The organism is Pseudooceanicola algae (assembly GCF_003590145.2).
Lineage (GTDB): Bacteria > Pseudomonadota > Alphaproteobacteria > Rhodobacterales > Rhodobacteraceae > Pseudooceanicola > Pseudooceanicola algae.
In genome coordinates, this window is record NZ_CP060436.1 from 2262968 (window position 1) to 2480000 (window position 217033).

At 63.7% G+C, this 217033-nt stretch carries 209 protein-coding genes, 1 tRNA gene, 2 rRNA genes, 1 other RNA gene, 1 pseudogene and 3 riboswitches (2 of these 217 cut by a window edge); of the genes and pseudogenes, 108 read left to right on the top strand and 106 right to left on the bottom strand.

Annotated features, from left to right (window positions below; translation table 11 throughout):
- Positions 1-730: the 5' portion of an ABC transporter substrate-binding protein gene (locus tag PSAL_RS10570; RefSeq protein ID WP_119837764.1), read on the bottom strand. Its footprint begins 248 nt before the window's first position; 730 of the gene's 978 nt are visible here — the first part of the coding sequence; it begins with the start codon at positions 728-730; its stop codon lies off the left edge, out of view.
- Positions 720-1505 (bottom strand): GntR family transcriptional regulator, encoded by a 786-nt coding sequence (locus PSAL_RS10575; RefSeq protein ID WP_119837763.1) that lies wholly within the window; start codon positions 1503-1505, stop codon positions 720-722. The genes PSAL_RS10570 and PSAL_RS10575 overlap by 11 nt, the downstream gene beginning before the upstream one ends.
- Positions 1506-1675: 170 nt before the next feature.
- Here PSAL_RS10575 and PSAL_RS10580 point away from each other — a divergent pair, with 170 nt between their 5' ends.
- Positions 1676-2536, top strand: coding sequence for a formylglycine-generating enzyme family protein (locus tag PSAL_RS10580; RefSeq protein ID WP_196941844.1), 861 nt, complete (start codon positions 1676-1678; stop codon positions 2534-2536).
- A gap of 31 nt (positions 2537-2567) precedes the next feature.
- Here the strand turns inward: PSAL_RS10580 and PSAL_RS10585 are convergent, their stop codons facing one another.
- The 9 genes from PSAL_RS10585 to PSAL_RS10625 all read right to left on the bottom strand — a co-directional run bounded on the left by PSAL_RS10585 (position 2568) and on the right by PSAL_RS10625 (position 12443).
- Positions 2568-3581 (bottom strand): Ldh family oxidoreductase, encoded by a 1014-nt coding sequence (locus PSAL_RS10585; RefSeq protein WP_119837762.1) that lies wholly within the window; start codon positions 3579-3581, stop codon positions 2568-2570.
- On the bottom strand, positions 3535-4884 hold the full coding sequence (locus PSAL_RS10590; RefSeq protein WP_119837761.1) for an NAD(P)/FAD-dependent oxidoreductase: 1350 nt from the start codon (positions 4882-4884) through the stop codon (positions 3535-3537). Before PSAL_RS10590 ends, PSAL_RS10585 begins: the two co-directional genes overlap by 47 nt.
- A complete protein-coding gene (locus PSAL_RS10595) occupies positions 4869-6002 on the bottom strand; it encodes an ABC transporter ATP-binding protein (protein ID WP_119837760.1) in 1134 nt (377 codons plus the stop codon). Before PSAL_RS10595 ends, PSAL_RS10590 begins: the two co-directional genes overlap by 16 nt.
- Entirely contained in the window at positions 6002-6844 is an 843-nt protein-coding gene (locus PSAL_RS10600) for an ABC transporter permease (protein ID WP_119837759.1), read from the bottom strand. The genes PSAL_RS10595 and PSAL_RS10600 overlap by 1 nt, the downstream gene beginning before the upstream one ends.
- A complete protein-coding gene (locus PSAL_RS10605; RefSeq protein ID WP_119837758.1) occupies positions 6841-7671 on the bottom strand; it encodes an ABC transporter permease in 831 nt (276 codons plus the stop codon). Before PSAL_RS10605 ends, PSAL_RS10600 begins: the two co-directional genes overlap by 4 nt.
- 69 nt (positions 7672-7740) lie before the next feature.
- On the bottom strand, positions 7741-8805 hold the full coding sequence (locus PSAL_RS10610) for an extracellular solute-binding protein (protein ID WP_119837757.1): 1065 nt from the start codon (positions 8803-8805) through the stop codon (positions 7741-7743).
- 157 nt (positions 8806-8962) lie between these two features.
- Positions 8963-9928 carry a membrane dipeptidase gene (locus PSAL_RS10615; RefSeq protein ID WP_119837756.1) on the bottom strand — a complete coding sequence of 322 codons (966 nt, stop codon included), beginning with the start codon at positions 9926-9928 and terminating at the stop codon, positions 8963-8965.
- Positions 9922-10668 (bottom strand): hypothetical protein, encoded by a 747-nt coding sequence (locus PSAL_RS10620; protein WP_119837755.1) that lies wholly within the window; start codon positions 10666-10668, stop codon positions 9922-9924. Before PSAL_RS10620 ends, PSAL_RS10615 begins: the two co-directional genes overlap by 7 nt.
- Positions 10665-12443, bottom strand: a complete 1779-nt coding sequence (locus PSAL_RS10625; RefSeq protein ID WP_196941845.1) for a hypothetical protein — start codon at positions 12441-12443, stop codon at positions 10665-10667. Before PSAL_RS10625 ends, PSAL_RS10620 begins: the two co-directional genes overlap by 4 nt.
- Positions 12444-12594: 151 nt before the next feature.
- Here PSAL_RS10625 and PSAL_RS10630 point away from each other — a divergent pair, with 151 nt between their 5' ends.
- Complete coding sequence (locus PSAL_RS10630) at positions 12595-13338, top strand: IclR family transcriptional regulator (RefSeq protein WP_196222685.1); 744 nt, start codon at positions 12595-12597, stop codon at positions 13336-13338.
- Positions 13339-13421: 83 nt separating this feature from the next.
- Here PSAL_RS10630 and PSAL_RS10635 read toward each other — a convergent pair whose 3' ends face one another.
- The gene (locus tag PSAL_RS10635; protein ID WP_119837753.1) at positions 13422-14573 is read right to left on the bottom strand and encodes a chorismate-binding protein; all 1152 of its coding nucleotides are present in this window, start codon (positions 14571-14573) and stop codon (positions 13422-13424) included.
- Between the two features lie 94 nt (positions 14574-14667).
- Positions 14668-15600: a LysR family transcriptional regulator gene (locus tag PSAL_RS10640; protein WP_119837752.1), complete on the bottom strand. Its 933-nt coding sequence runs from the start codon at positions 15598-15600 to the stop codon at positions 14668-14670.
- 295 nt (positions 15601-15895) lie between these two features.
- Here PSAL_RS10640 and PSAL_RS10645 point away from each other — a divergent pair, with 295 nt between their 5' ends.
- The 5 genes from PSAL_RS10645 (at position 15896) to PSAL_RS10665 (ending at position 20620) form a co-directional block, all read left to right on the top strand.
- Positions 15896-16921 carry an ABC transporter substrate-binding protein gene (locus PSAL_RS10645; protein WP_231388488.1) on the top strand — a complete coding sequence of 342 codons (1026 nt, stop codon included), beginning with the start codon at positions 15896-15898 and terminating at the stop codon, positions 16919-16921.
- A gap of 21 nt (positions 16922-16942) precedes the next feature.
- On the top strand, positions 16943-17710 hold the full coding sequence (locus PSAL_RS10650; protein ID WP_119837751.1) for an ABC transporter ATP-binding protein: 768 nt from the start codon (positions 16943-16945) through the stop codon (positions 17708-17710).
- 154 nt (positions 17711-17864) lie between these two features.
- The gene (locus PSAL_RS10655; protein WP_119837750.1) at positions 17865-18707 is read left to right on the top strand and encodes an ABC transporter permease; all 843 of its coding nucleotides are present in this window, start codon (positions 17865-17867) and stop codon (positions 18705-18707) included.
- Positions 18707-19975: an FAD-dependent oxidoreductase gene (locus PSAL_RS10660; protein ID WP_119837749.1), complete on the top strand. Its 1269-nt coding sequence runs from the start codon at positions 18707-18709 to the stop codon at positions 19973-19975. Before PSAL_RS10655 ends, PSAL_RS10660 begins: the two co-directional genes overlap by 1 nt.
- Before the next feature lie 120 nt (positions 19976-20095).
- Complete coding sequence (locus PSAL_RS10665; RefSeq protein WP_196222694.1) at positions 20096-20620, top strand: DUF421 domain-containing protein; 525 nt, start codon at positions 20096-20098, stop codon at positions 20618-20620.
- On the opposite strand, the gene PSAL_RS10670 is transcribed toward PSAL_RS10665, so the two are convergent.
- On the bottom strand, positions 20617-21327 hold the full coding sequence (locus PSAL_RS10670) for an anti-sigma factor (RefSeq protein WP_119837748.1): 711 nt from the start codon (positions 21325-21327) through the stop codon (positions 20617-20619). The two genes, PSAL_RS10665 and PSAL_RS10670, sit on opposite strands and share 4 nt — an antisense overlap.
- Positions 21324-21893, bottom strand: a complete 570-nt coding sequence (locus PSAL_RS10675; RefSeq protein WP_231388489.1) for a sigma-70 family RNA polymerase sigma factor — start codon at positions 21891-21893, stop codon at positions 21324-21326. The genes PSAL_RS10670 and PSAL_RS10675 overlap by 4 nt, the downstream gene beginning before the upstream one ends.
- Positions 21894-22151: 258 nt before the next feature.
- On the opposite strand from PSAL_RS10675, the gene PSAL_RS10680 reads away from it, so the two are divergent.
- The 6 genes from PSAL_RS10680 to PSAL_RS10705 all read left to right on the top strand — a co-directional run bounded on the left by PSAL_RS10680 (position 22152) and on the right by PSAL_RS10705 (position 27998).
- Positions 22152-22934: a DUF4394 domain-containing protein gene (locus tag PSAL_RS10680; protein ID WP_119837747.1), complete on the top strand. Its 783-nt coding sequence runs from the start codon at positions 22152-22154 to the stop codon at positions 22932-22934.
- Positions 22935-23109: 175 nt separating this feature from the next.
- Positions 23110-23871, top strand: a complete 762-nt coding sequence (locus tag PSAL_RS10685) for a DeoR/GlpR family DNA-binding transcription regulator (RefSeq protein WP_231388490.1) — start codon at positions 23110-23112, stop codon at positions 23869-23871.
- Entirely contained in the window at positions 23868-24893 is a 1026-nt protein-coding gene (locus PSAL_RS10690; protein WP_119837745.1) for an ABC transporter ATP-binding protein, read from the top strand. The genes PSAL_RS10685 and PSAL_RS10690 overlap by 4 nt, the downstream gene beginning before the upstream one ends.
- A 93-nt stretch (positions 24894-24986) precedes the next feature.
- On the top strand, positions 24987-26249 hold the full coding sequence (locus PSAL_RS10695) for an ABC transporter substrate-binding protein (protein WP_119837744.1): 1263 nt from the start codon (positions 24987-24989) through the stop codon (positions 26247-26249).
- Positions 26250-26307: 58 nt separating this feature from the next.
- Positions 26308-27201 (top strand): carbohydrate ABC transporter permease, encoded by an 894-nt coding sequence (locus PSAL_RS10700; RefSeq protein WP_119837743.1) that lies wholly within the window; start codon positions 26308-26310, stop codon positions 27199-27201.
- Complete coding sequence (locus tag PSAL_RS10705) at positions 27198-27998, top strand: carbohydrate ABC transporter permease (protein WP_119837742.1); 801 nt, start codon at positions 27198-27200, stop codon at positions 27996-27998. Before PSAL_RS10700 ends, PSAL_RS10705 begins: the two co-directional genes overlap by 4 nt.
- A 70-nt stretch (positions 27999-28068) precedes the next feature.
- Here PSAL_RS10705 and PSAL_RS10710 read toward each other — a convergent pair whose 3' ends face one another.
- Positions 28069-28560 carry a hypothetical protein gene (locus PSAL_RS10710; protein ID WP_119837741.1) on the bottom strand — a complete coding sequence of 164 codons (492 nt, stop codon included), beginning with the start codon at positions 28558-28560 and terminating at the stop codon, positions 28069-28071.
- A 416-nt stretch (positions 28561-28976) separates the two neighbouring features.
- Here PSAL_RS10710 and PSAL_RS10715 point away from each other — a divergent pair, with 416 nt between their 5' ends.
- The 3 genes from PSAL_RS10715 (at position 28977) to PSAL_RS10725 (ending at position 31117) form a co-directional block, all read left to right on the top strand.
- Entirely contained in the window at positions 28977-29402 is a 426-nt protein-coding gene (locus tag PSAL_RS10715) for a cupin domain-containing protein (RefSeq protein WP_119837740.1), read from the top strand.
- A 66-nt stretch (positions 29403-29468) separates the two neighbouring features.
- Positions 29469-30311, top strand: coding sequence for a fumarylacetoacetate hydrolase family protein (locus PSAL_RS10720; RefSeq protein WP_119837739.1), 843 nt, complete (start codon positions 29469-29471; stop codon positions 30309-30311).
- Positions 30308-31117, top strand: a complete 810-nt coding sequence (locus PSAL_RS10725) for an SDR family NAD(P)-dependent oxidoreductase (protein WP_119837738.1) — start codon at positions 30308-30310, stop codon at positions 31115-31117. Before PSAL_RS10720 ends, PSAL_RS10725 begins: the two co-directional genes overlap by 4 nt.
- Positions 31118-31153: 36 nt before the next feature.
- Here PSAL_RS10725 and PSAL_RS10730 read toward each other — a convergent pair whose 3' ends face one another.
- The 6 genes from PSAL_RS10730 to PSAL_RS10755 all read right to left on the bottom strand — a co-directional run bounded on the left by PSAL_RS10730 (position 31154) and on the right by PSAL_RS10755 (position 36013).
- Positions 31154-31624, bottom strand: a complete 471-nt coding sequence (locus tag PSAL_RS10730; RefSeq protein WP_119837737.1) for a MarR family winged helix-turn-helix transcriptional regulator — start codon at positions 31622-31624, stop codon at positions 31154-31156.
- A 132-nt stretch (positions 31625-31756) separates the two neighbouring features.
- Complete coding sequence (locus tag PSAL_RS10735) at positions 31757-32134, bottom strand: hotdog domain-containing protein (RefSeq protein ID WP_119837736.1); 378 nt, start codon at positions 32132-32134, stop codon at positions 31757-31759.
- The gene (locus PSAL_RS10740; RefSeq protein ID WP_119837735.1) at positions 32127-32540 is read right to left on the bottom strand and encodes a RidA family protein; all 414 of its coding nucleotides are present in this window, start codon (positions 32538-32540) and stop codon (positions 32127-32129) included. Before PSAL_RS10740 ends, PSAL_RS10735 begins: the two co-directional genes overlap by 8 nt.
- A gap of 16 nt (positions 32541-32556) precedes the next feature.
- On the bottom strand, positions 32557-32991 hold the full coding sequence (locus PSAL_RS10745) for an acyl-CoA thioesterase (RefSeq protein ID WP_119837734.1): 435 nt from the start codon (positions 32989-32991) through the stop codon (positions 32557-32559).
- Positions 32988-33731, bottom strand: coding sequence for an SDR family NAD(P)-dependent oxidoreductase (locus PSAL_RS10750; protein ID WP_119837733.1), 744 nt, complete (start codon positions 33729-33731; stop codon positions 32988-32990). The genes PSAL_RS10745 and PSAL_RS10750 overlap by 4 nt, the downstream gene beginning before the upstream one ends.
- Positions 33728-36013: a bifunctional salicylyl-CoA 5-hydroxylase/oxidoreductase gene (locus PSAL_RS10755; RefSeq protein WP_119837732.1), complete on the bottom strand. Its 2286-nt coding sequence runs from the start codon at positions 36011-36013 to the stop codon at positions 33728-33730. The genes PSAL_RS10750 and PSAL_RS10755 overlap by 4 nt, the downstream gene beginning before the upstream one ends.
- A gap of 283 nt (positions 36014-36296) precedes the next feature.
- On the opposite strand from PSAL_RS10755, the gene PSAL_RS10760 reads away from it, so the two are divergent.
- Positions 36297-36725: an acyl-CoA thioesterase gene (locus PSAL_RS10760; RefSeq protein WP_119837731.1), complete on the top strand. Its 429-nt coding sequence runs from the start codon at positions 36297-36299 to the stop codon at positions 36723-36725.
- 170 nt (positions 36726-36895) lie between these two features.
- Here the strand turns inward: PSAL_RS10760 and PSAL_RS10765 are convergent, their stop codons facing one another.
- Complete coding sequence (locus PSAL_RS10765) at positions 36896-37057, bottom strand: hypothetical protein (protein ID WP_196222684.1); 162 nt, start codon at positions 37055-37057, stop codon at positions 36896-36898.
- Between PSAL_RS10765 and PSAL_RS10770 the strand changes: the two genes are divergently transcribed.
- The 19 genes from PSAL_RS10770 (at position 37056) to PSAL_RS10860 (ending at position 57869) form a co-directional block, all read left to right on the top strand.
- Positions 37056-37748, top strand: coding sequence for a GntR family transcriptional regulator (locus PSAL_RS10770; RefSeq protein WP_119837730.1), 693 nt, complete (start codon positions 37056-37058; stop codon positions 37746-37748). The two genes, PSAL_RS10765 and PSAL_RS10770, sit on opposite strands and share 2 nt — an antisense overlap.
- A 57-nt stretch (positions 37749-37805) precedes the next feature.
- Entirely contained in the window at positions 37806-38795 is a 990-nt protein-coding gene (dctP, locus tag PSAL_RS10775; protein WP_119837729.1) for a TRAP transporter substrate-binding protein DctP, read from the top strand.
- Between the two features lie 115 nt (positions 38796-38910).
- The gene (locus tag PSAL_RS10780; RefSeq protein ID WP_119837728.1) at positions 38911-39423 is read left to right on the top strand and encodes a TRAP transporter small permease; all 513 of its coding nucleotides are present in this window, start codon (positions 38911-38913) and stop codon (positions 39421-39423) included.
- 11 nt (positions 39424-39434) lie between these two features.
- Positions 39435-40748 (top strand): TRAP transporter large permease, encoded by a 1314-nt coding sequence (locus tag PSAL_RS10785; RefSeq protein ID WP_331274404.1) that lies wholly within the window; start codon positions 39435-39437, stop codon positions 40746-40748.
- Positions 40749-40792: 44 nt separating this feature from the next.
- Positions 40793-41299, top strand: a complete 507-nt coding sequence (locus PSAL_RS10790) for a V4R domain-containing protein (RefSeq protein WP_119837727.1) — start codon at positions 40793-40795, stop codon at positions 41297-41299.
- Positions 41296-42696 (top strand): FAD-binding oxidoreductase, encoded by a 1401-nt coding sequence (locus tag PSAL_RS10795; RefSeq protein ID WP_119837726.1) that lies wholly within the window; start codon positions 41296-41298, stop codon positions 42694-42696. Before PSAL_RS10790 ends, PSAL_RS10795 begins: the two co-directional genes overlap by 4 nt.
- Positions 42693-43433 (top strand): HpcH/HpaI aldolase family protein, encoded by a 741-nt coding sequence (locus PSAL_RS10800; RefSeq protein ID WP_119837725.1) that lies wholly within the window; start codon positions 42693-42695, stop codon positions 43431-43433. Before PSAL_RS10795 ends, PSAL_RS10800 begins: the two co-directional genes overlap by 4 nt.
- 48 nt (positions 43434-43481) lie before the next feature.
- Entirely contained in the window at positions 43482-44078 is a 597-nt protein-coding gene (locus tag PSAL_RS10805; protein ID WP_196941846.1) for a flavin reductase family protein, read from the top strand.
- 398 nt (positions 44079-44476) lie between these two features.
- Positions 44477-45271: a cyclase family protein gene (locus PSAL_RS10810; RefSeq protein WP_119837724.1), complete on the top strand. Its 795-nt coding sequence runs from the start codon at positions 44477-44479 to the stop codon at positions 45269-45271.
- A gap of 10 nt (positions 45272-45281) precedes the next feature.
- On the top strand, positions 45282-46847 hold the full coding sequence (locus PSAL_RS10815; protein ID WP_119837723.1) for a phytoene desaturase family protein: 1566 nt from the start codon (positions 45282-45284) through the stop codon (positions 46845-46847).
- On the top strand, positions 46844-47290 hold the full coding sequence (locus PSAL_RS10820; RefSeq protein ID WP_119837722.1) for a MarR family winged helix-turn-helix transcriptional regulator: 447 nt from the start codon (positions 46844-46846) through the stop codon (positions 47288-47290). The genes PSAL_RS10815 and PSAL_RS10820 overlap by 4 nt, the downstream gene beginning before the upstream one ends.
- Positions 47291-47304: 14 nt before the next feature.
- Positions 47305-49449, top strand: a complete 2145-nt coding sequence (locus PSAL_RS10825) for a thiamine pyrophosphate-dependent enzyme (RefSeq protein ID WP_119837721.1) — start codon at positions 47305-47307, stop codon at positions 49447-49449.
- Positions 49450-49459: 10 nt separating this feature from the next.
- Positions 49460-51013: an indolepyruvate oxidoreductase subunit beta family protein gene (locus tag PSAL_RS10830; protein ID WP_331274405.1), complete on the top strand. Its 1554-nt coding sequence runs from the start codon at positions 49460-49462 to the stop codon at positions 51011-51013.
- Between the two features lie 3 nt (positions 51014-51016).
- Positions 51017-52561, top strand: a complete 1545-nt coding sequence (locus PSAL_RS10835) for a phytoene desaturase family protein (protein ID WP_119837720.1) — start codon at positions 51017-51019, stop codon at positions 52559-52561.
- Positions 52562-52692: 131 nt separating this feature from the next.
- On the top strand, positions 52693-54231 hold the full coding sequence (locus PSAL_RS10840) for an ABC transporter substrate-binding protein (RefSeq protein WP_119837719.1): 1539 nt from the start codon (positions 52693-52695) through the stop codon (positions 54229-54231).
- A 72-nt stretch (positions 54232-54303) separates the two neighbouring features.
- Positions 54304-55311 (top strand): ABC transporter permease, encoded by a 1008-nt coding sequence (locus PSAL_RS10845; protein ID WP_119837718.1) that lies wholly within the window; start codon positions 54304-54306, stop codon positions 55309-55311.
- On the top strand, positions 55304-56173 hold the full coding sequence (locus PSAL_RS10850; protein WP_119837717.1) for an ABC transporter permease: 870 nt from the start codon (positions 55304-55306) through the stop codon (positions 56171-56173). Before PSAL_RS10845 ends, PSAL_RS10850 begins: the two co-directional genes overlap by 8 nt.
- The gene (locus PSAL_RS10855; protein WP_119837716.1) at positions 56170-57066 is read left to right on the top strand and encodes an ABC transporter ATP-binding protein; all 897 of its coding nucleotides are present in this window, start codon (positions 56170-56172) and stop codon (positions 57064-57066) included. Before PSAL_RS10850 ends, PSAL_RS10855 begins: the two co-directional genes overlap by 4 nt.
- The gene (locus tag PSAL_RS10860; protein ID WP_119837715.1) at positions 57063-57869 is read left to right on the top strand and encodes an ABC transporter ATP-binding protein; all 807 of its coding nucleotides are present in this window, start codon (positions 57063-57065) and stop codon (positions 57867-57869) included. The genes PSAL_RS10855 and PSAL_RS10860 overlap by 4 nt, the downstream gene beginning before the upstream one ends.
- Positions 57870-57915: 46 nt before the next feature.
- On the opposite strand, the gene PSAL_RS10865 is transcribed toward PSAL_RS10860, so the two are convergent.
- Both PSAL_RS10865 and PSAL_RS10870 read right to left on the bottom strand, forming a co-directional pair.
- Positions 57916-58830 (bottom strand): LysR family transcriptional regulator, encoded by a 915-nt coding sequence (locus tag PSAL_RS10865; protein WP_119837714.1) that lies wholly within the window; start codon positions 58828-58830, stop codon positions 57916-57918.
- A gap of 22 nt (positions 58831-58852) precedes the next feature.
- On the bottom strand, positions 58853-60037 hold the full coding sequence (locus PSAL_RS10870) for an acyl-CoA dehydrogenase family protein (RefSeq protein WP_119837713.1): 1185 nt from the start codon (positions 60035-60037) through the stop codon (positions 58853-58855).
- A gap of 1325 nt (positions 60038-61362) precedes the next feature.
- Here PSAL_RS10870 and PSAL_RS10875 point away from each other — a divergent pair.
- Positions 61363-61439, top strand: a tRNA-Arg gene (locus PSAL_RS10875).
- A gap of 155 nt (positions 61440-61594) precedes the next feature.
- Here the strand turns inward: PSAL_RS10875 and PSAL_RS10880 are convergent.
- The 3 genes from PSAL_RS10880 to PSAL_RS10890 all read right to left on the bottom strand — a co-directional run bounded on the left by PSAL_RS10880 (position 61595) and on the right by PSAL_RS10890 (position 69555).
- Positions 61595-63469: a TniQ family protein gene (locus PSAL_RS10880; RefSeq protein WP_119837712.1), complete on the bottom strand. Its 1875-nt coding sequence runs from the start codon at positions 63467-63469 to the stop codon at positions 61595-61597.
- A gap of 357 nt (positions 63470-63826) precedes the next feature.
- Positions 63827-66619, bottom strand: a complete 2793-nt coding sequence (locus PSAL_RS10885) for an SNF2-related protein (RefSeq protein ID WP_119837711.1) — start codon at positions 66617-66619, stop codon at positions 63827-63829.
- Complete coding sequence (locus PSAL_RS10890; RefSeq protein WP_196222682.1) at positions 66616-69555, bottom strand: hypothetical protein; 2940 nt, start codon at positions 69553-69555, stop codon at positions 66616-66618. The genes PSAL_RS10885 and PSAL_RS10890 overlap by 4 nt, the downstream gene beginning before the upstream one ends.
- A gap of 43 nt (positions 69556-69598) precedes the next feature.
- Here PSAL_RS10890 and PSAL_RS10895 point away from each other — a divergent pair, with 43 nt between their 5' ends.
- Genes PSAL_RS10895 through drmB form a run of 3 tightly spaced genes read left to right on the top strand, consistent with a single transcriptional unit; the run spans position 69599 to position 76855 of the window.
- Positions 69599-71968 (top strand): UvrD-helicase domain-containing protein, encoded by a 2370-nt coding sequence (locus PSAL_RS10895; RefSeq protein WP_196222681.1) that lies wholly within the window; start codon positions 69599-69601, stop codon positions 71966-71968.
- The gene (locus tag PSAL_RS10900) at positions 71958-75098 is read left to right on the top strand and encodes a DEAD/DEAH box helicase (RefSeq protein ID WP_196941847.1); all 3141 of its coding nucleotides are present in this window, start codon (positions 71958-71960) and stop codon (positions 75096-75098) included. Before PSAL_RS10895 ends, PSAL_RS10900 begins: the two co-directional genes overlap by 11 nt.
- Positions 75095-76855 (top strand): DUF1998 domain-containing protein, encoded by a 1761-nt coding sequence (gene drmB, locus PSAL_RS10905; RefSeq protein ID WP_119837708.1) that lies wholly within the window; start codon positions 75095-75097, stop codon positions 76853-76855. The genes PSAL_RS10900 and drmB overlap by 4 nt, the downstream gene beginning before the upstream one ends.
- Positions 76856-76909: 54 nt before the next feature.
- Here drmB and PSAL_RS10910 read toward each other — a convergent pair whose 3' ends face one another.
- The 6 genes from PSAL_RS10910 to dcm are packed head-to-tail and all read right to left on the bottom strand — an operon-like array spanning position 76910 to position 83191.
- Positions 76910-77344 carry an EcoRII N-terminal effector-binding domain-containing protein gene (locus PSAL_RS10910; protein WP_196222680.1) on the bottom strand — a complete coding sequence of 145 codons (435 nt, stop codon included), beginning with the start codon at positions 77342-77344 and terminating at the stop codon, positions 76910-76912.
- The gene (locus PSAL_RS10915; protein ID WP_231388492.1) at positions 77344-79164 is read right to left on the bottom strand and encodes a DEAD/DEAH box helicase; all 1821 of its coding nucleotides are present in this window, start codon (positions 79162-79164) and stop codon (positions 77344-77346) included. The genes PSAL_RS10910 and PSAL_RS10915 overlap by 1 nt, the downstream gene beginning before the upstream one ends.
- Positions 79161-79994, bottom strand: coding sequence for an HNH endonuclease (locus PSAL_RS10920; protein WP_119837705.1), 834 nt, complete (start codon positions 79992-79994; stop codon positions 79161-79163). Before PSAL_RS10920 ends, PSAL_RS10915 begins: the two co-directional genes overlap by 4 nt.
- 1 nt (position 79995) lies before the next feature.
- Entirely contained in the window at positions 79996-81624 is a 1629-nt protein-coding gene (locus PSAL_RS10925) for an ATP-binding protein (RefSeq protein ID WP_119837704.1), read from the bottom strand.
- Positions 81625-81636: 12 nt separating this feature from the next.
- The gene (locus PSAL_RS10930; RefSeq protein ID WP_119837703.1) at positions 81637-82107 is read right to left on the bottom strand and encodes a very short patch repair endonuclease; all 471 of its coding nucleotides are present in this window, start codon (positions 82105-82107) and stop codon (positions 81637-81639) included.
- 10 nt (positions 82108-82117) lie between these two features.
- Positions 82118-83191, bottom strand: coding sequence for a DNA (cytosine-5-)-methyltransferase (gene dcm, locus PSAL_RS10935; RefSeq protein ID WP_119837702.1), 1074 nt, complete (start codon positions 83189-83191; stop codon positions 82118-82120).
- A 164-nt stretch (positions 83192-83355) separates the two neighbouring features.
- Between dcm and PSAL_RS10940 the strand changes: the two genes are divergently transcribed.
- The 9 genes from PSAL_RS10940 to kdsA all read left to right on the top strand — a co-directional run bounded on the left by PSAL_RS10940 (position 83356) and on the right by kdsA (position 93760).
- On the top strand, positions 83356-83793 hold the full coding sequence (locus tag PSAL_RS10940) for an ATP-binding protein (RefSeq protein WP_269212573.1): 438 nt from the start codon (positions 83356-83358) through the stop codon (positions 83791-83793).
- A gap of 838 nt (positions 83794-84631) precedes the next feature.
- The gene (locus PSAL_RS10945) at positions 84632-85729 is read left to right on the top strand and encodes an AAA family ATPase (protein WP_196941848.1); all 1098 of its coding nucleotides are present in this window, start codon (positions 84632-84634) and stop codon (positions 85727-85729) included.
- A gap of 319 nt (positions 85730-86048) precedes the next feature.
- On the top strand, positions 86049-86801 hold the full coding sequence (locus PSAL_RS10950) for a hypothetical protein (protein WP_119837823.1): 753 nt from the start codon (positions 86049-86051) through the stop codon (positions 86799-86801).
- On the top strand, positions 86798-89071 hold the full coding sequence (locus tag PSAL_RS10955) for a hypothetical protein (RefSeq protein WP_119837699.1): 2274 nt from the start codon (positions 86798-86800) through the stop codon (positions 89069-89071). Before PSAL_RS10950 ends, PSAL_RS10955 begins: the two co-directional genes overlap by 4 nt.
- A gap of 41 nt (positions 89072-89112) precedes the next feature.
- Positions 89113-90087, top strand: a complete 975-nt coding sequence (locus PSAL_RS10960) for an ATP-binding protein (protein WP_119837698.1) — start codon at positions 89113-89115, stop codon at positions 90085-90087.
- A gap of 567 nt (positions 90088-90654) precedes the next feature.
- Positions 90655-90960: a hypothetical protein gene (locus PSAL_RS10965; RefSeq protein WP_147407585.1), complete on the top strand. Its 306-nt coding sequence runs from the start codon at positions 90655-90657 to the stop codon at positions 90958-90960.
- A gap of 155 nt (positions 90961-91115) precedes the next feature.
- Positions 91116-92105 (top strand): KpsF/GutQ family sugar-phosphate isomerase, encoded by a 990-nt coding sequence (locus PSAL_RS10970; protein ID WP_119837697.1) that lies wholly within the window; start codon positions 91116-91118, stop codon positions 92103-92105.
- Positions 92106-92123: 18 nt separating this feature from the next.
- Positions 92124-92927, top strand: coding sequence for a 3-deoxy-manno-octulosonate cytidylyltransferase (locus PSAL_RS10975; RefSeq protein ID WP_119837696.1), 804 nt, complete (start codon positions 92124-92126; stop codon positions 92925-92927).
- Positions 92924-93760 carry a 3-deoxy-8-phosphooctulonate synthase gene (gene kdsA, locus PSAL_RS10980; protein ID WP_119837695.1) on the top strand — a complete coding sequence of 279 codons (837 nt, stop codon included), beginning with the start codon at positions 92924-92926 and terminating at the stop codon, positions 93758-93760. The genes PSAL_RS10975 and kdsA overlap by 4 nt, the downstream gene beginning before the upstream one ends.
- A 58-nt stretch (positions 93761-93818) precedes the next feature.
- Here the strand turns inward: kdsA and PSAL_RS10985 are convergent, their stop codons facing one another.
- A complete protein-coding gene (locus tag PSAL_RS10985) occupies positions 93819-94481 on the bottom strand; it encodes an ABC transporter ATP-binding protein (RefSeq protein ID WP_119837694.1) in 663 nt (220 codons plus the stop codon).
- Positions 94481-95560: a capsule biosynthesis protein gene (locus tag PSAL_RS10990; RefSeq protein WP_147407584.1), complete on the bottom strand. Its 1080-nt coding sequence runs from the start codon at positions 95558-95560 to the stop codon at positions 94481-94483. The genes PSAL_RS10985 and PSAL_RS10990 overlap by 1 nt, the downstream gene beginning before the upstream one ends.
- A 366-nt stretch (positions 95561-95926) precedes the next feature.
- Between PSAL_RS10990 and PSAL_RS10995 the strand changes: the two genes are divergently transcribed.
- Complete coding sequence (locus tag PSAL_RS10995) at positions 95927-96730, top strand: ABC transporter permease (protein ID WP_119837692.1); 804 nt, start codon at positions 95927-95929, stop codon at positions 96728-96730.
- A gap of 45 nt (positions 96731-96775) precedes the next feature.
- Here PSAL_RS10995 and PSAL_RS11000 read toward each other — a convergent pair whose 3' ends face one another.
- The 5 genes from PSAL_RS11000 to rfbC all read right to left on the bottom strand — a co-directional run bounded on the left by PSAL_RS11000 (position 96776) and on the right by rfbC (position 101339).
- A complete protein-coding gene (locus PSAL_RS11000; protein ID WP_119837691.1) occupies positions 96776-97942 on the bottom strand; it encodes a DUF2793 domain-containing protein in 1167 nt (388 codons plus the stop codon).
- Between the two features lie 82 nt (positions 97943-98024).
- A complete protein-coding gene (gene rfbA / locus PSAL_RS11005) occupies positions 98025-98903 on the bottom strand; it encodes a glucose-1-phosphate thymidylyltransferase RfbA (protein ID WP_119837690.1) in 879 nt (292 codons plus the stop codon).
- Positions 98900-99751 carry a dTDP-4-dehydrorhamnose reductase gene (gene rfbD / locus PSAL_RS11010; RefSeq protein WP_119837689.1) on the bottom strand — a complete coding sequence of 284 codons (852 nt, stop codon included), beginning with the start codon at positions 99749-99751 and terminating at the stop codon, positions 98900-98902. The genes rfbA and rfbD overlap by 4 nt, the downstream gene beginning before the upstream one ends.
- Positions 99748-100785 (bottom strand): dTDP-glucose 4,6-dehydratase, encoded by a 1038-nt coding sequence (gene rfbB / locus PSAL_RS11015; protein ID WP_119837688.1) that lies wholly within the window; start codon positions 100783-100785, stop codon positions 99748-99750. The genes rfbD and rfbB overlap by 4 nt, the downstream gene beginning before the upstream one ends.
- Positions 100782-101339 (bottom strand): dTDP-4-dehydrorhamnose 3,5-epimerase, encoded by a 558-nt coding sequence (rfbC, locus tag PSAL_RS11020; RefSeq protein WP_119837687.1) that lies wholly within the window; start codon positions 101337-101339, stop codon positions 100782-100784. Before rfbC ends, rfbB begins: the two co-directional genes overlap by 4 nt.
- 347 nt (positions 101340-101686) lie before the next feature.
- On the opposite strand from rfbC, the gene PSAL_RS11025 reads away from it, so the two are divergent.
- Positions 101687-102253 (top strand): L,D-transpeptidase, encoded by a 567-nt coding sequence (locus PSAL_RS11025; RefSeq protein WP_119837686.1) that lies wholly within the window; start codon positions 101687-101689, stop codon positions 102251-102253.
- A gap of 40 nt (positions 102254-102293) precedes the next feature.
- Here PSAL_RS11025 and PSAL_RS11030 read toward each other — a convergent pair whose 3' ends face one another.
- Positions 102294-102767, bottom strand: coding sequence for a thioredoxin domain-containing protein (locus tag PSAL_RS11030; RefSeq protein ID WP_119837685.1), 474 nt, complete (start codon positions 102765-102767; stop codon positions 102294-102296).
- Between the two features lie 117 nt (positions 102768-102884).
- On the opposite strand from PSAL_RS11030, the gene PSAL_RS11035 reads away from it, so the two are divergent.
- Both PSAL_RS11035 and PSAL_RS11040 read left to right on the top strand, forming a co-directional pair.
- Positions 102885-103772, top strand: coding sequence for an alpha/beta fold hydrolase (locus tag PSAL_RS11035; RefSeq protein ID WP_119837684.1), 888 nt, complete (start codon positions 102885-102887; stop codon positions 103770-103772).
- A gap of 236 nt (positions 103773-104008) precedes the next feature.
- Positions 104009-104215 (top strand): cold-shock protein, encoded by a 207-nt coding sequence (locus PSAL_RS11040; RefSeq protein WP_119837683.1) that lies wholly within the window; start codon positions 104009-104011, stop codon positions 104213-104215.
- Between the two features lie 18 nt (positions 104216-104233).
- Here the strand turns inward: PSAL_RS11040 and PSAL_RS11045 are convergent, their stop codons facing one another.
- Positions 104234-104887, bottom strand: coding sequence for an arylesterase (locus PSAL_RS11045; protein ID WP_231388493.1), 654 nt, complete (start codon positions 104885-104887; stop codon positions 104234-104236).
- 73 nt (positions 104888-104960) lie between these two features.
- Between PSAL_RS11045 and PSAL_RS11050 the strand changes: the two genes are divergently transcribed.
- Positions 104961-105668 carry an ABC transporter ATP-binding protein gene (locus tag PSAL_RS11050; RefSeq protein ID WP_119837681.1) on the top strand — a complete coding sequence of 236 codons (708 nt, stop codon included), beginning with the start codon at positions 104961-104963 and terminating at the stop codon, positions 105666-105668.
- Positions 105665-108199, top strand: coding sequence for an ABC transporter permease (locus tag PSAL_RS11055; protein WP_119837680.1), 2535 nt, complete (start codon positions 105665-105667; stop codon positions 108197-108199). The genes PSAL_RS11050 and PSAL_RS11055 overlap by 4 nt, the downstream gene beginning before the upstream one ends.
- 161 nt (positions 108200-108360) lie before the next feature.
- On the opposite strand, the gene gcvP is transcribed toward PSAL_RS11055, so the two are convergent.
- The 4 genes from gcvP to PSAL_RS11075 all read right to left on the bottom strand — a co-directional run bounded on the left by gcvP (position 108361) and on the right by PSAL_RS11075 (position 113609).
- Positions 108361-111213: an aminomethyl-transferring glycine dehydrogenase gene (gene gcvP, locus PSAL_RS11060; RefSeq protein ID WP_119837679.1), complete on the bottom strand. Its 2853-nt coding sequence runs from the start codon at positions 111211-111213 to the stop codon at positions 108361-108363.
- A gap of 139 nt (positions 111214-111352) precedes the next feature.
- The gene (gene gcvH, locus PSAL_RS11065) at positions 111353-111712 is read right to left on the bottom strand and encodes a glycine cleavage system protein GcvH (protein ID WP_119837678.1); all 360 of its coding nucleotides are present in this window, start codon (positions 111710-111712) and stop codon (positions 111353-111355) included.
- Positions 111713-111743: 31 nt separating this feature from the next.
- A complete protein-coding gene (gcvT, locus tag PSAL_RS11070) occupies positions 111744-112868 on the bottom strand; it encodes a glycine cleavage system aminomethyltransferase GcvT (RefSeq protein WP_119837677.1) in 1125 nt (374 codons plus the stop codon).
- Between the two features lie 80 nt (positions 112869-112948).
- A riboswitch (glycine riboswitch) is annotated at positions 112949-113011 on the bottom strand.
- 3 nt (positions 113012-113014) lie between these two features.
- Positions 113015-113103: riboswitch (glycine riboswitch) on the bottom strand.
- Between the two features lie 56 nt (positions 113104-113159).
- Positions 113160-113609, bottom strand: coding sequence for an RrF2 family transcriptional regulator (locus tag PSAL_RS11075; protein ID WP_119837676.1), 450 nt, complete (start codon positions 113607-113609; stop codon positions 113160-113162).
- Positions 113610-113766: 157 nt separating this feature from the next.
- Here PSAL_RS11075 and PSAL_RS11080 point away from each other — a divergent pair, with 157 nt between their 5' ends.
- Positions 113767-114369, top strand: a complete 603-nt coding sequence (locus PSAL_RS11080; protein ID WP_119837675.1) for a gamma-glutamylcyclotransferase family protein — start codon at positions 113767-113769, stop codon at positions 114367-114369.
- A gap of 70 nt (positions 114370-114439) precedes the next feature.
- On the opposite strand, the gene gltX is transcribed toward PSAL_RS11080, so the two are convergent.
- The 4 genes from gltX to mgtE all read right to left on the bottom strand — a co-directional run bounded on the left by gltX (position 114440) and on the right by mgtE (position 119167).
- Entirely contained in the window at positions 114440-115777 is a 1338-nt protein-coding gene (gene gltX / locus PSAL_RS11085; RefSeq protein WP_119837674.1) for a glutamate--tRNA ligase, read from the bottom strand.
- 29 nt (positions 115778-115806) lie between these two features.
- A complete protein-coding gene (locus PSAL_RS11090) occupies positions 115807-116880 on the bottom strand; it encodes a zinc-binding metallopeptidase family protein (protein ID WP_119837673.1) in 1074 nt (357 codons plus the stop codon).
- Positions 116881-117128: 248 nt separating this feature from the next.
- The gene (locus PSAL_RS11095) at positions 117129-117719 is read right to left on the bottom strand and encodes a 5-formyltetrahydrofolate cyclo-ligase (RefSeq protein WP_231388494.1); all 591 of its coding nucleotides are present in this window, start codon (positions 117717-117719) and stop codon (positions 117129-117131) included.
- Positions 117716-119167: a magnesium transporter gene (gene mgtE / locus PSAL_RS11100; RefSeq protein WP_119837672.1), complete on the bottom strand. Its 1452-nt coding sequence runs from the start codon at positions 119165-119167 to the stop codon at positions 117716-117718. The genes PSAL_RS11095 and mgtE overlap by 4 nt, the downstream gene beginning before the upstream one ends.
- 156 nt (positions 119168-119323) lie before the next feature.
- Here mgtE and guaD point away from each other — a divergent pair, with 156 nt between their 5' ends.
- Positions 119324-120622 (top strand): guanine deaminase, encoded by a 1299-nt coding sequence (gene guaD / locus PSAL_RS11105; RefSeq protein WP_119837821.1) that lies wholly within the window; start codon positions 119324-119326, stop codon positions 120620-120622.
- A gap of 15 nt (positions 120623-120637) precedes the next feature.
- Positions 120638-121108, top strand: a complete 471-nt coding sequence (locus tag PSAL_RS11110) for an ion channel (RefSeq protein WP_119837671.1) — start codon at positions 120638-120640, stop codon at positions 121106-121108.
- 7 nt (positions 121109-121115) lie between these two features.
- Here PSAL_RS11110 and PSAL_RS11115 read toward each other — a convergent pair whose 3' ends face one another.
- The 3 genes from PSAL_RS11115 to PSAL_RS11125 form a co-directional block, all read right to left on the bottom strand.
- A complete protein-coding gene (locus PSAL_RS11115; RefSeq protein WP_119837670.1) occupies positions 121116-122456 on the bottom strand; it encodes an 8-oxoguanine deaminase in 1341 nt (446 codons plus the stop codon).
- Positions 122457-122459: 3 nt separating this feature from the next.
- Entirely contained in the window at positions 122460-123260 is an 801-nt protein-coding gene (gene hisN / locus PSAL_RS11120; RefSeq protein WP_119837820.1) for a histidinol-phosphatase, read from the bottom strand.
- A gap of 116 nt (positions 123261-123376) precedes the next feature.
- Positions 123377-123745 (bottom strand): helix-turn-helix domain-containing protein, encoded by a 369-nt coding sequence (locus PSAL_RS11125; protein ID WP_119837669.1) that lies wholly within the window; start codon positions 123743-123745, stop codon positions 123377-123379.
- Between the two features lie 344 nt (positions 123746-124089).
- Between PSAL_RS11125 and PSAL_RS11130 the strand changes: the two genes are divergently transcribed.
- A complete protein-coding gene (locus tag PSAL_RS11130; RefSeq protein WP_119837668.1) occupies positions 124090-125046 on the top strand; it encodes an NADPH:quinone oxidoreductase family protein in 957 nt (318 codons plus the stop codon).
- A 45-nt stretch (positions 125047-125091) separates the two neighbouring features.
- On the opposite strand, the gene PSAL_RS11135 is transcribed toward PSAL_RS11130, so the two are convergent.
- Complete coding sequence (locus tag PSAL_RS11135; RefSeq protein ID WP_119837819.1) at positions 125092-125976, bottom strand: LysR family transcriptional regulator; 885 nt, start codon at positions 125974-125976, stop codon at positions 125092-125094.
- A gap of 126 nt (positions 125977-126102) precedes the next feature.
- On the opposite strand from PSAL_RS11135, the gene PSAL_RS11140 reads away from it, so the two are divergent.
- Positions 126103-126315, top strand: coding sequence for a DUF1127 domain-containing protein (locus PSAL_RS11140; RefSeq protein ID WP_119837667.1), 213 nt, complete (start codon positions 126103-126105; stop codon positions 126313-126315).
- Between the two features lie 330 nt (positions 126316-126645).
- Entirely contained in the window at positions 126646-127383 is a 738-nt protein-coding gene (locus PSAL_RS11145) for a Bax inhibitor-1/YccA family protein (RefSeq protein ID WP_119837666.1), read from the top strand.
- Positions 127384-127621: 238 nt separating this feature from the next.
- Here the strand turns inward: PSAL_RS11145 and PSAL_RS11150 are convergent, their stop codons facing one another.
- The 5 genes from PSAL_RS11150 to PSAL_RS11170 form a co-directional block, all read right to left on the bottom strand.
- On the bottom strand, positions 127622-128866 hold the full coding sequence (locus tag PSAL_RS11150) for an extracellular solute-binding protein (RefSeq protein ID WP_119837665.1): 1245 nt from the start codon (positions 128864-128866) through the stop codon (positions 127622-127624).
- Positions 128867-128957: 91 nt separating this feature from the next.
- Complete coding sequence (locus PSAL_RS11155; RefSeq protein WP_119837664.1) at positions 128958-129770, bottom strand: carbohydrate ABC transporter permease; 813 nt, start codon at positions 129768-129770, stop codon at positions 128958-128960.
- Complete coding sequence (locus tag PSAL_RS11160) at positions 129767-130654, bottom strand: carbohydrate ABC transporter permease (RefSeq protein ID WP_119837663.1); 888 nt, start codon at positions 130652-130654, stop codon at positions 129767-129769. Before PSAL_RS11160 ends, PSAL_RS11155 begins: the two co-directional genes overlap by 4 nt.
- Positions 130651-131718, bottom strand: a complete 1068-nt coding sequence (locus PSAL_RS11165; RefSeq protein ID WP_196941849.1) for an ABC transporter ATP-binding protein — start codon at positions 131716-131718, stop codon at positions 130651-130653. Before PSAL_RS11165 ends, PSAL_RS11160 begins: the two co-directional genes overlap by 4 nt.
- Positions 131719-131770: 52 nt before the next feature.
- Positions 131771-132415: an SLOG cluster 4 domain-containing protein gene (locus tag PSAL_RS11170; RefSeq protein WP_119837661.1), complete on the bottom strand. Its 645-nt coding sequence runs from the start codon at positions 132413-132415 to the stop codon at positions 131771-131773.
- Between the two features lie 63 nt (positions 132416-132478).
- On the opposite strand from PSAL_RS11170, the gene PSAL_RS11175 reads away from it, so the two are divergent.
- Positions 132479-133246: a DeoR/GlpR family DNA-binding transcription regulator gene (locus PSAL_RS11175; protein WP_269212574.1), complete on the top strand. Its 768-nt coding sequence runs from the start codon at positions 132479-132481 to the stop codon at positions 133244-133246.
- A gap of 158 nt (positions 133247-133404) precedes the next feature.
- On the opposite strand, the gene PSAL_RS11180 is transcribed toward PSAL_RS11175, so the two are convergent.
- The 4 genes from PSAL_RS11180 to rnpB form a co-directional block, all read right to left on the bottom strand.
- Entirely contained in the window at positions 133405-134013 is a 609-nt protein-coding gene (locus PSAL_RS11180; protein ID WP_119837659.1) for a GNAT family N-acetyltransferase, read from the bottom strand.
- Between the two features lie 109 nt (positions 134014-134122).
- Positions 134123-134290 carry a 50S ribosomal protein L33 gene (gene rpmG, locus PSAL_RS11185; protein WP_007799108.1) on the bottom strand — a complete coding sequence of 56 codons (168 nt, stop codon included), beginning with the start codon at positions 134288-134290 and terminating at the stop codon, positions 134123-134125.
- 180 nt (positions 134291-134470) lie between these two features.
- Positions 134471-135136: a PRC-barrel domain-containing protein gene (locus PSAL_RS11190; protein WP_196222677.1), complete on the bottom strand. Its 666-nt coding sequence runs from the start codon at positions 135134-135136 to the stop codon at positions 134471-134473.
- A gap of 302 nt (positions 135137-135438) precedes the next feature.
- Positions 135439-135864, bottom strand: an RNA gene (rnpB, locus tag PSAL_RS11195) — RNase P RNA component class A.
- 167 nt (positions 135865-136031) lie between these two features.
- On the opposite strand from rnpB, the gene PSAL_RS11200 reads away from it, so the two are divergent.
- The 12 genes from PSAL_RS11200 (at position 136032) to PSAL_RS11255 (ending at position 146624) form a co-directional block, all read left to right on the top strand.
- Complete coding sequence (locus tag PSAL_RS11200; protein ID WP_196222676.1) at positions 136032-136487, top strand: universal stress protein; 456 nt, start codon at positions 136032-136034, stop codon at positions 136485-136487.
- Positions 136488-136565: 78 nt separating this feature from the next.
- Entirely contained in the window at positions 136566-137486 is a 921-nt protein-coding gene (locus PSAL_RS11205; RefSeq protein WP_119837656.1) for a hypothetical protein, read from the top strand.
- Between the two features lie 103 nt (positions 137487-137589).
- On the top strand, positions 137590-138156 hold the full coding sequence (locus PSAL_RS11210; RefSeq protein WP_119837655.1) for a NifU family protein: 567 nt from the start codon (positions 137590-137592) through the stop codon (positions 138154-138156).
- Positions 138146-138775, top strand: a complete 630-nt coding sequence (gene tsaB / locus PSAL_RS11215; protein ID WP_119837654.1) for a tRNA (adenosine(37)-N6)-threonylcarbamoyltransferase complex dimerization subunit type 1 TsaB — start codon at positions 138146-138148, stop codon at positions 138773-138775. Before PSAL_RS11210 ends, tsaB begins: the two co-directional genes overlap by 11 nt.
- A complete protein-coding gene (locus PSAL_RS11220; protein WP_119837653.1) occupies positions 138772-139194 on the top strand; it encodes a GNAT family N-acetyltransferase in 423 nt (140 codons plus the stop codon). The genes tsaB and PSAL_RS11220 overlap by 4 nt, the downstream gene beginning before the upstream one ends.
- A gap of 153 nt (positions 139195-139347) precedes the next feature.
- Entirely contained in the window at positions 139348-140349 is a 1002-nt protein-coding gene (locus PSAL_RS11225) for a BMP family lipoprotein (RefSeq protein ID WP_119837652.1), read from the top strand.
- A 98-nt stretch (positions 140350-140447) separates the two neighbouring features.
- Positions 140448-142064: an ABC transporter ATP-binding protein gene (locus tag PSAL_RS11230; RefSeq protein ID WP_119837651.1), complete on the top strand. Its 1617-nt coding sequence runs from the start codon at positions 140448-140450 to the stop codon at positions 142062-142064.
- A complete protein-coding gene (locus tag PSAL_RS11235) occupies positions 142057-143148 on the top strand; it encodes an ABC transporter permease (protein WP_119837650.1) in 1092 nt (363 codons plus the stop codon). Before PSAL_RS11230 ends, PSAL_RS11235 begins: the two co-directional genes overlap by 8 nt.
- Positions 143148-143780: a LysE family translocator gene (locus tag PSAL_RS11240; protein WP_119837649.1), complete on the top strand. Its 633-nt coding sequence runs from the start codon at positions 143148-143150 to the stop codon at positions 143778-143780. The genes PSAL_RS11235 and PSAL_RS11240 overlap by 1 nt, the downstream gene beginning before the upstream one ends.
- Positions 143781-143783: 3 nt before the next feature.
- Positions 143784-144746 carry an ABC transporter permease gene (locus tag PSAL_RS11245; protein ID WP_119837648.1) on the top strand — a complete coding sequence of 321 codons (963 nt, stop codon included), beginning with the start codon at positions 143784-143786 and terminating at the stop codon, positions 144744-144746.
- A 199-nt stretch (positions 144747-144945) separates the two neighbouring features.
- Positions 144946-145857, top strand: coding sequence for a sulfite exporter TauE/SafE family protein (locus PSAL_RS11250; RefSeq protein ID WP_119837647.1), 912 nt, complete (start codon positions 144946-144948; stop codon positions 145855-145857).
- Positions 145854-146624 (top strand): TIGR02186 family protein, encoded by a 771-nt coding sequence (locus PSAL_RS11255; RefSeq protein WP_119837646.1) that lies wholly within the window; start codon positions 145854-145856, stop codon positions 146622-146624. Before PSAL_RS11250 ends, PSAL_RS11255 begins: the two co-directional genes overlap by 4 nt.
- Positions 146625-146681: 57 nt before the next feature.
- Here the strand turns inward: PSAL_RS11255 and PSAL_RS11260 are convergent, their stop codons facing one another.
- The 7 genes from PSAL_RS11260 to PSAL_RS11290 form a co-directional block, all read right to left on the bottom strand.
- On the bottom strand, positions 146682-147560 hold the full coding sequence (locus PSAL_RS11260; protein WP_119837645.1) for a lysophospholipid acyltransferase family protein: 879 nt from the start codon (positions 147558-147560) through the stop codon (positions 146682-146684).
- A 111-nt stretch (positions 147561-147671) separates the two neighbouring features.
- Complete coding sequence (locus PSAL_RS11265) at positions 147672-147950, bottom strand: HPr family phosphocarrier protein (protein WP_119837644.1); 279 nt, start codon at positions 147948-147950, stop codon at positions 147672-147674.
- 5 nt (positions 147951-147955) lie between these two features.
- Positions 147956-148348, bottom strand: a complete 393-nt coding sequence (locus PSAL_RS11270) for a PTS sugar transporter subunit IIA (protein ID WP_119837643.1) — start codon at positions 148346-148348, stop codon at positions 147956-147958.
- Between the two features lie 32 nt (positions 148349-148380).
- Positions 148381-149283: an RNase adapter RapZ gene (gene rapZ, locus PSAL_RS11275; protein ID WP_119837642.1), complete on the bottom strand. Its 903-nt coding sequence runs from the start codon at positions 149281-149283 to the stop codon at positions 148381-148383.
- Between the two features lie 50 nt (positions 149284-149333).
- Positions 149334-149738 (bottom strand): HPr kinase/phosphorylase, encoded by a 405-nt coding sequence (locus PSAL_RS11280; RefSeq protein ID WP_119837818.1) that lies wholly within the window; start codon positions 149736-149738, stop codon positions 149334-149336.
- 41 nt (positions 149739-149779) lie between these two features.
- The gene (locus PSAL_RS11285; protein ID WP_119837641.1) at positions 149780-151288 is read right to left on the bottom strand and encodes an ATP-binding protein; all 1509 of its coding nucleotides are present in this window, start codon (positions 151286-151288) and stop codon (positions 149780-149782) included.
- A gap of 103 nt (positions 151289-151391) precedes the next feature.
- Positions 151392-152093 carry a response regulator transcription factor gene (locus PSAL_RS11290; RefSeq protein ID WP_119837640.1) on the bottom strand — a complete coding sequence of 234 codons (702 nt, stop codon included), beginning with the start codon at positions 152091-152093 and terminating at the stop codon, positions 151392-151394.
- Between the two features lie 364 nt (positions 152094-152457).
- Here PSAL_RS11290 and PSAL_RS11295 point away from each other — a divergent pair, with 364 nt between their 5' ends.
- A complete protein-coding gene (locus PSAL_RS11295) occupies positions 152458-154056 on the top strand; it encodes a phosphoenolpyruvate carboxykinase (RefSeq protein WP_119837639.1) in 1599 nt (532 codons plus the stop codon).
- 243 nt (positions 154057-154299) lie between these two features.
- Positions 154300-154878, top strand: coding sequence for a DUF3859 domain-containing protein (locus PSAL_RS11300; protein WP_119837638.1), 579 nt, complete (start codon positions 154300-154302; stop codon positions 154876-154878).
- Positions 154879-154911: 33 nt separating this feature from the next.
- Here the strand turns inward: PSAL_RS11300 and PSAL_RS11305 are convergent, their stop codons facing one another.
- Positions 154912-155688, bottom strand: coding sequence for a sulfite exporter TauE/SafE family protein (locus PSAL_RS11305; RefSeq protein ID WP_119837637.1), 777 nt, complete (start codon positions 155686-155688; stop codon positions 154912-154914).
- Between the two features lie 143 nt (positions 155689-155831).
- Between PSAL_RS11305 and PSAL_RS11310 the strand changes: the two genes are divergently transcribed.
- Complete coding sequence (locus tag PSAL_RS11310; RefSeq protein WP_119837636.1) at positions 155832-157520, top strand: acyl-CoA dehydrogenase family protein; 1689 nt, start codon at positions 155832-155834, stop codon at positions 157518-157520.
- Positions 157521-157587: 67 nt separating this feature from the next.
- Here the strand turns inward: PSAL_RS11310 and PSAL_RS11315 are convergent, their stop codons facing one another.
- The 17 genes from PSAL_RS11315 to PSAL_RS11395 form a co-directional block, all read right to left on the bottom strand.
- Positions 157588-158154, bottom strand: a complete 567-nt coding sequence (locus PSAL_RS11315; RefSeq protein ID WP_408004183.1) for a fasciclin domain-containing protein — start codon at positions 158152-158154, stop codon at positions 157588-157590.
- Positions 158155-158261: 107 nt separating this feature from the next.
- A complete protein-coding gene (locus PSAL_RS11320) occupies positions 158262-159134 on the bottom strand; it encodes an amidohydrolase family protein (RefSeq protein WP_119837635.1) in 873 nt (290 codons plus the stop codon).
- A 9-nt stretch (positions 159135-159143) separates the two neighbouring features.
- Complete coding sequence (locus PSAL_RS11325) at positions 159144-160931, bottom strand: feruloyl-CoA synthase (protein ID WP_119837634.1); 1788 nt, start codon at positions 160929-160931, stop codon at positions 159144-159146.
- Positions 160932-160943: 12 nt separating this feature from the next.
- Entirely contained in the window at positions 160944-161465 is a 522-nt protein-coding gene (locus PSAL_RS11330) for a MarR family winged helix-turn-helix transcriptional regulator (RefSeq protein WP_119837633.1), read from the bottom strand.
- Positions 161465-162244 carry a crotonase/enoyl-CoA hydratase family protein gene (locus tag PSAL_RS11335; protein WP_119837632.1) on the bottom strand — a complete coding sequence of 260 codons (780 nt, stop codon included), beginning with the start codon at positions 162242-162244 and terminating at the stop codon, positions 161465-161467. Before PSAL_RS11335 ends, PSAL_RS11330 begins: the two co-directional genes overlap by 1 nt.
- Before the next feature lie 57 nt (positions 162245-162301).
- Positions 162302-163069 carry an SDR family NAD(P)-dependent oxidoreductase gene (locus tag PSAL_RS11340; protein ID WP_119837631.1) on the bottom strand — a complete coding sequence of 256 codons (768 nt, stop codon included), beginning with the start codon at positions 163067-163069 and terminating at the stop codon, positions 162302-162304.
- A gap of 87 nt (positions 163070-163156) precedes the next feature.
- Entirely contained in the window at positions 163157-164479 is a 1323-nt protein-coding gene (locus PSAL_RS11345) for a TRAP transporter large permease (protein WP_119837630.1), read from the bottom strand.
- Entirely contained in the window at positions 164476-165066 is a 591-nt protein-coding gene (locus PSAL_RS11350) for a TRAP transporter small permease (RefSeq protein WP_119837629.1), read from the bottom strand. The genes PSAL_RS11345 and PSAL_RS11350 overlap by 4 nt, the downstream gene beginning before the upstream one ends.
- A gap of 71 nt (positions 165067-165137) precedes the next feature.
- Positions 165138-166175, bottom strand: coding sequence for a TRAP transporter substrate-binding protein (locus PSAL_RS11355; RefSeq protein WP_119837628.1), 1038 nt, complete (start codon positions 166173-166175; stop codon positions 165138-165140).
- Between the two features lie 260 nt (positions 166176-166435).
- Positions 166436-166783 (bottom strand): hypothetical protein, encoded by a 348-nt coding sequence (locus tag PSAL_RS11360; RefSeq protein WP_119837816.1) that lies wholly within the window; start codon positions 166781-166783, stop codon positions 166436-166438.
- A 176-nt stretch (positions 166784-166959) separates the two neighbouring features.
- Complete coding sequence (gene cobM, locus PSAL_RS11365) at positions 166960-167739, bottom strand: precorrin-4 C(11)-methyltransferase (RefSeq protein ID WP_119837627.1); 780 nt, start codon at positions 167737-167739, stop codon at positions 166960-166962.
- An 89-nt stretch (positions 167740-167828) separates the two neighbouring features.
- On the bottom strand, positions 167829-169655 hold the full coding sequence (gene cobJ, locus PSAL_RS11370; RefSeq protein ID WP_119837626.1) for a precorrin-3B C(17)-methyltransferase: 1827 nt from the start codon (positions 169653-169655) through the stop codon (positions 167829-167831).
- Entirely contained in the window at positions 169646-170353 is a 708-nt protein-coding gene (cobI, locus tag PSAL_RS11375) for a precorrin-2 C(20)-methyltransferase (RefSeq protein ID WP_119837625.1), read from the bottom strand. Before cobI ends, cobJ begins: the two co-directional genes overlap by 10 nt.
- On the bottom strand, positions 170350-171549 hold the full coding sequence (gene cbiE, locus PSAL_RS11380; protein WP_119837624.1) for a precorrin-6y C5,15-methyltransferase (decarboxylating) subunit CbiE: 1200 nt from the start codon (positions 171547-171549) through the stop codon (positions 170350-170352). The genes cobI and cbiE overlap by 4 nt, the downstream gene beginning before the upstream one ends.
- Positions 171542-172171, bottom strand: a complete 630-nt coding sequence (locus PSAL_RS11385; RefSeq protein WP_119837815.1) for a precorrin-8X methylmutase — start codon at positions 172169-172171, stop codon at positions 171542-171544. The genes cbiE and PSAL_RS11385 overlap by 8 nt, the downstream gene beginning before the upstream one ends.
- 956 nt (positions 172172-173127) lie before the next feature.
- Positions 173128-174210, bottom strand: coding sequence for a sirohydrochlorin chelatase (locus PSAL_RS11390; protein ID WP_231388686.1), 1083 nt, complete (start codon positions 174208-174210; stop codon positions 173128-173130).
- A gap of 121 nt (positions 174211-174331) precedes the next feature.
- Positions 174332-174604: a DUF6732 family protein gene (locus tag PSAL_RS11395; RefSeq protein ID WP_331274406.1), complete on the bottom strand. Its 273-nt coding sequence runs from the start codon at positions 174602-174604 to the stop codon at positions 174332-174334.
- 443 nt (positions 174605-175047) lie between these two features.
- Between PSAL_RS11395 and PSAL_RS11400 the strand changes: the two genes are divergently transcribed.
- Positions 175048-176043 carry a glutathione S-transferase family protein gene (locus tag PSAL_RS11400; RefSeq protein ID WP_119837623.1) on the top strand — a complete coding sequence of 332 codons (996 nt, stop codon included), beginning with the start codon at positions 175048-175050 and terminating at the stop codon, positions 176041-176043.
- A gap of 88 nt (positions 176044-176131) precedes the next feature.
- Here the strand turns inward: PSAL_RS11400 and PSAL_RS19345 are convergent, their stop codons facing one another.
- Positions 176132-176809 (bottom strand): DNA-binding transcriptional response regulator, encoded by a 678-nt coding sequence (locus PSAL_RS19345; protein ID WP_331274407.1) that lies wholly within the window; start codon positions 176807-176809, stop codon positions 176132-176134.
- A 212-nt stretch (positions 176810-177021) separates the two neighbouring features.
- Here PSAL_RS19345 and PSAL_RS11410 point away from each other — a divergent pair, with 212 nt between their 5' ends.
- The 4 genes from PSAL_RS11410 to PSAL_RS11425 all read left to right on the top strand — a co-directional run bounded on the left by PSAL_RS11410 (position 177022) and on the right by PSAL_RS11425 (position 180549).
- The gene (locus tag PSAL_RS11410) at positions 177022-177417 is read left to right on the top strand and encodes a DUF1636 family protein (protein WP_119837622.1); all 396 of its coding nucleotides are present in this window, start codon (positions 177022-177024) and stop codon (positions 177415-177417) included.
- Positions 177414-178376: a threonine-phosphate decarboxylase CobD gene (cobD, locus tag PSAL_RS11415; RefSeq protein WP_119837621.1), complete on the top strand. Its 963-nt coding sequence runs from the start codon at positions 177414-177416 to the stop codon at positions 178374-178376. Before PSAL_RS11410 ends, cobD begins: the two co-directional genes overlap by 4 nt.
- A complete protein-coding gene (cbiB, locus tag PSAL_RS11420; protein WP_119837620.1) occupies positions 178373-179293 on the top strand; it encodes an adenosylcobinamide-phosphate synthase CbiB in 921 nt (306 codons plus the stop codon). Before cobD ends, cbiB begins: the two co-directional genes overlap by 4 nt.
- Positions 179294-179373: 80 nt before the next feature.
- Positions 179374-180549 (top strand): lytic murein transglycosylase, encoded by a 1176-nt coding sequence (locus PSAL_RS11425; RefSeq protein ID WP_119837619.1) that lies wholly within the window; start codon positions 179374-179376, stop codon positions 180547-180549.
- A gap of 130 nt (positions 180550-180679) precedes the next feature.
- Here PSAL_RS11425 and PSAL_RS11430 read toward each other — a convergent pair whose 3' ends face one another.
- Positions 180680-184135: a chromosome segregation SMC family protein gene (locus tag PSAL_RS11430; protein ID WP_119837618.1), complete on the bottom strand. Its 3456-nt coding sequence runs from the start codon at positions 184133-184135 to the stop codon at positions 180680-180682.
- A gap of 214 nt (positions 184136-184349) precedes the next feature.
- Positions 184350-184569, top strand: a riboswitch (cobalamin riboswitch).
- Between the two features lie 39 nt (positions 184570-184608).
- Here PSAL_RS11430 and PSAL_RS11435 point away from each other — a divergent pair.
- The 3 genes from PSAL_RS11435 (at position 184609) to PSAL_RS11445 (ending at position 186145) form a co-directional block, all read left to right on the top strand.
- Complete coding sequence (locus PSAL_RS11435) at positions 184609-184791, top strand: CbtB domain-containing protein (RefSeq protein WP_119837617.1); 183 nt, start codon at positions 184609-184611, stop codon at positions 184789-184791.
- A 3-nt stretch (positions 184792-184794) separates the two neighbouring features.
- Positions 184795-185496 carry a CbtA family protein gene (locus tag PSAL_RS11440; protein WP_119837616.1) on the top strand — a complete coding sequence of 234 codons (702 nt, stop codon included), beginning with the start codon at positions 184795-184797 and terminating at the stop codon, positions 185494-185496.
- A 115-nt stretch (positions 185497-185611) separates the two neighbouring features.
- A complete protein-coding gene (locus PSAL_RS11445) occupies positions 185612-186145 on the top strand; it encodes a hypothetical protein (RefSeq protein WP_196941850.1) in 534 nt (177 codons plus the stop codon).
- 33 nt (positions 186146-186178) lie between these two features.
- Here the strand turns inward: PSAL_RS11445 and PSAL_RS11450 are convergent, their stop codons facing one another.
- Complete coding sequence (locus tag PSAL_RS11450) at positions 186179-186502, bottom strand: DUF1636 family protein (RefSeq protein ID WP_196222846.1); 324 nt, start codon at positions 186500-186502, stop codon at positions 186179-186181.
- Between the two features lie 79 nt (positions 186503-186581).
- On the opposite strand from PSAL_RS11450, the gene cobW reads away from it, so the two are divergent.
- The 5 genes from cobW (at position 186582) to cobO (ending at position 193007) form a co-directional block, all read left to right on the top strand.
- Complete coding sequence (cobW, locus tag PSAL_RS11455; RefSeq protein WP_119840268.1) at positions 186582-187643, top strand: cobalamin biosynthesis protein CobW; 1062 nt, start codon at positions 186582-186584, stop codon at positions 187641-187643.
- The gene (locus tag PSAL_RS11460) at positions 187640-188113 is read left to right on the top strand and encodes a GNAT family N-acetyltransferase (RefSeq protein WP_119840269.1); all 474 of its coding nucleotides are present in this window, start codon (positions 187640-187642) and stop codon (positions 188111-188113) included. The genes cobW and PSAL_RS11460 overlap by 4 nt, the downstream gene beginning before the upstream one ends.
- Positions 188114-188194: 81 nt before the next feature.
- Positions 188195-191923 carry a cobaltochelatase subunit CobN gene (gene cobN / locus PSAL_RS11465; RefSeq protein WP_119840270.1) on the top strand — a complete coding sequence of 1243 codons (3729 nt, stop codon included), beginning with the start codon at positions 188195-188197 and terminating at the stop codon, positions 191921-191923.
- Entirely contained in the window at positions 191920-192402 is a 483-nt protein-coding gene (locus tag PSAL_RS11470) for a GNAT family N-acetyltransferase (RefSeq protein WP_119840271.1), read from the top strand. The genes cobN and PSAL_RS11470 overlap by 4 nt, the downstream gene beginning before the upstream one ends.
- On the top strand, positions 192399-193007 hold the full coding sequence (gene cobO, locus PSAL_RS11475) for a cob(I)yrinic acid a,c-diamide adenosyltransferase (protein ID WP_119840272.1): 609 nt from the start codon (positions 192399-192401) through the stop codon (positions 193005-193007). Before PSAL_RS11470 ends, cobO begins: the two co-directional genes overlap by 4 nt.
- A 144-nt stretch (positions 193008-193151) precedes the next feature.
- Here the strand turns inward: cobO and PSAL_RS11480 are convergent, their stop codons facing one another.
- The 5 genes from PSAL_RS11480 to PSAL_RS11500 all read right to left on the bottom strand — a co-directional run bounded on the left by PSAL_RS11480 (position 193152) and on the right by PSAL_RS11500 (position 195869).
- A complete protein-coding gene (locus PSAL_RS11480; protein ID WP_119840273.1) occupies positions 193152-193712 on the bottom strand; it encodes a F0F1 ATP synthase subunit B in 561 nt (186 codons plus the stop codon).
- 3 nt (positions 193713-193715) lie between these two features.
- Positions 193716-194270, bottom strand: a complete 555-nt coding sequence (locus tag PSAL_RS11485) for a F0F1 ATP synthase subunit B' (protein ID WP_119840274.1) — start codon at positions 194268-194270, stop codon at positions 193716-193718.
- 94 nt (positions 194271-194364) lie between these two features.
- The gene (locus PSAL_RS11490; RefSeq protein ID WP_010142019.1) at positions 194365-194601 is read right to left on the bottom strand and encodes a F0F1 ATP synthase subunit C; all 237 of its coding nucleotides are present in this window, start codon (positions 194599-194601) and stop codon (positions 194365-194367) included.
- Positions 194602-194677: 76 nt separating this feature from the next.
- Positions 194678-195400 (bottom strand): F0F1 ATP synthase subunit A, encoded by a 723-nt coding sequence (locus tag PSAL_RS11495; protein ID WP_231388687.1) that lies wholly within the window; start codon positions 195398-195400, stop codon positions 194678-194680.
- 88 nt (positions 195401-195488) lie between these two features.
- Entirely contained in the window at positions 195489-195869 is a 381-nt protein-coding gene (locus PSAL_RS11500) for an AtpZ/AtpI family protein (protein WP_119840276.1), read from the bottom strand.
- A gap of 306 nt (positions 195870-196175) precedes the next feature.
- Between PSAL_RS11500 and PSAL_RS11505 the strand changes: the two genes are divergently transcribed.
- Positions 196176-196562, top strand: coding sequence for an ArsR/SmtB family transcription factor (locus PSAL_RS11505; RefSeq protein ID WP_119840297.1), 387 nt, complete (start codon positions 196176-196178; stop codon positions 196560-196562).
- Here the strand turns inward: PSAL_RS11505 and PSAL_RS11510 are convergent.
- Both PSAL_RS11510 and PSAL_RS11515 read right to left on the bottom strand, forming a co-directional pair.
- Positions 196559-197458, bottom strand: a complete 900-nt coding sequence (locus PSAL_RS11510) for a DMT family transporter (RefSeq protein WP_269212575.1) — start codon at positions 197456-197458, stop codon at positions 196559-196561. The genes PSAL_RS11505 and PSAL_RS11510 overlap by 4 nt on opposite strands.
- Positions 197455-198342, bottom strand: a complete 888-nt coding sequence (locus PSAL_RS11515) for a LysR family transcriptional regulator (RefSeq protein WP_119840277.1) — start codon at positions 198340-198342, stop codon at positions 197455-197457. The genes PSAL_RS11510 and PSAL_RS11515 overlap by 4 nt, the downstream gene beginning before the upstream one ends.
- Positions 198343-198526: 184 nt before the next feature.
- Between PSAL_RS11515 and PSAL_RS11520 the strand changes: the two genes are divergently transcribed.
- The 16 genes and pseudogenes from PSAL_RS11520 to PSAL_RS11590 all read left to right on the top strand — a co-directional run bounded on the left by PSAL_RS11520 (position 198527) and on the right by PSAL_RS11590 (position 209841).
- Positions 198527-198940, top strand: coding sequence for a hypothetical protein (locus PSAL_RS11520; protein WP_147407654.1), 414 nt, complete (start codon positions 198527-198529; stop codon positions 198938-198940).
- 339 nt (positions 198941-199279) lie between these two features.
- Positions 199280-200806 carry a signal recognition particle protein gene (gene ffh / locus PSAL_RS11525; protein WP_119840279.1) on the top strand — a complete coding sequence of 509 codons (1527 nt, stop codon included), beginning with the start codon at positions 199280-199282 and terminating at the stop codon, positions 200804-200806.
- Positions 200807-200921: 115 nt separating this feature from the next.
- Positions 200922-201476 (top strand): GNAT family N-acetyltransferase, encoded by a 555-nt coding sequence (locus PSAL_RS11530; RefSeq protein ID WP_119840280.1) that lies wholly within the window; start codon positions 200922-200924, stop codon positions 201474-201476.
- The gene (locus PSAL_RS11535) at positions 201473-202030 is read left to right on the top strand and encodes a GNAT family N-acetyltransferase (protein ID WP_119840281.1); all 558 of its coding nucleotides are present in this window, start codon (positions 201473-201475) and stop codon (positions 202028-202030) included. The genes PSAL_RS11530 and PSAL_RS11535 overlap by 4 nt, the downstream gene beginning before the upstream one ends.
- On the top strand, positions 202027-202587 hold the full coding sequence (locus tag PSAL_RS11540; RefSeq protein ID WP_119840282.1) for a GNAT family N-acetyltransferase: 561 nt from the start codon (positions 202027-202029) through the stop codon (positions 202585-202587). The genes PSAL_RS11535 and PSAL_RS11540 overlap by 4 nt, the downstream gene beginning before the upstream one ends.
- Positions 202574-203179 (top strand): GNAT family N-acetyltransferase, encoded by a 606-nt coding sequence (locus PSAL_RS11545; protein ID WP_119840283.1) that lies wholly within the window; start codon positions 202574-202576, stop codon positions 203177-203179. The genes PSAL_RS11540 and PSAL_RS11545 overlap by 14 nt, the downstream gene beginning before the upstream one ends.
- Positions 203172-203477, top strand: a complete 306-nt coding sequence (locus PSAL_RS11550) for a chorismate mutase (protein WP_119840284.1) — start codon at positions 203172-203174, stop codon at positions 203475-203477. Before PSAL_RS11545 ends, PSAL_RS11550 begins: the two co-directional genes overlap by 8 nt.
- A gap of 81 nt (positions 203478-203558) precedes the next feature.
- Positions 203559-203921 carry a 30S ribosomal protein S16 gene (gene rpsP / locus PSAL_RS11555; RefSeq protein ID WP_119840285.1) on the top strand — a complete coding sequence of 121 codons (363 nt, stop codon included), beginning with the start codon at positions 203559-203561 and terminating at the stop codon, positions 203919-203921.
- 69 nt (positions 203922-203990) lie between these two features.
- Positions 203991-204125: a hypothetical protein gene (locus tag PSAL_RS19315; RefSeq protein WP_269212576.1), complete on the top strand. Its 135-nt coding sequence runs from the start codon at positions 203991-203993 to the stop codon at positions 204123-204125.
- Positions 204126-204161: 36 nt separating this feature from the next.
- On the top strand, positions 204162-204701 hold the full coding sequence (gene rimM, locus PSAL_RS11560; RefSeq protein WP_231388498.1) for a ribosome maturation factor RimM: 540 nt from the start codon (positions 204162-204164) through the stop codon (positions 204699-204701).
- A gap of 1 nt (position 204702) precedes the next feature.
- Positions 204703-205542 (top strand): hypothetical protein, encoded by an 840-nt coding sequence (locus PSAL_RS11565; protein ID WP_119840286.1) that lies wholly within the window; start codon positions 204703-204705, stop codon positions 205540-205542.
- Positions 205539-206315, top strand: a pseudogene (gene trmD / locus PSAL_RS11570) (tRNA (guanosine(37)-N1)-methyltransferase TrmD); the annotation flags it as partial. The gene PSAL_RS11565 and the pseudogene trmD, both read left to right, overlap by 4 nt.
- 592 nt (positions 206316-206907) lie before the next feature.
- Positions 206908-207285 (top strand): 50S ribosomal protein L19, encoded by a 378-nt coding sequence (gene rplS / locus PSAL_RS11575; RefSeq protein ID WP_119840288.1) that lies wholly within the window; start codon positions 206908-206910, stop codon positions 207283-207285.
- Between the two features lie 11 nt (positions 207286-207296).
- The gene (gene rpmE, locus PSAL_RS11580) at positions 207297-207518 is read left to right on the top strand and encodes a 50S ribosomal protein L31 (RefSeq protein WP_119840289.1); all 222 of its coding nucleotides are present in this window, start codon (positions 207297-207299) and stop codon (positions 207516-207518) included.
- A gap of 157 nt (positions 207519-207675) precedes the next feature.
- Complete coding sequence (locus PSAL_RS11585; RefSeq protein WP_231388499.1) at positions 207676-208869, top strand: hypothetical protein; 1194 nt, start codon at positions 207676-207678, stop codon at positions 208867-208869.
- Between the two features lie 162 nt (positions 208870-209031).
- Entirely contained in the window at positions 209032-209841 is an 810-nt protein-coding gene (locus PSAL_RS11590; RefSeq protein WP_119840290.1) for a division plane positioning ATPase MipZ, read from the top strand.
- Positions 209842-209973: 132 nt separating this feature from the next.
- On the opposite strand, the gene PSAL_RS11595 is transcribed toward PSAL_RS11590, so the two are convergent.
- The 4 genes from PSAL_RS11595 to ectA form a co-directional block, all read right to left on the bottom strand.
- Positions 209974-211410 (bottom strand): aspartate kinase, encoded by a 1437-nt coding sequence (locus PSAL_RS11595; protein WP_119840291.1) that lies wholly within the window; start codon positions 211408-211410, stop codon positions 209974-209976.
- A 245-nt stretch (positions 211411-211655) separates the two neighbouring features.
- Positions 211656-212048 (bottom strand): ectoine synthase, encoded by a 393-nt coding sequence (locus PSAL_RS11600; RefSeq protein WP_119840292.1) that lies wholly within the window; start codon positions 212046-212048, stop codon positions 211656-211658.
- 3 nt (positions 212049-212051) lie between these two features.
- Positions 212052-213329: a diaminobutyrate--2-oxoglutarate transaminase gene (gene ectB, locus PSAL_RS11605; RefSeq protein ID WP_119840293.1), complete on the bottom strand. Its 1278-nt coding sequence runs from the start codon at positions 213327-213329 to the stop codon at positions 212052-212054.
- 42 nt (positions 213330-213371) lie between these two features.
- Positions 213372-213869, bottom strand: coding sequence for a diaminobutyrate acetyltransferase (gene ectA, locus PSAL_RS11610; protein WP_231388500.1), 498 nt, complete (start codon positions 213867-213869; stop codon positions 213372-213374).
- A gap of 272 nt (positions 213870-214141) precedes the next feature.
- Here ectA and PSAL_RS11615 point away from each other — a divergent pair, with 272 nt between their 5' ends.
- Positions 214142-214627 (top strand): MarR family winged helix-turn-helix transcriptional regulator, encoded by a 486-nt coding sequence (locus tag PSAL_RS11615; protein WP_119840295.1) that lies wholly within the window; start codon positions 214142-214144, stop codon positions 214625-214627.
- Between the two features lie 30 nt (positions 214628-214657).
- Here PSAL_RS11615 and PSAL_RS11620 read toward each other — a convergent pair whose 3' ends face one another.
- The 3 genes from PSAL_RS11620 to PSAL_RS11630 all read right to left on the bottom strand — a co-directional run.
- On the bottom strand, positions 214658-215164 hold the full coding sequence (locus tag PSAL_RS11620; protein WP_119840296.1) for an acyloxyacyl hydrolase: 507 nt from the start codon (positions 215162-215164) through the stop codon (positions 214658-214660).
- A gap of 145 nt (positions 215165-215309) precedes the next feature.
- Positions 215310-215424, bottom strand: a 5S ribosomal RNA gene (gene rrf / locus PSAL_RS11625).
- A gap of 110 nt (positions 215425-215534) precedes the next feature.
- Positions 215535-217033, bottom strand: a 23S ribosomal RNA gene (locus tag PSAL_RS11630); it runs 1340 nt beyond the window's last position.

A 217033-nucleotide genomic window follows, 5' to 3' on the forward strand; every position in this document is an offset into this window, starting at 1 on the left:
TAAAGGTGCTGGCCTTGGCAAGCGCCTTCAGCACGGACACCAGCGCCTCGGGGTGCTCTTCCACGAAACTGGCGGAGGACGAGACATAGGCGCTGCTGCTGAGCTGGGCCGCGCTGTCATCGGTCAGGACGTAATGATCGCCGTCCTCGATCGACTTCTCGGTCCCGTCGGCCCAGACGAAGGCCCCGTCGATGCGGCCGGTCTTGATCGAGGCGACGATCTCTACCAGGCTGGAGAAACCGACAAGTTCAACGCTGTCCGGGTCGACGCCGTTGTTTTCCAGGTACTTGATCGACACCAGATGCTGCGCTGTCCCGCTGGCGATGCCAAGCTTGCCACCGACCAGATCGGCGGGTTCCTTAATCTCGTTCGCGACAACAAACTTGTGCCAGCCCGGCAGCGACCGGAAGATCCCCGCCAGCACCACAAGCTGACCGCCGCGCGCCCGCGACACCGTGGGAAAGTCGAGACCTACGGCCATGTCGGCCCGGCCCACGATCAGGGAATCGATGGCCTCGACCCCGGTGGCAAAGGTGGTCACCGTGGCATCGATGCCTTCTTCCTCGAAATAGCCCTGGTCCCGGGCGACCCAGATCTGCGAGCCGGTGGTATAGGGATCGACGCCGAAGCGGACTTCGGTCATGTCCGCCGCCTGCGCCAAGCCGGCACCGGCAAGGCAGAACGACAGCGCCGCGCCGGCCAGCCGGCCGAGGAAAGTTTCAGTTTTCATTGGTTTTATCCTTGTCCTGTTGGGGTTCTGGTTTCTTGGTCTTGTTTCGGTTCGCCGTGATGTCCTGGAAATCGAGCGGCGAGAGGTCGAACAGATTTCGCGAGGCGATCAGGTCCGGGGACTGCCAGGCATCCGAGAACAGCGCGACCTTGCCATCGCCGCCCCGGATGGTGGCAAAGCCGCGCAGCAGGGGCCGGCCGGGCGTCAGCGACAGCAGGCTGGCGATCTCGGGTCCGGCCGCTTCGGCGGAATTGATCGTTTCCAGCGTGGCGCCACGCGTCTGGATATACCCGGTGACCGAGGCCAGCACATTGAAGGTCCCCTGCCTCGGCACGGCCTCAAGCGGGATCTCGGGAACGAGATAGTGATCGATCACCACGCAGGGCTGACCATTGGCCGTGAACAGCCAGCGGACCCGCCCAACCGGGTCATCGGAGGTGATTTCCAGGCGCGTCTTCAGCGACGTTTCGGGCACGACCCGGTCGCGGAACACCTCTTTCAGGCCGGGGCTGCGCCCGGAGGACTGGATCATGCGCCAGAAGCCGAAACTGACGCCGGGGGAATTGAAGATCGGCGGGTCGTTGACGAAGGTCCCGACCCCGTGCCGCCGCTGAATCACCGATTTCGCGATCAGGTCGGAATAGGCTTCGCGCATGGAATTGCGGCTGAACCCGAGAATCCGGCTCATTTCCACTTCGGCAGGAAGCTTGTCTCCGGCGGTCAGGCCCTGGTCCGCAATATAGTTCAGGATGCGGTCTGCAACGGTCTCGCTCACCGGTTACTCCCCAAGAGGTAGGACGTCCTACCTCTTGTTGCATCGGTTCTCGGATTCGGCCAAGCTCGCATTATCGCCAGACGTGGATTTTCTTCCCGGAGACCCGGAAAATGAGCTGTTGCAGTCCAGGAAATAAGCAGATGCCGGATGGGACAGGGCGCCCACGGCCCATGGATCTTCCCGAAGGCCCTCTGGATCACGCCGGAATGCAGCGCATTCCGTCCGGGCGCTGGCAGGTGGGCGAAGAGGGTCCGACCGCCATTCCAGGAGACAGCGAAGGCCCCCGGCGTGAAGTGACGCTTGGCGCCTTCCTGATCGATGAAGCGGCGGTGACCAATGCGGACTTCGCCGATTTCGTGGCAGAAACCGGATATGTGACGCAAGCCGAGACCCTGCGCTGGTCCTTCGTCTTCATGGCGCAGATGCACCCGGCGGCGGCCATCGCGCAGGAGGCCGATGCCATGGCCCCGGAGTGGTGGGTTGCGGTGCGCGATGCCTGCTGGCGGCGTCCGGACGGGCCCGGCACCGACTGGCGCCAGCGCCCCGATCACCCGGTGGTGCATGTCTCGGCCCCCGACGCAGAGGCCTTTGCCCGTCACCGGGGCAAGCGGTTACCGGGCGAACTGGAATGGGAAGTGGCCGCGCGGGGCGGGCTGGACGGCAAGCTTTACGGCTGGGGCAACGCGTTGACCCCCGAGGGGCGGCACATGTGCAATATCTGGCAGGGCCGCTTTCCGGTCGAGAACCGGGGCGAGGACGGCTGGCTGTCCACCGCCCCCGCAAGAAGCTTTCCGCCGAACGGCTACGGCCTGTTCAACATGCTGGGCAATGTCTGGGAATGGACGCGGTCCCCCTGGGTCGAGGGTGCCGAGGACGCAAGGGTGATTCGCGGCGGATCCTACCTGTGTCACGCAAGCTACTGCCACCGCTACCGGGTGTCGGCGCGGACCTGGAACCATCCGCTGGCGACCTCCAGCCACCTCGGGTTCCGCTGCGTGGCGGATATGCCCGGACAAGCCCCCTGCCCGTGATCTGCCGTGCCTCGCGCGGGGGGCCCAGCCGTCAGCCCGCGATCTCCTTCAGCTTGACCACAAGGGTCGCGGGCAGCGTGACGCCGGTCTCCGCCAGACGCCTGCGCGCCTCGATGCGGCGCGATCCGGGCAGGCGGGCGCCGGGTTGGGCATCTATCGCAGTGACCAGCCCTTCGACGCTGTCCATCCAGTCCGGGCCGGCGATGCGCGCGGGATCGAGCACGATGTAGCTTTGCGACAGGCGCGGCGCCGGGGCGTCCGCCTTTGCCAGCGGCGGCGCCTGAAGCGAGGTCTGGCTGCCGGCAAGGAAGGCCGTCAGCGCCTCGACCATCAGCGCGATGCCAAAGCCCTTGTAGCCCCCCGCAGGCAACATCGCCCCGGCCAGCGCGGCCTTTGCGTCCAGCGTCGGGGCGCCTTCGCTGTCGACGGCCCAACCGGGTTCAAGCGCCTCACCGGCGGCGGCGCGTTCCACGATCTCGCTTTTCGCGATGACCGAGGACGCCTGGTCGATGACGATGGGCGGTTGCCCGGCGCGCGGAATGGCGCAGGTGATCGGGTTGGTGCCAAGAACGGGACGGTTGCCGCCAAGCGGGGCGATGGCGGCAGGCACATTGGCGCAACCGATGGCCAGGTAGCCGGCCTCGGCGAACCGCTCCGTATGCCAGCCCATGACATCGGCGGCAAAGCAATCGGTCACCACCAGGGTCGCGATGCCGCAGGCGCGCACCGCACTCAGCGTATCCTCGAAAGCAGCCTGAAAGGCGGGCTGGGGAAAACCGCCACGGGCATCGGCCAGCACCATGGCAGGCGCCGGACGTGTCACCACCGGCACCGCCGCCCCGGCCACCCGGCCAGAGGCGACATGCCCGCAGACACCGGGAACCCGCGCCAGCCCGTGCGAGGCGATGCCGTCCAGTTCCGCCTCTGTAAAGATCCGCGCCATCAGCGCGGCGACCTCATCCCTGCAGCCTGCCATGGCAAAGGCCGCACGGGCCAGTTCAAGCGCCTCGGGCGCTGTCAGGGTAATCCTGTCCTGCGTGTTCATCTGTCGTCTCCCTGCGCGCGCCGGCGCTGAACCTGTGGAATGAGAATGCCCCGATGGCCAGGCTCGGGGCGCGGCCCGCGGCCAGTTCCGCCACGATCTGTCCGATGGCCGGGCCGGGGCCGAAACCGCCGCCGGAAAACCCCGTGGCAAGGATCAGGCCCGGATGGCTGGCAACCGGCCCGATGACCGGCAGCGCATCGGGCGTGCCTTCGATATAGCCCGACCAGCTGTCGGTGATCTGGACGCCACGCAGCGCCGGCATCGCCGCGTCCAGCCGGGCACGGGCATAATCCAGCATCCGGGGCATCGCCGGACCGCCCAGCACACGGGCTTCGGCGCGGCGCGTGGAACGCTCCTCGGCCAGGGCGCGGAAGAAATCGACCGGATTGCCGCTGATCGAGATCAGATCGTGGTTCTTTCGAAGCGTCGGCAGGAAATCCAGGAAATAGCGCAGATGATCGGGCGACACTTCGGTCCGGTTCAGGCTGCGGCGGGCGATGGTATAGCCGCCGTCCAGCCGCTTGCGAAAGCTGACGTCCCTGGCGGAAACGCACAGGTCCGGGCCATCAACGGGCGCGGTGCGCGCGACGCTGCCGCGCAGGCGTAATTGCGGCAGGCGCAGGCCCAGCCCCCGCAGGAAGGGCGACGACCATGCCCCGGCGGCCAGGATCACCGCACGGCACCGCAGGCGGCCCTTGGCGGTCTGCACCGCCGTGATCGCGCCGCCCGTCGTTTCAACTTCTCGCACCGCGCAATCGGTATAGATCCGCGCGCCCTGTTTGCGGGCGCCAAGGGCGATGGCGGGCGCGGCCATGAAGGGTTCTGCGCAGCCGTCTGTCGGCGTGTAGATCCCCCCGACGAAGGGACGTTCGCAGCCCGGCAGCAAACGCTTCACGCCCGCGCGGTCAAGGATCACGCTGCCGGTGCCTGCCGGGTCGCCGACCTCACGTTTCCAGCGGGCGTGAGCGGCAAGCTGTTTGTGGCTGTCACAGGGATACAGCGCGCCGTTCTGGCGGTATCCCGTGGCCTCTCCGGTCCGGGCCTCAAGGCCCTGCCAAAGGGTTTCGGCCATGACGGACAGGTCGATTTCCGCAGCGGCGCGGCCCATCTTGCGCACCCAGCCCCAGTTGCGGCCCGATTGTTCGCAGGCGATCTGGGCCTTCTCGAACAGACAGACGGGGATGCCCTGCTCTGCCAGCCAGAGGGCGGCAGAGGTGCCGACGATACCGCCGCCGATGATGACGACCTCGGTCTCTTCCGGCAGATCGGTGTCCGAGGCGACGCGGATCAGGTCCTGGAGCATCGCGCCTCTCCCGCTGGCGCGGCGCCATCGGTTTGGGCATCTGCGGGGCTGAAGGTCTCGTCGATGACATGGACGGCCCGGTCGGGAATGACCACGGCCAGGTCTTCGCCGGCGCGAAAACCCGCGACCCGCATGGCCGGCTGCTTGATCCGCAACTCGGTTCCGCCAAGGGTGCAGATCATCACCGCCATGTCGCCGTAGTCGAACTTTTCCACCATCCGCGCCCGCAGGGCTCCGGCGGGGACCTCCTGCCCCGCGCCGACGACCTCGATGTTCTCGGGCCGCACCAGCGCTTCGTAATGGCCCGGCGCAAGGCCGGGAGTGACGGCGGGACGACGGGTGCCGATATCGTCGATATCGACCGTCCCATCGGCGGCAAGGCGGCAGGGCATGATGTTGCTGTCGCCGATGAATTCAGCCACGAAGCGGGTCTTTGGCCGGGCATAGATTTCAGCCGGTACGCCCACCTGTTCGATCCGTCCGCCGGAAAAGACCACGATGCGGTCGGACATCACCATCGCTTCGGACTGGTCATGGGTGACGAAGATCATCGTCGCGCCGGTATCTGCGTGAATGCGTTTCAGTTCGATCTGCATCTGTTCGCGCAGGTTCTTGTCGAGCGCCCCGAAAGGTTCGTCGAGCAGAACCAGTTCGGGTTCAAAGACCAGCGCCCGGGCCAGGGCGACGCGCTGCTGCTGCCCGCCCGAAAGCTCTGACGGGAAGCGATCGAAGTAGCCGCCAAGCCCAACCATCTTCAGCGCGGCCTCGGCACGGGCGCGGGTGTCGCTGCGGCTGACGCGGCGCATCTTCAGCGGATAGCCGACGTTGCGCCCGACGCTCATATGCGGGAACAGCGCGTAGTTCTGGAACACCATGCCCACGTTGCGCTTGTAGGGCGGCACATCCCCGACAGAGCGGCCGTTCAGGATGACCTCGCCCTGCGTCGGGGTTTCGAACCCGCCGACGATCATCAGCGTCGTGGTCTTGCCGGACCCTGACGGGCCGAGCAGGGACACGAATTCCCCCTTCCTGATTTCAAGGTCATCGACGGTCAGGACGGTGGTGCGGCCGTCGTAGGATTTCGTGAGGTCACGCAGGTAAAGCGAAATGTCGGTCATCAGGCAGGCACCTTTTCTGTCCGGGAAGCAGGGGCAGCGCCGCGCTTGCGGCGGCGTCCCGAAGGGCTGAGCGCAAAGCGCAGAAGCGCCGCGATCAGGACGAAGAGCACCAGCAGGAACACCAGCGCCCCGGAGGCGGCGGCGATCACCGGGTCCATGTCCATCATGAAGCTGTTGAACAATTGGCGCGGCAGGGTCGCCTTGTCCCGTCCCGAGATGAAGACGGAAATCACCGCTTCGTCGAAGGAATGGATGAAGGCATAGAACCCCGCCACCATGATCGACGGGCCAAGCGCCGGAACCGTCACGTTCAGGAAGGTCGCGCGCGGATCCGCCCCCAGCGACAGGGAGGCCCGTTCAAGGTTGCGATCCAGCGAGGCGATGCCCGCGGTCAGCACCATCACGGCGGCGGGCAGGTTGATGCAGGCATGGGCGATGATGACGCTGCCATAACTCTGGAACATGCCGATTTCGACGAAGTAGATGTAGTAGCCGATGGCCAGCACGATATGCGGCACCAGCAGCGGCGCGATCATCAGCAACCGGAACATGGCCTTGCCCGCAAAGCTCCACCGCGTCAGCGCGAAGGAGGCTGGCAAGGCCAGCGCCAGCGTCAGCACCACGTTGCAGGCCGCGATGAACAGGCTGTTGAACAGCGGCCCGGTCCAGGCGGGGTCGGTGAAGAATTCCCGGTAGTAATCCAGCGAATAGGCCGGCGGCGGGAAAGACAGCGACACCGAGGCGCTGAAGGACATCGGAATGACGATCAGCACCGGCCAGATCAGAATATTGGCCACCACGAAGGCGATGACGGCAAAGACGCGGGTTTCCCTGACTTTCATTTCGCGCTCCACAGCCGGTCGAGAGAGGTGAAGGAGCCGTAGATCAGGAACAGCACCCCGGTGAAGGAAGTCAGGATCACGCTTGACGCAGCCGCCGTCCCGAAGCTGAGCATCTGTTCCATCTGCTTGCCGATCAGACCCGAGATCATCAGGTCACGCGGACTGCCGAGGATCGCGGGCGTCACGTAATAGCCCATGCAGGTGATGAAGATCAGCACCCCGCCATTGGCCAGCCCCGGCAGCGACAGCGGCAGGTGCACGTTCAGAAGCGAGCGCAGGTTGTTCGCGCCAAGGCTGGCGGAGGCCAGCATCAGCCGCGGGTCGATCCGGCGCATCGTGGCATAAAGGACCAGCACCATCAGCGGCGTCAGAAGCTGGGTCATCGCGATGACGGAGGCCATGGTGGTGTACAGCAACCTCGGCGGCGGGTTCCATCCCATCAGCGCAAGGATGCTCTGGGCCGGGCCGCCATTGCCCAGGATCACCAGCCAGGCGAAGGTCCGCACCAGGAAGCTGACGAGGAAGGAGCTCATCACCACCATCGCCAGGGCACGGGCATAGGCAGAGGGGCTGTTGGCAATGATGAAGGCCACCGGATAGGCCATGAAGGCGCTGACCACGGTGACCACGCCGGCCATCAGCACGGTGCGCAGCAGCGTTTCCACCATGTAGCCGCTCTGAAAGAAGCGGGCGTAATTGGCCAGCCCCGGCTTGGGGTCCATGAAGCTCAGCCAGAGCACATAGACCATCGGGGCAAGAAAGAAGACCGCAAGGAAGGCCGTGGGAACCAGAACCGACAGGCGGCGGATGAGGGGAACGGAAGTCATTGTGTGACCCTCGAATATTTCCGGGTGGGGCGGCGGCCCGTCTGGCCGCCGCGCAGATTTCAGCTCAACTCAGCTCAGCAACCAATCCGCGAAACGGGAATTCATCTCGTCCAGCTGATCGGCGATGCCGGGCGCGCTGAGCCAGACCACGAGGTCCTTGTACTGCGGTGCCGTGGGCAGACGGTGCAAGACATCCGGCGAGATGTAATCGAGCGCTGCGGGATTCACCGGGCCGGTGCCTGCATTGACGGCGAAGGGGCCCACGCGTTCGGCCTTTACGGCGGATTTGACGAATTCCCAGGCAAGCGCTTCACGGGGCGTGCCTTCGGCCACGACCCAGAAGGCCGTATCCACAAGGCATTCGTTCCACACGATGGTTGCCTCTGCGCCGTCGTCGATGGCGCTTTGGGCATAGGCGGGCCACATGCCGATCATCTCGACTTCCTGGTCGCGGATCATCTGGGTGGATTGCGGGCCTTGCGTCCACCAGTTGACGACCGAGGGCTTGATCTTGTCCAGCGAGGCAAAGGCCCGGTCCAGGTCGTAGGGGAACAGCTCGTCCTTGGGGACCCCATCGGCCATCAGGGCAAAGGCCAGCACCCGCGCGGGGTAGTTCTGCAGCGACCGGTCGCCGGGGAAGGTCTCGGTATCCCAGAACTCGGCCCAGCTTTGCGGACCCGCCTCGCCGAAGGTGTCGTTGCGATAGACGATGTTGTTGCCGAAGGCATGGCTGGCCACGCCGCCGTTGATTACACCGCCCTCAAAGACCTCACCTTCCTTGATGTTGTCTTCGGCCATGGCGATCAGCCCGGCCTGCGCGGCCTGGGCCAGCTGCGCCACGCCAAGGGTGGTCACGTCGAATTCATAGGCGCCGGACCGTTTCTGCGCTGCCAGCTTGGCCATGGACACCGGCGACACGGTGCGGATTTCCACCCCGGTATCGGCAGTGAAGGGGTCAAACAGGTACTTGCGCGCGTTCTCTTCCCAGGAACCGCCCCAGGTGTTGACGTAAAGTACGTCCTCTGCCGCCTTGGCGTCACGGATATAGGGCGCGCCCAGAACGAATGCGCCACTTGCGGCGCCGGTCTGAAGCAGGCGGCGCCGGGTCATTGGAAGTCGGGTCTTTCCGGTCATTCTTTCATCTCCTGTTGGTAAGGATCGGCCCCGGCATTCTGATGTCCCGGTGACCGTGGTTTGTTGTCCGTCCGTCAATCCACCTTGCAGCCTGTCAATCAGCTGTCCGGCAACCTGTCTCCGGACCTTGCGGCCCTGTGGCCTGTCGGGCCCGCGATCAGCCGAAGTTCGCCTCGTAGACGCGCATCCAGTTGGCCCCGCAAAGCTTGTCGACGTCTTCGGGGGTAAAGCCGCGTCGTGCCAGCGCCGCGGGAAGGCCGGACATCTGCGAGACGTCCTCCATCCATTGCTGGGCCGGGGCGCCATAGGCATTGGTCGTCTTGGCCGCACCGAACTGCGCGCTGCGGGTCCAGCGGCCGACACGCATCCAGTCCAGCTCGGGCCTGGCGACGTAGTGCCCGGCGTCGGTGCCGATACCCACATGATCGATGCCCATAAGATCGACGGTACGGGCGACCATCTCGGCCCAACCGTCGATGCTGGCGGTGGCGTAATCCGGCGTGATGTTGTGATAGACCGCAAGGCCCAGGATCGAATTGGTTTCCACCAGCGCCTTCAGCACCGCGTCGCTCTTGTTGCGATGGTGGGGCATCAGGCTGGCGGGGTTGGCATGGGTCACGGCGACCGGCTTGGACGAGGCCTCGATGGCCATCAGCGTGGTCTTTTCACCGACATGGGAACAATCGGCCATGATGCCGTGGGTGTTCATCTCGCCGATCAGCTCCCTGCCGTAGCGGGTCAGCCCGCTGTCGGAGGGTTCATAGCAACTGCCGCCGACGTCGTTCTGGATGTTGTAGGTCAGCTGCGCCACCCGGACCCCAAGCTGCGCGAAGAGTTCCGGGTACCGAATGCGGCCTTCGAACATGCCCGAGTTCTGGAACCCCATCAGCACGCCGACCTTGCCGTCGGCTTCGGCCTTGCGGATATCGGCGACCGAGCGGACGATCATCATGACGTCGGAATTCTCGCGTTCCTTGTCCAGCCACGCGGCGATGGAATCCATGCTGTCGATGGCCCCACCCCAGAATTCCAGCGTGTTGGTCACGCAGGTAAAGCCGCCATCGCGCAGCTTCAGCAGGATATCGCGGCGGAAGTCGCCGCATTGCAGGCCGTCGATCAGCATTCGCTGTCTCCCTCGTCCTGCATTCCGGCTTCGACCAGTTTCTCTCTTTCCAGCATCGTCACGTCCATTTCCTCGAATTCTTCTTCGTCCGCCGAGACCAGCGAACCGTCTTCCATCATCATCACCGACCCGGTGTGCATCCGCGACAGGCGGGTATCGGGGGCCTGTGCCTCGTTCGACAGGTGGAACAGGTGCCACCACAGGTCCGGGTCCACCGCGATCCGCTCTTCGGCGATGCGCATCAGCTCGCGGGGTTCGGCCCCGGCCAGCGACAGACGCGCCACGGCGCTGTCCGTCCCGGTCACCTCGACCACCGCGCCAAGCCCGTGCTTCTGCACGATGGCGCTGACAACCTTCAGTTCCTCGGGGTGTGTCACGGATTGGATCGCCACAGTGGCATCGCCCCGGATCCGGGCGAGATCCGTCAGCAGGTCAGAGACCTCTTCCGCCACCAGCCAGGCGTGCTTGCCCGCCGCATCCAGAACCAGCCCCCCGGTCCTGCCGTCCGCCGCGCCCTGCCCGTCGCCTATATGGCTGAGGCGTCCGCAGCCTGCCATCAGCAGATCCAGCGTGGCCTCGAGCCCGGCAAAGCCCGACAGCCCGAGCGAGGCCGAAAACATGCCTGCGTCGGCCACCGGCCAGCGGCGTCCAGGGTCCATGCCCTTGAACTGCAACAGCCGTTCGATCACCATCCGGCTTTCGCGCAGGGTGACCCGGAACTCCCCGGATGCGGTGCTCATGCCAGGCTCTCCTCTTGCTTGATGCTTTCGCTGCGGGGCGGTGCGGACCAGTCGGCGCAGGCGGTGCCGGCCATGACCTCTTCCGGCAGGGGCGCGCCCTGAAACAGGATCCCGCGGATCACCCGGTCGAGCGAATCCACGGTCTTGTCCAGCCCGTGCAGCCCGCTGTTGAGGCACTTGGTGATATGCGCGGGGACAAAATCCGCCGCCATGATGTTGGCATGGGGTGAATGGTAGGTCATCCCGGCCAGGGATTGCACGCGGGTCGTGATCTGGCGCAAATCGGGGTGGGCAACGAGGAAACGCGCGATGCTTGTGTCGGCAGGCACCCCTGCCAGCGCCGCATCCAGGGTCAGCACCAGCCGCGGCAGATCCAGACCAAGCCCGTGCTTGGCATCGATATCCTTGCGCGGGCCGCGCCGGGGCTCTTCTGCATTGCGCGACTTGTACCAGATGAAGTGATTGGCCTCGGTCGATTGCAGGTCGATCTGCCAGCACCAGCCGTATTCGGTGCCCAGCACCTTGCGCAGCTGGCCCACCGTCATCTCCGGCGTGCCGGTGACCTCTTCGTCGACCACCAGGGATTGCACCTGTGCCTGGGCATATTCCGGCACCAGGTCGATCAGCGCCGACAGACAGCTTTCGACCGCGTGATCGCTGTAGCGCCCCTCGAGCGCGGCCGAGAACGCTGCAAGCGGCGCCGCGCCGGCAGCATGCAGCCGTGACTTCAGCACCCGCACCTCGGCCGCGATGGCCTGGAGTTCCTGCGCGACATCGCCGCTTTTCGGGTAGCGGCCATATTCGGTCATGTCCTCGGCCCGGAAGGTCGCCAGCCGGTCCAGCCCGTCGGCCAGCCGGTCCAGCAGCGCCGGTTCGGCGGCCACGTCCAGCATCTTGGCCCGCGCGATGCTTTTCTCGCGGATCCAGATCCAGCGGTTCACCAGTTTCGGGCGGTTGTTGACGAAATACATCAGCCCCAGCGCCGAGCCATTGCCGACGCCAAGGTAGCGCCGCAAACCGGGTGCCAGTGTCACCGCCTGATCGCCACCGTCCAGCTGCGCGAAATGATCGACCAGATCGGCGGCAAAGACCCGCATCATGTAGGCCGACAGCATCTGCGCGGACAGCGCCCATCTCAGCGGATGGTCCTTTTCCAGCGTGACGAAGCTGCGCGTGCCGAAGGTGCCGTTCCCGTCCAGCCCGGTGTTCCGCATCGTGTAGCCGGCTTTCCACAACATCTCCGGCTCCGGCTGCTGCCCTTTGGCCAGCGCTTCGACGCAACGGTCAAAAACCCGGCCGGATCTGTTGGCGCGAAACCATGTCAGCGTCAGCGGCGTGGCGCGGCCCCGGTATAGCTTTGGCAATTCGCGGCGGGTGGCGGCGAAATCGGCATCACTCAGCCTGCCTTCGACCATGGCGCCCATCATGTCCCAGGCGGTGCCGATGATCCGGCCCGTGCGCCCCTCTTTCGAAGGACGGAAGGAATAGATCGGGAAGGAAAAGACATACCCCCGCGCCTCGACCTCGTAGAGCGCCTCGCCCAACCCGTCGCGCGCGATGCTGAAACGCTTGCAGCGAAAGCTCCAGCGTTCGCGGATCATCTGGGCGATCAACGCCCGCGAGGCGCTGATGCGGGAGGGCTGAAAAGCCGCCAGGCGCTCTGGCTGCATCACGATGCCGGGGTTGCGGAAACTCGAATACTCGAAGCCGTCCAACGGCCCGGCCTTGTCGAGTCCGGGCGTTCCAAGGTCATGGGTCTCGAAATTCGCGTTCATAATCTCACTGCCGTCTTGTATTCTAATTGAATATCATATGTTCTATTTAAAGCATGATCGCAGAAGCATCATTCTGTCAATCAAAACTGGGCAGCCCGGTGGGTTTGACGGTAAAATGGCCCTCGCCAGGGCCGAAAGGGAGAGGAAAAGCATGACCGACGAGGGGCAGACAGACAGCCAGGGAAAAGGCGTGCGCAGCCTTTCCAGCGCGATCAAGGTATTGAAAATGCTTGATCTTGTGGCCAACAATCCGGAGCCGTCCCGGTTCACGGATCTGCAGAAACAATCGGGCCTGTTGCGCAGCACAGTCTTTCAGCAGCTGCGCACGCTGGTCGAGGCGGGGTACCTCGATCTGCGCGACGACGGGCGATATCAGCTATCGCTGCGCTGCGTTGCGCTCTCCGCGATGGCCATGCGGCAGATGGATCTGACCGACCGGATCGAACCGCTTCTGGACCGTCTGGCCCGGCGCACGCATCTGACGGCCTCGTTGACCATGATCCGGTCCGGGCGCCCCACCATCGTCCAGCGGGTCGAAGCCGAAAGCCTGATCGTCGCCCGCCAGACGCTTGGCGCGGACATGTCGCTGCTGCTGTCGGCTTCGGGGCGGGTGCATATTTCGTTCCAGGACCCCAAGGCGTTGGAAGCGATAGCCGAAGGACCGGGGCTGGATCCGGCGCTTGTCGCCGAGATCCGCGAAAGAAAGATTGCCTATACCCCCTCCGGCCTGGGGGTCACGGCCTCTGCCACGCCGGTCTTCGACGGCGGCGGGCGTTGCTTTGCCGCACTGTCCATCGTGGGCGTCGAAGAGGTGGATATCCGCGCCCATGATGCGGATCTGCTGGAATTCGGCGCCGCGATCAATGCCGCGCTGCGGCCGGCCTCGGCGGGGTAAGGCGCGGCCCCCGCCCGATATGCTTGGGCGGGGGCCATTGAAATGGTGGAAAGGCAACCGCCCGCAGGTGGCCGCCGCCCCGATCAGAGAATGGCGCCGATGGTCTTGGATTTTTCCACGGTCTCTTCCCATTCTGTGGCCGGATCCGAGGCCGCGACAATGCCGCCCCCGACATGCAGGAATATCTTGCCGCCCGAAACGCTGGCGGACCGCAGGTTGACGTAAAGGCTGGTGGCGCCCCCAAGGTCACGCGGACCAAGATAGCCGGTGTAGAACCGGCGCGTCGCGCCTTCCTCTTGCAGAATGAACTCCATCGCCGGGGCCTTCGGCATCCCGCAGACAGCCGAGGTGGGGTGCAACTGCCCCAACAACCGACCCAGCGCCGCCCCGTCCCCGGATGGCGCGCGGAAATCCGACCGCAGATGGCAAAGGTTGGCGGCCCTCACGGTATAGGGCGCGGTCTCTTCCACATCGCTGAAGCCTTCGGCGGCAAAGGCGTCACGGATGAAATCGGCCACATGCGCCTGTTCATCGATGATCTTCTGCGGCCAGGTCAGGCTGTCGATATCGGTCTCTGGATCAGGCCACTGGGTACCGGCCAGCGCCATGGTGCGCAGCCCTTCGGCGTCACGGGCAAGCAGGACCTCGGGCGTTGCGGTCAGCCAGGTGCCCGTTTCCTGCGATGAAACAAGACAGACGAAGGCGTGCGGGTGCAATTGGGCCAGGTGTTCGGTCAGGTCCAGCAGGTCACGACCGGCGGGCAGGTCACGCGGGTCGATCCGCGACAGCACGATCTTGTCACAGCCCCCCTCGCCGATCTTTTCGACCGCGCGGGCGACACGCGCCATATAGCTTTCCCGTTCCGTCGGCGCCGGGTTTTCGCCCTGCGGCACCTCAAGCCGGTCGATGGCCGGGCCTTGCGGATCGGTCAGCATGGCCTGTTCATCGGTCTGCGGCCTTGGGCCCAATGCATTCCCGTCCCGATAGCGCGCTCCGCCTGCGGAAACCAGCACATCGGCGGCAAAGGTCCAGGCCAGGTTGCCATCCTCGCAAGAGAAGGGTGCCATGACGAACCCCGGCGCTGCGGGCCCGCCGAAAACGGGGGCAAGTTGCGGCGCGCTGGTAGAGATCAGGGCCGTGAAATCCGCGCCGAAGGGGTCCCGCCAGATCGCGAAGGGCAGCCCGTTCGCATTGGCCCGCTTGCAGGCGGCACGCTGCATGTCATTGATCAACAATGGAAACCTCCTCTTTTACAAGACGGGAAACTGCGCCCGGAACAGGGCAGGCGTCCAGATCGAAGACTATGGAGAGTTATAGCGAGGGACTATATCACCGCCCCCTGGTCTCGGCCCTGATCTCTGCCTCGACCGGCAGACCCAGCTCCTGCGCCGCCTGCAGAAGACAGCGCCGGGCCTCGCGCACTTCGATGTCATCGACGTTGTCGGACCGGCAGTGCAACAGGATCGGCTGTCGCTCTGTCCCCGCCAGTGGCCGCACGCTGAGCGCGGGGTTGGTCACACCGAACGCGGAAAGCTCATCCTGCAGGGCAATGCCGAAGCCTTCGCGCATCAGGTGCGGCGCGGATTCGGCGAACCGGGTCTCGATGGAGATATTCGGCTCGATCCCCGCAGATTCGAAGATCTTTCTGACCAGTTCGCCATGGGGCGTGTTGCGGTGAAAGAAGATCAGCGGCTCTTCGGCGATGTCATGCACGGTCAGTTCGCTTTTGCGCGCCAAAGGATGCTCGCTGGGAACAACGCAGACCATGCCGGCCGAAGAGATCCGGAACGAGGTGATCCCGGGATCGTCGAGCGGAAAGATCGTCACGGTGCAATTGCCCTCGGCCATCCAGAGGTAGTCGCGGTTCTGCTTCATCGACAGGGTGTCCATGCGCAGGTTCATTTCGGGCCGGCGTTTGCGAAAGATCGACAGGCAGCGCGGCCCCAGCGCCTGGCTGACCGAAGGCGAAACCCCGAGGCGGAACATGGTGCCCTTGCCCTGCACCATCTCGTTGACGCGATCGGTGATCTGTTCGAAGGCGGTCATCGACGGCGCAGCCACATCGAAGATCTGTCGCGCCAGGGCAGTAGGGCGCAAACGGGCGCCGGAGCGGTTGAACAATTGCACCGACAACACGTCTTCCAGGCGGCGCACCGTATTGGTCACCGTGGGCTGCGCGATCCCCAATTGCTGGGCGGCACCGCTGATCGATCCCGTCAACATGACCGCCCGAAACACTTCAAGTTGCCGAAATGAAATCACTTTCCGATCCGTCCGCCGTTGGGTTGCGGGAAACTACCTGACTTGACATGGATCCCCCATCGGGGCGACCTGCGTCACCAAGTAAATTCCAGGGTTTCCTCGTGGCAAGGGCCCGGCCCCGCCGGGGCGAACCGCCCTCGGCTGAACTGACGCCCCCCACGAAACAGAACCCCATAGCGTCAGGCTATGCAAGTCTAGCAAGTCATAGCTTTTCACTTCGCCCTGCTTGCGCCAGTGTGGGACTTCCGCCGGGTCATGGAGAGGCCCGGCACTGACAGACTCTGGGAGGAGTTATATGGCTTTCGCAAAATTGACCCGCCGTGCCTGGCTGGCCGGCCTCGCTGGCCTGTCGCTGGTATCGGCCAACCCCTTGATGGCACAGGAAAAGGACGATGTGGTCCTGGGCGCGCTGCGCTTTACCAGCCATGCGGCAGGGTTCGTGGCCTATGAAAAGGGCTATTTCGACGAAGAGAACCTGAACGTGTCCTTCGAATTCTTCCAGGCCGCCCAGCCGATCGCTGTCGCGACCGCAGGCGGGGACGTGGATTTCGGCCTGGCTGGCGTGACCGGCGGCATGATGAACCTTGCCGAAAAGGGCGCTGTTCGGATCGTCGGGGGCGTCCTGCATGAAAAGAAGGGCGTCGATGGCATGATGGTCATGGCCTCGAACAAGGCCTATGAAGCGGGCCTCGACACGGTCCCCGAGATCAAGGGCCATTCGATGGCGATGACCCAGGTCGGGTCCACCTTCCACTACATGACCAGCCGTATCGCGGATACCGAAGGCTTCGACATCTCCGACGTGCGCCTGATGCCGCTGCAAAAGGTCGGCGCCATGGTCGCTGCGCTGCAGTCGGGTCAGGTCGATACGATGATCATGGTCCCCCATATCGCCAAGCCGATGGTCGCTGCCGGCAATGCGAAAGAGCTCGGCTGGCTTTACGACTATGCCGAATACCAGATCTCGACCCTGTTCACGAGCGTCGAGAACATCGAGACGAGGCGCGACATGGTCGAACGCTTCATCCGCGCCTATGCCAAGGGGATCGCCGAATTCAACCGCGTCATGCTGGCTGAAAATCCCGATCCCGAGGAACTGGACGAGATGACCCGCCTGATCGCCAAATACGTGGCGCCGGACAAGCCTTATGACGAGGCCAAGGAATCGATCCAGCAGGGGGCGATGAACCTGAACGAGGATCTCGCGCTCAACCTCAGCGATGTCGCCCTGCAGGTGCAGTGGTTCAAGGATCAGAACCTGGTGACCTCGGATCTGTCGGTCGACCAGCTGGTCGATGACAGCTTCGTCGAAACCTACTGACCCCGCGACGAGGCTGATGACATGGACCTTCGCGTCGAGAACCTTTCGCATTCTTACGATAATCTCGAGGTTCTGAGGGATCTCAACCTGACGATCCCCCATGGCGAGATCGTCTGTATCATCGGCCCGTCCGGCTGCGGCAAATCCACCCTCCTGCGTCTGCTGGGGGGGCTGGAAAAACCCAGCCGGGGACGTATCGTGCAAATGGGCGAGGCGCCTGACGGCTCGCTCAACCCGCTGACCTATGTCTTTCAGGACTTCGCCCTGCTGCCCTGGCGCACGGTCGAGGGGAACATCTCGCTGGTGCTGGAACCGCATGGCCTTTCGGCAGAGGAACGCGAAAGGCGCATTGCCGATGTGCTGGACCGCACCCGGCTGAGCGATTTTCGCAAGGCGGTGCCCAAACAGCTGTCGGGCGGCATGAAGCAACGTGTCGCCATTGCCCGCGCGCTGGCGGTGAACCCGGCCGTCCTGCTGATGGATGAACCGCTGTCCGCGCTCGACAGTCAGACCCGCGAACTGCTGATGGACGACCTGACGGCACTGTGGGAACGCGAACCCTTCACCTCCTGCTACATCACCCACAATCTGAACGAAGCCGTCCGCCTTGGCCACAAGGTGGTCGTCTTGTCGCGCCGCCCCGGCATCATCCGCGATATCGTCGACATCGATATCCCGCTGGCCGAGCGCGACGTGGGCAACGCCAAGCTGGCCGCCCTGCAGGAAACCCTGTGGGAGATGATGCGCGAAGAGGCGCAGACAGCAGACCGGGAACTGGCCTCCGGCTAAGGTCACCGGTCACGCCGGTTCGATACGCCCGGCCTGTCTTCGCATTGATCCAGGGCAGCGCCCCGCACCGCCACCGAACGGGCCTGCCCGACCGGCTTTCGCTTGCCTGCGCCCATCCCTGCCCCTCGTCCCCTTCCGTGAAAGGACCCCCTTCATGAGCGATACTTCCGTCCCGGGCGGCTCCCGATCCGCCCCAGCCTTCGAAAGCACAGACGGCAAGACCGTCCCCTTCCGGGGCGGGGGTTTTTCCCCGAGACCGCGTAAATTCATCGGGCTGGCGGTCTTTGTCGTGCTGATCGCGGTATGGGAGCTTGGGTCGCGCACTGGCGTGATCTCGTCGCTGGTCCTGCCTGCCCCTTCGGAAGCCTTCGGGTCCTTCATGGATCTGGTCCATTCCGGCAACCTCTGGCGCCACCTTTCTGCCTCGCTGCAACGGCTCGTGTTCGGCTTTTCGGCGGGGGTCAGCCTTGGGCTGATCTGCGGGACGGCGGCGGGCCTGTCCTCGGTCGCGCGGGCCATCATCACGCCGCTGGTTTCGGCCATTTTCCCGATCCCCAAGATCGCGCTGCTGCCGCTCTTCATCATCTGGTTCGGGATCGGCGAAGGATCGAAGGTCGCGACAATCCTCTTCGGCAGCTTCTTTCCCATGGTCATCGCCACCTACAGCGCGATCGACAACGTGGACCGCACGTTGATCCGCATGGGGCAAAGCTTCAGCCTCGGCAAGGCGCAGATCATCTGGAAGATCGTGCTGCCCGCCGCCCTGCCCGGCATCCTTTCGGGCACCCGCATCGCGGCCTCGATCTCGATCATCCTGCTGGTCGCGGCGGAAATGATCGGCGCGCAATACGGCATCGGCGCCTATGTGCTGCTGGCCGGGAACCTGATGGCGACCGATCAGCTGATCGCCGGCGTGGCGATCCTGTCGATGCTCGGCCTGACGGTCAGCTGGCTGATCTCGCGCCTCGAGAAACATTTTCTGGGATGGAGAAACTGATGCCCCGTCACGAAACCGATTACGATGTGGTGATTGCCGGCGGTGGGGCCGGTGGTGTCGGTGCCGCCCTGGGTGCGGCCAAGGCGGGCGCACGTGTGGCGCTGGTGGAAAAGTACGGCTTTCTTGGGGGTGCGGCGACCAATGCCCAGGTGCTCGCCTATTGCGGCTTTTACCATCAGGGCGGCGAACCGGTCCGGGCCGTGGCCGGAGCCGGGGAACAGGTGCTGGCGGAATTGCGCGGCATGGGCGTGGCCTGCGAACCCTTCCATTCCCCCACCACCAGCAACTGGATCGTACTGCTGGACCCTGAAAAGCTGAAGGTCGCGCTCGACCGGGTGCTGAGCGCCCATGGTGTCGATGTCTACCTGCATGCGCGCGTCGCGGCGGCCAGCCGGACCGCCCGGGCCCTGGAAAGCGTGACCGTGGCGGGCATGGACGGGCGTTTCCGCCTGATCGCGGAAAGCTTCGTCGATGCCAGCGGCGATGCCAACCTGGCGCTCGTTTCGGGCGTGCCGATGCGCACCGGCGACAGCCAAAGCCGCATTCAGGCCTATACCATGCCCCTGCGCATCGGCGGGCTGGCGCCCGACACACGGATCGACCGCGCCCGGATGCAGCAGGTCATCACCGAATTCAACAGGGTCTCGCCCCACAAGATCAACCGCACCGATGCGGGCATCTTCACCCGCGTTCCGGGCACGACGGATTTCTGGTGGCTTGTGGTCGACCGCGCCATGCCGGACCTGTCCTCGAACAGCTTCACCCGCGCCGAGCAGACAGGGCGCGAGATGTCGTTGCAACTGGTCGATCTTCTGCGCGCCTCGGTGCCCGGTTTCGAAAACGCCTGGCTTGCCCAGACCGGCCCGCAGATCGGCGTGCGCGAAACGCGCCACCCGGCGGCCCGTTATGATGTCACCCGCGATGATGTTGTTCAGGGCCGGTTGCGCGAAGACGGCATTGCCCGGGCCGCCTGGCCGATCGAGCTGCATTCAGAGGCCGGAAAGCCAATCTATGAACATGTCGGCGGCGAAGGGTTCTTTCACGTGCCCTACGATGCCCTGCGTGCGCGGGACCTGGATAATCTCTGGTACGCCGGGCGGGTCATCGGCGCGGACGACCATGCATACGGATCCATCAGGGTGATGGGCACCGCCTTTGCCACGGGCGAGGCCGCCGGCGTTGCCGCCGCGCTTGGGGCACAGGGCCGGGACCCGGTCACGGCGCAGGCGGTGCGACGGGAATTGCTGCGGGGAGGGGCGCTTATCTGATCCCCGCCAGCCCCCACCGACCCAAATCCGGTCGCGGCGGGTCACCACCCCGGCAGACGGAACCAAGCAAGTGAATGCGGGTTGGGTGACTGGAACACGGAGGCCGCGATCTTGTCGGAGATGTTTTTCCAGGATTGGACCGGGTTGGTCAGGACCCTTGTTGTCGGCTGTCTGGCCTATCCTTCGCTTCTTCTGATGCTTCGGCTGTCGGGAAAACGCACGCTGGCCAAGCTCAACGCCTTCGACCTGATCGTGACCGTGGCCCTTGGCTCCACCCTTGCCTCGATCCTGCTGTCTGAAAGCGTCGCCCTGGCAGAGGGGTTGCTGGCGCTTCTGGTGCTGATCAGCCTGCAATGGCTGGTCGCCTGGTCCTCGGTCCGCTCGGCCACCGTGGCAGACCTTGTCCGGTCGGATGCCGCCTTGCTGGTGCGCGAAGGAGAGTTGTGCCGTGGCACGATGATGCGCGAGCGGATCACAGAGACCGAGATCCTTGCCGTCATCCGCCAAAGCCCTGCCAGATCGCTTGAGAATACCAGTGCCGCCATTCTGGAAACGGATGGGTCGTTCAGCGTCATTCCACTGGCAAAAGACGGCACGCCCAGGGCCTACGCGCAGGCCGGCCTCGGGCGGTTCAAAGACGTCTAGACTTGCGGCGCAGCGAACCCCTTGCCGATGATCGGTCCGGTCGGGCGCCCGGTAGGGGAACCGCCAAGCGGCTCCAGCGTGACCTCGTACAGCTGCTGCGCGCTCGGGAACGGCAGATCCTGGAAATTGAGCCGTGCCGCACCGATCCGGTCCAACGTCCCGAGAGAGGTCGGTCCCATCTGTTCCGACGGCAACGTCCAGACCTGCAGGGTCCGGTCGGCCGGGACGTCAATGTCCGCCACAAATCGCACGGTCGCCGTGTCGTTGCCATAATCGTCGATGACGGCCTGCGGCACCCCTGCGTCATCCAGCAGGACGGCCACCACAGTTGGCTGCGGCAGGGGGCGCAAACCGGCCCCGCCGAAGCCGACGGCCAGACCGACCAGCGACGCCGCAACCACCCCGAGGCCCCATTTCCGGGGCGCCGAGGACAGGTTCGCGGGCGGCGGCGGTGCCGTGCCGGACACCAACGGGCGGTCCTGCGCGGGAAGCCGGGCACGCAGGTCTCGGGCGAAACCGTCTGGCAGATCCTGCGGCGTGGCGGATTGGTCCAGCGGCAGAAGATGATCGCGCAGCGCCCCGACGCGGCGGGAAAGCTCGGCGTCCCGCGCCATGACCTCTTCCATCAGGGTGGCCTCGGTCCCGGACAACAGGCCCAGCACATATTCGTCGGACAGCGCGATGATCTCGTCGGATGGATCGGTCATGTCAGACAGTCCTTCAATGCGTGCAGACCCCGACGGATCAGCGATTTTATCGTGCCCAGGGGCACATCCTGGCGGGTGGCGATTTCGGCGTGGCTAAACCCTGCGACATGGGCGAGCAGGATGATGTGCCGGCTTTGTCCATCCAGCCCCTTGAGGCAGTCGCGGATGCGGCTTGGCGCGGCCAGGATCTCCCAGTCTTCGGTGGGCACGATAGCCTGCCGCCGCTCTTGCAGCGTCGCTAGGTCACCCGGAGACAGAAGGCTCAGCCGTTTGCCGTCGCGCAGGATGTTCAGGCAGCGGTTGCGCAAGATCGCATAGATCCAGCCGCGCGCCGACCCGCTGTCGGCGCTGAACTGCCTGGCCTTGCGCCAGATCAGCAACATCGCGTCCTGAAGCGCCTCTTCTGCCAGATCATGCCGCCCGAGGATACGGTGCGCGACCCCCAGAAGCTGCGGGCCTTCGCTGTCCAGGATCGTATCGAGGCCGGCATTCCGCCCTGCCGCGCAGGCGAAAAGGGCGTCGCGCAGCCGCGTGGCCCGGATCGCGGCGCTGTCATTTTCCGTCAAGGTGCGATCCTTTTCTGCGCGCGGCATCCGCGTCACCGCCCACCATCGCATTGAATGTATCGGCCCGGTGGGCAGGCCCGTAAACGCCATGGTTTCTTGCACAATCGGCCCCCTTTCAAAAGAGAAGACACGCAGGCCACCGGCATGGATGCAGAAAAATCTGAAAAACTCTGCATCCGAAATCGCGGCCCCGGTGTCTTCGGTACATGGACGGCGAGAAACGCCGTGCTTTTGCAGACCCTGACAAAGGAACACACCATGCTTCGTATCGCAGCTTTCTCGACCACCGCCCTGACCCTGTCGCTGTCGGCCGCCAGCGCCGCGCCTGCCATCGGCCTGGTGGGTGACAAGACCCTCGTGATGTTTGACACCGAAACGCTGGCCGTGTCCGGCACCATGGAGGTATCCGGCGTCGACAGCCTGCTGGGACTCGACCTGCGCCCTGCCGACAAGACGCTGGTCGGTGTGACCCCCGACATGGCCATCGTCAGCATCGACCCCGCCACGGGGGCGGCGACCGAGATGTCGATGATGGACACTGCCCTGCCCGTCGGGGACATGCCGGTGATCGTCGACTTCAACCCGATGGCCGACAAGCTGCGCTTCATGTCCGGCACGACCAACCACCGGGTCGATGTGGACAGCGGCGCGGTGACCGTGGACGGCAGCCTGGACTGGCAGGAAGGCGACATGCACGTCGGTGAAATGCCCGCCATTGCCGCCGCCGCCTATATCAACAGCCATGGCAAACCCGAAAGCACCGCGATGTTCGACATCGACAGCACCATCGTAGCCGTTATCCAGCAGGTTTCGCCCAATGACGGGACGCTTGGCGCCATCGGCAAGCTCGGCATCAAGGACCCCGCGGACACCTACGCCTTCGATATCCAGACCACCGAAGCGATGGAAAACACCGGCTGGCTGGTGAACGGCATGACCCTTTATTCGGTCGACCTGGAAACCGGTGCGGCAACCGAAGTCGGGGCGATCGAAGGTGTCGATGGCGCGATCCGCGACATCACGATCCTGCCCGCCATGTAAGCTGACCCGCGACTTACCTTTCGGCGCGGCCCGGGCGGGTCGCGCCGACCTGCCGGCAAGCTGACCACCTGCGCAAGGGCGGCATTGCTCGACCGCTCACGAATTTCCCCATTTCGAACAGGAACTGTCATATCGGTGTAACACGCGGCGCTCATATGGACACATGGGGGCGCAAATGAACCGACATCTGATGATTCTGGAAGAAGCACGATCAAACGGACGGGTAAGTGTCGAGACACTGGCCGAGGTCTTCAACCTGTCCACGCATACCATTCGCCGCGACATCAAGACCCTGTGCGAACAGGGCAAGCTACGCCGCTTGCACGGCGGTGCCGAGTTCGTCGAAGACGCGTCCAACCTGCCGTATTCGGTGCGCAACTCGCTGAACATCGCCGCGAAAAAGCAGATCGCCACGCAGGCGGCGCAGCTTATTCCGGACAGGGCCACGCTGTTCTTTTCCATCGGCACCACCCCGGCCCTTGTCGCGACGGCCCTGACCATCCGCACCGGCCTGACCGTCATCACCAACAACCTCAATGTCGCCATGATCCTGTCCGAAGCCCCGGATGTCCGGATCGTTCTGGCCGGAGGGGAGTTGCGCCTTCCGGATCGCGACATTCTTGGCGAACAGGCGCTGGCGCTGTTCGAAGGCTACCGCGCCGATTACGCGATCTTCGGCGTGGGCGGCATCGATGTCGACGGCAGCCTGCTCGACTTTCACGAAGCCGAAGTGCGTGCCCGTCAGGCCATGCACAGAAACGCCCGCAACTCCATCCTGGTCGCGGATGTGACGAAATTCGGCCGCCGCGCCGCCGCGGTCGGCGGCAGCTTGCAGGACGCAGACCACATCGTGACCGACTTGCGTCCCGACGGCAGCTTTGGCCCCCAGATGGACCTGCTGAAAGACCGCCTGATCGTCACCGGAGAGCAGATATGACCTTCTTGGCGCTTGGCGCGATTACCCGCCAATGGGACGGCCAGGGCGGGGTTGTCGATATCAACCTGTCCCTGCCCAAGGGCGCGTTCCTCTCCATTCTCGGCCCCTCGGGCTGCGGAAAGTCCACGCTTCTGCGGCTGATTGCAGGATTGGAGCATCCCCAGTCCGGGCAAATCGTGATCGACGGGCGGGACGTGACCGCCCTGCCCCCGGCAGAGCGCAACCTGTCGATGGTCTTTCAATCCTACGCGCTGTTTCCGCATCTGAGCGTCGCTGAAAACGTGCTGTTCGGCCTCAAGGTCCGCCGCATCGCGCGGGCCGAACGGGACGCGCGGCTGGCCGAGGTGCTGGAGATGACCGGCCTGAAAGGGCTGGAAAAACGCAAGCCGTCGGAACTGTCCGGCGGTCAGCGCCAGCGTGTCGCCCTGGCCCGTGCGGCGGTTGCGCAAAAGCCGCTTTGCCTGATGGACGAGCCGCTGTCGAACCTTGACGCCAAGCTGCGCAATTCCGTGCGCCGCGACATTCGCGCCCTGTCCCGCAAGCTGGGTCTGACCGTGGTTTATGTCACCCATGATCAGGGCGAGGCGATGAGCCTGTCGGACAAGGTTGTCCTGATGAACAACGGCCAGATCGAACAGGTCGGCACGCCGGCGGAACTGTACAACCGCCCCGCGACGACCTTTGCCGCGCAGTTCATCGGCGAACCACCCATGGCGCTGATCAACGGCGCCGCCCTTGGATATGACGCTGGCTACACCGTCGGGATCCGTCCCGAAGCGGTCAGGGTCGTGCCCGCCGGGCAGGGCGACCTCGACGTGATCGTCGATGACCTGGAATTCATGGGCAACGAGACGCAGCTTGCCTTTACCCATCCGGCCGCCACGGGGCTGGCCGCGATCCTGAACGACAACGCCCGCCCGGATCTGGGGCAGACGACCGGCGTTCGACTTCCTGAAGAAAGCCGGCTCCTTTTCAGTGCCGTTACCGGAACACTCGAAAAGGAACCTCAGCAGAATTCGTGAACAAGGCCGGTGGCGCGCATTCGCCAAAATCCTGCGCCATCGGCTGGCCTGACGGTCCCCATTCCACCTCAATCAGTCAAAGAGGAACCTTAAATGACCCGAATTACCACTGTAGCAGCATTGATGGCCGCTTCCACCGCTCTGGTCAACCCGGCCTTCGCCGAGACGGAGCTGACCATGTATTACCCCATCGCAGTCGGCGGCGCGCTGACCGAGGTCGTCGACGGTATCGTCGACAAGTTCGAAGCGCAGAACCCCGATGTCAAAGTCAACGCGATCTATGCCGGCAACTACGACGACGCGCGCATCAAGGCCCTTGCCGCGCTGGACGCTGGCGAGCCGGCGCATCTGGCCGTCATGTTCTCGATCGACGCCTATGACCTGCTTGATCAGGATCACATCGTCGCCTTCGACGATCTGGTCGACGGCGACGAAGACACCGCCTGGCTGAACAGCTTCTACCCGGCTTTGATGGCCAATGGTCAGATCGAGGGCAAGACCTGGGGCGTGCCGTTCCAGCGGTCGACCATCGTTGCCTACTACAACAAGGACATGTTCCGCGAAGCCGGTCTTGACCCCGAAAAGGCCCCGACCACCTGGGAAGAAATGGTGTCGATGGGCAAGGCGCTGACCAATGATGACCACTATGGCATCATGATCCCCTCGACGGGCTATCCCTACTGGATGTTCCAGGCCCTGGCGATCCAGAACGACAAGGAGCTGATGTCGGACGACGGTGTCACCACCTATTTCAACGACCCGGCGGCCATCGAAACGCTGGAGTTCTGGAAGTCGCTCAGCCAGGAACACCAGATCATGCCCGAAGGCACGGTCGAATGGGGCACCCTGCGTCAGGCCTTCCTTGAATCCAAGACCGCCATGATGTGGCATTCCACCGGCAACCTGACGGCCGTGAAGAACGCCGCCGAATTCGACTTCGGTGTGGCCATGCTGCCGGCGCACAAGCGCCCCGGCTCGCCCACGGGTGGCGGCAACTTCTATGTCTTCAAGAATGCCTCCGAAGAAGAACAGCAAGCCGCGCTGGATCTGATCCAGTTCATGACCGCGCCCGAACAGGCGGCGGAATGGTCGATTGCGACCGGGTACATGGGTGTTTCGCCCGCTGCCTATGAAACCGATGCGCTGCAAGCCTATGTCGAGGACTTCGCCCCGGCGCTGGTCGCACGTGATCAGCTGGAACATGCGGTGGCCGAGTTTTCGACCTTTGAAACCGCGCGGGTGCGGGACGGTCTGAACGGCGCGATCCAGTCGGTTCTGACGGGCGACAAATCCGCAGAAGAGGCCCTGAACGAAGCCCAGGCCGCCGCCGAGCGCCTGCTGCGCCCCTACAACTAAATCCACCGAGGGGGGCTGGCCCGGTCGGGCTGGCCCCTTTCCTTTTCGGGGACAAGGCATGACTGATCTTTTCGCACTGGAGCGCCGACGCCGGGCCATAAACGGCTGGCTGTTGCTGGCGCCCTCATTGGTCATGCTGTCGATCTTTGCGCTTTATCCTTCCGTCTCGACGATCGTCGCCTCGCTCTGGTCACGGGGCACGCGGCGGAATCCGGCGGAATTCGTCGGGATCGAGAACTATCGCTACATGTTCGACGACCCGGGCTTCTGGCTGGTGGTGAAGAACAACCTGTTCTACGCGGGCGTCACAATCCCGATCTCCATCGGGCTGGCGCTGATGATGGCGCTCTGGGCCAATGCCAAACTTCCGGCGCGGGGCTTCGTGCGCACGGCCTATTTCACGCCGACCGTCCTGCCGATGATCGCGGCGGCAAACCTGTGGCTGTTCTTTTACACGCCCAGCTTTGGCATCCTCAACCAAGTCGGCGCCTTGCTGGGAGCAGATCCGGTGAACTGGCTGGGTCAGCCAGGCACCGCGCTTTGGGCGATTTGCGTCGTCACCATCTGGAAAGAGGCCGGGTTCTTCATGATCTTCTACCTGGCGGCCCTGCAGACCATCCCGCCCGACCTGAAAGAGGCCGCGGATATCGAGGGCGCCTCGCGCTGGACCTATACTCGCCGTGTCGTGCTGCCGCTGCTTATGCCGACGACCCTGTTCATCCTGATCAACGCCATGATCAATTCGGTCAAGCTGATCGACCACCTGTTCATCCTGACCAAGGGCGGGCCCTCCGACAGCACCAAGCTGATCCTCTATTACATCTGGGAACATGCCTTTGCCTACTTCGACCGCCCCACGGCTGCCGCGATGACGGCGCTGGTGCTTGCCGTTCTGGGCGCCCTGGCCGCGATCCAGTTCATCGTTTTCGACAAGAAGGCCCACTACCGATGAGCCGCCGGATCGAAGCCGCGATGGCCATCGTCCTGGCCATCCTGTGGATTTCACCGCTGCTGTTCGCCCTTTGGGCGGCGTTTCATGGCGTCAGCGATGCGGTCAACTTCCGGCTGGCCGCCCCGCTGACGCTGGACAACTTCCGCACCGCCTGGGACGGCGCGCCATGGCTGCGCTATTTCTTCAACACCTTCGCCCTGGTGACCCTGATCCTGATCGGGCAATTCACGCTGTGCACGCTGGCGGGATTTGCCTTTGCGCAGGTTACCTTCAAGGGGCGCGACACGGTCTTCGTGCTGGTCCTGCTGCAGCTGTTCATCCTGCCCGAAGTGCTGATCGTCGAAAACTACCGCGTCGCGGCCTCGCTGGGGCTTATCGATACGCTGATGGGGATCGGCGCGCCCTACATGGCCTCGGCCTTCGGGATCTTCCTGATGCGCCAGACCTTCAAATCCGTGCCCAAGGACCTCGACGAAGCCGCACGCGTGGAGGGCTGCAATACCCTCGGCGTTCTCTGGCGCGTCTATGTGCCAGCCGCGCGGCCGACCTACCTGGCCTATGCGCTGGTGTCGATCTCGACCCACTGGAACAATTTCCTCTGGCCGCTGATCGTGACGAATTCAGACACCGCGCGCCCGTTGACCGTGGGACTGTCGCTGTTCGGCGCGCCGGAAAACGGCGTCGACATCTCGATCATCTCGGCCGCGACGATCATGATGATCGCGCCGCTCCTGATCGGGTTCCTGATCTTCCAGCGCCAGTTCGTGCAGGCCTTCCTGACGGCGGGCGTGAAGTAAACTGCCGGTCACTGGGGCCGTTAATCCCAGTGCCAGAGGCGCGCGGCCCCTTGACCGGGCCGCTTTGGCTTCAGGGCATCTTGCAATCGTACATTCGCACCGAAGGTTTATCGCAGATGACACGCTCGGCCAGCGCCCTTCGGGCAGCCTGGCAGGCCTGCTGCTGATCGCTAAGCGCCGTTGCAACCGGCATGCACCGTTCCGCGACCCTGCTGAAGGGATAGGGGCAGCCTTTGATTATCCTCTGCGTTGACGCGAATCCCCGGATCATGCACTGGCCGCTTTGCGCGTTCCATACGGCGCCGCAGGCATTGCGGTATATCGTCGGTGTATTGTTCTGAACGCAGGTCCCGTAGGCCGTGCAGCCGGCCTCCGTATCCGTGACCAGTTTGCAATCCGCACTGATACCGTTGCAGATCTTGATGTCATCGCAGGCATGTCGCACGTCACCGCAGGCTTTTCTCGCGGCCTCGTAAAGATCATCGCATTGGTCCGCCTGCACTGACCCGGTGAAGCCGACCAGAACGCAAAGGACGCTGACGAATTTGAAGAGGTGTTTCACGGGATCTGCGCCTTTCCGGTCGTTGCAACGTGCCATATTCCATCAATAGGACATTCGACGCATTGGGCGTAGGAAAATTTCGTTTTGCCTGTGTTCGACTGGGTAAGACCCCCTGTGGGTTCTGGCGCAGAAGGTGGTGGCAAGGCCTCGCGATGCAGGGCATTCACGCCCGTACGGTCCATCGCCGGGTGGCCCCAACGGCTCACTGATTTCCCTTCAGATCCAAAGCGAACCCTCAAGTTGACGCCCAGCCACAGACAGTAAGAACTGTGCCTTCTTGCTGCCTGTCCGCATTTTCGTTGCCTTGAGGCACTTCAATCACCCCTCCTTTTTACTTGAAGTATGAAATACCCTGTGGAAATGTCGGACCATCCCGCCCGCCAGGGCCGGAGCCGTTCATTTCCGGGAGGAATACCATGACCGACACGGTTGTCCCCGTTGTCACCCGCTCTGCCGAGTTGGGAGAGAACACGTTGCAGTCGGGCGAATGCGTCCGCAAGTCCGGCGTCAGCCCGCAGCATACGCCTGCCAAGAAGATCTGGTTCGGCCGAGTGAGCAACGACCCCGGCCACCGTTCGCCGCCGCATCACCACGAGGAATGCGAGACCGGCGGCTATGTCCTGAAAGGCCACGGCCGGATCTACTTTGGCGAGGACTACCGCGACTTCATCGACATGTACGAAGGGGATTTCGTCTTCGTCCCGCCCTACATGCCCCATGTCGAGGTCAACATGTCCACGACCGAGGAACTGGTCTGGCTGACCTGCCGCACCCCGGACAACCTGGTCACCAACCTGCCCGAGATCCCTGACGAGGCGCTGGAAGGCTACCGCCGCGCCTGACCCCTGCCCTCTCCCCTGCGCGACCTCCCCGGCCCCGAAACGGGCCACGCGAAAAAGGAAGACAAGATGAAACTGCTTCGCTACGGCCCCGTCGGGTCGGAGAAACCCGGCATCCTTGATGATCAGGGCCGGATCCGCGATCTTTCGACCATCGTGCCCGAAATCGATGGCGCCGCCCTGTCGCCGGGGGGGCTGGCGCGCATCGCCGCCGCCGATCCCGCCGACCTTCCGCTGGTCGGGGGCACGCCGCGCCTCGGGTCCGCCATCGCGCGGCCGGCCAAGTTCCTTTGCGTCGGGCTCAACTACTCCGACCACGCCAGGGAGACCGGCAAGGAACCCCCCGAGGAACCGATCCTGTTCATGAAATCCACCAGCGCGCTTTGCGGCCCGAACGACGACGTGGAAATACCCCGCACCTCGGACCGGACTGATTGGGAGGTCGAACTGGGCATCGTCATCGGCAGCACCGCGAAATACGTCCCGGAAGACCAGGCTCTGGACCACGTGGCGGGCTATGCGCTGGTCAATGACGTGTCCGAACGCCGGTTCCAGTCCGAGCGGGGCGGCCAATGGGTCAAGGGCAAGAGCCATGACACCTTTGGCCCCGTCGGCCCCTGGATGGTCACGAAAGACGAAATCGCGGATGTGCAGGACATCGACCTGTGGCTGGACGTGGACGGCACACGCCGCCAGACCGGCAACACCCGGACGATGATCTTCGGGGCCGCCTTCCTGGTGCACTACATCTCACAGTTCATGACGCTGGAACCGGGGGACATCATCGCTACCGGAACCCCGCCGGGCGTTGGCTTGGGCATGAAGCCCCCGACCTTCCTGAAGGCCGGGCAGGTCGTGACCCTTGGCGCAGCAGGCCTTGGCGAACAGCGCCAGGTGATGGTGCAGGCATGAACGTCGACTTCCACAAGGCCCGCGCGGCCCTGACGGACCTGACCGGCAAGACAGCCATCGTCACCGGCGGCGCCCGCGGTCAAGGCGCCGTCGAGGCCGAACTGCTGGCAAGCGCCGGCGCCGCGGTCCTGATCTGCGATGTCCTTGAAGACGAAGGGGCGGCTCTTGCCGCGCGGCTGAACGCCGAAGGACACAGTGCGCAGTTCCTGCAACTGGACGTCACCTCGGAGGCCGGCTGGGCGCAGGCGATGGACATTGTGCGCGACTGGACAGGGCAGCTGGACGTTCTGGTCAACAACGCAGGCATCATCAACCGCAAGATCATTCGCGACATGTCTGTCGAGGAATGGCGCAGGGTGCTGGACGTGAACGCCACCGGCGCCTTTATCGGGACCAGGCTGGGCGCGCCCCTGATGGCGCAGACCGGTGGCGGCAGCATCGTCAACATTTCGTCCAACAGCGGGTTTTCCGGCCATTACGACCCGGCCTATACCGCGTCGAAATGGGCATTGCGCGGGCTGACCCGGTCCGCCGCGATGGAGTTCGCCGAAGACGGCGTCCGTGTCAACGCGATCTGCCCCGGCCTGATCGTCACCGACCTCAACCGCAAGTCGCCGCACCTGGGGCCGATGATCGACATGACCCCGGCACAGCGCGCGGGTGAGGCCATCGAGGTGGCGCAACTGGTGCTTTTTCTTGCCTCCGAAGGCGCGTCCTTCATCACCGGCGAGGATTTCGTGATCGACGGCGGCTTTACCGCGGGTGCGGCCTATCGTCGGGTCGCACGGGAAACCGGACTCCTGTGACCCCGAGTCGAACGTGGGCCCCGGCGGGGCCTGCGTTCAGGCTTTCTGCTTGCGGCGAATGTCGAGCATGATGGAAATCCCGCGCGCCGCATCTGCCTCTGAGACATCACGAAACATCTCGTCGATCCATGTCAGATGCTCTGCGGTCATCTCGTCCATCAGGGCGCGGCCCTTTTCGGTGATCCGCACCAGAAAGGCGCGACGGTCCGAGGCAAGGTTCTGTCGCTCGACCAGACCTTCGGCCACCAACCGGTCGACCACACCCGTCACATTGCCGTTGGAGACCACGAGGTGCTGGGAAAGCTCGCTCATCTTCATGCCTTCGGGCGCGGCATGAAGCGCCGCCAGCACGTCGAACCGGGGCAGCGTCGTTTCATACCCCGACCGCAGCCGTTCGCGCAGCTGGCCTTCGACACAGCGCGTGGCCTTCAGCATCTGCAGCCACAACCTCAGCCTGTGTCGGGCCAGACCGTCATCGTTGATTTCATGCCGGGTCTGCTGGTCCATGGGTCCGCCTGTTCCGCAAGTCTGCGTGGAAATTGCTTCAAGTATCAACCTAAGGCGGCAGAGGTAAAGGAAAAGATGCGAAACCGCAGCAGAATGGGCCAGGGCGGCGGTCAGCGACGCCGACCCCTTGCATCACAAGAGCTTCCGTGGCGTCCCTTCGGCATCGACCGCGACCATGAGGACGTCAGCCTGAAAGATCTCACGCTGCGGCTCAGAGGCACCGGCCCAGGCGGAAAGAAGCAGGTTAAAGGAAGTGTTGCCCTTGCGGGTCAGCTCTGCCCGGATCTGGAAATCCTCGCCTGCGCGCAGAGCATCGCGAAAGGTCAGATCCTTGATCGACAGGATCAGCGCCTCGCCCCCCGAGGCCCGGCGCCCGGCCAGCCCCGCCGCCAGATCAAGCTGTGTCAGCATCCAGCCACCGGTCACGGCGCCGCGCGGGGTCACCGCGTCAAGGGGCGCCATGGTCATCAGAACCGGCAAGGCCGCCGTCCCAACCCCGAGGTCAGTCATGTGGAAGGACCGCTGTCGCCTCGATCTCGATCCGGGCTGCGTCCTCCATCAGACCGGTGACCTGAACCACGGCCATGGCGGGAAAGTGGCGGCCGATCACCTCGCGGTAGGCGGCCCCGAAAGCGCGCAGATTGTCGAGGTATTCGCGTTTGTCGGTAATGTACCAGGTCAGGCGCACAAGGTGTTCGGGCCGCGCACCGGCTTCTGCAAGGACAGCCACGATGTTCAACAGGGTCTGGCGGAACTGGCCCGCCATGTCGTGATGCTGCCATTCCTGATTGCCGGTCCAGCCGACCAGCCCGCCGGTAAAGAGGATGCGGCCCTCGGCCAGAACGCCGTTGGCATAGCCCTTGGCCGGCATCCAGCCATCAGGTTGAAGGAACATGTGCGGGGTCAAAGCGGTCATCTTCGGGTCTTTCCTGTCAGGTATCTGGGGCGTCGAGGTATCGCGACATGGACTGGCGCACGGGGTCCGGCCAGCGGGCAGCGCGGGCGCCGGATCCGGAATCGAGGCTGGCGTAAATCACGGTGGCCTCGCCGGTAAAACGAAGTTCGCCGGCGCAGGTACAGCGCAGCGCGAAGCGGGCCGAGGCCCCACCGATGGCGGCCACCGAAAGCGAGAGATCCAGAAGATCTTCCAACCGCGACGGCGCCTCGAAACGAATGTGGATGTCGCCCATCGGCGTGCCGGTACCTTCGGTGGCGGCCATGGCCTTCCAACTGACGCCGACTGCATCCGCGAAGAAGCGTTCGATGAGGGCCGAGATCATCTCGAAATAACGGGGATAGAATACGATGCCCGCCGGGTCGCAGTGATTGAATTCGACCTGACGGCGGATGCTGAAAACCTGGGTCACGTCTCGCCCCCGGAGACGGAGATCGCCTGCCCCGTGACCATATCCGACCCTTCCCCGCACAGCCAAAGGACAGCACGCGCCACGTCTTCGGGCGGCACGAGGCGCTGCATCGGGTTGGTGGCTTCCACCGTGGCGCGGGCCTCTTCGGGGCTGCGGCCGGTCTTGGCAACGATAGTGGCGATCGAGCGTTCGGTCATCTCCGTATCCAGAAAGCCGGGGCAGATGGCGTTGACGGTCACCCCCTTGCGGGCCTGCTCCAGCGCGACGGACTTCACCATGCCGACCACGCCGTGCTTGGCGGCCGCATAGGGCGCGACATAAGGATACCCTTTCAGCCCGGCGGTCGAGGCGATGGCGATCAGCCGCCCCCAGGGCTTGCCCTGCATCGCCCGCACGCCCTCCCGCAGGGTCAGGAAGGTGCCGGTCAAATTCACCGAGATCATGCGTTCGAACGCGGCAAGTTCCGTCTTGGCGAAAGGCGCACTTGTCGAAGCACCGGCATTGGCCACAACGATATCCGGCGCCGCGTCTGCAACAGCACGTATCAGCGCCGCTTCGTCCGTCACATCGCAGACAACCGTCCGAATGCCCGGGTGGCATGCGGCGACCGCTTCAAGCGGTTCGATCCGGCGACCGCAGATCGTGACCTGCGCCCCCTCGCCCGCCAAAAGCGTGGCGATAACCGCCCCGACGCCGGACCCGCCACCGGTCACGAAGGCGCTGCGCCCCTCGAGCATCATTGCGCCATGGCCTTTGCCCGTTCGGCAAGTGTGTTGGCCTGCCGCCGCCCCCCTTCGTAGGGCGCGGGCCAGGTCTGTTCAGTGTCTCCCAGGTCGACCGCGGCATGCAGCGTCCAGTAGGGATCGGCCAGGTGCGGGCGGGCCAGCAGGACAAGATCCGCGCGCCCGGCCATCAGGATCGAATTCACATGGTCCGGCTCATAGATATTGCCGGCAACCAGAGTGGGCAGGTCGATTTCATTGCGGACCTGATCCGCGAAGGGCACCTGGAACATACGTCCATAGATCGGCTGCTCGGCCTTGTCGGTCTGCCCGGAGGACACGTTGATCGCATCGGCGCCGGCCTGCTTGAACAGGGCCGCAATCCTGACCGCATCCTCCGGGGTCACGGCGTCTTCGCCCATCCAGTCATGGGCGGAAATCCGGACCGTCATCGGCTTTTCGACGGGCCATTCTGCGCGCATTGCCGCAAAGATCTCCAACGGGAAGCGCATCCGGTTCTCGAGACTGCCGCCATAGGCATCGCTGCGTTTGTTGGTCACCGGAGAGATGAAGGAGGCCAGAAGATAGCCGTGCGCCGCGTGCATCTCGATCATGTCGAAACCGGCCGCATTGGCAGCGCGCGTGCTGGCGATGAACTGGTCGCGAACCATGTCCATGTCGGCGCGGTCCATTTCCTTCGGGATGACGTTGCCCTTCAGCAGCGGGATCGCGGAGGCCGACAGAAGGTCCCAGTTTTCGCCATCCGGCAGCGCCTTGTCGATCCCGTCCCAGGCAAGCCGGGTCGATCCCTTGCGGCCCGCATGGCCGATCTGGGCGCAGATCCTTGCCGGGGTTTCGCCATGGACAAAATCGACCAGACGGGCCCATGCGGGCACCTGATCGTCGCCGATACAGGGACAGCCCGGCGTGATCCTGCCTTCCATGCTGACGCAGAGCATTTCGGTAAAGACCAGACCGGCCCCGCCCTTGGCGCGTTCGGCGTAATGCACGAAATGCCAGTCGGTCGGCATCCCGTCCTGCGCCTTGTATTGCGCCATGGGCGAAACGACGACGCGGTTCGCAAGCGTCATGTCGCGTAGCGTGAAAGGCGCGAACATCGGGCTGCGGGCGGAATTGCTGCCCGCCCGCGCCTGAAACCAGGCCTCGGCAGAGGCCAGCCAGGCCGGATCGCGCAGTCGCAGGTTTTCGTGGCTGATCCGTTGCGACCGGGTCAGCAGGGCATAGGTGAACTGCATCATGTCGAGGGTCAGGTAACGCTCGACCTCCTCGAACCACTGGGTCGAATTGCGTGCGGCCGAAGTGACCCGCAGCACCTGCAACTTGCGTTCTTCCTGATAGGTCTGAAGGGCCTCCTGCAACGGCTTGCCGGAATTCAGTTCGTCGGCCAGTGCGATGGCGCTTTCCATCCCCAGCTTGGTCCCCGACCCGATCGAGAAATGCGCCGTGGCCGAGGCATCCCCCAGCAGCACGACATTGTCGAAATACCAGTTCTCACAGGTCACACGCGGGAACTGGATCCAGGCAGAGCCGCGGATATGGCCCGCGTTGGTCATCAGCGGATGGCCACCGAGGTGACGCGCGAAGATCTTTTCGCACAGCGCGATGCTGTCTTCCTGGTTCAGGGTGTCGAAACCGAAGGCCTTGTAGACCTCGGGGCCGCACTCCACGATGAAGGTCGCCGTGTCATCGTCGAACTGATAGGCATGGGCCCAGATCCAGCCATGATCGGTCTTTTCGAAGATGAAGGTGAAGGCGTCATCGAATTTCTGATGCGTACCAAGCCAGACGAAGTGGTTCCGCCGCATGTCGATCTCGGGCTTGAAGGCATCCTCGTGGATCTGGCGCGTGCGGGAATTCAGACCATCCGAGGCAACGACAAGGTCGCATTCCGACTTCAGCTTTTCCAACCCTTCCGGCGTGATCTCGGTTTCATAGGCAAGGGCCACGCCAACCTGCCGCGCGCGGTCCTGCAGAAGCAGCAGCATCTGCTTGCGGCCAATCCCGCAGAAGCCGTGACCGCCAGAGGTCATGGCCTCTTGCCCGCGCACGACCTTCACGTCATCCCAATAGGCGAAGTGATCGCGGATCATCTTTTCGCTGACCGGATCGTTGCCCTCGAAATTCGACATCGTCTCGTCCGAAAGCACGACGCCCCAGCCGAAGGTGTCATCGGTCCGGTTCCGCTCGTAGACCGTGACATCATGCGCCGCGTCGCGCAGCTTCATCGAAATTGCGAAGTAAAGGCCGGCGGGGCCTCCGCCCAGTACAGCGATCTTCATGATTCAGGTTCCCTGCTTGGTTTCCCCTCAAAGTATCGATTCGACAAACTACTTCAAGACTAAAATAAATATTGCCCCTGAAACCGGGGCTCCCCCCTGCAATCCCTCTAGGTTCGCGCATTTTTATTGACCCGAAGTCAGCGCGAGTGACAGGAGTTCTTGACCTGTTGGCGGGATCACATATTCTTTAGACACAAAATACATAGGGACCACCTTCCGCCTCAATTCCTGGCCTTCATCAGTGGCGCGGGGCGCCGGCCCGACCAATTCAAGAGGACCCGCCATGCCGTTCAAGATATCCAAGCCCATGCGCTTTGGTGACTGCGATCTTACAGGGATCGCCTATCACCCGGCCTACCTTTCCATGCTCGTCGATGTAAACGAGGCAATGTTCGCCTCTTTCGGTGTCACCTGGAAGGAGTTGATGTACGACCGCAAGCTTGGCCTGCCCAGCCTCAAGATGAACATCCTTTTCAAGAAGCCGGCCGTTTACGGCGACACCCTGGACTTTAATGTCCATGTGCGCCGCATCGGGAAATCCTCGCTTGACCTTTATACCGTTGTCGAAGTGGACGGAGAGGTCATCTGGACCATCGAGCAACTGATCGTCATGACCTCGACCGTCGACCACAAGTCCCACCCCTGGCCTGAAGACTGCCGCCTCGGCCTGACGACATATCTGCACCCCGAACTCCTGACTGACGAGGCCTGAACGGCGCCCCCAGGCCACTTCGCGCCTGGATGGGAAAATGACCGCAGAGCGACAACACCGCCCCCAGACGCGGCAGGGCGCGGTGTGTGATCGGTCTGGCCAACCGACGCCCCCCCCCCCGACGGCCCGCGACTCGGGGGGCTGCAATCGGGGGGCGGATAAGGCGGACTTCAATAGTCCACTCCTGAAAAATATTCGGCAAAAGCGTCAAAATCCGGCAAACCGCCCGGCATTTTCGGCAATCCGCCGGTTTTTGACCTCCCCTCCCAGTTTTTCCTTGCGCCATTTAGTTTAGACTTAAAGGTATACAGCAAGAGAAGGGGATTTCTCATGCAGACAATCATCCAGGCCAAGCCGCTGCCGCTGGCCCAGAAGGTCTACGAAGACCTGCTGGAAGATATCGCGCAGAACCGCCGCCTTTCCGGAGAGCGCATGATCGAAGCGGCGATCGCCCGGGACCTCGACGTATCCCGGACGCCGGTGCGCGAGGCGCTCAACCGACTTGAAAACGATGGGCTGATCCAGAGCGCCCGGCCGGCCGGCTACGTGGTCATCCGCCCCTCGATCGAAGACATCCGCGAGATCTTCCAGATCCGTCGAGCGCTGGAACCCGTGGCCTTTGCCTCTGTCGTGGCACGGGCGCAACCGGGCGAAGACCTGACCTTCCTGGGATTGCGGGACGGCATCCGGGATGCAGGGACGCCAACGGCCTCGGCGATCGCCAACCGGCGGTTCCGGCACTTCTGGCTGTCCCGCACCCCCAACCGGCGGCTGCGCGCGACGCTGGAACGCTATCACCTTCAGGTGCAACTGGTGCGCGCCGCGACCCTGCATTCCGAACAAGGGCGCAGGGCGGCCACTGCCGGAGCACGCGTGCTTGCCCGCGCCTTCGTGGACCGGGACGCAGAGGCCGCCCAGGCCGCGATGACAGATTTCGTCGACGCCGCCCTGGCCTTTTTCGAACAGGCCGATGCGGAAGGCACCCTAAGGCCGACGCCGCTTCGCGATTGCGGCGGGCAATAATTTCGACGTCACGCAGAGCCGGTCAACGGATGTGACACAACCAACAGTGAGGATATCATGAAAAAAACGTTTCTCTACAGCGGCTTTGCGGCTGCGATCCTGGGGCTTTCCTCGGTCGCCGCGCAGGCAGAGGACCTGATCCGCGCGATCACCTTCACGCCCGCGCAGGTTTCCTTTGCACGCAATTTCCAGGGCTTCGTCGACCTGGTGAATGAACGCGGCGAAGGCATCGTCCAGATCCAGGTCATCGGCGGCCCCGAAACCATCCCGCCAACACGCATGGGCGAAGCCCAGCAGAACGGCATCGCGGACATGTTCCTGCTGCCCGCCGGTCTTTACCTGAACATTGTCCCCGAAGGCGAAGCCTTTGCCGGTTCCAACCGCGACCCGCTGAGCCTGCGCGCCGATGGCGGCATCGAGATGATCAACGACATCTTCCACGAAAAGGCCAATGCCCATGTCCTGGCCCATGTCGATGGCGGGGCCGGGTTCCACCTGTGGATGACCAAGAAGCCCGCCATCGCGGAAGACGGCCAGCTTGACCTCAACGGCATGCGCCTGCGCGCCGCGCCGCTGTTCAGGGCCTTCCTCGAGGAACTGGACGCCACCATCGTCGTTCAGCCCGCTGGCGAGGTCTATACCTCTCTTGAACGCGGTGTCGTGGATGGCACCGGCTGGCCGGTCACCGGCCTGCGCGATTTCGGCTGGGACAAGTTCGTGAAGTACCGCATCGACCCGGGCTTTTTCCAGACCGACGTCCTGATCAGCATGAACCTCGACAGCTGGGACGGGCTTTCCCCCGAAGCCAAGGAGATCATCCAGCAGGCCGCGATCGAGCATGAGCAAACCTCCTACGAGGCCAATATCGCGCTGAACGAGGAAGAAACCGCGATCATGGCCGAGAACGGCATGGAGACGATCGAGCTGACCGGTGAGCAGCGCGAGCTTTTCCTGACCACGGCCTATGACATTGCCTGGGCCCGCCTGCAAAGCCGGGATGCCACCCATCATGACGACCTGAAGGCTGTCTTCTTCGAAGACTTCTGAAACCAGCCGAAGCGGGCGGCACGGATGCTGCCCGCTTCGGTGATCCCTGCCCCGCCCGATCCGCCGATACCCCCGGAACACCGGGGCCGTGCCCGCATTCGTCAAAGGTCCCGTCATGTCCCTTTCCCTGCGCATCCTCGATGCGATTTCCCTGCTGCTGTTCCGGCTTGCCTGCCTGCTGATCTTCGGCATCGTCGCCCTTGTCACCTATGACGTCCTGTCGCGGAACCTTGGGCTGCCGACGGCGGTCTGGGCAGTGAATTCCGTGGAATACGCGATGCTTCACATCACCTTCCTCTGCCTGCCGGAACTGGTGCGCACACGCGGCCACGTCTGTGTCGAGGTCCTGCTGACCTACATGCCCGACGGCCTGCGCAAGACCTGGGAACTCGGTCTGCACATCCTGTCGGCGCTGATCTGTTTCTACCTGGCCTGGCAAACCGCGGATTCGTTCCTGACCGCGCTGATCAAGGGCACCTACGAGGTCCGCTCCTACGACATGCCGAACTGGCTCATCTACGCGACCATGCCGCTCGGCTTCTTCTTCGGCGGGCTGCAATTCCTGGCTTTCCCGATACGTGGAGAGAGCTTTTTCGGTGCGTCCCCCGACGCCCATGCAGGCATGTGAGGCCTTAAATCATGATGGACTGGACCCTTTCTATCGCGATCCTGATCGGCGGGCTGCTGCTGTCGATGGGAATCGGACTGCCGGTGGCGCTCGGCTTTTTCTTCATCAACATCCTCGGTGTCTTCCTCTTCATGGGCGGCGCCCGTGGCATCGACCAGATGATCGCAAATGCCACCATAGCGGTCTCGACATATTCACTGGCGCCGGTGCCGCTGTTTCTGGTGATGGGCGCGCTGTTCTTCCATTCCGGCCTGGCCCGCAGGGTGCTGGACGCGATCGACGTGCTGATCGGTCGGCTGCCGGCGCGACTGTCCTATCTGACGGTGACATCCGGCACGGTCTTTGCCGCCCTTTCGGGGTCGTCGCTGGCCAATACCGGGATGCTCGGCACGCTCATGGTGCCCGAGATGATGAAGCGAGGCTACAAGAAGCACATGGCCATCGGCCCGATCCTTGGCTCGGGTGGCCTTGCGGTGATCATTCCGCCCTCGGCGCTGGCCGTGCTTTTCGGTTCGCTGGCGCGGATCGACATTGGCGGGTTGCTGGTTGCCGGTTTGCTGCCGGGCCTCATCCTTGCGCTGCTCTATGCCGCCCTGATCTTCGTGCAGGCCAAATGGGATCCCGAGGCAGCGCCCAGCTATGACTATGAACCCAAGCCCCTGGGCGAACGCCTGTTCATCTTTGCCCGCGACATCCTGCCGATGGCCGTCATCATCTTTTCCGTCGTCGGGTCGATCCTGACCGGGATCGCCACCCCGACCGAAAGCGGCGCCCTTGGCATCATGGCCGTCGCCATTCTGGCGCTGCTGTTCAAGGCGCTCGACCTGAAGGCGGTCACCACCGCGATCAGCGATGCGGCGCGCGTCACCGGGATGACCTTCCTGCTGATCACCGCCTCGTCTACCTTTGCACAGTTGCTGGCCTTTTCAGGCGCCTCCTCGGGGATGGTCCGCTGGGCCACCTCGCTGGACATGGGGCCGACGCAGACCCTGCTGGTCATGGCGCTGATCCTGCTGGTGCTTGGGATGTTCATGGACCAGATCTCGATGATGCTGATCACGCTGCCGATCTTCGTACCGCTGGCGATAAGCCTGCAATTCGACATGGTCTGGTGGGGACTGATCATGCTGCTGATGCTCGAGGTCAGCTTTACCACGCCACCCTTCGGCCTGCTGCTGTTCGTGATGTACGGGGTCAGCCCACCAGGCACCACCCTGCCCGAAGTGGCGCGGGCCGCCCTGCCCTATATCGCCTGCGTCTTCCTGTTGATCGCGCTGGTCATCACCTTCCCGATCCTGGCAACGCTGATCCCGTCGCTGATGTAGCCGGCGGGTCGAAAACCCCAACCATACGAAACAAGGAGCACCCCATGAGTTTCCGTGACAGGGTCGTCTTCGACCCGGAGGCCGGCACCTATTTCGACGGTGCCATGCGCTATATCTTCATCAAGCCCGAAGCCGTCATGGGCATCGCGCTTGCCCTGCCCGAAGACCAGCGTGGGGCAGTGCTCGCTGCGATGGCGGAAAGCATCCACATCAATGGCGGCAAGTCCGCGCAAAGCTATCAAGCCGCAGGCGCGGATGATGGCGAGGCCCTGCTGGCCGTCATTCGCGAAACCGCGCCGCAACTCGGCTGGGGCCGCTGGAGCACCACGCGGGACAAGGATGTCCTGACCGTGACGGTCGAAGGCTCCCCCTTTGCCATGGGATACGGCGCGGCAGACCGGCCGGTCTGCACGCCCATTCTGGGCATGTTGCGGGCCATCTCTCCGATGGTTCTGGGCGGCCCGGTCGATGTGGCGGAAACAACCTGTACCGCCATGGGCGCGCCGCGTTGCACCTTTGTCGCCACCCTGCGCCCGGAGAAGACCGCGTGAACGACTTCGCCGCCTCACTGCTGAAAACGTTTGGCGCGGATGTCGTCACTCTCGGGGATGCGATATCACCGAAATATCGTCAAGACTGGGCCGCTCTTGCGCCGGTGCTGCCTCTGGCTCTGGCGCGCCCGCGCGACACGGCCGAGGTCTCGGCCCTGCTTGCGGCCTGTCATGCGGCGGGGGTCCCCGTCGTGCCCCAGGGCGGCCTGACCGGCGTTTCCGGCGCGGCCCATCCCGACGCAGGCGGCATTGCCCTCAGCCTTGAACGGCTGAACCGGATCGAAGCGGTCGACGCCGATGGCGGCACCCTGACCGCCGGGGCCGGTGTCATACTGGAAACCGCGCAGAATGCGGCGCAGGACGCCGGGCTGATGCTGGGGATCGACATCGGCGCGCGCGGCTCTTGCCAGTTGGGCGGAGTGCTGGCCACCAACGCCGGGGGCAACACCGTGATCCGCTACGGCATGGCGCGCGACCACGTTCTGGGGCTCGAGGTCGTCCTGGCCGACGGCACCGTGATCAACGGCATGAACGCCTTGCTGAAGAACAATGCCGGACTGGACCTGAAGCAGCTTTTCATCGGTTCCGAAGGGCTTCTGGGCGTCATCACGCGCTGCGTCCTGCGCCTGCATCCGCAGCCCGCGGCACGCGCCACCGCCTTTCTGGGCTGCGCCGATACCACCGCCACCATCGCCCTGCTGCGCGCGGCACGCGGCGCGCTCGGCCCGATGCTGTCCAGCTTCGAGGTCATGTGGCCCAGCTTCTTCCATTACATGTCGCGGGCCAGCGGCCTCGGCTCGCCGCTGGCCGGGGAACATGGCGCCTATGTCATCATCGAGGCGACCGGATTTGACGACATGGCGACCCGCGCAACCCTGGAAGACTTCTTCGACAAGGCCTTCGCGGCTGACCTGGTCGAAGACGGCGTGCTGGCCGGATCGACCCGGGAAGAACGCGCGTTTTGGGCCGTTCGCGAAAGCCCGGCGGACTACGAGGCCCTGCTGGGCCCGGTCATCCCCTTCGACGTCGGCATCCCCATCGCACACATGGCAGAGGCCGTCGCCCGGATCGAGTCCGAGATCCCGCAGATCTTTCCGACCGCCCGCGTCTTGTCCTACGGCCACATCGGGGATTCCAACCTGCACGTGGTCGTCAACCTGCCCGAGGCGGGCCGCAACCAGCCCCATGGCGCGGTCAAGGCGACGGTCTACCGGATCGTCGGGGCCCTTGGCGGCACGGTTTCGGCGGAACATGGCATCGGATTGCTGAAACGCGACTACCTCGGCCACAGCCGCACCGCGACCGAAATCACGCTGATGCGTCAGATCAAGAAAATGCTCGATCCGAAGGGTATCCTGAACCCCGGCAAGAGCTTTGACCAGGAGGTCCCATCATGACCGGACTGCGCGTCGCCATCGCCGCCCGCACCCCTCTGCGCGGGCCCTTCGTGGCCATCCCTTCGCCCATGGTGGTCGAGATCATGGGGGGCGCCAACCCCGATTTCCTCTGCATCGATACCGAGCACAGCCCGATCCCGGACTTTCTGCTGACAGAGATGATCCGCGCCGGTGACCTTAGCGGTCAGCCGGTCCTTGTCCGCGTCCAAAGCGCCCTGGCCCAGAACATCACCGCAGCGCTCGACGCCGGGGCCACAGGTATCCTCGTGCCCCATGTCTCTTCCGCGCAAGAGGCCGCCGCCGTCGTCAAGGCCGCGCGCTTCCCCCCCGAAGGCACGCGGGGCGCCGGGCCCGGCCGCGCGGCCGGCTACATCCGCAACATCGCCGGCTATATCGAAGACGCCCGCCGCGACACGGTTGTCATGGTCCAGATCGAGACGGTCGCCGCCGTCGCCCGCGTGGCCGAGATCCTGGCGGTGCCGGGCATCGACCTGGCACTGATCGGCCCCGGCGACCTGGCCGTGGACCTGGCGGCGCGGGACGAGACGCGCAGCCTCGACACCCTGATCGACGAGGTGATCGCGGCAGGACAGGCGGCCGATCTTCCCATCGGCATCTTCTCACCGGACCGGGACACCAGCCGGACCTGGCTAAAGCGCCTGTCCTTCGTGATCGAAGGCTCGGACGCGCTGTTTCTGACCCTGGCCTCCGATGCGGCCAGCGCGCCGCTCGACTGACTGCTCGCTTCCAGCGGGCTCCAGCGACTTCCCCCGAAGGAACCGACCTTGGACCATACTTGTTTCGACTTCACCGAAATCTCTCCCGTCGACCGCTACCGCCTCATGGCCAATGCCGTGACCCCGCGCCCTGTGGCCTTCGTCACGACGCTCAGCGCCGAGGGCGTGCCGAACGCTGCGGCCTTTTCGTTCTTCGGGCTGCTCAGCCACGACCCGGCAACCCTGGCGATCGGGATCGAGCCGCGTGCGGACGGGCGGCGCAAGGACACGGCCGAGAATATCCTGCGCACCGGGGTCTTCACCGTCCATATCGCCGATGCTGCCCTTGCCGCGCAGATGGAGGCCTGTGGGGCACCGGTCGAACCGGGTGTCGACGAACTGGCCATGACCGGCCTTGCCACACTGCCGGGCGGCGCCATCGACGTGCCCCGCATCGCCGAGGCCCCCGTTGCCATGGAATGCCGCCTGCATAGCCAGATCCCGCTCGGCCCTGCCCGAGACGTGATCCTTGGCACCATCGAGCGTTTCTACCTGCGCGCCGATAGCCTCGACGCCCAAGGGCGGGTCGATCAGGACCGGCTGGACCCCATCGGGCGGGTCGGTGCGATGTCCTATTGCACGACGCGCGACCGTTTCCGCGTCTGAAGGCAGGTGGCAAACAGAGTCGTCTTCAAGGTCAGGCTCCTGCGCTGTTCATCCAAGGGGAACGGCGGCCTGCGTGATCAAAAACTACTTTATATCTGCAAGATATAGTGAATTCCGAAGGAAGAAGCGCCACGGCATGGGCGACAGAACAGGGCGGAAATCGGCTTGCATCCGCGCCATTCCCGGCACGACAATCTGCACATTTTCCCTTCTGACATGGCTATTGGCAGCGGATCACTTCGGCTCGCTGATATTTTGAGCAGTGCGCGCCCGCGCCTGCCCAATCGGCGGCACTGAATGAAATTCCCGAAAAAATAACTTTGAACTTGAAGAGATTCAGTACATGCATTTGCATATCTCTCAGATACCAACCCAATCCCAACAGGAGAGGACGCAAGATGAGCGCTCAGGATACACTGGCCCAACTGGCCACTTCGCTGCTTGACGGTTCGATCAAGGTCGTCGATTGCACCGCCCCCCTCGGCCCGGACACCCCGCTGCTGAAACTGCCCGACGAGATCGCGGACCAGACACCGCCGATCGAGATCCACAAGATTTCGGAATACGGTGACCGGGGTCCCTTCTGGGCCTGGAACTGGCTGAAGCTGGGCGAACATTCCGGCACCCATTACGACGCGCCGCACCACTGGGTGACCGGCAAGGACTTTCCCGACGGCTCGGTCGACACCATCGCGCCGCAGAACTTCGTGGCGCCGGCAAACGTGCTCGATTTTTCCAAGGAAGCGGCCGAAGATCCCGGCTTCCTGCTGACCGTCGACCATGTGAAGGCCTGGGAGGCCGAGCATGGCGAGATCGGAGAAGGCGAATGGGTACTCTTCCGCACGGATTGGGACCAGTACAACACCGATGAGGACAAGTTCCTGAACGTTGTCGGCGACAGCCCCGTCACACCCGGCCCGACCGCCGAGACCATCATCTATCTGATGGAAGAAAAGAAGGCGCTTGGCTGGGGATCCCAGTGCATCGGCACCGACGCGGGCGCCGCCGGCGGGTTCGAGATCCCCTTCCCTGCCCATAACCTGCTGCACAAGAACAACAAGTACGGCCTGGCGTCGCTGACCAACCTCAGCGAATTGCCGACCAAGGGCGCGATCCTGGTCACCGCACCGCTCAAGATCGTCAAGGGCACCGGGTCGCCGATCCGCGCCCTGGCACTTGTGCCCGGCGCGTAAGGACAGCCGCATGACCGCATCCGCAGATATCGCCATCGTCGGCTCCGGCATCAACGCGCTTGCCGCCGGGGCCATGCTGGCCCGGTCCGGCAAACGCGTCGCCGTCTTCGAACGCGCGCCGGTCGCGGGGGGCTGCATGCGGTCCGAAACCCTGGCCGAGGGGGTGACCTATGACCCCCTCGCCACCACCTTCGTGCTTTGGGTTACCGGGGCGGCGCATGGCGCGCTGGCCAAGAACCTGGAACGGCACGGGGTCGAATTCTGCACCACGGACACACCGACCGGCGTGCTGCTACCCGATGGCCGCGCACTGACCTACCGGATGGACCGCGCTGCCAATGTCGCGGCCTTCGAGGCGGAAGCGCCCGGTGACGGAAACCAGCTTGCCGCCGACCTGGACGCCTTCGGCGCGGATGCGGAACTGCTTTTCGGGCTGATGGGCGGCGACCCATGGTCACGCGCGACGGCGAAACTGTTGGGTCGCGAGGCCTGGAAGCGCAAGCCGCGCGGGCTGGCCACCACCATGGGCGGCGCCTTGCAAAGCATGCGCGGCTGGCTCGAAACCTCGTTTGACAGCGATCTCACCCATGCGCTCTGGGCACCGTGGTGCCTGCACGCGGGCCTCGGCCCGGAAGCGGCGTTTTCGGGCCAGATGGGCCAGGTCATCGGCTTCGCGCTGGAGGCCGCCGGCGCGCCCGTGATCAAGGGCGGCGCGGCCAACATGGTGCGCGGCCTGACCGCGATCATCGAAGAACACGGCGGCGAAATACGCTGCAACGCCGAGGTGACCCGGATCATCCGCGACGGCGACCGCGCCACCGGCCTGCGCCTGGCCTCCGGCGAAGAAATAACGGCCCCAATGGTGCTGGCCTCTGTCACCCCGAACCAGCTTTACCAGGACCTCGCCCCCACGCCCGAACGCAGGGATGACTTGCGCAAGTATCTATATGGAAAGGGAAATTTCCAGTTGCACTACCTTCTGAACGGGCCGGTGAACTGGAAGACCAAAGGGCTGGAAAACGTCCAGCTTCTGCACCTGACGCCGGGCCTCGACGGGGTCTCCAAAGCCGGGAACGAAGCCGAGCGCGGGATGCTGCCCGAGGTCCCGACGATCTGCGTCGGCCAGCCCTGCGCCGCCGATCCCAGCCGCGCGCCGAACGGTCAGACGGTGCTTTGGCTGCAAATGCCCGAAGCCCCCCGCCACGTGAAGGGCGACGCTGCCGGGCTGATCGAGGCACCCAGAGACGGCCAGTGGACAAGTACCCTGCGCGAAGCCTACGCCGACCGGATCGAGGCGATCCTGGCCAGCCATATCGACGGGTTTGCCGAGCAGGTCGTCACCCGTCGCGCGATCTCTCCGGCGGACCTCGAGGCCTATAACATCAACCTCGTCGGCGGTGATCCCTATGGCGGGTCCTGCGCGCTGGACCAGTTCTTTCTCTGGCGGCCCTTCGCGGACAGCGTCCGGCATGAGACCGGCCTGAAGGGGCTGTACCATATCGGCGCCTCGACCCATCCGGGGCCGGGTCTTTCGGGCGGCTCGGGCTTCCTTGTCGCCAAGGAGCTTGGCGCATGATCGACCATTCTGACGAGCTTGAGGAGTTCACGCCCTACCTGATGAACCGCATCATCGCGCGGTATAACAAGGGGGTTGAAGCCGCGCTGAAGGACGCCGGGGTTTCCGTGGCCCAGATGCGCGCGCTGGCCGTCCTGGCGGAAAGCGGCACCTGCACGATCACCGAGCTTTCGGTGATGACGGTCATCAAGCAATCCACCCTGTCGCGCACCCTGGACACGATGAAGCGCGCCGGCCTGATCCAGCGCCAGGCGCAAGACGGGGACAGCCGCTTTCGCCTGATCAGCCTGACCGATGCCGGGCGCGCCGCCTATGACGCCGGCTGGCCCGCGATGGGCCGCATGAAGGACACGATGCTCAAGGCCCTGACCCCGGCCGAGCAGGACGAATTCAACCGGATGCTGCTTAAAATCCTCGTGGACATCCGGCACCACGATTTCTGACAAGGAGACCACCGATGGCCGAAAGATCATTCGCCAAGGAAGTCCAGAAACTGAAGATGGGTGAGGGGGAAACCTTCACCGGCGAGGGCATTCTTGCCATTACCAAGGCCCTGCTTGAAAACGGCGTCGGCTACGTGGGCGGCTACCAGGGCTCGCCGATCTCGCACCTGATGGACGTGCTGTCGGACGCGCAGGAGATCCTGGGCGAACTGGGGGTACATTTCGAGGCCTCGGCTTCGGAGGCCACCGCCACCGCGATGCTGGCCGCTTCGGTGCATTACCCGATCCGGGGCGCGGTGACCTACAAGTCCGTCGTCGGCACCAACGTCGCCTCGGATGCGCTGTCGAACCTGGCCTCGGGCGGTGTGACCGGCGGGGCACTGATCATCGTGGGCGAGGATTACGGCGAAGGTTCCTCGATCATGCAGGAGCGCACCTATGCCTTCGCGATGAAAAGCCAGGTATGGATGCTGGATCCCCGGCCCAACCTGCCCGCCATCGTCAAGGCCGTGGGCGATGGTTTCGAACTGTCGGAAGCCACCAACACGCCGATCATGCTGCAGGTCGGCATCCGGTCCTGCCACGTGCACGGGCATTTCACCGCTGCCGACAACAAGCGCCCCACGCAGACGGTCTCCGAGGCGCTGGAAAACCCGCGCCGCAAGCTGGACCGGATCGTGTTGCCCCCGGCGACCTACCTGCACGAGGCCGAGAAGCTGACCAAGCGCAAGCCCGCCGCCGAGCAGTTCATCCTGGAGCGCGGCATCAACGAACGCTTTGGTGCGCCCGCCTCCAGGGTTGGCCTGATCATCCAGGGCGGCACCTACAACACCGTCATCCGGGCCCTGAACCGACTGGGTCTTGCCGACCTCTACGGCGATACGGATGTCGATATCCTGTGCCTAAACTGTGTCTACCCGCTGGTCGACAGCCAGATCGTGGATTTCTGCGACGGCAAGGACGCGGTGCTGATCGTCGAGGAAGGCCACCCCAATTACATCGAACAGCAGATCGCCCACATGCTGTATCAAAAGGGCAAATCGGTAAAGCTGGAGGGCAAGGGCAAGCTGCCCATGGGCGGCGAATACACCGGTCAGGTGATGGTCGACGGTCTGGGCGCCTTCTTCAGCGAACACGCCCCGGGTCTTCTGCCGGTCGCCAAGGTGGCGACGAACGAAGAACCCATCGCCATCCCGGATCTGTCCGGCACCCTGCCCGCCCGCCCGCCGGGCTTCTGCACCGGCTGCCCGGAACGCCCGATCTTTGCCGCCACCAAGCTGGTCGAGGAAGAACTGGGCGAACATCACATCTCTTCCGATATCGGCTGTCACCTCTTCTCGATCATGCCGCCCTTCGACCTTGGGGCGACGACCATGGGCTACGGCCTTGGCCCGGCCTCTGCCGCCGCCTTCCATAACGAGGACAAGAAGGGCCGCCGCGCGATCTCCTTCGTCGGGGATGGCGGGTTCTGGCACAATGGCCTGACGTCTTCGGTCGGGAACGCGGTCTTCAACAAGTCCGACAACGTGATTGTCATCGTCGACAACTTCTATTCGGCGGCGACCGGCGGGCAGGACATCCTGTCGTCACGGGCAGACAACAAGACCAAGCAGACCCAGAACTCCATCGTGGATGCCTGCAAGGGCATGGGCGTGAAGTGGATCCGCCAGATCGACCACACCTATGACGTGACCAAGGTGCGCGACACGCTGAAAGAGGCGCTGAGCACCGAAGAGGAAGGTCCGAAGGTCATCGTCGCCTCTTCCGAATGCATGCTGAACAAGCAGCGGCGGGTAAAGCCGCAACTGGCCAAGGCCGCCAAGGAGGGCAAGCGCGTCATCCGCCCGCGTTTCGGCGTGGACGAGGATATCTGCACCGGCGATCACGCCTGCATGCGGCTGTCCGGCTGTCCGTCGCTGTCGGTGAAGGACACCGGCGACCCCCTGCGGGACGATCCCGTGGCCGCCATCGACCAGACCTGCGTCGGCTGCGGCAATTGTGGCGAAGTGGCGGATGCCGCCGTCCTGTGCCCTTCGTTCTACCAGGCCGAGATCGTGTCGAACCCCACCGATGGCGAAAAACGTCGCGCGACCCGCGCGCACAAGGTCATCTCCTGGCTGCAAACCCGCCGTGACGCCAAGCGCGTCGCCTTTGCCTGAGGACACGCCCATGAACATGCCAGTCCAACAACCGATCATCGCCCGCCGTTCGCCCGGTCCCGACGGGGAAAAGGTCATCACCCTCGCCGCGCTCGCCGTCGGCGGGCAGGGCGGCGGCGTCCTGACCAACTGGATCGTCGCCGTGGCCGAAGCAAACGGCTATCGTGCGCAATCGACCTCGGTCGCCGGGGTCGCGCAGCGGACCGGCGCGACGATCTATTACATCGAGATGTGCCGCGACACAGGCCGGATGCCGGTTTTTGCGCTGTCGCCCTCGATCGGCGATGTGGATATCCTGATGGCGTCTGAACTGATGGAAGGCGGCCGGGCAATCATGCGCGGCTTCGTCACGCCGGGCCGCACCACGCTGATCGCTTCGACCCACCGCATTGCCTCGGTCTCTGAAAAGGTTGCCCCCGGCGACGGGCGCGCCGACAGTGCCGAGGTGATCGCAGCCATGGGTCTTGCCGCCGATCACACCGTCGCCTTCGACATGGAGACGGTCGCAAAGCAGGCCGGATCGGTCATCTCGTCCTCCCTGCTGGGCGCGCTTGCCGGCTCCGGCGCCCTGCCCTTCCCGCGTGAAAGCTACGAAGAGGTCATCCGCGCCTCTGGTCGCGGGGTCGCGGCCTCGCTGCGCAGTTTCGCCGCGGCCTACGACATTGCCACCGGGGCAAAGCCCGCGCCCGAGACGCCCGAAACCCCGGTCCGGCCGGTGCCGGTGCTGAACGTCCCCGAAAAGCTTCGGGCGGACTGGGCAAAGGTCGAAACCCGCGTCGTCGCCCTGCCAGCCGAGGTGCAGGACATGACCGGCCTCGGCATCAAGAAGGTCGTCGATTATCAGGACGTGGCCTACGGCGCCCAATACCTCGACATGGTCGAACAGGCGCTGGCGCTGGATGCCGCGCCCTACGATCTGACCATCGCCGCCGCCAAGTATTGCGCCCGCGCGCTTTGCTACGACGACCTGCCCCGCGTGGCGGATATCAAGACACGCGCCTCGCGGTTCGATCGTGTGCGCGACGAGGTCGTCGTGAAGGATGACCAGGTCATGATGCTGACCGAATATTTCCACCCGCGGTACGAGGAATTCGCAGCCTCCATGCCGAAGGGCCTCGGGCGCTGGCTTCAGAAGCGCAAGGGGCTCGAGGCCTTCTATGGCAAGCATTTCGACAAGGGGCGCCGGATCCGCACCGACTCCCTGACCGGGTTTCTGATGCTCTGGATCGTGTCCTCGCTGCGCCCGATCCGCCGCCGCCTGCTGCGGCACGAGGCCGAGATGGCCCATGTCGACGCCTGGTTCGCCAGGGTACTGGACACCGCCCCCACGGACCGCGCCCTTGCGACCGAGGTGCTGGGCAATTACCGGCTGATCAAGGGCTATTCGGACACCCATCTGCGCGGCCATTCAAAGTTCGCGCGGGTGATGTCCGCCCTCGATCTGCTTGAGGGGCGCGAGGACGCCGCCGACTGGATGCGCCGCCTGCGCACCGCCGCACTGGATGACGTCAAGGGAGAGAAGCTGGACGGGGCGCTTGCCACCGTGCGCAGCTTCGCAGGGTGACCCATGGCTGATCCGATCCTCATCATCGGCGCCGGGATCAACGGCCTTGTTGCCGCCGCCGATCTGGCCGCGCGGGGCAAGCCCGTCCGCGTGCTGGAACGTGGCCCCACTCCGGGTGGCGCCGTACGGACCGAGGAGCTGACGCTGCCCGGTTTCCGACACGACGTGGCGGCGATGAACCTGTCGATGTTCGCAGGCTCCGCCTTCATGGCGAAGCACGGCGACGAGATGGCGAAACACGGCATGGCGTTCGTGCCCATCGACCGCCCCTTTGCCCAGGCGATGGAACCCGGAGACCATCTTGGCGTCACGACGAACCCCGAAGAAACCCTCGCCACCTTCGCGTCAGCGGCCGACAAGGCGACCTGGCAGGCCCTGATGCAGGATTTTCCCGCCCGCGCCGGTGTCCTCGGCGGCCTGCTTGGCACGCCGATTCAGCGCGGACCGCTGGCGAAATTCCTGTGGAAGACATGGCGGCGCCTCGGTACCGCAGGCAGTCTGGAGATCGCCCAGTTCCTGATGTCCTCACCGCGCGACTGGCTTGAACAGACCTTCGAGGATCCCCGCCTGCGGACCGCCCTGTCGACCTGGGGAATGCATCTTGATTTCGCGCCCGACATCGCGGGCGGGGCGATCTTTCCCTACCTCGAGGCGATGGGGGGACAGGCCATGGGCATGGTCATCGGCAAGGGCGGCGCGGATGTCGCGACCCGCGCGCTGGTGGCGATGATCGAAGCCCACGGTGGACGTGTCACCTGCAATTGCGAGGTTTCGCAGATCCTGCACCGGGCCGGCAAGGCCACCGGAGTGATCGCCAATGGCGAAACCATCGCGGCTACCACGATCCTTGCAGGCCTCGCGCCCAAGCACCTGTCCGGGATGATCGGCGACAGCGGCAGCACCGGTTTTGATCGCGGGATGAAGACCTTTCGCCACGCGCCCGGCACGATGATGCTGCACCTTGCGCTCGACGGGCCGGTGCCATGGCTGGCGCCCGAGCTGAACCGTTTTGCCTATGTCCATGTGGGCCGTTCCATAGACACGGCGGCGCGCACCTATGCGCAGGCCAAGGCCGGGCTGCTGCCCGACACGCCATTGTTGGTAGTGGGTCAGCCCTCGGTCTTCGATCCCAGCCGCGCGCCGGAGGGCAAGCAGGTGCTCTGGGTGCAGGCCCGCGTGGTCCCGGCCGAGATCTCCGGCGACGCGAAGGGCGAGATCACCGCGCGGGACTGGCAGGACGCCAGGGCGCCGATGACCGAGCGCATCCTTGACCTTATCGAGGAGCAGGCCCCCGGACTGCGCGACCGCATCCTTGCCGCCACGGCGGTGTCCCCGCTGGAGCTTGAGGCCGAAAACCCCAACCTCGTCGGTGGCGACCAGATCTGCGGCTCGCACCACCTGACGCAGAACTTCCTGTTCCGCCCCGTGCGTGGCTTTGCCGATGGCCGCACCCCGATCTCGGGTCTGCGGATGATCGGCGCGGCCTGCTGGCCGGGCGCCGGGACCGGCGCGGGCTCCGGCTTCTTTGCGGCGCAGGCAATCAGGTAGGCAGGAGCATCCGGATTTCTTGCCCATCGCCTTCAGATTTTTCTTTAACTATAAACTTTTTAAGTCAAAACTAAATATGAAAGGCCGAGTCCGGCAAACCGGGCCGCATCACACCAACAGGAGTTCGTCACATGAAAGACTTCAGCAAACTCAGCCGTCGCGGTTTTCTCGGCGCCTCTGCCGCGCTCACGGCGCTGGTCGCCAGTGGTATTCCCGCCATGGCGCAGGATGGCAGCAACCTGACCATCGCCTATAACCTCCCGGTGCAAAGCTGGGATCCCACCACTGGGCCGGCGGCCGTCAACCCGGCGCTGCAATCGGTCTACCTGGCCGTTTTCGACCGCTTCATCGGGCAGGCGCCGGACCTGTCCTTTGAACCGGGCCTGCTGACCGACTGGAGCTTCAGCGAGGACAAGTCCACCATCACCATGACCGTCCGCGACGGCGTGAAATGGCACGATGGCACCGATCTGACCCCGGAAGACGTGGTCTGGTCGCTGGAACGTGCGGCCAGCCCGGACACCGGCAACCCCATGCAATTCGTCTGGGGCAAGATCGGAAACTTTTCGGTCGACGGCCAGGTGATCACCGCGGATGTGCTGGAATTCGAACCTGCGCTGTTCAAGTGGATGGCCTTCCTGACCGCCTTCGTCCTGCCCAAGGCCTATTACGAAGAGGTCGGCGCCGAAGGCTTTGAAACCGCCCCGATCGGCACCGGTCCCTACATGGTCGACGCCTTCGAACAGGGGGCCTATGTGCGCCTGAAGGCCTTCCCCGACTACTGGGGCGAGGCGCCCGAATTCGAGACCGTGACGATCAAGTTCGTCACCGATTCCGCCTCTCGCGTGGCCGAGATCGAATCCGGCAATTCCGACATCACCACCAATATCCCCTACGAGGAATACGACCGCCTGATCGCCAAGGACGGGCTGTCGGGCGAGGCCGTTCCGATCACCGATATCGGCATGATCTTCCTGAACGACATCGAGGTGATGACCGACAAGAACGTGCGTCTTGCCGCCCATCATGCCATCGACAAGCAATTGATCATCGACCGCCTTCTGCGCGGCTACGGCGTGCCGCTTTCGACCCTCGAGGCCCCCGGCTATGCCGCCTACGACGACAGTATCGTAGTCGAATACGATCCCGAAAAATCCGTGGAATTGCTGGCGGCCTCCGGCTATTCGACCGACAACCCCGTGACCTTCACCATCCAGACGACCCGTGGCTTCAAGCCCAAGGACTACGAGATGATCCAGGCCATCGTCGGCATGTGGCGCAAGGTCGGCATCGAGGCCGAGATCGAAGTCTACGAAATCGCCAAGCATTACGAGCTGCGCGCGACCGATACCCTGGCGCCGGCGGCCTTCTACAACTGGGGGAACTCCATCGGCGATCCCTCGACCTCGACCGGGTTCTCGATGTTCGGACCTTCGCCCCACGCGGTCTGGGACACCCAGGACCTGGTGGAAAAGATCGGCCCGCTGTTCGTCGAAGCCGATGAAGACAAGCGGATCCAGGGCTTCAAGGACGTGTCGAAGTACATCGCGGAAGAGGGCTACGTCATCCCACTGCTGCAATACGTGATGCCGATCGTCTATGCCTCGGATCTTGCGGTCACGCCCTATACCTCTGGCGATCTGTTGCCGCAGGCCGTTTCCAAACCCTGATCCCCAACGCCCAGGACATGGCCCGGACCGAGCACCGCATCGGTCCGGGCCCCTTAATTTCCCGAGGTTCCCATGCTTCTCAGAACCGTGTTGATCCGGTTGCTGACCACCGCCATCACCCTTTTCGGTGTGGCTGTCGTGGTCTTTACCCTGGTCCGCGTCGCCCCCGGCAACCCCATTGCCATGATGCTGCCCCCGGGCGCCACCGAACAGGATATCGCCAATCTCACGGCGCTTTACGGTTTCGACAAGAGCCTTCCTCATCAGTTCGTCATCTGGCTGAGCGGCGTGGTCCAGGGCGATTTCGGGACCTCGATCACCCTGCGCCGTCCCGTGTCGGACCTGGTGCTCAGCCGGCTGCCCGCGACGCTGGAACTGTCGGTCATGGCGCTGCTGATCGCCGTGGCGCTTGGCGGGCTGGTGGCGGTGCTGGGGGCGCGGCGCCGCAATTCCGCGACCGAGGTCGGGCTGGACCTTGGCAGCGGCGCGGTGCTGTCGATCCCGGATTTCCTCTGGGGGCTGATCTTCGTGCTGCTGTTCGGGGTGCTCTGGCCTGTGCTGTCGATTTCCGGCCGCATAGATCCGCGGATCGCGTTCGATTTCACCACGAATTACTATTTACTTGAAGGATTGCTGCGCGGGCGCTTCGATGTCGTCGGTTCGACCCTTGGGCATATGCTGATGCCGGCCATGTCGCTGGCCCTGCCCCTGGCGGCGATGATTGCCCAGCTTCTCAAGCAGAACCTGAAGGAAGAGCTGCTGAAGGATTACACCACGTTGACGCGGGTGCGGGGCTTTACCGAAACCGCCGTGATCCTGCGCGAGGCGCTGCGCAATGCCGCCCTGCCCACGCTGGCGCTGGTGGGAGTGCAATTCACCTTCCTGATCGGGGGCACGGTGATCGTCGAACGGCTTTTCGCCTACGAAGGCCTTGGAAACATGGCCATCGACGCGGTGATCAACCGCGACCTGCCGCTGATCCAGGGCATCGTCATGCTGTTCGCGGCACTGTTCATCGTGATCAACCTTGCCGTCGATCTTTCCTATACCCTTCTGAACCCGAGGCTTCGTCATGGCTGATATCACCGCCGCGCCCCGCCGACGCCGCAGCGCGGGCAAGGGGCTGAACCTGCGTCTCTGGCTGCCGCTGAGCTGGATCGTGATCCTGATCTGCGCCGCCGTCTTCGCGCCGCTGGTCGCGCCGCAGGATCCATTGATGCAGGACCTGATGATGGAGCGCCTGCCGCCCTTCTTCATGCAAGGGGCAGAACCGGGTTTCTGGCTGGGCACCGACAGTCTGGGGCGCGATGTCCTGTCGCGCATGATCTACGGCGCGCGGATCGCGCTGTTCGTCAGCGTGATCGCCGCCACGACGACCTGCGTCTTCGGCTCCGCGCTCGGCCTGCTGGCGGGCTACTACGGCGGTTGGTGGGATCGCGTGATCTCGCGGCTGGTCGACATATGGATGGCCTTCCCGCCGGTGCTGTTCGCCGTGCTGCTGGTGGCGGTCATGGGCACCGGGCTGACGTCGGTCATCGCCGCCATCGCCCTGATCGACTGGACCCGCTTTGCCCGCGTCATCCGGGCCGAAACCATGGTGCAGGCGCGCATGGACTATGTCGACTCTGCCCGCATCGGCGGGGCCCGGCGTCTGGCCACGCTGGTGACCGAAATCCTGCCGAACGTCCTGCCGACCATCATCGCCTTGCTGATGCTGGAAATGGGCATCGCCATCATCGTCGAGGCGATCCTGAGCTTCGTGAACCTGTCGATCTCGTCGGACGATCCCACCTGGGGGTCCATGATTGCCGAAGGGCGCGGCGCGATCCACTTTGCCTGGTGGGTGCTCCTGTTCCCGCTGATCGCGCTGTTCTTCAGTGTCCTCAGCTTTTCGACCCTGGGCGAAGGCCTGAAGAAACGTTTCGACCCGGTGCTGCAATGAACGATCAAACCACCTCCCGCCCCGCGCTTGAGATCATCGACCTGTCGATCGCCCTGCCGAACGGGGTCCGCCTGCTGCGCGACGTCTCGCTGACGCTGCACCCCGGCGAGGTGCGCGCCCTGGTCGGGGAAAGCGGCGCGGGCAAGTCGATGATCGGCAAGACGGTGCTGGGCATCCTGCCCGACACGCTGAAACGCAGCCAGGGCGAGATCATCTTGGAAGGCCAGCACCTGAACATGATGACCGCCTGGACCCGCCGCCAGACGGTGGCCGAGGTCACGGCGCTGATCCCGCAGGACCCGCTGACGGCGCTGAACCCACTGCGCAAGATCGGCCCGCAGATCGTCGATCCGCTGATCCGAATCCGCGGCTGGGACAAGGGCCGTGCCCGCGCCCGCGCGCTGGAATTGCTGGAGCGCGTGCATATCCGCGACCCCGAGCGTGTCATGCAAAGCTATCCACATGAGCTGTCCGGCGGGATGCGCCAGCGCATCCTGATCGCGGCGGCCTTCGCGCCCGCGCCCCGGCTGATCGTCGCGGATGAACCCACCACGGCGCTGGATGTGACCGTACAGAAGGAGATCCTGAAGCTGATCCGCGAGTTGCAGAAGGAAACCGGCACCGCTGTCCTGTTCGTCACCCATGACATGGGGGTGGTCGCCAAGATCTCTCAGCAGGTCACGGTGCTTTTCGCGGGCAAGGTGATGGAGGACGCCCCGACGCGGGACATCTTCACCAACCCCGCGCATCCCTATACCCGCGCGCTGATCGCGGCGACGCCCAGTTCCGCCGATCTCGACCGCCCGTTCAGCCCGGTCCCGCCCGAGCTTATCGCGGATCTGCATGCTCAGGTCGTCCGGGATGACGCCCTTTGGCAGGGAGGCAAAAGATGACCGCTCTCTTCTCTATCCGTGATCTGCATCTCTCTTTCCCGGATCGGGGCCGCAAGCCGCTGTTCGGCCCGGCCCCCCGGATCGAGGTCCTGAAGGGCCTGACGCTGGACATTCCCGAAGGCCGGATCACCGGGATCGTCGGGGAATCCGGGTCGGGGAAATCGACTTTCGGACGGGTCCTCGTGCGTCTGCTCGACCCGGATGCGGGACAGGTGCTGTTTGACGGCAAGGACATCGCCAGCCTCGGCGAACAAGCGCTCCTGCCCCTGCGCCGCGATCTTCAGATGATCTTTCAGGACCCGATGTCGTCGCTGAACCCGCGCCACAGGGTCTGGCGGCTGATTGCCCAACCGCTCAGGCGTTACGGGCGCGGCGGCACCAGGGGTCAGGCGATCGAGGCACTGGCCCGCGTCGGCCTGCCCGCCGCCTTCGCGGATCGCTATCCGCACCAGTTGTCCGGTGGCCAGCGACAGCGGGTCGGCATTGCCCGCGCCATCGCGCTGGAGCCGCGCTTCATCCTGGCGGATGAGATCGTCTCGGGTCTCGACGTGTCCAGCCAGGCACAGGTGCTGATGCTGCTCAAGAGCCTGGCGCAGGAAATGGGCCTGACCGTGGCCTTCATCAGCCATGATCTTTCGGTAATCCGCCACCTGTGCGACGACGTCATCGTGCTGAACCACGGAGAGATCGTCGACGCGGGCCCCGTGGCCGAGGTTTTCGAGAACCCGCGATCCGATGTCACCCGCAAACTGCTTTCGGCGATCCCCCTGCCGGAAATGGACGATAGCTGGTTCGACGCCTGAGGCGCCTTGCGGGTCAGGTTGCAGCTGAGTCCTTGGCGTGGGTGGCTCAATCCTGCAGGGTCTGCGCCAGCAGGCCGTGCAGCCAGATCAGCCCCGGATCGCTGGCAAAGCTGTCGTGGATCCAGAAGTTCACATCGAAATCCGGCACGTCGAAGGGCAGTTCGCAGAACCCGAATTCGCCATGCCGGTTCATCAGCGCGCAGACCGAATAGGGAAAGAGCGCGACGAAATCGGTGCGCCGGATGATTTCCGGCACGATGGTGAAATGATCTACTTGAGCCACGACCCTGTAGGGAATGCCAAGATCCGCGATCCTTTCCCGCGCCATGCGATAGCCGGTGGCGTCCTGCCCCACATCCAGGAAGGACAGCCCCGAAAAGGCATCTGGCGTCCAGTCCCGCGCCTCTAGCGGATGGCCGCTGCGGAACAGGCAGACGATCCTGTCCCGCATCACCGGCCAGCCAAGGCAGCTTGTCTCGGGAAGGCGCGGTTGATAGCCGATGGCCGCATCCACCTGCCCCGTCCGCAGGGCCGAGGCGATATCGTCCGGCGCGATCCGCGATGACCGGACCCGGACATCTGGCGCCACGGTCTGAAGCGCGGCCAGCAGGCGCGGCAGGATGACGAATTCGCCGGTATCGGTCATCGCCACGCGGAACTGGCGCGCGGCGGTGGCGGGATCGAACTGCGTGGTCGCCTGCATCGTGTCCGCCACCAGACGCAGCGATTCCTCGAAGGCTGAACGCAGGGAAGCAGCCATCTGCGTCGGCGCCATCCCGTTGCCCGAACGGACGAACAGCGGGTCGCCGAATTCATCGCGCAACCGGCGCAGGGCATGGCTGACGGCGGGCTGGGTCAGGCCCAGCCTTCCCGCCGCGATGGTCAGGTTGCCGCTGTCCCAGACCGCCAGGAACACCTTTATCAGGTTCAGATCGAACCGCAGAAGGGTCTTGTTGTCCATGCCGCCGCCCCCTTTTCCCGGCTCAGGGATAGCCGCGCGGCGCCTCGAGCCCCGCGAGCACCCGACCGGCGTTTTCCAGGATCATTTCCGTCACCGCGGCATGTTGCGTCACCACCATGGCATCGCGCAGGTATCGCTGCATCGGGCTCTTGCGGCTGATGACCCCCATGCCGGCGATCCGATAGGCCTGCTGGACGACCTCGGCCCCCTTGAGCGCAGCATTGGTGGCGCTGAGCCGCAGCATGTTGTTCTGCTCCAGCGACACAGGATCCCCCTTCAGCAGGCTGTCCCAGGCCGCTTCGGCGGCTTCGTAGAAAAAGGCCCGCGCACCGCGCAACCTGGCTTCGCATTCCGCGATCCCGGACAGGAAATAGGGCCGGTCGCACAGCCGTGCATGGCCCACGCCGATCTTGGCCGCGCCCGAAACGGATTTCGCCTGTTCGATCGCAGCGCGGGCAAGGCCAAGGTTGCAGGCCGCATGGACCTGGGCCTGATATGCCATGGCCGGATACCTGTAGAGCGGTTCGTCGATGACGCCGGGCGCGCCGCGTTCGCAGATCCACATGTCGGGGTAAAACTTGTCGGTGACCAAAGTGTCGTGACTGCCGGTGCCCTGCATCCCGGAAACATCCCAGGTCTCGATGATCTCGACCTCGCAGGCGGGTGATACGCCCATCATCACGACCGGCGGCGCATCCGGTTGCGCGCCCTGTGGATCGCCCGCGATGCCGACGCCGATCCAGTCCGCGCCCTTGCAGCCCGAGGCGAATTTCCAGCGCCCGGACACTTTCCAGCCGCCCTCGACCCGCGTCGCCTTCTGCACCGGGTGCAGCCCTCCGGCAAAGACCTGATCGGGACCCGTTGCGTAGATGACCGCCTGCGCTTCTTCGCAAAGCGCGGCCGTGTAGGTGTTGGCCGAGCCGAAGGCCGAAACCCAGGCGGCGGATCCATCTACCGTCCCGATCTTGTCCACCATCTTCAGAAAATGATGTGGGGCCATGGCGTCGCCACCGAACTTCTGCGGCGTGGCCGACCGGAAGATCCGCGCCGCCTTCATCAGATCGACAATATCCTGCGGGATATGGCGCAGGGTCTCGAAGGTCTCGCGCCGCGCCTCGATCACCTCGAGCAGATGTACGAATTCGGGGGTCTCGGTCAGCCGGTCGAAATCCACGGCGGGAGCGGCCAGCTTTTCAACATATGTCATGATGCACTTCCTTTATCCGGGAGCATCCTGGCCGAAGGGGACCTCATAAACCTAATTCATATTCATTATTGTAAAAATGCACCACATTCATGTACCCGGGACCTGAGCCCGGGCAGAGGCCGTCACACGCGTAATAGACCCCCATCGCACTGATATAATTACTAATTTTATACTCAGCAGATCCGGGGCTATCCGGTTCGGGAAATGGCGAATGACCAGACAAAAACCACGGCAACCGGGGATTCGCCCGTAAACCGGGCAAAAGGCCCGTTGGCTTACCCCCTGCGAGGAAGGGATCGAGAGTCAGCCGCAGGCCTGCCTGCGCGGCGCAGGCTATCCGATGGCACATCCGGATGCCGAAAGCCCCGCGCATGAACAGCCGGACAGCCTTCGCATCGTTGCAATGCAAGGCGATCTCGGGGTCCGAGGGCCAATGCCGCCAGCCTGAATTGAAAATAGGCAGCTCTTCAGGCAGCCATGCAAGACTTTATTGTTGCCTGAAACACAGATCCGTGCGATTCCGTATGGATTCTCGTCATCTTTCGACCCACCGACAGACAGGATGAAATCAAGCCGTTGTAAAAGTTGAATTTTTTATATTTTATGGAGGCTGACCTGCCCCATCCACACATTGATCCAAGGCGGGCCCAGGGCCGCCTATGTCTTGCCCAAGACGGCGCGCTCCAAGGCGATTCGGCGATGAAGGCAGCGACGAACAAGCCTTTATCGCCTCTGGTTGAAGCATTGCAAACCTGAGACTTCTTCGCGCGAATTTCGATTGGAGATCCATCGACAGGACCCGGCGCTGGCACAAAAGTGATCTTCGGCCACCTGTTGATCTGGAAATTCCATTTACGCTTCGAATTCTTATTGCACCCCACTGGGGGAGCGATAATCATCGTTGGGATTGCCGTCTACTCAATGTCATTTCTGCGTCTCCTTCCCGGGTCGCCCCGCTGGGAAATGGGAGGGACCTATTGCTTTTCTCTCGCAATATCAGCAGTGTGGCCCGGTGCAACATGCTGGAAAATGGCAAGACGAAAGCGATTCCGAATATGCCATTTTGTTCTTGAGCGCGTTTGGGGATTAAAGCCGGACATGACCATTAGAGTTTTTAAATGCCATGATTGCGGGCACAAAATGCGAATTCGCGGAAAGCATTGCGGGAGATGCTACGCGGTCAAGTATCCTTACCAAACGCGAAGACCATGGATTCTGGGTGCAGCAGCCGTATTACTGATCTTGTTCATGTTCGCATGTACGGTCGCCTGAGGCATGCCCGGCTCTTGCATATCCGGATCAATTCGCTGAGAAGCATCCAGCGTGGCCCCGTAGCTCAACTGGATAGAGCAGCCGACTTCTAATCGGCAGGTTGAGGGTTCGAGTCCTTCCGGGGTCGCCACCTGCCACCTGCCACCTGTGCCAATGAGGCATAAGCTTGCACGTTTCGGCGATTTTCATGCACATCCCCTGTCAAGGGGCTTGGGGTGCCATGTCGAAGGTTTCTTCTAGCACACTGAGATGAGACGCCATTTCAGCATATGCCGTGGCTAGCGGTCACTTTGCTCCATGAGATTTCAGGAGTGCCACAACCGGCGCAACAGCGTTGCGAAGATAGACCGGTCCGACATCCAGGCCGTTCGGTCGGAACGGCTGGATACCTTCGCTCTGCAGAACGGCCCGAATCGTGTTCAAATGCGCACCGGTTTCGGCCGACAGCATCGATGGTGTCGTGTAGTTGGCCTCAAACGCAGCGATGTCGTCCCGGCTCATTCGCCACTCCCGACGCCTGGTCGTGGGATTCAAAACCAACATGGCCGGCGTGTGACCACCTTCGATCAGAGCCAGGAATTGACCCTTCCCCCGAATACCCGCCGACCGGGCGAAGGCCGCTGCGGTCACCTCTCCCTGGCTGGTCGATGGCTTGGGCTCCGGCGCGGTCTTCGCCTTGAACTCAGCAACCTCAGTGATTTCCACCACAAGCCCGTGGTAGCCGAACATATCAGGGCGCTGACCAAGGCGCAAAGCTCCCGTCCGGATAGCCGCAATGATCTCACCAACCGGAAGGTCCAGCCGCTTGTGAACGAGTTGGATCGTCTCCCACCCTGGCTCCTCTGGGGCAACCGGCTGCGCATAGGCCTCCAACTCCTCAAGAAGAGCGTGGCCATCCGCAATCCGCCAAGGCGATTTGATCGTCGCGACGTTGGTCCTCGGGACGAGGACACCGTCTGCCTTCAACCCTTTCAATTCGGCCAGGGTTGCGCCGATTGCCCGTCGCAGCGCAATCGGACCAACCAGTGTGGGGATTTCATCAAGAATGTGCTGCCAAGCCTTCGCATCATAGGTCTTGCGGGCATCGGCACGCTTGTCACCGGGCGCAAACGCGCCCGCTTCTGTCAGGAAATCATCCAGCACAGCCGGGCCGATGCCGGTTTCCTTGGATGCTGACGCAAGGGAGTGGAGGCGCCGCTCTATCACGGCCTGGCCGAGAAGGTCATCCCCTGGCGCCAAGGGCCATATTTCCAGAAAATAATCACGAAGGATCCTGCGAAAGCCCGCAAAGGCATCGTCATCGAGATAGATGCCTTTAAGATGTTTGAAGAGCGGACCCAACTCGCCCTGCGTCACGATGTGGCCGCCGTCCTGCGATCGCATCAGGATGTCCAGAGCTGCGCGGATCCCATCAGGGCCTTGCGAGACGAAGGCAAATCCCGCGGCCTTGGCGCGCCGATCGTCCGGGGCCTCACCCTGTTTGCGCAGCAAAGCTGCACCGATAAACTCACAGAGTGTGATTGTCGGAAACACCGGCTGTGATGCCAGCCATGTTTTGTCCGCAGCGATACCCTGCGACAGACGCTTATCAAGCCAGAGGTCATAGTCGGTAGGATCGATGCGCAGGCGGTCGAATGATCCTGCTCGCAGATCCGGCAGGATTTCCGCCAATCGCGCTCCAATATCATCCCGTTCGATGGGGCGCGCGCTAGACCACAAGGGAACCAGCGGATGGTGGTGCTGGTGGCAAATATCAACACCTCTGCAAAGCCAGTCCCCCCGCAAGGCAATGTGCCGCAATGGATGGGGATGATCGGCTGCTTGCTCACGCATGCAGTGTGGACAGCCCCGAATGATCGGATTTCGTAGGGCCCGCGAGACGAAGACCTCCTTCCGAAACCGCATTCGGACGTCTCCGATGCGTTCACCTGTCCAGGAGAGCACCTCGGCGAGCTGCATGGCAGACACCCCGGCGCGTTCTGCAAAAATCGCGACGGCCTCTTCGTCCTGCTCCAGGATACGTCGAAAGGTGGTACCGAGATCGAGGGCGAAATTGACAGCGTCCGTCCCATTCAGGATTGCCATGCGCGAAAACAGCGACGGGAGAGTCTCGCGGTCAACGGGCTCTACTGTAAGGGCGAGTTTCCGCACCAAATACACCTCCCTGTGTGCTCAACCACCGCATGTGTTTGGGTACGCTGCCCCATAGCCGTTTCGGGCTCGGAAGCGAAGTCGCCATTCGCCGCAAACTCGGTAAGACATGTGCAAAGCCGGGGCCCGGTAAGGATGCTACCGAGGTGAAGGGCGCAAGCAGCCTCGAGGACTAGGTCGCGTCGGGCGGCCTAGGACCGCTGCGGGGCGTCCACCTCACCGGTTACTAAAGTTGTACCGCATGCCCTCAATATCGATCATGCCGATACCATCAGAAAAAATTTGGCAGAATGGCCGCTTGCATCCAATAAGCAGGTTTTTTAGCGACAGCGGCGAACTTCCGGAGTCCGCCTAACCAGAAATATCTTAGTTCACGAGGTGGGCCGACGGCAGGACCCTTGCCAAGATTACAAAGGTATCTGACATCGAGTTGTTGGCGAGGTTTGCCAGCGTATCCTCAAGTGTCCTCAATCGATCCGTCATTCCTGATATACGCGCCTGCATGCGTCTCTGTTCGGCCGCGATCTGCCCTTCAATCATCTGGATCTGTTGCTGGTCTTGGATGTTGCGGGACCGCAATTGCTCAATGCTGAGTTGCTTCCATCGGACATACGTTTCGGTTTCAGAGGTCAGGGTCTGCCTCCTGTCTGAAAATGCCGACATTGCTTCCTCGCGCGAATTTCCGAGGCGTATACGCTCTTCCTGCGTCATCTCCCTTGCCAGCGCGTTCACAAGCCTCTGGAATTCGGGGACAGGTGCTATCATCTTTTGGATTTGCCGGTTCGTAGTCGGTTTGCAGCCTTCGCCGAGGAGGGCCCGTGTGATCTTGTCGGCGCCGACCTCCACGACCCCGTCAGCGGAGACCACAAGGCAGCGCGTCCTGATGACGTCGGGGAACAGGGTGGACATCCATCGGCGGTCAGAAAGGCGTCCGACGCGCACGGCCGGAACATCGTCGTCGCGCGTCCTGATTTGCTTGTCCATGAGTATCGATGGCCGCCAAGAGCTGCGAACCAATATCAGCGTTTTCCCGACCAGATCTGAAGCCAGGCCTTCATCCGACAAATGGACGCCGACCGTAGTAGGGGAAACCGTCATTACTTTCAACGTGGCATAAGCCTGACAGACCAAGTCATCATGTATTTCGTCTCCAGTCGAAAAGAAACGGGCTCGTTTCCCGAGTTGTTCCTTCGGCAAGACGACATCTTTTTTGGGTGGCTTACCAAGTCGATCCCGGCGCCAGCGAAAAACCTCGGATTCGCGCGTTGTCATCGCGCCGAGTTTGTAGGGGCAATCTTCCAGCAGTGGCGGCAAAGAAAGGGTTGCGACGCGTTCGCCGTCGTTGGATTTTGGAAATCCGCCTTTCAAGGCTCCACTGAAGTGCAATAGGCGCAACCAATCATTTCCAGCATGCTCCGCGGCACGAATATTGCCAACGATCTCGCTGATGTCGTCCGCGGTATCCGGCTGGGCCGGGCCAAAATCCTCTCCAGACTGGTTCAGGCCGAAGGACAGCTCGCTTTTCAGTTCGGAGGCGGCCTGCCTGAAGCTGTCGCGGCCAGCCGCTGCATCGGTGATGATCCTGTCGAGACGCTGGGACAGGGCTTCGTCGAGGTAAGGCAAGGGCTGTTCGAAGACCTCCATCAGGTCAAGTGCTTCAAGCACCCTCTCATCTGCAGAACCGGCAACGACCATTCGCCATATACCAATCCTGCCCACGGTCCGATCTTTCATGTAGGCAATCAGCCCGCCGGAGCGGAGGCGGTCAAGGCGACCTATGAGCTGATCGATACGCGAGGCTTGCCATGGCAGGTTGTAGAAGATCATGTCCTCGGCGAAGTTATGCAGGTTGAGACCTGCTTCGACAAATTCCTCCATGATCAGGACAGTCGCCTCACTTTGGACGGCACCGACTACATGCACCAGATCAGTGTTGTAGCGACCACGCATGGTTGCGATGCCACCTTCAGAGAGGTGCGGGAACATTTCGGACAGACGCCGTTCCAGCATGTCGACGGTGGGCGTGTCGCCCGCGACGATGATGATACGCCGCTCTGGATCTTTGTGCCAATAGCCGAGCAGCACGTCGCACAGGTCGTCGAACAACGCGTTGCCGGGATTGCGCGACAGGGTGGTCTCCACCTCGTCCCGCAAGTCCTGGTGGGCCGAGAAGGTTCGGTGGCGCAGCATTTCGCGTAGGCTGGATCCAGCACGGAACATCTGACGGCATTGTAGCCAAGGGGCCGACCCTATCGGATTGTCCCGACCGTCCCGGCAGGCTGCATTTTGCAGTTTTATCTTCGGCACCTCTGCATCGGACGGCGCGGTACGGACAGTGTGAACCTTTCGCGTAGGCGCCATCCCTGGCCATTGGCTTCGCGTCTGACGAAGGATTCGGCGATCCGCCGCGAAAGCGGTCCTGTAGGCCGCGGCGGAGAGTGTGCCGTCGGAAACGTGCGCCTGCGCCGCAGCGGCGTCTTCCGACAGGAATTCCAAGGGCTCGCGGCCGAGGAGGTTGGCGATTTCCGAGCGTTCCGGTTCGATCGCACCGATGACAGCGCGGGCCCAATCGCGATTGCCCAGACGCGGCGTTGCCGTCAGCAGCAGGACATGTCTGAACCGTGGCGCGTCGCGACGCTGACGCTCCCGGCACAGACTGGAAAGGAATGCCGCGTCTTCGAGGTTCATGGCGTGGATCTCGTCCACGATCAGCATGTCATAGCCCTCCGGAGAAGGACGTGCCGGTTGCCTGCGGACCATGTCTGCTTTGATCAGGTGGACATAGCCTTCGCCATCGGGATGCTCCTGCTCTTCATCTGCGTCAGTCAGGATGGGGGCTGATATGTGGCCGCGCGCCGAAAGCTCAACCTGCCACTGGTAGCAGATGCGTTCCGGTGCGACGATTGCCACCCTTAAAGACGGGTCCCGCCTGCGCAAGATATTAAGGATCATCAAAGCCTGCACCGTCTTACCCATGCCGACCTCATCGGCGAGAAGGTGACGGATTTCCGTGTCCGCAAGGATGCGGCGTAGGTTGGCGATCTGATGTGGGTAAGGGTCGGCCGCGACGCCGAGGGCGCCACCCATCTCCCAAGACTCAGCTGCGACGAGGCGTTCTAGGGCGTGAAAGCCCGACTGGGCAAGATGAAAGCTATTCATGTAAGGTCAACATTCGTCATAGCGCGATAGCGCAAGGCAGCGTAGCGAACGGCACGCGCGGTGGATCGGTCAGCGCCGAAGCGCAGCAATCTGCCCCGCCATTCCGGGTCATCCATGACCCGCTCCGGCGCCAAAAAAAGGTGCAACAAGGCTCGCAGGTCGGCCGGTGTTATCCAGCGCCCGCTCCGGGACTCAACATCGAGATGGCTGGACACCAAGGCGGCAATCAGGTCGTCCAGATGGCTGGATTCATATGGCAACCGTTCGAGGCTTTCCGCGCGCTGCGCCGGCAGCACGAGTGCGGACAACTCGGGAAGGCGCGCCGCTTCACGGGCGCGTGCCACGAGCTTTTGCCAGCTGCCATCAGCATTGCCAGCGTCGAATTCGAGCTCAGCAGCTCCATCGGACATCGCTTTCTTCGAAAGCTTCTCCCACGCATCGAGAACCGCATCGTCCATGTCGGGCCACATGTCTCCGTCGGGAATGACGACAAGGTCCGGCGCAGGCAATATTTGGCGAAAACTCTCTTCGAGATAGCCGGCGAGTTCGTACTTCTGAACGTCATCCAGCGGTGAGAAAGCTGTTGTGCCACAGACCAGATCGGCCTGCATGGCTTCGGTAACCAGCCGCCGGTGAAAGCCCGTTCCAAGTCCGCGACAGGACTTTTCCCTCTTGATCCAGAGATCACCACAGAGCGCGGCTACAAGCCTATCTTCTAGTTTTCGGCGGGCATTGGATCGAAGACCTTCTCCTACTGCTGATCCTGCCGAGGCGAGGCTCCAGCTGACATAGGCCTCAAAGCCTACGGTAAGGCCGTGTGCATAACCTTGGGTTTCCGTGACGCGCTCAACCGGATCTGCTATGGCTCTGGGGATGCTGCTGAGTAGCGTGCCGGCTTCGGGTTCCACCAGAATGCAACTGCGTAGCGCACCGTCGCTTCCCCCGGCTGGACGGAGAAGGCCGTATCCAGATGTCAATGCTGAGGACGAGGTTGCGCCAAGCACAAACGCCGTGCTCGAGATCACGGGATCGCAGATGAGCGCCTCCAGCGTCTCTTGTCCTTCCGCTGTCCATTGTGCGCTTCGGCGATCAAATTTCCATTCTGGCTCCGGAGTCGCGAGTGACCACGCGTTTCTGTCCAGCCCATTTGCTCGGACCTCAAGACGGGCGTACATGCCACCTTTGGTCCAAAGACGGGCCACGGTCCGGATGTCGGCAAATTCGGGGCGATCAAAAGCGATCCTGACAGGCGCACTCGGCGTGAGGATGCGTACGGTACGGGATAGGCCACTACTGGAACTCAACGTGATGTCGAGGACCATGTCGTGCAGGGTGATCGGTGTTGACAGATGCAGCGCGCCAGCACCGCGCGCGATCTCTGAAAGGCCGATTCCATCAGGCTGGAGGGATAGTCTTACAGGCGCAGGCGGTTCGATATCGCGGAAAACCAAGTCGATCGGGGCAACTTTGGACGTGTCGAGCGGCGACAGTGACCAGATCCCCTCGGTCATCGGCAAAATGTGCCATCGGTCGTCTGGGAGACGGAATTCGGTACTTTCAGTCTGGTCGAGACGCTCGGCAAAGATTGTAATAGGTGTTCTCGATCGGGCCTGGACCGGTCGTCCCGAGGCCTGGCTTACGGTGGAACCATCGTGGCGCAGGGTCAGGCCGCCCAGGAAGTCAACGAATGGTTCAGCTTCCACGTGGATGCCGTGCCGGGCCAAAACTGCATCGCCCTCCGGTGTCCCGCTGCTGAAGTGGTACAGCCCGTCCCCCCAACCATCGAGGGCCCGTCCTTCAAGAACCATCTCGTAAAAATAGATGCCCGGCGTCACCCAGTCCGTGGGTCTGAGCTGTGTTTGATATCCGTCGTCACCCTCGTCTTGGAAGAGCAATCCCGGCGCGGGAACGATGACGCGTTCCAGCCAGGCCGGTGCCTCAATTCCGCTGATCTGCGGGCGGGGAACCTCTTCGAGCGGACGTCCGATGAAGACGGTATCACCGCAGAGGAAGCGCTCAAGGGTTGTAGAACGCGCGCCAACAGTGACCGTTGATTTTGACAAGTGAGCACCGACTCCTGACCTGACTGCTTCGAGTTCGGCGGGGGTGAGGCTTGGCCCTCTTACGGCCAAGCCACGGGCCTCCGCGTCATCAAGCAGGAGTTCGTATGTTGCCTTGGGAAGACGTTCCACGCCCTGATGCTCAGCAAGACGCCTCGCCCGGATGACGCGTTCGAGACGCTTGACCTCACTTTCCGATCTCAAGTCATTGGTCAGGCGCTGCAGGAAGCCTGCTTCCATACCCAAGTCGCCTGTTCCGCCGGTGACTAGATGGCGGATTACGGGCAGCACAAGGTCGTCATCCTGCAGCCAGGATTCCAGCCGTCGTGAACCGAAGCCACGGGCAAGCTCTTTCAGTCCCGGCAACGCCGCGTTCGTCACTTTCGGATTACCGGTTTGAATCAAGAACTCTCTAACTAGACGTGCCAGGGAGCCATGGACCTCTCGAGGAACCATGGCATTTCGGACGGGCCATGCAATGTGAGGAAAGGCTGCCGACCAGGCATCATCCAGAGGTCGCGCGGCTCCGAACTCTATTGCACAATCCCGGAACAGATCGGAAATTTCGCTGCGTTGTGGAATTGGAATGTCGACCTTGATTGCTGACTCAACTAATGGCCAGAAATCGGTCCCTGTACCCCTGTATTCATAGCCGATCTCGGTCACGACTACGCAAAGCGACAGCGCAAATTCCTGCCATGCCCGCCTGGTGAGCTGATGTAACGCAGCACGCTGGCTGACAATGTACATCAATTGCTCGATTGCGTCGCGATCGAGGCCGTGTTCAATCAGATATACAGCTCCGCCATCCCGCTCCCGGGACAGGTCTGAAAAAATCTGCGCCAGCAGATTCTCACTGGCAACCAAGTCATTCATCTTTTCATTTCGTCACGCAGACGCCAATAATGGTACTACATGCTTGAAGCGGTTCGCGGTGATTTTCAATAGGCATGTCATTACTTTAGGTCGGGTACAACGTGGAATGCTAAACACTGATTTCGACTCGGTGGACGCCGTCGCCCGCGGTCAAAAACTGGCCGCACAGTTGCGCAGGGATATCCATGATCTCGGGGCGGTGCCGATTTCCCGGGTAGTCGCCGGTCTACGAACATTTGCCATAGCCGAAGGCGTGTCCGAGGCGGCAGCAAAACAATGGGCACAGGCTCTCGTGTCGGTTCTGGTGGCCTGCGGTGATCTTGGTTCCGGCAAGTCGTACGGCGAGCCGGTCTTGGTGAAACGAAGGTCGGTGTCGGTGCTGATCCAAGGGGATCGGTGCATCCTGCTTGGGGGCGATCCGTCCCAAGGCGAACCTCATGGCCTGCTGCGAACAACGGATGTGGTCCCCGCAGATGCGGTCAGTTTCCATGACAGGGTCGGCGAGCTTTCAGATGATGATGTCGCTGGTCTCTGGCAGGTCTTGGACGCAGGAGTCTGGTTGTTGGGTGGGACTTCTTCAAGCGGCGTGACACGCGTGCTTGGTCTTGCTGGCGTCGTGCCAGACCTGACGATCCCCCAGGAAACATCAGCTTGGCTCAGGGAGTATTTTCCTTTACCCCGGACGGGCGAGAATGCTGCTGATCCATCACAAGCTGCAGTCATCGACAGTTCAGCAAGTTTGCGACAGATCGTTACCGCCGGCCCGGGAAGTGGCAAGACACATACCGCCACGGAACGGGTCATACATCTTGTGCAGCAAGGCCTGCCACCTGCCGGAATTCGCCTCATCACCTTTACTCGCGTCGCAGCTGAAGAGGTGGGGGGGCGCATCTCGCAGGCTCTTGTGGACTACTCTTATTCCGGCGGCGTCACGTGTGGTACGATTGACTCTCTCGCGTGGAACTTGGTGACTACACTTGGGGATGCCCCGTCCGGGGGACACGAGCGGATCGTTCGTGTTGCTCGAAAAGCGATTTCAGACGGCGATCAGGCGATGCTGGATCTGCTGACGGGAATTACCCATCTGGTGATCGACGAAGCCCAGGACATCGTTGGGGAGCGACGCATGTTTTGTAGCGCTTTGATCGATGCGCTGCCAATGAACGTTGGAGTAACAATACTGGGCGACGGGGCACAGGCGATCTACGGATCGTGGGCGGGCGACAAAGGGGGTGATGGGTCCCTGCATGCCGAGTTCAGAGGCCGCGCCGGCTGGGAAGACCGAACCCTTACGGCAAACCATCGGACAAAGTCAGACAGTCTGCGGCGTTTCTTCGCACAAGCGCGGGCGCTACTCGAAGCCAACGGTGATCCGCGTTCGACTTATCTCGAAATTCGGGAAATGCTCGAAGACGTTGCGACGGATCCGAATGTGAGCCTGACCGGACCGGTCTTTCCGTGGCGGGATGACAGTTTGATCCTTTTCCGGGGCCGAGCTGCAACCGAGGTCGCGTCAGCCCGATTGACTCGGGCAGCCCGGACACACCGTTTGAAACTGTCGGGACAAACAACTGTTTGCGATCCGCTGGTGGGCGTGATGTGCGCGGGGCTTGCACCCGGTGCTGCTGTACGTCTTGAGCATGTGCGCCGGCGACTTGCGGACCTTCATCCCGCGCCGTTTGGTCTGACGGAAGAGGACGTGCTTTCGGACATTCAGTCCCTCGGGAATGGACCGACGGCGCGCCTTCAGGACATCGCGGAGGCTGTTGAACGGGAGCCGGTGGCGCACACGCGCGATCATGTCGGCACTGCAGGTCCGCTGCTTGGCTCCATACATGGAGCAAAGGGGCGTGAAGCATCGAACGTACTTCTCATGCTGCCTCCGGTTCCGACTGGTGATGATGTCGACTGGCAAGAGGAAACCCGCGTTCTGTTCGTAGGGGCGACGAGGGCATCGACACACCTGTATCTGGGCAGGGCGCGGCCGGGTTTGGTTCGTCCTGGAAAGAATGGAGGCAGATGGATGCGCGGAAGCGGCGGCGGCCTCCTGCTGTCCGGGTCGGAAGGGCTGAGATCGCTTGGCGGGGTGGCCCCGGCCTTGGAGGTTTGGGAGGCAGCAATCCGGCAACCCAGTTGCTCGTTCCGGCGCAGCGACACAGGTGAGGAGGCGCTATGGCACCTCTTCACAGACAGTGGGGAGACGTTGGCTCAAGTTGATGGCCCGCTGAGTGCCGACCTCGATTACCTCGCGTCCGGTCGGGGCGGCCTCGCTGCAGGCACAATACGCGTGGTCGGTGCAACAACCGTGGTTGACCGTCGAAACGATGGCAGGATTCAAGAGGTGACTCTGCTGCCGGTGCTTCAGGGCGTCGTGCGGGGTGCCGGGAGTAAGGACGATCAAGATGACCAGTAACCCGTTGGGTGTCGCGCGCCAGCGTATGATCGAACGCCTCAGGCAGGATCTCATGGGGCCCTTGGCGGATGATGAGGTTCTGCATGACAGCCCGTCGGAGATCTACATGACGGGCATCCTGTTTGCCCAGAAGAGCCCGCAGGGCATGGGCGAGACGGAGGGCGCGGTTCTTGGTTCCGATGAGGGGGACGATGCCGCGTCCCGGGTGCCGCCGGATACTTTTCGCCCAAGTTCGGCAGGGTTGTCTTTCGCGGTTCGCCCGACGGATGGTGAAAACGTCCTTCTCAATGTGGATGTTTCGTCGGCCCGCTACGAGGCCCGACCACGTGCCACTTCCGACGATGGACGCCCGCGGTTTGATTGGGGGCGCAAACAGTTGACAGCCCGTCATTCCATCGAGCTGCCCAGTGATCGCGATGGCGAATATGATGTGCCCGGTGTTCCGGAGATGACGCTGTGGTTGCGCTCGCGCAGGCTTGGCGACCTTTACCTTGTGACTATCATTCTTCTGAACAGAAACGTAATGCCGGAGAAATCCGAGCCCGGATTACGCGACGTCGGCAACCTGCATCAAGTTGGGTTCAGCGTCGAAGCCGATCCTGATTTCGGTCTGATCGTTCCTCGTCCGGATCCAATGCTACGGATGCCGGATGAAGATCGGGCCACGGCCGCGCTGCTCTATCGCGACGCTCCCGATTATGGCGCTGGGCATACTTGCTCCATCCGGAGTGAGAATCTGCCAGATGGAACGGTTCGCCTTTCGACCGAGTGGTTGCCTTCGACGCTGGTCAGATCGCCAGGGCCTCTGGGTGATCCTGAGCATTTTGGGAAACTCGTCGCGAAGAAGCTGGAGGGTGCTCTCGGCTCTGAGTGGCTTTCTGTTGCGCCTTCTGGCGATGTTTGCGCGGCGCTCGACGAGCTCTGTGCATGTTACGATCAATGGATTGCTGCTCGAGAAGCTGAGGTCAATGCGTTACCAGCCGGGCACCAGGATACGGCGCGGCGTCATATGGACGAGTGTCGCATCGCGTCAGGCAGGATGAGAGAGGGCGTGGATCTGCTTCGGAAGGACGGTCCGGAACTCTTTGCATTCCGGCTCGCCAACCGCGCGCTCTGGCAACAGAACGAATGGAAACGAAAACGGGATTCCAGGATTGGCCCACTGGTCTGGCGCCCGTTTCAGATGGCCTTCGTGCTGCTATGCATGGCTTCGGCTGGGAACCGGGACCACGATGATCGTGGCGTGATGGACCTACTTTGGTTTCCCACCGGGGGCGGCAAGACCGAAGCTTACCTGCTGTTGACGGCATACACAGTTTTCATGCGCCGTCAGCTAGGAGGACCTGAGACTGCCGGCGTCACGGTTCTGATGCGCTACACATTGCGCCTGTTGACGGCGCAGCAGTTCCAGCGGGCAGCGGCGATGATCCTTGCCTGTGATCTATTGCGGACAGGGGACAGTGAGTGCCCGGGCATCAAGATCCCTTCCTCCCTCTCGCAAGGCGCGCCGATTTCCATTGGCCTTTGGGTCGGCAGGGACACAACTCCGAACAAGATCGTTGAAACAGAGAAGACCGGTTCGCCCGCACAGATCGAGCATTGCCCGGACTGCGGTTCACAACTCGAGTGGGATATCGCGTCCAGTGGTAACCGGATCCATGCAACCTGCCACGGCAACGGGTGCAGTTCAGGACAAGCACGAGACCATTTTCCCTTCTGGACGGTCGACGAAGATATCTACCGCGAACTTCCAACACTGCTGCTGGGCACTGCAGACAAGTTCGTTCAGATCGTCACGAAGAAGCAAACAGGGCGCCTTTTTGGCCTTGGTGATGCCGGTCAATTGCCACCCGATTTGATCATTCAGGATGAACTTCATCTCATCTCCGGGCCATTGGGTAGTATGGCAGGCCTCTTCGAAACCGCCATCGACGCCCTATGCACCCGGGAGGGACAGCGCCCTAAAGTGATCGGTTCTACAGCCACGATCAAGCGTGCGGCGGATCAGGTGCTGAATCTCTTTGATCGATCCGTCTTGCAGTTTCCACCGCCGGGATTGCACCATGCCAATTCAGGCTTTGCCTGTGTCGAGCAGGACAGCCCGGGACGGCTTTATCTGGGTGTGACAACAGCCGGTCGTACCGGCAGCTACATTTATCAGGCGATCGCATCTTCGCTCCTCCAGGCTGCGGCTGATCCGTCGCTTTCCGGTGCAGAGGAGGACTATTACTGGACGCTTGTAGGCTACTTCAACTCGCTGCGCGAACTCGGAAGCGCCTCGATCATCATGCAGGACGACGTCACGCATGGGCTCGAACTTGTATCAGCACGACGGCAAGAGCAGCCACGTCACCTTCAGCCGCCAACTGAGCTTACAAGCAGGGTGAAGTCTGACGAGATCCGTACCAAGCTCCTAGAGTTGGATATGGTCAAAGACAGTGGCGAGGCCGCCGACGTCGTTCTGGCATCCAACATGATCTCGGTCGGTCTCGACGTCGGGCGTCTGGGCCTGATGCTGGTCAATGGCCAGCCAAAGACAATCGCCGAATATATCCAGGCAACAAGCCGCGTTGGCCGCGGTCGCGTGCCCGGGCTTGTGGTTACACTCTACAATGCGAGCAAGTCCCGTGACCGAAGCCGTTATGAGACTTTCCCGACGTGGCACAGTGCCCTGTACCGGGATGTCGAGGCGACAGGCCTGACACCCTTTGCACCGAGGGCGCGGGACAAGGCGCTCCACGCTCCGTTTGTTGCCATGGCGCGGCATCTGGTACCCGGCATGTTAGACACACCGGCCGCGGCGGCGGACCACGAGGCAGACCTGAAAGCACTGATCGATTTGATATGTCAGCGCATCTCCAACGTGGACTCCGGGGAGGCTGATGCCGCTCGTCGCGAGCTTGACGAGTTCTTGGAGCTTTGGCTGCGCCGTGGAGCACTGCCGCGATACTGGGCCAACTGGTCGGACGATGCTTTGCTGATTTCAGCGGATGCACAGGCGATATCTAATGCCGCCGGCTTCACCAAGGGCCTCGCGCGAGCCACCCCGGGAACACTGCGCACCGTCGAGCCATCGACTGAATTCGTCATCAAGGAAATGGCGCATTCAGACGCTGAGGAAATCCAATGAGCAAGAACGTCGGCAGCATTCGCCGCAGTCAGATCATTTCGACCTTCGGTCCAGGGGCAATCGTTGATTTCCGTCTGCCGGGAAGCGGGGCGCTGCTCTCGGGGGTCATGCAGGGTTTGGAGGCCTGGGAGGCCTACACGAAAGGTGGCTACAAACAGGATGTGGTGCGCGAACCGAGACTCGAAGCGCTCTTGGGCGTCGACCATTTCCGGGCTCCGCCGGTAGGAACTTACCTGAAGGGCGGGCAAAAAAGGGATCGCGTGCTCCCGATAGAACGGTTTCCGGATTGGCTGTCCTGTCCCGAGTGCCACGTCATCAACCGGTCGGGGCAATGGGCACCATCGCGGAACCGCGATAGCCTGCATTGTGGCCAATGCCGGGGGAAGCCTGCAGTGCTGCCTGTGCGTTTCATCGCTATTTGCGAAAAAGGGCACCTTGATGATTTTCCCTGGACTTCCTGGCTGACGCACGAGCCTGGGTGTTCCCGGCCAGTTCTGGCATTGAAGAGCGTCGGAGCAGGCATCGGAGGGCTGTTGCTGACCTGCAAATCCTGTGGTGCGGGGCGTTCCATGGCCGAAGCATTCTCACCCAAGGGTATTCCGAAGCACAAATGCGGCGGTGGCCGACCGTGGCTTGGCGGACGCCAATCGGGATGTGAGGCGGCGCCGCGGATCACGCAGCGGGGCGCGAGCAACGTCTATTTCTCAATCGAGCAGAGCGCGATAACCCTTCCCGATTGGAAGGTGTCCTTCAGGGAGAAGATCGCCGACTTCGTCGACATGCTCGATTTTCTCGACGATGAAGACATGCGGATCGCATTCATCGCAAAGAAGATCCTGCCGACTTGGGACGGCCCCGACACCGCCGAAGAAATCGCACGTCGCTTTAGGGAGATGAAGGAAGGCAATTCTGGAAGTGAAGGGGATCTGCGGCTGGACGAGTTCCGGATGCTGCTGACGGATACTTCTGAGTTTGACGAAAGCGCGATGATTTTGCTGAACCGCCAACAACCCGTTCCTCACACATTGTCGGGGATGATCTCCTGGATTTCGTCGGTGGAAAGGCTTCGAGAAGTGCGTGCCCTGACCGGGTTCACGAGGCTGAAGGCGCAGGTAGCTGGCAAGCCGGATGCTGTGCCGCTGTCTCGATCAGGTCTGTCGTGGCTGCCAGCGTTAGCCTTGCATGGGGAGGGCGTATTCCTGTCGCTGGACCTGGATGCCGTGTCTGAATGGGAAAGTCGGTCGGATGTTGTCGAACATCTGGCTCATCTGATCCAGACATATGTGGATAGTGCTCGGGCCGAAGGAAAGCAGGTGGATGGCGCGCCACAGCAACTCAACGCACGGTACATACTGATCCACACTTTGGCGCATGCGTTGATCGCGCGCCTGTCGCTCGACAGCGGGTATTCCTCGAGCGCACTGCGTGAGCGCCTTTATGTTGGACCGGAAATGGCCGGATTGCTGATCTACACCTCGACGCCGGACGCAGACGGAACAATGGGAGGGCTTTCGCGGCAAGCGCGACCGGCTCGCATGGAGCAACTGGTGCTTCAGGCGCTGGCCGACCATGAGCTCTGCTCCGCTGATCCGCTATGCTCCGAAGGAATGGCGCGCAGCGGCTCGAACGGCAACCACGCGGCCTGCCATAACTGCATGTTTCTTCCTGAAACCAGTTGCGAGGCGTGGAATGGCTTTCTTGACCGGAGCTTGTTGAGCGCGGGACCGCTCTCGTTCTTCAAAAGTCTGGGCGAGTGAGTAGGCCGATCCGGCAGTGACCCTCGGCCATACGGTTTTCTGGTCGGCCGGGATTCAATGTACGCGGCGCCAGCCAGCAGAAATCTTGATGCGGACGGGGGATTCGTCGACCTGTTCACTGACTTCCTGCATGGCGGGTACTACGTCGATCAAGTAACGGGGCGCGCCTTCTTCCTTGGATATCTCAAATGTGTCACCTTCCCTAGCCCCTTCTGTCTTGAAGTAGTTCGTCAGGTGCGTGATCCGGTATTCGTTCCGTGTCCCCTTGGGTTTGTGCAAGCGGTTGTTGTAATAGACGTAACGCAGACGCAGTTCGCGCCCGTCCGGTGTCACGCAAGTGATCCATTCGCTCGGGTTGTATTCTTTGGGGTCCAAGGGGGGAAGGAAAGCCAGAAGCTCGTCGTCGCTTTTAGGAATGTGGATTCCGGCCATATGAGCTCCGGTTGCCCCTACATCGTTCGCAGTCAGCGGTTTGGAGAATTTCTTCATCAGGACTTTCCGTTGGGAGTCATCTGGAGTGCCCGGGTCAGATCCTCGGTGTCGCGGATCGCTAAGGGCATGGTTTCGTTCGCCAGTTCACTTTTCCAAGTCGATCGTTCGATCATCACTTGTTCTACCGTGTCTTCGTAGAACAGACGGTAGATGGTGACTGGCACGGTCTGGCCGCGGCGGTGCGCGCGTGCGCTGGCCTGCGCTTCGAGTGCGGGGTTCCAGAGGGGCGTGAAGTGAATGACGATGGTTGCGGCGGTGATGTTCAGCCCTGCGCCTGCGGCGCGCGGATTGAGCACGAGGCAGGCCGGACCGTCAAAGGACGAGAACTTATCGACGATGGCCTGGCGATCTTCCTGGGCTGTGCTGCCGTTGATGGCGCCCCACCACGCGGTGGGAAGGTCACGCCCGGCTTGCTCAAGAAGGTCTCCGATCCTGTTGAAGGAAGCGAAGACGATCACTTTGCGCCGGTTAGTGAATGCTTCGCGCAGAAGCGCAATGGACCGCTCCATCTTCGGAGTCATCAGCGGCGCTGCATCACTTGCAACGAGATCGGCGTCGTCGTGATCCTGCACATCGTCGCGGCTCTGCAACCATGGGTGGGCACAGAAGAGCTGCAATTGCATCGTAGCAACCAGCGCGCCGGCCACCGGATACTTCTCAAGGGTTGTCTGCCGGACCAGCTCGTATTGCCGGGTAAGGTCCTCGTCGAGCAAAACGGGCAGGTCGACGTCGATCCGTTCTGGCAGGTCGCCTGCCACATAGGCGACCCGCCGTTTCAGGATGACTGGGTCGGTCAGCCGCGCTAGGCTTTGAGCTGCTTCCACAGTGTCTGGATATTCGACCTTGAAGACATCCTGCTCGCCGAGCATTCCGGGCACCGCCAAATCGATCAGTGACCAGAGGTCGAGAAGGGTGTTCTCGACTGGTGTACCAGTCATAGGAATCGCGCAGCGTCTTGGAATGGTGGCCAGTGCCTGACGCCGGCTTGATTCCGGGTTCTTGACCGCTTGCGCTTCGTCAGAGATCACCCAGGACCATTCCAAGGACGACAACACAGCAATGTCGTTCACCATCGTGTCGTAGGTCGTGATGACGACGGAGGCGACCTGCAGATCACGGAAGATGCCGGCCCGATACGCGCCTCGATGCACCAGAATGGTGAGCGACGGTGCAAAGCGGCGGATCTCTCGGACCCAGTTGGCAATCAGGCTTGTCGGGCAGATGATGAGCGCGGGCGCACTGTGCGGAGGTGGATCCATCATGAGCAGTGCGATGATCTGCAGGGTTTTTCCAAGGCCCATTTCATCCGCGAGGATCAGGCCACCGGTCCGCTTGGCGGTCTGCCACATCCACTGGACGCCACGGGCCTGAAACGGAAATAGCTTCGCGTTCAGCCCGGCGATGGACATTTCAGAGCCAAGGTCATCTGCCGCAATAGTGCCAGATCGGAGTACTTCCTCATCGGCGTCGACCGCGATCAATTCGTTTGGCTCCTGCGTGAGCCTTATGCCCAAGGCAAACGGGACATCCTGTGGATCGGCACCTTCGAGGACTTCGGCAACCAGATCGGGTGCATCCTGCGGAAGAGGCCGGATCGTATTTCCATCCAGCACCCAGGCATGGCGGGCTGAAGGGGCCTCGATGAAGCTCTGCACGCCGCGAAGCGTCCGAATGCCACCCAGCCGTGCCGCAAGGCACACAGGTCCGTTGCTGATCCGGAGGGCGGGATCAAGGACCCGCTGAGAAACGCTAAAGCGGTCGCCGAATTCAGCTACAACCGCTTCAAACGTGAAGGGCATGTCAGCCGGTGTGGTCACAAGATGCCAGCCTTGCCCATTGGATCAGCCATCAATTCGACAACTTCCTCCAGGGACCACGGTTCGGGTCGGCGTGTATGCACGGCGCGGTGACAATTCGGACAGAGAGGGGCGAGGTCGCGTGCCGGGTCATATGGGCGCGGCTCTTTCAGGAGCGAAAGCGGTTCGAGATGGTGGACCTCGATGATGCTGCCAGCCACGCCGTATGTCTCGCGCGGATCAAGCCCGCAGCAGGCGCAAACTTCGCCGTGCAACCTGATGCAAAGGAGCCGATTTCTGGGGTTACGTTCCCGGCGCCTGACCGTTGTGAACAGTTCCGCCCCTTCGTATTCGGGCTCGCCGTGGTCGTCCTCCTCGATGACGTCATACCCGATCAGTTCGGCCATGGCGGCCATCATGGGCACGATCGTGTCGCGGCTGACCTCGGTCAGTGCGACCTCGGGGTCCCGCGGAAGGTTCCGGATGATGGCAGTCATCCGGAAATCTCCAGTGGTGATCTTCCAATCGGCCATCTCCTGTCCTTGGACTTCAACCTCCACAGAACTGTCGACGGACGCGACGAGGGCCCGCGCCAGATGGACATCCTCGGACCCGGCACCAGCGATCCGTCGCACGACCTCACCCGCAAATGCGCCAAAGCCCAGCGTAACGGCGTAACCCTTCAGGCCGTAGGGACGCATCTCGGCCACGGGACCGTACCGCTCTTCGAGGTCCGCAAACCATATCCGCAGGCCGGTCCGCGACTTCGACCCGTCAACGGCCATGCCGATCGCAGCGCCGGTTCCGGCCTCCAGTTCTTCCCGAATGAGGGTTTGGCGGGCTGACAGCATATCAGTCTTCGTCAAGCTCGGTCAGTTCCGCCGAGGTTGGGTCCGGGAGATTGCGGAGCAGCTTCTTGAGGTTGGACGAGATCTCCTCGCGAATGTCCTCGAACACAGGCTCCAGTTCCGGATCTGTGTTATTCTGCTCTGCCATCGCGAAGGCGTACAGGAGTAGGTCCATACCCTCCACGGCATATCCGCTGGCAGCAGCGCGCTGGTAGATCTTCTGGTAGAAGTCATGATGCTTGTTCAGCAGAACCCCCGGTACGTGGTCCGAAACACCTGGGCTACGGTACGCTGGCTCGAAGAGGTGCCCGCTGGTGATCGTCGTGACCGCCTCGACATAGATCGCCTCCGGATTGACGTGCTCCTGAACGGGCACCTTGATGCGGATCTTAACACCACGCCGGTTGTTGACCTCGACGGTCTGGCTTGCCGGATCCGCGCTTGCCACTTGGGGCTTGGAGACATTCGCCGTCGCCGCGATGTTCTTGTTAGAGCTTCCGTGGTCGATCGTTGTCCTCTTGTTGGCATCGTCGCGGGTGATACGGCGATACCGGTTGCCGGCTTCGCGGTAGACCGGTTGGAGAAGGCTGCGAAGCCCATCTTCCAGTTCCGGATGGAACAGGATCCGAGACTTCTTCACGTCGATGCGGAAGGCCTCGTCCAATTCATGAGTGAAATCGAATTCAATGCGCAGGAGCGACGTATGGGGTTCGGGTGCGCCAAATACGTCCAGCCAGCCACCATCCTGAATGAGGCGTCCCTCGCGATAGACATAAAAGCCCTGCGCACGGTTCGAAATACGCGCGAATTGGGCTTCTTCTTCCTTTGTCATGTCGCGGCGGTGAGGCAGGATCCACGCCTTGATCCCTGCTTCCGCTTCGCTGCAGTCGGGCAGCTCGACAAGTATCCGCTGTTTCGACTCTGCGAGCACCTGATCCGAGCGGGTTGGATAGAACGGGTTCCATGCAGGCACATCGACGCCATTGATCCGGATGGCAACATGTCGTTCGCGTTCGTCACATGTGTCGAGAAACCGATGAAAGACCAGCGCGACGTGCTTGCCCAAGGTCTCGGCCAGCCGTTTGATTGCCGCCTTTTCCTTTGAACCGGGGTCGTAGTCCTTGGAAAGGATCCGATCGCAGTTTTCCCAGACGACAAGCGTCCCGGTATCCCCGCAAAGTTCCTCGAACATGTCAGCCTGATCGGACGTCACCGGATCGTCGAGCATTTCCCAGATATTCTGTGCCTCGACATGTTCTAGATCCCAAGTCAGCTTGGACAACTCTTGGTCCGCTGACTTCCTCGAAATCAGGCTGTAACGCTTGCAGACCGAACTTGAAGCCGTTTTTAGCCCCAGCCCGAACTTCCCGAGGCTCTTGGCGTCGGAACGCTTGTCGGCACCGTAGCGCATCGCATTGCGAACCTCATCGCGGGTCATGCCCTGACCATCATCACCGAAATAGACGATCTTCCGGCCGTCATGCATCAACTCGATGTTGATGTTCACCGCGTTGGCTCCGGCTGCGATCGAGTTGTCGATGATGTCGGCTGCTGCGGTCTTGACGTTGTAACCCGTGTCACGAAGCCCGACGATGAGGCGCGCGGCATTCGGATCGTTGATGAGGTCGTTCATCTTCCTGCTCTTTCACTTCGGACGAGAGCCGGACTTTCCATCCAGACGTGAGAAGAAGTCCTGCTCTGAAATGCTGGCCTCTTTTTCGCGGCTCTCCAACCAATCTGCAATCACCGATATCAGGAGATCTTCTGATACTTGGCGCGTTGCGCATTCCCATACAGTTAGGATGCGCCATCCGGACTGTGCAAGGCGTTGTAGGACCATAGCATCCCTTTCCTGGTTCCGCCCTATCTTGGCTTGCCAGAAATCAGTATTTGTCTTGGGGATGCGAAAATAATGGCACCCCTCGTGTCCGTGCCAAAAACAACCGTGAACGAAAATCACGGTCCGGTATTTCGGCAGCACGATATCCGGCTTTCCTGGAAGTTCCTTGGTATGCAGGCGGTAGCGAAAGCCCAGACGGTGCAGTCCCTTGCGCACCATGATCTCGGGCTTGGTATCCTTGGGGCCGATCCGCGACATCATCGCGGATCGTGTCATGGGCGGCTTGTCAGGCACGCATCCCCCGTTTGGAGTGCAGTGCGACCGTGTTGGTGATCCAAGGGGCCATGGCTTCCGCGATGGCAATGGCAACCGGTGCGGCGACTGCGTTGCCAAACTGACGGTAGGCTTGTGTGTCAGAGACGACGATCTTCCAAGGTTGGTTCGACCCCTTTCGGTCAAACCCCATGAGCCTTGCGCATTCCCTTGGTGTCAGGCGCCGGGGCGTGCCGTGGTTCTGGGCGATCAGTATCTCGCTGCCATCCTTGTAGTAGCGGGCACTGAGCGTGCGGGCGACGTTGTGGGGCTGACACAGGCCAAATCCGAAACCATTTCCGGCTGCCTTATGCTTGGCAGCATAGTTCTGGAGGTATTTCCAAAGGTTGGGCGTGAGTGTGTATTTGTCGCCCACATTGGCCAAGGGGCCGGTAGTATAGGGTTCCTCAACCGTCTCTGAACCGTCTTGCGTGTGCAGGATGTCCGCAAGTGTCGGCGCAGGGCCTTGCGGGAGGATCACCTCGTCAAGGGAGAACGCGGCGGGCACGTCACGCCGGAAGCCGACGATAAAGATGCGCTCCCGGTGTTGCGGCACCCAGTGGCGCGCGTCGATCACCTTGTGGTCAACTTCGTATCCCAATTCATCCAAGGCGTGGAGAATGACGCGGAACGTGTTGCCTTTATCATGCGACAGGAGGTTCTTGACGTTTTCCAGAAGGAAAGCCTTCGGTTTGTGATGTCGCAGGATGCGAACCACATCAAAGAACAGTGTGCCCTGTGTCTCATCCGCGAACCCATGGGCCCGGCCCAGCGAGTTCTTCTTTGACACCCCGGCAATGGAAAATGGCTGGCAAGGGAAACCGGCGAGCAGGACATCATGAGCGGGAATGTCACGTTCGTCGACTTTGGTGATGTCGCCGTTGATCTCGTGGCCGTCTTCAAAGTTCGCGCGGTAAGTCTCCTGCGAAAACTTGTTCCACTCGCTTGTGAATACGCAGGTTCCGCCAATCGCCTCGAAACCTATGCGCAGTCCGCCGATGCCCGCGAAGAGATCGATAAAATTGAAACCGTGTGAGACAGCGGTCATGTGTGTTCTCCGGGTGATGTGCGCCTACAAACGAAAACAAGGGCCGCAAAGCACGGGCGCTACAACCCGTAGCCCATCTATGCCACGGAAAAAGTAACCGTCCAAGCTTACGATCAGGTTCACGGGCTCTTTGATGCTATGAGCACCGGAAATACTCCCGCGCGATGGTCGAGGCGACCCTACGCGAAGGACGCCGCGTAGGGGTCGGCCTTCGCACGGCTCGGCTCACGCCTATCAAGCCGCTCGAGAGCTTCGACTTCTCATTTCAGCCATCCTTGCATGGCCACCGCATCATGGCACTCGCCCAGCAGGAGTTCATCAACCGCGCCGAAGTGCTGCACTTCCTCGGCCCGCCGGGCACGGGCAAGAGCCATCTGGCCACGGCTTGGGGCGCTGCCGCGGTCAAGACGGGCCGCAGCGTCTATCGCTGCACCCTGGCCGGGCTGATAGACGCGCTCGCGCAGGCCGAACGCGAAGGGCGACTCCCGGAGAAGATCCGCTTCTACGCGCGGGCTTCCCTGCTGGTCGTCGACGAGATCGGCTACCCTGCAACGCACGCCGCGCGTGTCGGACCAACTGCCCCACGAACGGCGCGAGCTTGACCCTGACACGCGTTATCGCGAGTATTTTGCCACAGGCATGCTCTCAGTATAACGGCATCCTCAGACAGAAAGGGAAGCGCATGATCGGTCCTTTGATCTGCATAGCTGGCATGGTGACCTGCTTCGTAGGGTCCATCCATTGCTGGCTCGTCTACCGGGATTGTGTCCGTCGGGCCCATGTTGACCCTGAACGGGTTAAGAGGTTTGTGGAAAGTGCGCCGCTGCATCTCCTCGAGGAGTTGAAGGCGAAGCGCCCGGTCTGTCGGTGCTGCGGTGCGCCACTCAGGCTGCAAGGCGAGCAATCGTGAAGGTTCTTCCTACCTGGCCAGGCGAGGGACCAATGGCATCGTTGATCAATCATTCATGGGCGGCATGCCGAACGGTCCCTACGGGACCTACAGCCTCGGTCAAGTTTGCAGCAGCGCGGCAATAAAAATTAGTGGGCCGCATGGCTCATGCTCTTGGCGATGAGCGGACGTTTACCGGAGCACCTGCCGGTCAGTCGGCCTCGTATTTGCGAAAAACAATAATCCATTTTCCTTCCTAGTATCAGTAACTTAGAATCACTTGCGGTGATTTGAGCGCTATGGCATGGGCTCACCGGATAATCGTCCACTCCCGATGGAATGGTGCGTCCCTCCCATGTCTGACCTCAGCGAGTGCCCGATGATACCTGCGCTACATACCCTTAGCTGACACTGATTTCTTCCTGGCCGGCCAACCTCCGGCTCAGAGAGATGTTCGGCGCACAGCGAACTCAACCTTCCCTCCAATCCGAGGCTCTGCCCGCATGACCGCCGTCATGGCGGCTGGCGGAGCTATGACGAAAGCCCCATCCATGCCCAAAATTCGCTTCATCCTGAGCAAACAGCCCGATCCGGCATTCGACGAGGCCGCGATCATCAAGCGTCTCACGGAATTCTATACCGACTTGCAGGACAAGCGGCAGATTTCCGAAGGCATCCCCCAGGAAAAGCGCGCTGCCCACAATGAACTATGGCAATATCCGCAGAATGAGCTCCCGAAATCGCTCGAGATCCGGATCAGGCGGTGGGCGCAGAAGATCCACCGCCGCCATTTGAAGGAAGTCGAGCCAACGCGTTTGTCCAGAGAAGACCGTGCCATGCTTGAAGGCTGTCGCGACGGCGTCGAGATATTCGACCTGCGCTCTGCGCATCATATCGACGAGATCGCCGCGGCGCTTCATGCGGAATTTCCCTGGGTCTCGGAAGCGACAACACATGTCTGGCGCAGCCTTCATCATAATCGTGCAAGTGACAGGCCTGGCGCCCGATTTTCGCCGGTTCTTCTCGATGGCCCGCCGGGCATCGGCAAAAGCGCATGGGCAAAGCGTCTTGCGCAGCTGTTGGAAACGCCGGATATGACCCTGGATGCAACCGGCGAGAATGCCAGCTTCGGGCTTGTAGGCAACCAACGCGGCTGGGCAAATGCCGGCCCCGGCAGGCTGATTAGCCTGATGCTGATGCGGCAAGTTGCAAATCCGCTCGTCATCATCGACGAGTTTGAGAAATCTGGCTCGCCCATGTCCGACAAGGGCCGGTCCTTCAGCCTGCCGAATTCCCTTCTACCGCTGCTCGAAGACCTGACAGCAAGCCGGTGGACCTGCCCCTATTTCCAGAACCAATTCGATATGTCTTTCATCAACTGGGTCTTCACCTCCAATAGCCAGCACGGCCTGCCGGAACCGCTCCTGTCACGGATCCGCGTCGTCAGCGTACCGTCTCCCACCCAGGAACAGATCAATGGGCTCGTCCTGCGTGAGGCCGCAGAGCGGCAGCTCTCCACCCTCATCGCAGCAGCCATCACGACCGCGCTGGCTGAAGCGTTCGAGGCAGGCCATCAGATCAATATCCGGACCGTCAAACGGATGCTGGACCTTGGCTCGGATCAGCAGAATAGACCAGTCCTCCACTGACTGGCCTTGGGCGCACCTCTGATTCTCCATTAACATTCAGTGGGTTGAGCTAGTTTTCCACATGTTCCCAAGCTGAGAATGCCTTTTTCGATTGGGATTTTCACGAACTTCCCAGAAAATAGGAGCATGGCCAAGCCGATCATCATCAGGCGGGCCTGTTCAGAATTTCGCCCAAGACGGGCACCAGAAGCAGAGGTCCTGCAGCATCATCACGTCTGTCACGCTACCGATGGCGGTTGAGCGTGGCAAGAGTGGCATGGCCTCTTGAAAAGAAACAAAAATGCACCCGGCGCAACGCTGTTCCGGGAACGGAGAAGTCATGTCTGCCGATCAGATTATCGATCATGACAGCTGGAACTACTCGCCAGCCAAACTGCCCAGGCAGTCCAAAATTGAGCTTGGTCGGATTCACGGTATCCTGCCCTTCGATGGGGTCCGCAATCCTGGCTTCAGGAGCTCCACCTCGCATCGGGTGTGGATGACCTACCGGACTGCAGCCAATGATTTCAAACGCAAGGTCGGCATTGCCGAGAGCGCAGCTGAGGCGGCGGTGGCTCATGAATTTTTGCTGTCGCCCAATCTGCATGATCTGCATTTTCAGCCATTGTCTGTGCATTACAGGGATGAGCAGAGCAAGCGACGGACCTACACGCACGACATACTTGCGACATTTGTCGACGGGCGGCGCGCGCTCATCTTTGTCCGTAACTCCGACAGCCTGCAAAAGCCCCGAACGTGGCGCGAGATTGAAGCAATTACGGCTGCAACGCCCCGGGGCGCGGCAGATAGCATGATGATCGTCGATGCTGGCCGCTTTTCACGTCAGCGGCGGGAGAACCTTTTCCGCCTGCATGAAGCCATTCAGTTTCTGGATCCAGAGGTCGACGACATGGTGCTCTGGACCGCGCGAAACCATCGCTCGCTCTGGCTGATGCGTGATCTTTTTCCGCTGCTCGACTTGCCGCAGAAGGTCGTCTTCAAATCTTGCTACCGCCTGATCGCGCGGGGTGCGCTGAGCGCAAACCTTGACCACGTCATCGCGGAATGGTCACGCGTCGAGGTTGCATCATGACAATCGCGCCACGCTACAACTTCGAAGCCGGAACCGAAATTGCCGTCCAGGGGCGCGACCTCGTGCTCCACAAGGTCGGTGCGCAAGGCTATGAGCTGGCGGACCCGACGGGCGGCCAGATGCATATCCTTGGGTTCTCGTCCTTCGTCGAAATGATGAAATCCGGCGCCGTGACTTTCGCCCCTTCGCAGCTTTTGCCAGAGGGGAGTGCCAAGCTGAGGTTGGGTGGCCTGAGCGTTGCGGCTCAACTCTCAGATGAGCAACAGACGTATGGCCGGTTCCACTACGCGATATGCAGAGCGATCGACGAGCTCTATCTGCACCGGACCATTGTCGAGGGCGAAAAGGGCTTCCGGATTTCCATCGGCGCCTTGAACGACCCCGCGAACAGGAAGTTTTTGCGTCCACTCGTCGAAGCCTTTTTCGGCGAGCGTGTGCGTCTTGATGCGGCCACGTTGAAAGGCGGCCAGCAGAAGAGCTGGTTTCTCTACAAAGGGCGGACACTCAAGAAATACTACGGGATCTACCAGGGTCTCCAGGACGGTGATGATGTCATCGCCGGGTTGGCAACACTTGACCACTTGAAAGGCAACGAGACGCCACGTCTGCCCTTGCGTCTGAAAGACCTCATGACAGAGGCTTGGGAGGAGATCGGTCTGGATCTCAAGGCCCCATCGGTGGCGAACGTGCATGGCTACCTTGCAGCGCTGCTCAACAGGGAAAACCGGCAGCGGGCGCTCAACGATCTCCCCGCGCTCCCGGTCCCATCCCATCAATCCGTTCTTCGTCACCGCAAGGAGCTGCTCACGCCGATCGAATACATGGTCGCGACCAAGGGCGAGCGCTATGCGCGCAACAAGCGCGGACGCGGCAGTTCGGACGTGCGCGCCCTCATGATCGGCGAATTCTGTGAGATGGACGAATGTCGGGCGTCCCTGATTACATCGGCCAAGGCCAAAGGCTATTGGCATACGCTCTCTGAAGATCTGAAGACGGCCATGGAATGGGCGGATGAGGAGATCCGTAGTCGCCTCAGCATCCTGGTGATGATCGATATCGCAACACGAATGCCGTTGGCCTGGGTTGTCAGTGACCAGCCAAAAGCCGAAGCCACGATGCAGCTGCTGCGGATGGCAACGCGCGACAAGACCCGCGAAAGGCGCATCTACGGTTGTGAGGGCGAGGCTATGCCTGCCATGGGGCTCGGCATGGTGCGCAATGACAATGGTACCGGCCTGAGGAACGCCGAGGTCAAGTCCGCGCTCATGGGGATCGCATCAGCGAATACCGATGTGCGGACCCACGCCTCCGCCGACAAGCCGTATGTCGAGCGGATGTTCGGCACCACCGAGTCCGTCTTGCTGAAACTGCTTCACGGCTACACGGGTCGCAAAGCAGGAGAGCTGCCCGGATATGACGCCAAGAAATCAGGCGTGCTGGATATCGACCTCCTCTATGAAATCCTGACCAAGTTTTTCATCGATGAATACCCGTCCCTGAAACACATGGGTGTCGGGATTGGGGGGCGCCGACCTGCAGAGGTATTCAAAGAACTAAATGAGACCCGGGAAACATTTCGTCTTCTGGATGAAGATCTCCGTCGCGTCCACTTGGGCTGGCCATTCAAGTTGCAACCCAACGATGAGGGTGTGCGTGTGCTTGAAGGCCTCTTCTATTCGTCAGACGAGTTCCAGACCGCCCGCGAGCAACACAAGGGCAAGGTCACCGTGTATATCGATCCGGACGATCTGAGCTTTGCAACCGCAGTGATCCCGCGTGATCCAGAGCCATACAGGCTGGCACTACAGACGACCGTCTTCGCCGACCTGACCGTGTCCGAATTCCTGGAGCTGATGATGCAGTACCGGCGCGAAAACCCCGAGCTGACGAGGCTCTACGAAGACCGTATCGCAAAGGTACGCCTTGAGAGACATGAGCAGCTCAAGAAGCTCGGGGTCGAGCGGCGGCTGCCCAAAAGCTATGTCAGCCGCGACGAAGCCCGCAAGAAGGCCAAGAGCCTGTTTGCCTCATCTCGGCTGGTCACCACGCAGGTGCCGATTGACACGGTCGCCCCCGGCACCCTGGCCAGCGCAACCTCGGGCCCTGGGATCCTGCCGCTGGGCGATGCAGTTCTCATCGACCACGAGCCTGCGGAGCCGACCTCTGCGCCAGCAATACCAGCCAGGAAATCGAAGCCCAAGGCGGAAAATCCGCCTTTGGAAAACCCTGTCAGGCTCGGCCGCCCCGCCCAGAAGGGCGAACTCTTGTAACTACCGCCATCTCAACGACGTCCAGCAATTCAAGGATACCCATGGGTTTCATCGACCAGAACCGCGTCAACGCATCGGTTGCTCTGCAGCGCGGCCATTATACTTTTCCGCGTGCGGCAAAGCTCCGCGAAGCTTTTGAGAACTGCCTGCACGACTATTACGTCAAAGCCTCGATCGGCGGGCATTTCGAAGCACGTGGCTTGTTGGTGACGGGAGAATCCCGCGTTGGCAAAACCTCCGAAACCGTCCGGCTTGTGGAGGAATTCAACGCCAGCATGACGGAAATGCCCAACGGGAAGGTTGGCAAGATTATCTACTGCAAGCTGGATGGGTCGATCAGCTGGAAGGATCTGGGTCACAAGACTCTTGAGGCACTCGGTTACCCCGCGAACCCCCGGCGCACCCAAGGAGAACTCTGGAACATGGTTCGCCACCAGTGCCGCGAACAGGGCGTCATCGGCCTCTACTACGACGAATGCCAGCACGCCTTCACCTCCGGCAAAACGTCCAACGAGAAGCTCCTCGACCGTTTCAAAGCACTGATGAAGGACTCGGATTGGCAGTTGATGCTCATCTTGTCAGGCGTCCCGGTTCTGGCCAGTCATGTAAACGCCGAAGAGCAAATCGCCCATCTCCTCTCCCACATTCATTTCGATAAGATCAATCTCGGCAGCTTCGCGGATCCTGCAAGAGATCCGGACATGCTCGAACTGAACAAGCTCGTCTACACCTACTCCGAGCGCGCTGTTATCGATGTCGACGACCTTGTTGATGTCGATTTTCTGCAGCGCCTTGATTTTGCCTGCGCCTCCAGGTGGGGCCTTGTCATCGAGCTGCTGATCCGCGCCTTCGGGCTGTGCAGACTTCATGGCCAGAAGACAGGCACGGTCAAAATCTTCTCCGAGGCCTATGCCCAGAACTCCCGCCTGCCTCAGGGCCTCTGCCCCTTCACCGCGCCAGGCTATCGCGACATGATCGACGGCGACAAACTCATGGAGATGGTGCTGGACGAATAGCGGCTGGCCATTACCGGTATGGACGTTTCAGGGCTCGCATCGCGGGCTCTCTTTTTTTCCGCAGCCGTGCATGCTTATGTGTTGTCTGTGCATGCTTATGCCTTGCAGCGCCATGGGGTGATTCTCAAACCGCTGGAATCTATGGTGAATTTACCAAGCGCATCGACCCCGAATCATCTGGGTGTGCAAGCTTATGGTACATTTGCAACCTGCCACCTGCCACCTGTTGTAGATGTGGCATAAGAATGCGCAAAATGGCATTTTTCCATGCACACCATGTCCAGCGGTTCTTGAGAGACCTCTCGAGATTATCCTTGAGCATATGATACATAAGCTTATCCAGATGATGTGAGCCCTCATGAGCGTCGGGTGGGTGAAACGCCGCCCCCGACCTCTCTGCGACGGTTGGCGCGCGGGGCTGCGTTGTGGGGGCTTTGTTGCGCAACTCGGCTGGGGGGCAAACTTCCCCTTACCCGAACAGACTCATCCTGCTGTCTTTGGAATGGGTTTGCCAGGGCCCGTGGGTGTCAAAGACGGAGACGAGCCCGCAGGCATCCCCTTACACGCATGACAGTTGCGACACTGTTTTCAGGCGGGAACGGCCATACCAAAACTCTTCGCAAACCGGGAAAACTGGATGACCTTCATGCAACCCGCGCATTGCGCGGGATTTTTGATGCCATGCCCGGAAGTAAAATTCCTCAGGAAAAAGTTCAATATCAGAAGTCTCTTGCCCATACCTATGGTTTCCTGCGCAAGGCTCTTCTTCTCTCTCTAAGATTGCTCTCTCCAAGTTTCTTGCGTTTGTGGGGAAAAACAGAACCTGGAAGATTGCGGAAGAGCGTGCTTTGCGTGTGCTTCTCCTTGTTCTGACTCCCGAGCCCCGATCAAAGCAACCAGAACAGCCCGGCGGGTCCTTTTGCGCCGTCGTTGCGGTCGGCCACTCTGGCCATGTCCAACCCTTCATGGTAACCATCAGGCCCACATCAGGAACGGTCGCAACGGCGGCCCGATCGGAGACGCCTGACATGCCGCGCAAGGCCGAACCTCTGGACAATTCACTGCCCTCGGAAACCATGCTCGCCACGGCGCGGGGCGTGTTGCAGACCGAAGCCGACGCGCTGGCGCACCTTGCCGCCAATCTGCCACCGGATTTCGCCGCTGCGGTACGTCGTATCCTGACGGCCAAGGGGCGCGTCATCGTCTCGGGCATCGGCAAATCAGGCCATATCGGGCGCAAGATCGCCGCCACCCTGGCCTCGACCGGGACGCCGGCGCAATTCGTTCACCCCGCCGAAGCCAGCCATGGCGACCTTGGCATGGTGACGCCTGCCGACATCTGCCTGCTGATCTCGAATTCCGGCGAAACCACCGAACTGCGTGATCTGGTTTACCATGCGCAACGGTTCTCGATCCCGCTGATCGGGATTTCGTCGCGCGACGGCAGCACGCTGATGCAGGCCGCCGATTACCGGCTGACCCTGCCCAACCTGCCCGAGGCCTGTTCCATCGGCATGGCACCAACGACCTCGACCACGCTGACGCTTGGCCTTGGCGATGCACTGGCCGTGGCGCTGATGGAAGAGCGACACTTCCTGCCCGAAGATTTCCGCATCTATCACCCCGGCGGCAAGCTGGGCGCCCAGATGACCCGCGTCGGGGACCTGATGCACAAGGGCGCGGACCTGCCGGTGCTGGAAACCGACAGCGGCATGAACGACGTTCTGCTGACCATGACCGCGCGGGGCTTCGGCATTGCCGGGCTGACCCGTGACGGGCTGCTTGCCGGGGTCATCACCGACGGGGATCTGCGGCGCAACATGGACGGGCTGATGCAGCGCACCGCGATGGATGTCGCCAACAAGAGCCCGATCACGGTGGGCCCCGACATGCTGGCCCCCGAGGCCCTGGCCGTGCTGAACGACCGCAAGATCAGCGCGCTGCTGGTCGTGGATGATGACAAGCGCCCGCTGGGTGTGCTCCATATCCATGACCTGCTGCGCGCCGGCGTGATGTAGATAGCTTTCCGGAGTATCATGAAAACCGTCATCTTCATTCCTGCCCGCTATGCCTCGACCCGCTATCCGGGCAAGCCCCTGGCCGTGCTGACCCTGCCCGATGGCAGCCGCAAGAGCCTGATCCAGATGAGCTGGGAAGCCGCGCAGTCGATCACTGGCGTCGATGCAGTCTATGTCGCCACCGATGACGACCGCATCGCCGAAGCCGCGCGCGCCTTCGGGGCCGAGGTCGTCATGACCTCGCCCGATTGCGCCAATGGCACCGAACGCTGCGCCGATGCGCTGGCGAACAGCGGGATCGAGGCCGACCTGGTCGTCAACTTCCAGGGCGATGCGCCGCTGACCCCGCCCTGGTTCGTCGAGGACCTGATCGCCGCAATGAAGGCCGACCCGGCCATCCCCATGGCCACGCCGGTGCTGCGTTGCGACGCCGAAACTTATGCCAATTTCCTTGAAGATCGTCGCAACGGCCGGGTCGGCGGCACGACGGCCGTCTTTGGCACACAGGGCAATGCGCTTTATTTCTCGAAGGAAGTCATCCCCTTCGTCGATCCCGAAAAGATGCCCGACCCGGTGCCCGTCTTCCATCACGTAGGCGTCTATGCCTACCGGCCCGATGCGCTGGCGGGGTATGTCGCCCAGGCGGCAACGCCGCTGGAACTGCTGGAAGGGTTGGAACAACTGCGGTTCCTCGAGACCGGCGTGCCCGTGCGCTGCGTCGAGGTCGAAGGCCGCGGCCGGGTCTTCTGGGAACTCAACAACCCCGCGGATGTGCCGCGGATCGAAACCGCCCTGCGCAAACTGGAGGCCGCCGTCAAATGAGCAAGATCGTCACTGTCCGGGATATCGCCATCGGCGGGACCGAGCCCTTCGCACTGATCGCTGGTCCCTGCCAGCTGGAAAGTCTGGATCACGCGCGGATGATGGCGGAAAAGATCGCCGAGGCCTGCGCCCCGACGGGGACGAAGTTCATCTTCAAGTCCAGCTACGACAAGGCGAACCGGTCGTCTATTTCGACGACCCGGGGCCTTGGCATGGACGAAGGCCTGTTGATCCTGTCGAAGATCCGCGACGAATTTGACGTGCCGGTGCTGACGGATGTGCATGATGCCTATCAATGTGCCTCCGTGGGCGAGGCGGTCGATGTGCTGCAGATCCCGGCCTTCCTGTGCCGGCAGACTGATCTGCTGCTCGCGGCGGGTGAAACCGGACGTGCGATCAACGTCAAGAAAGGCCAGTTTCTGGCGCCCTGGGACATGGGTAATGTTGCCTCCAAGATCGCGTCGACCGGAAACGAGAACATCCTGCTTTGCGACCGTGGCACCAGTTTCGGCTACAATACTCTGGTCACCGATTTCAGGGGCCTGCCGACCATGGCGCGCACGGGCTACCCGGTGGTCTTCGACGCCACCCATTCGGTCCAGCAGCCCGGCGGGCAGGGTGCGACATCCGGCGGGCAACGTGAATTCGCGCCGGTCCTCGCCCGTGCGGCGGTCGCGGTGGGTGTTTCGGCGCTGTTCATCGAGACCCATGAAGACCCAGACAACGCGCCCTCCGATGGGCCCAACATGATTCCGATCGAGCAGATGCAGGCACTGATCAGCCAGTTGCGCGCTTATGACGATCTGACCAAAAGCTCGGGTCTGATGGGCTGAACCGCCCAGCAAGGGCGTCCTGCGCCTTCGCCTTTTGCCATGAAAGGGCTGCCGCCGATCAGGCGGCGGTCGACATCACCCGCTGATGATGCGCGATGGCTTCGTCGAGGTCCTCGTAAAGCGTCAGGTCACCGTTTTCCAACACCGCGCCCATGTCGCAAAGCTCCTTCACCTGGATCATCGAATGGCTGACGACGATGGCCCCCGCGTCCTCCATCCGGGTGCGGAAGACGCAGGCGCTCTTTGCGCGAAAGGCGGCATCACCGACAGATGTCACCTCGTCCACCAGGTAGGTGTCAAAGCGTAGCCCCATCGACACACCGAAAGCCAAGCGTGACCGCATGCCCGCCGAATAGGTCGAGACGGGCAGGCGAAAATGATCGCCGAGCGCGGCGAAATCTTCAACAAAATCGACCAGAGCGCGACTGTCGGCGCCATAGATCCGTGCCACGAAGCGGGCGTTCTGCACCCCGCTCAGATGCGGATGAAAGGACCCCGCGAAACCCACCGGCCAGGAAATCGTCCCGGAAGAGACAACGCGCCCCGCCGTCGGCTCCATCGTTCCCGCGATGATCTTCAGCAGCGTTGATTTGCCCGCTCCGTTTCGCCCAAGAAGCGCGACAGCCCGCCCGGATGGAAAGGTCGCATTGATCCCCTTGGCGACCAGCTTGCGCTTGCCACGGCGGCGAAAATCCATCGACAGGTTTTCCAGCCTTATCATCAGTGTCTGTCCTTCAGCGCATAGGTTGTCACGGCCAGGACAAGCCAGGTCAGCGACAGGAAGATCGCGCCGAAGATCAACAATGTCCCGCGCTCGGGGTAACGCGAACTTTGCGCGATGGTCGGCTGGATATAGGGGGCGAGATAGCGGCTTTTGCGTCGTGCTTCGGCCTGCGCCAGGTCGAAAGCCGCCAGAGCGGAGGTATAGCTTTCCTCGGCAAACTTGCGATCCACAACCAACGCTTCGTATTGACCCATGACTTCGGATAACAGGGTGGGATTGCCCTGCCCGTCCATGCCCAGTTTCGAGCGCTCGGCAGCGATGCGGCGGCTGATTGTCTCGATCCGAAGGCTGGCCTGGGCAATCCGCGGGTCATTCGACCGGGTGGTTTTGGCAAGAACATCCGCGTCGATCAGGGCGGTAGCCAGTTGTGCCTGCAGCTCACCCAACAGACCCGCCTGCGCAGCGACATCCGTTTCCGGATCGACAAGCTGATTCCGGTTACGGAATTCGGTCACGTCGCGGCGCGCGGCGCGCAGCCGCTCTCGGGCCATCTCCAGATCCTCGCGCGCGGATCGGATCGTGTCCTCCTGGGCGATGTCACTGAGCGTGTTGATTAATTCCGAGCTCTTTTGCAACAGAAGCGTCGCGACGCTTTGCGCCTCCTGAGGGTCAAAGGCCAGAACGCGCACCTCGATCAACTGGGTCCCTGTGTCATAGCGAATGCGCACCATGCGCTGCCAGTATTCCACCAGATCCTCGATCGTGCCTTCGGCATCATAGGCAAAGACCGGATCACTGTCGGAGGCGCGCCAGTCATGGCCCGGGCGGGACCAGATTCGCCCAAGGTCGAGCTCAGCCGCCATCTGTTGCACAAGGTCCTGACTGTGCAGGTATTCATAAAGAATATCCGTGTCGTTGCTGCCAGAGCCGGAGAAATCGGTAATCCCACCCAAAAGGCTGATGGCCGGGCTCTGATCTTCGGCGCGAACCGAGAACCCCAGGGTCGAGGCGTATTGATCCGCTGCGCGTTCCCAAAGATACCAGCCCGCGATGGCGAGGGGAGCGATCACAGTCACCAGAAAACTGAGCAGCAGTAAAACATGCCGACCGCGCAGACGACCAGGCGGAGCCGGGGCCGCCACCGGGCCCGCGAAGATCCGAGTCTCCGGCGCAGGCGCAACAGCAGGTGGTGGCGCAGAAACGGGCCGGTGACCTGGTGCCGCCGGCCCTCGGGAGGGAGGAGACGCCTGGGGAATTGGCTGCGCCGGCAAGGGTTTTCGAATTTGCTGGGTCACTGTCCACTTGGCAATTTGTTCACTGTTCTCGCCCAAGACTACGGCGGACAGGATCACAAATCGTAAAGACAGAGCCGCGCCTGGAACCGGAAGCAAACCAAAATGGCGGAACCTCTGGCAAGGCGCCGTCGAAAGGCAGACAGAACCATGGCCAGCATCGGTAGACCGGGGGTCCGGGAACGTCGCCGCCACCGCACCGGCATCCGCACCATAGGGGCGCTGATCCTGCGCGAGATGGCGACCAGTTACGGACGTTCGCCAGGCGGATATCTCTGGGCCATCGCCGAACCGGTGGCTGGCATCGCGCTACTGACTGCCGTGTTCTCGGTCGGTTTCCGCGCCCCGGCGCTCGGCGTCAGTTTCCCACTATTCTATGCCTCGGGGATGCTGCCATTTCTGCTATTCACCCATCTTTCGGGACGGATCGCACAAAGCATCGACTTCTCGCGCCCCTTGCTCGCCTATCCGGCAGTCACCTGGCTGGACGCCATCATCGCCCGCTTCCTGCTGAACCTGATCACCCAACTCATGGTCGGGCAGTTGATTTTTGGAGGTATCCTTCTGTTATTCCAAACCCGCGCCATCGTGGATTTGGGCGCGATCTTGCAGGCCTATGCACTGGCGGGTTTCCTGGGGCTTGGCGTAGGGGTGATGAATTGCCTGTTACAGGGGCTGTTCCCGGTCTGGATCCATGCCTGGTCGATCTTCATGCGACCCATGTTCCTGATCTCGACAATCTTCTTCACTTTCGAAAGCGTGCCGCAGCCCTGGCGTGACATGCTTTGGTACAATCCCGCGGTCCATTTCATCGGGATCCTGCGGCGCGGTTTTTACCCCGGCTATGACGCGGCTTTTGCAAGCCCGACTTACGTGATGGGTGTCAGCCTCGGGCTCCTGGCCCTGGGAATGCTGTTCCTGAGCCGGTTGCACCGAAGGATCCTCAACCGGTAAAGGCTTGCGGGCAGTGGCCTTTGGCCAGGCTGCCCGCGTGGATCTTCAAAACCAGCGACCGATCTTGAGCTTGCCGCCGTCAATACTGGTCACCGTGCCGGTAAAGCTTGCCGGGTTGGTCGAAATCGCGGCATTGCCGTTGGTGCAGAACTGCGTGCCATCCGCCCAACGGATGTATTCACCGTGCCCGTTGGAGCCGCTTTCCACCACGGCGCCGGTTACCGCCCCCTCAGTCTGCGACACCGTCCCCACGATCGAGGCCTGGGTGAACATTTCGACCCAAGGCAACCAGCCACCACCCGAATACCCCCGGCACCAGACCCGCTGACCGTCCTCGGCAACATAGACCTGACGGGCCGAAGAATCGCCGCCCCGCATCACCATCAGGCTGGCGCCCGAAGGATCGGCCTCGGGGCAATTGCTGCCCGCGGCAGTGAAGCTGTAAAAGCCCGCCGCCTCGCAGAGATCCGCATCATCTGATGGCGCAGCAAGGCCATCGCCGCTGTCGCCCAACCCGAAGGCCCCGACAGTCAGCACCCGGCCGGGGGTGTCATCGCCCCCATGGGACTGGATCGCCTCGCCGCTCAGGCTGCCGTCGGCCGGATCGATGACCAACGCGGTGGTCCAGCTGCTGCCATCAGGAGAGACCTTCACCGAAATTTCGTCACTGCCGCTCAGCCCCATTTCCGCGCGACCACTCCAGTTGCTCTGGTAGAGCAGGCTTGCCGTTTCACCGGTGGCGGCCTTGTTGATCTTCAACTGATGGCCGTTGCCTGCATGGCTCAGCAGGGTCGCGGGAGCAGAAACACTCAGCCGGTTGATACTATCGGCGCTGGCACTGATCCCAAGCTCCGCCAGGTGCAGCGGCAGGTCAGAGGCATCCTTCCAGGCGCCGTCGCGCCAGATGATCTCGCAGTCTTCACCCAGCAGCCAGGCGCGCCAGCCGGGTTTCGGTGTCTGAAAAACCCAAGACCCGGTGTCATAGGTGGCAATCGCGTTGTCTTGCCCGACCCAGTCCTCAGCTGCCCCGGCGCCGACAACGTGGCGGTCCCCTTCGGCCGGGCTGACCGGCGGGATCGCAAGACTGCGGTCAAGAACCGTCAACTGCACCAAAGTATCGAGCAGTTGCAGCGCTTCGTTATGGGTCACATGCTTTTGCGCCTGCGAGGGCAGGATATAGGGCAGCGACAGGATTGCGGATGTATCCGGCATGAAACCTCTCCAGAATGGGTATATGCCCCGGACGCTAGAGAGGTGCCGTAAACTTCCCCTGACACCACCGTGACGATGGGTTTCAGGCCTGTTCAATCAGGGCGTTCAGGTAACCGCCATAGGCGTTCTTGCCGAACATCCCAGCCCTTTGCAGCAGGGCGATGTCGTCGATCCAACCCTGCTCATGGGCAATCTCATCCGGGCTGCCGATCTGCTGGCCCTGGCGTTCCGACAGGGTGCGGACGAAATTTCCTGCGTCCAGAAGGCTGGAATGGGTCCCGGTATCGAGCCAGGCGTAGCCCCGCCCCATCTGTTCGACCCGCAGATCCCCGTCCTCCAGATAGCTGTCGAGGACCGACACGATTTCCAACTCTCCGCGAGCCGACGGTGTGACGGCCCGGGCGCGGTCGGGGGCGGACCCATCCAGAAAGTACAACCCGGTCACCGCATATGGGGACGGCGCGACATCCGGTTTCTCGACGATCCGCCGCACGGTGCCATCAACCGCGAAATCCACCACGCCATAGCGTTCCGGGTCGGCAACACGATAGCCGAAGACGGTACCGCCCGCATTGCTGGTGTCCGCCGACTGCAGCAGAGCGGGCAGCCCGTGACCAAAGAACAAGTTGTCGCCGAGGACCATTGCGCTCGGCGCGCCATCAAGGAACTCCTCGGCCAGCAGATAGGCCTGTGCCAGACCTTCGGGTTTGGGCTGAACGATATAGGTGAACTTCAACCCCCATTGAGCACCATCCGAGAGCAAGCGCCGGAACTGCGCCTGATCCTCGGGGGTGGTGATGACCGCGATCTCGCGTATTCCCGACAGCATCAGCACCGAAAGTGGATAATAGATCATCGGCTTGTCGAACACCGGCAGCAGTTGCTTCGAGACCGCCATGGTGATCGGGTAAAGCCGGGTGCCCGACCCGCCAGCGAGGATGATACCCTTGCGCATCTTCATGTCGTCACACCTTCCATTTCGGCCAGAACCTTATCGAGCCCTGCCTTCCAATCTGGCGCCCGGAGGCCGAAATCTTCGGCAATCTTGCGGCAATCCAGACGAGAGTTCAGCGGTCGCGCCGCCGGCGTTGGATAGCCCGACGATGCGATCCCCGTAACCGAGACCTGTCGCCCCGTCCTCGCGAAGACCTCGCGTGCGAAACCGGCCCAACTGGTCGGCGGCTGACCGGAAAAATGGTAAAGCCCACCGGGATGCCCCCCCACCATGGCCCGGCCGATGCACATCAGTGCGCGGGCGATATCCGCTGCGGGGGTCGGCCCGCCGATCTGGTCCTCGACCACCTGCAGTTCCGCCCGGGTATCGGACAGGCGCAAGATGGTCCGGACGAAATTCTGACCATGAGCCGAAAACACCCAGGAGGTGCGCAGGATTCCCCAACGACCAGCGGCGGCAATCACCGCCTCTTCGCCCTCCAGCTTGCTGTGGCCATAGGTGTTGATCGGCTTGCAGCGCGCGGTTTCGCGTCGCGCTGCGCGGCCTGAACCATCAAAGACATAGTCGCTCGAGACATGCAGGAAAGGCCGCCCCAGGGCGGCGCAGGCTCGCGCCATTTCCCCCGGCGCTTCGCCGTTGATACGCTGCGCCAGCCTGACCTCGGCTTCGGCCTTGTCGACGGCCGTGAAGGCCGCGGCGTTGATAACCAGATCGGGCTCCGCCTCGGCAATGGCCCGGGCACAGGCACCGGGGACGGACAGGTCGGCAACGGAGCGGTCCAGCGCCAGGACATGCGGCATCTTTGTCAATTCGCGGCCCACCTGGCCATTCTTTCCGAAAACCAGAATTTTCATGCGACCCCCAGACGGACTCCGACCCCATCGCGGACCTGAAGCGCCCGCCACCAGTCTTCGTTTTCAAGATACCAGCGCAAGGTGCGACCGATGCCCTCGGTCAGGGTGACGGACGGCTGCCATCCCAGTTCCTCGCGGATCCGGGTGGCGTCGATCGCATAGCGCAGGTCATGGCCCGGCCGATCTGTGACAAAGCGGATCTGGTCGCCATAGGGCGCGGCTGCCGGTCGCAACCCGTCGAGCGTCGAGCAGATCATCCGCACCAGATCGATGTTGCGGGCCTCGGCATTGCCCCCGATGGCGTATGTCCGCCCCGGCGCGCCCCGCGTCAGTACCGCCAGCAGCGCCTCGGCATGATCTTCGACATAGAGCCAGTCGCGAACGTTCTCACCAGCGCCGTAGATCGGGATCTCTTCCCCCGCGAGGGCCTTCAGGATCACCACCGGAATCAGCTTTTCCGGGAAGTGGAACGGCCCGTAATTATTGGAACAATTCGACAGGACGACCGGCAGGCCATAAGTCGCATGCCAAGCCCGAACCAGGTGGTCCGAAGCCGCCTTGGAGGCCGAATAGGGGCTGTTTGGCGCATAAGGCGTGGCCTCGTTGAAAAATCCGGTTGGGCCGAGAGAGCCAAAGACCTCGTCCGTCGAGACGTGATGAAACCGGAATCCCTCGGGCCGTCCCCGCTGCTGCCAGTAGGCCCGGGCGGCCTCCAGCAGGACCATGGTGCCCGTGACATTGGTGTCGACGAAGGCCCCCGGTGAATCGATTGAGCGGTCCACATGGGTTTCGGCAGCCAGGTGCATGATTGCATCCGGCTGATGGCGGGTCAGGATCCGGGTCATCGCGGCGGCGTCCCGAATATCCGCGTGCTCGAAAGCATAGGCTGGATGTCCCGCGACCTGCGCGACATTGCCAAGGCAGGCGGCATAGGTCAGCGCATCCAGGTTCACCACCTCATGCCCCCGCGCGATGGCCAGCCGGACGACGGCCGAGCCGATGAAACCGACACCGCCGGTGACGAGGATCTTCATGACCCGCCCTCCATATCAAACGGGCTCTCGACCTGCTGCCAGGTCGGTGCGGCGGCGTCCTTGTTCGACAGCACCGGCTCGCCGACGCCCCAATCGATGTCCAGACTGTCCCAATGCACCGCGCCATCCGCTTCTGGCGCATAGTGATCGGTACACTTGTAGACGATTTCGGTCGCATCCTCGCGGGTGACGAAACCATGCAGAAAGCCCGGCGGGATCCACAGTTGGTGACCATTGTCAAAACTCAGATCGACCCCGACCCATTGCCCGAACCGGGGCGAGCCCTTGCGGAAATCAACCGCCACATCGAACAGCCGCCCGCGCCCGCAACGCACCAGCTTGCCCTGCGCATGTGGCGGGGCCTGGTAGTGCAATCCTCGCAAGGTGCCGGCCTGGCTGGAAAGTGAATGATTGTCCTGCACGAAATCGATATCGAGCCCGGCATCGCGCATGGTCCGCCGGTTCCAGCTTTCGCTGAAAAAGCCGCGCTCATCCCCGAACCGCTTCGGAGTGAGAAGCAGCACTTCGGGCAAACGGGTTGCAGTCACATCCATCTGTCAGCCTTCTGGCCTTGCGCCGTCAGCGCGTTTTCATCGCATCCGGTCGAAACCGGGGACCGCCATTTCGCAGGACCAGATCCTAGCCCTCACCGTGAGTATCCGGGAAAGGTTTAATTTTTCCCTTCTTCGGCTCTTTTCGAATCGGGCCGACCGGGGCAATGCGGCGGTCTCGACGCCATCCGACGCCCGATCCTGACGGATTTCGCTTCTGGAATTGCAAATTGGAGACACTTTCCCGCGATTCCGGGGGCCCAAGGGAACCAGGACGAAACCCGCACTGTTTAAAAAGGCGCGCGCCTGAAACAATGGCTCAGCGATTCCTTTCTGCCAGGAGGACTTCCATGACGAACCGCCGCCAATTCCTTGCGACCGCTGCTGCTGCCGCCGCTTTTGCGCCAAGCCTTGCTGCCGCCGCCGAAACGCCGCCGATCTTTCTGCCCCAATCGGTCAGCTTTTCGCCGGAATATCAGCCCGGAGAGATCGTGATTCTGCCGCGATCCTATTTCCTTTACCATGTCACCGCGCCCGGCGTGGCGACACGCTACGGGATCTCTGTCGCGCGGCCGGGCCTCGGATTCACCGGGACGGCTGTCATCAAGCGCAAGGTGGAATGGCCCACCTGGCGTCCGACCCAGGACATGATCGAACGGGATCCGTCCCATTACGGCAGGTTCGAAGGCAACAACGATCGCATGGAAGGCGGGCCGGGCAACCCGCTCGGCGCGCGAGCGATGTACCTCTACCAAGGCGACAAGGACACCTACATCCGCATTCACGGCACGACCGAGCCGCAGTCGATCGGGCACAATGCCTCGTCCGGCTGCTTCCGGATGGTGAATGAACACGTGATGGCACTCTATGAAAACGTGCCCCTCGGCAGCAAGGTCACGGTGCTTCAGTCCGCCTGACCGCTGCCTCCGGGCGCCAAGGCCTGCTCAGGTCCTTGCCTCAGGGCTTTGGCGCAACCGACCCGATCCAGGACATGATCGCCGGCGCCTTCTGTGCGCCGGCCTGGCGTTTGCGCTCTCGCCCGCCCGCGAAGGCGATCATCGTGGGGATGCCCCGGATCCCGTAACTGGCGCTGGCGCGGGGATGGGCCTCTGTATCGATCTTGACGAGCCGGGCGCGCCCCCTGAGCCCCGCCGCCGCCCTTGAAAACTCAGGCGCCATCGTCCGGCAGGGACCGCACCAGGGCGCCCAGAAATCCACCACAAGCGGCAGATCGTCATTGCGCGCGGCCTTCTGCAGGATGGCGAGGTCGATCTCGACCGGTTTGGCAGGCATCAGGGCCGCCCCGCAGGTGCCACATTTGGGCCCTTCTGCCAGTCGGGCGACGGGCACCCTGTTGACCTGGCCACAGTCGAAACAGGTCAGCTTGCTACCGTTCGATGCGGGTTTGGCGCTGCGCTTGTCCGTGTCCATCGGCATTCTCCCTTGCATGGGGTTTCTTACAGGATCCCCTCGGGGCATCACAAGCTGCGCAGCGGCTGGGAACCGGCGGCCTTCACGCGCGTTGTTTCCTGCCTTACCGGACCCTTTATGCTGACCCGCCTGATTTCCGCCATTGCCTTGCTGCTGTGCCTTGGTGCCTGTTCCTCCCTTCCGGGAGCGGACAAGGCAGGCGCCTTCCCCTTATTGGAAAACGGCAAGGCGAAGCCCGGCGTCGCCCGCCTGATCGTGGTCATTCCCGGAGCCTTCGAATCCACGGATATCTTCGCGCCGATCCTCGACTGGGACCTGCCCGACACGGCTGTCGTCGCCTACCGCTTTCCCGGCATGGACGGGCTGCCCGCAGATCACCGGGTGGATATCGACGGCTCGGCCCGGTTGATCGCCGATTACGTCAACGACATCGCCCCACGGGACACCTATCTCGTCGGCTTCTCCACCGGCGGTCCCATTGCCATCGAGACCGCAGAGCGCCTTGACCACCCGGCCCGCGCGCTGGCGCTGATCTCTTCGGCGGCTGGCGCGCCTTCGGCACTGCTTGCTTCTGCGCGCGGCGCAGTGGACATGGCCGAGGCCATGCTGCGCAGCCATTCCACCGATCCCCAGGACACGCTGACCGAGAATTATCGCACCCTGCTTTATGGTCGGGACCACTACGGCGACAGTGCCGCGGCGGCGAAAAGCGAAACCGAGGCGGAAGGCGTGCGCGCCACCATGGTGCGTCCGTCGCTGCGCCTGACCATGGCGCATTCAGCCAGCCTGATGACCTGGGTACCTGACCCCGACACCGACCTTGCCCCGGCGCGGGTCGGCTTTTTCCACGGCGCCGGGGATCCGGTCTTTCCCTTGCCCGCGACACAGCGTTTCGCCGGCCAGATCCACGCGCAGAAGGTCTATACCTATCCAGGCCAGGGTCATTTGCTTTACGAAACCTCGTCACGTGTCTTCGATGACATCCGACGCTTTTTTGGACTTTAGGACGGGCCCAGGCCACAGGCCTTTCCACGCGCACCAGGCAGGCCCAACATGCCTTGGGCGGTTCTGTTAACGATCCTGGTGTTAACACTTGCTTAACGTACGACTTGGGATCATTCTGGTCGGGCATCGCTACAGCTATCGACGCTCCCTTCCGCAGAGGGACGCAATTTCGACACGCCACAAGCCGCGCCGGGCTGCCGCATGATGCGGGCAGTGTTTCGCTTTGGGGAGGCGCCATGAATTCTGGTGTCGTCAAATGGTATAACACCATGAAAGGCTACGGCTTTATTGCAGCCGAAGGTCGCCAGAAGGATATCTTCGTGCATATCTCGGCGCTCGAACGCTCCGGGCTGACCAGCCTTGCCGACAATCAGCGCGTGCGATTCGAAATCAAGGAAGGCCGCGATGGCCGGGAATCCGCGATCAACCTGCAGGTTGAGTGACCCGCAGGTCCGAACCGCCTATTGCTGCGGCGCGGGACTGCGCGCCTCTACCCGATCCAGAAGCTCCAGAACCGATGGGCCAAGCGCGGCGACGATCCGCGTGACGCCTGCGGCATTGGGGTGGATGCCATCCGCCTGGATCAGGTCCCGTGACACCATCGGCCCCGCCTCGTCGTCGCCCGAACTCATGATCGGGGCCAGGTAGCTCGGCACGAAGACCGTGTCGTAGTTTTCTGCCAGATCGGGGTAGATCGCATCGAAGTCGGCTTTGTACTCCGCGCCGTAATTCGTCGCCGCCTGCATGCCCGCCAGCAGCATCGGCAGATCCCGTGCCGCGCCGGCCTGAAGGATAGCGTCCAGATTGCTGCGGGTCAGGGCGGGGTCGGTGCCCCGCAGCAGGTCATTGCCGCCAAGGATGACCATCATCGCATCGACATCCGGCGTCAGGGACCAGTCGATCCGTGCCAGCGCCCCGGACGTCGTGTCGCCCGAGACCCCTGCGTTGATGATCGTGACCTCGCGCCCCTCTGCCGCCAGCCACCCCTGCAATTGCGGTACCAGACCGTCGCCCTGCTGCAGGCCATAGCCCTGGGTCAGGCTGTCGCCGAAGGCCAGCAGCGTGACCGGATCGGCCTGCGCACCTGCCGCCCCGGCCATCCAGACACTTAACATTGTCGCGATCACCTTGCCGCGCCCCCTGCTGTGCCCATATCCAAGGAAGACACGGCAGGAGTTCTTCGCCCTCATGACAACATCAGTGATGACCCTCACCGGGGCGCGCCTTGCCCTTGATGGCAATGCCGGGCGGGTCGATATCCTGCATGGAATCGACCTTACAGTGGAAAAGGGAGAGACTCTGGGGCTCATCGGGCCATCGGGGTCGGGCAAATCGTCTCTCCTCATGCTCATGGGCGGTCTCGAACGCGCCACAGGCGGGCGGGTCGAGGTACTGGGCCGCGACATCACCAACCTGTCGGAAGACGCGCTGGCCCGGTTCCGTAGGGAACATATGGGGGTGGTGTTCCAAAGCTTCCACCTTATTCCCACCATGACGGCGCTTGAAAATGTTGCGACTCCGCTGGAACTGGCCGGGCAGGAGGATGCCTTCGCCCGTGCGCAGGCGGAACTGGAGGCCGTCGGCCTGGCCCACCGGGCCGATCATTACCCCGCTCAGATGTCGGGCGGCGAACAGCAGCGGGTGGCGCTGGCCCGTGCTTCTGCGCCGCGCCCCGCGATCCTGCTGGCGGATGAACCGACGGGCAACCTCGACGGTGCCAATGGCGATCAGATCATGGAGCTGCTGTTTTCCCTGCGCGACCGCCACGGCGCGACGCTGATCATGGTCACCCATGCGCCGGCACTGGCCGCGCGCTGTTCGCGGGTGATCCGTCTGCGCGACGGGCGCCTTGATGCCGCCGATCCCGTTGAGGCCGGCGAAAGGCACGCCGGGTGAGCGCGCCGGACCCGACCCGCCAGTTCCGCCTTGCTCTGCGCCTTGCCGGACGAGAGTTGCGCGGCGGGCTGTCAGGGTTCCGTATCCTGATCGCCTGCCTGGCGCTTGGCGTGGCCGCCATCGCCGGCGTCGGCTCGGTCCGCTCCGCGATCGAGGCCGGGCTGGCCGATGAAGGCGCCGCGATGCTGGGCGGGGATGCCGAGATGTCGCTGACCTACCGCTTTGCCACCGCCGAAGAACGCGACTGGATTGCCGCGCGCAGCAGCGCGATGTCCGAGATTGCGGATTTCCGGTCCATGGCCTCGGTCGGGGATGACCGCACCCTGACGCAGATCAAGGCCGTGGATGACGCCTATCCGCTGGTGGGCACCATCGGCCTGTCACCGGATATCCCGCTGGAGGTGGCGCTTGACGGGCGGGATGGAACGCCCGGTGTGGTGATGGAACCCGTGCTGATCGACCGGCTTGGCCTCAGCCCCGGCGACATGGTCCGGTTGGGCGGGGAAGATTTCGTTCTGATGGCCGCCCTTGAAAGGGAGCCGGATGCCAATGCCTCGGGCTTTTCCCTTGGCCCGCGCAGTATCCTGCGGCGCAGGGCGCTGGAGGGCACCGCCCTGCTGGCGCCCGGCACCCTGTTCGACAGCCGCTACCGCGTGCTGCTGCCCCCTGCAACGGACCTCGAAGCGCTGGAACAGGGCGCAAGGGCCCGCTTTGCCGATAGCGGTCTGCGCTGGCGGGACAGCCGCAATGGCGCGCCCGGCATCGCCGCCTTTGTCGAACGGCTTGGGGCCTTCCTGATCCTTGTCGGGCTGTCTGGCATGGCTGTGGGCGGCGTCGGCGTATCCGCCGCGATCCGCAGCTACCTTGCAGGCAAGGTGCAGGTGATTGCCACGCTGCGGACCCTTGGCGCGGAACGGCGGGTGATCTTCCTGACCTATTTCCTGCAGATCGGGGCGCTTGCCGGGGCGGGCATCGCCATCGGGCTGATCCTGGGCGCGGTGATCCCGCTGCTGCTGGCCCCGCTGATAGCGGCGCGGCTGCCCATCCCCGCCGATTTCGGCATCTACCCCCGCGCGCTTGCCGAAGCCGCGCTATATGGCGGGCTGACGGCGTTGATCTTTACGCTCTGGCCACTTGCGCGGGTCCAGAACATTCGCGCCGCGGCGCTCTTTCGGGATGAAGGGCGCAGTTCCCGGCTGCCCCCCCGCCCCTTCGCACTGGCGATCCTCGGGCTGGTGGCGCTGCTGGTTGCTGTGGCAACATTGCTGTCGGCCTCCGCCCGCCTGACCCTTTGGACGGCGGTGGGGATCGGGGCTGCGCTGTTGCTGCTGGCGCTGGCCGCTGTCGGCATCGGCTGGCTGGCGCGCCGCCTGCGCCCCCTGTCGCGTGGGCGCGCGCCTTTGCATTGGGCGCTGGCGGCGATCTCCGGTCCGCGCAACGAAGCCGCCGCTGTCGTGCTGTCGCTCGGCCTTGGCCTGTCGGTGCTGGCCGCAATCGGACAGATCGACGGCAACATGCGCCGGGCAATCCAACAGGATCTGCCGGATCGCGCGCCCTCCTATTTCGTGGTCGACATCCAGCCCGACCAGATCGGCCCACTGCTGGACCGGGCAGAGCCCGACCCGGGCGTGTCCCGCGTCGAGCGGGCGCCGATGCTGCGCGGAGTAATCACCGCGATCAATGGCCTGCCCGCCCGCGAGGTCGGCGGCGACCACTGGGTGCTGCGCGGGGATCGCGGGGTTTCCTATGCCGACGCGCTGCCCGATGACACGGTCCTTACGGCCGGTAGCTGGTGGGGCGCGGGATATGACGGCCCGCCCCAGATCAGCTTTGCCGCCGAGGAAGCTGCCGAGATCGGGTTGGAGCTGGGCGACCACCTGACGGTCAACGTGCTGGGCCGCGATATCGAGGCCGAGGTCACCTCTTTCCGCGAGGTCGATTTTTCCACCGCGGGCATGGGGTTCATCCTGCTGATGAACCAATCCGCGCTGGAGGGTGCGCCACATAGCTGGCTCGCCACGATATATGCGACCCCCGACGCCGAGGCCCCCCTGATGCGCGATCTTGGCCGCGCCTTTCCGAATGTGACCGCCATCCGGGTGCGCGATGCCATCGACCGGGTGACCGAACTGCTGGAAGGGATCGCCGCCGCGACATCCTACGGGGCGTTGGCAACGCTGCTGACCGGGTTCCTGGTGCTGATCGGTGCGGCTCTGTCGGGCGAACGGGACCGTGTCTACGAAGCCGCCGTGCTGAAGACCCTTGGGGCGACACGCGGGCAGATCCTGCGCAGCCTGGCCCTGCGCTCCGGTCTGCTGGGGGCCGGAGCGGGGATGATTGCCCTGGCCGCCGGGATCACCGGCGGTTGGGCTGTCTGCCATTTCGTCTTTGAGACCGGGTATACGGTGATCTGGTCGAACGCTCTGGCCATCGTGCTGGGGGGCCTGCTGGCCAACCTGCTGGCCGGGCTGGCCTTTGCCTGGCGACCCCTGGCCGCGCGTCCCGCGCAGGTGTTGCGCGGACGGGAATGATAGCTGGGGGCTCTGCCCCCGCCGCGCGTTGCGCGTCTCCCCCGGAGTATTGTCCGGCCAGATGATGAAGAGCCGGGGCAATTGGCACCACGGTTCAGCGCGCGGCTGTTGGAAGGCGGCAAGGGGCGCGACCGCAAGGGCCGCGCCACCAGATACCATGATTATTCCGCAGCCTCGGCGTAGTCGCTCATCGGCGGGCAGGTGCAGGTCAGGTTGCGGTCGCCCCAGACGTTGTCGACCCGGTTCACCGGCGGCCAGTACTTGTCCACCCGGAAGGCACCGGGGGGGAAGCAGCCCTGTTCGCGGGGGTAGTCCCGGTTCCAGTCTGCAGCCACCAGGTCCTCGACCGTATGGGGCGCGAAGTGCAAGGGCGAGGCATCGGCGGTAGTGCTGCCGTCCTCGACCGAAGCGATCTCGGCGCGGATTGCCAGCATGGCGTCGCAGAAGCGGTCCAACTCGGCGCGCGTTTCGCTTTCCGTTGGTTCGACCATCAGCGTCCCGGCGATGGGGAAGGACATGGTGGGCGCGTGGAACCCGCAGTCGATCAAGCGCTTGGCAATGTCATCCACGGTGACGCCCAGGTCCGCGAAAGGCCGGGTGTCGAGGATGCATTCATGCGCCACGCGGCCCTGCGGTCCCTTGTAGAGCACCTCATAGGCGCCCTTCAGGCGTGCTGCGATGTAGTTTGCGTTCAGGATCGCCACCCGCGTCGCCTGGGTCAGGCCTTCGCCGCCCATGAGCAGGCAGTAGGCCCAGGAGATCGGCAGGATCGAGGGCGAGCCATAGGGGGCTGCTGCCACCGCGCCGGACCCACCCGTCGCCACATGGCCTGGAAGATGTTCGGCCAGGTGCGCCCCGACACCGATCGGGCCCATGCCGGGGCCGCCGCCGCCATGGGGGATGCAGAAGGTCTTGTGCAGGTTCAGGTGGCTGACGTCGCCGCCGATGTCGCCGGGACGCGCCAGGCCGACCATGGCATTCATGTTCGCGCCGTCGATATAGACCTGTCCACCGTGATCATGGGTGATCTTGCAGACCTCGCGCACGGTTTCTTCGAAGACGCCGTGGGTAGAGGGGTAGGTGATCATGCAAGCGGCCAGATCGTCCGCGTACTTCTGGGCCTTTTCAAGGAAATCACCCAGGTCGATGTCGCCGTTGTCGCGCGCCTTGACAGGCACGACCTTCCAGCCCGCCATCTGCGCCGAGGCCGGGTTGGTGCCATGGGCCGAGGTCGGGATCAGGCAGATATTGCGATGCCCTTCGCCGCGCGCCTTGTGGTAGTTGCGGATCGTCAGCAAGCCGGCGAATTCGCCCTGCGCGCCCGAATTGGGCTGCATCGAGAAGGCGTCGTACCCAGTGATGTCGCAGAGCTTGGCCGACAGGTCCGTCAGCAGTTGCCCATAGCCCGCCGCCTGATCTGCCGGGCAGAAGGGGTGCAGCGCCGAGAATTCCGGCCAGGAAATCGGCTCCATCTCGACCGCCGCGTTCAGCTTCATCGTGCAGGAGCCGAGCGGGATCATCGCACGATCCAGTGCCAGATCCCGGTCCGCGAGCCGGCGCATGTAGCGCATCATCTCGGTTTCGGCCCTGTTCATGTGGAAGATCTCATGCGTCAGATAGGACGTCTGACGGGCAAGATCGTCGGGGATCAGGTAGTCATAGGGGCCTTCGCTGGCCGCACCAGGCAGCGACAGCCCGAAGGCCCGCCAGACCGCCTCGATTGTCTGGGGTCGGGTGCATTCGTCCAGCGTGATGCCCACCTTGGTCGTGCCGACGCGGCGCAGGTTCAGCCCTTCGTCGAGGGCGGATTTCATCACCGCCGATTGCAGCGCGCCGACCTCGACGTGGATGGTGTCGAAATAGGCCTTCGGCCCGACCTCGAATCCGGCGTCCTGCAGTCCCTTGGCCAGACGTACCGTCTTGCGGTGGATGCGCTGAGAGATCCCTTTCAGCCCATCGGGGCCGTGGAAGACCGCATACATCGAGGCCATGACCGCCAGCAGGGCCTGCGCTGTGCAGACATTGCTGGTCGCCTTTTCGCGGCGGATATGCTGTTCGCGGGTCTGCAACGCCAGGCGATAGGCCCGGTTGCCGCGCGCGTCGATCGAGACGCCGACGATCCGCCCCGGCATCGAGCGCTTATAGGCATCGCGGCAGGCCATGTAGGCCGCATGAGGCCCCCCGTAGCCAAGCGGCACGCCGAACCGCTGGGTCGAGCCCACGGCGATATCCGCCCCCATCGCGCCCGGCTCCTTCAGGATGCACAGTGCCATCGGGTCGGCGATCACCACGCCGAGGGCCTTGGCGGCGTGCAACGCCTCCATCTGGGCGGTGAAATCGGTCAGCCCGCCATGGGTGCCGGGGTACTGGAAGACCGCGCCAAAGACCGTATCAGCCTGCAGATCCCCCGGCGCGCCAAGAATGATCTCGATACCCAACGGTTCGGCCCGCGTGCGGATCACGTCGATGTTCTGCGGGTGGCAGTTTTCATCGACGAAGAACGCCTTTGCCTTGGATTTGGCGACGCGCTGCGCCATGGTCATCGCCTCGGCGGCAGCCGTGGATTCATCCAGCAGCGAGGCATTGGCGATGTCGAGACCGGTCAGGTCGCAGATCATCGTCTGGTAGTTCAGCAGTGCCTCTAGCCGCCCCTGCGAAATCTCGGGTTGATAAGGCGTGTAGGCCGTATACCAGGCGGGGTTTTCCAGGATGTTGCGCTTGATCGCCGGGGGGGTGATCGTGTCGTGATAACCCTGCCCGATCAGCGAGGTCAGCACCGTGTTCTTGCCCGCCACCCCGCGCATGAACTTCAGCAGATCGGCCTCGGACAGCGCCGGGCCGAAATCCAGCGCCGCGTCCTGACGGATCTGGCGCGGCACGGTCTGACCGATCAGCGTTTCAAGATCCTCGACGCCGATGACACCCAGCATCTCTTCCATCTCGCTTGGCGAGGGGCCGATGTGGCGGCGGTTGGCGAAATCGTAGGGGCGGTAGTCTGTCGGGGTGAAAACCATGTCGGCCTTTCGCAAGAAGCGGTTCGCGGAAACTGGCGAATTTCGGGGGTGGCGGGCGGTCTGTTGCGCCCGCGCTTCCCAAGTCGGACCCGGCAGGGCGGCGCGTCACACTGGCCGCGTCCCCTGCCGGTGTCGTCGATCAGGCGATGAACTTGTTGTAAGCAGCTTCGTCCATCAGGTCGTCCATCTGGCCGGGCTCGGCCGGCTTGATCTTGAAGAACCAGGCCTCGCCCATCGGATCGTCATTGACCTTGGAGGGCTCGTTCACCAGCATTTCGTTCACTTCGACGATCTCACCGTCGATCGGAGCTAGGATATCGCTGGCCGCCTTGACGCTTTCGATCACCACGACTTCATCGTCCTTGGACACCTCGGTGCCCACGTCGGGCAGTTCCACAAAGACGATGTCGCCAAGCTGTTCGGCGGCGTGTTCGGTGATCCCGACCACGACGATATCGTCTTCTTCACGGAGCCATTCATGTTCTTCGGTAAATTTCATCTTAGCGATTCCCTGTCTGTCGCGTCGTCTGTCAGCGTTTGAAGTTGGCAGGAATGAAGGGCAGGCTGTCAACGCGCAGCGGTGCGCGCTTGCCACGCAGCTCTGCCTCCAGCAGCGTGCCCGGCGTGGCCTGGGCGACAGGCACATAGCCCATGGCGACCGGTGCCTGCAGGCTGGGCCCGAAGGCACCCGAGGTCACTTGGCCGATCTGTGCATCCCCTTCGAAGATCTGCACGCCTTCGCGCATCGGGGCGCGGCCCTCGGGGCGCAGGCCGACACGCAATCGGGCCGGACCACTGGCGATTTCCTCGAGGATCCGCTCGGCGCCCGGAAAGCCGCCCGCGCGGGCGCCCCCGGTGCGGCGGGCCTTCTGGATCGACCAGTTCAGCGCCGCTTCGGACGGCGTCGTGTCGGTGGTGATGTCATGGCTGTAAAGGCACAGCCCCGCCTCCAGCCGCAGGCTGTCGCGGGCGCCAAGACCGATGGGCGAAACGCCCTCCTGGGCAAGCAAGGCGCGGGCCAGTGCCTCGGCGCGGTCAGCCTCGACCGAAATCTCGTATCCGTCTTCGCCGGTATAGCCAGAGCGTGAAACCCAGACCTCGGCCCCGTCGATGGCGATCACAGCGACGTCCATGAAGCGCATCCCGGCCACCTGGGGGGCCAGTGCGGCCAGCGCGGCCTCGGCGCCGGGGCCCTGAAGGGCCAGCAGACAGCGGTCTGTCACTTCTTCTACGCGGATGCCGGGCAGGCTGTCCTGCATATGGGCAATGTCGGCGGCCTTGCAGGCGGCGTTGACCACCACGAACAGGTGATCGCCACGATTGGCGAACATCAGGTCATCCAGAATGCCCCCATCCGGCGCGGTCAGCAGACCGTAGCGCTGGCGACCCGGCGCAAGGCCCAGGACGGCGGCGGGGATCAGGCTTTCCAGCGCCAGGGCCAGGGTATCGGGATCGGCGCCGCTGATCAGCACCTGCCCCATGTGGCTGACGTCGAACAGACCGGCGGCTGCGCGCGTATGCAGGTGTTCCTTCATCACGCCCATCGGGTATTGCACCGGCATTTCATAGCCCGCAAAGGGCACCATCTTGCCGCCCAGCTCTTCGTGCAGGGCTTTCAGCGGCAATGGCAGCAGGGCATCGGTCGTTTCGCTCATCCGTCTCTCCTGGCCTGTGCCCTGACGGAAGCGTCCGGGCATCGTGAACGCGGCCGCAATGGCCCACGTGGCGATGCCCCCTCTGTTCTTTGGCCTGAGATCGCTATCCCTTCGGCGGACCCATGCCGGGCCTCTCTCCAGAGTTTTCGTGCCGACCGGTCCTGAAGCCTGAGAGTTTCCGGGGCGGTTGCTCCTTCGGCACCGGCGCTTGGCCGGTTCTCCCGTGTCGGTGGAATCTGGATAGCCAAGCCCCCGGCGTGGCGCAAGCCCCTTGCGGCCCGTGGTCCAGCTTTATCGCCCGGCGCAGGCGAAAGGGGTCATCAGATCGGCAAGGGCAGCGTTCTCGCAGACCAGATCCGCCAGCGTCACCTTGTCGAGCGAGGCATAGAAGGCTTCGGTCGCTACGGCGATTGCGTTGCGCAACCGACAGGCCTTGACCAGCGGGCAGGTATTGTCGGCATCGGCAAAGCATTCGGCGATCGGAACCGGGGATTCCACGGCGCGAAAGACCTCACCGACCTGGATTTCCTCCATCGGCCGACCAAGGCTCATGCCGCCATGGCGGCCCCGGTGGGTCGTCAGAAAGCCAAGCTGCGCCAATCGGTTGATCACCTGCGCCAGATGGTTTTCCGAGGTGTTGCAGCGTTCCGCGATCTCGCTCTTGGTGACTAGGCGATCCTTGTTCACCGCGCAGTACATCAGCACCCGCATCGAGATATTGGTCCGTTTGGTCAGCCTCATCCGTCACCCTTTCTGGCCTCCTGGCCTGCCGGACCCCAGACACGTGGCAGGGGCCCGGCCAACCGCGCCCCGCCATCCCACGACCCCGATGCTTCGGGTCCTGCCGTGTTGCAGGGCTGGCCTCCTCCGGTCATAGTCTGACCGGGCAGGTCCCAAGATGTATTTGACCTGCATCAACTGGAGCGTGAATTTGCACCCTCAAGACCCTTTTTTCTTTGGCTATGGCAGCCTCGTGAACCGCAGAACCCATGTCTATGGACAGGCAAGGCCCGCCAGGGCCCAAGGGTGGCGGCGGATTTGGCGGCATACGGCCCTGCGTCCTGTCGCGATCCTGACGGCCATTCCTGCCCCCGAGACCGAGATCGAAGGCCTGGTGGCAGCAGTCCCCGGCGCCGACTGGGCCGCGCTGGATGCGCGCGAATGCGATTACGACCGGGTGCTGACCTTCGACATCGCCCATGGGCTGACCCCGCCGCCCGAGGTCGCGATCTATACCATCCCGGAAACCAAGCATCCCCGCGCCGCAGAGCCCACCGTCATCCTGCTGAGCTATCTCGACGTGGTGGTGCAGGGCTATCTGGATGAGTTCGGCGAAGCCGGGGTAGACCGGTTCTTTGCCACCACCGATGGCTGGGACGCCCCGATCCTGAACGACCGCGCCGCGCCGACCTATCCACGGGCGCAATTGCTGGCCCCGACGGAAACCGGGCTGGTGGATCACTACCTGAAGGCTCTGGGCAGCGAGGTCAGGCAGGGCTGAAGACCCGAATGCAAAAAGGCCGCGGAGACATCCATCGCCGCGGCCTTTTCAATGTCTGTTCATGGGCGGATCAGGCGCCCGGCTTCGCCTTGATGACCTGCAGCAGCGGCAGGACCTGGGCCATGTCCGGCCCATGGGCCTGCCCGGTCAGCGCCTTGCGCAGCGGCATGAACAACCCCCGGCCCTTGCGGCCCGTGGCGGCCTTGACCTCGGTCGTCCACCTGCCCCAGCTTTCGGCATCCAGCGGCCCTTCGGGCAGCAGCGCCATGGCTTCGGCGACGAAATCGCGGTCTTCGTCCTCGATCACCGGCTCGGCGCCTTCCGAGAACATCTCCCACCAGGCGTCGACGTCATCCATCACGGTGATATTGTCGCGCACCACCATCCAGAAGGACTCGGCCTGATCGGCGGGCACACCGGCGGCAAGCACGCGGTCCTCGACGGCCGCCAGAGGGCGGTTCTGAAGAATATGGGCCGTCAGGGGGAACAGGTCGGCTTCGTCGAACTTGGTCGGGGCCGAGCTGAACTGAGACAAGTCGAAGCCTTCGGCGATCTCGTCGATGGTCTCGCGCAGCTCGACCGGCTGGCTGGACCCGAGGCGCGCCATCAGCGACAGCAGGGCCATGGGTTCAACGCCGCGCGCGCGCAGGTCGCGGATCGACAGCACGCCAAGACGCTTGGACAGGGCTTCGCCCTGCGGGCCGGTCAGCAGCGAATGGTGACCGAAGGAGGGCACGGCCCCGCCGAGCGCCTCGATGATCTGGATCTGGGTCGCGGTATTGGTCACGTGGTCGGACCCGCGCACGACATGGGACACGCCCATCTCGGTATCGTCGACGACCGAAGCGAGGGTGTAAAGCACCTGCTTGTCCGCCCGGATCAGCACCGGGTCCGAAACCGAGGCCGCGTCGATCGAGATGTCGCCAAGGATACCATCGGCCCATTCGATACGCTGCTGGTCCAGCTTGAAACGCCAGACCCCTTCGCCGCGCTCGGCGCGCAGGGCGGCCCTTTCGTCGTCCGACAGCGCAAGGGCGGCGCGGTCATAAACCGGCGGCTTGCCCATGTTGAGCTGCTTCTTGCGCTTGAGGTCCAGTTCGACCGGGGTCTCGAAAGCCTCATAGAACCGGCCCATGTCGCGCAGTTGGTCCGCCGCGGCGGCATAGCGGTCAAGGCGCTGCGACTGGCGTTCGATCCGGTCCCAGGTCAGGCCCAGCCATTCCAGGTCTTCCTTGATCGCATCGACGTATTCTTCCTTCGACCGGACCGGGTCGGTGTCGTCGATCCGCAGGATGAAGGTCCCCCCCGCCTTGCGGGCCACAAGGAAGTTGAACAGCGCGGTACGCAGGTTGCCGACATGGATATAGCCGGTCGGGCTGGGGGCGAAACGGGTGACGGTGGCGGACATGTGCAAATCTCCTGTTGCCGCGCCACTTGTCACATGGCGGGGCCTTTGTCCAGAAATCCGCCGCCGCCAGGCTTTGCGGCACGGCGCACGACAAGGTCGATGAACTCCAGCTTGCCGGCCACAGCCGGGTTGATGACGCCGGTCGCGAAGTCAAGCATCCCCATCTCGCGGTTCAGTTCGTTCAGCACCAGCCCAAGGGCGCGATAACGGCGCAGCATCTCGTCCACCGAAGGGATCTGCTGACGCGGCACCAGACCCAGTTCCTCGGCCGTGTCGACCACCGAAGCGATGTCGAGGTAAAGCGCCCAGGTCTCGGCCCAGTCTTCCCAGGGGTGCATCGTGGCATAGGCGCTGATGTAGCTTTCTTCCCAGTTCGCCGGGGCGCCTTCGTTGTAGTGGCGTTCAAGCGCCTCGCTGTAGGTCGGGTTCTCGTGATCCCCGAACAGCGCCTTGAACTGCGTCTCGCATTGACCCCGGACCAGAAGATCCCAGTAGTAATGCCCGACTTCGTGGCGGAAATGCCCGATCAGGGTGCGGTGCGCCTCGCCCATATCGACGCGGATCTGCTCGCGTTCGGCCGGGTCGGCTTCCTGGATGTTGATGGTGATCAGCCCATCGGCATGGCCGGTATAGACGCGCTCTTCTTCCCCCGCCTTGCGCCACAGCTTGTCATCCAGCGGATCGCCCATGAAGGCAAAGCTGAGTGGCGGTTCGGTGCCCGCGCCGAAAGGCAGCCCCAGCCGGTCGAGCGCATAGATAAGGCGGCGCTTGGCGGCCTCGAGTCGGGCCCAGCGTTCGCGGTTGCCATCGACGCTCATGTCCGGGACCGTTTCGTTCAGCGCACAGCAATCGCAAAACGGGCCGCCGCCTTCCGGGATGGTACGGTTGCAGACGCCTTCGGTCGCGTAATTCTGGCACAGGGTCACCAGATGGCGGCTGCCATCCCCCAAAGGGTCGCCGAGACAGCGGAACTTGCCACCTTCGGGTTCCAGTGCGGTGATCGCCGCGCAGCCCTGGCACCAGCCGACATCCCGTCCGCACTGGGTGCATTTAGTATTGTCGAAATATAGTCGGTTGCCACAGGCACAGCTGTAAAGTCGCATGGATCCTCCATTCGGCGCCGGGACCTACGCACGAGGCCCCATTGCGGTTCCCCGCCCGGATGCGGGAAAGCCGGGTATTTCTTGTCAAAGGCGTCGTGCTCGGCCCGGATCAACCCTCTCGCGCCGCCGCCGGGTTCTCCGTGCTGCGGCACGCCATGCTGGTCCCACGAAGGGTCACGAGGCGGATATGCCCTCAGCCTACGCGGCCCCGGCCTGCGCGGAAATCCCCATATTGCCCGATCGGGGCGTCAGACGGATATCACCTCGGCCTCGGTCACGATCAGGTCCAGCCGCTGGTCCGTCGGTTCCAGCGGCAGGTCTGCGGCCTCCTGCGCGGCGTAGGCATAGCCGATGGCCAGCACGGGCCGCCGCGCGCGCAGGGCCTCCAGCGTGCGATCATAAAAGCCCCCGCCGTAGCCCAGCCGGTTCCCCGCACGGTCGAAGGCAACCAGCGGCACGATCAGGATCTCGGGCTCCATCCAGTCGAGCGTCGCGGGAATGGATGCACCGAAGGGACCCGTCTGCATGGCGCAATCGGGCTCCCAAAGGGCAAAGCGCAACGGCTTGCCCGCCGCTTCGATGATCGGCACGCCGACAGGCCCATGGGCGGCGGATTCCTCCATTGCGGGCAAGGGTGGGATTTCGGTCCGGATCGGGATGTAACCGGCCAGCGGCACGCCGCGATAGCCTGCCAGCACCGACGACAGCACCCCGGCCCGGCCCGGTCCGGCCGCGGCATGGGCCAGCTTGCGCCGATCAAAGGCCGCGCGACGGGCCGCCGCCTTGGCCTCGGCGAGCAAGAGGTCTTCGGTCGGGGCAGGCGAACCGGGCTGCGTCAAATCAGCACCAGCCCTGCCAGCCCAAGGAAGGCAAAGAAGCCGACCACATCGGTCACCGTGGTGACGAAAGTGCCCGAAGCCAGCGCCGGATCGACCTTCAGCCGGTCCAGCACCACCGGGACCATCGTCCCGGCCAGCCCCGCGACCAGCATGTTGATGACCATGGCGGCCGCGATCACCGCGCCCAGCCGCCAATCGCCGAACCAGATCAGACCGATGATCCCCATGACCACCGCGAAGGCCGCACCATTGGTCAGCCCCACCAGCGCCTCGCGACGGATCACCCGCCAGACGTTGCTGCCGGTAAGGTCCCTGGTGGCGATGGCACGCACGGCGACGGTCAGGCTTTGCGTTCCCGCATTGCCGCCCATGGAGGCGACGATCGGCATAAGCACGGCCAGCGCCACGAAGCGGGAAATGGTGCCCTCGAACATCGCGATGACCATGGAGGCGAGGATCGCCGTGCCGAGGTTCACCGCCAGCCAGGGCAGGCGCTGCTTGATGGTTTCGGTAAAGCGGTCGTTCAGGCTGCCTTCGCCGACACCGGCAAGGCGCAGGATGTCTTCTTCGTGTTCCTCATCCAGGACGATCATCGCATCATCGATGGTGATGACACCGACCAGCCGGTCATCTTCATCGACCACAGGGGCCGAGATCAGGTGATACTGGTTGAAGGCATAGGCCACGTCGCCTTCGTCCTGCATCGCCGGAATGGTGCGAAACGAGGGCTCGGTGATCTCGGACAGGGCCAGACGGCGCGGGCTGGCCATCAGGCGGCCCAGGGTGACATGGCCAATGGGCTTCATCCGGGGATCGACCAGGATGACGTGATAGAACTGGTCCGGCAGGTCGTCGCGTTCGCGCATGAAATCGATGGCCTGCCCCACCGTCCACAACTCGGGCACCGCGACGACTTCGCGTTGCATCAGACGGCCGGCGGATTCCTCGGGGAAGGTCAGCGCCTGCTGGACCGCCACCCGGTCGCTGTCTTCCAGCGCGTCGAGGATCGCCTCCTGCTGGGGCTCTTCCAGGTATTCGACCAGATCGACGACGTCATCCGAGTCCATCTCCCGAACGGCGTCCTTCAGCACGTCCGGGGTCAGCAGAGAGATCACTTCCTCGCGGATCGATTCATCGAGTTCCGACAGGATCTCGCCGTCGAATTCCTTGCCGTAGAGATCAATCAGCCGGCGCCGGTCATAGGCGTTGACCTGTTCCAGAACGTCGGCGATGTCGGCGGCGTGCAGCGGTTCCAGCAGCTCGACCAGCTGTTCGCGATTGCCTGCATCGACCGAGAACAGGATCGCAGCGACGGTGCGCCGGTCAAGCGAATAGCTTTCTTCGTTCTCGACACCCTCTTCGGCGGGAGCAGGGCTGTGTTCGGGATCCTGGCCCGACCCGTTTCGGGGTCCCGGTCTGGTCTCGATGTCCTGCTCGTTTTCGGTCATGGGCAGCCCTTTCCTGATCACAGAAAGCTTAGTGCGGCACGGGGTCGGGAAACAATGCCGCAGATGGAATTTACCCCCCGGATGAGCGCAGATAATGTGAACGGCGGGAAAAGCGAATCCATCCGGGATTTACCCAAGTTGCGAGGGTGCGAAAAGATGGCCGAAACGATCCTGATGAAAGGCCAGCTTGTCGACTTTACCGGCGACCCTTTCGCGGCCCCTCTCGCGGAATGCACCCGGATCGAAGCACACGGTGCCCTGGTGATCCGGGGCGGGCAGATCCTGGACCGGGGCCCGGTGGACCGGATCACGGCGGCCTATCCGCGGGCCCGCGTGGTCGACTACGGACAGGGCCTGATCCTGCCCGGCTTCATCGACGCCCATGTGCATTTCCCCCAGACCGCGATGATCGCCAGCTGGGGCAAGCGGCTGATCGACTGGCTGAACACCTATACCTTCCCCGAGGAAACGCGCTTTGCCGATCCCGACTACGCCGCCGAGATCGCCGCGCGGTACCTTGACCTGACCACCGCCAACGGCACCACCTCGATGGTCAGTTTCTGCACCATCCACCCCGCCGGCGTAGAAGCCTTCTTTGCCGAGGCCGCCAGGCGTGGGCAGCGGGTCGTGGGCGGGCGTACCTGCATGGATCGCAACAGCCCCGACGGGCTGCGCGACACGGCCCAAAGCGCCTATGACGAAAGCCGCGCGTTGCTGGAAAAATGGCATGGGCAGGAACGGATATCCTATGCCATCACGCCGCGCTTTTCGCCCACATCGACGCCCGACCAACTGGCCGCGCTCGGGGCGCTCTGGGCAGAACATCCCGATTGCCTGATGCAGACCCACCTGTCGGAACAGACCGATGAAATCGACTGGGTCCGCTCGCTTTACCCGCAGGCGCGCGATTACCTTGATACCTATGAACAGCACGGGCTTCTGGGGGCCAACGGGCTATACGGCCACGCGATCCACCTTGAGCCGCGCGAAATCGATCGCCTGCGCGAGGTCGGCGCGGCAGTGGTGCATTGTCCGACCTCGAATACCTTCATCGGCTCGGGCCTGTTCGACATGGCCGGGCTGAAGGCCCAAGGGCTGCGGGTGGGCCTGGCGACGGATACCGGGGGTGGGTCGAACTTCTCGATGCTGCGCACCATGGCGGCGGCCTATGAAGTCGGTCAGTTGCGCGGCGTGGCGCTGCATCCTGCACAGCTTCTGTGGCTGGCGACCGCCGGCAGCGCAGGCGCCATCGGCATGGCCGACCGGATCGGCACCTTGGCACCGGGCAGCGAAGCGGATATCACCGTGCTCGACCTCGGCTCGACCCCTGCAATCGCGCAGCGGTCCGCCCGCGCCGGGGACCTGTGGGAAGCACTGTTCCCGACCATCATGATGGGCGACGACCGCGCCGTGCAGGCGGTCTGGATCGCCGGTCGCCAGGCCATCGGTGCCTGACGGCCAGCCAAGGAAATGAATGATATGCTACCGGTATTCGTCGTCGGATTCGTCATGGTCACCGGGTCCATGGTGGTCTCGGTCCTGTCTTTCTTCGGGCTGGAATCCTGGCTTGCCCGGTCGCTTCCCTGGTTCACCCGCGCGCCCCATGCCCCACGTCTGATCGCAATGATGTCGGCCACCATCGCCGTGTCCCTGGCCATGGTGATCTTCAACGTCTGGGCCTGGGCCTGGTGCTACAAGGCGCTCGGGATCTTCGACAATATCAGCGATGCGCTGTACTTCTCGATCGTCGCCTTCACCACGCTGGGTCTGAACGACATCGCCATGCCGCAGGAATGGCGCCTGTTGGGCGGCATCACCGCGGTCAACGGCTTCATCTATATCGGCATGATCTCGGCCATGATCCTGGACATGGTGCGCCGGGTACGTCTGGCACAGGATGCCGCGGCCAAGGCCGCCGCGAAACCGGCCTTGCCGACCTGAGCGCGCGCTATCCCGCCAGGGCCTGCGCCCGGCGGTTCTGTTCCTCGATCAGCAGCGGCAGGTCGAGATGCGGCATCTGGCCGTCGCGCACAACCTGGCGGCCTTCGACCAGCAGGTGCTTGACCTTCATCGGTCCGGCCAGAAGCAAAGCGGCGGGGTCCCAACTGCCGGCGCATTCGATGCCGGTGACATCCCAGATCGCGATATCGGCGCGCTTGCCGGGGCTGAGGCGACCACAGTCGAAGCGGTTCAGCACATCGGCGCCGCCACGGGTGGCGATCTCCAATGCCTCGCGGGCGCTCATGGCGTCGGCGCCCCGGCTGACGCGTTGCAACAGCAGGGACTGGCGCGCCTCGGCGATCAGGTTGCCGGCGTCATTGCTGGCCGACCCGTCGACGCCCAGACCCACCTGCACGCCCGCATCCCGCATCGCACGCACCGGCGCGATGCCCGAGCCGAGGCGACAATTCGAACAGGGGCAATGGGCGACGCCGGTGCCGCTGCGGGCAAACAGCGAAATCTCCTGCGGATCAAGCTTCACGCAATGGGCATGCCAGACGTCATCCCCGGTCCAGCCGAGATCCTCGGCATATTGTCCCGGACGACACCCGAACCTGGCCTGCGAATAGGCGATATCCTCATCGTTTTCAGCCAGGTGAGTGTGCAGCATCACCCGCTTGTCCCGCGCCAGCAGGGCCGCGTCGCGCATCAACTCGCGGCTGACCGAGAAGGGCGAACAAGGCGCGATCCCGACCCGGACCATCGCCCCGTCGGACGGGTCGTGGAAGGCGTCGATGACGCGAATGCAATCTTCAAGGATCGCCGCTTCGCTTTCCACAAGGCTGTCGGGGGGCAAGCCGCCAAGGCTTTCGCCGATCGACATGGCCCCGCGCGTCGGATGGAAGCGCAAACCGACCCGCGCGGCGGCCTCGATCGTGTCCTCCAGCCGGGATCCGTTGGGATAGAGATAGAGATGATCCGAGCTCATCGAACAGCCCGACAGTGCCAGTTCCGCCAGCCCGATCACGGCCGAGATATGCATTTCGGCCGGACCGAAGCGCGCCCAGATCGGATAAAGTGTCTTCAACCAGCCGAACAGCAGCGCATCCTGCCCGCCGGGCACGGCGCGCGTCAGGGTCTGGTAGAGATGGTGATGGGTGTTCACCAGACCCGGCGTCACGATGCAGCCACGGGCATCGATCACCTCGGCATTCTGGACATCAAGACGGGGGCCGATGGTGCGGATCACCCCGCCAGCGACAAGGATATCAGCCCCGAAAAGTTCGGTCCGCTGATCGTCCATCGTCAGGATGTGATCCGCGCCGCGGATCAGCTGAGGCTTGTCCATATGTCACATCTTTGACATCGCCCCGAGAATGTCCAGTGCCGCTTTGTGAAGCGACCTGTTGGCGGCGGCCAGGACGCGGCCCCCCTGCAGGGCCGGACCACCCTGCCAGTCGGTGACGACGCCGCCCGCGGCCTCGATCACCCCGATCGGCCCCTGAATATCGTAGGAGTTGAGTCCGCATTCGACCACCAGATCAACCTGACCGGAGGCCAAAAGCGCATAGGCATAACAATCCATCCCATATCGGGTCAGCTTGACGCAGGCCGAGACCGCTTCGAAGGCGACGCGGTCTTCGGGCGTGCCAACTTCCGGGAAGGTTGTGAAAAGGACGGCCTCCGACAGGGTCGTCCGGGCGCTGACAGTCAGTTGCGACTGGCCCCTTGGCCCACGCATTTGCGCCGTACCGAAACCACCCCAGAAACGTTCGCCGATATAGGGCTGGTCGATCATGCCCATATGCACACGGGCAGAATCACTTAGCCCGATCAACACGCCCCAGGTCGGTGTGCCGCTGACAAATCCCCGCGTCCCGTCGATCGGGTCGAGCACCCAGGTCAACCCGCTGCTTCCGGGGGTCGCGCCGAATTCCTCACCCAGGATGGCGTCCTGAGGGCGGCGGCGCGCCAGGATGTCCCGCATCGCCTGTTCCGCCGCGCGGTCGGCTTCGGTCACCGGGTCATATCCACCCGCCAGCTTGTTGTCTTCGGACAGGTCGGGCTGACGGAAGAAAGGCAAGATGGCCGAGCCTGCGGCATCGGCCATCTCATGTGCTGTGTCGAGTATTTCGCGTTGCTGCGCGTCCATCATGCCCCCTGCCCGGCCTCGCCGGATCCTTGCGACCGGTCTGTCCGGGCGCCCTGGACGGCAATGCAAATGGCACTCGCCGTCCGGGACAGGGCTAACGCGCCCCGCGGGTCAACTCAAGCGACGTCGCTCAGCACGCGGGCCAGATCAAACAGGCGGCGGCGCTGGTTTTCCGGGATCGCGTAATAGGACCGGATGAGGTCAAGCGCTTCCTTGTCACCCATCACATCGCCCGGCACGTTGCCTGCGGAATGCGCGGATGTTTCAGCTTCGATGCCTTCGAAGAAGAAGCTGACCGGCACGTCGAGCGCATCGGCGATATCCCAGAGGCGGGAAGCGCTGACACGGTTTGCACCGGTTTCGTATTTCTGGATCTGCTGGAATTTAATTCCGACACGCTCTGCCAGTTGCTGCTGGGTCATTCCGACCAGCCAACGGCGATGTCGCACACGTTTGCCAACGTGCACATCTACAGGATGAGTCATTCGCGGCTCCTAAGGTGACCTGACAACGCGCCATGCGCAAAAAAGCCGCTCGGCGGCTTATTCAGGTCTGGGTTGCATTTGATGCGCCGCACATCCCTACAGCGCGTCCTGATCGTAACAGCTTTACATACGTAAGCAAGTTTTAGGCTCCCGAAAGAGCTGACTAACGATGTGGTTAACTCAATTGACAGAAGAGCCGCAAGGGAATTTGACTTCACAAGCTTATCACGTTGTTGCAACAAATTCCGCGATGCAGCATTGTTTTGGAGTGACCCGATGCGATCCCGTGGAGGTGGCAAAGTGAACTATCTGACGAATTTCATTGAACAATGGTGCCGGCTCCCATGAAGGCGCTGCGATGTAACGCGGCTGAAACCGCACCCGCACTGGAAGAGATGAACGTACCCGTTCCGGCCGCCGGGGAAATCCTGCTGGAAATTGAGGCATGTGCGTTGAATTTCGCGGATCTGTTGATGCTGAAAGGAACGTATCAGGATACGCCGCCCTTGCCCTTCACCCCGGGAATGGAGGCCGCAGGCCGCATTTCCGCCGTCGGAGAGGGAGTCGCCCTGCACCCCGGCCAGCGAGTCGCGGTTTTCGGCGGCGCGGGCGGGCTGGCCGAGATGGGAGTCTTCGCGGCGTCGCGCGCAGTGCCTTTGCCCGATGACATGCCCTCCGATATCGCGGCGGCGATGCAGGTCGCCTATGGCACCAGCCATATCGCGCTGACCCATCGTGCCCGGCTGCAACCGGGCGAAACCCTCGTCGTGCTGGGGGCCACGGGCGGCGTCGGCACCACGGCGACGGAAATCGGCCGCATTCTGGGGGCGAAGGTCATCGGGGTGGCTGCGGGCGCCGACAAGAAGGACGCCGTGCTCGCCGCCGGGGCGCATCATTTCCTCGACAGCGAAACCTGCGACCTGCGCACCGAGATCAAGGCGCTCGGCGGTGCGGATGTGGTTTACGACCCCGTGGGCGGCGACCTGTTCAAGGCCGCCTTCCGCGCCTGCAATCCCGAGGCCAGGATCGTCCTGATCGGCTTTGCCAGCGGCACCCTGCCCGAGTTCCGGCCCAATCACATGCTGGTCAAGAACATCGACATCCTGGGCTTTTACTGGTCGCCCTATTTCACCCTGCGCCCCGAACTGGCCCGCGACAGCCTTGCCACCCTGATGGACTGGTACCGCGCAGGCCGCATCCATCCCCGGATCAGCCACCATTTCCCGCTGGACCGCGCCATGGAAGGGTTCGAGACCCTGCGCCGCCGTCAGGCAACGGGCAAGGTCGTCATCACCATGTAACGCCGGTTCTGCCGGGATCAGCCAGCTCGTTTCAACCTGCCCGGCTCAGGCCACGTCCCGTTGCGGCATGGCCGTCGGCAGGTCGCCCGCGTAGCCACGCCGCAGCAGTTCCGCCACCCGCCGCGCGACCTCGGGCGAGGACCGGTCCTGAACATACATCGATATGCGCTGCATCCCGAGATCGGGCAGCGCCCCGCCATGCTGGACCTCGCACAATTGCGCCGGGGCGGTGCCCTCGATCATCGTGGTCAGCGCCAGATCGGCCGAGACGGTGGCCTCGACCGTGCGATCCGAAAAGGTATCGACGGCGTTTTCCCAATCCATGCCGACAGCTTCCAGCGCGCCGATGGACAGCGGGCGGAACAGGCAACTGCGCCCCGAGGCATACCGCAGGGGCCGTTGCCGCCAGGCAGAACCACCCGGCGCGCCGATCCAGCAAAGGGGCCTTTCGTCCAAAACCTCGGCCCGCGCATCCGGAGAGGCCTCTGTGGTCAGGATGATGTCGATCTCGCCCCGGTCGAACTGCTCTTTCAGACTGTTGGTATAGTCCGAGGTCAACTGCACCTTCATGCGCGGAAACTCCGCCGCGAATTGCTGCAGGACCCGCGGCACCACCGGGTAGACGATATCATGCGGGACCCCGAGGACGATCTCGCCTTCGAATTTCTTGCTGGTCAGCCGCGCCATGGCCTCGTCGTTCATTTCCACGATGCGGCGCGCATAGCCCAGCAGCTGATCGCCGGCGGCCGTCAGCGCGACGCGCCGGTTGCTCCGATCCAACAGCGCGATCCCCAGCATGTCTTCGAGGCGTTTCAGCTGCATCGACACTGCAGATTGTGTGAAGTTCAGCATCCCCGCCGCTTTCGTCACACCGCCGTGGTCGGCAACCGCTACGAAGCTGCGCAAGGAGGTCATGTCCAGGTTCCTCATTGCATCAATCTCCTTGATGTAAAACTTCAGAAACATTCATTTTCAATATTCACCACAGCACGGCATACACATCAATAGAAATTATCGACCAAACGAATCTCATCACCAATATGAAAGGAACGTCCGATGAGCTACTCCATGATTGCCCGCGCCCCGGCACAAGAACGGTCGCTGCGCGTTCCGCTCAGCCGCCTCATGATGATGATCGGTATCAAGCGCGAACGTCAGGCGCTCGGATCCCTCGACCCGGCCCTGCTGCGTGACATCGGGATCAGTCCCGAAGACGCTCAGCGCGAAGCGCGCCGCCCCGCCTGGGACGCCCCGAACCGCTGGTTCTGATGCCACCGGGCCAACCGGCCCGACCAGGCCGCCAATCTGGCGCCAGCCACCTGATCTAACTGCTGCAACATCTCCCCGTGACCCCGGCATTGTCGCGATGCCGGGGGAACAGCGGCCCTCGGGCCGTCTGCCCCGCAAACTGCCCAGGCGTTTCACGCTGCCACGGGCCGGTTAGCGGGGCTTTTTTGTCGCCTTCTGTCAAATCCACGCGAAATTGAAAGGTTCGGCGCACATCTTGCGCGTGAAAATCTTGAAATATGGCCCGCGCTAACCGATATTCAACAAGAACCCTCCCAATGGAGGGAACAGGGATTTAATTCGGAGGCTTGAATGGCTGAATTCAACACGATGCGCACTGCGGCCGGCACACGGACCGCTGCGATCGACGAAGGGCTTCGCGCCCATATGAACAAGGTGTATGGCACCATGTCCGTGGGCATGCTGCTGACCTTCCTTGTTGCATGGGCCGTCGGCACAACGCCCGAGGTTTTCGCGATCTTCCGCAACCCGCAAACGATGCAACCGAACCTGTTCGGCTGGATCCTGATGTTCGCACCGCTGATCATGGTCTTCGCTTTCGGCGCGGCGATCAACCGCCTGTCGGCCGCCGGCGCGCAGCTGTTCTTCTACGTTTTCGCTGCCGTCATGGGCGCGTCGCTCAGCTGGATCTTCATCGCCTATACCGGCGTTTCCATTGCTCAGGTCTTCCTGATCACCGCCATCGCCTTCGCCGGTCTGTCGCTTTACGGCTACACCACCAAGAAGGACATCTCGGGCTGGGGCGCCTTCCTGATCATGGGCGTGATCGGCCTGCTGATCGCTTCGGTCGTGAACATCTTCATGGCCAGCCCGGCACTGCAATTCGCGATTTCGGCCATCGGCGTGCTGATCTTTGCCGGTCTGACTGCCTATGACACCCAGCGGATCAAGACCACCTACCTGCAAATGGCCCATACCGGTGACAAGGAATGGCTGGGCAAGGCCGCGATCATGGGGGCTCTGTCGCTCTACATGGACTTCATCAACATGTTCATGTTCATGCTGCAATTCTTCGGCAACCGTAATTAATCTTCTGATCGCCGACTGACACGGATCAACCCCGCCGAGCCACTGGTTCGGCGGGGTTTTTTGTTGTCCGGCAGAAGGAAGAGCCCTTGCCCCCCGCCCGCGCCCTGTCTGGGTGGCGGCGCCGCGGAAGGGAACATGTCGCATCCGAAAGCGGCAAAGGACGCGCGTGCAAAGCGGCAAGGGGAAGCAACGCCCGTATGTCGCGCGGCCCCCTGCAGGGCCGCGCGATCAACAGGTCTCAGTCGAAACCAAGCATGGAGCGCGTTGTATCGGCAAGCTCTTCGATGGTGGCGCGCGGATCCGCACCATCGACGATTTCCAGCAGGTCAGCAGCGATCACATCCGTCACCGCGACGCCTTCCGCGCCGGGGTAGGCATACCAGGGGCCTGCATAGCGGGCGACCTGGGCATGGGCGACGCGGGCGTTGGGGTTCGTTTCGTAGAAGGCACCAAGGTAGCTTTCATCCTCGACAACCAGCGCATTGGTGGGCGCGTAGCCGGTGGTTTCAACGATGATCTTCTGCGCTTCGGGGCTGGTGACGAAGGCGATGTAATCCCAGGCCGCCTGCTGCTTTTCAGCGTCGTCCGTCAGCATCACGATGCCCGACCCGCCGGTGGGCAGGTAGACCTCTTCGTCCGGGGCGACGATCGGCATCGGCTTCACCGTCACCTCGAACCGGTCCCCCGCCCCTTCGGAGAAGCGGGTCATCAAGGACGAGCTTTCGAACATGATGCCCAGTGTCCCGGCGGGAAAGGCCTGCCGCGCGTCGTCTTCGCTCATGGTGGACATGCCGCCTTCGACGGCAAAACGGCTATATAGCGACGCCGCCGCAATACCTGCCTCGCTGTCGAATGTGATCTCGGTTTCCTCCGCATTCATCGGCCGCCCACCATGGGCGCCGAGAAGCGACTGGAACCGCCAGTCATGAGGCGAGATCCAGACGCCTTCGGTGGTGGCGTCCAGGGCGTCGATCTTTGCGGCCAGGTCGATGATGCCGTCGTAGTCGGTGGGGAAGTCCTCCATCGAGCCGCCGGCGCGGGCGACCAGGTCCGGGTTGACATAGGCCACCAGCGTCGAAGCCGAGGTGCCCAAGGCATATTGGTTCCCCTCGAAGGTTCCTAGCGACAGAAGCGCGCCGGTATAGCCCATGGCCTCCGGGTCTTCCGGCAGGAAGTCGTCCATCGGCTGGGCCAGGTCGCGGGCCTCGAGCACGCGCCAAAGGTTCAGGCCAACCCAGGCCACATCGGGCGCGGTGCCAGCGACGGATTCACGCAGCAGGCGCTGAACGCCGTCGCCATAGCCTTCGGCCGGACCGTCCAGTTCGATGGTGATATCCGGATTGGCGGCCATGAAGGCTTCGGCCAGTGCCGCCTGCGTATCGGCCCAGATGGTCGGAATGGCGTAATGGACACGCAGGTTGGTGTCGGCGGATGCGGGCACGGCAGCCAGTGCCAGACCAATTGCGAGAAGTGGACGTTTCATGTCTGTCTCCTAGGGTATCGGGTCATTTGTGAGAGGAAGAGGGGTTGGAACGGGCGGTGCGCCGCCTCTTGCTTTGTTGTGCGATGCGGGCTCATCCCTTGAGCCCGGTATTGGCCAGACCTTGGGTGAACCGGCGCTGACTGAGCAGGAAGGCCAGCACCAGCGGCGCGGTGATCAGCACCGCCCCGGCCATCAGGGGGCCCGGATTGTCGCCGCTTTCCGCATCCCGAAAGAACAGGATGCCGCGCGGCGGCGTGGCCAGCTGCGGGTCGGTGGTGGCGATCATCGGCCAGAACAGATCGTTCCAATGCGCCGTGACCGAAAAGATCGCGAAGGCGATCACCGTCGGCATGGCCAGCGGAAAGGCGATGCGCCAGGCGATGGCCATTTCGCTCAGACCATCGACGCGGGCCGCATCGATGAGTTCGCCCGGAATGCGGCCAAAGGCCTGCCGCAGCAGGAACAGGCCAAAGGCCGTGGCGGTAAAGGGCAGGATCAGCGCCGCATAGCTGTTCAGCCAGCCCAGCCTGGCCAGCCCCAGAAAGATCGGGATCGCCGTCACGTGAAAGGGCGCCAGAAGGGCTGCGAGGATCGCCGCGAACAGCAGCCCGCGTCCGCGAAAGTCGCGGTGGGCCAGCGCATAGGCACAGGGCACCGACACCAGCACCTGCAGCACGAGGATGCCCCCCGTCACGATGACACCGTTCAGCAGGTAGCGCGGGATCGAGGTCTGGGTCAGCGCCTGCCAGTAATTCGCCAGTGTCGGCGCGCGCGGCACCAATCTGGCCGAGGCGGTAAAGATCTCCTCCTGCGGTTTCAGCGAAACGGACACCATCCAGAGGAAGGGCAGCAGGACCATGACCGCGCCAAGGGCCAGCAGGCCTAGCAGGATGACACGTTTCATCGGTAGTGCACCTTTCGCTCGACCACCCAGACCTGAAGCGCGGTCAGCAGCAGCAGGGCGATGAAGAAGACCACCGTGATGGCGCTGGCATAGCCTGCCTTGAAATAGACAAAGCCTTCGCGGTAGAGCGCATAGACAATGGTATCCGAGGCAAAGGCCGGGCCGCCCTTCGTCAGTGTCGCGACGGTTTCAAAGACGCGGAATGCGCTGGCCGCCGTGACGACCAGCACGAACAGCGTCGTCGGCCCCAGCATTGGCCAAGTGACCAGCCAGAAGCGCGACCAGCCACGCGAGGCACCGTCGACTTCGGCCGCGTCGTAAAGCGCCGGCTGAATGGCGGCGAGACCGGCGAGGAACAGCACCATGTTGTATCCCACGGTCTGCCAGACGCCGATCCCGGCCAGGGTATAAAGAACGAGGCTTCGGTCGCTCAGCCACAGAGGCGCGGGCAGGCCAAGCGCGCTGGCCCAGCCATTCACCAACCCCAGCGACGGATGCAGCAGCATCTGCCAGGACACCGCCATGGCCACCAGAGTCGCGGCAACCGGCAGGAAGTACACGGCCTTCAGAATGGCGGCGATTCGCGGCAGGCTGCGCGCCAGCGCATGCAAACCAAGGGCCACCAGCAGACCCAATCCGACCGAGGCGGGAATGACGATCGCCACATAGGTCAGCGTGTTGAGGATCGCGTTGCGTCCCAGCCGCGAGCCAAACAGTTTGGAAAAATTGTCCAGACCGACCCATCCCATACCGGGCGCGCCGATCTGATAGTCCGTGAAGGCCAGCACGAAGACCACTGCCACCGGCAGAAAAATGAACAGCACCAGCGCCAGCGCCGCCGGCCCCGCCAACACCAGGTTGGTAAGGCTTTCACGCCGGTTCATGATGCCATCTCCAGGCGGTCGCCGGTGGTTGGGTCAAAGCAATGCAGCCGCGTGGCCTCGGCACTGAAACGCATCGTCTCGCCCTGCGGAACCAGCGGGGCAGTGCCATCGGTGACGACCAGAAGCTCGGCATCGCCTTCCGTCCTGAGGTGCAGCAGCGTTTCCTCACCGTGAAAGGCCGCGCTGGTCAGCCGGGCGGAAAGCCCGCCTTCGGGGTCGATCCGCAGCGCCTCGGGCCGGACGCCGATCTCGTCCTTTGCCCCACGCGGATGCAGGGCGATGGCCTCGGGCCCCGGTGACAGGATGTTCATCCGGTGCGCCCCGATGAAACGGGCGACGTCCCGATTGGCGGGCCGGTGATAGATATCCCCCGCCGGGGCACATTGGGCGATGCGGCCCGCGATCATCACCGCGACCCTGTCGGCCATCGACAAGGCATCGGCCTGATCATGCGTCACCAGCAAGAAGGCATGGCCGGTCCGGCGGTGCAACTCGCGGATCTCTTCGCGGGTGCTGTGGCGCAGGGCGGTGTCGAGGTTCGAAAGTGGCTCGTCCAGCAGAAAGGCCGACGGGTCGCGCACCAGCGCACGCGCCAGCGCGACGCGTTGCTGTTGCCCCCCGGACAACTGGCCCGGCTTGCGATCCAGCAGGCCATCCAGTCGAAGCATCCGCGCAATGTCGCGGGTGCGCCTGTCGATATCCGCGTTCCGGCGTCGCGTGCACGCGCTCAGCAACCCCGCACCGGGAAGCCGCGCAAGGGCGGACAATTGCGCCTGCCGCAGCGGCGTCGCGATATTCTGCTTCACGCTCAGATGCGGATAAAGCGCGTAGCTCTGGAACATCAGCGCAATGTTTCGCGCCGCCGGGCGCGAGTCGGTCACGTCTTGACCAGCCATCATGACCTTGCCGCTGCTCGGGCGCTCCAGACCCGCCAACATCCGCAGGGTCGTTGACTTGCCGGACCCCGAAGCCCCCAGAAGCGCGACGAATTCACCGGCGTGCAAATCAAGGGACAGACCCGAGACGACCTCGGTCTCGCCGTAGCTCTTGCTGACGTTCCGCAAAGAGAGCGCCGGAATGCCTGTCCCGCCACTTGCATGTAAGATATCGGGCATTTCAGTCCGCCTCGATCATCGGCAGGCCCATCAGCAAGTGCAGCAAGGCGGCATCGACGGCAGACGGGACATCCGGTAGGTGGTGAACCCCATCAAGTTGCGCGGCCCCCGCGATCCCGATCACCGGCTTGCCGAAGTGCAGACCATAGGCGACCTCGGTCAGGGTGCCCGGGGAATCGCCGATGGCCACCAGTACCCGCGCGGCGCGGACGATGATGATATTGCGCGCCTCGTTCAAACCGGTGGGCAAGGGGATGGCGACAAAGGGGTTGGCCTCCTGCGGATCGGTGCCCGGCAGAATACCGATTGGCAGCCCACCGGCTTCGCAGCAACCCTTGCAAGCGGCCTCCATCACGCCGGAACGGCCGCCGCAGATCACCGTCAGGCCCAGTCCCCCGAAGGCATGGCCGATGGCCTCGGCTGCCGCGACCTGGTCCGGCGTGGCATCGCGCGGGCCGATCAAGCCGACGACCAACTGCTGCAACCGGCGTGTGCCGGACAGCTCCTTCAGGGCCTCTGTTGCGGTGATCGCCACGGCGTCAGCCCGCGGCCTGCTTGCCGGACGCCAGGCCCAGGCATCGCCGCAAAGCGCATTGGCACCCAGAAAAATTCGACCGTCTTCGGTGCGAGAAAGGCTATCGGGCATTGCGGCGTTCTTTCTTTGGTGTAAACTTTCTTCCACCGAATGGATGATAATTTACACATTTTGATGACAAACCCGCAGACAACCCCAAATTTGTCCCAACGACAAAGCGTTGTTCTGAACCGCGTCCTCAGATCGGGGTTCGTGACAATCGAGGCGCTCGCCGAAGAGTTCGGCGTGTCCGCCCAGACCGTGCGCCGCGACATCATCACCCTGTCGGAACAGGGCCTCTTGCAGCGTTTTCATGGCGGAGCGGGCCCGATCGGCTCGGCCGAGTCCGCGCGGCTGGATCACGCGGCAAAGCGCGACGTGGCGCGCGAGGAAAAGCAGATGGTCGGGGCCCGTGCAGCGGCCGCGATCCCCGCGGGTGCCAGCATCTTTCTGGACGTGGGCACCACCATCGAATGCTGTGCCGCGCGGCTGTCGCAACGGGCCGGTTTCCGGATCTTCACCACCAGCATCCGCACCGCCTTGCTGTTCGACCCCGATGCCCATGAGGTGAATGTCATCGGCGGACGGCTGTCGGGCCGGGACGGGTCCCTGACCGGCGAAGAGGTTATCCTGCGACTGCATGACCTTCAGATCGACGTCGCGCTGATCGCCTGTTCCGCCGTCGACGACACCGCGCGGGTGATGGATTTCAACACCTCCAAGATCGCGGTCAAGAAGGCGGCGATGGCGGCCGCATCGTCCTCCTACCTGCTGTGCACGAAAAGCAAGTTCGGGCGAACCGCGCTTTCTACCATCGCCCCGACCAGCCGCTTTCAGGCTGTCATTACCGAATCGGAAACGATCTGGCGCCAGAACAGCCCCGCCGCGACCGAGATTGGCTGAGGCGCTGCCGGGACTGCCTGCGAGGCTCCGGAGGCGGATCTTTCCCGCCCTTGTGCCCATGTCGGCCCCGATAGCCGGCAGCCTCCGTCAAACGCCTGAACCCCTTGATTTTCGGTCCGGTGCGAAACCCCGCGCGAGGAAGACCGCCGCGATCCGGCTCACACCCCCTGACGCCGGATCATCTGGACCGCCGGGAACAGCAGGCCCGTCGGCAGCCGCACATCGATTGCCGCCCGCGCGTCAAACCCCATTGCCTCGTAAAAGCCACGGGCCGTCAGGGTCGATTGGCAATGCAGCACCTCGATGCCCGCGGCCGAAGAAGACCGCAAGACGCGCTCCATGATCCGCCGGCCAAGGCCCTGCGTCACCCCGTCGGGATCGACCGCAAGGTGACGCATGTGCCCTTCTCCGACACGTCCCGCGCCGCCATGGGGGGACAGGTCGGTCCAGCCGCCCGCCGCCAGGACACGGTCGTCGATCTCTGCGATGAAATAGGTGCCACAGGTCAGCACGCCGGGGCGGGCCAGACCAATCAGCGGTAGCGCCTCGCGCAGCAGAGCGGGTGCGTAATCCGGCGCCAGAAGGGCGCGGTAGGACCGGGCGAGCATCCGGCTGACCGCTTCGGTGTCCGCAGGCATGGCGGGACGGATCAGCAGATCCGGGTGATCGGCCAGCCGGTCGGATGGCGCGCTGGCTTTGGCATCAAGATTACGCCGTTGTGGCGATCCGAGGCAAAGATCGGGGGGATTCTGTTCGAGGGCAGCCATGATCTGGCTCCTTGTCTCCGGGAGGCTTGGAAGAGACAGGGCGCGGCCCGAAATGAAAAAGCCGCGCTCTGCGGCGCGGCTTTTGCATGTTTCAAAGGATGTTAAGATCTTACTTGATCTTGCCTTCCTTGTACTCGACATGCTTGCGCACCACGGGATCGTACTTACGTACGGTCATCTTTTCGGTCATGGTTCGCGCGTTCTTTTTGGTCACGTAGAAATGGCCCGTGCCCGCGGTCGAGTTCAGACGGATCTTGATGGTCGTCGGCTTCGCCATTTTGCTTCTCCTACAGCAGGCGCACCTCGATTGCCGCCTGCGAAATCTCTTGAAGCCCGCCTTTTACCCGGAAGGTCCGGCGAGTCAACCACCCAATCCGAGATTCTCATGCAAAAAGGGGGCGACCGCAGCCGCCCCGATACAATTTGTTGTCTTGTGCAGGCCCAAAAGCCGATTGGGTCATTCCACGGGTGCGGCGTTCATGGTGCCCGTCCCGGTCGCAGAGCCGGCCTCGGATTGCATGGCGGCGTTATCGGCAGCCTCTTCCTGTTCTTCGGCACTGACGAATTCCTGCGCCGCTTCAAGGTCTTCCTTGGTGGCCGAGGTGAACAGGCGCGGATTGCCCGAATCGTCGGTCATGACTTCAAGCGCGGCCATTTCGACAGCCACATGCTTTTCACCCATACCGAGGAACCCGCCGACACCGATGATCACGCCATGAACCGTGCCGTCGAGCCCGATGATCAGGTCGTCGATATCGCCCACGACTTCGTCAGCCTGGGAATAGACGGTGGCACCGATCAGATCGGCCGCGAGGATCGTGTTTTCATCCTGCAGGGTGATCTGGCCTTCGACCGGCTTGGCCGGGGCTTCGTCGGTCGCCTCGTCAGCCATGATGTCGTCAGAGGCCGCAGGGGCCGCCGGATCGTCGATGACGGCGCTGTCGGTTTCGGCGTTCATCTCTGCCCCGCCGTCTTCCATGGGCATGTCGACGCTGTCGTCAGCGGGGGCTTCCATCATGTCGGATTGCGCCGGCTCTGCATCCTGAGCAAAGGCGGACATCGGGGCGGCGGCGATCAGGGCGATCAGGGCCGCGCGGCTCGTGGTAGCGAAGAACTTGGTCATTGTCTTTCCTCCTGAGACGGGGCTCTGGGGAGGGATGCGATCCGAAGACGGCAGGCCCTGGCAGAGCGTTGATACCAGCTCAACCTGAGCGGGGCGCGGACGTTCCCCTTGCCGCACCGCAGCGCCCGCCATAGGCGCCAAACGGCCACTGAACACGCTCTTGATCGGCAGGTTCCCACCCAAGCTGCACTTCGCGGACAGGCGGCGCAAAAAAGCCGGGGAACCGGATGATCCAAGCGGATTCACGCATGTGTCGCGCGGCGCGCCCACCTGCGTCCGCGGGACAGTTTGAGGGAAGATATATGCGCGGAGGGCCTGTAAGCCGGATTTTGTTCCCCGGCCCGTCTCCGGAACCGGTTCGATGACCATTCATCTTGGCGCAGGGTTACCCCTGTGCCTCTAGCTGCCAACCCGGATCTCCGGGCCAAGGCGGCCCTGCGGTGACGCCGCCAGATGGCGGGCCCCGCGTGAGATCCCTATTCGGCATTGCTCCCGGTGGGGCTTGCCATGCCGGTCCGGTTGCCCGTCCCGCGGTGCGCTCTTACCGCACCGTTTCACCCTTACCCTGACCATTCTCGCGAACCTGACCCGAAAGGGCCGATCAGGGCGGTCTGTTCTCTGTGGCGCTTTCCCTGGGGTTGCCCCCGCCGGGCGTTACCCGGCACCGTTGCCTTATGGAGTCCGGACTTTCCTCGGAGGTCACCCCCCGCGGCCATCCGGCCCTCCGCGCGAGGGCTCCCATAGCGCCTTCCGGCGGCTGCGGTCAATCGTCGGCGGGACCCGAAGCGTGACTGCCCGAGCAACGTCCCCGATGCCCCTGCTGCCACGGCTCCGCCTTTGGCGTTGCCCGAACCGGGGCTTTGCGCCAATATCACCGGCGAAAGAAGGGGACCCCATGCGCAAGTTTCTCGTCATTCTGGACGACAGCCGCGAATGTCTGAACGCCATGCGCTTCGCTGCGATGCGGGCGGCGCATTCGAGCGGCGGCGTCGCCATCCTGTCGATCATCCCGCCGGAAGAGTTCAATCACTGGATCGGTGTCGGCGACATCATGCGGTCCGAGGCACGCGAAAGGATCGAAGCCCATTTCGAGGTCTTCGCCAAATGGATGCGCGACCGGCAGAACATCGAACCCGAACTGATCATCCGGGAAGGCGAGCCCTTTGAACAGATCCTCGGCCTGATCCGCGAAGACAGCGACATCGGCGTGCTGGTGCTGGGCGCGGCTGCGGGCAAATCCGGCCCCGGCCCGCTGGTCAGCCACATGAGCCGCAATGCCGCCAGCCTGCCCGTGCCGATTACCATCGTGCCGGAGGATCTTTCCAAGGAACGCCTGGAAGCCATCACCTGACACGCCCCTGCCCCTGACACCACTGACACGATCGACCGGCAGGTCCCGATCAAGACCAAGACGAAAGAAGAAGGCCCCATGTTAGCAAGACGTTCCGCCGCCCGCCGCGCCCACTGCCTTGTCGCAAGCCTTCTTGCCCTCGCGATCCTGCCCCCTGCGATCCAGGCCCAGGAAACCCGCGTCACCCGCAAGTCCGTCGCCTCCCGCACCATGGAAACACCCGGCCAGCCAGCAGCAAGCTTCAGCGACCCCGCTGTGGCCTTCAGTGCCGAGGGACTGTCCCCCGAAGACATCGAGCAGCTGGAATACGCGCTGCTTCTGGCGCGGGGATATTCCGCACGCCCCGACGGGGTCTGGGATTCCGACGAAGACAAGGCGCTGGCACGGGTCACGCGCACCTATCGCGGGCTGGAGCCCGCCCGCCTGCTGGACTGGACCGAAATGGATCCCGATGGCGGCCTCATCCAGTTCTCGAACCCGGTCACGCCCACCAATGCCGAGATGGCCCGCATGCTGGACGACCTGAACGTCGAATGGGAACGCAACGACTGGGGCGACCGCTATTACGAGATCTTCGACAAGACGATCTCGAGCCCGGACGGATTGATGGCGGCCCATGACCCGGATATCGACATCAGTTCGCAGGTTGATCACGGGACGCTGTTCCTGATGCAGATGAACCTTGGCGACGAAGACCTCGAGACTTGGCACAACTGGCTTGAGGAAAACCGCGACGCCCTGCTGGGCGGCGGCACCCGGACGGTCGATGGCACGCGCATCACCTCGGGCGTGGTGGAAAGCACCGGACATTATCATTACTACATGACGCGCGCGCTGCCGGGAGAAGATGGGCGAAGCCGGCTGCTGTCGATCTCTGCCGCGCCCGCCAATATCGGCAGGGCCAACTTCATGGTGCACGGGATGCGCGACGGCAATACGGGTCTGCCCGGCATCCCCGCGGACAGCCCGTTGATGGATCTGCTGGCGCTGGCGCCCTGAGGGGCACCAAGACCACACCCCGAGCCAATTTAGAACGGTTCCAAATCTTGACAGGCGGGACCGGAAGGCGCATATCGGGGTCCAAGCCAGAAAGGGTCCGCCGATGTTCATCCAGACCGAATCCACACCGAATCCCGCGACGCTGAAGTTTCTGCCGGGCCAGACCGTGCTTGACGCGGGCACGGCGGATTTCCCGACGGCCGAAGCGGGCGAAAAATCTCCGCTGGCCAAGCGCCTGTTTTCCGTCGACGGCGTGACCGGGGTCTTCTTCGGCACCGATTTCGTTACCGTGACCAAGACCGACAGCATCGAATGGGATCACCTGAAGCCCGCCCTGCTCGGCGCGATCATGGAACATTTCCAATCCGGTCAGCCGGTGATGAACGAAGCCGGCGCGCCTGCCGCCTCGGGTCATGCCGATCATGACGGGCCCGATGGTGCCATCGTCAACCAGATCAAGGAACTGCTCGACACCCGCGTGCGGCCCGCCGTTGCGCAGGATGGTGGCGACATTACCTTCCACGGGTTCGACCGGGGGGTCGTCTATCTTTACATGCAGGGCGCCTGTGCGGGGTGCCCGTCTTCGACCCTGACGCTGAAGATGGGGATCGAGAACCTGCTGCGCCACTACATCCCCGAGGTGACCGAGGTCCGGCCTGTTGCCGTCTGACGACTGCCTTCTGGCCTTCGACACATCGGCCGCGCATTGCGCGGCCGCTTTGCTATGCAATGGGGTCATCCTCGCGGAACGGCGCGATCCCATGGCCAAGGGCCAGGGCGAACACCTGGTCCCGCTGCTGGAAGACCTGCTGGGTGACGCCAGCCTCAGCTGGTCCGACCTGACCGCTTTGGCGGTCGGCACCGGGCCGGGCAATTTCACCGGCTTGCGGATCTCCGTGGCGTTGGTGCGTGGGCTGGCGCTGGCGCTGAAGATCCCCGCGATCGGCGTCACCGGTTTCGAGGCGCTTGCACTGGACGCGCCGCGCCCGATGCTTGCCACTCTCCCCGCGCCGCGCGATCAGCTTTATGGACAGCTCTGGACCAAAGACGGCGTTTCCGAGGCACAGATCTTCGCCGCCGACCAGATCCCGCCGGATCTGCAAGCCCCCGGAATGGCCCTGCTGGGCGCGATCAGGGGCGCCGGCGACGACGCGCCCGTGAACCCGGCCATTGCCATTGCCCGCGCCGCCGCCGCCAAGGGCGCGCAGCCGCAGCCGCCCGCGCCCTTCTACCTGCGCCCGGCCGATGCCGCCCCGCCCCGCGACGCACCGCCCCGGATCCTGCCGTGACGACCTGGACACCGGCTGGCCTGTCGCGCCTTCATGCCCGCTGCTTCACCACCCCGCGCCCATGGAGCGAGGCGGAGTTCGAGGAAATCCTCGGGGAAGACGCCTCATTTCTCATCACGCGACCAGAAGGTTTCCTGCTCGCTCTGCAGGTGCTGGATGAGGTCGAGGTGCTGACCATCGCCGTCGCCCCCGCGGCGCGGCAGCAGGGGCATGGGCTGGCGATGTTCGGGGAATTCGAACGCCGGGCCATGGACCTGGGGTGCAAAAAGGCCTTCCTGGAAGTGGCGACCGACAATCTGGCCGCCAAGGCGCTTTATGCCGCCGCCGGTTACAGGCAGGTCGGACGGCGTCCGCGCTACTACCGCAAGCCCGATGGCGGCTTGATTGACGCTGAAATCCTGTGCAAACAACTCGGGTGACCCTGCGGGACATGGCGGCTTTCTCTACCAAACGGTCAGAGATTGCTATTGACCACCGCAAGGCCCTTTGACCTAAACTGTCCTGATGACCCGATCCGAACAAAGCCGAAGGCCGCGGGATCAGACAAACGGCCGAGCAACTGGGAGAGACGAATGACCCTCAAGACCAAACTTCTGAGCGCCGCCGCGCTGACGCTGACCGTCAGCGCCGCAGCAGCGGACCCCGCGCTGATCTACGACCTGGGCGGCAAGTTCGACAAGTCGTTCAACGAAGCTGCCTTCAACGGCGCGACCCGTTGGGCTGCCGAGACCGGCGGCGAATTCAAGGACATCGAGATGACGTCCGAAGCACAGCGCGAACAGGCGCTGCGTCGCTTCGCCGAGCAGGGCTTTACCCCGATCATCACCTCGGGCTTCTCGTTCTCGACCCCGATCGCCAATGTCGCGGGCGATTACCCCGACACCAAGTTCGTCACCATCGACGGCTGGGTCGACCCCGAAGCCAACCCCAACGTCCTCTCCATCGGCTTTGCCGAGGAAGAAGGCTCCTACCTGGTGGGCATGATCGCGGGCCTGGCGACGGAATCCAACACCGTCTCCTTCGTCGGCGGCATGGACATTCCGCTGATCCGCAAGTTCGCCTGCGGCTATGCCCAGGGCGTCAAGGCCGTGAACCCGGAGGCCGAGGTCATCTCGAACATGACCGGCACCGATCCGACCGCATGGGCTGACCCGGTCAAGGGCTCCGAACTGACCAAGGCGCAGATCTCGAACGGCTCCGACGTGGTCTTCGCGGCCGCGGGTGCAACCGGCCTCGGTGTGCTGCAGACCGCTGCGGACGAAGGCATCTACAGCATCGGCGTGGACAGCAACCAGAACTACCTGCAGCCCGGTTCGGTGCTGACCTCGATGCTGAAGCGTGTCGACAACGCCGTCTATGACGCGATGACCGCCGGCGAAGACCTGGAGACCGGTGTCATCACCAAGGACCTGTCCAACCGTGGCGTCGGCTTCTCGCTGGATGGCTACAACGAACAGATCATCCCCTTCACCACCCTGTCCGAAGTCTATGGCGCCGCAGCCATGATCGAATCGGGCGAGCTGGAAGTGCATGATTACACCTCCGACGACTCCTGCCCGGCTCTGACCTTCTAAAGCCGGATCGGCGGGGCCTCAGGGCCCTGCCGTTTTTCTGCGCAGGGGCTGCGTGGCGCGCGGCCCCTGTCTCCTTTCGCAGCAACGGAACGCCCCTCATGACAGATACCGCCCCCGCCATCGAACTGAAGGGCATCTCGAAGGCCTTCGGTCCGGTTCAGGCGAACAAGGACATCTCGATCCGCGTGATGCCGGGCACGATCCACGGCATCATCGGTGAAAACGGCGCGGGCAAGTCGACCCTGATGTCGATCCTCTACGGCTTCTACAAGGCCGACCGGGGAGAGATCTGGGTCAATGGCGAAAAGAAATCCATCACCGACAGCCAGGCGGCCATCGCCGCAGGCATCGGCATGGTCTTCCAGCATTTCAAGCTGGTCGAGAATTTTTCGGTGGTGGAAAACATCATCCTCGGCGCCGAAGACGGCGCCTTTCTGCGGCCCTCGGTTTCCAAGGCCCGCAAATCGCTGAAACGGCTGGCCGAGGAATACGAGATGCATGTCGATCCCGACATGCTGATCGAGAACCTTTCGGTCGGGCACCAGCAGCGGGTCGAGATCCTGAAGGCGCTCTACCGCGAAGCCAACATCCTGATCCTGGACGAGCCCACCGGCGTGCTGACCCCGGCCGAGGCCGATCACCTGTTCCGCATTCTCGACAACCTGCGGGCCGAGGGCAAGACGGTGATCCTGATCACACACAAGCTGCGCGAGATCATGGAGATCACCGATACGGTGTCCGTCATGCGCCGTGGCGAAATGACCGCGACGGTGAAGACCGCCGAAACCAGCCCCGAGGAACTGGCCGAACTGATGGTCGGCCGCAAGGTGCTGCTGCGCGTCGACAAGACCCCCGCGCAACCGGGCAAGACCGTGCTGTCGGTCAAGGACCTGCATGTCACCGACGACAAGGGCGTCGAACGTGTCAAGGGCGTGTCGCTGGACATCCGCGCGGGCGAGATCCTCGGCATCGCCGGGGTGGCCGGCAACGGCCAGTCCGAGGTCATGAACGTCCTTGGCGGCATCATGGAAGGCCGCGGCGAGATCACCATGAACGGTGCACCGCTGCCGCTGACCGGCGCCGGTTCGGACGGTGCCGCACGGCGCAAGGCGCTGATCGCCCATGTCCCCGAGGACCGGCAGCGCGAAGGCCTGATCATGGAGTTCACCGCCTGGGAAAATTCGGTCTTCGGCTATCACCGCGATCCGCGCTGGCAATCCGGCCCGCTGATGAACAATTCCGCGATCCAGACCGAGGCCGCCGGGGCGATGGAACGCTTTGACGTGCGCCCGCCGGACCCCAACCTTGCCGCCAAGAGCTTTTCCGGCGGCAACCAGCAAAAGATCGTCCTGGCCCGCGAGATCGAGCGTAACCCCGACCTGCTGCTGGTCGGCCAGCCCACGCGCGGCGTCGACATCGGCGCCATCGAATTCATCCACCAGGAAATCGTGCGCCTGCGCGATCAGGGCAAGGCGATCCTGCTGGTCTCGGTCGAACTGGACGAGATCATGTCGCTGTCCGACCGCATCGCCGTCATGTTCGACGGCAAGATCATGGGCCTGCGCGACCCGGCCGAGACCGATGAACGCGAACTGGGCCTGCTGATGGCCGGGATCGCGGGCGAACCCGACAAGGAAGACTGGAAGGCGGTCGAGGAAAACCTTGCCGCCGTCGAAGCTGCCGCAGACCAGGAAGAAGGCGCGCACAATGGATAAGATGCCTGCCTGGGCCGATATGGTCCTGATCCCGCTGATCTCGCTGCTGCTGGCAGCCCTTCTGTCGGCCGTGGCGATCCTGGCCATCGGTGAAGACCCGGTCGAAGCCTTTTCCCTGATGGTCGACGGGGCGCTGATGCGGTCCTCTGGCTGGGGCTATACGCTTTATTACGCGACCAACTTCATCTTCACCGGCCTTGCGGTTTCGGTCGCTTTCCATGCCCGGCTGTTCAATATCGGCGGCGAAGGCCAGGCGGTCATCGGCTCCTTGGGCGTCGCGCTTTGCTGCCTGTTCATTCCCTGGCCGCACTGGTCGCTGGCGATCATCGGCTCGACTGTCGCCGCCGGGGTCTTCGGCGCCGCCTGGGCGCTGATCCCGGCCTATCTGCAGGCCGCGCGGGGCAGCCATATCGTGATCACCACGATCATGTTCAACTTCATCGCCTCGGCGCTGCTGAACTACCTGCTGGTCAACAAGCTGCGCCCCGTCGGCGCGATGGAGCCCGCCTCGGCCACCTTTGCCGAGGGCACCCATCTGCCGACCTTCCAGGACATGTTCGCCGGGGCTGGCACGATGTTCCGCGGCTCTCCGGCGAATGTGTCCTTCTTCCTGGCGCTGCTGGCCTGCGTGCTAGTCTGGCTGCTGATCTGGCGCACCAAGCTCGGTTACGAGATCCGGTCGCAGGGCCATAGCGAAAGCGGCGCGAAATACGCCGGTATCTCGCCCTTCCGCATCGTGATCATCGCCATGCTGATCTCGGGCGCGCTGGCGGGAATGATGGGCGTCAACGTCACCCAGGGCGAAGCCGAGCGGTTGATCCTGAACTCCGCCGAAGGCGCGGGCTTTATCGGGATCGCCGTGGCGCTGATGGGGCGCAACCATCCCTTCGGCGTGCTGCTGGCCTCGATCCTGTTCGGCTTCCTCTATCAGGGCGGGGCAGAACTGGCGCTCTGGACCTCGATCCCGCGCGAGTTGATCGTGGTGATCCAGGCGCTGGTGATCCTGTTCACGGGCGCGCTGGACAACATGGTCCGCTGGCCGCTGGAGCGCCTCTTCGTCGCGCTAAACCGGAAGGCGGGGTGATGGAGGACCTGATCGCCCATATGCCCAAGATCCTCGCGGCCTATTCGATCCTACTGGTCGCCGCGATCTCTCCGGGTCCGGCGGTGGCCTTCCTGCTGGGCGTCAGCGCCTCGCGGGGCCGCGCGGCGGCGCTCACGGCCACCACCGGGATCGCCTTTGGCTCGACGACCATCAACCTCATGACCATGCTGGGCGTGGGCCTGCTGCTGTCGCAGGCCGCCTGGGCGATGGAGGTGCTGCGCATCGCCGGGGCCTGCTACCTGCTGTGGCTGGCCTACGGGGCCTTCCGCCGGGCGGCACATCCGCCCGCGCTGGCCCCTGCCGGCCTGCCCGGCGGTTCGGGTCGCCTTTTCGCGGCGGGCTGGCTCATGCAGACCACCAACCCCAAGGCCATCGCCTTCTGGCTGGCCATCGCCGCCATCGGCGCGACGGCGGGCGCGGGTCCGCTGACCTACGCCGCCTTCTTCACCGGCGCCTTCGCCTTGTCCTTCATCTGTCACGCGGCCTGGGCGCTGCTTCTCTCGGCCGCCCCGGTCCGCGCCGCCTACGCGGCCGGCCGGCGCTGGATCGAGGGGGCGCTTGGCACCTTCTTCTGCTTCGCCGCCTGGAAAATCGCCGCATCGGAGTCCTGACCCATGGATCTAGCAACCCTTCTTCAGGTCCTCGACTCGACCGTTCGCCTTGGCACGCCGCTGCTGCTGATGTGTCTTGCGGGGCTGTTTTCGGAACGCGCCGGGATCGTCGACATCGGGCTCGAGGGCAAGGCCCTGGCTGCGGCCTTCTTTTCCGCCGCCTTCGCCTATTACTCCGGCTCGGTCTGGGTCGGCATGCTGGTGGGTATCGGGGCCTCCATTGCCTTTTCGCTGGTCCACGGGCTGGCTTCGATCACCTTCCGGGGCAATCAGCTGATTTCTGGCGTGGCGCTTAACTTCCTCGCTTCGGGGCTGACGGTGCTGGTGGCCCAAAGCTGGTTCCATGAGGGGGGGCGCACGCCGTCGCTGGGGGACGTGCGTTTCCAGACCGTACACTTGCCATTTGCCGAGGCGCTGCAAGACGTGCCGGTGATCGGGCCGATCTACTATGACCTGATCTCGGGACATTCGATCCTGGTCTACGTGGCCTTCCTCTGCGTGCCGCTGACCTGGTGGGTGCTGTTCCGCACGCGGTTCGGGCTGCGCCTGCGCGCTGTGGGTGAAAACCCGGCCGCCGTCGATACAGCCGGGATTTCGGTTGTGCGGCTACGGTTCAGCGCGATCATCATCGCGGGCGTGCTTTGCGGCCTGGCGGGCAGCTACCTTGCCACCGGTCTGCAAGCCGGGTTCGTACGGGAAATGACCGCCGGACGGGGCTACATCGCGCTGGCCGCGCTGATCTTTGCCAAGTGGCGGCCCTGGTACGCCCTGTCGGCGACGATGCTGTTCGGCCTGCTGCAGGCGGTGGCGCTGCGCTATCAGAACATTGACCTCGGCGGGATCATCATCCCGGTGCAGTTCATGAACGCCCTGCCCTATATCCTGACGATCATCATCCTGGCCGGGTTCGTGGGCGCCGCCGTGCCGCCCCGCGCCGGGGGACAGCCCTACGTCAAGGAACGCTGAGGAACCCAGCCCCGACGCGCGCGCCGTCGCGCCCGGGCACCTCAAATGGCCTTCGGCCACCGGACCACGCAGAAACCCGCCGGCGCAGCCGCGCGGGTTTTGACGATCTCATCACAATTGCGCAGACAAGTATTGCCGCAGGCGCGAAAAGACCGCAGCATTTCATTGCCCGAACATGGGCTTCCGGCTAGGAAAAGACATGCAGATCTATCTCCCGATTGCCGAAGTTTCCGTCAATGCCTACCTGCTGCTCGGTCTCGGCGGCCTTGTCGGCATCCTGTCGGGCATGTTCGGCGTCGGAGGCGGCTTTCTGATCACGCCGCTGCTGTTCTTTGTCGGCATCCCCCCCGCCGTGGCCGTCGCCACCTCGGCCAACCAGATCGTGGCCTCCTCGGTTTCGGGGCTGTTTGCCCATCTCAAGCGCAAGAACGTCGATCTGCGCATGGGGGGTGTGCTGCTGGCCGGCGGCCTGCTGGGGGCGGCACTCGGGGTGGTGATCTTCAACTGGCTCAAGCAGTTGGGTCAGGTCGATCTGCTGGTGAACCTGTGTTACGTCGTCTTCCTCGGCTCGATCGGGTCGCTGATGTTCGTGGAAAGCCTGCGGGCCATCCGCCGGCAGGGCAAGACCGGCGCGGTGCGCAAGCGCAACCAGCGCGGCTGGGTCCATGTTCTGCCGATCAAGATGCGGTTCCGGACCTCGGGGCTTTATATCTCGGTCATCCCGCCGGTTCTGGTCGGGTTCTTCGTCGGCGTGCTGTCGGCAATCATGGGCGTCGGGGGCGGCTTCATCATGGTGCCGGCGATGATCTACCTGCTGCATATGCCCACCAAGGTCGTGATCGGCACATCGCTGTTCCAGATCATCTTCGTCGCCGCCTTCACCACCTTCCTGCATGCAGTCACCAACCACACGGTCGACGTGGCCCTTGCCCTGTTCCTGCTGATCGGCGGTGTCATCGGGGCGCAATTCGGCACCCGCATCGGGGCGCGGATGAAGGCCGAACAATTGCGCATCCTGCTGGCCCTCCTGGTGCTGTCGGTCTGCGGCAAGCTGGCGCTGGACCTGTTCCTGCCCCCCTCCGAGATCTATTCGGTGGAGGACCTGCTGTGACCCGCCTGCTGGTCCTGCTGCTGTCCCTCGTGCTGCTGGCGCCCGCGGCCAGGGCACAGGATGAAGAGGTCGTGCTGGGCCTCAGCCAGAACCGGGTTTCGATCACCACGGATTTCAACGGCTCCGAGATCCTGATCTTCGGCGCGATCAAGCGGCCCGGCCCGCCGCCCGAGATCCCGCTTGAGGTCATCGTCACCGTCCGGGGCCCCAACGAGCCCGTGAACGTGCTGCGCAAGGACCGGGTGGCCGGCATCTGGATCAATACAGACAAGGTCGAAATCCGCTCGACCCCGAGTTTCTACGCCGTGGCCACCTCTGCCCCGCTGGAGGACAGCCTGACCGCGACCGAGGACCTGCGCCACAGGATCTCGATCCCGAGCGCCATTCGCACCGTGATCTCGGACGATACGGTGATGGACGAGGACAGCTTCGTGAACGCGCTGATCCGCATCCGGGAAAAGGCGGGCACCTTCCAGCTGCTGGAAAATTCGGTGCGGTTCGACGAACAGACCCTGTTCAGCACCAGTATCGCCCTGCCGTCGAACCTGACGGTCGGGGTCTACCGGGTCGAAGTCTTTCTGACGCGTCAGGGCCAGGTCGTCAGCGATTTTTCGACCGGATTGCGGGTCGGCAAGGTCGGGCTGGAACAATGGCTTTACACGCTGGCCCATGACCGCGCCTGGATCTATGCGATCCTTGCGATCCTGATCGCCGTGGTCTCGGGCTGGATCGCGTCAGAGGCGTTCCGCCTGCTGCGTCGTCAGTAAGGGGTCAGGTCAGGGGCTTGTCCGGTCGGCAATGGCGCGCAACAGCGCCCTGCCCGGTCAGCTTTCCAGCGCCAGCGTGTGGTTGCGCAGCCAGGACATGAAGCCCCTGGGATCGGTTTTCAGCATATCCATATCGGCCTCGGCCAACGGGTTGCCGACAATCGGGGCCTGGGGCGCGTTCAGGCTGTGCACGATTTCGTGCAACAGCAGGCCCTGCCGCAGGGTGGCCGAAACCCGGTTGGCCATCTGGTACCAGCGCGAATTGGCCCCGGTAAAGCGGATCGGCACGACCTTGGCCCCGGACCGGCGGATCATCTGGCCGGTAAAGACATTCCACTCCGCCTCGATCGCCGGGCCGAGCATGCTGCGTGATGCCGCCACCACGCCCGAAGGGAACAGCGCGACAATGCCGCCGTCCTTCAGATGGGCCATGGCCTTGGCGCGCATTTCGACGCTCTTGCGCTGCATGTCTTCCTCGTGCGGGAAGGGCACGGGGATCATGTAGGAGGAGGCGACCTCGTCGATGCCGGTCAGGATCGAGCGGGTGAGGATCTTGTAATCCAAACGGCGGCGGCCGATCAGCTCGGCCAGGATCATGCCGTCGACCATGCCGTGCGGATGATTGGCGACCACGACCACGGGACCGTCCGAGGGGATGCGTTCCAGCTGAGACAGCGGGGTTTCGACAGGAATGCCCATGACGTCCAGACAAGCCTTCCAGAAGGCCTGGCCCTGCGGTGCGCCCTGTTTCTCGAACTTGCGGATCAGGCGCAGGATGGTCAGCTTGCCGGTCATCCATTCGACGGTCCGGATCAGGTTGCGTTGCACCGGATCGTCAAAGGAGGTGGAATAGGTCAACGACCGGCGGTCGTACTTCGTGTGAAGAACCGGTTCGCTCTTGCCGCGTCCGACTTGTGTCTGCGAGCTGTCTACCAAGGGTCCGTCACCTGTCTTGTTCCACGCTGACCCAAATCAGGGAGTCAGGCCCAACGTGGGAATTCGGGGGTTCTGCCGGCGGATCTTTGGCTTGCGCGGCAGATCTTCACGCTACATGTCTTCGCCGAACCGATTTGCCACCAGCGTTTCAAGTGCACTGGCCAGCGCCTCGGCGTCCGGACCGGACGTTTCGACTTCAATAGAGCTTCCCTTGCTCGCTGCCAACATCAAAAGACCCATGATGCTGTCGCCGCCGGTCGACATGCCGTCGCGGCTGACCTCGGCGCGGGCATCGAACCCTTCGACCACCTCGACGAATTTCGCGGATGCACGGGCATGCAGCCCCTTTTCGTTGACGATCGTCAACGTTCTCGACACCGCGTCGCGCATGGTCTTCAGCCTCCGCTCAGGTTCCGGCTGTCGATATACTTGCGCCCAGCCTCGGTGGCGACGCGGACAGCCTCCGGCAGGGCCTTATGCCGCGACTTGGCCAGCTTGATCAAGGCCGGAAGGTTGACCCCGTATAGAATCCGCCGATCGTCGGGCCGGCAGGCCAACAGGCTGAGGTTGCTGGGCGATCCGCCGAACATGTCGGTCACCACCACGACGCCCTGGCCCTGATCGACCGCATCCGCCGCGCAGCAGATCTCGCGCTCCTTCTCGGGGCGGTCGACGGTCACGCCAATGGAAATCGCGCGCAGGCCGGGCTGATGCCCGACCACGTGTTCGACCGCGGCCTTGTATTCATTGGCCAGGCCGCCGTGCGCGACGATGACGATACCGATCAATCCTTGGCTTCCTTCAGCTTGCAGAGCGGGGCTCATCCCGCACCCCCGCTGGCCTTGCGCCGTTCTTGTTCCAAGTGCCTAATTGACACCTGCCAGCCTGCCTCTGCAAGGGCCAGTCCAAGCCTTTCGACCAATGTGACGGAACGGTGTTGCCCCCCCGTACAGCCAAAACCGATGCTGAGGTGCGATTTGCCCTCTTCCGCATAGGCCGGCAGCAGCATCAGCGTAAGATCCGTGACCTTTTCCAGAAAGGGGGCAAAGCGCGGATCTTCGGCGATATAGGCCTGGACGGTCGCATCCGTGCCGGTCAGCCCGCGCAGGTCCGCAGACCAATAGGGATTGCGCAGGAACCGCACGTCAAAGACCATGTCCAGACCGCGTGGCAAGCCGCGTTTGTAGGAAAATGAATGCAGCGACACCGCCAGGCCCTGGCCTTCCTGCGGGGCGAATGTTCCGCCGATTTCCCGTCGCAGGTCATGCACCGTCATTTCCGAGGTATCGACCAGCATGTCGGCCCTGCTCCGGATCGGCTCGAGCAGATCAACTTCCCGTGCGATCCCGATCTCGGCGGTTTCATCCGGAGCCATGGGGTGCCTGCGACGGGTTTCGGAATAGCGCCGCGACAGTACATCGGCGCGGCAATCGAGGTAGAGCAGTTCCAGCGGCAGATCCTGCATGCGCTGAAGCCGGTCCAGCATCTCGATCAGGGCAAGGGGCGAAAAATCCCGGTTGCGCACGTCGATCCCCAGCACCAGCGACCGGCCCAGCGGCGGTCCGTCAAGAAGGCGTGGCAGCAGCGACAGGGGAAGGTTGTCGATGGCCTCGAACCCAAGATCCTCCATCGCGCGAATGGCGGTAGAGCGACCGGCACCGGACGGGCCCGTCACGAGTACGAGCCGGGCGGTCTGGCTGGGCATGTCTGGTCCATCTGGCATCTTGCCGAAGTTCTAGGTTTTGCGGTTGACCGTTCACGCGCTTAAGCTGTCTACGCGTACCGGCCTTCTCGCAGATATTGCAGAATCGCCGCCGCAAAAGCGGTGGTGCCAGTATTGTGAAGCAAGGATAAAGAAACCCCCAGCAAAATCGTGCTGCGCTGCGGCGGAAGCCGATTATTTTCGACTTTTCCCAGATCCACGCAGAAAACGACCGGAGATGGCCCGACAGGGGCGGCTTTCAGGATGCCCACGCCGCGCGCCTCGATCTGCCCCGCGATGGTCTCCGGGGCGTCGGCGATGACCTGTTCCCCCACGCGCGTCAGGCAGACCCGGTCATCGGCGACCAGCCCCGCGCCACGGGCCAGCAGTTCCAGCGCGAGAGACGACTTGCCACTGCCCGACGGCCCCAGGATCAGCACCGCCCGGCCCTCCAGCGCCACGCAGCTGGCATGCACCGGCGGATCGGCCTTCGTGCCGCTATCGCCTGCCCGCCCGGTCAAATCGGCAGTCCGACGACGAAACGGGCGCCGCGGGGCGCGGAATGCGGATCGGCTTCGCCGGGTCGGATGTTTTCGGCCCAGATCACGCCACCATGGGCTTCGGTAATCTGCTTGCTGATCGCCAGACCGAGGCCGGAGTTATTGCCGAAATCGCTTTCGGGGCGGTGCGAATAGAACCGGGTGAAGATCTGGGTCAGGGCCTCGTCCGGGATGCCCGGCCCGGAATCCTCGACCACGATCAGCACCCGGTTGGCGCGCTGGCGGACCCAGACGCGGATCCTGTCGCCCGTGGCGCAAAAGCTGATGGCATTGGTCACCAGGTTGACCACGACCTGCGCCAGCCGGGGTTCGATGCCGCGCAGCAGCACCGGCGCCTTTTGCAGATCGGCGACCAGTTCAATCCCCTGCGCACGGGCCTGCTCTTCCAGATGATCGCAGAGGCGGCGCACCAGATCGACCAGATCGAATTCCTCTTCCTCCTCGCGCACCAACTCGCTGTCGAGCCGCGAGGCATTGGAAATGTCGCTGACCAACCGGTCGAGGCGGCGCACATCGTGGTCGATCACCTCCAGCAGCTTGGCCTGCTGGTCTGCTCGCTTCGCCACCCGGAGCGCCCCTACCGCAGAGCGCAGCGAGGCCAGCGGGTTCTTCACCTCATGCGCCACATCGGCGGCGAATTGTTCGTTGGAATCGATCCGGTCATAGAGCGCATCGACCATGCCGCGCAGCGCGCCCGACAGGCGGCCGATCTCGTCCCGGCGGTGGCTGAGGTCCGGGATGCGGACCCGTCCCGGTGCCACCGGGCGCTTGCCGTTGCTGCCATGCCCGCCGCCAAGTTCCACCGCTGCGGCCAGTTCGGCCAGAGGCCCGGCGATGGTCGAGGCAAGCACCAGACTGAGCAGGATCGAGACCAGCGTCGCCCCGAGAAAGACTCCGAGCACCCCGCGAAGAGCGCCCTGGGTCGCATCGATCGTGCCGGAAACCGCCACCGCCAACCCCGGCGCTTTGGGCAGTGGGACCAGCGCGGTGAACAGCCCCTCCGGTCCGTCGCGTTCAAGGGTACCCGAATGGCCCGGCGCAAGCTGGCCGAGCAGGTCCCGACTTTCACGCAGCGCCTCTGTGGGGCTACCCGCACCCTGTTCCGACCCGGATTTGCGCGCCAGCACATTGCCTTCGCCGGTGATGACCAGAAGGGTCAGCCCCGGATCCAACCCGATGTCCGACAGATCTGGTGCCCTGTCTTCGGCCATATCCGCGCCGACAAGCGCCGCAATCAGGCTCGCCTCATGGCTGATCGCGTGGCGTTGACGGTCCAGCATCTGATCCCGCGGGGCGCACAATGCCAGGATCCCGGCCGCCAGCACATTCAGCGCCACGACGTTGAAGAGGACGATCCGCCAGGTCAGTGGTGACCGCCGCAGCCGCCACCCCCACCCGGACCGCACCCGGCAAGCCGGGCGATCCGTGTCGCGAAAGGCGTCGGGCGAAAGGTCAGGGTCTTTCATTGCAACCTTGCAGGCAGCTTTGGCACCGGGCCGGTATCACGACATGCTGGACCGGACACACCGCCCGCCATCCGGTTTCCATGATCCGCCCCCTCCTGCCGCGTCAGTCTTCATTATACTTGTACCCAATCCCGTAGAGGGTTTCGATGGCCGAAAACGCCGGATCCACCATCCGCAGCTTCTTGCGCAACCGCTTGATGTGGCTGTCTATGGTGCGGTCATCCACGTAGATCTGGTCGTCATAGGCGACGTCCATCAGTTGATCGCGGGTCTTCACGAAGCCGGGGCGGTCGGCCAATGCCTGCAACAACAGGAACTCCGTCACCGTCAGGGTCACAGGCCGGTCCTTCCAGGTCACCAGGTGGCGCAGCGGATCCATGCGCAGGGGACCGCAATCCAGCACCCGCGTCTCGGCCGTTTCGGCAACCGGACCGCCCGACACCGCCTCGACCCGCCGCAACAGTGACCGGATACGCGCAACCAGCAAACGCTGGCTGAAGGGTTTGCGGACGTAGTCATCCGCCCCCATGCGCAGCCCCAACACCTCGTCTATCTCGTCATCCTTCGAGGTCAGGAAAATCACCGGCATCTGGCTGCGCTGGCGCAGACGCTGCAACAGGTCGATCCCGTCCATACGCGGCATCTTGATGTCGAGCACGGCCATGTCGGGCAAATCCCGTTCAAAAGCCTCCAGCGCCGAAGGGCCATCGGTGAAGCAGCTGACGAAAAAGCCCTCGGCCTCCAGCGTCATGGCCACCGAGGTCAGGATATTGCGGTCATCATCCACCAGAGCGATCTTCGCCATCTCTTGCTTCCTCATCCGACGGGCTCGCCCAGTATCTGAGGCCAGGATCCAGGAACAGTATTTCGATTTCTACCTATGCAGGCAACCGCCACGAACGAATCGCCATGGCTGCCCTTCGCCTGTGACTACAAGGCATTGGAACTGCCCGGATTTGTCCGAAATCCAGTCGGCGACGGGCAACATTTCGCAAGTGGTTGCGCTAACCCGCAGGTGATTGCGCTAACCCTTCCCGGCAAGCTGTTCACAGTCCGAACAAGCATGTTAAGAGACCGAATACCGCGGCATTGCGCCCGGTCCCGGGCCCCCACCGCGCTGCCCGGATAGGAGGACCGCCGCGGACGGAGCGGCTACAGGAGTTTGACTGATGGCATTTGGACGGGTGAACCCGCATTTCCGGCTCGAGGATCAAGGCATCGAGGGTCTGGGAAATGTCTATTACAACCTGATGGAACCCGCCCTGATCCAGGCTGCCCTGAAACGCGAAGAAGGCACGCTTGGCAAGGGGGGCACCTTCCTCGTCACGACCGGCAAGTACACGGGCCGGTCGCCCAAGGACAAACACGTCGTCGACACGCCCGAGGTCACGGACAACATCTGGTGGGAATCCAACGCCAAGATGTCGCCCGAAGGCTTCGACCTGCTGCATGCCGACATCCTGGCCCATATGAAGGGCAAGGAATACTTCGTGCAGGATCTCGTCGGCGGGGCCGATCCGGCCTATGCGCTGAACGTCCGCATGGTCACCGAACTGGCCTGGCACAACCTGTTCATCCGCCACCTGCTGCGCCGTCCGGAGCTTTCGGCTCTGGATGACTTCGTTGCCGATTTCACCATCGTCAACTGCCCCAGCTTCAAGGCCGATCCGGAACGCCACGGCTGCCGGTCCGACACGGTGATCGCGCTGAACTTCACCAAGAAGCTGATCCTGATCGCCGGCACCGAATACGCAGGCGAGAACAAGAAATCGGTCTTCACCCTGCTGAACTACATCCTGCCCGAAAAAGGCGTCATGCCGATGCATTGCTCGGCCAACCACGCCAAGGGCAACCCGGTCGACACCGCGATCTTCTTCGGCCTGTCGGGCACCGGCAAGACCACCCTGTCCGCCGACCCCAGCCGCGTGCTGATCGGCGACGATGAACACGGCTGGTCGGATCGCGGCACCTTCAACTTCGAAGGCGGCTGCTATGCAAAGACCATCAACCTGAGCCCCGAAGCAGAGCCGGAAATCTACGCCACCTGTTCGATGTTCGGCACCGTGATCGAGAACATGGTCTACGACAAGGAGACCTTCGAGCTTGATTTCGAAGACAGCTCCCTGACCGAGAACATGCGCTGCGCCTACCCGCTGGACTATATCTCCAACGCGTCGGAAAGCGCTCTTGGCGGTCACCCCAAGAACATCATCCTGCTGACCTGTGACGCCTTTGGCGTGCTGCCGCCGATCGCGCGGCTGACCCCGGCGCAGGCGATGTACCACTTCCTGTCCGGCTTCACCTCGAAGACGCCCGGCACGGAGCGGGGCGTCCTTGAGCCGATCCCGACCTTCTCGACCTGTTTCGGCGCCCCCTTCATGCCGCGTCGTCCCGAAGCCTATGGCAAGCTGCTGCAGGAAAAGATCGCCAAGCATGGCGCGACCTGCTGGCTGGTGAACACCGGATGGACCGGCGGCGGCTTCGGCACCGGATCGCGGATGCCGATCCGCGCCACCCGTGCCCTGCTGACTGCGGCGCTGGATGGCTCGCTGAACGACTCCGAGTTCCGCAAGGATCCCAACTTCGGCTTCGAGGTCCCGGTTTCGGTGCCGGGCGTCGCCGATGTGCTGTTGGATCCGCGCAAGACCTGGGACGATACCGCAGGCTATGACGCGCAGGCCACCAAGCTGGTCGGCATGTTCTCGGAGAACTTCGAGCAATATCTGCCCTATATCGACGAAGACGTGAAAGCCGCTGCAATCGGCTGACCCGCCCCGACCCCCGCCTTTGCGGGCGGGGCCCTTCAGGGCCGGATCCGGCCCATCGCGTGACCTGACGCCCTGCCGCATCGCGGTGGGGCGTTGTCGTATTTACAGTTTTCATATTTACAAAGGCTTTGCTTGACGCAAAGGCCCCGGCAAAGCATCAGGGGCGGCGAAGACCGGAATGCCGGTCCGCAGCGGCTTCGGGGCCCAGTTCTCCCCGCACCGCCCGCTTTTGGGGAGGCGACCGTGAACCTGTTCGGCACGACGCAGAAGATTGCGATGACATGCGCGTTTTGCGCATCCGTCCCGGCCATGCCCATGGCCGAACTGCGCGCCTCTGCCGTGCCGTCGCGGGATTTCGTCAGCGCCCCGATCGAGCTTGAAGAAGCCGGGGTCTATTGCCCCGTCGATCACGTCGGCCGCGCGGCGGCGCCCGATACCGAAAGCGGGTATATCCTGCTGATGGAAGGCGACCAACGCGTCGCCCTGCACAGCCGCGTCGTGCCCGCCAGCCTCGGGATTTCCTTCGGGGTGCGCATTCGTCATGCCCCCGGCGCGCCGATGGGCAATTACCGCATGGTGGTGACGCATCCGCCCTATGGGCCGCGCAATATCTCGGTCGAAAGCTGGGACCCGAACATCAGCACCGGCTGGGGCGTGCGCAGTTTCCAATTCGAATACGACCGGGAACTGCAGGTCGGCCCCTGGTCGATGGAGCTTTACCAGGGCGACGATCTGCTGATGCGTCAAAGCTTTCAGGTGGTGCCGCCACAGGAGGCCCCCGAAGCGATCGAGATCTGCTTTGGCGGGACCTTCATTTCCTGACCGCTGCTGACCACGAGCGCAGGAAACCGCCGCTCAGACCAGCCCGGCCACGGCCTGCCCCAGCAGTGACAGCCCGGCGATGAAAAGCACCACCAGCGTTGCCTTGCGAAACGCGCTTTGGTCGATACGGTCCTGCACCCGGAACCCAATGGCCATCCCGATCAGCGCCACAGGCACCAGCATCACCGAAAACGGCAAGGTCTGTGCCCGCAGCACGCCGGACCCCAGATGCGCCCCCAGAAGCGCGACCGAGCCGAGTCCATAGATTACCCCCTGTAGCTGGATCTGCTCCTTCTTCGGCGTCTCCATCGCCGTCAGATAGGCCACGGTCGGCGGCCCCCAGACACCCGAGATCCCGCCGACCCCGCCCGCCAGCAATGCAACGCTCAGCTCGACCCGGCGCGGCGGCGGCGTGCCAAGCCGCAGGGGATAGCCCAGCAACTGGCTGAGCGCGAAAGCCAGGATCGGCCCGCCGACCAGCGCCTGCATCAGCCAGTCCGGCAGCACGGCGACCAGTTGCGCCGACAGGATCAGCGTGACGAAGGCCACCGACAGGAACAATTGGAAGCGTCGGATCGCCGCCCATGCGCCGCGCCAACCCTGCCGGAAGGCCTGCCAGACATTGGTCGCCACGGTCGGCAGAATCAGCCCCGCCAACGCCCATTCCGGCCCGACCACCAGACCCATGCCCGAGATCATGACCATTGGCATGGCAAAGCCCACCATACCCTTGACCACCCCTGCCAGCAGACCCACCATCAGGCACAGCGCCAGGGCGCCCGGTCCGATTTCTTGAAAAAGCATATCCATGCCGGTTGCTTACACCCCCCGCCCCGCCTGGCCCAATCAAAATCCGCCACGCAATTAAAGTTCAATTTAGCGCGGCAAAACAGCAAATATATTGCGCTGCACCTGCAAAGCAGCTATAGCACGGGAAAACGACAGGATCACCTATGGCACATGATGGACAAGCGCCTGCGGGCGCGAGCACGGCAGTTCTGCCGGATCTTCTGAACCGTACTGCGGCGGCCCTCGGACCCGTGGATCACCTGCTGGAAACCGCGCGTGATCTGGTCCGGCTCAGCGTCCAGCGAGACGGCGTGGTCTCGGCGCGCGCGGTCGAGGCAGAGCAGACCGCCACCCATGGCCTTGCCTGGCTGGCCACCTATGTCTACGCGCTGCGCCGGATGCAGATCTGGGCCGAAAGCCTGTCGGCGCAGGGCCGCTTTGGCGAAATCGAACAGTTGATCCACCAGATCGCCTTCGGGGAATACCTCAACCAGATCCACGGCGGCATCCCGATGTCGCAGACCGAAATCCTGCGGCCACAGGACCTTGGCCTTGGCGCCGATCAACTGGCGGCGATCTCCAACGACGCGGTGGAGCATTTGCGGGCCGAGGCCAACAGCCAGGTCGCGCGCAGCCGCCTGGCCGAGTTGCTGGTCGAACAGCAGGGCGTCGCCACCTATGGCGCCTCCGGCCTTGATGATGAACTCGAAATGATCCGCAACCAGTTCGCCCGCTACGCACAGGACCGGATCGCGCCCCATGCCCATGGCTGGCACATGGACGATGCGCTGATCCCGATGGACGTGATCGAGGAACTGGCCGAGATGGGTGTCTTCGGCCTGACCATCCCGGAAGACTTCGGCGGACTGGGCCTGTCCAAGGCTTCGATGGTCGTGGTTTCCGAAGAATTGTCGCGCGGCTATATCGGTGTCGGCTCCCTTGGCACCCGGTCCGAGATCGCCGCCGAACTGATCCTTTGCGGCGGCACCGAGGCGCAAAAGGAAAAGTGGCTGCCGGGCCTCGCCTCGGGAGAGATCCTGCCGACGGCGGTTTTCACCGAACCCAATACCGGGTCGGACCTGGCCAGCCTGCGCACCCGCGCGGTCAAGGACGCGGCGGGGGATTACCGCATTACGGGCAACAAGACCTGGATCACCCATGCGGCACGCACCCATGTGATGACAGTGCTGGCCCGCACCGACCCCGGCAGCACCGATCACCGGGGACTGTCGATGTTCCTGGCGGAAAAAACGCCGGGCAGCGAGGCCGATCCCTTTCCCACCCCCGGCATGACCGGCGGTGAGATCGAGGTACTCGGCTACCGCGGCATGAAGGAATATGAACTCGGCTTCGACGACTTCCACGTCAAGGGAGAGAACCTTCTTGGCGGCGAGGAAGGGCGGGGTTTCAAGCAGTTGATGCAGACCTTCGAGGCCGCCCGCATCCAGACCGCCGCCCGTGCCATCGGCGTCGCCCAGGCGGCGCTGGACACCGGGTTGCAATATGCCCAGGATCGCAAGGCCTTTGGCGGGCCGCTGATCCAGTTCCCGCGCGTTTCCGGCAAGCTCGCCATGATGGCGGTCGAGATCATGGTGGCGCGTCAGCTGACCTATTTCGCCGCCGGGGAAAAGGACAACGACCGGCGCTGCGATCTTGAGGCCGGCATGGCCAAGCTGCTGGCCGCCCGCGTCGCCTGGTCCTGCGCCGACAACACGCTGCAGATCCACGGCGGCAACGGCTTTGCGCTGGAATACACTGCATCGCGGCTGCTGTGTGATGCGCGCATTCTCAGCATCTTCGAAGGCGCGGCCGAGATCCAGGCTCAGGTCATCGCCCGCCGTCTGCTGGGTTAGACCGCCGCCGCATGCAAAAGGGCCACCCCGAGGGGCGGCCCTTTCTTGGTCAATCCGGGTGGATGCCTCAGCCAGCCTGACCGGAGGGCAGCATCACGCGGTCGATCACGTGCACAACGCCGTTCGACTGGTCGACATCGGCGGTGGTCACGGTTGCGACGCGGCCGTTCTGATCCTTCAGCTTCAGCTCGCCGTCTTCCATGTAGGCGTCAAGCATGCAGCCGCCGACCGTGGGCACGACGTGCATGCCGCCGTCATCGTTGATCATGCCGAGAATGTCGGACGAAAATGCTTCGGCGCCGACGACGTGGCACGTCAGGATTTCCTGCAGCTGCGCGCGGTTCTCTTCCATCATCAGCTTGTTCAGCGAGGCTTCGTCGATCATGCCGAAAGCGTCGTTCGTCGGTGCGAAGACCGTGTAGGGACCTTCGCCCATCAGGGTTTCCGCAAGGCCGGCGGCCGTCACGGCGGCGACCAGCGTGGTCAGGTTCGGCGCGGCGCTGGCGTTTTCGGCGATGGTCTTTTCAGGATACATCGCAGCGCCACCGACGCTGGGGTTCATCCCATCGGTCGCTGCCAGGGCGACGGAACCGGTTGCGACAAGGGCGGCGGTCAGGGCGAAACGTTTCATCATCTGTCATACTCTCCGTGGGGTTCGGCGGGCTCATCGACCCGCTATGCCTGAAACCACGAAGGCCTCGGGGCAAGAGTTTCAGCCCCGTGAAAAGTTTTTTCGATTTTTTATGCAAGCCCCAGCAGACGCGCCGCATTGCCCTTGATGATATCGGGGCGCAGTTCGTCCTTGATGGCGATCTTTTCGAAATCGCCCAGCCAGCGTTCCGGGGTGATCATCGGCCAGTCGGAGCCGAACAGCACCTTCTTCTTCAGGATCGAATTGCAGTATTTCACCAGGATCTCGGGGAAGTATTTCGGCGACCAGCCCGAGAGGTCGATATAGACATTTGGCTTGTGCTGGGCGACGGCCAGGGCCTCTTCCTGCCAGGGGAAGGACGGATGGGCCATGACGATCTGCATCTGCGGGAAATCGACCGCGACATCATCAAGGTATATCGGGTTGGAATACTTCAGCCGCATCCCGTTGCCGCCCGGCATGCCGGAGCCGACCCCGGTCTGGCCGGTATGGAACAGCGCGATGGCGCCTTCCTCGGCAATGGCTTCGTACAGCGGATAGGCCATGCGGTCGTTGGGATAGAAGCCCTGCATCGTGGGATGGAACTTGAACCCCTTGATGCCGAAATCGCGGATCATGCGCCGTGCCTCGCGCACGCCCATCTTGCCCTTGTGCGGGTCGATCGAGGCGAAGGGGATCAGCACGTCGGCGTTTTCGGCCGCCAGTTCGGCGACCTCTTCGTTGCGGTAGCGGCGATAGCCCGTCTCGCGTTCGGCATCGACAGGGAAGATCACCGCGGCAATGTTCTGTTCGCGGTAATGCTGCGCCGTCACCGGCACGGTGGGCGGGTGGCTCCAGGGCGCGCGGAAATACTGTGCCATGGTGGCCTGCAAATCGTCGTAGCCGTCGTCGGCATGGCAACCGCAGGGCTCTTCGGCATGGGTATGGATGTCGATGGCACGGATCTTGTTCAGGTCGATCATCTCGGCCCCCTATAATTCGATGACAGCCGGGTCGCGCCCGGCATAAAGCCGTTCGACCAGCGCGGCGCGGCGGGTCAGCAGCTTGCGGATGTTGATATTGCCCTTCGCCGTCATCTCGCCCTCGGCCAGCGACGGCGGTTCGGCCATGACCAAGGCGCGGGCGATGCGGGTGGAACTGCCGGTCGATTGCGCCGCCAGTGCCGCCAGCCGGTCACGGATCGGGTCCAGAAGGGCCCGGTCGGAGAGGACCTCGCCCGCGGCGCCGCGCGCGCCCGCCGGGACCAACAACACGCCCAGGGCATCGCGGTCATGCCCTGTGATCACCAGATCCACGACCAGACCGTTCAGGGCCGTTGTCACCTGGCCGCGCAGGGCCGCGACGCGGACCCAGGTGCCCGAGGTCAGCTTGAAATCTTCCGAGATGCGGCCATCGAAGGCCAGCCCTCGGTCCGGATCGCCGGGATCGACGAAGCGCACCGCGTCGCCGGTGATCAGCCAGCCCTCGGCGTCAAAGCTTTCGGCTGTCTTGGCCGCCTGCCCGAGGTAGCCCGGCATGATGTTGGGGCCCTTGCAGCGCAGCTCGTACCGGCCCTCGTCTTCGGGGATCAGCTTGATCTGCGCGCCTGGCACCGGCACCCCGATGATGCCAGAGCGGCTGACCTTTTCATGCACGACCACGGTGCAGGGCGATGTTTCCGTCATCCCCCAGGAGGAAATGAACCAGGGCGCCTCTCCGGTTTCCGCGCGCCCCATGTCCTCGAGCCCGGTCCAGACCTCCTGCGGCAGCGAGGCCCCGGCGTAGAACAGGAAATCGAGATCCTCGAAGAACCGCGCCCGCAGGCCGGCATCCGCCTGCATCGCCGCCAGCAGGCGGGCATAGCCGACGGGGACGTTGAAGCTGAGCGTGCCGGTGACCATCGACAGGTTTTCGATGGTGCGGGCGAACAGCTTGTCCGTGGGCTTGCCGTCGTCGATATACAGCGCCCCGCCCCCCGACAGCATCATGTTGAAATTATGCGAGCCGCCGAAGACATGGTTCCAGGGCAGCCAGTCGACGATCCGGTGCACCTTCTGGCGCAGGACCGGGAAACAGGCGGCCAACTGGGCCTGGTTGACGCACATCATGCGGTGGGTCGTCATCACCGCCTTCGGATGGGCGGTCGAGCCGGAGGTGAACAGAATCTTGGCCAGCATGTCGGGCGTGACCCGGGCGCGGGCTGCATCGGCCGGCCCCGGCGGGTGGGTCGCGGCCCGTGCGACCGAGGTCGCGTCGCTGGTGCCGGGATCACTGGCCAGCACCGGGATGCCCTGCAAGGCGGGCAGCGCCAGCGCCTCGCCGTAGCGGACGGCATCATCGACCCAGACCAGGACCGGGCGGGCAGTTTCGATCACATGGGTCAGCCGATCATGGGCACCGGGGATCAGGCTGTATTGCTCGGCCACCGAGGTCGAGACGAGGCCGACATATTGCGCCGCCAGCACCAGCAGCCCGTGATCGACCGAATTGGCCGAGAGGCAGGCAATGATATCGCCCGGCCCGAAGCCCTGCGCCAACAGCCAGGCCCCCAGCCCGCGCACCCTGTCGCGGGCCTCGCCATAGGTCACCTCGCGCCAGCCCGCGCCCCGGCGTTCGGCCAGAAAGACCCGCTGCGGGGCCACGCTGGCCCAATGATCCAGCCAGTCACCCGTGACACCGGTCACCGGGCCAAGGGCATTGCGGCTCTTGATTTCCAGCGCACCATCATCGCGCCGCAGGACGGCGACGGAATGGGGCGCGGCAGCGGTCGCCTGACGCATTGTTTTTCCTCCCTAGGGGTCCTCCCGGCTGACTGCGGCGGCCTCCATCCGCTGCAGAAGCCGCAATAGTTCCGCCCGCTCCGCGGGGTCGATGTCGGTCAGGATGCGGTCCTCGTGCTGATCAAGCGCGGCGCTGGCGCGGTCGCACAACTGCCGCCCGGCCCGCGTCGGGCGCAGCGCATAGGACCGCCGGTCCTTCGGCACCCGGTGCCGCGCGATCAGCCCGGCCTGTTCCAGCGCATCGACGACGACCACGGTGTTGGAGCGTTCGACTGACAGGATCTGCGCCAGCTGGCTCTGGCGCAGATCGGTGTTGTCGCAGATCACCACCAGCGCCGAATAGGTCGAGATCCGCAGCCCGAAGCCCTCCAGCACCCGCGCCGCATCCGACTGGAACCTGTAATAGGCCCGCTTCAGGCTGTACCCGACGAGGCCGCGCAGCCGTTGATCGCCGGCCATCCCCTCAACAGGTTCCGGGGATGTCATCGCCACGGATTCGCCGGGCGCCGCCCCATCCTTCCCCGCGCGGACCATCACCGGAACTCCGGTGGCCGTTTTTCAAGAAAGGCGCGCAGTCCCTCTTCGGCATCCGCACTGGTCTGGGACAGGGCGGCGGCCAGGCTTTCGGTGAACAGGCCGTCACTGCGGGACATGTCGTTGATCCGGGCGATGGCGTGGATCATGATGTAGTTCGACAGGCTGGCATTGCGGGCGATCTTGCCCGCCAGGTCCAGGGCCAGGGGCAGCGCCTCTCCTTCGCCCACGGCGTAGTGGCACAGGCCCAGAACCAGCCCTTCTTCGGACCCGTATTTGCGCCCTGTCAGCATCATCTCGGTCATCCGGTCCGGGCCGAGGATCCGCCCCACCCGCACCGTCGCGCCGCCGCCGACGAAGATACCGCGCCGCCCCTCGGGCAGCTGGAAGATCGTCGTGGGTTCGGCGATGCGTACATGGGTCGCCGTCGCCAGTTCCAGCCCGCCGCCGATGGCCGCGCCATAGATCGCCGAGACCACGGGCAGGCCGGAATACTGGATCTTGTCCATCACCGCGTGCCAGTTGCGCGAATGGCGCAGCACGCCTTCGGCTTCGCGCGCCACATGTTCGCTCAGGTCCAGACCCGAGCAGAAATGCCCCGCCGTTCCGGTCAGAACCACCGCCTTGACCCCGTCGGGCGGGGCGGAAAAGAAGGCCTCCAGCGCCGCCAGAAGCCTGTCGTTCATCGCATTGCGCTTGTCGGGGCGATCCATGGTCAGCACCGCGACCGGACCCTCGATCTGGATCTTCAGCACCTTGTCCTGCGGGGCATCGCTCATCGGGTCATCCTTGGGTCTCATGTTCAGTCAAAGGGCAGCGGCGCACCCTGTCAGGGGCTATTTCGGTTGCAGGCGCACGGCACCGTCAAGGCGGATCACCGTGCCGTTCAGCATCGGATTTCGGATGATCTGTTCGACCAGCAGGGCATAATCTTTCGGATCGCCGAAGCGCGGTGGGAAGGGGATCGTGGCAGCAATGCTTTCCTGCGCTCCTTCGGGCAGGCCGTCGACCATGGCCGTTTCGAACAGCCCCGGCGCGATGGCCATGACCCGAATGCCGGAGCGCGCGAATTCCCGCGCCGCCGGCAGGGTCATCGCCGCAATCGCCCCCTTGGAGGCCGCATAGGCCGTCTGCCCGATCTGCCCGTCCTGATAGGCCACAGACGAGGTATTGATCACCACGCCCCGCTCCCCGTCCGGCCCAAGAGGGGCCAGCTTTTGCATCAACCGCGCCGCATGGGACAGGGTGATGAAACTGCCGGTCAAATTGACCTCAAGCGTGCGCCGGAACGAGGTGATCGACAGCTCTCCGTCCCGGTTCACCACGCGGGCGGCGGTGCCGATCCCGGCGCAATTGACCAGAATGCGGGGCGCCTCGCCCAACCAGTCGGTAAAGGCATCGAAGGCCGCGCCGACCTCGGATTCATCCGAGACATCGACCTTGCAGGCCAGCCCGCCGATGTCTTCGGCAATGCGCTGCCCGGCGGGCAGGTTGAAATCAAAGATCCCCACCCTGGCGCCAAGGGCCGCAAGATGCCGGGCCGTCGCCTCGCCCAGCCCGCTGCCCGCGCCGGTGACCACGGCGCCGATCTTGTCGAATTCCATCGCTCTGTCCTTTCTGCCGGATATGCATACCGGACAATTGATATGAGTTATAACAAAATTTTCGGCACGGCCCAACAGGTCCCCGCGCTAATAGAACAGCCGCAGCAGGCCGAGCGTTATGACCGGGAAAACCAGCATCAGCGCCACGCGAAGGATGTCGGAGGCGACAAAGTACATCACCGCCTTGTAGGTCTGGCCGATCGGCGTTTCGCGGTCCATCGAGTTGATGACGAACAGGTTCATCCCTACCGGCGGCGTGATCAGGCCCACCTCGACCACCACCAGCACGATGATGCCGAACCAGATGGCGAATTCTTCGGTGCTCATGCCGAAATCGAGGATCGACACGATGGGGAAGAAGATCGGGATGGTCAGCAGGATCATCGACAGGGAATCCATCAGGCAGCCCAGCACGAGGTAGAGCAACAGGATAATCACCAGCACGGTCCAGGCGCTGAAGCCCTGCGCGACGACCCAGTTGGAAAGCTCCTGAGGGACCTGCGTCAGCGCGAGGAAGCCATTGTAGAACCCGGCGCCCAGCACGATGAAGAAGATCATCGCGGTGGATTTCGCCGTGGCATAAAAGCATTCGAACCAGGCCCGGCCGCGCAAACCGCCATTGATCAGCGCGATGATCCCGGTGCCGAAGGCCCCGACCGCCGCGCCTTCGGTCGGCGTGAAGATCCCGGCGTAGATCCCGCCCACGACGGCCGTGAAGACCAGCAGCACGGGCCAGACATCGACCAGCGCCCGCAGGCGTTCGGGCCAGGGCACCGGCTGTCGTACCCCCGCGGCGTCCGGGTGCAGCCGCACGTAGATCGAGATCGTCAGGATATACCCGATGGCTGCAAGGATCCCCGGAACAAAGGCCGCCAGGAACAGCTTGGCGATATTCTGTTCGGTCAGGATCGCGTAGATCACCAGGATCACCGAAGGCGGGATCAGGATGCCGAGCGTACCACCCGCGGCCAGCGTCGCGGTGGAAAACCCGCCCGAATAGCCATAGCGGCGCAGTTCCGGCAGGGCGACCTGACTCATCGTGGCAGCAGTGGCCAGCGAACTGCCACAGATCGCCCCGAAGCCCGCGCAGGCCCCCACGGCGGCCATGGCGACGCCGCCCTTCAGATGGCCAAGAAAGCTTTCGGCGGCCTTGAACAGCGCCTGGCTCATCCCGCCCAGGGTGGCGAACTGCCCCATCAGCAGGAACAGCGGCACAATGGACAGGGAATAGCTGGAAAAGGTCGAAAAGGTCTCGGATTTCAGCTTGGCCAGCGCGACGACAGTGCCCCCGGTGACCCAGCTGAGCCCGACGAAACCGACGACGAACATCGCCAGGCCGATGGGCATCCGCAGGAAGATCAGCAGCAAAAGCAGCGGGAAGGACAGCAATCCGATCAGAAAATCGCTCAATGATCCGCCCCTCCGTCGACCGGCGGCAGGACGCAGCCGGACAGCAGTTCGACCCAGCGGGCCAGAGCGACATAGACCGTCACCACCGCCGCCACGACCGCCGCCCCAAAGGAGGCCGCATAGGCCCACCAGACCGGGAACTGCAGCAGAAAGGTGGTCTCATTGTATTGCATCTTGCCGAGCATCCCGACGTAGAGCCGCCAGGCAATGACCACCATCACCAGGGCAAAGACCGCCTCCCAGAAGGCGACAAGGAACCGGTTGATGCCCCGCGGCAGGGTGGCGGTGAAGATATCCACCGTGGCATGGGCCCCGCTGATCTGCGTCAGCGGCAGAAAGGCAAAGATGGTGAAGGCAATGCCCGCCTCGACCAATTCGAAATCCCCGGTGATCGGTCCGATGCCCATGGTCAGCAGGCCTTGCGACAGGCCGGGAAACGCTCCCTGCGCCATGTCGGAATGCAGCAGCCCGTTCAGCGCCCGGCCCGTGACCGATGCTACAGTCAGCAGGATCAGCAGCGACAGGACCAGCCCGCCAAGCACGGCCATGAACCGCGACAGCGAAAGAAAGAAAGCGTGAATGCGCATGTGCCCCCCGTGATCGGCGCGCAAGATTGCCCCGCGCGCCGACGGCCTTGTCGTTCAGAGATGTCCCGGGATCACTCGCCGGAATAGGCGTCGATCAGGCTGCGGGCCTCGTCGACCATGGCCTGACCATCCAGCCCCTTGCCATCCATCTCTTCGATCCAGGAGGCTTCGACAGCGAAGCCCGCCTCCTTCCAGGGGGCGATCTGCTCCGGCGTCAGCTCGATGATGGTATTGCCCGCATCGACCGCGACCTGACGGCCGACTTCGTCGCCTTCGGCCATGACCGCACCCAGGGTAGCGGACAGGTCCGCACCCGAATTGTTGTCGATCACCGCCTTCAGATCCTCGGGCAGCCCATCATAGACCCCCTGGTTCATCGCCAGCATCAGGGTCGCGACATAGAGCGTCTCACCGGGGAATTCCGTGTGGTTTTCAACCAGCTCCGAGATCTTCAGCGAGGTCGTGACCTCCCAGGGCAGGACCGTGGCGTCGATCACGCCCTTCGAAAGGGCCTCGGGCACGGCAGGCACGGGCATGCCGATCGGCGTCGCCCCCACTTCCGAGAAATACTGGTTGGTCACCCGGCTCGGCGCGCGCAGCTTGACCCCGTTCAGATCTTCGATCGAGGCGATCGGATCCTTGGAATGGATCATGCCGGGGCCATGCACCCAGAGCGCCAGCATCTTCATGCCCTGAAATTCAGTGTCCATGACGTTGGCCTCGGCGAAATCCCAAAACGCCTTGGAAGTCGCTTCCGGGCCGCTGGCGATGAAGGGCAGTTCGAAGACCTCGGTCGACGGGAACCGCCCCGGCGTATAGCCCGGCAGGGTCCAGACGATGTCTGCCACCCCGTCGATCACCTGATCTGCCAGTTGCGGCGGCGTGCCGCCCAACTGCATCGCGGGGAAATGCTGGATCTTGATCCGGCCATCGCTTTCCGCCTCGATCTTGTCCGACCAGACCTTCAGACCCTGCTTGGGCACGATGGCCTGTTGGGGCAGAAAATAGTGCATCCGTAGCGTGACGTCCTGAGCCATCCCCGCCACGGCGGACCCGGCAAGGATGGCGCAGGCGGCAAACCCGCGCAAAGCGGTCGTGAATAAAGTCATGTCGTTCCTCCCGATATGCGGGCCTGACATGACGTCTCACTTCCTGCCTGGCAGCGCGCGCTGGGGGTGCCCCGCCAGTGCCGCATCTCGGACAGGCCCCCTGACGTCACCGGGCACCGCGTGCCGGTAGGATGCACTGCAGGAACCATGCCTGTCAAATATTGTTATGTGGTATAGCGAAATGCATCGCGCCCGCCTTTGTCGGCGAGATGACAGCGGCCTTTCGGTCTCGTCGCGGCCCAGACGTGCCCCGAATCCCGCTACTGCCCGATCAGGGCAACCGGCGCATCGTCGTCCTTCTGGAAATCCAGAGGAGCCGAATGGCGCATCGCGGTCGCGCGCTTGAATTCATAGTGCATCTCGCCATCTTCCGCCTCGGCGGCGATGATCAGACAACTGGCAATCGGGCTCGAACCTTCAAACAGATCCACCAGCCCACGCAACGGCGGCACGACCGAAGCATCCACTGCAAAACCACCCTGCCAACGGCGCAGAACCGCAAAACTTCGGCCATCCGCCTCGACCCGCAGCCGGGATTTCCTCGCCATGTCCTGCTTGCGGGCCGCGTGCAGCCCATCGGTAACATCCTTCGGCAGATAAGTGGTCATGGCAGCCTCGATCAACTTGCGCAGCGGGTCCCGGATCTTTGCGCCGACTCCCCTTTCCGGCAGGTTAACCTGCGCACAGGCCCAAACGGAAGGGACAGTTTTGCGTCACTTTCTTGACAGAATAGCCCCATTTCCATGTCGGGCGGGCCCCACCCCCACAGATCTTCCCACCCGATCTAAACCCGCACGGCCTTCCCGGCCAGGGGGCGCAACACATGCGGCACCTCCGGATCATAAAGCGCCGAATCACGAAAATCCGACACCTCCCCCAACACCGGCCCTACAAGGATCAAGGCCGTGCGGGTGATCTTCTCGGTGCGGACCTTGGCATGAATATCCGCCAATGTGCCGCGAATGAACGCCTGATCCGGCCAGCCGACCCGATAGGCCACCACCACCGGACAATCGGCCCCGTACCAAGGCGTCAGCTGGCGCTCGATCTCACGCAGATTCCGCACCCCAAGATGGATCGCAAGGGTCGCGCGGCTGCGCGCAAAGGCCTCCAGCGTCTCATGTTCCGGCATCGAAGTGCTCTTCATGCTGACCCGCGTCAGCACGATGCTCTGGGCAATCTCGGGCACAGTCAGCTCCTGCCCCAACGCGGCAGCAGCGGCGGCATAGGCCGGCACGCCCGGAATGATCTCGTAGCTGATCCCATCGGCGCGCAGCCGCCGGATCTGCTCGGCGATGGCCCCATACAGCGATGGATCCCCCGAATGCACCCGCGCCACATCCTCGCCCCGCCCCCGCGCCGCCAGGATCTCGGCATGGGTCTCTTCCAGCGTCATGGGCGCGGTATCACGCACCAACGCGCCCGCCGGTGCCCCCGCCACGACCTCCGCCGGCACCAGACTACCGGCATATAGACAGACCGGGCAGGCACCGATCAGCCGTTGCGCCTTCAGGGTCAGCAATTCCGGATCCCCCGGCCCCGCCCCGATGAAATAGACCTTCATGTGATCCCTCTCCGCAGGCTCTGCCCTGCCGTTTCCCTGTTCCAAATATCCCGGGGGGCCGCGCGTCCGCGCGGTGGGGGCAGCGCCCCCTACCCGATCTCAGACAGATCCCCGTCGATCCGCCGTGCATAGCCCCGCGGCGTGAACATGCGCGGCCCTTCCCCAAGGCGCGCCAGCCGTGAATTGGACGAGCCCACCAGCACTACGGTCAGCATGTCGACCTCATCGACCTGCAGGTCCTCCAGCCGCCGGTACAGGATCTTCTCCTCCGCCCGGCCAAGATTGCAGGCCAGCATCACCGGCGTATCGGCGGGACGGTGCCGCAACAGCACATCCCGCGCTTCGGCCAGCAGGGTGCGACGGGTCCGCGACACCGGATTATAGAAGGCGATGACGAAATCCCCTTCGGCGGCCGCGCGCAGGCGGCGCCTTATATCCTCGCGCGGGGTCAGCAGATCGCTCAGGGAAATGGCGCAGAAATCATGCCCCAGCGGCGCACCGGCCCGCGCCGCCGCTCCCTGAAGGGCCGAAATCCCCGGCACGCAGATCACTTCGGCCCGGCGGGCCGCAGCGCTGACGCCCTTCTCCTCCGCCCCCCGGTCGAGCAATTCGAACACCAGCGCCCCCATGGCATAGATCCCCGCATCCCCGGAACAGACCAGCGCCACGTCATACCCCTCGCCCGCGCGTTCCAGCGCGTAGCGACAACGGGCCTCTTCACCGCCCAGCGGGAAATCACTGCGGATCTTGCCCGCCGCCAGGGGGCCAAGCAGGTCGATATACAGTCCGTACCCTACAAGCTCCTCGGCCTCGGAAATCAAACGAGAGGCCTCTGGCGCCCGCCAGCTGGCCTGTCCCGGGCCGATCCCGACGACTGAAAGCCGACCGCGTGCACGCCCGCGCAGTTCCGTAATCGGCGCCGGACACCGCGCCAGCGCCGCCGTGGCATGAGCCGTCTTGCGCTTGGGCACCACGAGGTCGCCCGTGTTGCCCGCCCCGGCCAGGGCCGCCCCTTCGGCGACTCCGTGACACCCTGTCTCGGCAAAGACCACTTCCGAGGGGGTGGCCAGCCGCCCCGCCTCGGCTTCAAGCGCCTCGGCCGCAAAAACCCGCAGCGGCAGATCCAGATGCGCGGCCAGAGCGTTCATCGCCCGTTCGTCGGCCTTGAGGTCAATCGTGTATAGCGCCCGGAGCGCACCCGCCGCGATCCCGGCCTGCCCCAGAGCCTCTTCCACGAGGCCTGCCAATTCCTCCTCCGGGCAATCGCGGGACGCCCCGAGGCCCAGTGTGAAACAGCGCGGATGGAAGGTCAGCACCCCTGGTTCGGGCGGCCCCACCGTGGCGGCGATACGCACCGGCGCGCCGGTCCCCTGGCGGGGCAATGCGGCGAGCCAGCCAGCCTCGGCCAGCGCCTCGCCTTCCAACTGCGCCGGCGCGCCGGCGAGCAGGCGCGCCATGGCCTCCTGCGCCAAATCCGGCGTGCCCAGAACCCAGCCTTCGGGGGGGGCATCCAGGGCAAGCCCCAGCGTGACCTCTCCGGCGGTGGTCAGCGCGGCGACACCGCCCAGAAGGTCCGACAGGTCCCGCGACAACCGGTTCGCCCCGCGATGCCCGCCCAACAGCGGCACCACCACGGCGCCATCGTCACTGACAGAGATCACCGGCGGCTCGGCCCGCTTGTCGGCCAGCAGCGGCGCGACGGCCCGAACCAGGATTCCGCTGGCGCAGACCCCGATCACAGGACGCCCGGCCGCGAACATGTCACGCACGAACTCCAGCGCATTGCCAAAGGTCTGGTCCGCCCCGGCAACCCGCCCCTCGCGCCCGAACATCGGCACCCCAAGGTGATCGGCCAGCCGTCGGGCCACGGCCGCGCCGGCCCCGGAAACACACAGGACAACGGGTGTCACAGCCATGGGTCTTCTCCCTTCGTGATGAGGATGAGCGAGAAATAGGGCGCCTCGCCCGGCGCATCGGCCAGGGGCAGGATGACCTCTCCCGGCAGGGTGGCGCGTTCGATGTAAAGCGCCTGTTTCATCAGGCCCATGCCCCCCAGAAGGGCACGGATGCGGCGCAGATGGCGGCCGACCTTCAGGATCACGATGGTATCCGCCCCCTCGCGCAACCTGGCACGCAGCGCGTCGTCCGGCAGTGGGCCCGGCAGGACCTCGAGCCGCTGGTTGCGCGCCACCAGGGCCCGCCCGGCCCGCGCCGCCGCCGCCGAGACGGAGGTCACGCCGGGCACGATCTGAACCGTGAAACGCGCCGCCAGTCGGGCCTGCAGATACATGAAGGAGCCATAGAACAGCGGGTCGCCCTCACACAGACAGACGACATCGCGCCCGTTTTCCAGCGCTTCCGCGATGCGGTCCGCGCCGCTGTCATAGGCCGCCTGCGCCGGGGCGCGGGCGGGGGTCATCGGGACCTCCATGACGATTTCCTCGACACCTTCGGGGATCAGGCCAGCGGCAATGGCACGCGCCATGCTCGGCTCCCCGGGTCGGGCAGGATAGGCCAGCACCTGTGCCGCTCTGATCAGTTCGGCAGCGCGCAGGGTGATCAGGCCTGGATCGCCGGGGCCAAGCCCGACGCCGTACAGCGTGCCGTTGCTCATGATTTCGTCAGGCTCCATTGGGTGACCGGCATGGCGGGACGCCAGCCGCTGCGGTTGCCGATGGGCACCGCGCGTTCGACCGAAATCCGCACGAGGTCCCCGCCATGCCGGGCCTGCAAGCCAGTCAGCAGCGCCTCGCTTTGCAGGGTCACCGCATTGGCAACCAACCGCCCGCCGGGCAGCAACGCGCCCCAGGCGACGGCAAAGGTCTCCTCGGAAAGACCCCCACCGATGAAGACCGCATCGGGGGCCTCCAGCCCTTGCAACGCCTCGGGGGCCTGTCCCGCCACCAGGTGCAGCCCGGGCGTGCCCAGCGACAGGGCGTTCTGCGCCGCCAGCGCGCGGCGGTCGGCGCGGGCTTCGATCCCGATGGCGCAGCTCCGGGGGGCCGCACGCATCCACTCCACGGCGACCGAGCCCGACCCGCAGCCGATGTCCCACAGCAGCGCCCCCGGCATGGGCATCAGCCGCGCCAGGGTCAGGGCGCGGACCTCGCGCTTGGTCATGGTGCCGTCGTGGGCGAAGGCTGCATCCGGCAGCCCCGGCACCCGCGTCAATACCAGCGCCTCCGGCCCCGCGACACAATCCACGGCAAGGGTGTTGAAAGGCGGCACCGCAGCCTGCCAGCTTTCCGCCAGCCCGTCGCACCGCGCCTCTGACGCGCTGCCCATGTCCGACAGCACCGTCATCCGCGACGCGCCATAGCCACGCTGATTGAGCAGAGCGGCGATTTCACCCGGCGTGTCGCTTCCCGTGGTCAGGATCAGCAGCCGCGCACCGGGGGCGAAAAAGGGGACCAGCTGTTCGACGGGGCGTCCATGGGCGGTCAGCGTCTCGGTATCCGCCAGGGACCAGCCCATCCGGGCCGCAGCCAGTTGAAAGGCCGAGAGCTGAGGGTGGAAACAGATGCCATCGGGGATCGCCCGTGCGATCCGCGCGCCGACCGAAAACCACAGCGGATCGCCGGTTGCCAGCACCACCACGCGCTGCCCTTCCAGCGCCTGCAACTGTGCGATCAGCGCATCAAAGGGACTGGGCCAGGCCAGCCGGCGCGCCGCGATCCCTTCGGTCAGCGCATGGTGACGCGCGCCGCCAAGGATGACCTCGGCGTTTTCGACCAGCGCCCGCACCGCTGGGGCAAGCGAGGCAAGACCTGCCGCCCCGATGCCGACCACGTGCAGCCAGGGTTCATCCATCTGTCAGCCCCGAGGCCAGCGCATTCACCGCCGCCGAGGCCATTGCAGAGCCCCCCCGCCGCCCACGCAGGGTGACGAAATCACAGCCCCGGGAATTCGCCGCCAGCTCTGCCTTGCTTTCCGCCGCGCCGACGAAGCCGACCGGAAAGCCGAGGATCAGCGCCGGTTTCGCCGCCCCCCCGTCCAGTGCCTCCAGCAGGTGGAACAGCGCTGTCGGAGCATTGCCGATGGCCACCACCGCGCCCTCCAGCCGGTCGCGCCAAAGCTCTACCGCCGCGGCAGAGCGCGTGGTGCCAAGACGGTCCGCGAAGTCCGGTGTGCGGGGATCGTTCAGCGTCACCAGCACGTCATTGCCGGGCAGAAAGCGCCGTATGATCCCGGCCCCGACCATCTCGCAATCACAGATCACCGGCGCCCCGGCGGCCAGCGCCGCGCGCCCCGCCGTATAGGCAGAAGGGGTAAAGGCCAGCCGGTCGGCGACCTCGATCATGCCGCAGGCATGGATCACCCGCTCGGCCAGCCGGTCGAGCCCCTCGGGGAACCGGTCCAGACGGGCTTCGCGCCGCACGGTCGCAAAGCTTTGCGCATAGATCGCGGCGGGGTCTTTCAGATAAGGGCGCATCGGGGCGGTCGTTTTCGTTCGGGGCTTCGGCGCCTTCATGGGAAGCGGTACGGCGGCCAGCAACGCGGCTTCGTGACCCAGCCCCAGAATCCAGGCTTCTTCCCGTGCAACCCGGTCCTGTTCCTCGGGGCCAAGCTCCGGGCTGCCGGCAAACAGCGGGGCGAGCGACCCGGCGGCATCCAGCGCGGCAAAGGCCGCTGCCGAAACCCGGACCTGCGCGCTGTCCAGCACTTCGTCCTCGGCCTGCGCCGCCTGGGCCTGGCGTTGCAACAAGGAGGGGTAGATCTCGGCCAGGACCACGGGGGCGTCGCCCCTGGCAAGACCGGTATCGAAGGGCCAGATGGCCAGATCACCCGCCAGCGCGGGATCATTGCGCAGGGCGTGCAAGGCGGGCAGACCCAGGATCACCTGGCTGCCGACAGAGCCCGCGTAGGCCAGTTGCCAGACCGTCTTGGCGCCCTTCGCCTGACTGTCGGCGATGCGCCTTTCCGGCGGGTGATCGGTGCCATGACGGGCCTTGGCCGTCACCGGTATCTGCGGGAAGTCCCACTCCGACGAGCGTCCCCAGCAGGGACCGACCCCGTCGTATAACGCGTTGATCCGCGAGGCGACCTCGTAACGGTTGGAGCTGTTGTCTGCCCCGTCCTCGACCGCTTCGGCGAACCAGCGGATCAGCGCAAGGCCGCTTGGCGTGCCGCAGATCCGTTCGGCAACGCCTGACGGGTAGCCAAAGGGGAAATCGAAACCGACCAACACCCGCCGACCGGCCGCCCGCTCTCGCAGCAATAGCGCCTTCAGCGCCTTGATGGCGTCCGCCCGGGTGCGGTGATATTCAGGCGTCTCCGCTGCACCATCCCGCACGACAGCGAACCAGATGGCATCCTTGGACGGCTTGGCCGGGCTCGGCGCCGAGCGTGCGGACCAGTCCACCGCGACATGGGTGTCAAAAAGGCGGGTCATTTCCGGCGCGCGCTTTCCGGGCCGTGCGGGTGCTTTGCATGGGGGTATTCCGGGTGATCATGGTCGTGGTCATGACTGTGCCCGTGGTGCCCATGCCCATGCCCATGATCGTGATCGTGATCGTGATCGTGATGATGCGGATCACCTTCCAGACGACATTCCCCGGTGCAGAAGCTGTCGCACAACCGGCAATCGGCCACGTTGGACCCCGGCGCCGAGGCACCCTGACCTTCGACGTGGTGGTGGTGGCTTTCCTGCGGCGCGCCGACCTCGGCCTCGAACCCCAGGACCTGGGTGCGATACTTGCAGATGGCGCAATTGGGCGGCGGGATCTCTCCGACCTGTTCGGTGACGCGTTCGGCAAAGGTCGCCAGCACCTGCGGGTGATCGCCGAGGTAGCCGGCCTTGACGAAGCTGATGTCGGGGTGGGCGGCGGCGACCTGATCGGTGAAGCCGTAGATCCGGTCGATCAGGATGCCGGTGAACAGGAAATAGGGAAAGACCAGGATCCGCTTGTAGCCCAGCCGCGCGGCATGGGTCAGGCAGGGTTCGACCAACGGGAAGGTGACGCCGGAATAGCCGACCTCCATCCAGCCGAAGCCGAGGCCCTCTTGCAGCATCCGGGCGACCTTGGCGACATTGCCATTGGCATCCGGGTCCGAGGCCCCGCGTCCGATCACCACAAGGCAGGTTTCCTCGTAGGGCACCGCGCCGTCCTGATCCGCCTGGACCATCGCAGTGCGGATGCGGTCGGCGGCGGCGGCGATCATCTTGGGGTCGACGCCAAGCTCGCGGCCATAGGTGATCTCGACCCCATGTTGCGCCGCATAGGTGTTCAGTACGGTGGGGATGTCATTCTTGGCATGCATCGCCGCAAACAGCATCCCCGGCACGGCCAGAATCCGGTCGCAGCCCTGATCCCGCAGCCGGTCCAGCCCGTCGCGGATCACCGGGTTGGCAAACTCCAGATAGCCGTAGTCGACCGCCCACTCGGGCGGCAGCAGCGCCGGCAGCTTTTGCGCCAGCACCGCGAATTCATCCACCGCCGCCTGACTGCGAGAGCCATGGCCGCAGATCATCACGCCTGTTTTTCCCGGCACATTCCCCAGGGTCGACCACTTTGGCGCCGCGTCCCTGCCTGCGGCAGGAGCCGTTTCACCGGCCATCCCGGCCCCGCCCTTCGGCGTATCTGTCATCGGATCAGGCCCCGGCCAGCTCTTCTGCAAGCTCCTCGGGAAGGTCGTCTTCGCTGGCCTCGCTTTCGGCGGCCTCTTGTTCGGGCGCTTCTTCCTTGCGGCGGCCCTTCAGGGCCTTCAGCGCGGCAATGGCAATGGCGGCGGCGATGGCGGCCGCACCCAGCCAGTGGCTGTGACCCGCAACATCGACAAGATGCCCCGGATGGGCAGCCGCCGGCAGCGGCAACACCGCAAGGCCGAGCATCGGAAAATAGCGAGAATGGCGAAGATCGGGCATGATCCGGGTCCTTTCCTGTCAGTCTGACCCGCCACGCGCGAAAAGCATCAAACCGCCTCGGGCGGGCGGCTTTTCTGACGATGCACCCTCGGGCCCCCGACATGGGTCGGCCCCTGGTGCACTTCTTTCCGGCCCCGTGACGGGCTCGTCTGCCTCTTTACTAGCGAAGCCGATACCACCATGCAATCCGCCCCTCCGCCGCGCGGCGGTTCCCGGCCCGATCCGACCGCGCGATCGGGCGTGACTGCCTGCGCGCTGCGCATCCGTCCCGTCGCAGGCCACGAGGGGCTGTGCACCCACGCACCCAACCTGCGCGATGAATGGGATTGGACTGCATCGACGCAGGGACTAGGTTCCGGATTAACAGATGACCCTTGCCCGGACTTCAGGCACTGTCCGGCAATAGGGGCCTTCGCAACCGCTTCACCCCGAAAGGACAGGACATGGGACTGCTCGTAGACGGCACATGGACCGACCGCTGGTACGACACGAAAAGCTCGGGCGGGGCCTTCGTCCGCCAGACCTCGCAATTCCGCAACTGGGTCACGGCCGATGGCAGCGCCGGCCCCTCGGGCGATCCCGGCTTCAAGGCCGAGGCGGGGCGCTATCACCTCTATGTCTCCTACGCCTGCCCCTGGGCCCACCGGGCGCTGATATTCCGCAGCCTCAAGGGGCTTGAGGGGCTGATCGGGGTTTCGGTCGTCCACCCCGAGATGCTGGGCGAGGGCTGGACCTTTGACAGCGATTTCGACGGCGCAACCGGCGACACGCTGCTCGGCCATGCCTTTATGCGCGATGTCTATCTGGCCGCCGATCCGGGTGCCACGACCCGCGTGACGGTGCCGGTTCTCTGGGACAGGCAGGCCGGCACCATCGTTTCCAACGAAAGCGCCGAGATCATCCGGATGTTCAACTCTGCCTTTGACGGGCTGACCGGAAACAGCCTTGATTTCTGGCCCGAAGCCCAGCGCGCCGAGATCGAAACGCTGAACGAGCGGATCTACGACACGATCAACAATGGCGTCTACAAGGCCGGCTTTGCCACCACGCAAAAGGCCTATGACGCCGCCGTGCGGCCGCTGTTCGACAGCCTCGACTGGGTTGAGGGGATCCTGACCGAAAACCGCTACCTGACCGGGGACCAGATCACCGAGGCCGACTGGCGGCTGTTCACCACGCTGATCCGTTTCGACAAGGTCTATCACACGCATTTCAAATGCAACCTGAGGCGGATCGTGGATTACCCGAACCTCCAAGGCTACCTGCGCGAGCTATATCAATGGCCGGGCGTCGCCGGGACGGTCAATTTCGACCATATCTGCCGCCATTATTACTATAGCCACGACACGATCAATCCGCATCGGATCGTGCCGATCACCCCGGATCTGGACCTTGCCGCGCCGCATGGGCGCGATCGCCTGTCCGACAACCGGGGCTAACGTCGGCCCGACGCCGGAGGGCATGAAACCTGCATGGGACGGGGGAAGCAACTCCCTCCTCCCATCCTGTGCTCGGTATTGGGCCAGGCTATCCCTTGCCGCCCCGGATCTGCTCGCGTGCCTCGGCGCCAAAGTGATCCGCCATGGCGGCAATGTCGGAGGGCGGCGAGGTCGAATTCATCAGCGCGCAGGCATTGGTCGCATGCTGGAAGATCGAGCCATCCGAAAAGAAACTGGTGTTGGTGACGAAGATGACCTTGGTCGCGGGCTGGCGGTAATTGGCGAAATCCGCAATCGCCAGCGCCGAGCCCTGATCCAGAACGAGGTCCAGCACGATCACGTCGTACTCCTCGTTCCGCAGGCATTCGATGGCCGCATCCTGCCCGTGGACCAACCGGGCCATGCTGCCGTTGCGATCGAAATGGCGCTTCCAGATCCAGCCAAGCTGGGTTTCGCTTTCCACGATCAGGACCCGCATCGGGTCAGGCCGGGCCGCAAGAGCGCCGCTTTCATCGATCAGTTTGGCGGTCTGCAGGCCGGGCACGGGCCCCTGCAACGCCGGACCCAAAGCGGGCAGCCCCCCCGGCACGGAAACGCCGCCGTCGCCCGCCACGTTTTCGGTCCCGCCAGCACGCGCAGCCTGATCGTCATTGCCCTTGCCGCAGTCAGTCCCCGATGCCTCGTCTCCGCCCTTGCCCGGCAGGGACGACCCCAGACCTTCCGGCGCCAGGTGGTCGGGGATCGAGCGTTTACGGTAACCGATCAACGGGCGCTCCTCTTCCTTTCACACGCGGCTTTTGCGTGCCTCGCAATTACGGACTTGGGGTTACGGTTTGTTAAGTTACTATCCCGCCGAATGGCTAACAAACTCTTAACAATGCCGCGCGCGAAGCCCCCGGCGTTAAGAGTTTGATTTTCTGCTATTTCTGTTAGAAACAGCGCCGAATGCCCGTCACCGGGCTACTACCGGAGAGCTGCATGACGACCTGGATCACCATCTGCGACACCTGCAAGACCGAAGGATGGGATGCCGAAACCGCGCAGGCCACGGACGGCGAATCGCTGGCCGATCTGCTGGAACCGCTGGCCTCGGCGCGCGGGGTCCGCACCCGGCGCGTCTCCTGCCTGATGGGCTGCAACCAGGGCTGCAACGTGGCGATTCAGGGAGCCGGGAAACTGTGCTACACGCTTGGGCGGTTCCTGCCTGAACCCGAAGCCGCCGAGGCCATCGCCGACTACGCCCTGCTGCACCAGCAAAGCGCCAGCGGGCAGGTCCCCTACCGCGACTGGCCGCAGGGGGTCAAAGGCCATTTCGTCACCCGCCATCCGCCGCTGCCCGACGCCGAAGCCAATGCCGAAGCCGACAAGACATGACCTCTCGACCCAAGGCCGACGGCCCGCGCGATCACGGCGGCAATCTGGACGCGGCCATTGCCCGGTTCGGCGGGGCGCGCGAAGACTGGCTCGACCTGTCCACGGGCATCAATCCAGTGCCCTACCCGCTGCCCGATTTCCCCGCTGGCAGCTGGACAGCCCTGCCCGATCACACCGCGCAAGATGCCCTGCTAAAGGCCGCCCGCCGCTTCTGGTCCCTCCCCTCCGAGGCCGCGATCCTCGCCGTCCCCGGCGCCTCTGCCGCCATCGCGCATCTGCCGCTTCTGGCCCCTTCCGGCACGGTCCACATCCCTGCGCCCACCTATAACGAGCACGCCGCCAGCTTTGCGCGCTGCGGCTGGCAGATCAGTGCGCAGGACAGGCCCGACGCCACCGCCCGCGTCCTTGTGCACCCCAACAACCCCACCGGCGCCTTTCACGATCTGCCCGGCGCCGGCCCGCTGACCGTGATCGACGAGAGCTTCTGCGACATCGCGCCGGATCGCTCCCTTGTCGACCATGCGACCCACCCCAACACCTTGATCCTGAAAAGCTTTGGCAAGTTCTGGGGCCTCGCGGGTCTGCGCCTCGGCTTCGTCATCGCCGCTCCCGACATGATCGCCCGGCTGGCCGACATGCTCGGGCCATGGCCCGTTTCCGGCCCGGCGCTGGAGGTCGGTCGCCGCGCCCTGTCGGACCCCGACTGGGCCGAAGCAACACGCGCGCGCCTGACGCGGGACGCCGCCCGAATGGACGCGATCCTGGCCGCCGCCGGTGCCACGATCCACGGCGGTACACCGCTGTTTCGCCTATACGATTGCGACGATCCCGAAGCCCTGCAAACCCATCTGGCAAGCCATTGGATCTGGAGCCGCACCTTCCCCTATTCCGGCCGCTGGATCCGTCTTGGCCTGCCGCCCGAACCCGGTTTCGCCCGCCTTGAACAGGCCATGGCATGAGCACCCCGCTTATCCTGTTCTGCGCCCTGCTGCTCGACGCCCTGCTGGGGGAACCCGCCTGGGCCTGGGCGCGCTGGCCGCATCCGGCCGTGCTGATGGGCCGGTTGATCGGCTGGGCCGACACCCGGTTCAACCAAGGCGGCCTGCGCCGCCTCAAGGGGGTGCTGCTGGTTTTTGCGCTGATCGTCACGGGATGGCTTGCGGGCGGCCTGATCGCCGCTTTCGGCTGGCTGCCGCAGCTTGTCGTCGCCGCGATCCTGCTGGCGCAGAAATCGCTGATCGACCATGTCCGCGCCGTGGCCGACGGGCTGCGCATGTCCCTGCCGCAGGGCCGGCGTGCCGTCGCCCGGATCGTCGGTCGCGACACCAAAGGGATCGAGGTCCCTGCCGTCGCCCGTGCCGCCATCGAAAGTGCCGCCGAAAATGCCTCGGACGGAGTCGTGGCCCCGGCCTTCTGGTTCCTGATCGGCGGGCTACCGGCCATGCTGATCTACAAGCTGATCAATACCGCCGACAGCATGATCGGCCACCGCACCCCCCGCCATGCGCAGTTCGGCTGGGCAGCCGCCCGCATGGACGATCTGCTTAACCTTTTGCCCGCGCGACTCACCGCCCTGCTTCTGGCGCTTCTTTCGGGATGTCTGAACAATTGGCCACAGATTGCACAGGACGCGCGCCTTCACCGCTCTCCCAACGCCGGCTGGCCCGAAGCGGCGATGGCCCGCGCGCTTCACGTCGCGCTGTCGGGTCCCCGCGCCTATCACGGCGAAATGCAGCCGCTTGCCTGGATCCACCCCAAGGGCAGCCGCAGCCCCGGCCCCGCCGAAATCGACTCCGCCTGCGCCCGGCTCTGGCAGCTTTGGGCGGCGCTTCTGGCGCTCTGCCTCCTGCTCTGGCTGATCGGCGCAATCCTGTAGTTTGCCGGATCGTTCCGGCCTGCTACCTTCGTGCCAACCATGCAATCGGCACCCAGCCCTTGCCCACCGGAGGACCACCCATGACCATCCGCAGCCTGATCGCCAGCCTCGCGCTGGCGCTTCCCGCCCCGGCGCTTGCGCAAAGCTGCGGTGGCAGCTTTTCCGGCTTCATCCAGGGCCTTGCCAGTGAAGCAATGCAACGCGGCCATGCCCAGGCGACGGTGCAAAGCTTCTTCGCCGGTGTCGCGCAAGACCCCAAGGTGCTCGAAGCGGACCGGCGCCAGGGTGTCTTTCAGCTGGATTTCACCAGCTTCGCCCGGCGCCTGATCTCGCAGAACCGGATCGAGACGGGGCAAGCCAAGGCCCGACAATATGCCTCTGTCTTCGACACGATCGAGCGCAGCTACGGCGTGCCACGCGGCATCCTTCTGGCCTTCTGGGCCTTTGAAACAGATTACGGTGGCTTCCAGGGCGATTTCAACACGCTGAACGCGCTGGTCACCCTGTCGCACGATTGCCGGCGCCCGGAATTGTTCCGGCCTCAGGTATTCGCGGCGCTGGAGCTCTACGAAAAGGGCGACTTTTCCCCCGGCGGCACCACCGGCGCCTGGGCGGGCGAAATCGGCATGGTACAGATGCTACCGGGCGACATCTTGGAAAACGGGGTAGATGGCGACGGCGACGGCCATGTGCGGCTGAAAACCTCGCCCCCGGATGCGCTGATGTCAGGCGCAAAGATGCTGCGCGGCCTCGGCTGGCAGCCCAATCAACCCTGGCTGCAGGAAATCCGCCTGCCCGCGCAGATGGACTGGGCGCAAACCGGCCTGACCACGACCAAAGGCGCCAGCGACTGGCAACGCCTTGGTGTCACGCCCCGGTCAGGCCAATGGCAGGCCAGCAACCTGCCCGGTTCGATCATCCTGCCGCAGGGCCGCAACGGACCGGCCTTCCTTGCCTATCCGAATTTCTCGACCCTCTTCGAATGGAACCAAAGCTTCACCTATGTACTGACCGCCGCCTATTTCGCGACCCGGTTCTCCGGCGCACCCGTGTTCGATGCTGGCAACCCGGCACCCGGGCTGTCGGGGCAGGACATGCTGTCCCTCCAACGCAAACTGGTCGCCATGGGCTACGACGTCGGCGCGGTCGACGGGATCCTTGGCGAAAAGACCCGGGAAAGCGTGCAATCCGTCCAACAGCGCCTCGGCCTTCCCGCAGATGCCTGGCCGACGCAGGACCTTCTGAACAGGCTCTAGGGGAAACAACCCGTCCCGCCTCCGCAGAAAACAGCGAACCAAAACGCGCTCTTTATCATCTGGCCGAAAATACTTCGGGGGAGGCGTCAAAGCGCGCAGCGCTTTGGCGGTGGGGGCGGAGCCCCCCTGATCACGCAACCAGCGCTTCGGCCTTCTTGAGGTCGACAGACACCAGCTGACTGACGCCCTGTTCCTGCATCGTAACGCCGAACAGCCGATCCATGCGCGCCATCGTCACCGCGTGGTGCGTGATGATCAGAAAGCGGGTGTTGGTCCGGCGGCACATCTCGTCCAGAAGGTCGCAAAACCGCGTGACGTTGGCGTCATCAAGCGGCGCGTCGACCTCGTCCAGCACGCAGATCGGCGCAGGTGTGACAAGGAAGACGCCAAAGATCAACGCCAGCGCCGTCAGCGTCTGTTCACCGCCCGACAGCAGCGACAGGGTCGACAGCTTCTTGCCCGGTGGCTGGCACATGATCTCGAGCCCGGCTTCCAGGGGGTCATCGCTTTCGACCAGTACAAGGCTGGCTTCGCCGCCGTTGAACAGATGGCGGAACAGGGTCGAGAAATTGGCATTTACCTCTTCGAAGGCGGCCAGCAGCCTTTCGCGGCCTTCCCGGTTCAACCCGGCAATCCCGTGGCGCAACTGGCGGATCGCCTCTTCGAGGTCGGCTTTTTCGGTGACCAGCGTGCCGTGTTCCTCGCGCACTTCGGTGGCGTCCTCCTCGGCCCGCAGGTTGACCGCACCCAGCGCGTCGCGCTGGCGTTTCAGGCGGTTCACATCGACCTCGATCTCGTCCGACGCGGGCATGGACTCGGGGTCTGCGTCCAGGCTTTCCAGAAGCTGCTTCGGCGTCATTTCCTGCGCCTCGGCGATGCGTTCGGCGGCATGGGTCACGCCTTCGGCGGCGGCATCGGCGCGGGCCTCGGCGCGGGCGCGGGCCTCGCGCGCTTCCGAGGCAAGGCGCTCTGCCTCGCGTTCGGTGGCGACGGCTTCGCGCAGGGCGGCCTCGGCGCCGGTCAGCTTGTCGGTGGCCTCGGTCTTGCGGCGGTCGCAGGTCGTGATCTCGGCGCTCAGGGCGGCATGTTTGGCGTCCAGTTCTTCCGGCGCGGCCATGGCGTCGTAAAGCTGATCCTCGGCCTCTTCCCGGCGTTCGTCCAGTTCCGCGATCCGGCGGTCCGCGCTGTCGAGGCGGTGACGCCAGCCGCTGACTTCCTTGGTGATTTCCTGACGACGCTTGGTGCGCGCCTCGCCTTCGCGGCGGATCTCGTCATGGGCAGCGCGGCGGGACATCATCGCCATCCGCGCGGCTTCCACAGCCATGCGGATCTGTTCAATCGCCGCGCGGGCGTCTTCAAGGTTCTCGAGCCCCGCCACAGCCTTTTCGGCATCCTTGACCTGAGACCGCGCGGCCATGGCTTCGTCTTCGTGACGCGCCACCGCCAGCCCGAGAGATTCCAGCTTGCTGGCCGCAAGATTGCGATCGGCCTCGGCGCGGCTGAGGCGACGAGCCGCTTCGGCCAGGCCGCGGTCGGCTTCGGCGCGGGCCTGCCGGGCGGCCTTGTCCGCCGCCGACAGGTCGGCAAGGCGCGCCGACAGGCCTTCGTGGGTGGCACGGGCGTCTTCGGCGCGGGCCTCGGCCTCGGCCAGTTCACCGCGCAGTTCGGCAAGCCGGTTCATCTGTTGCAGCCGCAGCGCGGCGGCCGAGGGCGCGTCTTCGGCCCAGGCGCGGTAGCCGTCCCAGCGCCAAAGGTCGCCATCCCGCGTGACCAGCCGCTGACCCGGTTTCAGCGCCGCCTGAAGGGTCGCGCCCGTCGCTGCATCGACCAGCCCGATCTGGGCGATCCGGCGCCCCAGCACGCCCGGCACCGTGACATGATCCGACAGCGGCGCGGCCCCGTCGGGCAAGGCCTGCGCACTGTCGTAACCCGGTAGATCGACCCAGCCCGAGGGCCCGTCGCCTGCCACCAGCGGCGCCTTCAGGTCATCGGCCAGCGCCGCACCCAGAGCCTTCTCGAAGCCGGGATCGACCCGCAGGCTGTCGAGGATCTGCTTGCCATCCCCCGCCTCGCGATCGACCAGCCGCGCCAATGAGCGGACCTGGGCATCAAGCGCATTCACTTCGCCTTCTGCCGAGGCACGGGCGGCACGGGCGTCGGCCTCTTCGGATTGCGCATCCGCGCGGGCATCTTCGGCTGCCGACAGGGCCTCTTCGGCGGCTTCAGCGGCTTCGCGTGCCATGTCTTCGGCCTCGACCGCCTCCTCGAAGGTTTCGCCGGCCAGTTCGGCACTGTCCCGGGCGGCAGAGACCGCAGCGCGGGCTTCGCCCTGTTGCGCTTCGCTGCGCGCCAGGGTCTTGCGGCTGTCCTCCAGCAGTCGATGCGCCGATTGGTGGCGGGCCGACAGGCGGGCGACGTCTTCGGTCAGCTGCGACAGGTCCGCTTCGCGCTCTGTCAGGACCGAGGCGGCCTCTTGCGACAATTCCGCCGCTTCGGCCAGCCGGTCGGGATGGCCGTCATGGGCCTTGGCGATTTCGCGCGCTTCCCAGTCGAGCCGTTCGATGGTCTCGCCCGCATCCTTGTTGAGCCCGGCTTCGCGTTCCCGGTCGCGCACAAGCTGCTCGATCCGGGATTTCAGCGTCACGATGGTCTGGGCCGCGCGGTCCTGCTGTTCCTTCAGCGAATCCCGCTCGACGATCAGGCGTTGCAGGATGGCGGCAGCGATGGCCTGATCCTCGCGCAGCGGCGGCAGGCCTTCTTCGCCGGTGGCGCGGGCAGCCTCGGCCTCGCGCGCGGCACGTTCGGCGGCCGAGGCGGCGGTGGAACGGGTACGCAATTCGGTCAGCGCGGCATTGCGCGCCTCGTCCGCTTCGCGCCAGCGCCGATAAAGCAACATGCCCTCGGCGCGCCGCAGATCGGTACCGATGGCCCGATAGCGCGCCGCCTGCCGCGCCTGACGGTCCAGCGTCGCCAATTGCTGAGCCAGCTGTTCGATCACGTCGTCGACCCGCAGCAGGTTCTGTTCGGCCCCCTTCAGCTTCAGCTCGGCCTCGTGGCGACGCTGATAAAGGCCCGAGATCCCCGCCGCCTCTTCCAGAATGCGCCGCCTGTTCTTGGGTTTGGCGTTGATCAGCTCGCTGATCTGCCCCTGACGCACCAGCGCCGGACTATGCGCGCCCGTCGAGGCATCCGCGAAAAGCATCTGCACATCGCGCGCCCGCACGTCGCGCGCATTGGCCTTGTAGGCGCTGCCCACGTCGCGGGTGATCCGGCGCACGATCTCGATCTGGTCTTCGTCGTTGAACCCCGGTGGCGCCAGCCGGTTGCGGTTGTCGATATGCAGGCTGACCTCGGCAAAGTTCCGCGCCGGGCGGGTGGCGGCCCCGGCAAAGATCACGTCCTCCATCCCGCCGCCCCGCATGGCAGTCGGGCGGTTTTCCCCCATGACCCAGCGCAGGGCCTCCAGCAGGTTGGACTTGCCGCAGCCGTTCGGCCCGACAACGCCGGTCAGCCCGTCGTGGATGATCAGGTCGGTCGGGTCGACAAAGCTTTTGAAGCCGGTGAGCCTGATGCGGGAAAAGTGCAAAGCCTGAGCCTTTCACGGGTTGTGATGATTCCGAGTATGGTCCCGACTCTGCGGACCCAACTGCGGCCTGTCAACGAAGACACCGCAGCATACGGTAGCGTTTCAGCACTTTTCCACAAGATATTGCTCACCCGCCCCGCAATCTCCGCTGCCGCAGGCGCGCTTTCGCCCGCGCCGGCCCCGCGATTCGCCTTGACGGCGGGTCGGGCAATGGGCACCACTAAGCCGGTACGGTTCCCCCGACCGGGCGCAAAGCGCCCTGGGGGTGAAACGGGAATGCGGAACGGGCGACCCATGCAGGGGCCCGATAGCCGCAGCCGCCCCCGCGACTGTGACGCGGCAAGCGGGACTGAAACGCCACTGGGTTCGCCCGGGAAGGCCAGTTCCGCGCCAGAGCCGTCAGCCAGGAGACCGGCCGTACATGTGGAAACCAACGCAAACCGTCGGGTGTGACGGTGAAGGAGAGTACAAACATGACGACCCAGGTCCAGCAGACGACAACCGTCGGCGCCAAGAATACTTCCAGCCTCCTGGCGCCGGTAGCAGCCATCCTCATTGGCGCTTCCGTGGTCATGATCGCCGGCTTCTCGCATGCGGAAACGCTGCATGACGCGGCCCATGACGTGCGTCACGCAACCGGCTTTCCCTGCCACTAAGCCATGTTCAGCAAAATTTTTACCAGCGCGTTGTTCGCTGGCTTCCTCGCCGGGCTGATCGCCGCGGCGTTGCAACTCGTGTTCGTCGAGCCCGTCCTGCTTCATGCCGAGCTTTACGAGGGCGGCACCCTTGTCCATTTCGGGGCCGAAGCGGTCAGCGCCCATCAGGATCTTGGGCCCTTCGACATGGTCCGCAACGGGCTGAGCGTGCTGTTCATGGCGCTGGTCTATGTCGCCTATGCGCTCGCGCTGGTGGCCTTCATGTCCATCGCGCAGGACCGTCACGGCGCGACCATCGACGGCCGGCACGGGATCCTCTGGGGCATCGCGGGCTTTGTCACCGTTCATATGGCCCCCGCCTTCGGCCTGCCGCCGGAACTGCCCGGCGTCGCCGCCGCCGACCTGCTGCAACGCCAGATCTGGTGGGGCTGCACGGTGGTGGCTACGGGGGCAGCGCTCTGGCTGGTCGCCTTTGGCAAGGGTCCCGTGGCCTGGGGCATCGCGGTCCTGCTGCTGCTGGCCCCGCAGGTGATCGGCGCGCCGGAACCCGATGTCTTCATCGGCCCGGTCCCGCCGGAGCTTGGCAGCCATTTCGCCAGCCGCGCGCTTGGCGTCGGCCTTGCCGCCTGGGTGCTGACGGGTCTTTTCGCCGGCCACTTCTGGCAGCGCGAGACGGCAAGCGGCGCAGCCCGTGCGGCCGCCTGACTGCGCGCCAGTCGCTCTGGCGCCTTCGCAGAACACCCATCGTCCTGCCCGCCTCTGAAAGGACGGTGCGTGCCACTGCGCGCCGTCCAACCGACCTTCAAGGATCCGATACGATATGAAAAACCAGTTTCTCATGCTGATCATCGGGCTGTTCTTCGGCGCCGGCTTCGGCTTTCTGATCTCGGCCGGCCCCCTGCCGTCGGGACATGACCACGCCAGTCACGAGGGCCACCACGTCACCGCCCCCCCCGCCGCCCCCGAAGACATCACGCCCGCCGCCGCTCCGGCCGGCATGTCCCCGATGATGCCCCATGACCATTCCGATACGGCCGAGAACGGCGCCCCCGTCAGCGTCGATTTCGAGGCCTTTGCCGAAGGCGAAGGCAGCGTGAACCTGCATATCCTGACCACGGATTTCCGCTTTGCGCCCAACGCGGTGAACACCATGCCGAAGACGGGCGAAGGTCATGCCCATGTCTACGTGGATGGGGAAAAGATGGCCCGCGCCTATGGGCCCTGGATCAACCTGACCGGCCTTGATCCCGGCAAGCAGGTCACGATCCGCGTGACCCTGAACGCAAACAACCACCAGCCGCTGACCCAAGATGGCACACCGGTGGAAGCCTGGCACAGCCTGGTGGTCAAGTAACCGATGCCCCGCCTGCTGCCCCCAAGCCCCGGATCACGCCGGGATCCGGCCGATCAGGCAATGGCGCAACGCGCCCATCGGACGGGCGTCCTCGATCCGGCCCTTCGGCGCGGCGCGGTAAAGCCGCAGAAATGTGACAAGATCCGGCGCCATTGCCGCGCTGACCCCGCCGAACAGGTAGGCCTCGCGCCCCGGTTCGCGGATCGCCAGCGCACCGCCTTGGGCGCAGGCGTTCATGCAGGGCACCAGCCGCAGGGGTTCGTCCCCGACCAGCGCCCCAAGCGCCTCGTACAATGCCACACCGCCCTCGCAATTCGCACATACGGAAATCACGGCATCCCCCTTTTCAGGCCTCATGTCCGGCCCCGTCCCGCAGGCCTGCCCTGCGGGACGGGGCATTGATACGCCAAACCCGTCCATTCAGAAAGACAGCACCATGCCCGCCAAGATCCAAGCCACCGTCATCACCGGTTTCCTCGGCGCCGGAAAGACCACCCTGATCCGCCATCTGCTGGCCAATGCCGGTGGCCGGCGGATCGCGCTGATCATCAACGAATTCGGCGATCTCGGCGTTGATGGCGACATCCTCAAGGGCTGCGGCGATGCCACCTGCCGCGAGGAAGACATCGTCGAGCTGTCCAACGGCTGCATCTGCTGCACCGTTGCCGAAGACTTCATCCCCACGATGGAGGCCCTGCTGGCCCGCCCCGACCGTCCCGATCATATCGTGATCGAAACCTCGGGCCTCGCCTTGCCGCAACCGCTGATCCGCGCGTTCAACTGGCCCGCGATCTCGACAAAGGTGACGGTGGACGGCGTGGTGACCGTGGTCGATGGCAAGGCCGTGACCGAGGGCCGTTTTGCCCATGACGAAACCGCCGTGGCCGCCGCCCGGGCCGCCGATGACAGCATCGACCATGAAACCCCGCTGGCCGAATTGTTCGAGGACCAGCTGGCCTGCGCCGACATGATCGTGGTGAACAAATCCGACCTGCTGACCTCGACAGAGCTGAGCAGCACCATGGAGGCCCTGAAATCCGGCGCCCGCGCCTCGGTTCAGCTGGTGTCTTCGGCCATGGGCGCCCTGCCTGCCGATGTGCTGCTTGGCATGCAGACCGGGGCCGAGGCCGACATGGAGGCGCGGCACGAGGTCCATCATCATCACCACCACGACGACGACGCAGAGGACGATGATCACCACCACCATCATGACCACGATGATTTCGAAAGCTTCGTCGTCACCCGCCCCGAAATCACCGACCCCAAGGCGTTCTGCCTGCAGGTCGCCGAGGTCATCCGTGCCCACGACATCCTGCGACTGAAGGGCTTTGCCGCCGTCACCGGCAAGCCCATGCGCCTGACCATCCAGGCGGTCGGCCCACGCATCGACAGCTATTTCGACCAGCCCTTCGGCAGCACCCCGCGCGAAACCCGCCTGGTGGTGATCGGGCAGGCCGGCCTTGACCGCGCCGCCATCGAAAAGGCGCTGAGCGCATGATCACCGTCACCCCTGCCGCCGCGACGGACCCGGAGGCGGTCCGGCTTCTCGATGCCTCGCAGGCCCTGATGAAACAGCTTTACAAGCCCGAGGAAAACAATTTCCTCAGCCACGCCGCGCTCAGCCGCCCGGATATCCGCTTTTTCCTGGCCCGCAGCGGTGACGAGGTTCTCGGCTGCGGCGCCCTGCAGATCAAATCCGGCTATGGCGAGATCAAGAGCTTCTACACCGACGAAGCCGCCCGTGGCCGTGGCGTCGGCTCGGCCCTGCTGACCCGGATCGAAGACGAAGCCCGCGCCAATGCCCTGCCCATCCTGCGCCTTGAAACCGGTGACGCCCTTGCGGCGGCCTGCCGTCTTTACGAGGCAAGGGGATATGCCCGCTGCGGCGCCTTCGGCGATTACGCGGACAATGGCGTGTCGGTCTTCATGGAAAAGACGCTGCCCCCGGCACAAGCGGACGCCGGATAGCGCTTTAATCCTGTCAGAAATACTCCCGCCGGAGGCTCCTGCCCCCTCCTTCCTCCGGCGGCCCGATCAAAGGCGCTGTCGATGCATCTTCTTGCCGCTTCCCCCGGACGAATAGAGGACGGAAACGAGGCGATCGACCTCGCCCAGACGCCCGCCGATCTGGTGGTGCTCTCGGCCGCCGATACCGAACTGGCCGCGTTGTCGCAGGCCCGCGCGGCGCTGGCCAATGCGCCTTCGCTGCGGCTGGCGCGGATCACAGACCTGTCGCACCCGATGTCGGTCGACCTGCATTTGGAAAAATGTGCAGGCGCGGCCCGGCTGGTGGTGGCGCGGGTCCTCGGGGGCACGGGCTATTGGCGCTATGGGGTCGAACAATATGCCGCGCGCCTGCACGAGGCCGGCATCCCCTTTGCCGCCCTGCCCGGGGACGACAAGCCCGACCCGGAACTGCGCGCGCTCTCGACCCTGCCGGATGAGGATTACGACGCGCTCTGGGCCTATCTGGTCGAAGGCGGGCCGGAAAATTCGACCCGGTTCCTCGGCTATTGCAAGGCGCTGCTGGAAGACGGTGACAAGCCTGCCCCGGCGGCCCCGCTGCTGCGCGCCGGGCTTTACTGGCCCGGACGTGCCGCGCCGGACCTGTCGGACCTGCGCGCCCGGTGGACGCCTGGCGGGGCCTGCGTGCCGCTGGTCTTCTATCGTGCGCTGATGCAGGGCGCGGGCCTTGCCCCCGTCGACGCGCTGATCGCCGCGCTGCGCGATCAGGGGCTGAACCCGCTGCCGGTCTTCGTCGCCTCGCTCAAGGATCCGGTTTCGGCCGCTACCCTGGACCAGTTGTTCGATCAGACCCGGCCCGAGGTCATCCTGAACTGCACCGCCTTCGCCACCGGGTCGCCCCAGGGCATGGGCGGCACGGCGGGCGCGGGGGGCCGAAACCCCTTTGCCCTGCCCTCGGCCAATGATGCGCCGGTGTTTCAGGTGGTGCTGGCCTCAACCGGGGAACAGGCCTGGCAGGACAGCACCGCCGGGCTTTCGGCCCGCGACATCGCCATGCATGTCGCCCTGCCCGAGGTCGATGGCCGCATCCTGAGCCGTGCCATCGGCTTCAAGGGCAGCGACCACCACGACGAAGCCACCCAATGCACCATCGCGACCTATTCGGCGCGGCCCGACCGGGTGCTGTTCACTGCGCGGATGGCGGCGAACTGGATCCATCTGCGCCGCGCAGCCCCAGACCAGCGGCGCGTCGCGCTGATCCTGGCCAATTACCCCAACAAGGACGGCCGGCTTGCCAATGGCGTCGGCCTCGACACGCCCGCCGCGACCGTCCATGTGCTGAACCTGCTTGCAGAGGCGGGGTATGACATCCGCGACCGGCCCGCCGACGCCGAGGCGCTGATGCAGGCGATCCTTGCCGGGCCGACCAACTGGCTGACCGACCGTGCCGAAACCACCGGCGGAGAGCCCCTGTCACTGGATCGCTATCGCGCCCATTTCGACACCCTGCCCGAAAGCATGCATCAACAGATCCTCGACCGCTGGGGCACGCCCGAGCAGGACCCGTTCTTTGACCCCGACACACAGGCCTTCAAGCTGTCGATCCTGCGCCATGGCCATGCGGTCATCGGAATCCAGCCCGCCCGAGGCTACAACATCGACCCCGAACAGACCTATCACGCGCCCGACCTTGTTCCGCCGCACAATTACCTCGCTTTCTACATCTGGCTGCGCGAGGTCTTCGGCGCCCATGCGCTGGTCCACATGGGCAAGCACGGCAACCTGGAATGGCTGCCCGGCAAGGCGCTGGCCCTGTCCGAGGCCTGCTATCCCGAAGCCGTCATGGGCCCGCTGCCCCATGTCTATCCCTTCATCGTCAACGATCCCGGCGAGGGAAGCCAGGCCAAGCGCCGCACCGCCGCCGTCATCGTCGACCACCTGACCCCGCCCCTGACCCGCGCCGAAAGCTATGGCCCCCTTCGGGATCTCGAGGCGCTGGTGGATGAATACTACGAAGCCGCCGGGCTTGATCCGCGCCGCATCGACCACCTGCGGCGCGAGATTCTGGCACTGACCTCGGTTACGGGGATCGACAAGGACGCAGGCTTTACCGGGGATGCGGACAGCGACCTTGCGCGGCTGGACGGCTGGCTTTGCGAGTTGAAGGAGGCGCAGATCCGCGACGGCTTGCACATCTTCGGGCAAAGCCCTGAAGGCGCGCTGTTCCGCGACCTGCTGCTGGCGCTGGTGCGCATTCCGCGCGGCGATGGCAAGAGCGGTGATGCGGCCCTGCCGCGCGCCCTGGCTGCCGATCTGGGTCTGGCCTTCGACCCGCTGGATTGCGACATGGCGGCCCCCTGGGCCGGCCCGCGCCCCGACGTGCTGACGGCCGTGTCCGACGACAGCTGGCGCAGCCACGGCGATACGGTCGAACGGCTGGAGCTTCTGGCAAGCGGGCTGGTGGCGCAGTTGCTGGACACCGGGGCAGATACCGGCGTGGGCAAGCAGACCGCAGCGGTGCTGACACATATCCGGGATCAGATCGCCCCGACCCTGGCGGCTTGCGGACCGGCCGAAGGGGCGGGCCTCCTCACCGCCCTTTCAGGGCACTTCCTTGCCCCGGCGCCGTCCGGCGCGCCCACCCGCGGGCGGCTCGACACGCTGCCAACGGGGCGCAACTTCTATTCGGTCGACAGCCGCGCGGTGCCGACCCCCACGGCCTGGGCGCTTGGGTGGAAAAGCGCCAACCTGCTGATAGAACGGCATCTGCAGGATCAGGGCGACTGGCCGCGCGCCATGCTGCTGACCGCCTGGGGCACTGCCAACATGCGCACCGGGGGCGACGACATCGCCCAGGGACTGGCCCTGATGGGGGCAAAACCGCAATGGGATGCCGCCAACCGCCGCGTCACCGGGTTCGAGATCCTGCCCCTGACGGTCCTCGACCGGCCGCGCGTCGATGTCACGCTGCGGATCTCGGGCTTTTTCCGCGATGCCTTTCCGCAACTGATCGCCCTGTTTGATTCCGCCGCCCGCGCAGTGCAGGCGCTGGACGAGCCCGAGGACATGAACCCCGCCGCCGCCCGTGCCCGAGCCGGGGAGGCACAGTCGCGGATCTACGGCGCCAAGCCCGGGGCCTATGGCGCAGGCCTGCAGGCACTGATCGACGAACGGATCTGGAACGACCGCGCCGATCTGGGGGCGGCCTATCTGGAGTGGGGCAGCTATTCCTACGGCGCGGCGGATGAGGGCAGCCGTGACAGCGACGGGCTGAAGGCGCGGCTGCGCGAGGCGGATGCCATCGTGCAGAACCAGGACAACCGCGAACACGACCTGCTGGACAGCGATGATTACTACCAGTTCGAAGGCGGTGCCGCCGCCGCCGTCGCCAGCCTGCAATCGCGTGACGTACCGCTGTATCACAACGACCATTCGCGCCCTGAACGCCCGGTGATCCGCACCCTCGACGAAGAAATTTCGCGCGTCATGCGGTCCCGCGTGGTGAACCCCAAGTGGATCGAGGGCGTCAAGCGCCACGGCTACAAGGGCGCCTTTGAAATCGCCGCCACGGTCGATTACCTTTTCGCCTTCGCCGCCACGACCCGCGCGGTGAAACCGCATCATTTCGACCTGTGTCACGAGGCGTTCCTAGAGGACGAGGCAACCCGCCACTTCATCGCGGACAGCAATGCCCCGGCGCTGGCCGAAATCGCCACCCGTCTGATCGAGGCGATCGAGCGTGACCTTTGGCAGCCGAAATCGAACTCGGCCCGCGCTCTGCTGGAAAGCCTTGCACGGGGGAAAACCCCATGACCCCGCGCCGCCTGTCCGCCACCGCGCCGGAACTGCCCGCAACGCTGGACCTGCTGCGCCGGGCCTTCGCCTGTATGGAGGGACGGATCGACCCGCCCTCGTCGCTGACGCGCATGGATCTGACGGCCCTGACCCACGAGGCCGCGCAGAAAGAGCTTTGGATCCTGCCCGGTGTTGGCAGCCCGGCGGCCTGCATGATCCTGACGCCGCAAGTCGATGCGCTTTACATCGGCAAGCTGGCCGTCGCGGAAAAGGCGCGTGGTCAGGGACTGGCCCGCCAGTTGCTTGACCTTGCCGACAGCCGTGCAAGGGCCCTGGGCCTGCCCCGCCTGCGGTTGCAGACCCGCGTGGAACTGACCGAAAACCACGCCACCTTCACCGCGCTCGGCTTTGCCGAAACCGCGCGGACCTCCCATCCCGGTTACGACCGGCCAACCTCGCTCACCTACGAGCGCCCAGTTCAGGAGCACAGCCGATGACCGACGACAGCGACCGCCACAATTCCAAGATGGCCAAGAAGAAGGCCGCCCGTGACAAGATCATGGCGACCAAGACCGACGAAAAGGGCCTGATCATCGTCCATACCGGCAAGGGCAAGGGCAAGAGCACCGCCGGCTTCGGCATGATCTTCCGCTGTATCGCGCATCAGATGCCCTGCGCCGTGGTGCAGTTCATCAAGGGCGGCATGTCGACCGGGGAACGGGACCTGATCGAAAGCCGCTTTGGCGATATCTGCCAGTTCCACACCATGGGCGAAGGCTTTACCTGGGAAACCCAGGACCGCGACCGCGATGTCGCCGCCGCCCGCGCCGCCTGGGAAAAGGCCAAGACGCTGATCCGCGATCCCGCAAACCGCATGGTTCTGCTGGACGAGATCAACATCGCGCTGCGCTATGATTACATCCCGCTTGAGGAGGTCCTGAGCTTTCTCACCACCGAGAAGCCCGAGATGACCCATGTGGTCATGACCGGTCGCAATGCCCGCGACGAACTGATCGAGATCGCGGATCTGGTGACGGAGATGGAGCTGGTCAAGCACCCCTTCCGCGCCGGGATCAAGGCGCAGATCGGGGTCGAATTCTGACTTCTGAGGGAAGGTTTCAGGGGGCGGCGCGAGGTTTGCGCCCGCCCCGTGTACCCGGCCCCGCCAAGCCCCCCGAAAACGCGAAGACCCGGCCTGAGCCGGGTCTTGCGAAACAGTTGACGGCGTGAGGGCCGGAAAGGCGCCTTAGTTCAGGCGCGCCTTCACTTCGTCAATGGAGCTGTCGATCATGCTGGAGGCCTTGTCGCCGGCCACCTGCTTGCCGATGATGTCCTGCGCCGCGGCGATGGCAACGGCAATGGCACGGTCGCGGACTTCACGCACAGCGGCCTGTTCGGCGCTGGCGATCTGTTCCTCGGCTGCTTTCAGGCGCCGCTGGATGGTAGTCTCCAGATCCGCCTTGGCCTGCTCGGCCGCATCGGCGGCTTCGCCCTTGGCCGAGGCGACGATGCGGTCGGCCTGTGCCTGAACTTCCTTCTGCTTGCGCTCGTAGGAGGCTAGCAGCTTCTGGGCGTCTTCGCGCAGGGCGCGGGCTTCGTCCAGTTCCGAGCTGATCGAAGCGGACCGCTTGTCCAGCAGCCCCGCGATCAGGCCCGGCACCTTGAAGTACACCAGGATGGCGATGAACAGGAGGAAGGCCAGAAGCACGATGAAGTTCGTGTTGCCGGTCGAGAAGAACGGGCCGGTCGCGGCGAAGGCCGGCGATGCGACCAGTCCGAGCGCGGCTGTCAGGGCAATCTTGCGCATCGCTTATCCTTTCATCCGGTCGGTGACGACCGCGTCGACTTCGGCACCATCGGTGCTGAACCCGAGGGCCGCGACGATTTCGGCTGCGGTGTCCTTGGCGACGGTTTCCGCCGCCTCCAGCGCACCAGAGCGGATTTCGGCAATGGCGGCTTCGCCTTCGGTCACCTTGGCGGCGATCTGGGTATCGGCCGCGGCAATCGCCACGTCCAGATCTGCCTTGATCTCGGCCCGTGTGGCCTCGACGATCTTGGCGGCCTCGGACCGGGCATCGGCAAGGGCCTTGTCGTAGGCGGCTTCCGCCTCCTGGGCCTTTTGCTTCAGCTCTTCGGCCTGGGCAATGTCATTTGCAATCGTTCCGGCGCGATCGGCCAGAACGGCACCCAGCCGTGGCAGAGCCACGCGGGACAGGATCAGGTACATCACAACAAGCGTGATGATCAGCCAGAAGATCTGGTTGCCCCAGGTCGAGAAATCGAGCTGCGGCATGCCTGCGGATTCTGCTGCGTGCCCTGCGGCTTCGGCAGCGTGACCGGCGGCGTCATGCGTTTCGGTGGCCATCTTGCCTCTCCCGGGAACTGGATCTGGTAGTCAATTTACCACGGGTGAGCCCCCGAAGGGACCCACCCGGCGTAAGGATCTGTTCCGGTCGTTCTTAGACGGCGAACATCAGCAGCAGAGCGACGAGGAACGAGAAGATCCCCAGAGCTTCTGCAAAGGCCATGCCGATGAAGAGCGTTGCAGTCTGCGAAGCGGCTGCCGAAGGGTTGCGGAGTGCGCCGGACAGGAAGTTGCCTGCCACGTTGCCCACACCCATTGCTGCGCCGCCCATGCCGATGGCGGTCAGACCAACACCGATGTACTTGCCGAGTTCTGCGATATCGCCTTCCATGTCGTGTTCTCCTTACGTTGGAATTGGCTGGAATTGGTTCGTAGGCTGCGCCCTTGGACGCAGCTTACGCGTCGGGTCAGTGCGCCGGATGCAGGGCATCCTTCAGGTAGACGCATGTGAGGATCGTGAAGACATAGGCCTGAATGAAGGCCACCAGCAGCTCCAGCCCGTACATGCCGGTGATCGCGATGATCGAAACCGGGCTGACGGCGGCAACTGCGGCAAAGGCCGCAAAGACCTTGATGACGGCGTGGCCGGCCATCATGTTGCCCGCAAGCCGGATCGAATGGCTGACAGGGCGCACGAAGTAAGAGATGACCTCGATCACGGCCAGGATCGGACGGATCGCCAGCGGCGCCGAGCTGACCCAGAACAGGCCCAGGAACTGGGCGCCGTGCAGGACAAAGCCGATGATCGTGACGGTCAGGAAGACCGCCAGCGCCAGAACCACGGTCGTCGCGAAATGCGAGGTCGGTGTGAAGGCGGCCGGCAGCAGACCCAGAAGGTTGGCCAGCACGATGAACATGAACAGGGTAAAGATATAGGGGAAGAAGCGGATCGCATCCTTGCCGGCGACATCTTCGACCATCTTGTAGACGAAACCGTAGGCCATTTCGGCAATCGACTGCGCGCGGCTCGGCACCCGGTTGCGCCCCGAGGTCCCCAGGACCATCAGAAGCAGCATGGCGACAACGCCGATCGCCATCCAGAGCGTCGCGTTGGTGATCGTGTACCAATGCACCGGGCCGTCGCCGAACAGCGGCGTGACGATGAACTGATCCATCGGGTGGAACAGCATCTCTTCGGCCTGATGAACAAAGAAGCTGATCCCGAGAATGGCAACAACGACCGCAAGGAAGACCAGCTTCCGAGCGCCACCAGTATTCTCAATATCCTGAGCCATCTTTGTCCCTCGTCTCTTTCCCAGCCGGCCCTGCCGCGGGAGGTTCTTTCGTCATGTCCCGGGCGGTGCCCAGCATCACCTTGATGCCGGCGGCAAAGCCCAGAAGGGTGAAGAGGATCATCATGAACGGCGCGATGCCGAAGACCCAGTCCAACCCGTATCCTATCGCGAAACCGACCAGCAGGCCGGCGACGAGTTCAGTCACCATGCGCCAGCCCATCTCGGCCGATCCAAAGTGACTGCCCCCGTCCGAAGACCCCGCCTTGCCTGCATCCCCCTTGGCTCTGGCGATCCGATCTTCCAGATCGGTCATCCTGGCCTTGTGATCGTCCGGTAAGTCGCCGGTGCGATCGGGTTCTGTCATGCCGGTGGTCGTCCCCGTTTGGTTACCGGTTTGCTAAGGCGCGCACCCCTCCGAGTCAAGCAGGCGCTACGGCGCGGTGGATGGCCGTCAAGCCCCGGAAAATGAAGGTTTTTATCCGCCCTTAATTCCTGTAAAATCATGCGTGTCACGCCCCAGCCTGCCGCCTGGGACCCCAAAGTCATAATCAACCTTTCGGTTGAACGTGGTTTTGCCCGGCTTTTCAGGCCCCTCTGCGCGCGCCAAAGCTCAACCAAGCGGTTGAGCGTTCCGGTTGACGGCGACCCTGCGTCGGCTCTAATGGGCGACATGGTTGCTTCCCTGGATCACGTCTTTGCCGCGCTTGGCGACCCGACCCGCCGGGCGATCCTGTCGATGCTTCTGGAAGACGACATGGCCGTCACCGATGTGGCCGACCCCTTCGAGATCTCGCTGGCGGCGATTTCCAAGCACCTCGCCATCCTCGCCAATGCCGGGCTGATCAGCCAGGAAAAGCGCGGCCGGGTGAAATGGTGCAAGCTGGAACCCGACGCCCTGCGCGAGGCTTCGGTCTGGATGCAGGGCTTCGGGCAGTTCGAGCCGGTGAACCTGGATGATTTCGAACGCTTCCTTGCCGCCGAACTGTCCGGGGATCTGGAAGTCGAGCCGGAAGACGCTCCGGCAAAGGCCCCCCGCGAAGACACCGCGCGCGGCTAGTCCTTCAGCAGGATCAGCAGGGCGACGACCGTCAGGAAGATGCCGCCAAGGATCATCACCGGCGGCAGGCCCCGGCCCAGCACGACTTCGTACAGGATCACCCAGCTTGGCACGAGGTAGGTATAGGCCATGACCTTGGCCGACTTCAGCCGCAGACTGGCGTATTGCAACAGCACTCCCGTCACCGCCGAGGCAACGACCGCCGTGTAGACCATCGTCAGCCAGACGATCGGCGGCAGGGCCAGCCAATCGGTCGCGCGGATCTCGGGCCAGGCCCAGATCACCAGACACAACGCCCCGGCGCTGAGCGTGCCGAAGGTAAAGACCAGCGGTGCCTCGCCCCGGTTCAGCCTTGGCACCAGAGGCGCGTAGATCGCATGAGCCAGGCAGCCGATGAAATAGATCTGCTCTCCGCGCCCCAGCTCGAACCGGGTCAGCGCGCCGATGTCGCCCCGGAAGATCACCCAGACCGCCCCCGCCGCGCCGATCACCAGCGCAAAGGCCATGCGTCGGGTCGTCACCTGCGCCATGATCAGCCAGCCGAAGCCCGCCGCCATCAACGGCACCAGCGTGAACACCGCCGAGGCAGAAACCGGCGCGGCGGTGCGCAGGCCTTCGAACATTGTGACGAAATAGACCGAAAAGATGCCGCCAAGCAGCAGATAGCGCCAGGGTGCGCGGAACTGGTCGCGGCGCAGCCCCGTGGCGCTGGCCAGCCCGCCCAGTACCGCCGCCGCAAGCACGAAGCGCAGGGCGGTGAACGCCCCGGAATCGACATGCGGGATGGCCAGCGCCCCGAGGATGAAAGAAGCCGAGACCAGCGCCGAGAAGGCCAGCATCGCCAGGTGCCCGCGTGCGGCCTGGCCCGGTCCGGCCAGCGGTTGCGGCAGGCTCAAGGCTGTTCGTCTCGCAGATGCGCGGTGTGGTCCTTGAGGAAATTCAGGAAGGCCTGCACCTTGGTCGTGCGATGCAGGTCCATGTGGGTCACCAGCCACAGGCGGCTGTCCCATTCGTCCAGCGGGGGGTGGACCTCGACCAGGTCCCGGTTCTCGGCGCATTCGAAGGTGCCAAGAAAGCCAAGGCCGACCCCGGACAGCACCGCCTCGCGGTTGGCGCGCAGATCGCCGGAGCGGAACACCACCTGATGCGTCGGGACATTTTCGCGCATCCATTGCACGAAGGGCGCCCGGCTGCTGGGATCGTCCATCCCGACAAAGCGATGTCCGGCCATCCTGCCGGGTATCTTGGGCATGCCGTATTTCTCGATATAGCTCCTGGAGCCGTAGATGGCACTTTTCAGCCGCAGAAACGGCTGCACCACGTTGTCGGGCTGCTGTGGCGGACTGCCGGCGCGGATCGCCACATGGGCCTCGCCATATTCCAGGCGGAACAGACGTGAGGAGGTCAGATAGCGCAGCTCCACATCCGGGTAGGCGGTCTGGAATTCCGACAGGATGGGCACCAGAAGCTGGTTCAGCCCGCCGATGGTGGTCACCACCAGTTCGCCTGCGACCTCGTTGCCGCGTCCCTTGATGCGGGCGGAAAGCTGGCTGAACTGATCGTCGGTGGCCTGGGCCACGCGCAGCAGGTCCTGCCCGGCTTCGGTCGCCGTGTAGCCGCGTGTGTGGCGCTGGAACAGCTTCACACCCATCCGGCGTTCAAGCGCATCGATATGGCGGATCACCGTTGCGTGGTGCACGCCCAATACCTCGGCCGCCCCGGAGACCGTACCAAGACGGGCCACCTGATAGGCGGTGCGGATCTCGTCCCAATTATCCATGGCAGACCTGTGCAAAAGAAAACGTCCAGACCGGATCAATGCGTGTTTCGTGCGCCGATGCAAGGGAGAAGCCGCAGGACCGCCCCGCTGCCGTAAAAGATGGAACCCTTTTGACCGCCCTGCGTTGATTTACAGATTTATGCATGAGCCCCAAAAAAACCACCCGCCATCCGCCGAGAGACCCATGACCTACAATTCCCCTACGTTTACCCCCGCCGGAATACTTGGCCTTGGCCTTTCTGCCACTGCCACGATGATCTCAGCCGGATTGCTGCAATACGGTCGCTTCCTGCCGCGCGCCCTGCGGGCCTCGTCCCGGCGCCTGTCGGTGCCGCGGGCCCGCGCCTTTTCCGAACCCGTTTCGGCGCCGCTGGACGACCCGATGCATGGCGCGCACCCCGGCGTGGTGATGGCAAGCACCGTTGTGTCGAGCACCAGCAACGACAAGGATGCGACAGAGGCCGGGCCGATCACCGAAGAAACCCACGCCCCGCATGACGGCAAGACCGACAAGGCCGCCGATCCCGACGCCAAGCAGACCCCGCCGGACCGCGCCGAGCCTCTGGTGGAACACAACCACGACCACAAGGACGACTGATCCCCTCCGGTCCTATCGGCATCAATTTCGAATGACACGCGACCGCCCCCCGACCGGGGCGGTCTTTCTTTTGTCGCACCTTCGCCGCCCCATGATACCCCTGATGCCCTTTTGCAAAAGGCTCCGGCGGTTGACTCGGGCGGTCCGCGGGCGTAAAGGCTGCGCTCAAATCCCGGAATCCGTATCGATTCCGGTCCCATCGCCTTTGCGGGGATCGCCACCAGTCAGCGCGTCGCGCCCACTGGTGCCCTTGGTCTTTGCGCCGGTTATGGTTACGTCTTTAACCTCTCCCATTCAAATGGGGGCTATCTTGGCAAAGGGCCTGAGGAGGGCCGGGGCATGTTTGAAAATCTATCCGAACGCCTCTCCGGTGTTTTCGACCGACTGACCAAGGCCGGCGCCCTGTCAGAGGACGACGTGCGCACCGCCCTGCGCGAGGTCCGCGTGGCCCTGCTGGAGGCGGATGTTTCCCTGCCCGTGGCCCGCGACTTCATCAAGTCCGTGGAAAAAAAGGCGACCGGCCAGGCCGTGACCAAATCGGTGACCCCGGGTCAGCAGGTGGTCAAGATCGTCCATGACGAACTGATCGCGACCCTGACCGGCGCCGAAGATCCGGGCAAGCTGAAGATCGACAACCCGCCCGCGCCGATCCTGATGGTCGGCCTGCAGGGCTCGGGCAAGACGACGACCACCGCCAAACTGGCCAAGCGCCTGAAGGAACGGGACGGCAAGAAGGTCCTTATGGCCTCGCTGGACGTCAACCGCCCGGCGGCGATGGAACAGCTTCAGATCCTCGGCGCGCAGATCGGTGTCGACACCCTGCCCATCGTCAAGGGCGAGGACCCGGTGGCCATTGCGCGCCGTGCCAAGACCCAGGCCGGGCTTGGCGGGTACGACGTCTACATGCTCGACACCGCGGGTCGCCTGCACATCGACGCCGAGCTGATCCAGCAGGCCGCCGATGTCCGCGACGTGGTGAACCCGCGCGAAACGCTGCTGGTGGTCGACGGGCTGACCGGTCAGGTCGCGGTCGAGGTGGCGACGGAATTCGACGACAAGATCGGCGTCTCCGGCGTGGTCCTCACGCGGATGGACGGCGACGGGCGCGGCGGCGCGGCCCTGTCGATGCGCGCCGTCACCGGCAAGCCGATCCGCTTCGTGGGTCTCGGCGAAAAGATGGAGGCGCTGGAAACCTTCGAACCGGAACGGATCGCGGGCCGCATCCTCGGCATGGGCGATATCGTCGCCCTGGTCGAGAAGGCGCAGGAAGTGCTGGAGGCCGAACAGGCCGAGCGCATGATGAAGCGCTTCCAGAAGGGTCAGTTCAACATGAACGACCTGAAGTCCCAGCTTGAGCAGATGCAGAAGATGGGCGGCATGGAAGGCATCATGGGCATGATGCCCGGCATGGGCAAGATGGCCAAACAGGTGCAGGACGCCGGTTTCGACGACAAGGTCATCACCCGTCAGGTCGCGCTGATCCAGTCGATGACCAAGAAGGAACGCGCCAACCCGCAGATCCTGCAGGCCAGCCGCAAGAAACGTATCGCCGCCGGTTCCGGCCAGGAGGTCAGCGACCTCAACAAGCTTCTCAAGATGCACCGCCAGATGGCGGACATGATGAAGAAGATGGGCAAGATGGGCAAAGGCGGCATGATGAAACAGGCCATGAAGGGGATGTTCGGCAAGGGCGGCATGCCCGGCGGCATGGACCCGTCGCAGATGGACCCCAAGGCCCTGGAAGAGGCCGCCAAGGCCATGGGCGCAGGCGGCATGGGTGGCGGCAAGCTGCCCGGCGGCATGCCCGGTCTGGGCGGCGGCGGTGGTTTACCCCCCGGCCTTTCGGGCTTTGGCAAGAAGAAGTGATCGCCGCGCGCATCATATCCCCAAGGGCCCTGGCCTTGTCGCACTTTGGCGGCGACTTTGACGTGTCTTGTTCCTTCCGGCCCTGCGCTGCGGCGCCTCAGGGAGGGCTGCGCGCATGATGTCCCTGTCCCCCGTCTATCCCGTGCTGGAAACCGATCGCCTGTGCCTGATCTGCCCGGCTGCGCCGGATTTCGACGCCGTGGCCGCCTATCTGATGCCCGGCGCGCGCCCCTTCGTGGATCAGCACCCGGACGAAGAGGCCGCCTGGTGGTCGATTGCCACGATCATCGGACACTGGCACCTGCGCGGCTATGGCCATTTCGCGGTGATCGAGAAGGAAACCGGCATGAACTGCGGGCTTGTCGGCCCCTGGTTCCCGCGCGGCTGGCCCGAACCCGAACTGTCCTGGCAGCTTCTGGATGGCGCCGAAGGGCGCGGCATCGCAACCGAAGCGGCGCGTTGCGTGCTGGACTGGCTGTTCCAGGACAAAGGCTGGGCCTCCTGCGTATCGCTGGTGGACCCGGAAAACGACCGGTCTGTCGCCATGGTCGAACGCCTCGGGGCGCGCTCCGAAGGCATGTTCTTTCACAACATGACCGGCGACCTGCGGATCTGGCGGCATTTCCCGAAAACCGCCGCCGGACGCAAACTGCTGGAGGGGCTCGCATGACCCAACCGACGCTTGCCGCCATCCCGGTCCTGCAGACCGAACGCCTGACATTGCGCGGCCCTGCTGCACAGGATCACGACCTGCTGTCGGCCTTCTATGGCTCGGAACGGTCGCATTTCGTCGGCGGCCCGCTGGATCGCGAAAAGACCTGGCGCCAACTGGCGACCGAGATCGGCCATTGGACCCTGCGCGGCTACGGGCGCTGGATGGCGGATCTGACCGAGACCGGCGAAACCGTCGGCATGGTCGGCCTGTGGAACCCCGATGGCTGGCCCGAGGCCGAAATCGGCTGGGACCTGATGAACGGCCACGAGGGGCGCGGCTATGCCACCGAAGCAGCCCTGGCCGCGCGCGCCTTTGCCTATGACGTGCTGGGCTGGACCACCGCGATCAGCCTGGTGGCGCCGGAAAACCACGGCTCTGCCCGCGTTGCCGAACGGCTTGGCGCGCAGCGCGACGGCGCCTTCCAGCATGCCCGTTTCGGGCCCCTGCATGTTTATCGCCATCCGGGTCCAGAGGCCCTGACCGATGGCGGTCCCGAGGCCTACGCATGACCACCCTGCCCGCCCCCCATCACGAGATCCCCGTGCCGGTCCTCGAGACCGAGCACCTGATCCTGCGCGGGCCCCGCGCAGAGGATTTCGCGACCGTGTCGGACTTTGCCCGCGACGCAGAGCGCACGCGGTTCATCGGCGGGCCGGCGGAAACGGATTTCGATGTCTGGCGCGGCTTTACCTCTGCCATCGGGCACTGGATGTGGTTCGGCTATGGCTTCTGGACACTGGAAGACCGGGCCAGCGGCGCGGCGCTTGGCCGGATCGGCGTCATCAACCATGTCACCTGGCCCGAACCCGAGCTTGGCTGGCACATGTTCGCCGCCGGCGAGGGCCGGGGCCTGGCCCATGAGGCCGCCACGACCATCCGCGCCCATGCGGCCAATGCCCTGGGCCTGGACCGGCTGATCAGCCATATCGACCCGGCCAACCTGCGCTCGCGCGCGCTGGCCGAACGGCTGGGTGCGGTGATCGAACGCGAAGGCATCCTGCTGGGCACGCCCTGCCTGATCTATCGCCACCCCTCCGTGTCGGAGGTCACCGATGCCGCTGAGTGATATTCCCGTGCTGGAAACCACCCGTCTTGTCCTGCGTGGCCCCGAGCCCGAGGATTTTCCGGATTTCCGCGCCACCTTTGCGTCTTACCGGTCGCGTTTCATGGGCGGGCCGCTGTCGCCCTATGAAACATGGATGCTCTATGCCGCCGAGATCGGGCACTGGCAGATCCGCGGCTACGGCATGTGGATGATCCACGACAAGGTCACCGACCGCGCCCTTGGCATGGCCGGAGGCTGGAAGCCCGCGCAATGGCCCGAAGCGGAGCTGGCCTGGATCATCTGGCCCGAAACCGCCGGCAAGGGCTATGCCCTGGAAGCCACCCATGCGGCCCGCGCCTGGTTCTATGACCAGCTCGGCTGGCAGGGGGCGGTGTCCTACGTGGACCCCAAGAACCTCGATTCGATCCGGCTGGCCGAACGGCTTGGCGCGGTGAAGGACCCCGAGGCGGCCTCGGTCGATGGCAATGACGTCTGCTACCGTCACCCGTCGCCCGCGGCCCTGAAAGACAGCCAGATCGCGGACGGGATCGCGATGGAAATCCGATCCTATCAGGACCCGCTATTTCAGCCGAAAGGATACGCTCTTGACTGAAACCCAAGATCCCGTGGCCCGCGCCGATGCGCTGCTGCACGAACATCGTGACAGTATCGACCGGCTGGATGCGATCCTTGTCTATACCCTGGGTGAGCGGTTCAAGCACACCCAGGCCGTGGGTCGGCTGAAGGCGGAAAACGATCTGCCGCCCTCCGACCCCGACCGCGAAGCGCGCCAGATCGCCCGTCTGGAATCGCTTGCACAGGAGGCCGATCTGGACCCGGCCTTCGCGAAGAAATTCCTGAACTTCATCATTCAGGAGGTGATCCGGCATCACCGGCAACACCAATCCTGAGGGGTCCCGCAAGGCCCCCTCGACCAACCTGACCGGCGGCACAAGCCGTCCGACCAACGCCATTCTTAAGGAGATCTCTCAATGGCCATGAAAATCCGTCTTGCCCGTGGTGGCTCGAAAAAACGCCCCTTCTACCGTGTTGTCGCCGCTGACAGCCGCAAGCCGCGCGACGGCCGCTTCATCGAGAAGCTGGGCAGCTACAACCCGCTGCTCGCCAAGGACAGCGAAGAGCGCGTGAAGCTCGACATGGAGCGCATCCAGTACTGGCTCGACCAGGGCGCCCAGCCCACCGACCGTGTGGCCCGCTTCCTGGAAGCCGCCGGCGTGAAGCCGAAGACCGAGCGCGCGAACCCGAAAAAAGGCACCCCGGGCAAAGCCGCCCAGGAACGCGCCGAAGCCAAGGCCGCCAAGGCTGCCGAAGCGACCGAAGAAACCGCAGAGTAATTCTGCGTCCTGGCCCTGCCCCCTGTCGGGGGTGGGGCCATTTTTCCCTGACCGAGACAGGATCGCCCCTTGCTGCTGCGCCCGTTTCGCCTGATCCTGATGCTTGGCGCCGCTTTCATCGCAGGCATGCTTTATCAGCACGAACGCCAGCAACAGGACTGCCTGGCAAGGGCGGATCTTACGGCCGGAGTGCTTTGCCAGTAAGGCTGCGCCAGCTTTGTCCCACGCAAGAGGTCCGCGGTGAGCGAAAACGATACCCCCAATTCTGAAATCGGACCCGATACGCTGATCTGCGTCGGGGCGATTGCCGGTTCCTTCGGTGTGCGCGGCGAAGTCCGCCTGAAAAGCTTTTGCGCCGATCCGGAAGCCATCGGGGACTATTCCCCGCTGAGCAGCGAAGACGGCGCGACCCTTTGGACCGTCACCCTGACCCGGCCGATCAAGAACGGCTTCGCCGCGCGGCTGAGCGGCGTCGAAACCAAGGAAGAGGCCGATGCCCTGCGCGGTGTCCGCCTGCATGCACCGCGCGACCGACTGCCCGCGCTGCCGGATGATGAATATTACCACGCCGACCTGATCGGGCTGACGGTGCTCGACACCGGGGGCACTGTGCTGGGCCGGGTGAAGGCGGTGCTGGACCATGGCGCCGGCGATCTGCTGGAAATCACCGGCCCCGGTCTGACCGGGTCGGTTCTGCTGCCGTTCACGCTCGATGCCGTGCCGACTGTCGATCTGGCGGGCGGGCGCATCATCGCCGATCCCCCCGAGGGCCTGTTCTGACATGCTGCCCCGGCTGGTCATCCATCCCGGTTTCCACAAGACCGGCACCAGCGCGGTCCAACATGCGCTGAAGCGGGACCGGCAAAAGCTGGCCAGCCACCTGCGGGTCTACGTGAAATCCGACATGCCCGCGCTCTGCAAGGCCGCCCGGACCTATGGCCAGTGCCCCGAGCCGCTGGAGATGAGCCTGTTCATCTACGAGGTCGCCTGCCTGTTCGAAACCATCGATCCGGCCGACCCGCGCCTTGTCCTGCTGTCTGGAGAGGACCTGTCCGGCGCCATGCCGGGCCGCGAGGGGCGACAGGGCTATCCAGTGGCCGCGCCACTGATGACCGCCCTGCTGGACACCGTGGCAGAGGTCTGGGGCGACCGCCCCGAGACTACGATCCACTATTCAACCCGCGCGCCCGACGCATGGACGCAAAGCTGCCATGCGCAACATCTGCGCGCCTCGCGGATGCGTATGGATCTGCAGGACTACACCGACTGGCAGCGCCCCCATGCGGATCTGAGCGCTCAGGTCGCGGCCATCATCGGCGCCCTGCCCGGTGATATGACCGTCGTTCAAACGCCGCTTGAGGCGTGCCAAGGTCAGGAGCACGGCCCGCTGGCACCGCTGCTGGATCTGGCCGAGATTCCCTTGGCTCTGCGCCAGCGCATGGCCCCGGTTCCCCACCGCAACAGCGCCTTGCCCGCCGAAGTACGCAGCAGCCTGCTGGACCTCAACCGCTCGGACGCCGCCCCTGAGGCGCTGCGCCGCGAAAAGGCCGCCCTGGTCGCGCGGGCCGAGGCGCAGATGCTGTCGCAGGTCCCCCATACACGTCCCGAAGAGACCCGATGACCCTGAAATCCCATGGCCGCAAGAGCATTTCCGCCAGCCTCAAACCCCGCAGCCTGATGGACGAGGCCCCGCGCCTTTCCGGGGTCTGGCAGGCGCAGGTCATCACCCTGTTGCCGCAGGCCTTTCCCGGCATCCTTGGCGAAAGCCTGACCGGCAAGGCGCTGAAGGACGGGCTGTGGCAGATGACGACGGTCGACCTGCGCAGCTACGGCATCGGCAAGCACCGCAATGTCGATGATACCCCTGCGGGCGGCGGGGCAGGCATGGTATTGCGTGCCGATGTCATGGGCGCCGCGATCGAGGATATTCTGGCCCAGAGCCGGGGCAATGCGCCGCTGATCTACCTCAGCCCGCGGGGCCGCCGGTTCGATCAGCAGATGGCCCGCAACCTGGCCCGCGCCGACGGTGTGAACCTGATCTGCGGGCGTTTCGAGGGCCTCGACGAGCGGGTGATCGAGGAATACGGCATCCTGGAAGTGTCGCTTGGCGATTTCGTCATGACCGGGGGCGAGATCGCCGCGCAGGCGATGCTGGACGCGACCGTGCGGCTGTTGCCGGGGGTGCTGGGCAATGCCGACTCTGCCGTCGAGGAAAGCTTTTCCGAGGGGCTGCTGGAACATCCGCAATACACCAAGCCCGCCGAATGGCAGGGTCGGACGATCCCGGATGTGCTGATGTCGGGTCACCACGGGAACATCGCCAAGTGGCGCCAGGCCATGGGCGAGGCAATCACCCGGGCGCGGCGCCCCGATCTGTGGGCGGCGGCGCGCGCCGGGCTGCTGGACGATCCCGTGGCCATGGTGCAGGACGCCGAAAGTCTGGCCGTCTTCCTTGAACGGCACGGCGCCCCGGATGCCGGCCCTGCCCTGCTTACGGTGCTGCGCGAGACCGGCGATCAGATAAGCCTGCCTGTGAATCCCTGGCAGGCAGCGGCGCAATTGTTCTGGCTGGCGCGGGGGTAATCGCGCCGTTAAGGGATCGTGCGCCTGCGGCGGCCACGCTCTTCGCCTGCGACGGGCGGGATCAGGGGGCTTCTGCCCCCTCTTGGGCCTACGGCCCAATTCACCCCCGAGAGTATTTTCGGCCAGATGAGAGAGCCCCTGCAAGCGGCGCTTGAAATGAGGTGGGAACTGGCCTATACGCGCGCTGTCCGGGGCCGGAATCGGCCAGCCGGACTGTTTTGTCTATGCCATACGTTCCTTTTCTTCGGCGGACGTGGCGGGACAAGCGGGATCAAGTCAGTCGACCTGAATCCTCCGGCGGGCTGCCCCTGATGTCAGATCAGGGCCGGGACCCGATGAAGACCGGAGCTCTGAGGCGGAAACCACCTTCGCGGAGCAACCGCGGGCAGATAGGAGAACAGCGATGAACCTTATCGCACAGCTCGAAGCGGAGCAGATCGCTTCGCTGGGGAAAACCATCCCCGATTTCAAGGCCGGCGACACCATCCGCGTCGGCTTCAAGGTGACCGAGGGCACGCGCTCGCGGATCCAGAACTACGAAGGCGTTTGCATCAGCCGCAAGAACGGTTCGGGCATTGCCGGTTCTTTCACCGTCCGCAAGATTTCCTTCGGTGAAGGCGTGGAACGTGTGTTCCCGCTGCATTCGACCAACATCGATTCCATCGAAGTCGTGCGTCGTGGCCGCGTTCGTCGCGCCAAGCTGTATTACCTGCGTTCGCGTCGCGGCAAGTCCGCACGTATCGCGGAAGTCACCAACTACAAACCCAAAGCACAAGCCTGAGGAGCGGCGTCATGAAAAAGGATACCCATCCCGACTACCACTTCATCGACGTCAAGATGACCGATGGTACGGTACTCAAGATGCGCTCCACCTGGGGCAAGGAAGGCGACACCATGTCGCTCGACATCGATCCGAGCGTGCACCCGGCCTGGACCGGCGGCAATTCGCGCCTGATGGACGCCGGCGGCCGCGTGTCGAAGTTCAAGAGCAAATACGCCGGTCTGGGCTTCTAAGTCCCTTCAATCGGTGGAAGAGTGGATGCCGTGGCCCCCTGGGGTCGCGGCATTTTTCGTTTGGGCGGGACTGGTGCCTGTCCGCTGTCACAGGTGTGGCGATGGCGGACCCGGAGACGCGCAAGGTGATGTTTCACGGCTCTGAAGGAGCGAAAACTTGGATCCCGTACCGGTATTTTCCCTGACTTCTGTCATCGTCGTTCTGGCAACAGCCATCGCGGGCTGGGTCCTGTTCCTGCCGCGCCTCAGCAACTGGAACGTGTGGCGCGCGATGGTGACGCCCCTGGCCTCGATCATCGGATCGGGCTTTCTGGTGCTGGGGCCGATCCTGGCCCATAGCTATGGCTGGCTTGCCCCGGCGATCATGGCGCTGCTCTGCCTCGGCGCCTGGGCCTTTGGCAGCGCGATCCGCGAGAACATCGCCCGGATCGGCGACACCCCGGAGGAGCCATCGCGGCTGGAAAGCATCGCTGCCGCGTTGCTTGCCCTCGCCTATGTGATTTCGGTGGCCTATTACCTGAACCTGTTCGGCGCCTTCTTTGCGGAGCTGACCCCCTGGCCGGGCCAGTTCGCGGGGCGCATCGTGACATCGGCGGCCTTCGTCCTGGTCTTCGTGCTGGGCTACGGGCGCGGCTTTGCCATGCTGGAGCGGGCCGAGTACCTGACCGTCGGCGTCAAGCTGGCGATCATCGCCGGGCTGTTGGCCGGGCTGGCGGTCTTCATGGTCTATGCGGTCCAGAGTGACGCGCTGTTCACGCCGGAGATCAGCATCAGTGGCCTTCCCGCGATCACCCTGGCCTTTGGTCTGCTGGTCACGGTGCAGGGTTTCGAAACCTCGCGCTACCTCGGGAAATCCTATGATGCCGTGACCCGCGTGCGGTCGATGCGGATGGCCCAGATTCTGGCCGGGCTGATCTACCTTGCCTATGTGGTTCTGCTGGTCTTCGCCCACAGGGTGCCCGAGGGCGAGCTGACCGAGACCTCGATCATCGCGATGATGGAGGACGTGACGCCGATCCTGCCCTTCCTGCTGATCCTCGGCGCACTGGCTGCGCAGTTCAGCGCCGCCGTTGCCGATACAGGCGGCGCGGGTGGGCTGATCGAGGAATTGTCGCGTGGCCGGCTGACCGCCAAGAAGGGCTATGCGGTGCTATGCGTGCTTGGGCTGGCCCTGACCTGGACGGCCGATGTGTTCGAGATCATCGCCTATGCCTCGCGCGCCTTTGCGCTTTACTACGCCGCGCAGGCGCTGATTGCGGCGATGAATGCCAGCGGGGCCAAGCGCGGGCTTTTCGGCGCGCTCGCGGTGCTGGGCCTTTGCATCGCCGTCTTCGGGCAGGCGGTCGAATGATCCAAGCCGGGTCCGCCATTGCGGCCGGCCCGTCCCCCCTGCCCCGACATGAATGCCGCGTTTGCGGGCAGATCGCACACAAGCGCTTTTCCTCGAATCGTCAGCCACCTATAGTGGTGCGACACAGGGGCCGCAGAGCGCCGTCTTAACGAGGGTCAGAGCATGGCGCATATCATCGTTGTCGGAAACGAGAAGGGCGGCGCGGGCAAGTCCACCGTCTCGATGCATATCGGCACCGCGCTGGCGCGCATGGGCCACCGGGTTTCGGTCATGGACATGGATCTGCGCCAGCGAACCTTCGCGCGCTATGTCTCGAACCGGAAACGCACGATGGAGAAAGAGGGGCTGAGCTTGCCCTCGCCCGAGTTCTTCGAACTGCCCGAAGTCGATGCCGCCGACTTGTCGCCGGGCGAAAACATCTTTGACAAGCGCCTTTACAAGGGGCTGGCCGATCTGGCTCCGGTGTCGGATTTCATCCTGATCGACTGCCCCGGGTCGCATACGCGGCTAAGCCAGGTGGCGCATTCGCTGGCCGATACGCTGGTCACGCCGCTGAACGACAGCTTCATCGATTTCGACTTGCTGGCGACCATCGACAGTGACGGGGAAAAGATCCTCGGGCCGTCGGTCTATTCCGAAATGGTCTGGTCGGCGCGGCAGTTACGGTCCCAATCGGGGATGAAACCCATCGATTGGGTGGTGCTGCGCAACCGGCTGGGCACGCAGGCCATGGTCAACAAGAAGAAGATGGAAAGCGCCCTTGGCCGGCTGTCGCAGCGCATCGGCTTTCGCGTCGTGCCGGGCTTCAGCGAACGGGTGATCTTTCGCGAATTGTTTCCGCGCGGCCTGACGCTGCTGGATCTGAAGGACCTCGGCATCACCAGCCTGAACATGTCCAACATCGCCGCCCGCCAGGAATTGCGCGACCTGCTGAAGGCGCTGCAATTGCCCGGCGTCGATGTGACCTTCTGAACCAGCGCCGTTTCGCGCGCCCCTGACATCAGGCGCTGACCGGCACCGGCTGGTCGGGCCTGGTCGGCAGAGCACGAAAAAGGCCGGGCGCGTGGTGCACCCGGCCTTTGGTCATTTGTCGGAATGGGCCGCTCAGGCGACCTTCAACCGCTTGGATCCCGGCTCTTCCTGCGTTTCCACCAGCGCGGAGTGCAGGATGCGGATGGCCGCGTCTTCCTGGTCCTGTGCCAGCAGGAACTGCACGTCGACACTGCCGGGCACATGCTGCACGGCAAGGGTCCGCACGCCGCCTTCACGCAGCGCCTTCATGCCGCGCTCGGTCGCGTCGAGTTCGAACAGGTTTCGGCCGATGGCCGAGACCAGGGTCATCCGGTTCAACCGCACCTGCGCGTTGGGGAAGGCGCTCAGCACGTCGCGCTCTACCCTCCGAATCGCCTTCAGTGGCGCATCGAGGTAGTGGATGATCGTATTGGCATTGGTCGCCTTGGACACGATGCGCACCTTGTGGCGCGTCAGCACCTCGAGGATACCCTGATCGTAGCCCTTCACACCCACCATGTCCTGTTCGAACACCTCGAAAGCGGTGACACCCAGACCGGTGACGATTTCGACCTGCGGGATCTCGGCGGGTTCTTCGTCGATCAGCGTTCCCGGATCAGCGGGTTCAAAGGCATTGGCGACGCGCAACGGGATGCCCGCCTTGCGCAGGATCTTGGCCGCCTTGGGGTGGATCGCCTCCATCCCCATGTTGGAAAGCTGGTCGGCCACGTCGTAATTCGTGTGACCCAGCTTGCGCACTGCGTCTTCGCCGACCAGCTTGGGATCGGCGGAAGACAGGTGAAATTCCTTGTGGATGATCGCTTCGGCAGCGCCGGTTTCCCCGGCGATGTTCGAAAATGTCACCTCGGAATAGCCCCGGTCAAATTCGCGCATCAGGCCTTCGCGACATTGCGCGTAGCCGGTGACGATCGGCAATTCGCTCGCCAGGTCGACGCCTTCCAGACCCGACCGGATCCGGTCGCGCAAGTCCGGTTCGCTTTCGTCGCGCCAGCCCGACAGATCGATGCAACGCGCGTTCACGCCTGCCCGTTGCAACATCAGCGTGGTGGCAAAGGCCGAATGGCTCTCGCCCAGCCCCGACAGCAGTTCACGGATGCTCAGCATGTGATCGGACAGCTTGAAATGCCCGTAGGAGCACAGCCGCTGCAAATCGAACAGGCAAGAGCGCGCGCCCTCGACACGTTCACGAACGAACTCATCGGCCACGTGGATATCGGCAGAATGCTCCAGCACGACCCGGTGGGCTTCGCGCATCGCTTCGCCGACCTCGGTCAGCGCGTCGAGCCAACCATGAGCGTTGTCGTCGTTGGAAAACAGCGCATAGACACCCGGCTGGCCGGACTTCTTGTGTTCGAGCAGCTTGTTGGTGATGCCGCCGAAGGCAGAAACCACGAAGATGCGGTGGTATAGATCGTCGCGATCCCCGATCAGCAGCGAATCGCGAAGTTCATGCACCTTGCTCATCGAGGTGCCGCCGATTTTCTCGACTGTATGCTTTGGAAAATTCATCTGGTTTCCCGGCCGAGGCCGGGCTCCTTCTTTAGCCGATCTGACATTGACCGATCTGGCTTTGACCTGCCTGGATTGGCCCGTCTGGCTTTGACCTGCCTGGATTGGCCCGTCTGGACTTGGCCCGTCTGGACTTGGCCCGTCTGGACTTGGCCCGTCTGGATTTGGCCGGTCTGGACTTGGCTCGTCGGGCATCCTGAATGCCCGGATGGACGAAGGCCGGGGAAACCCCCGGCCACTGCGTCTCAGGCGTCTTCAAGCGCGTAGGAGCCGTCTTCGCGGTGCACTTCCTTGCCGGTGACCGGCGGGTTGAAGCAGCAGGCCATGATCAGCTCTTCGTCGGCCACGACAGTGTGCTTGTCATGTTTGTCGAGCGCATACATGACGCCGGGCTTGATCTCGTGGACCTCGCCGGTGGCCAGATCGGTGATCCGGCCCTTGCCCTGCATGCAGTAGACGCTTTCGAAGTGGTTCTTGTAGTGGAACGTATGCTCCGAACCCGCTTCCAGGAATGTGATGTGGAAGGAAAAGCCCATCCCGTCATCGGCCAGCAGCATCCGGACCGAGGTCCAGTTGGCGTCCGAAACAACGCGGGACTTTTCGTCTTCGATCAGCTTGTTGAAATCACGAATAATCATTGGTTACTCCGCAGCAAATTTGATCTGTTTCTTCTCGGCGGCGGCTTCCAGCAGAATCTTCAGACCCTTGCGGAAGGTTTCAACCGGCGTGGTCAACGGGGCAAGCACCTTGACCACCTCGTCCATCGCACCCGAGGTCTCGATGATAACACCGTTGCGGAAGCATTCCGCGCAGATATCCGCAGCCAGATCCCCGGAACCGACATCAACGCCCATCATCATGCCACGGCCCTTGACGGTGGCGCCGGGAATTTCCTTGGCCAGTTCGTCCATGGCTTCACTGAGGATCGCGGATTTGGTCGCGATGTCCTTCTGGAAGCTGTCGTCGGCCCAGAATTTCTCGATCGCGACACGGGCGGTCACGAAGGCATGGGTATTGCCCCGGAAGGTGCCGTTATGCTCGGCCGGCTTCCAGATGTCATGTTCGGGTTTCACCAGCAGCGCGGCAAAGGGCAGACCCATGCCCGACAGCGACTTGGCCATCGGCACCATGTCCGGCTCGATCCCCATCTCCTCGAAGGAGAAGAAGGTGCCGGTGCGCCCGATACCCGCCTGGATGTCGTCCAGGATGAGCAGCGCGCCGTGTTTCTTGGCGATGCGGGCGATGCCGCGCAGCCAATCGGCAGAAGCGGCGTTCAGGCCACCTTCGCCTTGCACGGGCTCGACCAGGAAGGCGGCCGGGGCGTCGATGCCCGAACTGGGATTGTCCAGCATGGTCTCGATGATCGCCAGTGTATCGACGTCCTCGCCGAAGGCGCCCTCGAAGGGCATCCGCGTCACGCCGTGCAGGTCGATACCCGCACCGCCGCGCTTGCCTTCGTTGCCGGTCGCGGCCAGAGCGCCAAGCGTCATGCCGTGGAAACCGTTGGTGAAGGAGATGATGTTGGTCCGCCCCGTCACCTTGCGGGCCAGCTTCATCGCGGCCTCTACGGCATTGGTGCCGGTCGGGCCAACCATCATCACCTTGTGGTCCATGCCCCGCGGCTTGAGGATGTGACGCTCGAAGGTTTCCAGGAAGGCGGCCTTGGTGTCGGTATACATGTCGAGACCATGGGCAATGCCATCGGCGCTGATATGATCGATCAGCGCCGACTTCATGTCGGCATCGTTATGGCCGTAGTTCAGCGACGAGCAACCGGCGAGAAAGTCGATGTACTCGCGCCCCTCCGCGTCGGTCATGATCGAGCCGCTGGCCTTGGTGAAAACGGTATCGAAGCTGCGGCAATAGCTGCGCGCTTCCGATTCCCGCCGTGTGAAAATCGAAGATGTTTCGGTCGGCATGGGGATATCCTTGAATGGGGAGATGAGGTGAGCGCAGAGGCGTCAGGCAGCCTTTTTCAGGCCGCCGCGCATCTCGATGGTCACCATATGCTCAGTGTCGTGGCGCCCGCCAAAGTGATCACCCTTGGTATAATGCGGCTCATGGCTCAGTTCGCCCCCGGTCCGGCTAGCGAACCGACGGAACAGCGCCCAAGAGGCGTCGTTGTCCTTGGTGATCGTGGTCTTGATGCGGCGCACATTGGACAGACCGGGGCGGTTCACCAGATGGGACAGCATCTTGCCGCCCAACCCAAGGCCACGTGCCTCGGAGGAAACCGCCACCTGCCAGACGAACAGCGTTGAGGGATCATCGGGGAGGACATGCCCCGAAACCCACCCCATGACACCCTGGTCTTCGACCTCGGCAACGACGCAAGTCCCGGCGAAATGATCGCACTGCACGAGATTGCAGTACATCGAGTTCTCGTCGAGCGGCTTGCACGCCTGCACCAGGCTCCAGATGGCTTCACCATCCTCGGCGACGGGCTTGCGCAGCGTCATTGTCGTAGATTGAAGTGTTCCGGTTCCGTCAAGCATAGGTCCTGCACTCTTGTTGCTTCGCCAGACAAAGTAACCTCACCGCAGAATAATTCAAGTCATCAAAGTTTTTTTCTGACTTTTACGCAATTATGGCCTATCTGAACTTGAATACCCTTCATATTCCCTAAGTTTGTAGCGCTATGACAGATCAAACTGCTATGTATCAGCGAAGAATTGCCTTTCCGCCGTCGCAATGCGACCATGTTCTGCCTGCGAACGGACGATGGTGGGATATGGACCGGACGGATATCAGCCTGATTGCCTTGCGAAGAATCCTTCGCGCGACCGAGCTTTTCGGAAAGGAACTGGCACAGGCTGCAGGCTTGAGCCCGGTTCAGTTCCGCGTACTGCAACTGGTCGCCGGCCAGGGAATGAGCACGCCCAAGGCGATATCCGTCCAGATGGGCGTTACCCAGGCGACGGTGACCGCGCTTCTCGACAAGCTTGAAAAACAGGGGATGGTGACGCGACAGCGCAGCCAGGTCGATCGCCGCCAGATGAATGTGCAGGTGACCGAGAAAGGGCATCTGACGTTGGAACAGGCGCCAGACCCGCTGCAACAGCGCTATGTGCGCAAGTTCGAAGCGATGAAGGACTGGGAACAATCCCAGATCATCGCGGCTCTCGAACGCGTTGCAGAGATGCTGGGGGCAGACGACATGGATGCCTCTCCGGTGCTGTTCACCGGTGACATCAAGGATCGCCCCCCCCAGCAGTAGACCGGCCCGATATGAGGCCGGCCTGCCATCCTACATCGGGAAGGAAATCCGGAACTGCATCGTTTCCAAACCGGGATTGGTCTCGCTCAACTCTGCATTCGATCGGTGATCATAGGAAACCCCATAGCGAATGCCGTTGTGCGCCTCATAGCCGAGCTCGACGCCGGAACGAAATTCAAGAACGGTACCGATCTGCGGGCCACGCCCCTGCGCATGGAAGCCAGGCATCAGGTGCAGCTGGATATAGGCCTGGTCGATGTAGCCAGTCCAGGCAGCGCCACCGCCTACCCAGGTGTCGCCCTTGTCCGAAACCGAAAGGCCCACGGTCGGCTGGAACGGGCCGTACTGCACGCCAAGGTCGTAGCGGGCATAGACCTCATGGCCGATCTTCTTCTCCTGGAAAATGACGTCGCCATAGCTGATGGCAAGGCGCGCTTGTGCCGGATTGGCCGCCACGCACCCAGGATCACCGCAGTAATTGATGCCCATGTCGGCCGCGCCGGCAAGAAGGAAAAGAACCGCGAAAGTGCCATCCATGGCAAAGACTCCTTAACATTTGAGCCTTGTTATCGTGTCTTACGTCTTGTGTCGATTGCGTGATTTTGTTTACGCAAGAAAGCCCCTGCGAGATTTCTCTTGCGGGGGCTTTTTTGTTTTTTTGATCGTTTTGGATTTTTTCTAGGTCTGGCGGCGACTTACTCTCCCACGTCTTAAGACGCAGTACCATCAGCGCTACGGCACTTAACGGCCAGGTTCGGGATGGGGCTGGGTGTTTTGCTCGCGCTATGACCACCAGACCGAGGAAAAATCCAAAGTCGAGAGATTATCAATTGTTGTTCAGGTTCAAGTCTACTTGTTGATGTGTATGCTTTTGATTTTCCGTAGAAGTTTCTGTCTTCTACTGGATCAAATCAAGCCTATCGGGCCATTAGTACTGGTCAACTGAATGCATTGCTGCACTTACATCTCCAGCCTATCGACGTGGTGGTCTACCACGGCCCTCAGGGATACCTTGTTTTGAAGGGGCTTCCCGCTTAGATGCCTTCAGCGGTTATCCTTTCCGATCATAGCTACCCAGCACTGCTATTGGCATAACAACTGGTCCACCAGTGGATCGTTCACCCCGGTCCTCTCGTACTAGGGGCAACTCTTCTCAAGTATCCTACACCCACGGCAGATAGGGACCGAACTGTCTCACGACGTTCTAAACCCAGCTCACGTACCTCTTTAAACGGCGAACAGCCGTACCCTTGGGACCTGCTCCAGCCCCGTGGATGAGATGAGCCGACATCGAGGTGCCAAACACTGCCGTCGATATGGACTCTTGGGCAGTATCAGCCTGTTATCCCCGGCGTACCTTTTATCCGTTGAGCGATGGCCCTCCCACTTGGGACCACCGGATCACTATGGCCGTCTTTCGACTCTGCTCGACTTGTCAGTCTCGCAGTCAGGCTGGCTTCTGCCATTGCACTCAACGAGCGATTTCCGACCGCTCTGAGCCAACCTTCGCGCGCCTCCGTTACGCTTTAGGAGGCGACCGCCCCAGTCAAACTACCCGCCACACAGGGTCCCGGATCCGGATAACGGATCGCGGTTAGACATCAAGCAGAACAAGGGTGGTATCTCAAGGGTGACTCCACCGGGACTAGCGTCCACGGCTTCAAAGTCTACCACCTATCCTGCACATGTTCGGCCTAATGCCAGTGTGAAGCTGTAGTAAAGGTGCACGGGGTCTTTCCGTCTAACCGCGGGAAGCCTGCATCTTGACAGGCAATTCAATTTCGCTGAGTCGATGTTGGAGACAGCGGGGAAGTCGTTACGCCATTCGTGCAGGTCGGAACTTACCCGACAAGGAATTTCGCTACCTTAGGACCGTTATAGTTACGGCCGCCGTTTACCCGGGCTTCAATTCAGAGCTTGCACCCCTCCTCCTTTTAACCTTCAGGCACCGGGCAGGCGTCAGACCCTATACGTCGTCTTGCGACTTCGCAGAGCCCTGTGTTTTTAGTAAACAGTCGCCACCCCCGGTTTGTGCCCCCGGCAAATACTTGCGTATCTACCGGGCCTCCTTCTCGCGAACTTACGGAGGTATTTTGCCGAGTTCCTTCAACATCGTTCTCTCAAGCGCCTTGGTATTCTCTACCAGTCCACCTGTGTCGGTTTAGGGTACGGTCTGACGTGGGGCTATTTCCGGAACTGCTAAGCGGCCCCTCCAATCCGATAAGGAGGAACAACCGTCGCAATCCGTCACATCCCACTGGCTCAGGAATATTAACCTGATTCCCATCGTCTACGCATTTCTGCCTCGACTTAGGGGCCGGCTTACCCTGCTCAGATTAGCTTTAAGCAGGAACCCTTGGACTTTCGGCGAGAGTGTCTCTCACACTCTTTGTCGCTACTCATGTC

Bases quoted from the DNA above. Each gene is read 5' to 3' on its own strand.
- PSAL_RS10580 (WP_196941844.1), top strand. From the start codon at position 1,676: ATGGATCTTCCCGAAGGCCCTCTGGATCACGCCGGAATGCAGCGCATT.
- PSAL_RS10585 (WP_119837762.1), bottom strand. From the start codon at position 3,581: ATGAACACGCAGGACAGGATTACCCTGACAGCGCCCGAGGCGCTTGAA.
- PSAL_RS10590 (WP_119837761.1), bottom strand. From the start codon at position 4,884: ATGCTCCAGGACCTGATCCGCGTCGCCTCGGACACCGATCTGCCGGAA.
- PSAL_RS10595 (WP_119837760.1), bottom strand. From the start codon at position 6,002: ATGACCGACATTTCGCTTTACCTGCGTGACCTCACGAAATCCTACGAC.
- PSAL_RS10600 (WP_119837759.1), bottom strand. From the start codon at position 6,844: ATGAAAGTCAGGGAAACCCGCGTCTTTGCCGTCATCGCCTTCGTGGTG.
- PSAL_RS10605 (WP_119837758.1), bottom strand. From the start codon at position 7,671: ATGACTTCCGTTCCCCTCATCCGCCGCCTGTCGGTTCTGGTTCCCACG.
- PSAL_RS10610 (WP_119837757.1), bottom strand. From the start codon at position 8,805: ATGACCGGAAAGACCCGACTTCCAATGACCCGGCGCCGCCTGCTTCAG.
- PSAL_RS10615 (WP_119837756.1), bottom strand. From the start codon at position 9,928: ATGCTGATCGACGGCCTGCAATGCGGCGACTTCCGCCGCGATATCCTG.
- PSAL_RS10620 (WP_119837755.1), bottom strand. From the start codon at position 10,668: ATGAGCACCGCATCCGGGGAGTTCCGGGTCACCCTGCGCGAAAGCCGG.
- PSAL_RS10625 (WP_196941845.1), bottom strand. From the start codon at position 12,443: ATGAACGCGAATTTCGAGACCCATGACCTTGGAACGCCCGGACTCGAC.
- PSAL_RS10630 (WP_196222685.1), top strand. From the start codon at position 12,595: ATGACCGACGAGGGGCAGACAGACAGCCAGGGAAAAGGCGTGCGCAGC.
- PSAL_RS10645 (WP_231388488.1), top strand. From the start codon at position 15,896: ATGGCTTTCGCAAAATTGACCCGCCGTGCCTGGCTGGCCGGCCTCGCT.
- PSAL_RS10650 (WP_119837751.1), top strand. From the start codon at position 16,943: ATGGACCTTCGCGTCGAGAACCTTTCGCATTCTTACGATAATCTCGAG.
- PSAL_RS10655 (WP_119837750.1), top strand. From the start codon at position 17,865: ATGAGCGATACTTCCGTCCCGGGCGGCTCCCGATCCGCCCCAGCCTTC.
- PSAL_RS10660 (WP_119837749.1), top strand. From the start codon at position 18,707: ATGCCCCGTCACGAAACCGATTACGATGTGGTGATTGCCGGCGGTGGG.
- PSAL_RS10665 (WP_196222694.1), top strand. From the start codon at position 20,096: ATGTTTTTCCAGGATTGGACCGGGTTGGTCAGGACCCTTGTTGTCGGC.
- PSAL_RS10670 (WP_119837748.1), bottom strand. From the start codon at position 21,327: ATGACCGATCCATCCGACGAGATCATCGCGCTGTCCGACGAATATGTG.
- PSAL_RS10680 (WP_119837747.1), top strand. From the start codon at position 22,152: ATGCTTCGTATCGCAGCTTTCTCGACCACCGCCCTGACCCTGTCGCTG.
- PSAL_RS10685 (WP_231388490.1), top strand. From the start codon at position 23,110: ATGAACCGACATCTGATGATTCTGGAAGAAGCACGATCAAACGGACGG.
- PSAL_RS10690 (WP_119837745.1), top strand. From the start codon at position 23,868: ATGACCTTCTTGGCGCTTGGCGCGATTACCCGCCAATGGGACGGCCAG.
- PSAL_RS10695 (WP_119837744.1), top strand. From the start codon at position 24,987: ATGACCCGAATTACCACTGTAGCAGCATTGATGGCCGCTTCCACCGCT.
- PSAL_RS10700 (WP_119837743.1), top strand. From the start codon at position 26,308: ATGACTGATCTTTTCGCACTGGAGCGCCGACGCCGGGCCATAAACGGC.
- PSAL_RS10705 (WP_119837742.1), top strand. From the start codon at position 27,198: ATGAGCCGCCGGATCGAAGCCGCGATGGCCATCGTCCTGGCCATCCTG.
- PSAL_RS10715 (WP_119837740.1), top strand. From the start codon at position 28,977: ATGACCGACACGGTTGTCCCCGTTGTCACCCGCTCTGCCGAGTTGGGA.
- PSAL_RS10720 (WP_119837739.1), top strand. From the start codon at position 29,469: ATGAAACTGCTTCGCTACGGCCCCGTCGGGTCGGAGAAACCCGGCATC.
- PSAL_RS10725 (WP_119837738.1), top strand. From the start codon at position 30,308: ATGAACGTCGACTTCCACAAGGCCCGCGCGGCCCTGACGGACCTGACC.
- PSAL_RS10730 (WP_119837737.1), bottom strand. From the start codon at position 31,624: ATGGACCAGCAGACCCGGCATGAAATCAACGATGACGGTCTGGCCCGA.
- PSAL_RS10735 (WP_119837736.1), bottom strand. From the start codon at position 32,134: ATGACTGACCTCGGGGTTGGGACGGCGGCCTTGCCGGTTCTGATGACC.
- PSAL_RS10740 (WP_119837735.1), bottom strand. From the start codon at position 32,540: ATGACCGCTTTGACCCCGCACATGTTCCTTCAACCTGATGGCTGGATG.
- PSAL_RS10750 (WP_119837733.1), bottom strand. From the start codon at position 33,731: ATGATGCTCGAGGGGCGCAGCGCCTTCGTGACCGGTGGCGGGTCCGGC.
- PSAL_RS10755 (WP_119837732.1), bottom strand. From the start codon at position 36,013: ATGAAGATCGCTGTACTGGGCGGAGGCCCCGCCGGCCTTTACTTCGCA.
- PSAL_RS10760 (WP_119837731.1), top strand. From the start codon at position 36,297: ATGCCGTTCAAGATATCCAAGCCCATGCGCTTTGGTGACTGCGATCTT.
- PSAL_RS10770 (WP_119837730.1), top strand. From the start codon at position 37,056: ATGCAGACAATCATCCAGGCCAAGCCGCTGCCGCTGGCCCAGAAGGTC.
- PSAL_RS10765 (WP_196222684.1), bottom strand. From the start codon at position 37,057: ATGAGAAATCCCCTTCTCTTGCTGTATACCTTTAAGTCTAAACTAAAT.
- dctP (WP_119837729.1), top strand. From the start codon at position 37,806: ATGAAAAAAACGTTTCTCTACAGCGGCTTTGCGGCTGCGATCCTGGGG.
- PSAL_RS10780 (WP_119837728.1), top strand. From the start codon at position 38,911: ATGTCCCTTTCCCTGCGCATCCTCGATGCGATTTCCCTGCTGCTGTTC.
- PSAL_RS10785 (WP_331274404.1), top strand. From the start codon at position 39,435: ATGATGGACTGGACCCTTTCTATCGCGATCCTGATCGGCGGGCTGCTG.
- PSAL_RS10790 (WP_119837727.1), top strand. From the start codon at position 40,793: ATGAGTTTCCGTGACAGGGTCGTCTTCGACCCGGAGGCCGGCACCTAT.
- PSAL_RS10800 (WP_119837725.1), top strand. From the start codon at position 42,693: ATGACCGGACTGCGCGTCGCCATCGCCGCCCGCACCCCTCTGCGCGGG.
- PSAL_RS10810 (WP_119837724.1), top strand. From the start codon at position 44,477: ATGAGCGCTCAGGATACACTGGCCCAACTGGCCACTTCGCTGCTTGAC.
- PSAL_RS10815 (WP_119837723.1), top strand. From the start codon at position 45,282: ATGACCGCATCCGCAGATATCGCCATCGTCGGCTCCGGCATCAACGCG.
- PSAL_RS10820 (WP_119837722.1), top strand. From the start codon at position 46,844: ATGATCGACCATTCTGACGAGCTTGAGGAGTTCACGCCCTACCTGATG.
- PSAL_RS10825 (WP_119837721.1), top strand. From the start codon at position 47,305: ATGGCCGAAAGATCATTCGCCAAGGAAGTCCAGAAACTGAAGATGGGT.
- PSAL_RS10830 (WP_331274405.1), top strand. From the start codon at position 49,460: ATGAACATGCCAGTCCAACAACCGATCATCGCCCGCCGTTCGCCCGGT.
- PSAL_RS10835 (WP_119837720.1), top strand. From the start codon at position 51,017: ATGGCTGATCCGATCCTCATCATCGGCGCCGGGATCAACGGCCTTGTT.
- PSAL_RS10840 (WP_119837719.1), top strand. From the start codon at position 52,693: ATGAAAGACTTCAGCAAACTCAGCCGTCGCGGTTTTCTCGGCGCCTCT.
- PSAL_RS10845 (WP_119837718.1), top strand. From the start codon at position 54,304: ATGCTTCTCAGAACCGTGTTGATCCGGTTGCTGACCACCGCCATCACC.
- PSAL_RS10850 (WP_119837717.1), top strand. From the start codon at position 55,304: ATGGCTGATATCACCGCCGCGCCCCGCCGACGCCGCAGCGCGGGCAAG.
- PSAL_RS10855 (WP_119837716.1), top strand. From the start codon at position 56,170: ATGAACGATCAAACCACCTCCCGCCCCGCGCTTGAGATCATCGACCTG.
- PSAL_RS10860 (WP_119837715.1), top strand. From the start codon at position 57,063: ATGACCGCTCTCTTCTCTATCCGTGATCTGCATCTCTCTTTCCCGGAT.
- PSAL_RS10865 (WP_119837714.1), bottom strand. From the start codon at position 58,830: ATGGACAACAAGACCCTTCTGCGGTTCGATCTGAACCTGATAAAGGTG.
- PSAL_RS10870 (WP_119837713.1), bottom strand. From the start codon at position 60,037: ATGACATATGTTGAAAAGCTGGCCGCTCCCGCCGTGGATTTCGACCGG.
- PSAL_RS10885 (WP_119837711.1), bottom strand. From the start codon at position 66,619: ATGAATAGCTTTCATCTTGCCCAGTCGGGCTTTCACGCCCTAGAACGC.
- PSAL_RS10890 (WP_196222682.1), bottom strand. From the start codon at position 69,555: ATGAATGACTTGGTTGCCAGTGAGAATCTGCTGGCGCAGATTTTTTCA.
- PSAL_RS10900 (WP_196941847.1), top strand. From the start codon at position 71,958: ATGACCAGTAACCCGTTGGGTGTCGCGCGCCAGCGTATGATCGAACGC.
- drmB (WP_119837708.1), top strand. From the start codon at position 75,095: ATGAGCAAGAACGTCGGCAGCATTCGCCGCAGTCAGATCATTTCGACC.
- PSAL_RS10910 (WP_196222680.1), bottom strand. From the start codon at position 77,344: ATGAAGAAATTCTCCAAACCGCTGACTGCGAACGATGTAGGGGCAACC.
- PSAL_RS10920 (WP_119837705.1), bottom strand. From the start codon at position 79,994: ATGCTGTCAGCCCGCCAAACCCTCATTCGGGAAGAACTGGAGGCCGGA.
- PSAL_RS10925 (WP_119837704.1), bottom strand. From the start codon at position 81,624: ATGAACGACCTCATCAACGATCCGAATGCCGCGCGCCTCATCGTCGGG.
- PSAL_RS10930 (WP_119837703.1), bottom strand. From the start codon at position 82,107: ATGACACGATCCGCGATGATGTCGCGGATCGGCCCCAAGGATACCAAG.
- dcm (WP_119837702.1), bottom strand. From the start codon at position 83,191: ATGACCGCTGTCTCACACGGTTTCAATTTTATCGATCTCTTCGCGGGC.
- PSAL_RS10940 (WP_269212573.1), top strand. From the start codon at position 83,356: ATGGTCGAGGCGACCCTACGCGAAGGACGCCGCGTAGGGGTCGGCCTT.
- PSAL_RS10945 (WP_196941848.1), top strand. From the start codon at position 84,632: ATGCCCAAAATTCGCTTCATCCTGAGCAAACAGCCCGATCCGGCATTC.
- PSAL_RS10950 (WP_119837823.1), top strand. From the start codon at position 86,049: ATGTCTGCCGATCAGATTATCGATCATGACAGCTGGAACTACTCGCCA.
- PSAL_RS10955 (WP_119837699.1), top strand. From the start codon at position 86,798: ATGACAATCGCGCCACGCTACAACTTCGAAGCCGGAACCGAAATTGCC.
- PSAL_RS10960 (WP_119837698.1), top strand. From the start codon at position 89,113: ATGGGTTTCATCGACCAGAACCGCGTCAACGCATCGGTTGCTCTGCAG.
- PSAL_RS10965 (WP_147407585.1), top strand. From the start codon at position 90,655: ATGACAGTTGCGACACTGTTTTCAGGCGGGAACGGCCATACCAAAACT.
- PSAL_RS10970 (WP_119837697.1), top strand. From the start codon at position 91,116: ATGCCGCGCAAGGCCGAACCTCTGGACAATTCACTGCCCTCGGAAACC.
- PSAL_RS10975 (WP_119837696.1), top strand. From the start codon at position 92,124: ATGAAAACCGTCATCTTCATTCCTGCCCGCTATGCCTCGACCCGCTAT.
- kdsA (WP_119837695.1), top strand. From the start codon at position 92,924: ATGAGCAAGATCGTCACTGTCCGGGATATCGCCATCGGCGGGACCGAG.
- PSAL_RS10985 (WP_119837694.1), bottom strand. From the start codon at position 94,481: ATGATAAGGCTGGAAAACCTGTCGATGGATTTTCGCCGCCGTGGCAAG.
- PSAL_RS10995 (WP_119837692.1), top strand. From the start codon at position 95,927: ATGGCCAGCATCGGTAGACCGGGGGTCCGGGAACGTCGCCGCCACCGC.
- PSAL_RS11000 (WP_119837691.1), bottom strand. From the start codon at position 97,942: ATGCCGGATACATCCGCAATCCTGTCGCTGCCCTATATCCTGCCCTCG.
- rfbA (WP_119837690.1), bottom strand. From the start codon at position 98,903: ATGAAGATGCGCAAGGGTATCATCCTCGCTGGCGGGTCGGGCACCCGG.
- rfbD (WP_119837689.1), bottom strand. From the start codon at position 99,751: ATGAAAATTCTGGTTTTCGGAAAGAATGGCCAGGTGGGCCGCGAATTG.
- rfbB (WP_119837688.1), bottom strand. From the start codon at position 100,785: ATGAAGATCCTCGTCACCGGCGGTGTCGGTTTCATCGGCTCGGCCGTC.
- rfbC (WP_119837687.1), bottom strand. From the start codon at position 101,339: ATGGATGTGACTGCAACCCGTTTGCCCGAAGTGCTGCTTCTCACTCCG.
- PSAL_RS11025 (WP_119837686.1), top strand. From the start codon at position 101,687: ATGACGAACCGCCGCCAATTCCTTGCGACCGCTGCTGCTGCCGCCGCT.
- PSAL_RS11030 (WP_119837685.1), bottom strand. From the start codon at position 102,767: ATGGACACGGACAAGCGCAGCGCCAAACCCGCATCGAACGGTAGCAAG.
- PSAL_RS11035 (WP_119837684.1), top strand. From the start codon at position 102,885: ATGCTGACCCGCCTGATTTCCGCCATTGCCTTGCTGCTGTGCCTTGGT.
- PSAL_RS11040 (WP_119837683.1), top strand. From the start codon at position 104,009: ATGAATTCTGGTGTCGTCAAATGGTATAACACCATGAAAGGCTACGGC.
- PSAL_RS11045 (WP_231388493.1), bottom strand. From the start codon at position 104,887: ATGTTAAGTGTCTGGATGGCCGGGGCGGCAGGTGCGCAGGCCGATCCG.
- PSAL_RS11050 (WP_119837681.1), top strand. From the start codon at position 104,961: ATGACAACATCAGTGATGACCCTCACCGGGGCGCGCCTTGCCCTTGAT.
- gcvP (WP_119837679.1), bottom strand. From the start codon at position 111,213: ATGGTTTTCACCCCGACAGACTACCGCCCCTACGATTTCGCCAACCGC.
- gcvH (WP_119837678.1), bottom strand. From the start codon at position 111,712: ATGAAATTTACCGAAGAACATGAATGGCTCCGTGAAGAAGACGATATC.
- gcvT (WP_119837677.1), bottom strand. From the start codon at position 112,868: ATGAGCGAAACGACCGATGCCCTGCTGCCATTGCCGCTGAAAGCCCTG.
- PSAL_RS11075 (WP_119837676.1), bottom strand. From the start codon at position 113,609: ATGAGGCTGACCAAACGGACCAATATCTCGATGCGGGTGCTGATGTAC.
- PSAL_RS11080 (WP_119837675.1), top strand. From the start codon at position 113,767: ATGTATTTGACCTGCATCAACTGGAGCGTGAATTTGCACCCTCAAGAC.
- gltX (WP_119837674.1), bottom strand. From the start codon at position 115,777: ATGTCCGCCACCGTCACCCGTTTCGCCCCCAGCCCGACCGGCTATATC.
- PSAL_RS11090 (WP_119837673.1), bottom strand. From the start codon at position 116,880: ATGCGACTTTACAGCTGTGCCTGTGGCAACCGACTATATTTCGACAAT.
- mgtE (WP_119837672.1), bottom strand. From the start codon at position 119,167: ATGACCGAAAACGAGCAGGACATCGAGACCAGACCGGGACCCCGAAAC.
- guaD (WP_119837821.1), top strand. From the start codon at position 119,324: ATGGCCGAAACGATCCTGATGAAAGGCCAGCTTGTCGACTTTACCGGC.
- PSAL_RS11110 (WP_119837671.1), top strand. From the start codon at position 120,638: ATGAATGATATGCTACCGGTATTCGTCGTCGGATTCGTCATGGTCACC.
- PSAL_RS11115 (WP_119837670.1), bottom strand. From the start codon at position 122,456: ATGGACAAGCCTCAGCTGATCCGCGGCGCGGATCACATCCTGACGATG.
- hisN (WP_119837820.1), bottom strand. From the start codon at position 123,260: ATGGACGCGCAGCAACGCGAAATACTCGACACAGCACATGAGATGGCC.
- PSAL_RS11125 (WP_119837669.1), bottom strand. From the start codon at position 123,745: ATGACTCATCCTGTAGATGTGCACGTTGGCAAACGTGTGCGACATCGC.
- PSAL_RS11130 (WP_119837668.1), top strand. From the start codon at position 124,090: ATGAAGGCGCTGCGATGTAACGCGGCTGAAACCGCACCCGCACTGGAA.
- PSAL_RS11135 (WP_119837819.1), bottom strand. From the start codon at position 125,976: ATGAGGAACCTGGACATGACCTCCTTGCGCAGCTTCGTAGCGGTTGCC.
- PSAL_RS11140 (WP_119837667.1), top strand. From the start codon at position 126,103: ATGAGCTACTCCATGATTGCCCGCGCCCCGGCACAAGAACGGTCGCTG.
- PSAL_RS11145 (WP_119837666.1), top strand. From the start codon at position 126,646: ATGGCTGAATTCAACACGATGCGCACTGCGGCCGGCACACGGACCGCT.
- PSAL_RS11150 (WP_119837665.1), bottom strand. From the start codon at position 128,866: ATGAAACGTCCACTTCTCGCAATTGGTCTGGCACTGGCTGCCGTGCCC.
- PSAL_RS11155 (WP_119837664.1), bottom strand. From the start codon at position 129,770: ATGAAACGTGTCATCCTGCTAGGCCTGCTGGCCCTTGGCGCGGTCATG.
- PSAL_RS11160 (WP_119837663.1), bottom strand. From the start codon at position 130,654: ATGAACCGGCGTGAAAGCCTTACCAACCTGGTGTTGGCGGGGCCGGCG.
- PSAL_RS11170 (WP_119837661.1), bottom strand. From the start codon at position 132,415: ATGCCCGATAGCCTTTCTCGCACCGAAGACGGTCGAATTTTTCTGGGT.
- PSAL_RS11175 (WP_269212574.1), top strand. From the start codon at position 132,479: ATGACAAACCCGCAGACAACCCCAAATTTGTCCCAACGACAAAGCGTT.
- PSAL_RS11180 (WP_119837659.1), bottom strand. From the start codon at position 134,013: ATGGCTGCCCTCGAACAGAATCCCCCCGATCTTTGCCTCGGATCGCCA.
- rpmG (WP_007799108.1), bottom strand. From the start codon at position 134,290: ATGGCGAAGCCGACGACCATCAAGATCCGTCTGAACTCGACCGCGGGC.
- PSAL_RS11190 (WP_196222677.1), bottom strand. From the start codon at position 135,136: ATGACCAAGTTCTTCGCTACCACGAGCCGCGCGGCCCTGATCGCCCTG.
- PSAL_RS11200 (WP_196222676.1), top strand. From the start codon at position 136,032: ATGCGCAAGTTTCTCGTCATTCTGGACGACAGCCGCGAATGTCTGAAC.
- PSAL_RS11205 (WP_119837656.1), top strand. From the start codon at position 136,566: ATGTTAGCAAGACGTTCCGCCGCCCGCCGCGCCCACTGCCTTGTCGCA.
- PSAL_RS11210 (WP_119837655.1), top strand. From the start codon at position 137,590: ATGTTCATCCAGACCGAATCCACACCGAATCCCGCGACGCTGAAGTTT.
- PSAL_RS11225 (WP_119837652.1), top strand. From the start codon at position 139,348: ATGACCCTCAAGACCAAACTTCTGAGCGCCGCCGCGCTGACGCTGACC.
- PSAL_RS11230 (WP_119837651.1), top strand. From the start codon at position 140,448: ATGACAGATACCGCCCCCGCCATCGAACTGAAGGGCATCTCGAAGGCC.
- PSAL_RS11235 (WP_119837650.1), top strand. From the start codon at position 142,057: ATGGATAAGATGCCTGCCTGGGCCGATATGGTCCTGATCCCGCTGATC.
- PSAL_RS11240 (WP_119837649.1), top strand. From the start codon at position 143,148: ATGGAGGACCTGATCGCCCATATGCCCAAGATCCTCGCGGCCTATTCG.
- PSAL_RS11245 (WP_119837648.1), top strand. From the start codon at position 143,784: ATGGATCTAGCAACCCTTCTTCAGGTCCTCGACTCGACCGTTCGCCTT.
- PSAL_RS11250 (WP_119837647.1), top strand. From the start codon at position 144,946: ATGCAGATCTATCTCCCGATTGCCGAAGTTTCCGTCAATGCCTACCTG.
- PSAL_RS11265 (WP_119837644.1), bottom strand. From the start codon at position 147,950: ATGCGCGACGCGGTGTCGAGAACGTTGACGATCGTCAACGAAAAGGGG.
- rapZ (WP_119837642.1), bottom strand. From the start codon at position 149,283: ATGCCAGATGGACCAGACATGCCCAGCCAGACCGCCCGGCTCGTACTC.
- PSAL_RS11285 (WP_119837641.1), bottom strand. From the start codon at position 151,288: ATGAAAGACCCTGACCTTTCGCCCGACGCCTTTCGCGACACGGATCGC.
- PSAL_RS11290 (WP_119837640.1), bottom strand. From the start codon at position 152,093: ATGGCGAAGATCGCTCTGGTGGATGATGACCGCAATATCCTGACCTCG.
- PSAL_RS11295 (WP_119837639.1), top strand. From the start codon at position 152,458: ATGGCATTTGGACGGGTGAACCCGCATTTCCGGCTCGAGGATCAAGGC.
- PSAL_RS11305 (WP_119837637.1), bottom strand. From the start codon at position 155,688: ATGGATATGCTTTTTCAAGAAATCGGACCGGGCGCCCTGGCGCTGTGC.
- PSAL_RS11310 (WP_119837636.1), top strand. From the start codon at position 155,832: ATGGCACATGATGGACAAGCGCCTGCGGGCGCGAGCACGGCAGTTCTG.
- PSAL_RS11315 (WP_408004183.1), bottom strand. From the start codon at position 158,154: ATGATGAAACGTTTCGCCCTGACCGCCGCCCTTGTCGCAACCGGTTCC.
- PSAL_RS11320 (WP_119837635.1), bottom strand. From the start codon at position 159,134: ATGATCGACCTGAACAAGATCCGTGCCATCGACATCCATACCCATGCC.
- PSAL_RS11325 (WP_119837634.1), bottom strand. From the start codon at position 160,931: ATGCGTCAGGCGACCGCTGCCGCGCCCCATTCCGTCGCCGTCCTGCGG.
- PSAL_RS11330 (WP_119837633.1), bottom strand. From the start codon at position 161,465: ATGGTCCGCGCGGGGAAGGATGGGGCGGCGCCCGGCGAATCCGTGGCG.
- PSAL_RS11335 (WP_119837632.1), bottom strand. From the start codon at position 162,244: ATGAGCGATGCCCCGCAGGACAAGGTGCTGAAGATCCAGATCGAGGGT.
- PSAL_RS11340 (WP_119837631.1), bottom strand. From the start codon at position 163,069: ATGGAATTCGACAAGATCGGCGCCGTGGTCACCGGCGCGGGCAGCGGG.
- PSAL_RS11350 (WP_119837629.1), bottom strand. From the start codon at position 165,066: ATGCGCATTCACGCTTTCTTTCTTTCGCTGTCGCGGTTCATGGCCGTG.
- PSAL_RS11355 (WP_119837628.1), bottom strand. From the start codon at position 166,175: ATGACTTTATTCACGACCGCTTTGCGCGGGTTTGCCGCCTGCGCCATC.
- PSAL_RS11360 (WP_119837816.1), bottom strand. From the start codon at position 166,783: ATGACCACTTATCTGCCGAAGGATGTTACCGATGGGCTGCACGCGGCC.
- cobM (WP_119837627.1), bottom strand. From the start codon at position 167,739: ATGAAGGTCTATTTCATCGGGGCGGGGCCGGGGGATCCGGAATTGCTG.
- cobJ (WP_119837626.1), bottom strand. From the start codon at position 169,655: ATGGCTGTGACACCCGTTGTCCTGTGTGTTTCCGGGGCCGGCGCGGCC.
- cobI (WP_119837625.1), bottom strand. From the start codon at position 170,353: ATGAGCAACGGCACGCTGTACGGCGTCGGGCTTGGCCCCGGCGATCCA.
- cbiE (WP_119837624.1), bottom strand. From the start codon at position 171,549: ATGGATGAACCCTGGCTGCACGTGGTCGGCATCGGGGCGGCAGGTCTT.
- PSAL_RS11385 (WP_119837815.1), bottom strand. From the start codon at position 172,171: ATGCGCCCTTATCTGAAAGACCCCGCCGCGATCTATGCGCAAAGCTTT.
- PSAL_RS11390 (WP_231388686.1), bottom strand. From the start codon at position 174,210: ATGATCTGCGGCCATGGCTCTCGCAGTCAGGCGGCGGTGGATGAATTC.
- PSAL_RS11395 (WP_331274406.1), bottom strand. From the start codon at position 174,604: ATGCCCGATCTTCGCCATTCTCGCTATTTTCCGATGCTCGGCCTTGCG.
- PSAL_RS11400 (WP_119837623.1), top strand. From the start codon at position 175,048: ATGGGACTGCTCGTAGACGGCACATGGACCGACCGCTGGTACGACACG.
- PSAL_RS11410 (WP_119837622.1), top strand. From the start codon at position 177,022: ATGACGACCTGGATCACCATCTGCGACACCTGCAAGACCGAAGGATGG.
- cobD (WP_119837621.1), top strand. From the start codon at position 177,414: ATGACCTCTCGACCCAAGGCCGACGGCCCGCGCGATCACGGCGGCAAT.
- cbiB (WP_119837620.1), top strand. From the start codon at position 178,373: ATGAGCACCCCGCTTATCCTGTTCTGCGCCCTGCTGCTCGACGCCCTG.
- PSAL_RS11425 (WP_119837619.1), top strand. From the start codon at position 179,374: ATGACCATCCGCAGCCTGATCGCCAGCCTCGCGCTGGCGCTTCCCGCC.
- PSAL_RS11435 (WP_119837617.1), top strand. From the start codon at position 184,609: ATGACGACCCAGGTCCAGCAGACGACAACCGTCGGCGCCAAGAATACT.
- PSAL_RS11440 (WP_119837616.1), top strand. From the start codon at position 184,795: ATGTTCAGCAAAATTTTTACCAGCGCGTTGTTCGCTGGCTTCCTCGCC.
- PSAL_RS11445 (WP_196941850.1), top strand. From the start codon at position 185,612: ATGAAAAACCAGTTTCTCATGCTGATCATCGGGCTGTTCTTCGGCGCC.
- PSAL_RS11450 (WP_196222846.1), bottom strand. From the start codon at position 186,502: ATGAGGCCTGAAAAGGGGGATGCCGTGATTTCCGTATGTGCGAATTGC.
- cobW (WP_119840268.1), top strand. From the start codon at position 186,582: ATGCCCGCCAAGATCCAAGCCACCGTCATCACCGGTTTCCTCGGCGCC.
- PSAL_RS11460 (WP_119840269.1), top strand. From the start codon at position 187,640: ATGATCACCGTCACCCCTGCCGCCGCGACGGACCCGGAGGCGGTCCGG.
- cobN (WP_119840270.1), top strand. From the start codon at position 188,195: ATGCATCTTCTTGCCGCTTCCCCCGGACGAATAGAGGACGGAAACGAG.
- PSAL_RS11470 (WP_119840271.1), top strand. From the start codon at position 191,920: ATGACCCCGCGCCGCCTGTCCGCCACCGCGCCGGAACTGCCCGCAACG.
- cobO (WP_119840272.1), top strand. From the start codon at position 192,399: ATGACCGACGACAGCGACCGCCACAATTCCAAGATGGCCAAGAAGAAG.
- PSAL_RS11480 (WP_119840273.1), bottom strand. From the start codon at position 193,712: ATGCGCAAGATTGCCCTGACAGCCGCGCTCGGACTGGTCGCATCGCCG.
- PSAL_RS11485 (WP_119840274.1), bottom strand. From the start codon at position 194,270: ATGGCCACCGAAACGCATGACGCCGCCGGTCACGCTGCCGAAGCCGCA.
- PSAL_RS11490 (WP_010142019.1), bottom strand. From the start codon at position 194,601: ATGGAAGGCGATATCGCAGAACTCGGCAAGTACATCGGTGTTGGTCTG.
- PSAL_RS11495 (WP_231388687.1), bottom strand. From the start codon at position 195,400: ATGCTGTTCCACCCGATGGATCAGTTCATCGTCACGCCGCTGTTCGGC.
- PSAL_RS11500 (WP_119840276.1), bottom strand. From the start codon at position 195,869: ATGACAGAACCCGATCGCACCGGCGACTTACCGGACGATCACAAGGCC.
- PSAL_RS11505 (WP_119840297.1), top strand. From the start codon at position 196,176: ATGGTTGCTTCCCTGGATCACGTCTTTGCCGCGCTTGGCGACCCGACC.
- PSAL_RS11515 (WP_119840277.1), bottom strand. From the start codon at position 198,342: ATGGATAATTGGGACGAGATCCGCACCGCCTATCAGGTGGCCCGTCTT.
- PSAL_RS11520 (WP_147407654.1), top strand. From the start codon at position 198,527: ATGACCTACAATTCCCCTACGTTTACCCCCGCCGGAATACTTGGCCTT.
- ffh (WP_119840279.1), top strand. From the start codon at position 199,280: ATGTTTGAAAATCTATCCGAACGCCTCTCCGGTGTTTTCGACCGACTG.
- PSAL_RS11530 (WP_119840280.1), top strand. From the start codon at position 200,922: ATGATGTCCCTGTCCCCCGTCTATCCCGTGCTGGAAACCGATCGCCTG.
- PSAL_RS11535 (WP_119840281.1), top strand. From the start codon at position 201,473: ATGACCCAACCGACGCTTGCCGCCATCCCGGTCCTGCAGACCGAACGC.
- PSAL_RS11540 (WP_119840282.1), top strand. From the start codon at position 202,027: ATGACCACCCTGCCCGCCCCCCATCACGAGATCCCCGTGCCGGTCCTC.
- PSAL_RS11545 (WP_119840283.1), top strand. From the start codon at position 202,574: ATGCCGCTGAGTGATATTCCCGTGCTGGAAACCACCCGTCTTGTCCTG.
- rpsP (WP_119840285.1), top strand. From the start codon at position 203,559: ATGGCCATGAAAATCCGTCTTGCCCGTGGTGGCTCGAAAAAACGCCCC.
- PSAL_RS11565 (WP_119840286.1), top strand. From the start codon at position 204,703: ATGCTGCCCCGGCTGGTCATCCATCCCGGTTTCCACAAGACCGGCACC.
- rplS (WP_119840288.1), top strand. From the start codon at position 206,908: ATGAACCTTATCGCACAGCTCGAAGCGGAGCAGATCGCTTCGCTGGGG.
- rpmE (WP_119840289.1), top strand. From the start codon at position 207,297: ATGAAAAAGGATACCCATCCCGACTACCACTTCATCGACGTCAAGATG.
- PSAL_RS11590 (WP_119840290.1), top strand. From the start codon at position 209,032: ATGGCGCATATCATCGTTGTCGGAAACGAGAAGGGCGGCGCGGGCAAG.
- PSAL_RS11595 (WP_119840291.1), bottom strand. From the start codon at position 211,410: ATGAATTTTCCAAAGCATACAGTCGAGAAAATCGGCGGCACCTCGATG.
- PSAL_RS11600 (WP_119840292.1), bottom strand. From the start codon at position 212,048: ATGATTATTCGTGATTTCAACAAGCTGATCGAAGACGAAAAGTCCCGC.
- ectB (WP_119840293.1), bottom strand. From the start codon at position 213,329: ATGCCGACCGAAACATCTTCGATTTTCACACGGCGGGAATCGGAAGCG.
- ectA (WP_231388500.1), bottom strand. From the start codon at position 213,869: ATGACGCTGCGCAAGCCCGTCGCCGAGGATGGTGAAGCCATCTGGAGC.
- PSAL_RS11615 (WP_119840295.1), top strand. From the start codon at position 214,142: ATGGACCGGACGGATATCAGCCTGATTGCCTTGCGAAGAATCCTTCGC.
- PSAL_RS11620 (WP_119840296.1), bottom strand. From the start codon at position 215,164: ATGGATGGCACTTTCGCGGTTCTTTTCCTTCTTGCCGGCGCGGCCGAC.